The organism is Caloramator sp., assembly GCF_020054765.1.
Taxonomy (GTDB): Bacteria; Bacillota; Clostridia; order Clostridiales; family Caloramatoraceae; genus Thermobrachium; species Thermobrachium proteoclasticum.
Genome location: NZ_JAIHAO010000001.1, coordinates 1 through 183,711 on the forward strand (window position 1 = coordinate 1; position 183,711 = coordinate 183,711).

General features: G+C 30.5%; 187 protein-coding genes, 2 tRNA genes, 1 other RNA gene, 2 pseudogenes, 1 riboswitch and 2 other annotated features. Of the genes and pseudogenes, 11 read left to right on the forward strand and 181 right to left on the reverse strand.

All coding sequences use genetic code 11. The features are described 5' to 3' along the window. Positions 1 to 112: 112 nt before the first annotated feature. From JG776_RS00005 to polA, 15 genes are all read right to left on the reverse strand, one after another. Complete coding sequence (locus JG776_RS00005; RefSeq protein ID WP_291963813.1) at positions 113 to 2,626, reverse strand: penicillin-binding transpeptidase domain-containing protein; 2,514 nt, start codon at positions 2,624 to 2,626, stop codon at positions 113 to 115. A gap of 12 nt (positions 2,627 to 2,638) precedes the next feature. Further along, positions 2,639 to 3,145 (reverse strand): rod shape-determining protein MreD, encoded by a 507-nt coding sequence (mreD, locus tag JG776_RS00010; protein ID WP_291963814.1) that lies wholly within the window; start codon positions 3,143 to 3,145, stop codon positions 2,639 to 2,641. Between the two features lie 13 nt (positions 3,146 to 3,158). After that, the gene (mreC, locus tag JG776_RS00015; RefSeq protein WP_291963815.1) at positions 3,159 to 3,980 is read right to left on the reverse strand and encodes a rod shape-determining protein MreC; all 822 of its coding nucleotides are present in this window, start codon (positions 3,978 to 3,980) and stop codon (positions 3,159 to 3,161) included. Positions 3,981 to 3,999: 19 nt separating this feature from the next. After that, positions 4,000 to 5,037, reverse strand: coding sequence for a rod shape-determining protein (locus JG776_RS00020; protein WP_291963816.1), 1,038 nt, complete (start codon positions 5,035 to 5,037; stop codon positions 4,000 to 4,002). A gap of 22 nt (positions 5,038 to 5,059) precedes the next feature. Then, on the reverse strand, positions 5,060 to 5,749 hold the full coding sequence (radC, locus tag JG776_RS00025; protein ID WP_291963817.1) for a DNA repair protein RadC: 690 nt from the start codon (positions 5,747 to 5,749) through the stop codon (positions 5,060 to 5,062). Between the two features lie 13 nt (positions 5,750 to 5,762). Then, complete coding sequence (locus tag JG776_RS00030) at positions 5,763 to 6,329, reverse strand: nucleoside triphosphate pyrophosphatase (protein WP_291963818.1); 567 nt, start codon at positions 6,327 to 6,329, stop codon at positions 5,763 to 5,765. A 5-nt stretch (positions 6,330 to 6,334) separates the two neighbouring features. After that, on the reverse strand, positions 6,335 to 6,592 hold the full coding sequence (locus JG776_RS00035) for a DUF4321 domain-containing protein (RefSeq protein WP_291963819.1): 258 nt from the start codon (positions 6,590 to 6,592) through the stop codon (positions 6,335 to 6,337). A gap of 111 nt (positions 6,593 to 6,703) precedes the next feature. Then, positions 6,704 to 7,390, reverse strand: coding sequence for an SPOR domain-containing protein (locus JG776_RS00040; RefSeq protein WP_291963820.1), 687 nt, complete (start codon positions 7,388 to 7,390; stop codon positions 6,704 to 6,706). Between the two features lie 110 nt (positions 7,391 to 7,500). Next, a complete protein-coding gene (locus JG776_RS00045) occupies positions 7,501 to 8,100 on the reverse strand; it encodes a C40 family peptidase (RefSeq protein ID WP_291963821.1) in 600 nt (199 codons plus the stop codon). Between the two features lie 5 nt (positions 8,101 to 8,105). Further along, positions 8,106 to 8,230: riboswitch (cyclic di-AMP (ydaO/yuaA leader) on the reverse strand. 42 nt (positions 8,231 to 8,272) lie between these two features. Further along, positions 8,273 to 8,914 (reverse strand): lactate utilization protein, encoded by a 642-nt coding sequence (locus tag JG776_RS00050; RefSeq protein ID WP_291963822.1) that lies wholly within the window; start codon positions 8,912 to 8,914, stop codon positions 8,273 to 8,275. Position 8,915: 1 nt separating this feature from the next. Next, on the reverse strand, positions 8,916 to 9,422 hold the full coding sequence (locus tag JG776_RS00055) for a GNAT family N-acetyltransferase (protein WP_291963823.1): 507 nt from the start codon (positions 9,420 to 9,422) through the stop codon (positions 8,916 to 8,918). 302 nt (positions 9,423 to 9,724) lie between these two features. Continuing rightward, positions 9,725 to 9,808 (reverse strand) — tRNA-Leu (locus JG776_RS00060). Positions 9,809 to 9,836: 28 nt separating this feature from the next. Continuing rightward, the gene (locus tag JG776_RS00065) at positions 9,837 to 10,382 is read right to left on the reverse strand and encodes a lytic transglycosylase domain-containing protein (RefSeq protein WP_291963824.1); all 546 of its coding nucleotides are present in this window, start codon (positions 10,380 to 10,382) and stop codon (positions 9,837 to 9,839) included. Continuing rightward, positions 10,375 to 10,983, reverse strand: a complete 609-nt coding sequence (gene coaE / locus JG776_RS00070) for a dephospho-CoA kinase (protein WP_291963825.1) — start codon at positions 10,981 to 10,983, stop codon at positions 10,375 to 10,377. The genes JG776_RS00065 and coaE overlap by 8 nt, the downstream gene beginning before the upstream one ends. Positions 10,984 to 10,991: 8 nt before the next feature. Further along, entirely contained in the window at positions 10,992 to 13,532 is a 2,541-nt protein-coding gene (gene polA, locus JG776_RS00075) for a DNA polymerase I (protein WP_291963979.1), read from the reverse strand. Between the two features lie 130 nt (positions 13,533 to 13,662). On the opposite strand from polA, the gene JG776_RS00080 reads away from it, so the two are divergent. The 3 genes from JG776_RS00080 (at position 13,663) to ychF (ending at position 15,364) form a co-directional block, all read left to right on the forward strand. Then, entirely contained in the window at positions 13,663 to 13,992 is a 330-nt protein-coding gene (locus JG776_RS00080; RefSeq protein ID WP_291963826.1) for a hypothetical protein, read from the forward strand. A gap of 80 nt (positions 13,993 to 14,072) precedes the next feature. Continuing rightward, positions 14,073 to 14,159: transfer RNA gene (locus tag JG776_RS00085), tRNA-Leu, on the forward strand. Between the two features lie 107 nt (positions 14,160 to 14,266). Beyond that, positions 14,267 to 15,364, forward strand: a complete 1,098-nt coding sequence (gene ychF / locus JG776_RS00090; RefSeq protein WP_291963827.1) for a redox-regulated ATPase YchF — start codon at positions 14,267 to 14,269, stop codon at positions 15,362 to 15,364. Positions 15,365 to 15,665: 301 nt separating this feature from the next. Here the strand turns inward: ychF and JG776_RS00095 are convergent, their stop codons facing one another. The 21 genes from JG776_RS00095 to hypF all read right to left on the reverse strand — a co-directional run bounded on the left by JG776_RS00095 (position 15,666) and on the right by hypF (position 32,340). Next, positions 15,666 to 18,020, reverse strand: coding sequence for a Lon protease family protein (locus JG776_RS00095; RefSeq protein ID WP_291963828.1), 2,355 nt, complete (start codon positions 18,018 to 18,020; stop codon positions 15,666 to 15,668). A 108-nt stretch (positions 18,021 to 18,128) separates the two neighbouring features. Beyond that, positions 18,129 to 18,806 carry a deoxyribose-phosphate aldolase gene (deoC, locus tag JG776_RS00100; protein WP_291963829.1) on the reverse strand — a complete coding sequence of 226 codons (678 nt, stop codon included), beginning with the start codon at positions 18,804 to 18,806 and terminating at the stop codon, positions 18,129 to 18,131. A 178-nt stretch (positions 18,807 to 18,984) separates the two neighbouring features. Then, positions 18,985 to 19,440, reverse strand: a complete 456-nt coding sequence (locus JG776_RS00105; RefSeq protein WP_291963830.1) for a 4Fe-4S dicluster domain-containing protein — start codon at positions 19,438 to 19,440, stop codon at positions 18,985 to 18,987. Then, positions 19,437 to 19,880, reverse strand: coding sequence for an NADH-quinone oxidoreductase subunit NuoB (gene nuoB / locus JG776_RS00110; RefSeq protein ID WP_027308212.1), 444 nt, complete (start codon positions 19,878 to 19,880; stop codon positions 19,437 to 19,439). The genes JG776_RS00105 and nuoB overlap by 4 nt, the downstream gene beginning before the upstream one ends. Positions 19,881 to 19,896: 16 nt before the next feature. Further along, complete coding sequence (locus JG776_RS00115) at positions 19,897 to 20,859, reverse strand: respiratory chain complex I subunit 1 family protein (RefSeq protein WP_291963831.1); 963 nt, start codon at positions 20,857 to 20,859, stop codon at positions 19,897 to 19,899. A 14-nt stretch (positions 20,860 to 20,873) separates the two neighbouring features. Beyond that, positions 20,874 to 22,769 (reverse strand): proton-conducting transporter membrane subunit, encoded by a 1,896-nt coding sequence (locus JG776_RS00120; RefSeq protein WP_291963832.1) that lies wholly within the window; start codon positions 22,767 to 22,769, stop codon positions 20,874 to 20,876. Then, positions 22,766 to 23,116, reverse strand: coding sequence for a sodium:proton antiporter (locus JG776_RS00125; protein WP_291963833.1), 351 nt, complete (start codon positions 23,114 to 23,116; stop codon positions 22,766 to 22,768). Before JG776_RS00125 ends, JG776_RS00120 begins: the two co-directional genes overlap by 4 nt. Positions 23,117 to 23,130: 14 nt before the next feature. Further along, positions 23,131 to 23,583 carry an MnhB domain-containing protein gene (locus tag JG776_RS00130; protein ID WP_291963834.1) on the reverse strand — a complete coding sequence of 151 codons (453 nt, stop codon included), beginning with the start codon at positions 23,581 to 23,583 and terminating at the stop codon, positions 23,131 to 23,133. 1 nt (position 23,584) lies between these two features. Beyond that, positions 23,585 to 23,926: a hydrogen gas-evolving membrane-bound hydrogenase subunit E gene (gene mbhE, locus JG776_RS00135; RefSeq protein ID WP_291963835.1), complete on the reverse strand. Its 342-nt coding sequence runs from the start codon at positions 23,924 to 23,926 to the stop codon at positions 23,585 to 23,587. Next, complete coding sequence (locus tag JG776_RS00140) at positions 23,923 to 24,171, reverse strand: hydrogenase subunit MbhD domain-containing protein (protein ID WP_291963836.1); 249 nt, start codon at positions 24,169 to 24,171, stop codon at positions 23,923 to 23,925. Before JG776_RS00140 ends, mbhE begins: the two co-directional genes overlap by 4 nt. Further along, a complete protein-coding gene (gene mnhG / locus JG776_RS00145) occupies positions 24,164 to 24,499 on the reverse strand; it encodes a monovalent cation/H(+) antiporter subunit G (protein WP_291963837.1) in 336 nt (111 codons plus the stop codon). The genes JG776_RS00140 and mnhG overlap by 8 nt, the downstream gene beginning before the upstream one ends. Next, positions 24,496 to 24,750 carry a monovalent cation/H+ antiporter complex subunit F gene (locus tag JG776_RS00150; protein ID WP_291963838.1) on the reverse strand — a complete coding sequence of 85 codons (255 nt, stop codon included), beginning with the start codon at positions 24,748 to 24,750 and terminating at the stop codon, positions 24,496 to 24,498. The genes mnhG and JG776_RS00150 overlap by 4 nt, the downstream gene beginning before the upstream one ends. After that, on the reverse strand, positions 24,747 to 25,265 hold the full coding sequence (locus tag JG776_RS00155) for a Na+/H+ antiporter subunit E (protein ID WP_291963839.1): 519 nt from the start codon (positions 25,263 to 25,265) through the stop codon (positions 24,747 to 24,749). Before JG776_RS00155 ends, JG776_RS00150 begins: the two co-directional genes overlap by 4 nt. A gap of 12 nt (positions 25,266 to 25,277) precedes the next feature. Then, complete coding sequence (gene hypB, locus JG776_RS00160; protein ID WP_291963840.1) at positions 25,278 to 25,937, reverse strand: hydrogenase nickel incorporation protein HypB; 660 nt, start codon at positions 25,935 to 25,937, stop codon at positions 25,278 to 25,280. A 1-nt stretch (position 25,938) separates the two neighbouring features. After that, on the reverse strand, positions 25,939 to 26,280 hold the full coding sequence (hypA, locus tag JG776_RS00165; protein ID WP_291963841.1) for a hydrogenase maturation nickel metallochaperone HypA: 342 nt from the start codon (positions 26,278 to 26,280) through the stop codon (positions 25,939 to 25,941). Positions 26,281 to 26,287: 7 nt separating this feature from the next. Further along, positions 26,288 to 27,370, reverse strand: coding sequence for a nickel-dependent hydrogenase large subunit (locus JG776_RS00170; RefSeq protein ID WP_291963842.1), 1,083 nt, complete (start codon positions 27,368 to 27,370; stop codon positions 26,288 to 26,290). Then, entirely contained in the window at positions 27,370 to 27,759 is a 390-nt protein-coding gene (locus JG776_RS00175; RefSeq protein WP_291963843.1) for an NADH-quinone oxidoreductase subunit C, read from the reverse strand. Before JG776_RS00175 ends, JG776_RS00170 begins: the two co-directional genes overlap by 1 nt. Positions 27,760 to 27,780: 21 nt before the next feature. Continuing rightward, positions 27,781 to 28,785: a hydrogenase expression/formation protein HypE gene (gene hypE / locus JG776_RS00180; protein WP_291963844.1), complete on the reverse strand. Its 1,005-nt coding sequence runs from the start codon at positions 28,783 to 28,785 to the stop codon at positions 27,781 to 27,783. A gap of 9 nt (positions 28,786 to 28,794) precedes the next feature. Next, positions 28,795 to 29,883, reverse strand: coding sequence for a hydrogenase formation protein HypD (gene hypD / locus JG776_RS00185; protein WP_291963845.1), 1,089 nt, complete (start codon positions 29,881 to 29,883; stop codon positions 28,795 to 28,797). Next, the gene (locus JG776_RS00190) at positions 29,870 to 30,091 is read right to left on the reverse strand and encodes a HypC/HybG/HupF family hydrogenase formation chaperone (RefSeq protein WP_291963846.1); all 222 of its coding nucleotides are present in this window, start codon (positions 30,089 to 30,091) and stop codon (positions 29,870 to 29,872) included. The genes hypD and JG776_RS00190 overlap by 14 nt, the downstream gene beginning before the upstream one ends. Continuing rightward, the gene (gene hypF, locus JG776_RS00195) at positions 30,082 to 32,340 is read right to left on the reverse strand and encodes a carbamoyltransferase HypF (protein WP_291963847.1); all 2,259 of its coding nucleotides are present in this window, start codon (positions 32,338 to 32,340) and stop codon (positions 30,082 to 30,084) included. Before hypF ends, JG776_RS00190 begins: the two co-directional genes overlap by 10 nt. A 240-nt stretch (positions 32,341 to 32,580) precedes the next feature. Between hypF and JG776_RS00200 the strand changes: the two genes are divergently transcribed. After that, the gene (locus JG776_RS00200; protein ID WP_027308229.1) at positions 32,581 to 32,985 is read left to right on the forward strand and encodes a hypothetical protein; all 405 of its coding nucleotides are present in this window, start codon (positions 32,581 to 32,583) and stop codon (positions 32,983 to 32,985) included. 120 nt (positions 32,986 to 33,105) lie between these two features. After that, positions 33,106 to 34,041, forward strand: a complete 936-nt coding sequence (locus JG776_RS00205) for an L-lactate dehydrogenase (RefSeq protein ID WP_291963848.1) — start codon at positions 33,106 to 33,108, stop codon at positions 34,039 to 34,041. A 316-nt stretch (positions 34,042 to 34,357) separates the two neighbouring features. Here the strand turns inward: JG776_RS00205 and JG776_RS00210 are convergent, their stop codons facing one another. Further along, positions 34,358 to 36,973: a calcium-translocating P-type ATPase, SERCA-type gene (locus JG776_RS00210; RefSeq protein ID WP_291963980.1), complete on the reverse strand. Its 2,616-nt coding sequence runs from the start codon at positions 36,971 to 36,973 to the stop codon at positions 34,358 to 34,360. Between the two features lie 157 nt (positions 36,974 to 37,130). Here JG776_RS00210 and JG776_RS00215 point away from each other — a divergent pair, with 157 nt between their 5' ends. Next, positions 37,131 to 38,762, forward strand: a complete 1,632-nt coding sequence (locus JG776_RS00215; RefSeq protein WP_291963849.1) for a putative manganese-dependent inorganic diphosphatase — start codon at positions 37,131 to 37,133, stop codon at positions 38,760 to 38,762. 50 nt (positions 38,763 to 38,812) lie between these two features. Here JG776_RS00215 and JG776_RS00220 read toward each other — a convergent pair whose 3' ends face one another. The 7 genes from JG776_RS00220 to surE form a co-directional block, all read right to left on the reverse strand. Beyond that, positions 38,813 to 40,708: a bifunctional 4-hydroxy-3-methylbut-2-enyl diphosphate reductase/30S ribosomal protein S1 gene (locus tag JG776_RS00220; RefSeq protein ID WP_291963850.1), complete on the reverse strand. Its 1,896-nt coding sequence runs from the start codon at positions 40,706 to 40,708 to the stop codon at positions 38,813 to 38,815. Between the two features lies 1 nt (position 40,709). Then, positions 40,710 to 41,297 carry a 1-acyl-sn-glycerol-3-phosphate acyltransferase gene (locus tag JG776_RS00225; RefSeq protein ID WP_027308234.1) on the reverse strand — a complete coding sequence of 196 codons (588 nt, stop codon included), beginning with the start codon at positions 41,295 to 41,297 and terminating at the stop codon, positions 40,710 to 40,712. Then, positions 41,294 to 41,956 carry a (d)CMP kinase gene (cmk, locus tag JG776_RS00230; protein ID WP_291963851.1) on the reverse strand — a complete coding sequence of 221 codons (663 nt, stop codon included), beginning with the start codon at positions 41,954 to 41,956 and terminating at the stop codon, positions 41,294 to 41,296. The genes JG776_RS00225 and cmk overlap by 4 nt, the downstream gene beginning before the upstream one ends. 38 nt (positions 41,957 to 41,994) lie before the next feature. After that, complete coding sequence (aroH, locus tag JG776_RS00235; protein WP_291963852.1) at positions 41,995 to 42,357, reverse strand: chorismate mutase; 363 nt, start codon at positions 42,355 to 42,357, stop codon at positions 41,995 to 41,997. Between the two features lie 10 nt (positions 42,358 to 42,367). Beyond that, complete coding sequence (locus tag JG776_RS00240; RefSeq protein ID WP_291963853.1) at positions 42,368 to 43,591, reverse strand: NAD(P)/FAD-dependent oxidoreductase; 1,224 nt, start codon at positions 43,589 to 43,591, stop codon at positions 42,368 to 42,370. 104 nt (positions 43,592 to 43,695) lie between these two features. Further along, positions 43,696 to 44,577: a MurR/RpiR family transcriptional regulator gene (locus JG776_RS00245; protein ID WP_291963981.1), complete on the reverse strand. Its 882-nt coding sequence runs from the start codon at positions 44,575 to 44,577 to the stop codon at positions 43,696 to 43,698. Positions 44,578 to 44,693: 116 nt separating this feature from the next. Further along, positions 44,694 to 45,467: a 5'/3'-nucleotidase SurE gene (gene surE, locus JG776_RS00250; RefSeq protein ID WP_291963854.1), complete on the reverse strand. Its 774-nt coding sequence runs from the start codon at positions 45,465 to 45,467 to the stop codon at positions 44,694 to 44,696. A gap of 76 nt (positions 45,468 to 45,543) precedes the next feature. Here surE and JG776_RS00255 point away from each other — a divergent pair, with 76 nt between their 5' ends. Further along, entirely contained in the window at positions 45,544 to 46,194 is a 651-nt protein-coding gene (locus JG776_RS00255; protein ID WP_291963855.1) for a hypothetical protein, read from the forward strand. Here the strand turns inward: JG776_RS00255 and JG776_RS00260 are convergent. The 5 genes from JG776_RS00260 to JG776_RS00280 all read right to left on the reverse strand — a co-directional run bounded on the left by JG776_RS00260 (position 46,157) and on the right by JG776_RS00280 (position 51,489). Continuing rightward, entirely contained in the window at positions 46,157 to 46,735 is a 579-nt protein-coding gene (locus JG776_RS00260) for a class I SAM-dependent methyltransferase (RefSeq protein ID WP_291963856.1), read from the reverse strand. The two genes, JG776_RS00255 and JG776_RS00260, sit on opposite strands and share 38 nt — an antisense overlap. A 64-nt stretch (positions 46,736 to 46,799) precedes the next feature. Beyond that, positions 46,800 to 48,242 carry a carbon starvation CstA family protein gene (locus tag JG776_RS00265; RefSeq protein WP_291963857.1) on the reverse strand — a complete coding sequence of 481 codons (1,443 nt, stop codon included), beginning with the start codon at positions 48,240 to 48,242 and terminating at the stop codon, positions 46,800 to 46,802. A 150-nt stretch (positions 48,243 to 48,392) separates the two neighbouring features. Beyond that, the gene (locus tag JG776_RS00270; RefSeq protein ID WP_291963858.1) at positions 48,393 to 49,157 is read right to left on the reverse strand and encodes a LytTR family DNA-binding domain-containing protein; all 765 of its coding nucleotides are present in this window, start codon (positions 49,155 to 49,157) and stop codon (positions 48,393 to 48,395) included. Position 49,158: 1 nt separating this feature from the next. Next, on the reverse strand, positions 49,159 to 50,769 hold the full coding sequence (locus tag JG776_RS00275; RefSeq protein WP_291963859.1) for a LytS/YhcK type 5TM receptor domain-containing protein: 1,611 nt from the start codon (positions 50,767 to 50,769) through the stop codon (positions 49,159 to 49,161). 12 nt (positions 50,770 to 50,781) lie between these two features. Further along, a complete protein-coding gene (locus tag JG776_RS00280) occupies positions 50,782 to 51,489 on the reverse strand; it encodes a pseudouridine synthase (protein WP_291963860.1) in 708 nt (235 codons plus the stop codon). A 165-nt stretch (positions 51,490 to 51,654) separates the two neighbouring features. Between JG776_RS00280 and JG776_RS00285 the strand changes: the two genes are divergently transcribed. Beyond that, the gene (locus tag JG776_RS00285; protein WP_291963861.1) at positions 51,655 to 52,191 is read left to right on the forward strand and encodes an exonuclease domain-containing protein; all 537 of its coding nucleotides are present in this window, start codon (positions 51,655 to 51,657) and stop codon (positions 52,189 to 52,191) included. 316 nt (positions 52,192 to 52,507) lie between these two features. Here the strand turns inward: JG776_RS00285 and JG776_RS00290 are convergent, their stop codons facing one another. The 82 genes and pseudogenes from JG776_RS00290 to JG776_RS00695 form a co-directional block, all read right to left on the reverse strand. Next, complete coding sequence (locus tag JG776_RS00290) at positions 52,508 to 53,785, reverse strand: FAD-dependent oxidoreductase (RefSeq protein WP_291963862.1); 1,278 nt, start codon at positions 53,783 to 53,785, stop codon at positions 52,508 to 52,510. After that, a complete protein-coding gene (locus JG776_RS00295; protein WP_291963863.1) occupies positions 53,782 to 54,771 on the reverse strand; it encodes a sulfide/dihydroorotate dehydrogenase-like FAD/NAD-binding protein in 990 nt (329 codons plus the stop codon). Before JG776_RS00295 ends, JG776_RS00290 begins: the two co-directional genes overlap by 4 nt. 86 nt (positions 54,772 to 54,857) lie before the next feature. Continuing rightward, entirely contained in the window at positions 54,858 to 55,991 is a 1,134-nt protein-coding gene (locus tag JG776_RS00300; RefSeq protein WP_291963864.1) for a D-alanyl-D-alanine carboxypeptidase family protein, read from the reverse strand. Positions 55,992 to 56,029: 38 nt separating this feature from the next. Beyond that, entirely contained in the window at positions 56,030 to 56,440 is a 411-nt protein-coding gene (gene ytfJ, locus JG776_RS00305) for a GerW family sporulation protein (RefSeq protein WP_291963865.1), read from the reverse strand. After that, positions 56,394 to 56,957: a hypothetical protein gene (locus tag JG776_RS00310; RefSeq protein WP_291963866.1), complete on the reverse strand. Its 564-nt coding sequence runs from the start codon at positions 56,955 to 56,957 to the stop codon at positions 56,394 to 56,396. Before JG776_RS00310 ends, ytfJ begins: the two co-directional genes overlap by 47 nt. 45 nt (positions 56,958 to 57,002) lie before the next feature. Beyond that, positions 57,003 to 57,575 (reverse strand): SMC-Scp complex subunit ScpB, encoded by a 573-nt coding sequence (gene scpB, locus JG776_RS00315; RefSeq protein ID WP_291963867.1) that lies wholly within the window; start codon positions 57,573 to 57,575, stop codon positions 57,003 to 57,005. Further along, positions 57,554 to 58,306, reverse strand: a complete 753-nt coding sequence (locus JG776_RS00320; protein ID WP_291963868.1) for a segregation/condensation protein A — start codon at positions 58,304 to 58,306, stop codon at positions 57,554 to 57,556. Before JG776_RS00320 ends, scpB begins: the two co-directional genes overlap by 22 nt. An 11-nt stretch (positions 58,307 to 58,317) precedes the next feature. Further along, complete coding sequence (locus tag JG776_RS00325; RefSeq protein ID WP_291963869.1) at positions 58,318 to 58,938, reverse strand: site-2 protease family protein; 621 nt, start codon at positions 58,936 to 58,938, stop codon at positions 58,318 to 58,320. Then, positions 58,931 to 60,031, reverse strand: coding sequence for a hypothetical protein (locus JG776_RS00330; RefSeq protein WP_291963870.1), 1,101 nt, complete (start codon positions 60,029 to 60,031; stop codon positions 58,931 to 58,933). The genes JG776_RS00325 and JG776_RS00330 overlap by 8 nt, the downstream gene beginning before the upstream one ends. 72 nt (positions 60,032 to 60,103) lie before the next feature. After that, a complete protein-coding gene (locus tag JG776_RS00335) occupies positions 60,104 to 61,261 on the reverse strand; it encodes a D-alanyl-D-alanine carboxypeptidase family protein (RefSeq protein WP_291963871.1) in 1,158 nt (385 codons plus the stop codon). 122 nt (positions 61,262 to 61,383) lie between these two features. Next, positions 61,384 to 62,709 (reverse strand): pyrimidine-nucleoside phosphorylase, encoded by a 1,326-nt coding sequence (locus JG776_RS00340; RefSeq protein ID WP_291963872.1) that lies wholly within the window; start codon positions 62,707 to 62,709, stop codon positions 61,384 to 61,386. Positions 62,710 to 62,722: 13 nt separating this feature from the next. Then, positions 62,723 to 63,541: a purine-nucleoside phosphorylase gene (locus tag JG776_RS00345; protein WP_291963873.1), complete on the reverse strand. Its 819-nt coding sequence runs from the start codon at positions 63,539 to 63,541 to the stop codon at positions 62,723 to 62,725. A gap of 15 nt (positions 63,542 to 63,556) precedes the next feature. After that, positions 63,557 to 64,729, reverse strand: coding sequence for a phosphopentomutase (locus JG776_RS00350; RefSeq protein ID WP_291963874.1), 1,173 nt, complete (start codon positions 64,727 to 64,729; stop codon positions 63,557 to 63,559). A gap of 173 nt (positions 64,730 to 64,902) precedes the next feature. Next, on the reverse strand, positions 64,903 to 65,781 hold the full coding sequence (gene xerD, locus JG776_RS00355) for a site-specific tyrosine recombinase XerD (RefSeq protein ID WP_291963875.1): 879 nt from the start codon (positions 65,779 to 65,781) through the stop codon (positions 64,903 to 64,905). Positions 65,782 to 66,064: 283 nt separating this feature from the next. Next, positions 66,065 to 66,709, reverse strand: coding sequence for a stage II sporulation protein M (spoIIM, locus tag JG776_RS00360; protein WP_291963876.1), 645 nt, complete (start codon positions 66,707 to 66,709; stop codon positions 66,065 to 66,067). A gap of 60 nt (positions 66,710 to 66,769) precedes the next feature. Continuing rightward, entirely contained in the window at positions 66,770 to 67,300 is a 531-nt protein-coding gene (locus JG776_RS00365) for an NUDIX hydrolase (protein WP_291963877.1), read from the reverse strand. A 47-nt stretch (positions 67,301 to 67,347) separates the two neighbouring features. After that, the gene (spo0A, locus tag JG776_RS00370) at positions 67,348 to 68,154 is read right to left on the reverse strand and encodes a sporulation transcription factor Spo0A (protein ID WP_291963878.1); all 807 of its coding nucleotides are present in this window, start codon (positions 68,152 to 68,154) and stop codon (positions 67,348 to 67,350) included. A gap of 128 nt (positions 68,155 to 68,282) precedes the next feature. Then, entirely contained in the window at positions 68,283 to 69,497 is a 1,215-nt protein-coding gene (gene spoIVB / locus JG776_RS00375) for a SpoIVB peptidase (protein WP_291963879.1), read from the reverse strand. A gap of 534 nt (positions 69,498 to 70,031) precedes the next feature. Beyond that, positions 70,032 to 71,726 carry a DNA repair protein RecN gene (recN, locus tag JG776_RS00380; protein ID WP_291963880.1) on the reverse strand — a complete coding sequence of 565 codons (1,695 nt, stop codon included), beginning with the start codon at positions 71,724 to 71,726 and terminating at the stop codon, positions 70,032 to 70,034. Positions 71,727 to 71,737: 11 nt separating this feature from the next. Next, entirely contained in the window at positions 71,738 to 72,190 is a 453-nt protein-coding gene (locus tag JG776_RS00385; RefSeq protein WP_027308266.1) for an arginine repressor, read from the reverse strand. A 20-nt stretch (positions 72,191 to 72,210) separates the two neighbouring features. Further along, positions 72,211 to 73,062, reverse strand: a complete 852-nt coding sequence (locus tag JG776_RS00390) for an NAD(+)/NADH kinase (RefSeq protein ID WP_291963881.1) — start codon at positions 73,060 to 73,062, stop codon at positions 72,211 to 72,213. A gap of 47 nt (positions 73,063 to 73,109) precedes the next feature. Then, a complete protein-coding gene (locus tag JG776_RS00395) occupies positions 73,110 to 73,919 on the reverse strand; it encodes a TlyA family RNA methyltransferase (RefSeq protein ID WP_291963882.1) in 810 nt (269 codons plus the stop codon). A gap of 12 nt (positions 73,920 to 73,931) precedes the next feature. Then, entirely contained in the window at positions 73,932 to 75,791 is a 1,860-nt protein-coding gene (dxs, locus tag JG776_RS00400) for a 1-deoxy-D-xylulose-5-phosphate synthase (protein ID WP_291963883.1), read from the reverse strand. Positions 75,792 to 75,800: 9 nt separating this feature from the next. Next, complete coding sequence (locus JG776_RS00405) at positions 75,801 to 76,157, reverse strand: hypothetical protein (protein WP_291963884.1); 357 nt, start codon at positions 76,155 to 76,157, stop codon at positions 75,801 to 75,803. A 902-nt stretch (positions 76,158 to 77,059) separates the two neighbouring features. Beyond that, positions 77,060 to 77,935, reverse strand: a complete 876-nt coding sequence (locus JG776_RS00410) for a polyprenyl synthetase family protein (protein WP_291963885.1) — start codon at positions 77,933 to 77,935, stop codon at positions 77,060 to 77,062. Then, entirely contained in the window at positions 77,925 to 78,182 is a 258-nt protein-coding gene (xseB, locus tag JG776_RS00415) for an exodeoxyribonuclease VII small subunit (protein ID WP_291963886.1), read from the reverse strand. The genes JG776_RS00410 and xseB overlap by 11 nt, the downstream gene beginning before the upstream one ends. Then, positions 78,170 to 79,387 (reverse strand): exodeoxyribonuclease VII large subunit, encoded by a 1,218-nt coding sequence (gene xseA / locus JG776_RS00420; RefSeq protein WP_291963887.1) that lies wholly within the window; start codon positions 79,385 to 79,387, stop codon positions 78,170 to 78,172. The genes xseB and xseA overlap by 13 nt, the downstream gene beginning before the upstream one ends. Then, a complete protein-coding gene (locus tag JG776_RS00425; RefSeq protein WP_291963888.1) occupies positions 79,377 to 80,315 on the reverse strand; it encodes a hypothetical protein in 939 nt (312 codons plus the stop codon). Before JG776_RS00425 ends, xseA begins: the two co-directional genes overlap by 11 nt. After that, positions 80,308 to 80,721: a transcription antitermination factor NusB gene (gene nusB, locus JG776_RS00430; RefSeq protein WP_291963889.1), complete on the reverse strand. Its 414-nt coding sequence runs from the start codon at positions 80,719 to 80,721 to the stop codon at positions 80,308 to 80,310. Before nusB ends, JG776_RS00425 begins: the two co-directional genes overlap by 8 nt. Before the next feature lie 13 nt (positions 80,722 to 80,734). Then, on the reverse strand, positions 80,735 to 80,959 hold the full coding sequence (locus tag JG776_RS00435; RefSeq protein WP_291963890.1) for a DUF2273 domain-containing protein: 225 nt from the start codon (positions 80,957 to 80,959) through the stop codon (positions 80,735 to 80,737). A gap of 15 nt (positions 80,960 to 80,974) precedes the next feature. Next, positions 80,975 to 81,493 carry an alkaline shock response membrane anchor protein AmaP gene (gene amaP, locus JG776_RS00440; protein ID WP_291963891.1) on the reverse strand — a complete coding sequence of 173 codons (519 nt, stop codon included), beginning with the start codon at positions 81,491 to 81,493 and terminating at the stop codon, positions 80,975 to 80,977. A 75-nt stretch (positions 81,494 to 81,568) separates the two neighbouring features. Next, positions 81,569 to 81,961, reverse strand: a complete 393-nt coding sequence (locus JG776_RS00445) for an Asp23/Gls24 family envelope stress response protein (RefSeq protein WP_027308278.1) — start codon at positions 81,959 to 81,961, stop codon at positions 81,569 to 81,571. 143 nt (positions 81,962 to 82,104) lie between these two features. Beyond that, positions 82,105 to 82,602, reverse strand: coding sequence for a SpoIIIAH-like family protein (locus JG776_RS00450; RefSeq protein ID WP_291963892.1), 498 nt, complete (start codon positions 82,600 to 82,602; stop codon positions 82,105 to 82,107). Positions 82,603 to 82,664: 62 nt separating this feature from the next. Then, positions 82,665 to 83,258 carry a stage III sporulation protein AG gene (gene spoIIIAG, locus JG776_RS00455; RefSeq protein WP_291963893.1) on the reverse strand — a complete coding sequence of 198 codons (594 nt, stop codon included), beginning with the start codon at positions 83,256 to 83,258 and terminating at the stop codon, positions 82,665 to 82,667. Between the two features lie 9 nt (positions 83,259 to 83,267). Further along, entirely contained in the window at positions 83,268 to 83,846 is a 579-nt protein-coding gene (spoIIIAF, locus tag JG776_RS00460; RefSeq protein ID WP_291963894.1) for a stage III sporulation protein AF, read from the reverse strand. A 5-nt stretch (positions 83,847 to 83,851) separates the two neighbouring features. Next, positions 83,852 to 85,003, reverse strand: coding sequence for a stage III sporulation protein AE (spoIIIAE, locus tag JG776_RS00465; protein ID WP_291963895.1), 1,152 nt, complete (start codon positions 85,001 to 85,003; stop codon positions 83,852 to 83,854). 9 nt (positions 85,004 to 85,012) lie between these two features. Next, a complete protein-coding gene (gene spoIIIAD, locus JG776_RS00470) occupies positions 85,013 to 85,399 on the reverse strand; it encodes a stage III sporulation protein AD (RefSeq protein ID WP_291963896.1) in 387 nt (128 codons plus the stop codon). 11 nt (positions 85,400 to 85,410) lie between these two features. Then, entirely contained in the window at positions 85,411 to 85,611 is a 201-nt protein-coding gene (locus tag JG776_RS00475; RefSeq protein WP_291963897.1) for a SpoIIIAC/SpoIIIAD family protein, read from the reverse strand. A 14-nt stretch (positions 85,612 to 85,625) separates the two neighbouring features. Continuing rightward, positions 85,626 to 86,144: a stage III sporulation protein SpoIIIAB gene (spoIIIAB, locus tag JG776_RS00480; RefSeq protein WP_291963898.1), complete on the reverse strand. Its 519-nt coding sequence runs from the start codon at positions 86,142 to 86,144 to the stop codon at positions 85,626 to 85,628. Between the two features lie 14 nt (positions 86,145 to 86,158). Continuing rightward, entirely contained in the window at positions 86,159 to 87,118 is a 960-nt protein-coding gene (spoIIIAA, locus tag JG776_RS00485; RefSeq protein ID WP_291963899.1) for a stage III sporulation protein AA, read from the reverse strand. A gap of 185 nt (positions 87,119 to 87,303) precedes the next feature. Further along, a complete protein-coding gene (locus JG776_RS00490) occupies positions 87,304 to 87,759 on the reverse strand; it encodes a CD1247 N-terminal domain-containing protein (protein WP_291963900.1) in 456 nt (151 codons plus the stop codon). Positions 87,760 to 87,823: 64 nt separating this feature from the next. After that, on the reverse strand, positions 87,824 to 88,381 hold the full coding sequence (efp, locus tag JG776_RS00495) for an elongation factor P (RefSeq protein ID WP_027308288.1): 558 nt from the start codon (positions 88,379 to 88,381) through the stop codon (positions 87,824 to 87,826). A 49-nt stretch (positions 88,382 to 88,430) separates the two neighbouring features. Next, positions 88,431 to 89,501, reverse strand: coding sequence for a Xaa-Pro peptidase family protein (locus JG776_RS00500; RefSeq protein WP_291963901.1), 1,071 nt, complete (start codon positions 89,499 to 89,501; stop codon positions 88,431 to 88,433). Then, a complete protein-coding gene (aroQ, locus tag JG776_RS00505; RefSeq protein WP_291963902.1) occupies positions 89,494 to 89,937 on the reverse strand; it encodes a type II 3-dehydroquinate dehydratase in 444 nt (147 codons plus the stop codon). The genes JG776_RS00500 and aroQ overlap by 8 nt, the downstream gene beginning before the upstream one ends. A 42-nt stretch (positions 89,938 to 89,979) precedes the next feature. Further along, positions 89,980 to 90,867 carry a TIM barrel protein gene (locus JG776_RS00510; RefSeq protein WP_291963903.1) on the reverse strand — a complete coding sequence of 296 codons (888 nt, stop codon included), beginning with the start codon at positions 90,865 to 90,867 and terminating at the stop codon, positions 89,980 to 89,982. Positions 90,868 to 90,889: 22 nt separating this feature from the next. Beyond that, positions 90,890 to 91,378 (reverse strand): shikimate kinase, encoded by a 489-nt coding sequence (locus tag JG776_RS00515; protein ID WP_291963904.1) that lies wholly within the window; start codon positions 91,376 to 91,378, stop codon positions 90,890 to 90,892. A 141-nt stretch (positions 91,379 to 91,519) separates the two neighbouring features. Continuing rightward, positions 91,520 to 91,876, reverse strand: a complete 357-nt coding sequence (locus JG776_RS00520; protein WP_291963905.1) for a hypothetical protein — start codon at positions 91,874 to 91,876, stop codon at positions 91,520 to 91,522. Continuing rightward, a complete protein-coding gene (locus JG776_RS00525) occupies positions 91,860 to 92,294 on the reverse strand; it encodes a prepilin-type N-terminal cleavage/methylation domain-containing protein (RefSeq protein ID WP_291963906.1) in 435 nt (144 codons plus the stop codon). Before JG776_RS00525 ends, JG776_RS00520 begins: the two co-directional genes overlap by 17 nt. Positions 92,295 to 92,305: 11 nt before the next feature. After that, positions 92,306 to 92,713 carry a type II secretion system protein gene (locus tag JG776_RS00530; protein WP_291963907.1) on the reverse strand — a complete coding sequence of 136 codons (408 nt, stop codon included), beginning with the start codon at positions 92,711 to 92,713 and terminating at the stop codon, positions 92,306 to 92,308. Next, positions 92,710 to 93,180 carry a prepilin-type N-terminal cleavage/methylation domain-containing protein gene (locus tag JG776_RS00535; protein ID WP_291963908.1) on the reverse strand — a complete coding sequence of 157 codons (471 nt, stop codon included), beginning with the start codon at positions 93,178 to 93,180 and terminating at the stop codon, positions 92,710 to 92,712. Before JG776_RS00535 ends, JG776_RS00530 begins: the two co-directional genes overlap by 4 nt. A gap of 12 nt (positions 93,181 to 93,192) precedes the next feature. Further along, positions 93,193 to 93,950: pseudogene (locus JG776_RS00540) on the reverse strand (prepilin peptidase). Between the two features lie 153 nt (positions 93,951 to 94,103). Continuing rightward, positions 94,104 to 94,487, reverse strand: a complete 384-nt coding sequence (locus JG776_RS00545; protein WP_291963909.1) for a prepilin-type N-terminal cleavage/methylation domain-containing protein — start codon at positions 94,485 to 94,487, stop codon at positions 94,104 to 94,106. 63 nt (positions 94,488 to 94,550) lie between these two features. Next, on the reverse strand, positions 94,551 to 95,738 hold the full coding sequence (locus JG776_RS00550; RefSeq protein ID WP_291963910.1) for a type II secretion system F family protein: 1,188 nt from the start codon (positions 95,736 to 95,738) through the stop codon (positions 94,551 to 94,553). 22 nt (positions 95,739 to 95,760) lie between these two features. Next, positions 95,761 to 96,819 (reverse strand): type IV pilus twitching motility protein PilT, encoded by a 1,059-nt coding sequence (locus JG776_RS00555; protein WP_291963911.1) that lies wholly within the window; start codon positions 96,817 to 96,819, stop codon positions 95,761 to 95,763. A 22-nt stretch (positions 96,820 to 96,841) separates the two neighbouring features. Then, positions 96,842 to 98,515, reverse strand: a complete 1,674-nt coding sequence (locus JG776_RS00560; RefSeq protein WP_291963912.1) for a GspE/PulE family protein — start codon at positions 98,513 to 98,515, stop codon at positions 96,842 to 96,844. A 66-nt stretch (positions 98,516 to 98,581) separates the two neighbouring features. Further along, positions 98,582 to 99,079 carry a YqeG family HAD IIIA-type phosphatase gene (locus tag JG776_RS00565; protein ID WP_291963913.1) on the reverse strand — a complete coding sequence of 166 codons (498 nt, stop codon included), beginning with the start codon at positions 99,077 to 99,079 and terminating at the stop codon, positions 98,582 to 98,584. Between the two features lie 146 nt (positions 99,080 to 99,225). Beyond that, complete coding sequence (sigK, locus tag JG776_RS00570; protein WP_291963914.1) at positions 99,226 to 99,912, reverse strand: RNA polymerase sporulation sigma factor SigK; 687 nt, start codon at positions 99,910 to 99,912, stop codon at positions 99,226 to 99,228. A gap of 193 nt (positions 99,913 to 100,105) precedes the next feature. Then, a complete protein-coding gene (gene udk, locus JG776_RS00575; protein WP_027308303.1) occupies positions 100,106 to 100,741 on the reverse strand; it encodes a uridine kinase in 636 nt (211 codons plus the stop codon). 1 nt (position 100,742) lies between these two features. Next, positions 100,743 to 101,966, reverse strand: coding sequence for a U32 family peptidase (locus JG776_RS00580; RefSeq protein WP_291963915.1), 1,224 nt, complete (start codon positions 101,964 to 101,966; stop codon positions 100,743 to 100,745). Next, entirely contained in the window at positions 101,966 to 102,622 is a 657-nt protein-coding gene (locus JG776_RS00585) for an O-methyltransferase (protein WP_291963916.1), read from the reverse strand. Before JG776_RS00585 ends, JG776_RS00580 begins: the two co-directional genes overlap by 1 nt. 27 nt (positions 102,623 to 102,649) lie before the next feature. Continuing rightward, on the reverse strand, positions 102,650 to 103,660 hold the full coding sequence (gene mltG / locus JG776_RS00590) for an endolytic transglycosylase MltG (RefSeq protein WP_291963917.1): 1,011 nt from the start codon (positions 103,658 to 103,660) through the stop codon (positions 102,650 to 102,652). A 15-nt stretch (positions 103,661 to 103,675) separates the two neighbouring features. Continuing rightward, positions 103,676 to 105,496, reverse strand: coding sequence for a translational GTPase TypA (gene typA / locus JG776_RS00595; RefSeq protein WP_291963918.1), 1,821 nt, complete (start codon positions 105,494 to 105,496; stop codon positions 103,676 to 103,678). 92 nt (positions 105,497 to 105,588) lie between these two features. Then, positions 105,589 to 106,056: a QueT transporter family protein gene (locus tag JG776_RS00600; RefSeq protein WP_291963919.1), complete on the reverse strand. Its 468-nt coding sequence runs from the start codon at positions 106,054 to 106,056 to the stop codon at positions 105,589 to 105,591. Between the two features lie 14 nt (positions 106,057 to 106,070). Beyond that, a complete protein-coding gene (locus JG776_RS00605) occupies positions 106,071 to 106,412 on the reverse strand; it encodes a YlbF family regulator (protein ID WP_027308308.1) in 342 nt (113 codons plus the stop codon). An 18-nt stretch (positions 106,413 to 106,430) separates the two neighbouring features. Next, on the reverse strand, positions 106,431 to 108,095 hold the full coding sequence (locus tag JG776_RS00610) for a ribonuclease J (protein ID WP_291963920.1): 1,665 nt from the start codon (positions 108,093 to 108,095) through the stop codon (positions 106,431 to 106,433). 249 nt (positions 108,096 to 108,344) lie between these two features. Further along, a complete protein-coding gene (locus tag JG776_RS00615) occupies positions 108,345 to 108,797 on the reverse strand; it encodes a Fur family transcriptional regulator (RefSeq protein ID WP_291963921.1) in 453 nt (150 codons plus the stop codon). A 187-nt stretch (positions 108,798 to 108,984) separates the two neighbouring features. Continuing rightward, positions 108,985 to 109,116, reverse strand: coding sequence for a hypothetical protein (locus tag JG776_RS00620; protein ID WP_291963922.1), 132 nt, complete (start codon positions 109,114 to 109,116; stop codon positions 108,985 to 108,987). A 12-nt stretch (positions 109,117 to 109,128) separates the two neighbouring features. Then, positions 109,129 to 110,970: a ferrous iron transport protein B gene (gene feoB, locus JG776_RS00625; RefSeq protein WP_291963923.1), complete on the reverse strand. Its 1,842-nt coding sequence runs from the start codon at positions 110,968 to 110,970 to the stop codon at positions 109,129 to 109,131. Further along, positions 110,970 to 111,200 (reverse strand): FeoA family protein, encoded by a 231-nt coding sequence (locus JG776_RS00630; protein ID WP_073248065.1) that lies wholly within the window; start codon positions 111,198 to 111,200, stop codon positions 110,970 to 110,972. The genes feoB and JG776_RS00630 overlap by 1 nt, the downstream gene beginning before the upstream one ends. Positions 111,201 to 111,251: 51 nt before the next feature. Then, positions 111,252 to 111,959 (reverse strand): DNA/RNA nuclease SfsA, encoded by a 708-nt coding sequence (gene sfsA, locus JG776_RS00635; protein WP_291963924.1) that lies wholly within the window; start codon positions 111,957 to 111,959, stop codon positions 111,252 to 111,254. 52 nt (positions 111,960 to 112,011) lie between these two features. Beyond that, positions 112,012 to 112,290: a DUF1292 domain-containing protein gene (locus JG776_RS00640; RefSeq protein WP_291963925.1), complete on the reverse strand. Its 279-nt coding sequence runs from the start codon at positions 112,288 to 112,290 to the stop codon at positions 112,012 to 112,014. A gap of 64 nt (positions 112,291 to 112,354) precedes the next feature. Further along, entirely contained in the window at positions 112,355 to 112,768 is a 414-nt protein-coding gene (gene ruvX, locus JG776_RS00645; protein WP_027308315.1) for a Holliday junction resolvase RuvX, read from the reverse strand. Positions 112,769 to 112,777: 9 nt separating this feature from the next. Further along, positions 112,778 to 113,728 carry an aldo/keto reductase gene (locus JG776_RS00650; RefSeq protein ID WP_291963926.1) on the reverse strand — a complete coding sequence of 317 codons (951 nt, stop codon included), beginning with the start codon at positions 113,726 to 113,728 and terminating at the stop codon, positions 112,778 to 112,780. 53 nt (positions 113,729 to 113,781) lie between these two features. Further along, on the reverse strand, positions 113,782 to 114,036 hold the full coding sequence (locus JG776_RS00655; RefSeq protein WP_027308317.1) for an IreB family regulatory phosphoprotein: 255 nt from the start codon (positions 114,034 to 114,036) through the stop codon (positions 113,782 to 113,784). 42 nt (positions 114,037 to 114,078) lie between these two features. After that, positions 114,079 to 116,715 (reverse strand): alanine--tRNA ligase, encoded by a 2,637-nt coding sequence (alaS, locus tag JG776_RS00660; protein ID WP_291963927.1) that lies wholly within the window; start codon positions 116,713 to 116,715, stop codon positions 114,079 to 114,081. A gap of 74 nt (positions 116,716 to 116,789) precedes the next feature. After that, positions 116,790 to 116,994 (reverse strand) — a binding site (T-box leader). After that, a complete protein-coding gene (locus JG776_RS00665) occupies positions 116,992 to 117,990 on the reverse strand; it encodes an AI-2E family transporter (RefSeq protein ID WP_291963928.1) in 999 nt (332 codons plus the stop codon). It overlaps the preceding feature by 3 nt. 9 nt (positions 117,991 to 117,999) lie before the next feature. After that, positions 118,000 to 118,512 carry a PRC-barrel domain-containing protein gene (locus JG776_RS00670; protein WP_291963929.1) on the reverse strand — a complete coding sequence of 171 codons (513 nt, stop codon included), beginning with the start codon at positions 118,510 to 118,512 and terminating at the stop codon, positions 118,000 to 118,002. 100 nt (positions 118,513 to 118,612) lie between these two features. Further along, the gene (mnmA, locus tag JG776_RS00675) at positions 118,613 to 119,683 is read right to left on the reverse strand and encodes a tRNA 2-thiouridine(34) synthase MnmA (RefSeq protein ID WP_291963930.1); all 1,071 of its coding nucleotides are present in this window, start codon (positions 119,681 to 119,683) and stop codon (positions 118,613 to 118,615) included. Positions 119,684 to 119,698: 15 nt separating this feature from the next. After that, the gene (gene nifU / locus JG776_RS00680) at positions 119,699 to 120,118 is read right to left on the reverse strand and encodes a Fe-S cluster assembly scaffold protein NifU (RefSeq protein WP_027307988.1); all 420 of its coding nucleotides are present in this window, start codon (positions 120,116 to 120,118) and stop codon (positions 119,699 to 119,701) included. A gap of 2 nt (positions 120,119 to 120,120) precedes the next feature. After that, complete coding sequence (gene nifS / locus JG776_RS00685; RefSeq protein WP_291963931.1) at positions 120,121 to 121,308, reverse strand: cysteine desulfurase NifS; 1,188 nt, start codon at positions 121,306 to 121,308, stop codon at positions 120,121 to 120,123. Positions 121,309 to 121,310: 2 nt separating this feature from the next. Further along, positions 121,311 to 121,754, reverse strand: a complete 444-nt coding sequence (locus tag JG776_RS00690; RefSeq protein WP_073248060.1) for an Rrf2 family transcriptional regulator — start codon at positions 121,752 to 121,754, stop codon at positions 121,311 to 121,313. Between the two features lie 138 nt (positions 121,755 to 121,892). Beyond that, positions 121,893 to 123,203: a replication-associated recombination protein A gene (locus tag JG776_RS00695; RefSeq protein ID WP_291963932.1), complete on the reverse strand. Its 1,311-nt coding sequence runs from the start codon at positions 123,201 to 123,203 to the stop codon at positions 121,893 to 121,895. An 80-nt stretch (positions 123,204 to 123,283) separates the two neighbouring features. Between JG776_RS00695 and JG776_RS00700 the strand changes: the two genes are divergently transcribed. Then, the gene (locus tag JG776_RS00700) at positions 123,284 to 124,048 is read left to right on the forward strand and encodes a putative ABC transporter permease (protein WP_291963933.1); all 765 of its coding nucleotides are present in this window, start codon (positions 123,284 to 123,286) and stop codon (positions 124,046 to 124,048) included. Positions 124,049 to 124,156: 108 nt separating this feature from the next. On the opposite strand, the gene JG776_RS00705 is transcribed toward JG776_RS00700, so the two are convergent. Next, on the reverse strand, positions 124,157 to 124,357 hold the full coding sequence (locus JG776_RS00705; RefSeq protein WP_291963934.1) for a 4Fe-4S binding protein: 201 nt from the start codon (positions 124,355 to 124,357) through the stop codon (positions 124,157 to 124,159). A 283-nt stretch (positions 124,358 to 124,640) separates the two neighbouring features. On the opposite strand from JG776_RS00705, the gene gltS reads away from it, so the two are divergent. After that, on the forward strand, positions 124,641 to 125,825 hold the full coding sequence (gltS, locus tag JG776_RS00710; RefSeq protein ID WP_291963935.1) for a sodium/glutamate symporter: 1,185 nt from the start codon (positions 124,641 to 124,643) through the stop codon (positions 125,823 to 125,825). 12 nt (positions 125,826 to 125,837) lie between these two features. Here gltS and hisC read toward each other — a convergent pair whose 3' ends face one another. From hisC to rmuC, 30 genes are all read right to left on the reverse strand, one after another. Continuing rightward, positions 125,838 to 126,926: a histidinol-phosphate transaminase gene (gene hisC / locus JG776_RS00715; protein WP_291963936.1), complete on the reverse strand. Its 1,089-nt coding sequence runs from the start codon at positions 126,924 to 126,926 to the stop codon at positions 125,838 to 125,840. A gap of 128 nt (positions 126,927 to 127,054) precedes the next feature. Then, positions 127,055 to 127,969 carry a UDP-N-acetylmuramate dehydrogenase gene (murB, locus tag JG776_RS00720; protein ID WP_291963937.1) on the reverse strand — a complete coding sequence of 305 codons (915 nt, stop codon included), beginning with the start codon at positions 127,967 to 127,969 and terminating at the stop codon, positions 127,055 to 127,057. Positions 127,970 to 128,157: 188 nt separating this feature from the next. Beyond that, positions 128,158 to 128,874, reverse strand: a complete 717-nt coding sequence (locus tag JG776_RS00725) for a phosphatase (RefSeq protein ID WP_291963938.1) — start codon at positions 128,872 to 128,874, stop codon at positions 128,158 to 128,160. Positions 128,875 to 128,931: 57 nt separating this feature from the next. Further along, positions 128,932 to 130,782, reverse strand: coding sequence for an excinuclease ABC subunit UvrC (gene uvrC, locus JG776_RS00730; protein ID WP_291963939.1), 1,851 nt, complete (start codon positions 130,780 to 130,782; stop codon positions 128,932 to 128,934). A gap of 11 nt (positions 130,783 to 130,793) precedes the next feature. Further along, positions 130,794 to 131,408 carry a metal-dependent hydrolase gene (locus tag JG776_RS00735; protein WP_291963940.1) on the reverse strand — a complete coding sequence of 205 codons (615 nt, stop codon included), beginning with the start codon at positions 131,406 to 131,408 and terminating at the stop codon, positions 130,794 to 130,796. Positions 131,409 to 131,480: 72 nt separating this feature from the next. After that, a complete protein-coding gene (locus JG776_RS00740; protein ID WP_291963941.1) occupies positions 131,481 to 132,905 on the reverse strand; it encodes a penicillin-binding protein 2 in 1,425 nt (474 codons plus the stop codon). Positions 132,906 to 132,907: 2 nt separating this feature from the next. Further along, complete coding sequence (locus JG776_RS00745) at positions 132,908 to 134,122, reverse strand: FtsW/RodA/SpoVE family cell cycle protein (protein ID WP_291963942.1); 1,215 nt, start codon at positions 134,120 to 134,122, stop codon at positions 132,908 to 132,910. A gap of 12 nt (positions 134,123 to 134,134) precedes the next feature. Then, a complete protein-coding gene (locus JG776_RS00750) occupies positions 134,135 to 134,554 on the reverse strand; it encodes an FHA domain-containing protein (protein ID WP_291963943.1) in 420 nt (139 codons plus the stop codon). A gap of 106 nt (positions 134,555 to 134,660) precedes the next feature. Beyond that, the gene (locus JG776_RS00755; protein WP_291963944.1) at positions 134,661 to 137,081 is read right to left on the reverse strand and encodes a tetratricopeptide repeat-containing diguanylate cyclase; all 2,421 of its coding nucleotides are present in this window, start codon (positions 137,079 to 137,081) and stop codon (positions 134,661 to 134,663) included. A 235-nt stretch (positions 137,082 to 137,316) separates the two neighbouring features. Beyond that, entirely contained in the window at positions 137,317 to 140,130 is a 2,814-nt protein-coding gene (gene uvrA, locus JG776_RS00760) for an excinuclease ABC subunit UvrA (protein WP_291963945.1), read from the reverse strand. A 94-nt stretch (positions 140,131 to 140,224) separates the two neighbouring features. Beyond that, positions 140,225 to 142,174 carry an excinuclease ABC subunit UvrB gene (uvrB, locus tag JG776_RS00765; protein ID WP_291963946.1) on the reverse strand — a complete coding sequence of 650 codons (1,950 nt, stop codon included), beginning with the start codon at positions 142,172 to 142,174 and terminating at the stop codon, positions 140,225 to 140,227. Positions 142,175 to 142,343: 169 nt separating this feature from the next. Next, the gene (locus JG776_RS00770) at positions 142,344 to 143,414 is read right to left on the reverse strand and encodes a PRK06851 family protein (RefSeq protein WP_291963947.1); all 1,071 of its coding nucleotides are present in this window, start codon (positions 143,412 to 143,414) and stop codon (positions 142,344 to 142,346) included. Positions 143,415 to 143,724: 310 nt separating this feature from the next. Beyond that, positions 143,725 to 144,948, reverse strand: a complete 1,224-nt coding sequence (locus JG776_RS00775) for an MFS transporter (protein WP_291963948.1) — start codon at positions 144,946 to 144,948, stop codon at positions 143,725 to 143,727. A gap of 194 nt (positions 144,949 to 145,142) precedes the next feature. Then, positions 145,143 to 146,402 (reverse strand): PDZ domain-containing protein, encoded by a 1,260-nt coding sequence (locus JG776_RS00780; RefSeq protein WP_291963949.1) that lies wholly within the window; start codon positions 146,400 to 146,402, stop codon positions 145,143 to 145,145. A gap of 60 nt (positions 146,403 to 146,462) precedes the next feature. Continuing rightward, complete coding sequence (locus JG776_RS00785) at positions 146,463 to 147,659, reverse strand: S41 family peptidase (RefSeq protein WP_291963950.1); 1,197 nt, start codon at positions 147,657 to 147,659, stop codon at positions 146,463 to 146,465. Positions 147,660 to 147,913: 254 nt separating this feature from the next. Beyond that, a complete protein-coding gene (gene orr / locus JG776_RS00790) occupies positions 147,914 to 148,972 on the reverse strand; it encodes an ornithine racemase Orr (RefSeq protein WP_291963951.1) in 1,059 nt (352 codons plus the stop codon). A gap of 10 nt (positions 148,973 to 148,982) precedes the next feature. After that, positions 148,983 to 150,329: a GlmL-related ornithine degradation protein gene (locus JG776_RS00795; protein ID WP_291963952.1), complete on the reverse strand. Its 1,347-nt coding sequence runs from the start codon at positions 150,327 to 150,329 to the stop codon at positions 148,983 to 148,985. Further along, complete coding sequence (gene oraE / locus JG776_RS00800; RefSeq protein WP_291963953.1) at positions 150,319 to 152,517, reverse strand: D-ornithine 4,5-aminomutase subunit OraE; 2,199 nt, start codon at positions 152,515 to 152,517, stop codon at positions 150,319 to 150,321. The genes JG776_RS00795 and oraE overlap by 11 nt, the downstream gene beginning before the upstream one ends. A gap of 12 nt (positions 152,518 to 152,529) precedes the next feature. Beyond that, positions 152,530 to 152,886, reverse strand: coding sequence for an ornithine aminomutase subunit alpha (locus JG776_RS00805; RefSeq protein WP_027308020.1), 357 nt, complete (start codon positions 152,884 to 152,886; stop codon positions 152,530 to 152,532). A 15-nt stretch (positions 152,887 to 152,901) separates the two neighbouring features. After that, a complete protein-coding gene (ortB, locus tag JG776_RS00810; RefSeq protein ID WP_291963954.1) occupies positions 152,902 to 154,320 on the reverse strand; it encodes a 2-amino-4-oxopentanoate thiolase subunit OrtB in 1,419 nt (472 codons plus the stop codon). Then, positions 154,307 to 154,624 (reverse strand): 2-amino-4-oxopentanoate thiolase subunit OrtA, encoded by a 318-nt coding sequence (gene ortA, locus JG776_RS00815; RefSeq protein ID WP_291963955.1) that lies wholly within the window; start codon positions 154,622 to 154,624, stop codon positions 154,307 to 154,309. The genes ortB and ortA overlap by 14 nt, the downstream gene beginning before the upstream one ends. Before the next feature lie 11 nt (positions 154,625 to 154,635). Continuing rightward, positions 154,636 to 155,673, reverse strand: a complete 1,038-nt coding sequence (gene ord / locus JG776_RS00820; protein ID WP_291963956.1) for a 2,4-diaminopentanoate dehydrogenase — start codon at positions 155,671 to 155,673, stop codon at positions 154,636 to 154,638. Positions 155,674 to 155,927: 254 nt separating this feature from the next. After that, a complete protein-coding gene (locus JG776_RS00825; RefSeq protein WP_291963957.1) occupies positions 155,928 to 157,307 on the reverse strand; it encodes a sigma 54-interacting transcriptional regulator in 1,380 nt (459 codons plus the stop codon). 48 nt (positions 157,308 to 157,355) lie between these two features. Then, positions 157,356 to 158,597 carry a serine hydroxymethyltransferase gene (gene glyA / locus JG776_RS00830; protein ID WP_291963958.1) on the reverse strand — a complete coding sequence of 414 codons (1,242 nt, stop codon included), beginning with the start codon at positions 158,595 to 158,597 and terminating at the stop codon, positions 157,356 to 157,358. Positions 158,598 to 158,698: 101 nt separating this feature from the next. Then, on the reverse strand, positions 158,699 to 158,962 hold the full coding sequence (locus JG776_RS00835) for a metal-sensitive transcriptional regulator (protein WP_027308026.1): 264 nt from the start codon (positions 158,960 to 158,962) through the stop codon (positions 158,699 to 158,701). A gap of 4 nt (positions 158,963 to 158,966) precedes the next feature. Continuing rightward, complete coding sequence (locus JG776_RS00840) at positions 158,967 to 159,683, reverse strand: tRNA threonylcarbamoyladenosine dehydratase (RefSeq protein WP_291963959.1); 717 nt, start codon at positions 159,681 to 159,683, stop codon at positions 158,967 to 158,969. Positions 159,684 to 159,704: 21 nt separating this feature from the next. Beyond that, positions 159,705 to 159,889, reverse strand: a non-coding RNA gene (gene ssrS / locus JG776_RS00845) — 6S RNA. Between the two features lie 130 nt (positions 159,890 to 160,019). Further along, the gene (gene aspS / locus JG776_RS00850; RefSeq protein WP_291963960.1) at positions 160,020 to 161,807 is read right to left on the reverse strand and encodes an aspartate--tRNA ligase; all 1,788 of its coding nucleotides are present in this window, start codon (positions 161,805 to 161,807) and stop codon (positions 160,020 to 160,022) included. Positions 161,808 to 161,823: 16 nt separating this feature from the next. Next, positions 161,824 to 163,074, reverse strand: a complete 1,251-nt coding sequence (gene hisS, locus JG776_RS00855; RefSeq protein WP_291963961.1) for a histidine--tRNA ligase — start codon at positions 163,072 to 163,074, stop codon at positions 161,824 to 161,826. A gap of 48 nt (positions 163,075 to 163,122) precedes the next feature. Then, positions 163,123 to 163,329 (reverse strand) — a binding site (T-box leader). An 81-nt stretch (positions 163,330 to 163,410) separates the two neighbouring features. Next, a complete protein-coding gene (gene rmuC / locus JG776_RS00860; RefSeq protein ID WP_291963962.1) occupies positions 163,411 to 164,715 on the reverse strand; it encodes a DNA recombination protein RmuC in 1,305 nt (434 codons plus the stop codon). Between the two features lie 145 nt (positions 164,716 to 164,860). On the opposite strand from rmuC, the pseudogene lgt reads away from it, so the two are divergent. Next, positions 164,861 to 165,632, forward strand: a pseudogene (gene lgt / locus JG776_RS00865) (prolipoprotein diacylglyceryl transferase). An 11-nt stretch (positions 165,633 to 165,643) separates the two neighbouring features. Here lgt and hemZ read toward each other — a convergent pair. The 19 genes from hemZ to ruvC all read right to left on the reverse strand — a co-directional run bounded on the left by hemZ (position 165,644) and on the right by ruvC (position 183,534). After that, a complete protein-coding gene (gene hemZ, locus JG776_RS00870) occupies positions 165,644 to 167,059 on the reverse strand; it encodes a coproporphyrinogen dehydrogenase HemZ (protein ID WP_291963963.1) in 1,416 nt (471 codons plus the stop codon). Between the two features lie 9 nt (positions 167,060 to 167,068). Beyond that, positions 167,069 to 167,251 (reverse strand): hypothetical protein, encoded by a 183-nt coding sequence (locus tag JG776_RS00875; protein ID WP_291963964.1) that lies wholly within the window; start codon positions 167,249 to 167,251, stop codon positions 167,069 to 167,071. A gap of 62 nt (positions 167,252 to 167,313) precedes the next feature. Then, positions 167,314 to 167,931, reverse strand: a complete 618-nt coding sequence (locus JG776_RS00880; protein WP_291963965.1) for an MBL fold metallo-hydrolase — start codon at positions 167,929 to 167,931, stop codon at positions 167,314 to 167,316. Between the two features lie 11 nt (positions 167,932 to 167,942). After that, entirely contained in the window at positions 167,943 to 168,392 is a 450-nt protein-coding gene (gene dtd / locus JG776_RS00885; RefSeq protein ID WP_027308035.1) for a D-aminoacyl-tRNA deacylase, read from the reverse strand. A gap of 10 nt (positions 168,393 to 168,402) precedes the next feature. Then, positions 168,403 to 170,574, reverse strand: coding sequence for a bifunctional (p)ppGpp synthetase/guanosine-3',5'-bis(diphosphate) 3'-pyrophosphohydrolase (locus JG776_RS00890; protein WP_291963966.1), 2,172 nt, complete (start codon positions 170,572 to 170,574; stop codon positions 168,403 to 168,405). Positions 170,575 to 170,680: 106 nt separating this feature from the next. Further along, positions 170,681 to 171,199, reverse strand: coding sequence for an adenine phosphoribosyltransferase (locus tag JG776_RS00895; protein ID WP_291963967.1), 519 nt, complete (start codon positions 171,197 to 171,199; stop codon positions 170,681 to 170,683). Positions 171,200 to 171,201: 2 nt separating this feature from the next. Continuing rightward, complete coding sequence (gene recJ / locus JG776_RS00900; RefSeq protein WP_291963968.1) at positions 171,202 to 173,574, reverse strand: single-stranded-DNA-specific exonuclease RecJ; 2,373 nt, start codon at positions 173,572 to 173,574, stop codon at positions 171,202 to 171,204. Between the two features lie 107 nt (positions 173,575 to 173,681). Continuing rightward, positions 173,682 to 174,545 (reverse strand): protein translocase subunit SecF, encoded by an 864-nt coding sequence (secF, locus tag JG776_RS00905; protein WP_291963969.1) that lies wholly within the window; start codon positions 174,543 to 174,545, stop codon positions 173,682 to 173,684. A 14-nt stretch (positions 174,546 to 174,559) separates the two neighbouring features. Further along, a complete protein-coding gene (gene secD, locus JG776_RS00910; RefSeq protein ID WP_291963970.1) occupies positions 174,560 to 175,798 on the reverse strand; it encodes a protein translocase subunit SecD in 1,239 nt (412 codons plus the stop codon). Positions 175,799 to 175,817: 19 nt separating this feature from the next. Further along, positions 175,818 to 176,477, reverse strand: a complete 660-nt coding sequence (locus tag JG776_RS00915) for an HD domain-containing protein (protein WP_291963971.1) — start codon at positions 176,475 to 176,477, stop codon at positions 175,818 to 175,820. 100 nt (positions 176,478 to 176,577) lie between these two features. Beyond that, complete coding sequence (locus JG776_RS00920) at positions 176,578 to 177,078, reverse strand: gamma carbonic anhydrase family protein (protein ID WP_291963972.1); 501 nt, start codon at positions 177,076 to 177,078, stop codon at positions 176,578 to 176,580. A 2-nt stretch (positions 177,079 to 177,080) separates the two neighbouring features. Continuing rightward, positions 177,081 to 178,439, reverse strand: a complete 1,359-nt coding sequence (gene scfB, locus JG776_RS00925) for a thioether cross-link-forming SCIFF peptide maturase (RefSeq protein WP_291963973.1) — start codon at positions 178,437 to 178,439, stop codon at positions 177,081 to 177,083. A 57-nt stretch (positions 178,440 to 178,496) separates the two neighbouring features. Beyond that, a complete protein-coding gene (scfA, locus tag JG776_RS00930; protein ID WP_018662320.1) occupies positions 178,497 to 178,637 on the reverse strand; it encodes a six-cysteine ranthipeptide SCIFF in 141 nt (46 codons plus the stop codon). 127 nt (positions 178,638 to 178,764) lie between these two features. Beyond that, positions 178,765 to 179,154, reverse strand: a complete 390-nt coding sequence (locus tag JG776_RS00935) for a TIGR04086 family membrane protein (RefSeq protein WP_291963974.1) — start codon at positions 179,152 to 179,154, stop codon at positions 178,765 to 178,767. 48 nt (positions 179,155 to 179,202) lie between these two features. Then, positions 179,203 to 180,339 (reverse strand): tRNA guanosine(34) transglycosylase Tgt, encoded by a 1,137-nt coding sequence (gene tgt, locus JG776_RS00940; RefSeq protein WP_027308044.1) that lies wholly within the window; start codon positions 180,337 to 180,339, stop codon positions 179,203 to 179,205. Between the two features lie 11 nt (positions 180,340 to 180,350). Next, positions 180,351 to 181,376: a tRNA preQ1(34) S-adenosylmethionine ribosyltransferase-isomerase QueA gene (gene queA, locus JG776_RS00945; RefSeq protein ID WP_291963975.1), complete on the reverse strand. Its 1,026-nt coding sequence runs from the start codon at positions 181,374 to 181,376 to the stop codon at positions 180,351 to 180,353. Between the two features lie 41 nt (positions 181,377 to 181,417). Then, positions 181,418 to 182,419: a Holliday junction branch migration DNA helicase RuvB gene (gene ruvB, locus JG776_RS00950; protein ID WP_291963976.1), complete on the reverse strand. Its 1,002-nt coding sequence runs from the start codon at positions 182,417 to 182,419 to the stop codon at positions 181,418 to 181,420. Positions 182,420 to 182,429: 10 nt separating this feature from the next. Then, positions 182,430 to 183,029, reverse strand: coding sequence for a Holliday junction branch migration protein RuvA (ruvA, locus tag JG776_RS00955; RefSeq protein WP_291963977.1), 600 nt, complete (start codon positions 183,027 to 183,029; stop codon positions 182,430 to 182,432). A gap of 10 nt (positions 183,030 to 183,039) precedes the next feature. Then, positions 183,040 to 183,534, reverse strand: coding sequence for a crossover junction endodeoxyribonuclease RuvC (ruvC, locus tag JG776_RS00960; protein WP_291963978.1), 495 nt, complete (start codon positions 183,532 to 183,534; stop codon positions 183,040 to 183,042). Between the last annotated feature and the right edge of the window lie 177 nt (positions 183,535 to 183,711).

Below are 183,711 nucleotides of genomic sequence, written 5' to 3' on the forward strand. Positions count from 1 at the left end.
TACTCTCCCCAATCTAACTTATCTTTCTAAAATAACTCTCAAACAAGATAGGACAGGCATTCTAACCGAATACCCGCCCCAACAATTGACAAAGAGCCTAAATAATATTATATTACTGGGTTGTTGAAGATTGTTGACTTGATGTTTCACTATTTTGTTGAATTTTATTTAATCCAAAATACTCATCATAAATATCCTTAACTACACTCGCACAGGAGTACCCGTGTGCAGCATTATAAACTAATACTACAACTACTATTTGTGGATCACTAATAGGAGCAACACCTACATATACTCCATTTGCAACAACCCCATCTGCACTTGCTTTTTTAGCCATTTCACTTGAAAGTGTATTGAATAATTGGACAGTACCTGTTTTTCCACCTGTTGGAATAGGATAATTTCTAAAAACACTTGCTGCAGAACCTTCTTCATTAACTTTTTGCAATCCCTGCATTACTGCATTATAAGTTTCTGGTTTTATTTCAACTTTTTCTAATACTTCTGGTTCTACCTTATACTTTGTAGAGCCATCAGGATTCAATATTTCTTTAACTAAATGCAGTCTATATCTATTTCCTCCATTGACTACAGTCATATAAAACTGAGCAAGCTGTAGTGGTGTAAATTGGTTTTCTCCCTGTCCTATTGATGCACTTAGTAGGTCAGACAATCTCTTTGCTTCTGCTATAAATTGTTTATAAACACTGTTTATATATTTTTTTTGATTTTCACTAAGTCCTGCTAATCTTGTATCATCCAAATTCTCATTTAGAAACATTTCTCTTATATCTGATAATATCTTGTCATCTTCTTTAATTTTTAGTCTTTCTCTAATAACTTTTAAATACTTACTAACATAAAGTTGCTTTCTTCTCTCAATACTACTTGCTTGACCAAACCTTTCACCAATTTCAATTCCTGTTGCTGAATTATTGTCCTCTCTTATAAAATTATATTTTTTAACCCATTTATCAAATTTTTCCCATCCCATTTTCTGTGCAACTGCGTAATAAAAGTAATTACAGGACACCTGTAATGCTTTAGCAACGTTGACTGGTCCGTGTGTTGAATGCTTTTCATTCCATATCCAACAATTACCTTTAAAACCCGGCAATTCTCTATACATACCCTTATCTACAATAATTGTATTAGGAGTAATTATCCCCTCCTCCAGTGCCGCAATAGATGTCAGTAGTTTGAAAGTTGAACCTGGAGGAACTAAAGATTTTGTAGCATAATTATATAATGGCTTTGGTACTATATCAAGTTTTAATACGTCATAATAATATTTTTGTGTCTCTGTTAAAAATTTTTCTGGTGTAAAAATACGTAGTCTTGTCTCTTCTTCCTTTACTGTACCAAACTCTGCAAATAGATTTGGATCAAAACTTGGTTTACTCACTAATGCAAGTATCTCACCTGTTTTTACATCAGCAACCACAACTGCCCCCCTATTTGCATAGGGCCTTTTAGTCCCATCCACCTTACCTTCCTGTAAGTTTTTAAAAAGCCTATCTAATGATTCTTCTGCTACTTTTTGTAGATTATATTTTATTGTTGTAACAATTGTATCACCTGGTATTCCCTCTACTTCACCTATTAATTTTAACTGATTACCAAATTTATCAACCGTAATATACTTTTCTTTTGGTTCTCCTCTAAGAGATGCACCATATTCATTTGTAGTTATATTTTCAAATTTAGCTTCAAGACCTGTAGCTCCAATCCATTCATTGTTAATATCGTATCCTAAACTTTTATACTGTTCAGCTTTGTCTTCTCCGGCTCTACTTAGGTATCCTAATATATGCGAGGCAAAATCTCCATTTGGATAATATCTTAAAGGTTCTTCATTAAAGGATATATTAGGTAGTTCCTCTGACTTTGCTGCTATATAAAAGGCTGTTTTTCTTGATACGTTTTTAGCTATCTCAACAGGTTTGTATTTATAAAATCTATTTTTTTCAATTAACAATCTCAAAACTAAAACATCTCTTGCCTCCTGCAGGCTCATATTTTCAACAAAACTATAGTTATCTTCATTTTTATTCGATATCTTATATTTTACAAATAACTCATATAAAGTATGCTTTGCATCTAAATCTAAAGACAAATTATAATCTTTTTTAAATCTTTCTTCCTTTGCCTTTAGAATTTTTTGTCTTCTTTCTTCTATTTTCTTTAACTTTTCCTCTTCACTTACATTATCGTTTAAATCTAAATCCTCTTCCGACACATAAACAGCAAAATCAAATTCAACCTTATCGTTATAAACCTTAATTGGTAGGGTATCTAAAATCAATTTTTCATAGTCTGGCGTTTCATTCTTTAAAACTCTTATTACCTTTAAAAGAACCTTTGGAATATCCTTTTCGGGTACAACCTTTCTATTATCTGTATATATTATATTAAAACTCTGTATATTAGTTGCAAGTTTAACACCTTCTGATGTTAATATCTCTCCTCTTTGTGGTTTTTCACTATAAACTCTACTAAAAACCGCTTCTGCCTGCTGACTATAATAATCCCCATTTATCAATTGTAAGAACGCTAACCTTAATGCTAAAGTTAGAAACATCATAATTAATATAAATGTAAAGTATTTTATTCTATTTTTCTTCATTAAACCACCTACTTAAAACTTCCAATCCTTTTTTAATTTTTCGGACATATTTATTCTTTTAACAGCGTTATACACAAAAGGACATATAGCCGCATTTAAAATTATTTCATAAATAAATAATATAAAAACCTTTTCATAACTATAATTTAATATACCTGATGGATATATAAAAATAAAACCAAGTATAAATTTAATCAATGTTGATAAACAAGTAAGTAATATTGGGATTATTATTGTGTCCTTGTAAATCTTATTTTCTATTAAATTGACAACAAAAGAAACAATTACATAAATTAAAGTATTGATTCCAAAAATATAAGGAAAAAAGGCATCTTTTAAAATGCCTATTGGTAAAACTACAAATATCAATTCTACTTTATCAAGAAACATAGATATACTCACAATATAAATTAACAGTATATCTACTTTTATACCAAAAATGCTAAAATTCATAAATAGAGCATTTTGTAATATTAAACATAATAAACCAATCAATACAAAAGTAATACTTCTTTTCACAGTACTTTCCCCTTTATTTAACTAAAACTTGTACCTTTCTAATTTTGGAAAAATCTACAGCTGGTTTTATATATGCTGTTTTTGATAAATTGATCTTTTCATATTCAATTCTTTCTATAGTTCCAACAATAATACCGCTTGGTACTAAAACATCTGCATTTGTTGTTATATTACTTGTTATTACAATATTACCTTTATCTGCTTTAGTTTCACTTGGCAAAAATTGAATTTTACAAAAATTATCGTTGTTACTTCCAATTAATAACCCATCATCGCCTGTTTCGTTAATTGTAACGGGCATTTTTAAATTTTCATCTAAAATTGTCATAACCTTTGATGTTGTAGCATTTACTTCAACAACTTTACCTACTAAACCGTCTGCTGCTCTAACATAACAACCTTTTTTTACACCATCATTAGATCCAACATCCAATATAACAACATTAAACCAATTATCTCCAACTCTACCAACAACATTTGCTGATATATATTTGAAATTATTATCATTTTTGTATTGTAATAGTTTATTTAATTCGGTATTTTCGGATTTTACTTTTTCATAATCTATTAATTTTAGTTTTAAATCCTGAAGCTGACTTTTTAGCTCAATATTTTCTTTTCTCAAAGTTGAAATTGAAGATAAAAATGAAAAAATATTATAAATTCTTTGCCCCGCATTGTATACTTGTTTTTGTATTGGGGCTATAGCTGAACTTATTACCCCTTGTATAGCCCCCTCATTGCTTCTATTATTTGCAGTAATTCCAATAAAAATTGTCAGTACAAGGCAAAGAACAAGTATTATAGTTAACAACCTGTTCTTTAAAAAATCCATTTAGCTCCCTCTTTCTTTATTATCTATTCTTTTGTGGGAAACCAAAGCCTTTATTTAAACCTAATTTATCAATATTATCAAGAGCCTTACCTGCACCTATAGCAACACAGTCAAGTGGATTTTCTGCAATATGAACAGGCATATGAGTTTCCTTATTTATTAATTTATCTAATCCCTTTAAAAGAGCTCCACCGCCTGTTAACATTATTCCCTTATCCATAATATCTGCAGCAAGCTCTGGTGGAGTTTTTTCAAGTGTCGATTTTATTGAATCTATTATTGCTGCAACTGGTTCCTTTATTGCCTCTCTAATCTCTTCTGATGATATTGTTATTACCTTTGGTAACCCTGATATTAAATCCCTTCCCTTTATGTCCATTGTTGTTTCTTCTTCATCTGGGAAAGCTGACCCAATCTCCATTTTAATCTGTTCAGCTGTTCTTTTACCAATCATTAAATTATATTCCTTCTTTATATATTGTACGATTGACTGATCAAGCTCATCACCTGCTATTCTAAGAGACTTGCTTGTAACTATTCCTCCAAGTGAGATAACTGCAACCTCAGTTGTTCCTCCACCTATATCTACAACCATACTTCCTGTAGGTTCGCTAACTGGAAGACCTGCACCTATTGCTGCGGCCATAGGTTCCTCCATTAAATAAACTTCCCTTGCACCTGCATGTTTTGTAGCTTCTTCTATAGCTCTTTTTTCAACTTCTGTTACACCAGATGGAAAGCAAACAACTATTCTTGGCTTCACAAACGAACTATTATTTGTTACTTTTCTTATAAATTTATTTAACATTGTTTGTGTAACATCAAAGTCTGCTATAACTCCATCCTTAAGAGGTCTTATTGCAACAATATTACCTGGTGTTCTACCTATCATTTCCTTAGCTTCATCTCCAACTGCCAGTACCTGCTTTGTATTATCATTTCGTATAGCAACAACTGATGGCTCCCTTAAAATTATTCCCTTACCCTTTAAATATATCAAAGTATTTGCAGTTCCTAAATCAATTCCCATATCTTTTGAAATGCTAAATAATCCCATATTTCATACTCCTTTCATGATGTCATATTATATTTTTTTCTTTAAAGCTTAAATAATTTATATCTCCAATTATAATATGGTCTAAAACTTCAATTCCAATTATTTTTCCTGCCTCAATTAATCGCTTCGTAATATTTATATCCTCTTGACTTGGAGTTACATCTCCTGAAGGATGATTATGGCATAATATAATCGAAGCAGAACTAACTTTAATTGCCTCTATAAAAACTTCTCTTGGATGTACTACTGATGAATTTAAACTTCCTATTGATATATCCTTTATTTGTATAACATAATTTTTTGTATTTAAAAATATAACTCTAAAATGCTCCTTTGATAGAAATCTCATCTCATCCATTACAAGAATAGCAACATCTTCAGGTGAAATTATTTTAACTCTGTTATTGCCTTTAAATGAATTTAACCTTTTTCCTATTTCAACACAAGCTTTTATTTCACATGCCTTAGCAAGACCTATTCCCTTTATTTTGCTAAGTTCATATACAGAACTTTTTGCAATAAATGTTATTCCTCCATAATGCGTAATTAATCTTTTAGCTAAATCAAGTGCACTTTCTGACTTAGTACCAGTACGCAATATTATTGCTAAAAGTTCTTGATTTGATAGGACTTCTTCACCATATTTCAAAAGTCTTTCTCTTGGTCTTTCATTAATGGGGATATCTTTAATTTTAATTGAATAACAGTCCATATTATCCTTCTCCTTAAAACAAATTTATCCCCATCCTATTAATTATATCATATAATTTACTTAATGGTAAACCAACCACATTAAAATAGCATCCATCTATTTTTTCTACAAATAAACCTCCAAATCCTTGAATAGCATAAGCACCAGCTTTACCAAAGGGTTCATTGGTTTGAATATACCATTTTATTTGTAAATCACTTAATTCTTTAAAGTATACGTATGTACAAGAATAATCAACAATACATTCACTTTGATACATAACACATACTCCTGTGTAAACCTCGTGGCGATCCCCACTTAAAAATTTAAGCATTTTTAAAGCATCCTCTTCATCAGAAGGCTTTCCAAGAACTCTTCCATCTTTATAGACTATAGTATCAGCAGCAATAATTAAGGCTTCATTATTAACTTTTTCTTTTACATCTAAAGCCTTATTATAAGCAAAACTTTTAACAAGTTCAATAGGATCATTTAAATTTATTTCTTCTTTAAAGTCAGATGGAACAACATCAAAATTTAAATTTAAATTTTTTAACAATTCTATTCTTCTTGGAGATGACGATGCTAAAATTATTTTCATTTGTATCACCTAACTCTTTTTATAAAAATAATACCTAATATTAAACCCAGTATAGTAAATAAATTTAATTTCAAATTAAATCCTAATATAAAATTAAAAAACAAAAGGTCAATAATTATGGGCTTTTGAGTTCCTATAACTAACTCAGTAGTTAAAAAACTCAAACTTTTAATTTTAGATAGAGCCATATATATAGCTTCCCCTGCTAATACACAAAGAAGTAATACAAAAAAATCAAATATTTTTTCCTTTGTTTTACCCATAAATTTCCCCCTCTTAAATGTTGACAAAAAATAATAATTTTAATCATATCACAAATAAGTTTATCATTTAAAAATATTAACTACAATACCTATATCTATATTAATAAAAATTTAATATTTAGTCTGAACAACGTTATAATAATTCATACTTTTAACAATATAATAAATAACTTTATCTTGATTATTGCTTTTAATGGCTTCTTGATAATCTGTTAAAATATTAATTACATCATTTATATTGTTATCGTCTTTATATTTATTATAAAACTCCTTTAGCAAATCATTAAACTGTTCTCGAGAAACTTGTCCATCTTTTACCAATATTTGAGCTATGATTAGTTTGTTTATATCATCTGTTGTCTTTTCAACCTGTTGATTATTTTTATAGTTGATATCTAACTGTCTTATAATTGAATTTATACGTTCTTTTTCAAGTTCCAGCTTTTTATTTTTAATAGAGTTTAAATCTGTAGATACATCCGTTATAACTCTATAAATATCGTTATCTTTATAGTAATGACCATACACACCTATTTTATTCAGTTCTTGAATCATACTCTTTGCGTTTGTTTCATTTGTAAAAACACCAACTTGTAATAGATAAACTTTATTTGCTTTATTAAGTGTAATTGTATTTACATCATCATTTTTTATATTGAATTTTGGTAGTATTATAAAATTTGTTATGGCCCAACCCACCATTATTGATACTATTGGTATTATTAATATAAAATATAAAATACCTAATTCAAACTTTGATAAACCATTCTTTTTTAATTCTAACCTTGTGTATCTCATCTTATCCCCTCCTTTATTTCAATTAAATTATATTTAATTAAGTAAGAAATTATTATATTTTTTATATAAAATTATCTTTGAACATAAAAAAATAAAGCCTTTAATAGGCTTTATTTTAATATTCTAACTGCTCCTCTATATCTTTCATTATAATATCCTGAATTTAGTGATGATATAGTTACTCCCTTTTTAGTCGATGACGCATGTATAAACTTTCCATTACCTAAATAAATACCAACATGAGAAATGCCAGCACTTACTGTTTCAAAAAACACAAGATCTCCTTTTCTAAGATTATCCTTTGACACAGCTAATCCTACTCTTGCCTGCTGACTTGCTGTTCTTGGTAAAACTACACCCATTTTTTTGTAAACATATTGTACAAAACCTGAACAGTCTAAACCATTAGTTGTTGTTCCACCATAAACATACCTTACTCCAAGCAGTGACTTTGCTATGTCTTCAACTTGTTCAACATTTCCTACTGCAATTACTGAACCTGAACCTCTTGAATATATTCTTCCCATTGATGCTGTTCTTTTAATTGTCTTTTTCTTTTTTTGTACACTTACCTTCTTATTATTTTTCCTTTGTACAACAACTTTTTTATTTTGCTTTGTTGTTTTTGCTGCTTGTACATCAAAAATTGGAACTGCTGTTAATACTAACGTTAATGTCAAAGTAAATGACAGCATTTTTTTATTTAACATCCAATACACCATCCCTTCTTCGCCTCCGGAGTTAGCTGACGGGTTAGGAAGAAGGTATCCCCACTAATTAATAGCTTCACCCCAATTATTGGTTCCTCCGTACTCTAATGAGATTCGGCAATCTAAATTTTGTATAAAATATATTATACTATAAAAAATTAAAACTTCAACATTAATAACCTAAATCTTCTTTGACAATTATTACTATTCCCCTGCCCTTTACATTTTGCCTATAGGTAATCACATAATGATTACATATTCTATCACTTGAATTACAATCCATACAGTATCCAGTTTCACAACAAGGGGTTCGCCTATTTAACCTTTTTGCATTAATAGGAGAAGCATAATTTCTCACTCTATCATATGCCTCATCTAAATCCTTGACAATTTTATTCTTACCTACTAAAACTATAACCTTCTTAGGTCCAAAAATCATAGCTGCAACTCTATTGCCTGTTCCATCAAGATTAACTAACTCCCCATTTTCTGTTACAGCATTGCTGCTTGTTATGTAATAATCAGCAAAAAAAGTTTCTCTATATAAATTACCTATCTCATCTCCTGTTAAACCTTCTTTATATCTATCTAAAAGTACTACATCCTTTTTCCTTAAATCCTCTAATATCCCTGAATTAACCAAAGTCATTGAACCACCAAAGGACACTTTGCTTTTATCTTGTATTAATTCTAAAACCTTCTCCTTCATTTCTTCAACATTATCTACAACATATACTTCATAGTTATTTTTCTCCAGTGCTTTTTTTGTCCTTTCAATTTTTTTATCATAATACCAATTAGTATTATAATCCATATTATCCTCCCCTTCTTTTTGTATATATATATGAATTAGATACTCTATCTTGATAATTTAATTTTCGATTGAAATTATATCCATTTTTTTCCCAGAATTCATCACATTCACAACTGTCATTTACAATTACATTAAAAACCCTAACATTATAGACGTGATATAAGTATTCTTCAAAATTCTTTAATATCAAATTTCCTTCTTCTTGTTCTAATAAATTTTTCTTTAAATAAAGAGCCATTAGCCAAGATTCCAGTTCTCCCTTTACTTCTAATCTCCCCTTTAAAATACCAATTAACTCATTTTGACTGTATATACCACAAAAATATTCCATAGAATTTATTAGAGTCTCAATATACCTTTTTTTAATATAGTCAAAATTCAAATCATTGTCGTAATACAATTTATGCTTACCGTTTAGTTCTTTTAAAAAAACGTATATACTATTTAAGTCCTTTTTGTTTATTGATTTTATGGTTAATTCTCCCTCATTTATTAAAATTGGTATCATAATATCACCTAAAAATAATTTATATTTTATTAATTCTCCAAAAAAGTAAAAATTCCTTCTATGCTTTTAACAACAAACATTATGTTTTTTATAGTTAAAAAATTATAATAAACAATTTTAAATTCCAAATTGCATTAGTTTTTTATTTTACAATTTTTAAAGGATACACTCCAAAATACAGCCTTCTTTCTTAAATAATTTTCTAACAAGAAAGGACAGGCATTCTAATCGAATACCCGCCCCACAATCGACAAAGAGCCAAAAATGAAAGGCCCTTTAACAAAGGCCTTTTTTATCACCATTGGTGCGGAGAGCGGGACTTGAACCCGCACGGGATACCCACACGCCCCTCAAACGTGCGCGTCTGCCGATTCCGCCATCTCCGCTTACTCATATATTTTAACATTTTAATTACTATTTGTCAATATCCGTATAAATATATTGATATAAATTATAGTATTTTTTAATTTTTTTTACATAATTTTTTGTTTCACTAAATGGAATCAAATCAACGTCAAAGTCATTTCCTAATGACTGAATCCATCGATTTACATTTGTAGAGCCTGCATTATATGCCATTAGTGCAAGCTCTATATTTCCATCATATTGATTTATCATTCTCTTTAAATAAAAACATCCATATTTTATGTTCATTTCTGGTTCAAATAGTTTTTCATTTTTATAGGTTTTATCATTCATTAAATCCGCAATATACTCCCCTGTTTTTGGAGTAATTTGCATAAGCCCAACAGCACCTTTTTTGGATACTGCATTTTCATTAAAGTTGCTTTCTGCTTTAATTACTGCAAAAACCAACATTGAATCGATATTATATTGTTTGGAATACTTATAAACCAGATTATTATACTTTAAAGGAAAAATACTCCTTAAAATCGCTTTATGGTTTATTGCCATCAATACAATTAATATTAAGCATAAAAGCCTTAAAACTTTATTCATTACTTCCTCCATTAAGTGCTATGTTTAATAATATGTCTACTTGCTCATAAGTATATCTTAATTCTCTTGAATTGTTAATTATAAAATCAGCTAATTTTATTTTTTCCTCAATAGGCATCTGGGCATTTATCCTTTTAACTGCATCCTCTTCACTTATTTTATCCCTCTCAATTAGTCTTTTGATTTGTGTTATTTTATCAACATAAACAAGCCATTTAATATCGCATATCTTATACCAATTACTTTCAAACAAAAGTGCTGCATCAATTATACATACTCTTTTGTTCATTTTACAAACTTCATCTACTCTTTTTTTAATTTTTTCATAAATAATTGGATGAGTAATCTCATTTAATTTTTTTAATTGATCATTATTACTAAATACAATTTGTGCAAGTTTTTTTCTATTGATTGTTAAATCTTCATTTAGTATATCTTTTCCAAACTCATCTACTACAATTCTATATGCCTTTTCCCCAATCTGATAAATCTCTCTTGAGATTAAATCTGCATCTATAACATCTAATCCCCTTAAAATTAAGTAATTAGAAACTGTAGATTTACCGGAGGCAATTCCTCCAGTTAATCCTATTATTTTCATAAAATCACCTACTTAGCTTTGTACCAGTTATTTGCCCATTTTATATCAACAATTAGTGGAACCTTTAACTCAACACAATTCTCCATTTCAAATTTCACTATTTTCTTCACTTCTTCTATTTCTTCTTTATGAACTTCTAAAACCAATTCATCGTGAACTTGTAAAATAATTCTTGATTTTAATCCCAATTCTTCTAACTTTCTATAAACATTTACCATTGCAATTTTAATTATATCAGCTGCTGAACCCTGTATTGGAGTATTCATTGCTAATCTTTCTCCAAGCATCCTTATATTTCTGTTTGATGAATTAATTTCGGGTATAAACCTTATTCTATTAAATATTGTCTTTACATACCCATTTTCTTTTGCTCTTTTTATTACATCATCAAGATACTTCCTAACTCCAGTATATCTTGCAAAATAATTTTCTATATATTCCTTTGCTTCCTTTCTTGAAATTTTTAAATCCTGTGCCAATCCAAAATCACTTAATCCATACACTATGCCAAAATTGATAGCTTTTGCTCTACTTCTTTGTATTGCTGTAACTTCATCAATTGGTATATTAAAGACCTCTGATGCTGTTCTTTTATGTATATCCTCACCATTTTTAAAGGACTCAATTAAATTTTCATCACCTGAAATATGTGCAAGCAATCTCAATTCTATTTGAGAATAATCAGCTGTTAAAATTACATAATTATTATTTTCAGGTTCGAAGGCACGTCTTATTTCTCTTCCCTGTTCTAATTTTATAGGTATGTTTTGAAGATTAGGATCAGTACTTGATATTCTTCCTGTAGCAGTAATCATTTGATTAAAATTCGAATGAATCTTTCCATCTGCTTGTACTGCATTCATTAATCCATCGATATATGTTGTCTTAAGTTTTACAAGTTGTCTATATATTATAATTTTTGATACAATTTCGTGTTTATCCCTTAATTCTTCAAGTACTTCAGCATTAGTAGAGTATCCTGTTTTTGTCTTTCTAATAACTGGTAAATTTAATTTTTCAAATAAAATAACCCCTAATTGCTTTGGTGAATTAATATTAAATTCTTCACCAGCTATGTCATAAATCTCTGAAGTCAATTTATCAATTTCTTCTGATAGTTTAAACCCTATATCTTTTAATACTTCCTTGTTTATCCTAAATCCATAATGTTCCATTGATGCTAAAACTTCAATTAATGGAATTTCTATTTCATATAACAATTTTTCAAGGGAGTATTCTTTTATCAATCTTAGCTTTTCTTCAATTAGTTGCTTCATTAAACTAACAAAAATTGGTATATGCTCATTTTTCAATTCATTTTCATTTATCCTCAATAAATTGGCTATTACCTTATTATTTGAAGAAAAATCATCTGAAGGATTTAATAAATATAATATTATTCCTAAATCATTTTTAAGCCCTTTTAGATTTATACCATAAGCCCTAAGCCTATTATATAATGCCTTTGCATCATATGTATTTTTTTCAATATTTTTATCCTCAAATACCTCCTTAAATTCCTCTAAATGATTTCCTCTTATTGCATAACCATTTTCAAATATTAATATATCTTCTTCTTTTACATAATAAAAATAAATTTCATCTTTGTCTTTTAAAAATAGTTTTAATTCATCAATATTAAAATTCAACTCAACTTTTTTGACTTCATCTTTATTTTGATCTTCAACGTTTGGTACCTTATTAATTAAACTCTTAAAATCTAATTCCTCAAATATACCTATAACCTTATCATAATCACACTTCTCTATATTCATTTCATCAAGATTGAAACTTATAGGAACATTTTTATTAATAGTAGCTAATTTTTTACTCAAGAAAGCTTGTTCTTTATTATTTATTAAATTTTCTTTGACTTTTTTAGCTGTTATCTTATCTATGTTTTCATATATATTCTCAATAGTACCAAATTCACTTAATAATTTCATTGCCGTTTTTTCACCTATACCTGGCACACCAGGTATATTATCTGAAGTATCACCCATTAAACCCTTTAAATCAATAATTTTATCAGGTTCAAAACCATATTTTTGTATAATAGCTTCTATATCATATACTTCCAAGTCAGTAATGCCTTTTTTTGTTATTAATACCTTTGTAAAATGCGATACTAATTGTAAAGAATCCCTATCTCCAGTTAATATGTATATTTCAAAACCTTCTTGTTCAAATTTACTACTCATTGTTCCAATAATATCATCAGCTTCATAACCTTCTATCTCATATATACCTACATTAAAGGCTCTTAACAATTCCTTTGCTATTGGAAATTGTTCTGAAAGCTCATCAGGCATTTTTTTTCTGCCTGCTTTGTATTCCTCATATTCAATATGCCTAAAAGTTGGAGCCTTCTTATCAAAAGCTGCTGCAATATAATTAGGTTTTAAATCTTTTATAATTTTTAAAAGAATTACCGATAATCCATAGACCGCATTAGTATGTTTCCCTTCGCTATTGTTCATTGGTGGTAACGCATAAAAAACTCTATTCATTAAACTATTACCATCTATTATTAGCAGTTTATTACTCATATCCATTATTCACACTCCATTTTCTTTTTTTAATATAATAACACTATATTAAATATTCTTCAATTAGTTATTAACTATAGAAATATTTTTAAATATTGATATAATATAATTGAAAAGGAGGTATTTTTAGATGCAGATTTTATATCAAATATTTTTAATTATTGTTTTAACTATAATTTCGTTATCAATTTTTAATGTGTCAAAACCCTACTTAATTAATTTTTTTAAGGGTAAAAAATGGCTACTTTTTCTATTGATTGCATTTACATTATTTTTCCCATTTATTTTTAAAGCATATTACATAAAATCAATTACTCTACAACTTCTTCAAACAACTTTATTTGTTGTGTTTTTCTTAACTTATTTTGAATTAATAAGATTAGCTAAAATTGAAAAACAAAAACCTGTTATAGGTCGTCCAAAACCAAAACCAAATAGAATAAAAAAAGGCAGTAAATGATTCTGCCTTTTTTATGATTAATATAACCAATTTAATCTATTGACAAAAATATATAAATATGCTAATATCAAATTGTTCTTGCCGAAGTGGTGGAATTGGCAGACGCGCCGGACTCAAAATCCGGTGGGGTAACACCCGTGCGGGTTCGACCCCCGCCTTCGGCACCAAAGGCTGCATTAGCAGCCTTTTATTTTTTAACACTTGAAAAAATTAGCCTACTTTTGCTAAAATTTATTTTGTGTAATTAATAGAAAACAAAGAAAGGAAGATATATATGAAGCTTGGTATTGTAGGATTACCTAATGTTGGTAAAAGTACTCTTTTTAATGCAATAACTCAAGCTGGTGCCGAATCAGCTAATTATCCCTTCTGTACAATTGAGCCAAACGTTGGTGTTGTTGCTGTACCTGATAAAAGACTTGATGTGCTTGCAAATATGTATAACCCAGAAAAGGTTACCCCTGCAATAGTTGAGTTTTACGACATAGCAGGTTTAGTAAGAGGTGCAAGCAAAGGTGAAGGTCTTGGAAATAAGTTTTTATCTCATATAAGAGAAGTAGAAGCAATAGTTCACGTTGTTAGATGTTTTGAAGATACAAACATTGTTCACGTTGAAGGGTCAGTTGACCCTATTAGAGATATTGAAACAATAAATCTTGAACTAATATTTTCTGATATGGAAGTTCTTGATAGAAGAATAGATAAGACAAGAAAAACAGCAAGATCAGGTGATAAAAAAGCTCAAGAGGAGCTCAATTTTATGGAAAGACTAAAGGCACATCTTGAACAAATGAAACCTGCAAGAACTATTGAAATGACTGATGAAGAGAGAGAATTTTTAAAGCAATATTTTTTACTAACCTCAAAACCAGTTCTATATGTAGCAAATTTATCTGAAGATGACATAATAAATGGATATGACAATAACAGATTATTAAATAAAGTAATAGAATATGCAAAAGCTGAAAATTCGCAAGTAATACCTATTTGTGCAAAACTTGAAGAAGAAATATCAATGCTATCCGATGATGAAAAACAAGAATTTTTAAGTGATTATGGACTTGAAGAACCTGGATTAAATAAGTTAATTAGAGCCAGCTATGATTTACTTGGTTTAATTAGCTTCTTAACAGCTGGTCCAAAAGAAGTTAGAGCTTGGACAATAAGAAAAGGAACTAAAGCTCCTCAGGCTGCAGGAAAAATACACTCAGATATTGAGCGTGGCTTTATACGTGCAGAAGTAATTTCTTTTGAAGACTTAGTTGCAAATGGCTCAGAAACTGCTGCCCGTGAGAAGGGACTTATCAGGCTTGAAGGAAAAGAATATGTTGTGCAAGATGGAGATGTAATTGTATTCCGTTTCAACGTCTAAGAATAGGCTGCAAACGCAGCCTATTCTTATTGTTGACAAACCTAATTGTTAGCTAAAGTATGAAAAAGCCCCATGAAAGGATTTCAATAGGCTCTTTCATGAGCTTTAGCAATTGTTGCTTTTCGACTTTGAAAAAGTCCGTAATTCGGCACAGAACGTGCCGAGCCGAGCGGCCATCAGGACGATAGCATCGCGAGGGTAGGACTTTTTCAAACAAAGAAAAGCTTAAAATTGCTTAGCGAATGAACAGATGCCAAGAAATCCTTCATGGGGCTAATCAATATATAACGTTTTCAACAACCTATTCTTTTTTATTTTTAATTTCCTTTAACTTTTCAATTCTTTTTAAAATTTTCTCTTCTATCAAATCAAAATTTTTATTCTTTCTTCCCTTCTTAAATGTAGGTTCAAGCATTATATCAAAGCAATCTTCAACATTAGTTACTGTATATATACTAAACATATTTTGTTTAACAGCTTCAATTATATCATCATCAAGCACTAAATCATCTAAATTTGATTCAGGTATAATAACACCTTGTGTTCCATCTAATCCATAAAGCCTGCAAATATCAAAATATCCTCTTATTTTTGTATTAACACCTCCAACTGCTTGAACAGTACCTTTTTGATTTACTGACCCTGTTATTGCAATTCCCTGATTAATTGGTACTTCAGCTAAACTTGATATTAAGGCTACAGTTTCAGCTAATGTAGCACTATCTCCATCAATTTCACCATACATTTGTTCAAAACATATACTTGCATTAAATGATAAATTATTAACCTTACCAAATCGTTCACCTATATAACCTGTTAAAATTAATATAGCTTTATTAAATATACTTCCACTTAAACCAACCTCTCTATCAATATTAATAATATTACCTACTCCACTAAAAGTGTTAACAGTAACTCTATTTACTCTTCCAAATTCATAATCTCCATAATCAATAACTGATAATGCATTTACTTGCCCTACCTTGTAGCCCTTAACATCTATTAGATATTTATTATTTTCATATAGTTCTATAACTTCATCTCTAATTAGGGAATTCCTTTTCTCCTTCTTTATTAATGCAGCTTTGATGTCATCTTGATCTATAAACTTTCTCTTATTATTCTTTGCTATATGATTAGCTTGTTCAAGAACTTCTAAAATATTTGAAATGTTTGACGTTAAATACTTTTTATTCTCAGAAAGCTTTTTAGAATAATAAACAAGTTCCTGTACACCCTTGTAGGTTATATCCTTAAACTTTTTTTCATCAATTAAATATTTTATTAACTTTAAAAAGCAATTTATATTATCATAATTATCTTTTATCTTGTTATTAAATTCTGCTTTAATTTTGAAAAGTTTTTTAAAATCCTCATCGTAATTATATAAAAGATAATATATTTCTGGGCTTCCAATCATAATAACTTTTGTCTTAATAGGAATTGCTTCAGGTTTTAAGTTTTCAATAGGTATTATATCAAGTTGATTTTTAAAATTTTCAATTGTAATTTTGCCTAACATTAAAGTTCTTTTTAATGCTTCATACCCCCAAAAACTTTCAAGCAATTTTCGTGCATCAACAACAAGATATCCTCCATTTGCATAATGAAGGCTACCAGGTTGTATCATTGTAAAATCAGTTACTAAATTTCCAGATTTATTTTCATATTCAATTAGTCCTATCAATTTCTGATACTCTGGAGTTTCTTCTATAATTACAGGAGCACCTTCTCCTATATTATTAACAAACACATTTACATCATATCTTGATAAAAATGCCTCCAAAAAATCCTTATCCACATTTTCAATATCAATAAACACATCTAAATTATCTATAATATCATTTTTTAATGAATTAAAGTAATTTACTAACTTATTGTTATAGTTGTATTTATCTATTAGAGAGCTAATTTTATCCTCTATATACAATGTAAAAAAGCTGAATTCTAAATCTTTAAGTTTTTGGTTCATTTCTTTTTTCAAAGCTTTTGTCTTTCTTAAAACTTCATATGCTAAATTTCTTAAATCACTCACATTTTTATTGATCTGTTCTTTCTCTTCATCTGGCAAATCTATATATTCCTGTTCACTCATTTCTTTATTATTACAATTTATTGGTATAAAGGCAAATCCATCATTTGTATATTTGAATATCAATTTTTTTTCCTTTGATTTTTCGTTTAGTTCATCTGCTAAATCTATAATCATTTTTTCATAATAGTCTATCAAATCATTTCTTCTCTTCTCATACTCTTCACTACTAAATAATTCTGTAATTTCTTCACATAATTCATCAACAAATTGATTTAAATCGTTTTTTAATATATTTGCTGTACCTGGCTTTAATTCTATAGCCAATGGCTTATACACATCCTCAAAATTATATACATATATCCAATCAGAAGGTGTTTTTTCATCCTTTGCTCTTTTCTTTAGCAAATCAATTAAATAGCTCCTTTTTCCAATCCCTTCATATCCACAGACATATATATTGTAACCAAACTGCTGAATATCAAGTGCAAAGTTAATTGCATCGATTGCTCTATCTTGATCTATTAATTTGTATTCTGGTTTTATTTCTGAAGTATTCTTAAATTTAGGTAGATTAAATTTTACTGTTAAATCTTCTACAGATAATTTTTTTACTGGTGACATATGCTCACCTCCTTACTTAATATATAATATTCTGAATTTGTTATTTTAAGGATAAAAAAATTAAAAGTCCTCTATTTTTTATATAGAGGACTTTTAAGATAAAATTTATTAATATGCCTTTTCTTCACTTGACTTTCCTATTATCTTTAATGATGAGCTGGCACCTATTCTATTTGCACCTGCTTCAATCATTCTAACTGCATCTTCAAAGCTATGTACTCCACCTGAAGCCTTCACACCTTTTTCACTTCCTACAACTCTTCTCATTAATCTTACGTCTTCTTCTTTAGCTCCCCATTTACTAAATCCTGTTGATGTTTTTACAAAATCTGCCCCTGCTTCAACAGATAGCTTACATGCTATTTCCTTTTCCTCATCAGTTAATAAACAAGTTTCAATTATTACTTTAACTAAAGCTTTACCCTTTGCTGCATTTACTACAGCTTCAATGTCCTTTTTAACATATTCATATTCCTTTGCCTTTAACATTCCTATATTTATAACCATATCAACTTCTTGAGCACCATCTTCTATAGCTTTTTTAGTCTCAAAAGCTTTTACATCTGATGAATTTGCTCCTAATGGAAAACCTATTACTGTACAAACCTTTACATTTGAACCCTTTAATTCATCTGCTGCAAGTTTAACATAGCAAGGATTAATGCATACTGAAGCAAAATTATTTTCCTTTGCTTCACTGCATACCTTTTTTACATCCTCAGGAGTTGTTTCAGCCTTTAGTATTGTGTGGTCAATTATAGATGCTACATATTCCTTTGTAATCATATTATTCCTCCTTTCAAAGTCGCATTTTATATTTTAACTTAAAATAATGAAATTTTCAAATACTTTCTCTCTTTTATTTTAAACTTTATTTTATTTTTAATTCTAAATATGTACTCTCGCTTTTAAATAACTTTTTTTAACAAAATGGCTGTTGACTATTTTGTCAACAGCCTAAAAACTATTCAAACTTAGCTTCTTCCTTTTTTACTTCAACATTATTTGCAGCTGTAGTTGCTGGTTTTGCTGGTGGTATGGGTGGTTTAGGAGGTGCCTTTTTAATAAAAGTACCTCTTACCATTAAATCTTCCTCATCTTCAGCAATCATTATATATTCCTTTGTTAATTCTATTGCTTTTCTAGCACAGAAGTCTTGGCAAAGTTGACAGAAGGTACATTGTCCCATATAAAATTGGAATGTTATTTTATCTCCTTCTTCAACCTTCTCAATTGTTCTTGTAATTGCACCTGGAGCACATACTCTAATACACATACCACAGTTCACACATTTTTCAGGATAAAAGGCAATTTTACCTCTATAGCCCTCTGGAGCTTCCTTTACTTCCTTTGGAAAATTCTCAGTTGAAGGCTTTGAAAACAATGATTTTACAGCTTCTTTTAAATAAGGAAATTTCATTTCATTGCCCTCCTTTTTTCCTTTAATATCTCAACAGCTCTAACAAGTCCTGCCATTATTGCTTCTGGTTTTGGAGGACAACCCGCAATTGATACATCAATAGGTGTATATTTATCTAATGGACCTTCTACACAATAGCTTCCATTAAATACATTACAAGATCTTGGACAAGAACCTAATGAAACAACAACCTTAGGATCTGGTACCTGTGCTAAAGTTCTTATAAGTCTATCTCTTGATTGAGATGTTATTGGTCCTGAAACTACAATTATATCTGCGTGTCTTGGGGATCCAGCAATTTTAAATCCAAATCTCTCAGCATCATATCTTGGAGTTATAACTGAAACAAGTTCAATGTCACAACCATTACAAGAACCCGTATTTAAATGATATAACCAAGCTGATTTTTCAAGTCCCTTCTCTATTAGCTTCTCAAACATTTAAACACCTCCTAAATTACAACCCAAAATAAACAAGTATTAAACTTAAAAATGCAAGGGCTGTAGGGTAAGTCCAATAGAATTTTAAAGTTTGTTCAACTCTTAATCTTGCTGTTATTGCCTTTAAAAGCGTAACTGAGAAGAACATAACAATAATCATTAAAATAAATTGAATTACAGCATCTACTGCAAAAACTCCTGTTCCTGCTCCACTTAAGAAAAGTGTTACAAAAAGTGATGTCATAACAAGCATTTTTATAGCGTGATTTAATTTAAATATTGCAAGCGGAGCTCCACTATATTCAACAAGTGGTCCTTCGCATATTTCTATTTCTGCTTCTGCAATATCAAATGGCAAGCTTCCTACCTTACAAGGAATTACAAGAAGCATTGCAATAAAAGCAGGTATAATAGATATCTTAGTAAATAATGGGCCATTTTGTGCTTGGTATTCAACTATTTGTGCTAATGAAAATGTCATTACCCCATTATTTAAAGCTAATCCTACCTTTTTAGCTATAGCAAGCAGTGATACTACCATAGGTAGTTCATAAGATATTATAGCAACCATTTCTCTTGATATACCAACCCCTGCATAAGGTGAACCTGATGCAGAACCACCAACAATTAGTGCTACTGCAGGTATTGTTAATAGATAGATTACAACTATTAAATCAGCATATGTGCTAAATGGACTAAACTTAAAAACAGGTATAAACAATGATACCGTTATTAAACTTATTAAACCAATTACAGGTGCAGCTAAAAAAGCTTTTTTTGCTGCATTTCTTGGCACTATTGTTTCTTTTCCAAGCAATTTAAAGAAATCGTAAAAAGGCTGTAATATTGGAGGACCAATTCTTTTTTGCATTCTTGCAAGAAGCTTTCTATCTATACCAGATAATATTAATCCCCCTATTACACAATAAATCAAGCCTGGATAAAGCAATATATATAATATTGTTTTTAGTAATTCCACCTTACAGTCCCTCCTTATCTAACAAAAGTAAATACATAGAGTAATATTACTGCTGCTGTTAATACAACAGAGAGGGCATAGTCATTAACCAATCCACTATGAATTTTGTGCATAAAATCAAAGTAGTGTCTGAATTGATATTTTAAGCCCCAGAATAAGTCACTTCCACCAACGTGTGAAAACTCAGCTGATTCACCACTAAAGAATACGTCATACTTTGCATCTTCCTCATCAGCATAGCTGAACTTCTTTGGATTAAATCCACCAAGTACTGCTACTAATGTAAATGCAAGGAGTAGTATTCCGAATAAAATTAGCCATGCAATTGGTTGCCAGTATCCTGCTAATTTATAATCAATAACTGGAGCACTTACTAAATTACTGTAAAATTTTGAAGCAAACTCTTTTCCCATCATAACTTCAACATACTTTGCTGAATTCATAACTGCATTTGCTGCTGGTGTAATTAAATATTTTGTAACAACTGAAGGTACAATACCACCTACAATACATAAAATCGCCATAATCCACATTGGAATTCTCATTGAAAGTGGAACTTCTTCAACATTTTTAAATTCCTTTGGTAATTGTCCAAAGAAAGCAGATTGAGCAACCTTTATAAAAGAAGCTAATGTCATTACGCTTACAATTAATGCTATAATTGTAACAGGTGCATATCCAGCTTCATATGATGCTTGATATATTATCCACTTTGAAACAAAACCATTAAATGGTGGTATACCGCTTATTGAAAACGCACCTATTAAAAAGATTAAAGTAGTTTGTGGCATCCTTTTTGCAAGTCCACCAAGTTTATCAAGGTCGGTAGTTCCTGTTGCATAGAATACTGCACCAGCACAAAGGAATAATAATCCTTTAAATAGTGTATGATTTAATGCGTGGTATAGTCCGCCTGTTATACCAAGTGCAGTTGTTAAACCTATACCTGTTATTACATAACCTATTTGTGATATACTATGGAATGCTAACAGTCTCTTAAAGTCGTGTTGAGCAAGAGCCATAGTTACACCAATAAACATCGTTACTGTTCCCCAGAACACTAATAAAAACTGCATTGACGATAAATTCATACTTTGATATACAACATATATTATTCTTAAAATACCATATACAGCTGCCTTATTAACTATTCCTGAAAATAGCATTGATATTGATGATGGTGCAACCATATATGCATCTGGTGCAACAAAATGTGTAGGAACTGCAAACACCTTTACAGCATAACCAACTATCATTAATGCAAGTGCAAAAATAGTTATAGCTGTATAGTTATTATATAACTCACCTGCAAGTTGTGCCAGATTTAATGTATGGAATTGTGCATAAATAATTACAGTTGCAAGTAGTATTAGCGAAGAACCAATAGAGCCTATAGCAATGTATTTAAAACCTGCCTCAACCGCTTCTGGTCTATCATTTCTAAACGCTGTTAAAGCAACTGATGCAAAAGTCATAATTTCAATCATTACATACATATTGAAAAGGTCTCCAGTAAATATAAAACCCATAACACTTGCTGACATCATTAAGAATAAAACATAGTATTTGTCTTTTCCTGTTTCCCTTTCAATATATCTAAAAGAATAAAGTGCTGATAGAACAATTGAAAGTGATATAAATAAACCAAAGAATAAGCTTAATTGGTCAACCTCAAGACCTATACCAATAGCCCAATCTTTAATAGGCTCCCAATTCCCCATCCAATAAGTTAATATGTTTCCTTCAATTATGATTGGTCTATACATCATTATTGTAAAAATAAATGATAAAAATGTAGCTATTAATACTATTGTATTTCTAAGCATTTCATTTTTTTCTTTTACCAATGCTACTATGAATGCTCCAATGAACAAAGTAATTATAGATAAAATAGGTAAATGTTGTGTCATCCTTTTAACCTCCTTACCTTATCGGTATCAAGAGTACCATAGTGTTTATTAATCATAACTACTAATGCAAGAGCAAGAGCTGTTACACAGGCACCTATAACTATTGATGTAAGAGTTAATGCCTGTGGTACAGGGTCAACAAAGAAGGAGTTTTTATCAAGTTCATTTATTGTAAATATAGGAGCAGTACCCCCTGCTTTAAACCCTATACTTATAAGAAGTAGATTTATTCCATAATCTAATAATCCCATACCTATTACTATTTTCATTACATTTTTCTTTGTAACTATCGTATATAAACCTAACACAATAAGAATTATACACGTTATATAATTCATTAATAACATTTAATCACCCCTATCTATGCTTCTTTATTTCCTAAAAGACCAAACATTAACAATATTAAAAATCCTACGCCAGTTAAAACCTTATAACCAACTGCTGCATTCATTAAAAATATTGTACCTGAACTAAATAGATCTCCTGGATTTCCAATATTAAAGAAGACATTTCTACAGAAATTTGCTGCATAAAATATACCAAGCAATGCAAAGAATGTATACATCAATGCACCAATTGCTTCACTCTTTTTTAACACATTTGGCTTAAAAGTGCTTGATGATTTTTCATATCCATAACCTAAATAAATTAAAACTACAGCTGAAGCAACTATTACACCACCTTGGAAACCTCCACCTGGGCTTAAATGTCCGTGTAGAATTATATAAAGCCCAAGAACTAATCCTATAGGTGTAAAAAAGTCTGCAGCAGATTTAATTATATAATCTTTAACATTTATATTCTTTTTGCTCATATTAATCTGCCCTTCCTTTCATAGCATTTCTTAAAATTACAACAGTACCTGAAATGGCAGTAAACAACACAAAAGATTCACCTAAAGTATCGTAACCTCTAAAATCAAAAACTATTGCTGTAACAGCATTAATTGCGTGAGTTTTATCAATTGTCTGCTTAACCATTAAATTTGCTACTCCATCCGCATCGTTGTAATCATAATTTTTGGGATTATTATATAATTCAACAACATTTACCTTTTCGCCATCAAAGGTTGGTGCTAATTTTGACATTTCCAATGCTGTATAACAACCTATTATTAAAAAAACAGTCAATGAAAAATATGTTAAAAACTTTTTCATTTTCTAACCCCCCTTACTTTTCTAAGGGCTACAATAAATATAACTGGTTGTAGTACAACACCTACTGCAGCCTCTGCAATTGCAACATCAGGTGCATGTAGTAGTATAAACTCAAGTGCAACAAATGAACCTACTGCTCCTAATGCAACAATAGATGACAATAAATCATCGAAATAAACTGTTAAGATGGCTGAAACAAGAGTTCCAATTAAGATTAATATATTTAATAAAACAATATTATTCATTAGGAAAATCCCTCCCATAATCATCACATGTCAATTTTTCAGCTTTAACACCTGATTTATATGCTGCCTTACAAATAGCATGTCCAGCTACTGGATTTGTTATTATTATAAAAATTGCTATAAATAATATTTTTAAAGCCATTGATGTATTTTTTAATGTTAATGCAAAAATAAACCCACCAAGTAATGCACCTAAGGTACCAAGTGTTGCTATATTTGTACTTGATTGCATCCTACAATATGCATCAGGCATTCTTAAAACACCTACAGTACCTGCAAAGGCAAAAAAACAACCTAATATCATAAAAATATAAGCTACATATATCATAGTTTTCCCTCCAGATACTTTGAAATTAATAGTGTTCCTATGAAGCCAAGTATTGCAACAGTTAGTGCAATATCTAAATATATAGCCCTTTTGCTAAATACTGAAAACAGAACAAGTGCAACTACAGTTAATAAATCTATACTATCTGCTGCCACTACTCTATCTACAGCACTTGGCCCTTTAAACACTCTATATGAAAGAACTAATGCTAATAAAATATAAAAAATTGAAACTATAATTAAACTATTCACTTCCAAATCCTCCTTATCCAGTTTTCTAAAGTACCCTTAATAGCATCTCCAGCTTTTTCTCTGTCCTTTTCAGAAACATCAATCCAATGAATATAAAAATAGTGCTTTCCATTTTCTTCAGTTATATCCATTGTAATTGTTCCAGGAGTTAATGTTATCGAATTAGCAAGCATTGACATTCCATATTCTGATTTTAAACCTACAGGCACTTTTACTATTCCTGGATTTACTGGCAAGTTTGGATTTAGTGCTCTTTTAGCAACATCTACATTTGCCTTCCAAAGTTCCTTTAAAAATACAAATATATAAAGAACTAAATTAAAGAATTTTGCTGGATTAAAAAGATGAAAGGCATTTTCATGAATAAAAAATCTTGCTGTCAATACTGCTACTAAAAAACTTACCACAGCACCTGTTATAAGTTCCTGTGTAGTAAATGTCCAAGTAAACAGTATCCAAAATAAGTAGCAAAATATAAAGGTTGAAAATATTGAACTGAATTTTGTGGATTTCAATTAAAGCCCCCCTTACTTTTTAATTTTTTTATTTATTGCATTTTTCAATGCATTAACAAGCTCATCTAAACCTGATTTTGTTTTATTAGATACTCTATATACAGAAATATTTGGATTTAATTCCTTTGCTACATTCTCAACTTTATTGTCATCAAAATCAAAATGTTCCTTCATATCATATTTATTTAAAACTAATATTTCAGATGTTGAAAACATAAGAGGATATTTTTCTACCTTATCATCTCCTTCGGGAATACTTAAGATTGCTACCCTTATATCCTCTCCTATATTAAATTCAGCAGGACAAACTAAATTACCTATATTTTCCACAATAATTACATCTACTTCATCTAAATTAAAATATTCTAATATATGTTTAATTGACATAGCTTCAATATGACAGGCACCGTCGGTATTAAGCTGAACAACTGGTATATCCATCTGTTTTATCTTTTCAGCATCAATTTGTCCTGCTATATCTCCCTCTATTACTGCAATTTTATATTCATTTCTTAATTCCTTTATTAGATTCATTATTAAACTTGTTTTCCCTGCACCAGGTGAACCCATAACATTAATCATAAATATGTTTTTATCATTGAATGTATTTTTTATTTCATTGCTGCAATCTTCATTCCATTCAAGAATCTGTTTTACTACCTTAATTTCCAAATCAATCTACCTCCAAACTGTCTACATAAAATTCTTTTCCAGATGTAATTTTTACATTTAAGCTACCACACTTTCTACATCTTAATCTATGATTTTCAACTTTTGCCTCACTTCCACATTCATTGCATTTTATTTTAGCTTCTACTCTTCTTATGATGAGTTCTGCTCCTTCTGCTATCGTTCCTTTACTTGCAATATCAAAATAGTCCTGAATTAGTTGGGGAAAAACACCTGATAATTCCCCAACTACTAACTTTATTGCATTAACCTTATTAAAATTATATTTTTCGGATTCCTTCTCAACAATTTTAATAATTCCTTCTGTTATTGCTAATTCATGCATTTTATCACTACCTATCTAAGCAAGAGAAGCAAGGGTCTATTGATGCAATAATTAAACCAGCATCTGCTATTGTATTATTCTTTAGCATATATGGAACTGTTGGAGCAGTCTTAAATGTTGGAACGTGGATGCTTATTCTATAATTTGTTTGTCCTCCATCGGTTACAACATAATAAACTACTTGACCTCTTGGTGCCTCGTGTCTTGCTGTGAATTCTCCAGCAGGTACCTTTGGTAGCTTATTGCCTAAATTAATAGGTCCTTCTGGTAGATTTTCAAGTGCCTGTTTTATTATTTTTATACTTTCTTCTATTTCTAAAACTCTAACAACTACTCTTGCCCATACATCTCCTTCATTTAGAACTGGAACATTAAAATCAAATTCATCGTAACAAGAATATGGAGCATCTTTTCTAACATCAACATTAACACCTGATGCTCTTGCGTGAGGTCCAATTGTTCCCATTCTTTCTGCTACATCCTTTGGTAATACCCCTACACCTTTTGTTCTTAATGCTGCAGTTTTATCATTTAGGAATATATCCTTCATTCTATTATGTGGTTCAATTAAATCATCCAACATATTTAAAATTTTCTTTCTCTTTTCATCATCAATATCTCTTCTTGAACCACCTATTATAACCATTCCATAGTTGACTCTATTACCTGATATTTCTTCAAGTATATCCATAATTCTTTCTCTTGCATCCCAAACATACATAAACAATGAATCGTAGCCAATTAAGTGGCATGCAAGACCTATCCATAGATAATGGGAATGTAGTCTTTCTAATTCTGCCATTATTACTCTTATATACTGCCCTCTCTTTGGAACCTCCATTTGAGCTATATTTTCAATTGCCATAGCATAGGTAAATGGATGTGAATGTGAACATATACCACATACTCTCTCTACTAAAGTTAAAGTTTGGATAAAGTTTCTTTCGGTAGCGAGTTTTTCAATACCTCTATGATTGTAACCTATGAATACTTCCGCATCCTTAATAACTTCACCTTCAGTATAAAGCTTTGCATGAATAGGTTCTTCTAGTGATGGATGGTATGGTCCTATTGGTATTGTATAACCCATTATTCTCCCTCCTTAAGTGTCTTCTTTCTTAATTCATCTAATGGAGTTACTAAAATGTGTCCTTGGCCCTCAAGCATTGTATCTGGTAAGAATAATCTTCCTCTCATATTTAAGCCTTCAAACTTAACTCCCATTAATTCATAAAGTTCTTCCTCAGGCCAAGAAGCTGAGACATCATAAATTTCCGATATTGAAGGTAGAATGTCTTCGCCCTTAACTGTATATGATTCAATACAGTTTCCTACTTCATACTGATAATTAACTACGTGCTTGCCTTCTTTATCAACGAAACCGTGAATCATAACTAATCTGTGGCCATTTTCCTTCATTTTTTTTGCAAGAGGAACAATATCCTCCTTTTTGATTTCGAATGACTTAAATTCCTGCATAAACGCACCTCCTATGTATCATTAACATATTCTTGGCAATTGAGCTCCAGTTAATTTTGAAAGAACTCTTTTCCCACCAAGATTTGTATGTAAAACAACTTTAGATGGAAAGTTTTTGGTAACACTTCCAATTATAGCGGCATTTTTACCAAGTTCAATTTTTCTTAAATCATTTACCACATTTTTTGCAACACTACTATCGACTATCGCTAATATTTTTCCTTCATTTGCAGAATAGAGCGGATCTATTCCTAATATTTCACATAAATTATTTGTTTCAACGTTTATTGGTATTTTTTCTTCCCATATTTCAATTGTAAATTCTGAATTCTCTATAAACTCATTTAGAGTAGTTGCTACTCCTCCTCTTGTAGGATCACGCATTATTTTTACTTTATCGCCATATTGTAATATACATTGTGCTAATTCATATACAGGTGCACAGTCAGACTTAACATTAAATTCATCAACTAAATTATTTCTTGATGCCATAATAGCTGCACCATGGTCACCTATGCATCCTGTTACAATTACTATATCTCTCTCTGATATTTTATCTTTTCCCAAATTTTCATACATTAATCTACCTATTCCTGATGTATTTATATAAATACCATCACCTTTTCCTTTTTCAACAACTTTAGTATCTCCAGTTACTATTTTAACATTACATATTTTTGCAGTTTCTTCAATAGATTTTATTATCTTTTTTAATTCTTCTATTTTAAATCCTTCTTCTATAATTAAGCTCAGACTTAAATATTCTGGCTTTGCACCACTCACAGACAAATCATTTACGGTTCCACAAACTGCAAGCTTTCCAATGTCTCCTCCTGGAAAAAAGTAAGGACTCACTACAAAGCTGTCTGTAGAAAAGGCAATTTTATTTGAGAATACATCTAAAACTGCTCCATCTGATAATTTATTTAATTCATCACAAGAAAGTGAAGGAAGTATTATATCTTCAATTAAATGTGATGTTTTCTTCCCCCCACTTCCATATGACAAAGTAATTATATCATCCATCTAATCACCTCAAAATACTAAATATTTATAATATGCAGCACAAGCACCTTCGCTTGATACCATACAAGGACCTACTGGATTTTCAGGAGTACATACCTTTCCAAAAAGAGGACAGATAGTTGGTTCAATTTTTCCCTTTATTACATCACCACATTTACACGCACTATGAACATTTGATTGTTTTAAAGTTATATTAAACTTTTTTGATGCATCATATTCTTTAAATTCATCCTTTAATTTAAGACCACTATTTTCTATCAAACCTATGCCTCTCCATAAATCATCAGAAACCTTGAAATATGTTTCTACTTTATTTTTAATAATCCTATTTCCTTCCTTCTTAACTACTCTTTTATATTCATTCTCTAATTCTACTCTATTATTTAATATTTGATTAACAATTTTATAAATTGCTATTAATATATCTCCAGCTTCAAAACCACATATTACAGATGGTTTATTGTACTCCTTTACTAAAAATTCAAAACCTTCTTCTCCAATTACAGCACCTACGTGTCCAGGACATAAGAAGGCATCAATATCAAAATCTGGTTGCTCAAGTAGTGCTCTTAATGCGGGTTCAACTAGTTTATGCATAGAGTAAATGTAAAAATTGCTTATTTTTTGGTTTATTGCCTCCTCAAGAGCTAAAATTGTTCCTGGTGTTGTTGTTTCAAAACCAATACCTAAAAAAACTACATCTTTTTCTTTATTTTCTTTAGCAATATCCACAGCATCTAATGCCGAATAAACAATTCTTATATCCTGTCCCTGAGCCTTTAATTTTTCTAAACTTTCATATGCATTGGTACCTGGAACCTTCATCATATCTCCATAAGTAGTTATAATTAAATCCTTATTATTCTTACATAATTCTAAAATAGCATCTATTTCCTCAGACGGAGTTACGCATACTGGACATCCTGGACCGGATATTAATTTTATATTTGGAGGCAGAATGCTTTTAATTCCTGACTTTGCAATAGCCATCGTATGTGTACCACAAACCTCCATTATATTTATCCTTTTATCTATTCCTTTTAAGTAATTTATTACAACATCTATATCTTGAGGTTTTTTAAATTCACTTAAGTGCATCTGTAACCTCCTTAATTAAACGTAAATTTTCAATCGCATCCTCTTCCTTTAATTTTTCTATCGCAAAACCAGCGTGAACAATAACATAATCTCCAACATTAACATTTTTAACAAAATCTATTCTTATTGTTCTTTTAACACCTTCTATTTCTGCTTGTGCTGTATTACCTTCAATACTTACAACTCTTAATGGAACTGCTAAACACATTTTATTCCACCTCCATTTGCTACCACCGCTATTTGTCCTAAAGATATTCCTTCGTCATTCGTAGAAACTCTTTTATGTGTATAAACATTAAATCCTTTTTCCACTAATTTGTTTTTCATCTTATTTAGCAAATACATATTTTGAAATACTCCACCTGATAAAACAACATCTCTACATCCAGTCTCTTGTTTTAACTGCTCAGCCACAACAACAGCAAATCTGACTAAAGTATTCATAAATTTTGCACATATAGTTTCTCTTTTTACTCCATTTTCTATATCATATATTATTTCTTTTATCATAGGAATCCAATTAAATTCAGTTATACCCCTTTTATCTAAAGTAAAACTATAATTACCATCTTCATTAAAATCTGCATACTTTTCAATTAAAATAGCACCTTGTCCTTCATAAGATACAACTGATTTCAATGCTAAAATAGCAGAAACACCATCGAATAACCTACCAATACTTGAAGTCTTGTATATGTTAATATTATTTTCTAACATTTTTTTGATAACAGAACTATTCTTGTTCTCAATAATATTGCTTTCAAGATATCCTAATGACTGATATAACAAATCATACCCAATCCTATATATCTCTTTTGTTGCAACATCTCCACCTGCAAGATTTATTTTCTTTATTGTTGCTCTTCTTTCAAATTCTTTATAATTTCCATATAAGATTTCTCCACCCCATAGTGTATTGTCAAGACCTAAACCTGTTCCATCCCAAGTTATAGCTATCACATTACAATCTAAATTATTATCAACCATACAAGATGCCATATGAGCATGGTGGTGTTGAACCATAAAAATATCACAATTATTTTTTTTAGCAAAATCAATTGCATATTCTGTAGACATATAATCTGGATGATAATCACAAACTACTTTTTTGGGGTTTATATCAAACAACCTTCTAAAATGCTCAATTTGTTGAGTATAGTGATTGTATGTCTCCATATTCTTCAAATCACCAATATGCTGACTTAGAAAGGCATAGTTTTGTTTGAGTAGACAAAAAGATGCCTTTTGTTCTGCTCCACAGGACAAAGTATCCTCATATTCAAAGTTAACTTTTATAGGGAAAGGGGTATAGCCCCTTGAACGCCTTATAAAATACTCATTTCCTTCAAAAACATATAAAAGTGAATCATCACATCTTATATGTATATCTCGATTATTCATCAAAAATCCATCTGCAACTCCATCTAAATTCTCTAATGCTTCATCATTGTCCTTTATTATAGGGCAATCCTTGGTATTTGCACTCGTCATAACAAGCACATCCAAATCATCATCAAACAAAAGATGATGTACAGGTGTATATGGTAGCATAACACCTAAGTAGTTATTATCAGATGAAATATAATCTAATCTATTATCCTTCTTTCTCAAAAGTACAATAGGCCTTCTAAAACTTGTTAAAAAATCCTTTTCATCTTCTGTTATATTACATATAGCATTTACTGTATCTAAGTCCCTACACATTAAAGCAAATGGCTTTTCCTCTCTATTTTTAAGAAGCCTTAACCTTTCTACTGTTTCTTTATTTTTAGCATCACAAGCTAAATGAAATCCTCCTATACCTTTAATAGCTATAATTTTTCCCATTTTTAATTCTTGTTTAACACAATCTATAACTTTATCCTTTACAATATTGTTATTAGAATCAATATAGAATAATATTGGTCCACACTCAAAACAACAATTAGGCTGTGCGTGATATCTTCTATCCTCTATATCCTGATATTCTTTTTGACAACTATTGCACATTATAAAGCTCTTCATTGTAGTTTTATCTCTATCATAGGGCACATCCTTAATTATAGTGAATCTTGGTCCACAATTTGTGCAATTAATAAATGGAAATTCACATCGTCTATCATTTTTATCCTTCAATTCTCTCAAACAATCATCACAGGTCGCAACATCTGGTGAAATTAACGTAAACTTAGATACATTATCCGTACTTTTTATTATTGTAAAGTCCTTATATCCAACTAAATCATCAAAAAAATCATATTCTAAACTTTCTATTACAGATAATTTTGGCTTTTTCTTATCAATATCTTCAATAAAACTTTTTATATTAACGTATTCTCCCTCAACTTCAATTTCTACTCCATTTGAAGTATTTTTTACCCAGCCTTTTAGATTATACTCCGTAATTAATTTATGAATAAAAGGTCTAAATCCTACACCTTGTACTATACCGTTAACATATATTTTTGCTCTTTTCAAATCTATCACCTATCTAATTAAATATTTAACAATCTCCAAACTATACTATAACAGTTTGTTTCTGTATTATCAATACTTCTTGACACCTATTGCATTTATTTAATCATTCTGTTATTATTATAATACAAAAAATCATTTAATTCAAACAAATAAATTTATTAATTTCATCTATATGGGAAAAATAAAATATGATATAATAGATAATTGCAATAATAAATTATTTAGAAAAGGGGAGTCATTATGAGTTTTAGAGAGACACTTGCCAAAAAATATGCTGAAACATACTATAAAAAGTATGGTGACAGGCTTACCCAATTCAGTGGTCACGTTTTAAGCATTAAAACTACAACAAAGACAATACTATGGATATTCAATATTCTGACTGTTGATGTTGTTGTAAAACCTGAAAGAAGCAAGGCAGTAATAAAATGTAGATATAAAGCAAAAAAATGGTTTAAAATGCCATCCTTTATTGATGTAAGACAAGGACACAGTGTTATTATTCAAGGTTTAAAGCCTAAAAAAGGAAAGGAAGCTTCTGAAGTAATTCAAATACTTAACATACGAAACCTTACAACTAAGGTAGATTTAATTCCAATAGATCAAAAAATACAAAGAGTGCAACAAAGACAATTTATAAAATAAAGCATGTGGACAACCATATGCTTTTTATTTTATTCATAAATATATACACAAAATATTGACTAACTTTACCATATATTTTATTATTATTTTATAATAATAATTTTCCTCGAGGTGATATATATGAAAAAAGTTTCAATAATTGGTTCAGGATTTGTTGGATCTACTACTGCTTTTACAATTGCTATGAATGGTCTTGCTGAAGAAATAGTTATTATTGATATTAATAAAGATAAAGCCTATGGAGATGCACTTGATATAAGCCACGGAGTTCCATTAATGTCTCCTGTTGAAGTATATTCTGGTGAATTTTCAGATGTAAAGGATTCAGATATAATAATTATAACTGCCGGAGCAAATCAAAAACCTGGTGAAACGCGACTGGATTTAGTTAAAAAAAATGTTGCAATTTTTAAAGATATGATACCAAGACTTATTGAATACAATAAAGAAGCTATTTATTTAATTGTAACCAATCCTGTTGATATTTTAACTTATGTTACATTGAAAGTTTCAGGTCTTCCTAAAAATAAAGTTATTGGATCAGGCACAGTACTTGATAGTTCAAGATATAAATACCTCTTAAGTAAGCATTATGGAATCGACCCAAGAAATATACACGGCTATATAATTGGAGAACACGGTGACTCTGAGATAGCAGCGTGGAGTTTAACAAACATTGCTGGTACATCAATAGATTATTTCTGTAATGTATGTAATCATCCCTGTAACGGACAATTTAAAGAGCAGATATTAAATGATGTGAGAAATTCTGCCTATACAATAATAAACAAAAAAGGTGCTACATATTATGCAGTAGCTGTTGCAGTAAAACGTATAGTTGAATGTATTGCAAGAGATGAAAAGAGTATACTTACCGTTTCGTCTTATTTAGAAAATAAATATGGATTAAAGGATGTAGCTTTAAGTGTTCCAACAATAGTTGGCAAAAATGGTGTTGAAGAAGTATTAGAATTACCTTTAACTGAACAAGAAAAAAATAAATTATTGGATTCTGCTAATATAATGAAGGATATTATAAGTAAATTAGAATTATAAAAGGGACATTTACCACCTCTTCAGACTGTTGAAAAAATTATATATTGATTAGTCCCATGAAGGATTTCTTAGGCATTTGTTCATTTCGCTAAGCAATTCTAAGCTTTTCTTTGTTTGAAAAAGTCCTACCCTCGCCATGCCATCGTCCTGATGGCCGCTCGGCTCGGCACATCCTGTGCCGAATTAAGGACTTTTTCAAAGTCTAAAGCTAAGAATTGCTAAAGCTCATAAAATATGCCATTTTGAAATCCTTTCATGGGACTTTTCATACTTTAGCTAATAAAAGTAAGTTTGTTAACAATCTGAAAAGGGGTATTTAGCCCCTTTTATAATTAATTATACTCGAAATAATTGAAATTAAACCGGAACAAATGAAAACGATTATCCACTGCCATAAGTCAAGTGATTTAGTTTTAAAAATAGCCTGGAACATAGGTATATATACTACTATAATCAACATAAAAAATGAAGTTACAACTGCCCATACAAGATAAATATTGGTAAAAATTCCTAAGTTAAATATAGATTGTCTTTCGCTCCTACATTCAAAAACATGAAAAAGCTGCGACATAATTAAAGTACTTAACGCAACAGTCCTTGCCAAAACTATATCAGAATCATATTTAACTAACGTATATACAAAGGACAGTATTGTACAAATACCAATTAATGCACCCCTATTTAGTATTTTAAATAATAATCCCTCAGAAAATATACTCTCCTTTCTGTTTCTTGGTTTTCTGAACATAACGTCATCTTCTGCTCCTTCTAAACTAAGTGCCATCGCTGGAAGACCATCTGTTGCTAAATTCACCAGCAATATTTGAATCGGAATAAGAGGTACTGGCAACTTTAATATTGTTGCTAAAAACATAGTTAATATTTCACCTATATTACAGGATAAAAGATATCTTATAAATTTTCTTATATTATCATATATTACTCTTCCTTCACGTACAGCCTCTACAATAGTTGAAAAATTGTCATCCATCAGAATCATTGCGGCTGCTTCCTTTGTTACATCCGTTCCTTGTATTCCCATAGCAATTCCTATATCTGCTTCCTTTACAGCAGGTGCATCATTAACACCATCACCCGTCATAGCAACTATATACCCCTTACTCTTATATGCCTTAACAATTCTATATTTATGTTCTGGTCTTACTCTTGCAAATACAGCTACCTTATCAATATTTTGAACAAGCTTTTCATCACTTATATTGTCTAATTCTTCTCCTGTTAAAACCAATTCATTTGAATTTATTATCTTAATCTCCTTTGCAATCGCCTCTGCAGTTAGTTTATGATCTCCAGTTATCATAACAGGTTTTATACCTGCAGCCCTACACTCCTGGACAGAATATAAAACTTCTCTTCTTGGAGGATCTATCATTCCAACAAGACCTAAAAAAACCAAATCCTTTTCTATAAAATTAGAATCATTATTTTTATAAGCAAAGGCTATAACTCTTAAAGCATTTTTTGCCATATTTTCATTTTGTTCAATTATCCTTCGCTTATAATTTAAATCAAGAGGAACTACTTTATTATTTATTTCAATGTGACTACAAGCTTTAATTATATTTTCAACAGCACCCTTAGTATACATAATTTTATTTTTTCCATCTGAAACAACTACAGACATCATCTTTCTATCAGAATCAAATGGAATTTCCTTTATTCTTTTATAAGTATTTTTATATTTTTCTCTGCTCAATTTTGCCTTTTCAGTTAAAACTAATAATGCTATTTCTGTTGGGTCACCATAAAAATTTGTTTTCTTTCTATCTAAAATATAATATGAATTATTACAAAGAATACAGACATCTAATAATTTATGTAGAGTACTATCCATTATTAAATCTATATTTTTTTTAATACCATTTATAATAAAATCACCCTTAAACTCATATCCATCCCCAGTTACATCAATTTCTTTATTATAAAAAACAACCTTCTTTACTGTCATCCTATTTTGTGTAAGCGTACCTGTTTTGTCTGAACATATAACATTTGTACAACCAAGTGTCTCTACAGCTGGTAACTTTTTTACCAATGCATTTTTTCTTACCATTCTTTGTACACCTAATGCTAAAGATACTGTAACTATTGCAGGCAATCCCTCTGGTATTGCAGCAACCGCTAAGCTAACACCGATAAGGAACATATCATAGATATTTTCACCTCTTAAAACACCAGTAACTGTAACAATTCCACACACAATTAGGCATACATAGACTAAATATTCTCCTAATTTATCTAATCTCTCCTGTAGAGGTGTACGCATCTCATCTATACTCTGTAGCATATTTGCAATTTTTCCCATCTCTGTATTCATTCCTGTAGCAATTACCTTTGCAACTGCCTTTCCATTAGTAACTGTGCATCCCATATATAAGTAATTATCCTTTAAAGCAGTTTTACCATTGTAGCTCTTTTTTTCAACAGAAACTGATTCACCTGTTAAAATAGACTCATCACATTTTATAGCTTCACTTTTTATAATTATTGCATCTGCTGGTACTCTATCCCCCGCTTCAACCTCAATTAAATCTCCTATTACAATTTCATCAGCATTGATTATGTTTATTTTTCCATCTCTAAAAACCTTTGCAGTAGGTGCCGATAATTTTTTTAAAGCCTCTAAGGATTTTTCAGTTCTATATTCCTGTACAAAACCTAATATTGCATCTAATAAAATTATTGCAATTATTGTTATAGCATCAGCCTTTTCGCCCATAATTCCAGAAATAACTGTTGCTGCTATTAATACCCATACAATAAAATCATTAAATTGTGATAAGAATATTTTAAACTTAGATTTTTTCTTATTTACTACAATCTCATTACGTCCAAATTTTTGTAACCTTTTTTTGGCCTCTGTATTTGATAAGCCATTTAAATATTGGTTTTCAAAATCAAGTTGCACAATACCACCTCCACTTACATCTTCTATATATATATTTAAATTTTCTGTCTACTATAACTTTATATTTGTTTTAATTTTCTATAATTTTTTATTTGTATTTACTATTTACCACTTTATAGTATATAATAATTTAATGTAATTTCTTTAGGAGGTGAATAAATTGAAGGATGTTATATATGTTACTGGTCACAAAAATCCTGACTCAGATTCAATCTGTTCTGCAATTGCTTATGCTGAACTAAAAAGAAAGCTTGGGCATAATGCTGAACCACGAAGATTAGGTGAAATTAATAGGGAAACTGAATTTATATTAAATTATTTTGGAATCCCTGTACCTGAATATTTACCTACTGTTAAACCTCAGGTTGCAGATTTAAATATGGATAAGGTTGTACCTGTCTCTAAGGATATTTCAATTAAAACCGCTTGGTCATTAATGAAAAAAAATAACATTAAATCACTTCCTGTTGTAGATGAAAACGAAAAACTTATTGGTATTGTTACGTTATCAGATATCACTAACAACTATATGAGTACATTAGACACAAATATTCTTGCAAACAGCAAAACTCCACTTTCAAATATTATTGAAACATTAAATGCAAAATTAGTTGCTGGCAATCAAGATATATTCAATACAAGTGGCAAAGTTGTAATTGCTGCTATGGCGCCAGAACAAATGAAACCATTTGTAGATAAGGGTGATATTGTAATTGTTGGCAACAGAAGTGATAATCAAAAAGTTGCAATAGAAAGTGGTGCAAACCTATTAATTGTAACTGGTGGTTCAGAAATTGAACAAGAAATAATAAAATTAGCAGAAAGCTTTAAATGTATAATAATAGTTACTCCAAATGATACCTTCACAACTGCAAGATTAATAAATCAAAGTGTTCCTGTAAAATATGTAATGACAAAAGAAAATATAGTAAGTTTTAATCTGGATGACTTTGTTGATGAAATAAAAGAAAAAATGCTACAAACCAGATTTAGAAGCTACCCTGTTGTAGATGATAATAATAAATTAATAGGAACAATTTCAAGATACCATCTAATATCACAAAAGAAGAAAAAGGTTATTTTAATGGACCACAACGAAAGAGCTCAATCTGTTCACGGAATTGATGAAGCAGAACTTCTTGAAATAATAGACCATCATAGAATTGCAGATATTCAAACAGGCAAGCCGATATACTTTAGAAATGAAATTGTAGGTAGTACATCAACAATAGTTGCAAATATTTATTTTGAAAACGGAATAAGACCTTCAAAGCAAATTGCAGGAATCCTATGTGCAGCTATTTTATCAGATACACTTAAATTTAAGTCTCCTACCTGCACATACATAGATAAAATGACTGCAGAGAAACTTGCTGAAATTGCAGGAATCGATATTGATAAATTTGCTGATGAAATGTTTAAAGCCGGAACATCATTAAGCGGAAAAACTCCAGAAGAAATTTTCTATCAAGATTTTAAAGAATTTACGCTTGGAAAATATAAAATCGGAGTTGGTCAAGTCAACACAATGGACACAGATGCATTAAAAGATTTAAAGAAGGAATTAATAAGCTTTATGGATAACTTATGCAAAGCTAAAAACTATAACTTAATTATGCTTCTATTAACAGATATAATTAAGGAAGGTTCAGAAGCTCTATTTGTTGGCGAAGATAAAGAATTAATTTCTAAAGCCTTTAACGTTCAGCTTGGTGATAACAGTGTTTACTTGCCAGGCGTTGTATCAAGAAAGAAACAGGTAATCCCACCACTATCTGCTGTAGTTGAATAAAATATAAAAAATGCCAAGAACTGAGTTCTTGGCATTTTAAATTAATTTTTTTACGCTATTAAAGATAATGAAACCTTTTTCTTATCATAGTCAATACTTATTATCTTAGGTTTAACCACTTGACCAATCTTTAAATAATCACTTGGTTTATTAATTCTTCTTGTTGTTATTTGTGAAATGTGTATTAAGCCATCTACTCCTTCAATTATTTCTACAAACGCTCCATAGTCAGCAAAAGCAACAACTTTACCTGTTATTATATCTCCTTCTTTATACTTTGAAATAAACTCATCCCAAGGTTCCTTCATAGTCCTTTTAATACTACCTGATACCTTATGTTCATTTTTATTTATTTTTGTTATAACAATGTTGACCTCTTGATTTATCTTAAACTCCTTTTGAGGCTTTACTTTTCTATCCCAAGACACCTCTGAATTAGGAACAAAAACATCCATAGGGCCTACTGTAACAAAAATACCAGATTCTATAAAGGATTTTATTCTTCCCTTTAATTCCTGTCCAAAACTCAATTCTTCAATAAATTTTCTTTTTTCTTCTTCCATAATCTTCTTAATTACATTTTTTCTTGAAACAACAATTTCTATATTATCATTCTTTTGTAATTTTACATCTAATATATTTACTTCTATTTCCTTTCCCAGAAGATTTTTAACTTCATCCCTTTGAGTTATACCAGAGTGAGATTCAGGTAAAAATGCCTTTATATTATTATATAAACATTCATAACCACCCTTTATTTCACTTATCAGCTTAACTTTAATTAATATACCTTCTTCTTTAATTTTTTCTAACTCGTCTATAATATCGTATTTCTCTATATTTAATCTACTCAATACAACATTTCCTTCTTTATCTAAAAGCTTTACTACTTCTAAATCATAAACATCTCCAATTTTGAATATTTCCTTTAAGTTGATAATTCTATTAGAAGCTAAATTTTTAGGTAATATACCATCAGCTTTATATCCTATATCAAAAAATACTTCATCATTTGTTATATGTATTACCCTTCCTTCTACTATTTCTCCAACTGAAAGATTTTTAAAATTATAATCTATTTCATCATCTGATTCATAAGTTCTATCCTCTAATTTATTTAATGAATCTAACTTTTCAATAACTGCTTTAATTGTATAATCTGGAGTAGATGCTCCCGCTGTAATACCAACCTTACTTGCACCAGCAACTTCATCTAAATTAAGTTCATTCTCATCTTCAATGAAAATCGCTTTTTTACAATTATCTCTACAAATCTCATATAATTTTCTTGAATTCGAACTATTTTTTCCACCAATTACAACCATAACATCAACTTTATTTGATAGTTCTATCGCCTCGTTTTGCCTTTCATCAGTGGCACTACATATAGTATTATAAATTAGAATTTCTTTAGCAGATTTTATTAATTCTGATGATATCTTATACCATTTATTTTGATTAAAGGTAGTTTGTGCAACAATACAAATCCTTCCTAAGTTTTTATCAATTTTATTTAAATCTTCTATTTCATTAATAATTATTGCAGTATTGTTACACCAACCATTTATACCCTTAACTTCTGGGTGATTTTCATCACCAACAATTATAATTTTATATCCATCATTAAATCTTTGTTCAACTATTTTATGTATATGTTTAACATATGGACAAGTTGCATCTACAATTACAGCACCCATTTGTTCTATCTTCTCATATTCTCCCTTTGAAATCCCGTGAGACCTTACTATAATTTTATCGTTAGGTTGTATATTATCCAAGTTTTCAACCACATCAATTCCTCTATCTTTCAATTCTTCTACAACCTGTTTATTGTGAATTATAGGACCATAAGTAAAAATCCTATCTCCCTTTTCATTAAAGGCCTTTTCAATGGCTTTTTTAACTCCAAAACAAAATCCTGCTGTTTTTGCTACCAAAATTTCCATATTACATCCCCTCTTTTAATTTTTTAATTTCTTGCATAACTATCTGGCTTAATTCCAAATAGTCACTATTAGTCATCTTTTCTTTTTTATATTTATTATAGTCAATTGGTTGTCCATATTTTATTTTTATACGTGTAAATGGTCTATAATTGCCAACAATACATACAGGTATTACAGGCACTCCTGATTTAATGGCAAACATTGCAACACCTGCATTTGCCTCTCCAAGTTCGCCTGTCTTTGAACGTGTTCCTTCGGGAAAAAGACCAACTAAATTATTTTCCTTTAATAGCTTCAATGTAGTTTTTACAGCATTTAAATCAGCTTCTCCTCTTCTTACAGGAAAAGCACCTAATTTTTTAATTAACTTATTTAATATTGGTTTATCAAAAAGCTCATACTTTGCCATAAACCTAATTTGTCTTTTTGTATACACTCCAACTATTATTGGGTCCATCCAATGAAAATGATTCGGACATATAATTGCTCCTTTATCCTTTGGTATGTTATCACTTCCAAATATCTCTACTTTATAAACTAACTTAAATAAACCTTTAACAAATATTTGACAAAATCTATAAAAACTCATAGGTTAGCACCCTCTCTAATAATTGAAATAATTTCATCAACAACCTCTTGTATTGTCTTCCCTGTAGTATCTACTAAAATTGCATCCTCTGCCTTTCTTAAAGGGTTAATTTCTCTGGTTGAATCTATAGTGTCTCTATTTCTTATATCATTGCAGATTTCTTCAAATGATATATCTATTCCTTTATTTTTCATCTCTACAAAACGCCTTTTTGCCCTTTCTTCAACTGAAGCAGTTAAAAATATTTTAATCTGTGCATCCTTTAATACATTTGTACCAATATCTCTTCCATCCATTATTACACTTGACTTTTTTGCCATTTCCCTTTGTAAATAAACCAATCTCTCCCTAACACAAGAGATTGCAGCCACATCTGATACTTTAGAACTAACATATGGCATACGTATTTCTTCGGATACATCAACACCATCTAAATAAACTCTACCATTCATTAATTCAACCTTTGTTTCATCTACTATATCTTTCACAGATTGTATATCTTTTATATCTACCCCCCTATTTAATAGCTTTAATGTTATAGCTCTGTACATTGCTCCAGTATCGATATATTCTATTCCCATCTTTTCTGCAATTAATTTTGATATAGTGCTTTTTCCTGCACCTGCAGGTCCATCGATAGCAATTGCAATCTTGTTCATATTAAGCCTCCTGTCATATATATATTTCTATAAAAATATTAAAACTCCTTCAAGAGATCTGGTCTTAATATTGTAGCTCTCTTTAGAAAAATATGTTTAACATCAGATTGTTTTTTATTACCGTTAACATACATTAATACCCTAATGCATCTATCCAGAGAGTTTTCAACATACATCTCTTGAAAGCACAAAAGTCCCGCATACTTAATTCCTATGTTTCTTGCAGCTTCTGCTGGATAAGCAGACTTTAAATCCTTTGTTGCTGTAAATATTATTGATACTATATCCTCTATTTTCACTTCATTTTTTAATATCATTTCTTTTAATAACAGTTCAGTCTCTTCTAAAATATATTTCTTTTCATCCTTTTCAACAGTTGTTGCACCTCTAATTGAAAACATATTTACCTCCCTAACAGTTCATACCCGCACAATATCCTGTACTAAATGCTATTTGGAGATTAAAACCACCAGTTAATGCATCAACATCAAGCAACTCTCCTACAATAAACAGGCCTTTAACAATTTTTGACTCCATTGTTGATGGGTCAACCTCCTTAACGCTAACTCCACCCCTTGTAATTATAGCTTCTTCTATTGGTCTTGTTCCTATTACTGTAACTTTAAAGGACTTTAACAGGTTAACAAGCTGACCTCTTTCTTTTTTTGTAATTGAATTAACTACTTTATCACTTGGTATACCACTTAAATTAACTACAACAGGAATTAATTTTTGTGGAAGTAAATCATCTAATGCATTCTTAAACTGTTTATTTATGTACTTTTGAAAATCCTTTAATATTCTTTTATCAAGTTCTTGATAATTTAATGCTGGCTTTAGATCAATAAATATTTCAACTTCATCAGGTAATATATCGGATATTTTTCTACTTGCAGACAAAATAATAGGTCCTGATACACCAAAATGAGTAAAAAGCATCTCACCAAAATCCTCATAAATTGTTTTACCTTTATTCTTAACTTTAATACTTACATTTTTCAAAGATAACCCCATTAAATCTTTTACCCATTCCTCTTTACAAACAAGTGGAACTAATGACGGTCTTATATCAATAATTGTATGTCCTAATTTTTTTGCAAAGGTATACCCATCTCCCGTAGAACCTGTTCCTGGATAAGATTTTCCGCCTGTAGCAAGAACTACTGAATCACATCTTATGATCTCATTATTATTTATTTCAACGCCATATATTTTATTATCCTTTGCTATGATATCAGTTACTTTTGTTTTTAACAATATTTCAACATTATTTTCCTTTAAATATTCTTCAAAACATTTTATAATATCGCTTGATTTATCTGACTGAGGAAAGACTCTATCTCCTCTTTCTACCTTAAGTTTTACGCCCTTTGCTTCTATCATATCAATTAAATCATAATTAGTAAATGTATATAAAGAACTATACATAAATTCGCCATTCCCTGGTATATTTTGAATAATTTCTTCTATATCCTTGTTACTTGTAACATTACATCTTCCTTTACCTGTTATGAATAATTTCTTACCTAATTTTTCATTCTTTTCTATTAAAATAACTCTATTGCCTCTTTGTGCAGCTTTTATTGCTGCCATCATCCCTGCTGCTCCTCCACCTACAACTACAACCTTCTTCATATACTTCTCTCCTTACTCTTTTTTTGTTATTATATCTAACTATCTGCCTTACAATACAATATCATATATTTTGCAAAAAATAAATAAAAAGCCCCGTGGGCTTTTTACTCATTATTAATTTTATTTTTATAGCTATAAACATTATGTTCTTCCCAAATCTCTTCAAGGGTTCTAAATGTCTCTTGTGTTTTATCCTTTTCATTTAACCCAACTGCTACAACAAGTGCATTAATTACACTTAAAGGAGCAGCAAGTGAATCAACAAATGAAACCATATTACTTTGTGCAATTAAAGTATAGTCTGCATATGTTGCAAGTGGAGATAAAAGACTATCTGTTATAGTTATAACCTTTGCACCCCTACTTTTTGAAAATTTCATAGCATCAATAGTTCTTGTGGAATATCTCGGAAAACCTATTCCAATTACTACATCATTTGGGCCAACTCTTAAAAGTTTTTCAAATACGTCACTTATACCTGTTGAAACTATTCTTACATTATCTAATATTAAATTTAAGTAGAATCCTAAAAACTCAACTAAAGCCTGTGAACTTCTAAAACCAACTATATAAATTCTTTTAGCTTTAAGTATTTCATCTACTGCAGAATCAAAAGTATCGATATTTATTTTTTCTAAAGTAGCCCTAAGGTTTTCCATATCAGCCTTTAAAACACTTTTAAGTGGATTTTCTTCTACAAAATAATCATTAGATATTTCTATTCTTTGAACACTTGTAAGTTTATTTTTAATCATTTCCTGCAATGCTTTTTGTAATTTAGGATATCCACTATATCCAAGTTCATTGGCAAATCTAACTACTGTTGATTCACTAACTCCTACTGTTGTTCCAAGCTTTGCTGCCGTCATAAATGCAGCCTTATCATAGTGTTTTAATATATATTCTGCTATTAACTTCTGTCCTTTACTAAGTCTTGGAAACTTCAATTGAATAAGTTTCATTAAATCCTGCTTGTTTTCCTGCATGCTACCATCCCTCTTTTTAGCTTTATTGTCTAAAATTATTCTAACATCTTTTTCATTAAATTGCAATATATTTTGCATTTGAATAATGCAATGTTGCAAATTCATCATTTATTTAGTCATTTAAATAAAAATTCATTTTTAAATTCATTTTCTACTCTTTTTAATAATTTAAAATTTGTTAAGTCATAGTGCAATGGAGTTATTGTTATAAACCCATTATTAATAAAGTATACATCTGTATTTTCTACGACATCATCCGTAGGTTTTCCTTGAATTTCGAATATCCTTTCTATTTCACTACTAAATTTTTCAATAAATATATTTGAATAGATTCGTGTACCTAAATTGCATATCTTATAACCTCTTATTTTAGAATAATCTAAATTAGGAACATTAATGTTAAGTACAACATCATTCCCTATAGAGGTCACATCAACATTTTCTAATAATCTTTTTATAAACAATGCTGCAACTTCATAATTTATATTTCCATTATCTCTGTCCATAGAAACAGCTATAGATGGTATTTTATATATAGCCCCTTCAATAGCAGCTGATACCGTACCAGAATACAATACATCTGTTCCAACATTTAATCCATCATTTATCCCTGATATTATTAAATCCACCTTTCCATCCATCAACTTATTTATACCCATCTTTACGCAATCTGCAGGTGTTCCATCAATAGAAAAACATTTGCAATTTAAACCTTCAATTTTATATTCTCTAACTGTTAAGGGTCTATATATAGTAATTGAATGCCCACAGGCACTTTTTTGAGTATCAGGTGCAATAACTGTTACTTCGTGTTCCAAATGAAGAACCTTTGCTAAAGCTATTATTCCTTCTGCTTTAATTCCATCGTCGTTGGTTAATAAAATTCGCATAAAGAAGCCTCCTTTTTTAATATAATCACCTTTTATTATACATAATATTAATAAATACTATGAAAGGAGTAACACAATGATACAAATAGACGATGCAGGTAGTGGAAGCTTAGTTGGTGGTACAGCCGTTGGAATTCTAAGGATTGAAACAAATGAATATATGTGGGATGTAATCCCAATAAAGTACTTCACTTCTCCATATTTTGAAAATAAGCGCTATGAAGACTATACTCTCTCCATAATAAAAAAATATATAAAATATTTAAATATAGATAAAAATGAACCAATAGAAATTTGTCAAGGTTATATATTTAATAAAACAAGAGATTTTCTTATAAATAATAATTATAATGTATTAAGCACAAAAATATCCGACCCTTTACAATCACTTATTGAGACATCTTTTATAGATTACTGTACTCAAATTGGTATACCCTATGATTATTTAAGGTATACCAAATACCCATTTCACTTTCATAAAATGTTAAGATGGGTGTTTGCAGATAAAAAAAATAGAGTAAAGCTATGTAAAACAGCCTGGAATAGCTGGAAAAAATACTCAAACACTCAACTACACATTCATTATGACTATATAGTTACAGGTAACTATACCTGTTTAAAATGCGGTAAAAAAATAACTACTCCATCTAAGATTAAAGTTATTGAATTTACTACAAATAAAAAACAGTTTATATATCTTCACGATAACTGTCATTTTTCTCAATAACTAACAAAAATGGTGCATTTTTTCTATTAATGAAATTTATATTCATAACAGAAAAATGCTTTGAATCTAATTCGGTTATTTCCTTAAGTAAGTCCTCTGCCTCCCTTTGTCCCTCCTCGTGGCCAACATATACAGCAATTGTCATCACTCCACCTGGAACTAATAATTTCAAACCCTTTTGAACAGCCTCTAAAGTAGTATAACTTTTTGTTGTTATGGTCTTATCTGAACCTGGCAAATAACCCAAATTAAACATTATTGCTTTAACTTTTTTGTCTATATATAAATCCATATTTTGATGACCGTTATTTATAACTTTAATATTTTTAATTCCCTCTTCATCTATAATTTTATTAAACCTGTCAACTGCAGATTTTTGCACCTCAAAGGAATATACCATCCCATTTATAGTTAACGAACTTAAGAACAATGAATCATTTCCATTACCTAAAGTTGCATCAACTACAACATCTCCATCTACTACAACTTTCTCTACTATCTTATGTGCTAAACTTGTTGCTTTTAAAACTACTTTATACATCAGACCACTCCTTACAAAAAATAAATTTGAGGATGCTAATGCATCCTCAAATATTTTACACCTTTTATTCTGTTATGGCTACTTCTTCTTCTATATCCTTTATTGTTTTTACAAATTCTTTTGTTTTTATCATAAATATAGCTAAAAGTAACCCTGCTACTATTAATCCTATAACATTTGAGGTATTTGCGGGTAGTTTAAATCCTTCCTTTGCCTGTAATATATAGCTGATTGAAACATATGACATAAATGTTGCAGGAACTACAGCTATCCAATAATTCTTTTTATATTTATATAGATAAACTGCTGCTGCCCAAAGTGTAACCATTGCAAGTGTTTGATTTGCCCAAGCAAAATATCTCCAAACTATATCAAAATTAATAAATGTTAAGCCTATACCTAGAGCAAATAATGGAATTGCTAATAATAATCTCTTAGTTATCTTATCTTGTGAGAATTTTATCATATCAGCAAGCATTAATCTTGCACCTCTGAAGGCTGTATCACCAGATGTTATAGGACAAGCTACAACACCTAACATAGCAAGCACTCCACCAATTGGTCCAAGCAATGTCTTTGTTATTTCAAGAACAACACCACTTGGTCCAACCTTCCCAAGAACTGCTGCAAGACCAGGTACTCCCTTATAAAATGCCATACCAGCCGCTGCCCAAACAAGTGCAATAACACCTTCTGCTATCATTGCTCCGTAAAATACGCTTCTACCATATTTTTCATTCTTCATACATCTTGCCATAAGTGGTGATTGTGTAGCATGGAAACCTGAAATCGCACCACAGGCTATTGTTATAAACATCATTGGGAATATTGGTAATTTTTTAGGATGTAAATTAACTAATGATATTTCTGGTATATTGTATCCTTTTAGAATTATAGCTCCACCAACACCCACTGCCATAACAATTAGTGCTATACCAAATAGTGGATATAAGTTTCCAATTAGCACATCTATAGGTAGCATTGTTGCTAAGAAGTAGTATGCAAAAACTACAACTACCCAAAATGTAACTGTCATACTTGATGGGGTTATTGCTGCAAGTAGCTTAGCAGGTCCTGTAACAAAAACAACGCCAACTAATACTAAAAGAACTATTGTAAAAACTCTCATTATGTTTTGTATCTTTTTTCCTAAATAAATACCCTGTATTTCAGAAAGGCTTGCACCCTTATGTCTTATAGAGATCATACCTGACAGATAGTCATGAACTGCTCCAGCAAATATGCTTCCAAAGACTATCCACAAGAACGCTGCTGGTCCAAATAGTGCACCTTGGATGGCTCCAAATATTGGTCCAAGTCCAGCAATATTTAGTAGCTGTATTAAGTAGACCTTCCACGTTGGCATTGGCACATAGTCAACACCATCTTGAAGAGCATATGCAGGTGTTAACCTCTTTTCATTAATGCCAAATTGTTTTTCTACATAAGTTCCATAGACATAATACCCAAGAAGTAATAGTATAATTCCAAAGATAAATGAATACATTTTAACCCTCCTTTTATTTTTTGAATGTTTGTACAATTTATATTTTAATAATATCACTTAAAAATTGTTTTAGCATTTATTTGAGGGTAAAATGCATTTTTATTATCTTTAAATGTAAATTTTGAAGGTTTATTTGCATTTTAGCAAAAATTATATATTATAATAATCCCTAATATACCTCGATTTACTTCTGCTTACTGGTACCTCAGAATTATTGTTATCCTTCATAATCATTTTATATGTACCATTAAACCAAGGATGAATTTCTTTTACTTTATTAGGATTGACTAAAAAACTTCTATGAGTTCTTATAAATCCAGTCATCTTCTCCAAATCATTTAGTGTAAATTTTGTTTCATACGTATTATTAAAGGTTTTTATTATTGTCCTATCCTGCTCAATAGAAAAATAAATAATATCCTCTATATTTATTAATATTATTTTCCCATTTACTTCACAAGGAATTGACTTTTCCCTTTCCTTTAAAACCTTCTTCATTACCTCTTCTATTTGTTCATTAATAAAATAAATATCATTATTTTTTATTTTAAATGAGTCCCTTAATCTATTTATAGTTTCATCAAACCTCTTTTCATCGATCGGCTTTAAGATATAATCTAATGCATTATATTCAAAGGCTTTAATTGCATATTCGTCATAGGCAGTTATAAAAACTATATCAGTTTTATTATTCTTTTTCTTAATAATTCTTCCAAGCTCTATTCCACTTCCCCCTGGAATATTTATATCTAAAAATACTACATCAAAATCTTGTTTCTCTATTTTAGATAAAGCATCTATATAATTTGTAGCACAGTCTTCAATAGTAACATCATTATACTTTGAAAGATTAAATTTTATTTCCTCTATTGCAGGAGTTTCATCTTCTACAATAAGACATTTAATATTTCTCATTTTATCCCTCCATAATTGGAATCTTTATTGTTGTTTTAGTTCCTTCCTCTAAAGCACTTTGCATATCGAATAAGTAATTCTTCCCATAATATAGCTTTAGTCTCTCTATAATATTTGTAATTCCAATACCTTCTCCTTTTCTTATTGAATCACAATAATTTTTATTAAATCCAACTCCTGTATCCTCAATTATAAAAGTTAAATATTTATCTTCTTTAAACCCTTTTAAAAAAACACTCCCTCCAACCGCCTTTGGTGAAATACCGTGTTTAATTGAATTTTCAACTATTGGTTGCAAAATAAAGGTAGGTATTTTATATTCCTTTATTTTATCTTCAACATCGCAGTAAAAATTTAATCTATCTCCAAATCTTGCCTTTTCTATTTCGATATATGAATTTATTAAATCTATCTCATCCTTTATTTCTACAAATTCATCATTTCTTTTTAATGTTCCTCTAAAATAATTAGATAAACTTAATATTAACTCCCTTGCCTTTAAAGGATTTGTTCTGCAAAATGATGCAATTGTATTTAATGCATTAAATAAAAAATGTGGATGTATTTGAGCTTTAAGTGCTTTAAGTTCAGATTTATAAATATTTTGTGCTATAGTATTTAATCTAATTATTTCCATTTGTATTGATAAAAGTTCTGCTAATTCATCAAGAAAATCTATATAATATTTGTCTACATCATTGCAATTTTTTATGCTTACTCCTAAATATCCCTTTAAATTATGTTCTGAAGAAAGTTTTGCTACATAAAAACAATTATTATTATGTTTAACCAGTTCAGATGTTTTATCTATATCTAAATTAAGTAAAATATCTTTTATATATATTTCATCATATTTTGTTGTATAAAGAACTTCATTTTCAACACAGATAAATACACATTTTGCTCTCGTTTCTGCTGATATTATGTTGCAAATTTCCTTTGCAATATCCCTGTTTAAGCCTAATTTTAAATAAACTGAAGATTTCTTAGCTATGTTTAATGCCCTATAGGCATTAAATGCAGCAATTTTATTTAAATCATCCTTTACATTATTAATTATATTAATAAACAAAGCTACACCAAAGGAATTTATTAATATCATAGGAAGACCAATGTTTTTTTCTAACTCCAATGCTGCCTCAAAGGGTTTTGCCAACAACAAAATAATAATTACTTGGGTAACCTCTGCTATTATTCCTGCAATAAAACTTATTATAATATCACTCTTACCTCTTTTAATATAGGATTTAAATATACCACCAACTAATCCTTCTGCAACAGTTGAAAAGGCACATGATAAGGCAGTAAACCCACCTAATGTGTACCTATGTAGTCCTGCAATAATACCCACAGTAATACCTACAAGGGGACCACCTATAAGTCCTGCAACAATTGCACCTATAGGCCTTATATTTGCAATTGCTCCTCCCTGAACTTTGACACCTAAATATGTACCCATAATAGAAAGTATTGAAAAAAATGCTACCAACATAACTTTTTCAATGCTCATAATTTTTCTTGTAAAAAGTTTTTTAAACATAATAGTTTGAGAAAACACATAAGCTGCTAAAGCTATAATTGACATTCTTTCAAATAATTGTAGATATAACATATAATCCCCTCACTACAATGATTTTAAATATTCTATTTCATTGATGTTTAAATATCTCCATTCACCCTCTTTTAAATTTCCTAATTCTAAACTACCAATTCTAACCCTCTTTAACTTCAATACTTTATGTCCTATGGCACTACACATTTTTCTAACTTGTCTGTTTCTTCCCTCGTGTATTATTACTTCGACAATACTTGTTTTATTCCTTTGCTTTATCAATTTTATTTTTGCTGGTGCAGTTACATAATCCTCTATCTTTAATCCCCTTTTAAATCTTTCCATCTCTTCCCTTGTTGGTACTCCTTCAATTTCTGCTATATATACCTTGTCTATTTCCTTTGAAGGATGCATTAATTTGTTTGCAACTTCACCATCGTTTGTTAATATAAGTAACCCAGATGTATCATAGTCTAATCTACCTACTGGAAAAATTCTCTCTTTTACATCAACTAAATCTACCACTGTTTTTCTTCCGAATTGGTCTTTAACTGATGTTATATATCCAGTTGGTTTATTTAATATAATATAAATTTTATTTTCCTCTGGTTTTACTACTTTTCCATTAACCTCTACAACATCAAGTTCAGTATCTACAGTAACAATTTCTTTAATTACATTACCATTAACTTTTACTTTACCTTGTAATACTAATTCCTCAGCCTTCCTTCTTGAAGCTATACCACATCTTGCTAAATACTTTTGAATTCTCTCTTTCATCTTTACACTCCCTTCTTGTTATTAATTATAATAATAAAAGATACTTAAAACAACATAGTAGCCATAAATAACTAATTACTTATTTATTTACATAATAAAATATCTATTATTTACTTCCTAAAAATGTTATAATATCTTGTAATCTTTTAAAAGGAGCTGAAAAAAATGTCAATAAAAAAAATAATTTATTCTGAAAAAGTATACAAATCTTTTGTGGCATTGGATTTAGAAACAACTGGACTTAATCCACAAAATGATAAAATAATAGAAATAGCAGCAATAAAATATGATAATTATAATATAATTGATTCCTTTCATACACTAATTAATCCTAAAATAGAAATACCAAGTTATATAACTTTAATTAATGGTATTTCTAATGATATGGTCAAAACAAAACCTACTATAGATCAAGTATTTCCTAAATTCATAAAATTTATTGAAGGTTTACCTATAGTTGCACATAATGCAGGTTTTGATGGTAAATTCATTAAATATTCATCTTTACATTTATGTAATGAAGATATAATAGATAATGTTTTTATAGATACAGTCAAAATCGCAAGAAAATTATATCCACAACTCCCTAACCATAAGTTAGAAACAATCAAAAACTTTTATAGATTAAATTTAAAAAGCCATAGAGCTTACGATGATACATTGGTTGCTGCAAACATATATATAGAGTACTGTAAGAAATAAAGGGGCATATCTTACCCCTCAGATTGTTGACAAACCTAATTGTTAGCTAAAGTATGAAAAAGCCCCATGATAGGATTTCAAAGGCTCTTTCATGAGCATTAGCAATTCTTACTTTTCGAATTTGAAAAAGTCCGTAATTCGGCACAGGACGTGACGAGCCGAGCGGCCATCAGGACGATGGCATCGCGAGGGTAGGACTTTTTCAAACAAAGAAAAGCTTAGAATTGCTTAAGCCGTAGAACGAATGCCTAAGAAATCCTTCATGGGGCTAATCATTACATAACTTTTTCAACAGTCTGAGGAGCATATTATGCCCCTAAATAAGCTTTTCTTTAAATATTCCATCAATCATTAGCTTACTTACCTTTTGTTTTATTTCTTCAACATCTGTTATATATAATCCTAAACTCTTCATTCTTTCAAAATATTCCGAACCTGCAAAAGTATATCTTTTAGTAAGTCCTTTTTTATTTTTCTTACCTTCGTTTTCATATTTAATTATATCTCCAACTGCTAAGGTTGATGGTAATTCTATGCATTTCAATCCAAGTACACTTCTTACAGCATTATATCCTGCTAAGGTTCCTGTTACTATTGCTTCTGTGTGTCCCACAAATAACCCGCTCTTTTCTCCACCAACAAAAAGGTTATCAAGTCCTACTACCTTCATTGTATTATCCCTTGGTGCCATTGATAAATATCTTATAGAGTTTGCTCTTCCTCCTGCATATGGATCAATAAATCTTACATTTTCAAAACCCTTTAACTTTCTTAAATTTTCCAGAGGATAATAACTTGTCATAAGCTTTGCGTGTCCAGTATCCAATAAAATAACCTTTTCTGCGAATTCTTTAAGAGCATATTGCTGACAAACCTTCATTTTCAATTTTTCTGGATGTATATCCTCTTGTGGTATATCTGTAATATATACACCTTTAGCATCTAATTCCTCTCTTATTTCCTCTGATAGAGAATTTTTATCAAGTTTGCACGAACCACTCATTGCTCCAAAAATACCATCATCTCTCATTCCAAGTATATCTTCTACTCCTGCCCTTTGACTTAAACTAACTCTTGGCCCATATGATGGACATCTTAAAATGCACATTGAACAACCCTTACCATATCTTATACAGTTACCCATAGGACCTGTTGAGCCAGTTGTTTCTATATATACATCTCCTTCAATACCTTGCCCATCCTGAAGATAAATTGCATTAATATGGTTCTTTTCTACATCTACATCTACTGCTCTTGTTTCAAATTTTATTTCAATACCTAAACTTAAAAGATAGCGTCTTATGTTTGCCTCTATAATTGTTACATCATATAAATCTGCGTGTTTATGCCCTGGAAAATCTATATTTTTATGTCTTGTGCACCTCTCAATAATTTTAAACAAATCATCTGCTCCTAAAGCAATTAATTCTTCTGCAGCAGTAAATCTTCCATTATTTCTCATTATTCCACCAACATTACCTAAACCTAAAAGCATATCAGTTCTTTCTATTAACATAACATCTGCTCCACATTTTTTTGCTTGTAATGCTGCAGCACAACCTGCCCAACCACCACCAACTACAACAACCCTCATTTATTACCATCCTCCATTAAATAATATTCAATCGGATTGTATTGTTGCTTACAGGAACGTATATACTTTCCTGATAAATTTATTTGGCAACTTCCACATACACCTTCTCCACAGCACATAATATGGTTATTAACACTTGCAAAATATATTTTATTATTTAATTTATATATATAATTAATCAGTAATCTATTAAAATCATCATCTCCAGCGACTAATATTACTGGTATCTCATTTGTATTTAAAATTTTTTCAATTTTATCTATAAAATCATCTGTTAGATACTTTGTTTTATAGTTGATAATATTTAAATTTTCAACATTTGCTCCATACTTTTTATAATATGAAGTACACGCATTCTCTTGGCTTCTTCCCTTATCAAGTAGAACAAATATATTGTTATCATATAGTTTTAGTCTTCTTGTAGCTAGTACACCTGGAGACGCTGCAACTCCACGCCCCAAAATTAGTACGTTTGTATTTCTTAGATTCCTTAAAAATCTTTGTCCCTGTATTCCATTCCAATATGGTCCCTTTAACATAATATTTTCACTACATTCTGCTATATCCTTAGTCTTTATTCCATGTACCTTTATTAGCATAGTTACAGTTGATTTTTCATAATCAACATCCATAATAGAAATTGGAGTACCAAAATAGTCAGGATTTTGAGGTTTCTTAATAAAAACAAAAGCTCCAAAATTATCTAACTCTCTAACTAAATAATTTGTGACTTTTACTTCATACAAATACAAATCATCTCTTATTTTATTAACAGATACTATATTGTATTTTTTATATTCTCTATTTTTTTTTGCCTTATTTCCATTGTTAATTAATTCTTGATATATACAAGTACCTTTCCAATATAGACAGTCACAGAAAACTTTGTTTTGAAGTTGGCTACAGATTATACATTCTCCCTTTTCTGCTAAATGGCAAGGACAGAAATCTGATCCTGCATCTATACACTCAACAAATCTATACACCAAAACCCCCCCTTCTTTTATAGATTATTCAATTTACAAAAAGTTGTTACAAAAAAGCTACCCAATATAGGTAGCCTCATATATAATTATTTAATTGTAATACTTTTAAAAGTATCAGTTATTGTATTTATTAAATTCTTCCTATCAACATCTCTATCACTAACTACAGGATATTTAGCAATTATGTTTCCATCATAATATACAACTAAATTTCCTAAAACATCTCCCTTTTTTATTGGTGAAAAGATTACAGAAGGTACGAAAGCCTCTGTTCTAATATATTGAGCCTCATCGGATTTTATTGGAATAAAAACGTCATTTTCAGTTAGGGATATTATATATCTTGTTTTTCCTCCAAATACTCTTAAACTTTTTATTTCATCTCCCTTATTAAATAGTTTTATGAATTTATAGTTTTCTTTTGCATATTTGACAAGTTCTTCTGCATCCTTCCATCTATCAGAACTATTTAAAACAACACAAATATACCTACCATAATCGTGTTTTACTGATGCAACTAAACATTTTCCTGCACCACTAGTATAACCTGTCTTAACTCCATCGGCATTTTCCACTCTATATAAGAATTTATTTATATTAGAGTAACTTCTATTAAATTTACCACTAATACCTGCTGATATTTCTTTAGTTGAAACTATTTTATTAAAAAAATCATTTTTCATAGCATAAGCTGTAATTTTAGCCAAATCTTCAGCTGTTGTATAATGGCCATCAGCATCAAGTCCATGAGGTGTCTTAAAGGAAGTATTAAATGCACCAATTTCAATTGCTTTTTCGTTCATCAATTTTAAAAAATTATCTACATTCCCACCTATATGTTCAGCTATTGCAATAGCTGCATCATTTCCTGAACGCAGCATCAAACCATATAATAATTCTTCTAAAGAAATTTTTTCACCTGCAAGGAGTCCCGCATTAGAACCACCTATTGAAGCTGCTTTTTTACTTACTATTACTCTATCATTTAAATTACCCTTTTCTAATGCAACAATTGTAGTCATAATTTTTGTTGTGCTTGCCATAGGAAGTCTTATATCACTATTTTTACTATATAAAATTCTTCCTGAATTTTGATCAATTACAACAGCTGCATAGGAATTTAATGTTATTTTTTTACTTGTTGGAACTGTATTTATTTTATAACTTGAACAGAGTATAAATATCAATATTAAGTATAATATATTTAAGTACTTTTTCATTTTAAACACTCCTGTATAAAAGCAATTATTAATTGCTCTTATGATGGATTAAAATTTTCTTCTTCGATATTCTCTTTTTTCTTTTTGAAATTTTTTATTAAATCCTTTAAAAGTTCAGGAACATTATCAAGCAATCTCTCAACATAGTTCATTTCAGTTGCAGGCAATAGTCTAACGTCTTCCCCAACTACTAAAAATGCAATTGGTTGTACTGAAACTCCTGCCCCACTTCCTCCTCCAAATGGATAAGAAGAGTTATTCTTGTCTGAATCAGATTGTTTAAATTCACTTCCGCCTGATACAAATCCCATTGATACTTTAGAAATTGGTATAATAACTTTACCATCCTTTGTTTCAACTGGTTCACCTACAATCGTATTAACATCAATCATCTTTTTTAAATTATCCATTGTAGTTCTCATTAATCCTTCTATTGGATGCTCTGCCATATAAAACACCACCCTTGTAAATTTTTATTAAAATTAAAAAAGATTTTATTAAAAATATTATTATTATCATTAAATTAAAACTTATAGAAAGTTTAAACACAAGTTTTGGTTTTGTTGAATTAAAATCACAATAAATACTTCCACTATGATAAAACTTATAATTATTTGATAAATATGTAAATAAAACAGGTAAAACGGAATTTAAAACTCCAAAAATCATTGCAGCATAAAATGCATCACTACTTGAAACTTTTATATTATATCTTAGTCTTAATTTTATTCTTTTTATAAGATAATTTATATTTTTAACTGTTTGTTTAATGTAAGGAAAAATAAGTCTATAATCAAACTTTATTTTAGGTTTTTCTTTTACTCTATTAGTTTTCTTTTTTTTAGTTAAATTTATTACTTTAAAATTGTAAATTTTAATATAAAACCTTTTTTCATCATAAATTATTGATATGTTTATAGGTATAAACAGTATTAACATAAAAATTAACAATATAACATATATCATAATAAACCACCTAAATTAAAAAATGAGGAAGAATAATCTATTATATTATTCTTCCTCATTTTCCAAATTTAATTCAATTAATTCAGGTAATTCATTAATATTTTTAAACCCAAAATACTTTAAAAACTCATCTGTTGTACAATAAAGTATTGGTCTACCTGTTGTATCAAGCCTTCCACTCTCTTTGATAAGTCCCCTTTCAAGAAGAGTGCTTATTGCCCTATCACTTCTTACACCTCTAATTTCATCTATTTCCACCTTTGTTATAGGTTGTTTATATGCAATTATTGCCAATGTTTCTATTGCTGCTTGTGATAAATTTTGCTTAGATTCTGGTTTTAAAATCTTTTTAATATAAGTTGAATACTCCGGTTTAGTAGCCAATTGAATTTTATTATTATATTCAATTAACATTAACCCTCTATTATCTTTTTCATAATCCAACGATAAATCCTTTAATAAACTCTTTAACTCTTTAAGGTCAATATCAATAATTGAAGATAACTCCTTAACTTCAACTCCATCTCCAACTGCAAAGAGGATTGACTCAATAATACCCTTTATTCTTTCTCTATTCTCAGATAGTCCAAATTCCTTTAAAAAATCTGATTCTGCCATTCTTCCTCCTGCCCTTCTATATATATATCTTCAAAATTTCCACTTTGGTATACCCTTATTTTTTTTATTTTTATAAGTTCAAGCATTGCAAGAAATGTTACAATAAGTTCAAGCTTGCACTTTGCTTCCTCAAAAAAACGTGTAAACCTAATTCTTTTATATACTTCAACTAATCCTATAATATAATTCATCTTATCTTCAATTCTATATTCATCGTGGCTTATATTTTCATCTATTAGGGATTTTTTACTTGTTCTTCTTTCATATGCTTCAATTACTTTTTTAAATGCAAACATTAAATTTTCTAATGTTATATTTTTAAAAAATACATCTTTACTTTCAATATCATCAATTATTTCTGGTGGTTTAAAATAAATTGAACTTTGTTCCTCAATCATCTTTAACTGTTCTGCAAACTCCTTATATTTTTTATACTCTATAAGTTTTTCAACTATCTCTTTTCTTGGATCCTCTTCAACCTGTTCATCCTCCTGTATTTTTTTTCTTGGCAAGAGCATCTTTGACTTAATCTCAAGTAATGTTGCTGCCATCACTAAAAATTCACTCGCTATATCTAAATTTAGCTCCTCCATTGTCTTTAAATATTGAATATACTGCTCTGTTATTTCTGCTATAGGTATATCATATATATCTACCTCTGCCTTTTTAATAAGATGTAATAGTAGATCTAATGGCCCTTCAAATACTTCTATTTTAATATTTATTGACATTTAACCTCACCTTAAATTAAAATTTCTGCTAATCTTATTAGTAAAATACCTAATTTCTGATTCATAAATACTAATAGATTCCTAAACGGAGTAAACCAAAGCAACATAAGCAATACAACTGTTGAATACCTCTCCATAGAATAGATATAGTAAGCTACTTTACCTCTAAATAATTCTGCAAATATCTTTGATCCATCTAAAGGTGGAATTGGTAGAATGTTAAAAACAGCAAGTCCTGTATTTATAAAAAATAATATTTTTAAAAATTCAGCAACTCCAAGTGTCTCCTGTGTAAAATTCACTTTAAATAAAATAACAATAGAAAAGAATGCAAGAATTACATTTGATAATGGTCCCGCCAAAGATGTTATTATTATACCTATTCTTTTATTTTTAAAGTTGTAGGGATTAACAGGTACAGGTTTTGCCCATCCAAAGCGAACTATTAAAAGTGCAATTAAACCTGCTATATCTATATGTGAAAAAGGATTTAAAGTTAATCTATCATATGCCTTTGGTGTATCATCCCCAAGCATAGTGGCTGCTAAAGCGTGTGAATACTCATGAATGGTTAATGATACAATAACAGCTATACTTACAAATATTAATTCACTTAAAGAACGATTAAACATTTTTTCCTCCTAAATCAATTAAATGTTGTACTGTAGCATTTACAATATAGTCACTTCTATCCCTTGGATTTACATTTAATATCTTTTCATTGTCTATCTTATAGTTTATATTTTTAATAAAGTTCTCAATTCTTTTATCCCTAAAGCAATTTAAGAGTAATGCACTATTAAATTGCTTTTTATTTAATACTAAATATCTATATACATCATAATCATCATACTTTAGAATACCATTTAATTCTCTTAATTTCAAACATTTTTGAATGAAATTTTTAGATAAACTCAATCTATTTTTTATTATCTCTAATGTCTCTTCATTATTTTTAAAGAATAAACATATATATTTTTCTTCAGATTCAAGTAGTTTAAAATTACCTATAGGTATGTTTATATCAATTGAGGAGTTGAAATACTCATTAAAAAAATCAAAATAAATAAATAGCGTAATAACAACTTTATAATCATCTATTTTTAGTAAATCATCAATCTCCCTTCTAATTCTACTTATAGGTAAGTAATCAAAATATTTATTTTCTACACATTCTCTCATTAAACCGTATGTATAATTACAAAAATTGAAATTTAATCTACTTGCATATTTTATTCCTCTAAAAAAACGAGTTGGATCATCTCTAAAACTTTTTGAATGCAAAACTACAATTTTTTTATTTTTTATATCATTTATCCCGTTAAAATAATCAATAAATTTATCACTTAAAATATCATAGGCAATTGTATTTATAGTAAAATCCCTTCTTTTTAAATCTTCATATAATGTACCTTCTTTTACTAATGGAGTTGAAGCTATTCCATCATATGTTTCCTGCCTTGCCATTACAAAATCAATGTCCTCTCCATCTATAATAAACTTTGAGGTGCAGTAATGTTTATTATAGATAAATTCACAATTTAATTTTTTTGAAATACTTTGACTTATTTCTAAATGTTTTTTTCTATCTACCTGTGCTACAAAATCATAGTCAATTGGATCTATACCAATTATTAAATCTCTAACAGCACCTCCAACTAAATAGAACTCTATTTTATATTCTTTTAATATTTCTATAATTTTTCTTACTACATTATCATACATTTATACCACCCACCTTAAATAGTATAACATAAAAAATATATTAAAACAAAAAGGAGTTGATAATTCAACTCCTCAATTAGCATTCAAGAAACTCTTTACTACTCTATTTAAGGTATCTATAAACTTCATCTTTTCTATCTTACAATCTACTATAGCTTCTACTTGACCATAAACATTGTCACCATCTACCGCCTTTATTACACCAACTGTCTCACCTTTATTAATTGGCAACTTTAAATCCTTAAAAATTTCTATTTTCTTTTGAATATTGGGTTTATTACCCTTTTCAACAACAACATTCAAATTATCCTTTGCAACAACCTTTACGCTTTCAGGCTTTGCTTTTGGAATACTAACTTCACCTACTACTTCACCCTTTTTAACTACATCAAAACTATCATATTTTGCAAATCCGACATCAAGTAATTGTGCTGCCATTGCATTTCTTTCTTTTGCACTTGGAGCCCCCATAATGACAGATATCAATCTAACGTTTCCTCTTTTAGCTGTAGCTGAAATACAATACATAGCCTCCTTTGTATAACCTGTTTTTAATCCATCACAACCTTTATATGCCTTTATCATCTTATTTCTATTTACAAGAGTAAAGGGCGTTTTTCTGCCTTCAGATATTGTCTCCATCCAAATGGTTGTATAATCTAATATCTTGGTATGCTTTAATAATTCCCTTGACATAATTGCTATATCATAGGCTGATGTATAGTGATTAGGATCATAAAAACCATAGCAGTTAACAAAATGTGTGTCATTCATTCCTAATGTTTTTGCCCTTTCGTTCATCTTTTTTACGAATTCTTCTTCTGTTCCACATAAAAATTCTGCTAAAGCAACACAAGCGTCGTTAGCTGATTCTATTGCTGCTCCCTTTAAAAGTTCCTCAACAGTTCTAACTTCACCTGTTTCAAGATACATAGTACTGCCACCTAATCTTTTAGCATTCTCGCTAACAACTACTTTATCAGATAGCTTTATTTTACCACTATCTATTGCTTCCATAACAAGAAGCATAGTCATTATTTTAGTCACACTTGCAGGTGCAAGTTTTTCATGAGATTTATATTCATACAGAATCTTCCCTGTTGTAAATTCTACTAAGATAGCAGACTTACAATTCAAATTGGGTTCAACTTGTACTGCCGCCTTTGCTTGATATGTAAACATAAATATGAGTAGTATAGTAAGAAAAATTACATTTAATCTTTTCTTCATTTTTCTTTCCCTCCCTAAAGATTTTTATTTATTGTTAGTTTTCCCTGTTTTTCAAAATGTATTAATAAAAACAAATAACAAAAAAGCGTCATTAACTAATTTAAGTTAATGACGCTTAAAAATTAAAATCTCTTTATTCCATCCTTTGTAACAATACCAAAAATCAATGGTCTTTCTTCTAATTTTTGTTGTTCTATATGATATGCCTCTAATAATTTCTGTTCTGCTACCTTTGCTTTATTTAAATCATTAGCATGTAGGTATGCTATGACATCTCCTTTTTTAACATAGCTTCCAACCTTTTCTTTAATTATTATACCAACTGCAGGATCTATTGGGCTCTCCTTAGTCTCTCTACCTGCACCTAATATTAGTGCAGATATACCTATTTGGTCAGCTATTATTTTTGTAATGTAGCCTTCTCTATCTGCTTTCACTTCTATTATATGTTGTGCCTTTGGTAAAAGTTCTAAATCTTCAATTACTGAAATATCTCCACCCTGTGCCTTTACAAACTCCTTAAACTTTTCGTAAGCAGCACCTGATGTTATTGTTTCCTGCAACATTTTTCTTGCTTCGTCTTCAGTTTTTGCTTTACCTGCAAGAAGTAACATTTGAGTTCCTAAAACAATGCATAGTTCTAATAGATCTTCTGGTCCTTGTCCCTTAAGTGTTTCAACTGCCTCTTTTACTTCTAAAGCATTACCAACAGCAAATCCTAATGGCTGGTCCATATCTGAAATTACTGCTATAGTATTTCTTCCTACATTAGTACCTATATCAACCATTTCTTGAGCAAGTTCAAAGGAATCATCTAATGTTTTCATAAATGCACCAGTACCTGTTTTAACATCAAGAACAATCGCGTCCGCACCTGCTGCTATCTTTTTACTCATTATACTTGATGCAATTAATGAAACATTATCAACTGTTGCTGTAACATCTCTTAGAGCATATAACTTCTTGTCAGCAGGAGCTAAGTCAGCTGTTTGTCCTCCAACTGCCATCTTGATTCTATTCACATTGTCTATAAATTGTTTTTTTGTCATCTCGACTGAAAAGCCCTTTATAGATTCTAATTTATCTATTGTGCCTCCTGTATGTCCTAAGCCTCTTCCTGACATTTTTGCAACTGGAACTCCACAAGCTGCAACCATTGGAGCAAGTACAAGAGTAGTCTTATCTCCAACACCACCTGTACTGTGCTTATCTACCTTTATTCCTTGTATCTCTGATAAATCTATGGTTTCTCCTGAATTAACCATTGCCATTGTTAAATCCGCAGTTTCTCTTTTTGTCATTTTATTAAAAAATATTGCCATCAATAGTGCTGAAACCTGATAATCTGGTATTTCTCCTTTTGTATATCCATTAACAAAAAAGTCTATTTCTTGCTTTGTCAATTCTTCGCCATTTCTCTTTTTTAAAATTATATCATACATTCTCATATGTATTCCCCCTTTACATCCTTTCTACAATTCCACTTACTAAATTCTTGAATTTATCTTTTACTAAATTGGATGTTTCAATAACTTCTTCATGACTTAATGGTACTTCTAATATTCCAGCAGCCATATTAGTAATACAAGATATACCTAAAACCTTCATACCACTGTGATTAGCAACAATCACCTCTGGGACAGTTGACATACCAACTGCATCTCCACCTAAAGTTCTAATCATTCTAATCTCAGCTGGTGTTTCATAGGATGGACCTGTCATCATAAAGTAAACGCCTTCTTTCAATTCAATTCCTAAATGCTTCGCAACATCCTTGGCAGTATCAATTAGTTCTTTACAATATGCACTTGACATATCAGGGAATCTTGGTCCAAATTCCTTTAAATTTGCTCCTATAAGTGGATTTGTTCCTGAGAAATTAATATGGTCATTTATTATCATTAAATCACCAGGTTTAAAATTAGTATTTACACCACCTGCTGCATTAGTAACTATTAACTTTTCTACACCTAATAATTTCAAAACTCTTATTGGGAACGTTACTGTATGCATATCATACCCTTCATAGAAATGGAATCTTCCCTGCATCATAATAACCTTTTTACCATTTAATTCACCATATATAAACTTACCTGCGTGACCTTCAACCGTTGATACTGGGAAGTTTGGTATCTCATTATAGTTTAATTCAACTCTATTTTTGACTTCATCTGCTAAACTTCCAAGCCCTGAACCTAATATAATTGCTAATTTAGGTTCTTCGTTTATTTTATCTTTAATATAATTACATGCTGCATTTAATTTCTCTATATAATTCATGTATAAACCCTCCTATTATTTTAAAATTTCCTTGGCAAAGCTTTCTCCTGCAATATCAGTTTCTATATTTAGTAATTCTGCAATTGTTTTACCAATATCAGCAAAGGACTTTCTTGTTCCAATATTCACTCCTGATTTAATATTTTTTCCATAAATAAAAATTGGTATATACTCACGTGAGTGATCGGTACTTGGTGTTGTTGGATCACATCCATGGTCAGCTGTTATAATAAGAACATCATCATTCTTTAAATTATTTATGATTTCTGGTATTCTTTCATCAAATTCCTTTAATGCCCTTGCATAACCTTCAACATCATTTCTATGTCCGTAAACCATATCAAAATCGACTAAATTTGTAAAAATTAATCCTCTTGTATTTTCCTTTAAATATTCAATTGTTTTATCTACTCCATCCATATTATTTTTTGTATGTACAGCCTTTGTAATACCATATCCTCCGAAAATATCTTCTATCTTACCAACAGCACAAACATCCATACCATTTTCTGCAACATAGTTTAGCAATGTCTTCTTAAATGGCTTCATTGAAAAATCTCTTCTGTTTGGAGTTCTCTTATAACTTCCACTTGTTCCTACAAATGGTCTTGCAATTACTCTACCAACTCCATGTTCGTCCTTTAGCATATCTCTTGCTATTTGGCACATTTTATAAAGTTCTTCTAATGGAATTATTTCTTCGTGTGCAGCAATTTGAAAAACACTATCTGCAGATGTATATACTATAGGATAACCTGTTCTTACATGTTCATCTCCTAATTCTTCAATAATAGCTGTTCCTGATGCAGGTTTATTGCCTAAGACTTTTCTACCTATTTTGCTTTCAAATTCTTCAATTAACTCTTTAGGAAATCCATTTGGATAAGTTGGGAATGCCTTTTCTAAAATCAATCCTGATATTTCCCAATGGCCTGTAGTTGTATCTTTACCCTTTGACATCTCAAGTGATCTACCATAAGAACCAATTACATTATCTACTTTTTTATATTCATTTACCCCATCTATATAACCCAAACCAAGTTTTTGCAGATTAAGAAGCTCAAAGTTTTTTATTTCTTTTGCAATATTACCAAGAGTGTTGCTTCCTTGGTCATTATATTCGTGTGCATCTGGTAACTCCCCAATTCCTACACTATCAAGTACTATTAATGTAACCCTATTAACCATAAAATCACCTCTTGTTTTAATAATTTTCTTAATAATCTTGGGATTTTTATTATATCTTATTTTTTCAAAAAAGAAAAGACTTTAAACTATTAAGTTAACTAAATCTTTAAAAATTAAAAATAAAATTCTCTAAAAGATTGTTTTTTTAAATCTTTTAGAGAATTTTATTTCGTTTATGCTCTTGGATGCGACTTCTTATAAACATCACTAATTTTGTTCTTCAATAATTCTGCATAAACTTGAGTAGTTGATATATCTGAATGACCTAACATTTGTTGAACTGAACGTAAATCTGCTCCGTTTTCTATTAAATGTGCTGCAAATGAATGCCTTAAAGTATGAGGGGTTATTTCTTTTTGTATATTTGCCAATTTGGCATAATACTTTATAACTTTCCAAAATCCTTGTCGTGTTAGCCTTTCTCCTCTATGATTCAAAAACAAGGCAACCTCTTTTTCATTCTTTAAAAAAGTATACCTATATTTTTCTACATAATTTATTAATGCTTCTATTGCAAGCTTTCCTATTGGAACAATCCTTTCTTTTGAACCATTACATTTTACATATCCTAAAAGTAAATTTACATCATCTATGTTTAAATTTATTAATTCTGTTACTCTAATACCTGTTGCATACAAAATCTCAAGCATTGCTTTATCTCTTGCTCCTTTTGGTTCTCCTTCATTTGGCATCGCAAGAAGTGTTTCAACCTCATCAATAGTTAATATTTCTGGCAACTTTTTTTCAACCTTAGGTGCTTCTATATCAATTGTTGGGTCCTGTTCCATTACTCCCTTAATAATATTTTGCTTATAGAAGGCACGAAGTGTTGCCAAACTTCTTAAAATCGATGATGTAGCTTTTCCTTCCTTTTGAAGGTATAGTATATAAGAAATAATATTGGTTCTCTTTACTTTTCTATAATCTAAATTTTGATTTTTTAGATATTCTAAAAATTGTTGTAAATCTCTACTATAACTTTCAATTGTATTTGGACTTAAAGATTTAGTTAATGCAATTTCATTAATAAAATCTTTAACTAATTCATTCATTTGCAGTACCCCTTTGTATATATATTATACTTATTTTATTCTACATTTTTTTATAAATTCCTTCATTTTATTATCGGAAAAAAGTATTATTTATTAATAACCTTAATAAAAATATTTTATTCTCTTTTTTATCAAGATTATACATTACAAGTCTGGCATCACCATCAGGCTTTAATTGTATAAAATAAGTAAGCCCCTTTAATAATATATAGATAAATATCATCAACAAAAAAATGAAAATAAAAATACAAAGAAAATCTTTAAGCTTCTTCATACAAATCACCTATTGTATGATAAGATAACCAGATAAACTTTTTAATATAAAGGGAACCACAAAGGATTCATATAAACTTCCAACCAACATTATCAAAAATAAAAATATAAATACCAACGTAATATCAAGCAATCCATTCTTTTGTTTTAAAAAACTATTCTTTTGTAAGTTTTTCTTAAATGCCCAAAAACCGTGTTCTATTGCTATAGCAGATGCAACAATTAAACAAGGAATATATATTACATTCTGAGGAATAACTGTTACAAATAAAAACAACAACCCTTTATATCCCATAGTTTGTAAGCAAAATGATATAGTAAATCCTAAAATGAAGCCTTTAAATGAATCAAAAATAAATATCAAAGGAACACCAATATATGTAATACATAAAATTAGTATTATTAATAGAGTTTGTCCATTATTTTTTAACGATCTTATAAAAATAGACGAAGTATCAACATTCTCATTACCTACTATTTGAAAAAAATTGTTTATATATACTAATACACTTTGCTTACTGTTTGTATCTAAACCCTTAGACATAAATGCACCTATCGATAATCCTATAGCAAAAAAAAGCGTTACAAAAAAATATAACAAAAAATTTTCCTTTAAATGTTTTGAAAAAAGATTACTATTTTTCATTGTTGGCATAATAATACACCTCCTCTTTAGTCTAATTTAAATATATGAGGAGGCTTATTAAAATATTCTTTACTTATCTATAAAATCATTTAACATTAATATTCCTACTATTGATTTTGCATCCTTTATTGTACCTTCTAATATCATTTTTTTTGCTTCTAAAATAGGTACCTCAATTAATTCTAAATATTCATCTTCGTCAAAATTTGTTTTAGTTTTAACCATTTTATCACAAAAATAAATATATAATTTTTCTGTGCAGAATCCTGGAGAGGTATAGATTGACGTCATAAGCTTCATATCTAAAGCCTTATAGCCAGTTTCTTCTTCTAATTCTCTATAAGCACAATTTAAAGGTTCTTCGCCTTTTTCAAGCTTTCCAGCAGGTATTTCATATATTATTTCATCAAGGGGTCTTCTGTATTGTCTAACAAGAAATACATTCCCATCCTCAACAGCAACTATCCCAACTCCACCATTATGTTCAACTATTTCTCTTGTTGATATCCTATTTGAATGAGTTTCAACTTCATCAATTCTTAAATTAATTACTTTTCCATTAAACAAATAATTACTCTTTACTGTCTTTTCTTTAAACATTTAATCACTCCCTTTTAAAAAAAATAATCCATTTAAATGGATTATTTTTAACCTAATTTTTGTTTTAATCTTAATTTATCTGCAATCATTGCTATAAACTCACTATTAGTTGGCTTGCCCTTATCATTATGAATAGTATAACCAAATATTTTATTTATAGTTTCTACTTGTCCCCTTGCCCATGCAACTTCTATAGCGTGTCTTATAGCTCTTTCTACTCTACTTGGAGTAGTATTATATTTTCTTGCTATTGATGGATAAAGTTCCTTTGTTATTGCACTTAAAAGTTCAATATCGTCAACAACCATTTGAATAGCATCTCTTAGATACATATATCCCTTTATATGGGCTGGTACACCAATTTCGTGTATTATATTTGTTATTTCCGCTTCTAAATTATTTGGATTGTTTAACTTATTTATTGCTGGTTCAGGTCTTACAAATGTTACTTTTTTACTTGTTTCAACAGCACCTTGATTAAACATTTGTCTTATTCTTTTTGAAAAAATTTCCATATCAAATGGTTTAACTACATAATATTCAGCCCCTAAATTTATTGCTCTTTGAGTTATTTTATCTTGTCCGACAGCCGATAAAACTATTACTTTAGGAATCTTTGTATCTTCAAATGAATTAATTTTTTCCAAAACTCCAAGACCATCTAAATGAGGCATTATTATGTCTAATACTAATACATCAGGGTTAGTTTTTTGAACTAAATCAACCGCTTCATTACCATCCTTTGCTACACCTAAAACTTCAAAATCATCTTGAGTATTAAGGTATTCGTTCAGTATTGTTGAAAATTCCTTATTATCATCTGCGATGACAATTTTTATTTTTTCACCATTCATAATTTGACCTCCCCTATCCGCCTAATCCTAATTAATTTTATAATAAAACTATTCGACAAATACATTTAATTTCCTTCTAAGAAAATAAATTTTTTTAATGAAGAAGCTGCATTTTGCAGCTTTCTTCATTAAAAACCATCATCTAACTCATTATACATCCATTCTGCATAAATTGCATACCCCATATCAGGCCTATTGACAAATACGTGAGTTACAGCTCCAACTAATTTATCATCTTGTATAATTGGACTTCCACTCATTCCTTGAACAATTCCACCTGTCTTTTCTATTAAGTTTTTATCAGTAATTCTTATAACCATACTTTTTGAATTTGGTGAATTTTGTTTATTGATTTTTTCAATATTTATATTATATTCTTTGACATCATCATCTACTTCAACCAAAATTTTTGCAGGCCCTTCTTTTATTTCATTCTGACTTGCTATTGTATATTCCTTAGAATTTTGTTTAACAAAATCATCTAAATTTTTTAAGCTACCATATATACCACATACCGTATTCTTGCTTAAATTACCTATTTCATCATCTTCACTAAAGGCACCTCTTAATTCACCTGGTTTTCCCTTTTCACCCTTTGTTATATCAACAACCTTTGCTTTATATATACTTCCTTCTCTAACACTTAGTAATTGTCCTGTATCAATATCATTTATAGGATGACCTAAAGCTGCAAATTTTTTTAACTTTGGGTCAACAAAAGTCAAAGTTCCTATGCCAGATGTTGAATCCCTAACCCACATTCCAAGTTTATATTGATTATTTTTATTCTGTACTGGATTTATTATAGTATCAATATATTTATCCCTTCGTTTTATTTTTAAATTTACAGCATTACCATTTGACTTTGATATTTCTTCAGATAAATCTTTAATATATTTAATCCTTTTTCCGTTTATTTCTACAATCATATCTCCTATTTGAACATTTGATAAAACAGCTGGACTTTGTTTTTTTCCACTGTTTGTTTCAATATCTGAAAATCCAACAACCAGCACACCTTCTGTATAAAGTTTAACTCCTATTGAATGACCTCCTGCATAAACCTTCCTATCCTTATTATAGTTTATCGTTACTTCTTTTACTGGAACAACTCCAAATAGTTTAACATAACCTTTTATGCTGCTTTTATTTTGAGAACTAACAAAACCCGTATCATTTGTGGTAAGTTTAATGATATTGTTTTTTGTTAGTTTTATATAATTTATATCTTTAGTAACGTTAATTGAAGAAGGTATTTGATTAATAAAATTTATAAAAAATATTAAAAATATTAATATAGTAAACAGCATAAATTTTGCTGATTTTTTTACTTTGGTTTTCATTTTATCACTCCTCTGCCATTCTTTATAACTCCACCTTCCTTTCTTTAATTTTAAGTTAACCTTTTTTATGTCTACATATACTATAATATAGAATGAAACTTATACATCATAAACTTTATTTGTAAGGTTATGTTTAAATAAAAAAACTATTACATTTTAAAATATAAAAATTACAAAATTGACTTTTACATTTTTTGTAAAACAAAAAAGGACTTAATAATTAAGTCCTATCAGATTGTTTACAACCTAATTGTTAGCAAAGGTATGAAAAAGCCCCATGAAAGGATTTCAATAGGCTCTTTCATGAGCTTTAGCAATTCTTAGGTTTTCGGCTTTGAAAAAGTCCGTAATTGGGCACAGGACGTAGCGAGCCGAGCGGCCATCAGGACGATGGCATCGCGAGGGTAGGACTTTTTCAAACAAAGAAAAGCTTAGAATTGCTTAAGCCGTAGAACGAATACCCAAGAAATCCTTCATGGGGCTAATCAATATATAACTTCTTGAACAGCCTTAGGACTTAATAATTGAGTCCTATTAATGTCTTATTTGATTTTTAAGTTGCTCTGCTAAAATTAAAATTTCTTTTGCATTAGTCTTAGTAAGCTCTGTCACTATTGCTCCACCAAGCATTCTTGCTAATTCATCTATTCTATCCTGATTTTGTAAATCATTAACTAATGTAATTGTTTTATTTTCACTTACAATTTTTTGTATTTTAAAATGCTTGTCTCCCATTGACGCAATCTGAGGAAGATGTGTTACACAAAGTATTTGATGTTTTTTAGATATAAGTACCATTTTTTCAGCTACACTTTGTGCTGTTCTTCCACTAATACCTGTATCTATTTCGTCAAAAATCAATATTGGAATACTATCAACATCAGCAACAACGCTTTTTATTGCTAACATAATTCTCGATATTTCTCCACCAGATGCAACTTTATGTAAAGGTTTTAAAGGTTCACCAATATTAGATGATATCATAAATTTCACTTCATCTTTACCATTATTATCAAATTTATCTTTTTCTGCAATTTCAACTTCAAAAACTGCTTTTTCCATTCCTAAATACTTTAATTCAGCTTCTATTTTTTCTTTTAATTTAATACCAGTCTCTTTTCTTATATTAGTTATCTTATTTGCGACTAAATTTAACTCATTTAGTATATCCTCGTGTTGCTTTTTTAATTCTTCTAATGTTTCGTCACTCTTTTCTAATTCTTCTAACTCAATACTAATATTATTATAATAATTTAAAATTTCTTTAATATCCTTACCATACTTTCTCTTTAGCTTATTAATTAGATCCAATCTATTTTCTATTTCATTTAACTCTTCATCATTATATTCTATTTTATCTTTATATTCTCTTATTGATTCAATTGCATCTTCTAATTTATAATATACTTCTTCTATAGCATTTTTTATATTATTCAATTTTTCATCAAATTGAGATACTTGTTCTAAGCTAATCATTGCTGAACCTATAGAATCAAATGCACTCTCATAACTATCGCTACTATAGATTTTTTGATATGCTAAATTTAAACAGGAGAATATTTTTTCTGCATTTTTTAGTATATCCCTTCTTTGAATTAATTCTTCTTCTTCTCCTTCCTTTAGCTGAGCATCATTAATTTCTTGAACCTGAAATCTTAATAAATCAATTTTTCTAAGCCTTAAGTGTTCATCCTGAGTCAGTCTATCTATTTCCTTCTCTATTGATTTTAACTTTTCAAATAATTCTCTGTAACCTATTTTAACACTTTTAAAAATATCTCCACAAAACGAATCTAAAATATCAATATGCTTTGTTTCGTCTAATAGAGATTGATGTTCATGTTGTCCGTGTATATCTATTAAATATTTACTTATTTCTCTTATAAAGGATAAACTTGTTGTTCTACCATTTACTCTTAATATGCTTTTATTGTTTTGATTTATTTCTCTTGCAAGTATCAAATAATCATCATTGTCTATTCCGTTTTCCCTTAATAAATAGTTAACCTTATCATTCTTTATTTCAAAAATACCTTCTACATAAGCATAGTCACAACCTGTACGAATTATCTCTCTATTAAACTTTTCACCAACTAAAAAACTCACAGAATCTATTAAAATTGACTTTCCTGCCCCTGTTTCTCCTGTTAAAACATTGAAACCTTCTGAAAAATCAAGTTCTAATTCATCAATCAATGCAAAATTTTTTATCCTTAGTTTTAGAAGCATATTATGCCTCCTTATTCATTTATTAATCTTCTAAATTTAGCAACTAATTCTTCTGCCTTCTCATTAGACCTTGCCATCACAAAGATGGTATTATCTCCTGCAATAGTACCTACTATTCCATCCCATCTTAAAGTATCAATTGCCTCTGCAGCTGCTGAAGCTGAACCAGATAAAGTTTTTAAAACTATCATATTATTTACATAGTCTATAGTTAAAACTGTTTGTGAAAATATGCTAACTAACTTTTCTGTTAAATAATTATCACCTTGTGCCATAGAAGCATACTTATACTTACCATCTTTAGTCAAAACCTTTATTAACTTAAGTTCCTTAATATCCCTTGAAACTGTAGCTTGAGTTACATCCATTCCAATTTTACGTAACTCATCAACAAGCTCCTCCTGGGTTTCAATTTCCTTATTGTTTATTATTTCAAGAATTTTTGCATGTCTTGAAATCTTCATAAATTCCCCTCTCTTCCCGCTTATCTATCTTTTAATTTGTTTCTTAAAATATCGTAAAAAGATCTATTATTGGTTTTTATTAGCCGCAAAGAATTTTGTGCTTTATTTATATGAATTCTATCATTTGGTAACAATTCACAACTTTTTTGACCATCGGCTGTTAAATAAATTTTTCCATTTTGTAATGCATCAACTTCAATTACAATCTCATCATCATCTGGAACTACAATAGTTCTTGATTTTAATGAATGAGGGCATATTGGTGTTATTAACATCAAATTCATTGTCGGATTTACAATAGGGCCACCTGCTGAAAGTGAATATGCAGTTGAGCCAGTTGGTGTTGATATAAGCAATCCATCTGCATTATATTTATCTATTAAATTCCGTCCAATGTATGCATTTAATTTTACAAGTTTTAATAAATATCCTCTTGTTATGCATACATCATTTAGTGCATAATAGGTTCTAAGTTTATGTTCTTCTCTAAAAATATCTGCTTTTAACATCATTCTTTCTTCAATATTGTAATTTCCATTTTTTATATTTTCAAGTGAATTGTATATATCTTTAAGTTCAACTTCTGTAATAAATCCTAAATTGCCAAGATTGACACCTAAAATTGGGGTATTATATTTTATCAATTCCCTCGCAACGCCTAATATCGTTCCATCTCCACCTAATACAATAATAAAGTCTGAAATATTGTACATTAAATCCTTATCCACTATATTAAGGTTGCTGTTATATATGTTTAAATTATATTCTATGTAAACTATAAAACCATTATTCAAAAGCCACCTGATTATATCTTTTGTAAATTCAAAACCCTCATCCTTTTCTCTATTAACAAAAATCCCAACCTTTAACATAATTCACTCCCTAAATAAAAAATTCTACACATCATCCTTTTTTCCTTCTATGCATTTAATGATTTATGTGCTTCTTCTACAACATCTTGTATCATTTTGTCATCTATTTTAGTTGAATCCTGTTTATTTATCAAATAGGCTAAATATTCTATATTCCCTTCTGGTCCTTTTATAGGCGAAAAGGTCAATCCTTTTAAAGAGTAACCTATAGAAATTGCAAACTCAAGTACTGATTTTATAACCTCAATATGTACCTCTTTATCTCTCACCACACCTTTTTTTCCTACCTTTTCTCTTCCTGCTTCAAACTGTGGCTTTATAAGGCATACAACTTCAGCCTCTTTTTTTGAAAGTTCTTTAACAACAGGTAAAACAAGTTTTAATGATATAAAGGAAACATCTATTGAAGTAAAATCAATGAGTTCTCCAATGTCTTGATTAGTTACATATCTTATGTTAGTCCTTTCCATACAAACTACTCTTTCATCATTCCTAAGTTCCCAAGCCATTTGTCCATATCCAACATCTATTGCAAACACTTTAGATGCACCATTTTTTAACATACAATCTGTAAAACCACCCGTTGATGCCCCGACATCCATTGCAACTTTATTATTTAAACTAATATTGAAGGATTTTATTGCTTTTTCAAGTTTTAGACCGCCTCTACTTACATAAGGAATTGCTTGTCCTTTTACTTCTATTTTAGAGTCACTATTAACCTTTTCACCTGGTTTATCCACTCTTTGATTATTTACAAAGACAAGACCCGCCATTATATTCTTTCTTGCCTTTTCTCTTGAGTCAAAAAAGCCTTTTTCAACTAACAAAACATCAATTCTTTCTTTATCCGCCATTTTTCTCTCCTCTTAGTCAATGTTTTTTATTATTGTATTATATATTCCCTCTGGATCCAAACCATATTTTTTATAAAGTATGTCAACACTACCATGTGGTATAAATTCATCAGGAAAAGCAATATTTACAATTTTTCCTTTAAAGTTTTTTCCTACTAAATATTCATTAATGGCAGAACCAAAACCGCCATATAAGACATTATCCTCAACTGTAAAAATATAGTTTGTTTTTTCTATTATGTTGTTTAACATTGTTTTGTCTAACGGCTTTATAAACCTACAATTTATAAGTTCAACATCGATACCACTTCCTTTTAATCTTTGTGCTGCCATCATTGAATGTTGAACCATTTTACCAACTGCAAGAATTGTAACTTTATTACCCATTAATAATCTTTCCCATTTACCAAGATTTATATCATCATAATTATCAAATTTTATATTTAAGTCTCCACCTCTTGGATACCTAATAGCTATTGGAATATTCTGTTTAAAGCACCAACGTAACATATATCTAAACTCTACTAAATCCTTCGGTGATAGTATGGTCAAATTTGGGATTAATCTAAGGTAAGACAAATCAAATACTCCCTGATGAGTCTCTCCATCTTCACCGACTATTCCTGCCCTATCAATAGATAAAATAACTGGTAGCCTTTGTATACATATGTCGTGTATTACTTGATCAAAGGCTCTTTGTAAAAACGTAGAATATACAGCAAAAACAGGCTTAAAACCTTCCTTGGCAAGACCAGCTGCCATAGTAGCTGCATGCTGTTCGGCAATACCGACATCGTAAAATCTGTCTGGAAACTTTTGAGAAAACTTAGTAAGTCCAGTACCATCAGGCATTGCAGCAGTTATTGCAATTAGTTTGTTATTATTTTCTGCTTCCCTAACTATCTCATCTCCAAAAACCTTTGAATATGTTTCCTTCTTCTTAGCTATTCTTTCTCCTGTTTCTATTTCAAAGGCATCAACGCCGTGAAAAATCTCTGGATTTTCTTCGGCATAACAATATCCTCTTCCCTTTTTTGTTATAGTATGAATAATTACAGGTCCCTTTATTGTCTGTGCTCTTTTTAATACATCAGTTAACACTTCAATGTTATGTCCATCTATTGGGCCTAAATATTTAAATCCTAATTCTTCAAATAACATTCCTTGAACTACAAGATGCTTTAATCCATCCTTAAACTTCTCTGCAGATTTATATAAATTATTACCAACTGCCGGTATCTTTTTTAACATTTGTTCTATTTCGTCTCTAAAATTTATATATGCAGGAGCCGTTCTTATCTTACTTAAATAGCAAGATAAACTACCCACATTTTGTGATATGGACATCTCATTATCATTTAATATAACAATTAAATTAGTCTTTGAACTGCCTGCATCATTTAAGGCCTCAAAGGCCATACCTCCAGTTAACGCACCATCACCTATAACTGCAATAACGTTGTGTTTTTCACCCTTTAAATCCCTTGCCCTTGCCATTCCAAGAGCTGCTGATATAGAAGTACTACTATGTCCAGTAACAAAATGGTCATAGTCACTCTCTGTGGGCTTTGGAAATCCACTTATACCTTCATATTTTCTTAGTGTATGAAATTTATCTTTTCTTCCAGTTATTATTTTATGTATATATGTTTGATGTCCTACATCCCAAACTATTCTATCCTTCTCAAAATTGAATACATAAAATAGAGCCAATGTTAATTCAATAACACCCAAATTTGATGCTAAATGTCCACCAGTTTTTGATACAGTATCAATTAAAAATTCCCTCAATTCTCCTGACAATAAATTCAATTCATCAATCGAAAGATTTTTAATATCACTTGGTTTATTTATTTTTTCTAAATACCTCATACCTTCACCCTATTTTCTATTTAATCTAATTGTTTCTATTATCCATGCTGTTTTATATACTATATTGTTGCTTTGAGTCATTGCAAAATTTTTACCTATAGCCTTTCCTCCGACAGTAAGCGAAGCTATTGTAGCACTCACAATTAATGCTAAAATAGTTTGATTATTACTAATACCTTTAGATATTAATTTTGATATAATAATTGCTCCTGCAGCACCACTTACAACTCCACAAATATCGCCTATAACATCATTACAAAAATTAGATACCTTATCGGCATTTCTAATTAGCTTTACTGCTGTTTTAGCACCTGTTACTTTTCTTGACGCAAGTGAATGAAATGGAGCTTCTTCTGCCGCAGTCACAGCTACACCTATTATATCAAAAATAATACCTATAAGTATAATTGATATTAATACGAAAAATGCAAAAAAATTCCCACACCACTAAGTAGAGAATTTGAAACGAAACTTATACTTGCTGATATTGTAAAAGTCCATATTATAATCATAACTATCCATTTAATATTTGCATTTTTATCACTTGCTTTCTTTTTATGTAGTTTGATTTTTTTATTTGTCTTACCCATTTATACCACCTTTTATGTACTCGGGTGGTAGCAATTGAGGTTAAGTTTGCGGCTTAGGTCCAGCAGGATTTCCCGTTTTTGGACCAAAACGTCGCCATTTTGGCGGTTTCCCTTTAACCAAAAACCCATACCGTTGCCGTATATGGGGCTGGATTACCACTTAGTCCACACTGCAATCCCTCAATTGCCTCCTTATTGGAACAGTCTAGGAGTTTTCCTCAACAGCATCATCCATTCCTAGCCTCTTTTGCAAATGTGGTTTCCTGTAGCAATAACTTAATAGTGAGGGCCCTTCACCATTAAGCCTGATCTACCCTCCACCACACTCGCTCAAGGCAGGCTACACTGCACGCAGCTTCAACCACGATGCAGGTTTAATCCCTAATCATAGAACCTCAAGATTCCACAATTTAGGGTCTCCGCGGGGGTAGGGTCGATTACGCATGCCATTGCGGTCGCCCCATCCCCCTTACTCCCAGTACCAACCCACTACTGGGCGTAGCGAGCCAGCACAAGGAACTTCATCGATGTGCCCTTTGACGGATTTTTAGCCCCGCCTTCAGAATGGATTAAGCTGACTAGAATACTGCACCACCCTAAGCAGAATGTTATTGTAACATAATTATATCGTACATACAATATAATTTTTTATACAAGTTTGGAATTAGATTTTATATTTTAATTATCTCTAATTAGGAGATATTCTGTTAACTTCGATAAAAATCCACTTTTATCTATATCATTTGCAATTTTAATTGCTATTTCAGTATGTTCCTGTGCTCGTCTTTTAGCCTCATCAATACCTAAAATAGTAACATAAGTTGCTTTATTGGCTTCTTTATCCTTTCCAACAGTTTTGCCTAGTTTCTTTTCGTCCCCTATAAAATCCAATATATCATCAACTATTTGAAAGGCTATTCCTAAGTGTCTACTAAAATCTCTTATAATTTCAACGCTTTCTTCTCTATTTGAAATATATGCTGCAGATACACACGCTGCTTCTATTATAGCACCTGTTTTTAATCTGTGCATATTATAGAGCTCTTCTAGTTTTAACTGTTTGTTTTCACTTTCAATATCAATTGCTTGACCAGCAACCATACCTCTTGAGCCTGATGCCTTTACTATCTCTTTAACAGCCTTTACAAATAATAAATTATTTTTTTCTTCAAGCTTTTGTGTAAGAACCTCAAAGGCAAAATTCAGTAAGGCATCCCCAGCAAGAATAGCAATTGCTTCTCCATAAACTTTATGGTTTGTTGGTTTTCCTCTCCTAAAATCATCATTATCCATCGCTGGCAAGTCATCATGTATTAAAGAATATGTATGAATAAATTCAATTGCACATCCAAAATCTAAAGCGTCCTTTAGATCTCCATCTAAAGCCTCTGTTATTGAAAGTGTTAAAATAGGTCTTATCCTTTTACCTCCTGCTTCAACACTATATTTCATAGGTTCATATATTATATTTGGTATATTAGCCATATCCAAAAGTTCGGATAATCTATCATTAACCATTTGTTGTCTTTCTTTTAGTTGTTGATTAAAATGCATCATTCTCCACCTCAACGGTAAAATTATCTTCAACTAATTCTTGGTTTTCACCCTTTAAAAGCACATTAATTTTTCTTTCAGCTTCATCTAATTTTTTATTGCATAGATTTGCAAGCTCCATACCTTCTTTGAACTTTACAATTGTATCTTCTAAACTCAAATCCTTATCCTCTATTTCATAAACTATTTCCTCAAGCCTCTTTATTGCTTCTTCAAAGGTTAATCCGTCCTTTTTTATTCTTGCCATATTTTTACCTCCGTTTTTTCCTTTATTATACAATTTAATTTTCCATCCTCAAAATATACTTCTATTATATCATTTTTTTCTACCTGCTCTATACTTTTTATTAACTTTTCGTCCTTTACAACTGCCGCAAATCCTCTACTTATTGACTTTAACGGACTTAAACCATCCAACTTTTGTACTGTAAGCATTAGATTATGTTTTTTCTTTATTATTTTGTTATTTATACTATTAATTAATTTATCTCTTATATTATCTAAATACTGATAATGAACGTTAATTTTATTTTGTGGTGAATTTAGCTTTATTTTAGACGATAGATTTTCTATTAAAATTTTATCCCTTTTAATTCTATTATTAACACTATTATATAGATTTGTTTTTAAACTTGTTATTTTATATATTAATTCTGAATATGATGGAACAACAATTTCTGCTGCATGTGAAGGGGTAGAAGCCCTTATATCCGCAACAAAGTCAGCTATTGTAAAATCCGTTTCGTGTCCTACAGCTGAAACAATTGGTATTTTACTTTTATAAATTGCTCTTGCTACAATCTCCTCATTAAAAGCCCACAGTTCCTCAATAGAACCTCCACCTCTACCAATAATTATTACATCGATATCATCCCTATTATTAAAATATTCAATTGCCTCAACGATAGTTTCAGCAGCACCTTCCCCCTGTACTTTTACAGGATACAAAAGTAAATTAACATTATAAAATCTACGACTTGCAACATTAATAATATCTCTTATAACTGCACCTGTACTTGATGTTGCAACTCCAATTCTTCTCGGTAAAAGCGGAAGTTTCTTTTTATGTTTTTCATCAAATAAACCTTCCTGCTCTAATTTCTTCTTCAACTCTTCGTATGCTAAGTACAAATCTCCCAATCCATCTTTTTTTATATCTGTACAGTAGAGTTGGTAAACTCCATCTCTTTCGTATACAGATACATATCCTCTTGCTAAAACCTTCATACCATCTTCCAATTTAATCTTTAAATATGAGTTATACCCCTTAAACATTACACATTTTATTTTACTATCGTTATCCTTTAAAGTAAAATACATATGGCCTGAACTATGATGCTTAAAATTCGATATTTCACCCTTTACAACTATATTAGATAGTTGACTATTATTTTCTATTATATCCTTAATATATAAATTAAGTTCTGTTACAGTTAAGGCATTATTGTTCATTTTTATCTCTCCTATTTTGATTTAACCTTTTAAATCCTATTAAAGCTACACCAACAGCATTATCCAATGAATATTCTGGTTTTGCTACATATACTGTTCCTTTATATTTTTCATTTAAAATATTACTAATGTATTTGCTTGAAGCTACCCCTCCAAACAATAATATTTTTTTATTGTACTTTATAACAATATTGCTTATTAATTTCTCCAATGTTTTAACAACACATTTCATAGTAGCTAAAGCTATTTCATCCCTTGGATAACCCTTTTCTATAAATCCTGTCGCCTTTGTTTCTTGTCCTGACAAATTAAAATAAACCCCATCTACCTTAGATGGAATAACTAAATCAGTATGCGAAGTATTTAAGGCCAAATCATCTATATATTTACCTGCAGGAAAATCAAATCCCAAAGCTACTCCTACTCTATCAATAAATTGTCCAATACTTATATCCATTGTCCCTCCAATAAGTTCTATGGAAGGATTAGTGTTATCTTTGCACAGTAATACCTCTGAAGTTCCCCCTGAAATATGAATAGCAATAAATTCTTGTTCAGTAAATCCGACTGAAAACTTTGCAGATTCTATATGTCCTTCCTGATGCGTAGTTTCGTAATATGGGATTTTTAATACACTTGCAATTGATTTTGCTGTAGATTCGCCTGCCTTAAATACAGGCATATATGAATTTTTGTATGGTCTTGGTCTAGTACTAACGCATATTGCATCTATATTTGAAACTTCATTTTCATCCAGCAAGTCTGGAATATTTTTTATGTGCTGAAAAAGGGCTTCTGATTGTCTTAAGCCCCTTTTTCCCTTTTCTACATATAAAATTTTTCGCCTATCATAAACTACTTCATTGTCCTCAACTATACATATAGAGGTTGTATAATTACTTGTATCTATTCCAAGTACTCTACTCATTTTTTAGCTCCTTAATAATATTGCCTAATATACCATTTATAAAGGATGGTGAGTTATCTCCACCATATTTTTTTGCTAATTCAACAGCTTCATCTATAGCTGCGGCATTAGGTACATCTTCTCTATAAAGCATTTCATAAAGTGCAAGTCTCATAATTGCTAAATCTACCTTAGCTATTCTATTTATTTTCCAACCCTTCGAATACTTTTCTATATACTCATCTATTAATTGCTTGTTCTTATCTACACCCTTAACACAATCTTCTATGTACTCCATCTGATCCTGTAAATTTTTATATTCATCCAATTCATTAATTTTATTAATTGTTTCAACAGCGGATTCCTTAGTTAGCTCCATCTGAAATACTAATTTCATTGCCAATTCTCTTGCTGCTTTTCTACTCATATGCACTCCTCCATTACTTCCATTCGTTTGGTATTATTTTCTCTATTGTTTCTAATATGTTTTCTTTATTATCAATCTTATTGCCAATATAATAACCTAAAAGAACACAAAATACAATAAATATAGTTTTGAAAAATCCTATCAATAAAACAAGAATTGAAAATACTAAACCTGTGGCTACCCCCAAAATTTTTCCCTTATTTTCTACAAAAAATTTAACGATTGCTTCCCTATTCATATTTAAATCGCTCCTTTAACGAAGCCTTGCAGTTGTTGATAAATTTTCAACAACCACTTTAACTTCCTCAACAGGTATTTCAACTAAAGCCTCAACTTTTTCCTTTACAAGCTTTTGAACTTCTATAACTGTTTGAGGTATATTAAGTTCTGGTAGAATAACTCCCTTTATCATTATGCTGATTTTATCGCCCTGTGGTTTCACGAATACCTTTATTTCTTTAAATCCTCTTATTTGATATACAGCTTTATATACAATTGATTTAATTGTTTCAAAGGTAATTGTAATTTCACCTTCTGCTGTGTATTTTATTAAATGAAGATTATTGTTATTAGATTTTATCATTCCTATTAAAATCACTATATTTATTAAAATTAATGCACTTATTACAAGTATAGTATATATAGAATTATAATTTTTGTCCAATATGTTTATAAAGTAACTATAGTCATATACTCCTACTGAAATTGACAACAAAAAAAACAAAATTACAGTTACTATTAATATGTATATACTCCCTAATAATTTATTCATTAGCTCACCCCTATTTCATATTTGAAGCTCATACAATGCCTGTCTATATCGCATTTATATGAGCCTCTCACATTCTTATTTATTTTTCTTTTCCTCTTCCTTATTTTCTTTTGTAATATTAATTCCCTGAATATGAATATTAACATCCAAAACCTTTAATCCAGTCATAGTCTCTACTGATCTTTTAACATTTTGTTGTACTTCAAATGCTATATCAGGTATTCTTACACCATACTCTATTATCAAATTCAAATCAATTACAACTTCACCTTCTTCATTAATTTGAACTTTAATACCCTTATTTGATGACTTTACACCAAATTTCTCAACAAACTCCTCTGTAAAACCACCATACATTCCAACTACGCCTTTAACCTCTGTTGCTGCTATTGATGCAATAATACTAACCACTTCAGGTGCTATAACAACTTCTCCTATTCCATTTGTATAAATTGTATTCTCACCCATTAAATCCACCTCCAATTTTTCAAAAAGTAATAATTTTCGGGCTAAAAGCCCGAATATATAAAATCTAAATATTTACAAATTACTTCAAATAATAGTGTACAACTAATATAAAATAAAATCAATAGTTTTATTTACAAATTTTATTATTTTTGATTCTTAATTATTATTTTTGTTGGTGATATACTTGTTGTTCTAACTACATCATCCATTAGCTGTGCTGCCTGTTCGCTGGTTAAATCCTCAGCACTTTTTACACAAAGTTCAACGCCATTTTCATTGATAAAACATACAGCATCCTCAAACCCTCTCTGCTTTGCTAATTGTTCAACTCTTGCTTGCTTATCTGCCCAATCTGCAAGTAAAATTAATTTTGCCTGAGCTTGTGCAATTGCCTCTTTAGTTGAATTCTTATTATTAATAATATTCTCAAGCTCCTGCTTATGAATGCTTAATTGATTATCTCTTCCACTTCTTGCTTCAACAAAATAGTTTGAATTACTTTTTGAAGTTTGAGTAGTTTTGTCACTTAGATTAGATACACCCTTTGACTGATCATTAAACTTTTTTGCATACCAAGCAGAGCAGGCAATAAGTACAACCAACACAGCGATTATTGCAGTTTGTTTTCTGAATTGTTCCATTTAACTCCCCCCAAAATATTATTTCTAAATAATTTATATGTAACTATTAAAACTTATATTCTCTATTTTTTCATAGGTTCAACTGTAACTTTATTAGCAGGTAAATTCAAAACTGTTTTAACTGCATTTTTAATAGTCTCTTTTACTATGGGGTTATCAGCACCTTCTGCTACTACTATAACCCCGCCAATTGATGGGTTAACCTGTTTTAATATAAATGGTTTTTGCGAACTTCCTTCATTCATCATAACAACATTTATACTTTTGTTATTTTCATTTGTTGTTCTTGTTCCACCCTGACTGTCCTTTTCCTGTATAGTTCTGTTATTTTCATTTATGTTATACGCAGGCTGTGATTCGGTGCTGCCTTCAAAATATACCATAACATTAACTCTTCCTACACCCTTAATTTGTGATAATATATCAATAAGCTCTCTCTTTATCTTATCTTCATAGCTTGTACTTAAATTTAATTCTACATTTTTGCTATTTGTTTGTTCTGCATCTACATCATTGTTTTTATTTTTTCTATAGTTTGAAGATAAAATATTTGCTGCCAATATAATTAAAATACCTATTAAACATACTATCAAACAATTAATCATATACTTTTTGATATTTTCTCCATTTAACTTAAAATTAAATTTAAAACCCATACTCATCCCTCACTTTACAAAAACTATATTTTCTTCAGAAACTCTATATGATTTTGTAATGTAATTAACTATATCCTTATCTTTGTTTTCATATAAGTTATTTGAGTTATTATTTCCTATTACAACCTTCTCAACTGGTTTTATATCAGAAGAATCATCCTTTTTTAATTCAATATATTTTATACTTCCAAAATCATCTGAGCCAATTTGTGTGTTAACATCAATTCTTTTTACCGTTATTTTTTTGCCTGTATTTTTATATACATCTTTTTCAATATTCTCCTTAAGCTTTTCTTTAAATTCATCTATAGTTACTTCCTGCATTCTATTTTGAAGAGAAACAGCATTTTCAGAATTATTTAAAATTGGTTCATACTTTTTTTCATATAATGATATACTTGATTCCAAATTAAAACTTTTATCAAACAATTTAAACACAGGCATAAGTATGTTAATTATAACAATTGCTCCTATTACAAATTTAGAATATTTCTTCATTGAATTTTCAGGAAGTATCAATTCTGCAAGTGTCAAAAATATAATTAAAGTAACTATTGTAGTTATCCAACCCTTTAAAAAACTAATCATCTGCATCACCCTACCGTAATTAAAAGTCTACCTGTTGAAGCGATTATAGTAATAATTATAAAAAACATAATCGCAACTGATAAAATACTTGAAAATAAAATGGTTATTGCTCCTCCAACCGATGATAAACAATCAACTATCTTACCATCTACAATTGGTTCCATAATTGCACCAACAAATTTAAAAATGAATGCCAGTATTATTAGCTTTATGAGAGGAAAAATACAAATGCTCAACATAACAACAAGACCAACAACACTTATTGCATCCTTTAGAATCATTGAGTAACCAGCTACTGTTGTTACTGCATCAGATAATGATTTTCCTACTATTGGTATAAAGCTATCAACCATAAATTTAGTTGTCTTTAATGTAACTTGATCAATTGATGCAGATGTGCTACTTCTTATAGTTATAAAAGCTACAAAAATTGTCATAATAAATCCTAATACCCAAAGAGTTGTCTGTTCAAGCAGTTTTACTAATTTTGATATCTTTATATCATCACTTAAATTATTTACTATATTTAAAGCCACAATTAAGATGGTTAGAGGTAATATAAAATCTTTAATTACATCACTAAAAAGTTTACTTATAAACATAATTGCTGGATCAAGCATTGTTGCAGTTGCAAAACCACCAACTGATGCAACTAATATCATTAAAGAAGGCATAAGAGAATTAACAAAGTTTATCATCTGCTCAATTGTATCTCTACTTAATGCAACAATCAAAGTAAAAGACTTTATTATTATTACAACTATAAGTAGATAACAAGCATAAAAAGCTATATTTGATACTGAAGTACTCGAAAAAGAGGATTGTAAATTTTTTAAAAGAGCACAAAACACTCCTAAAAATAGAAGTTCAATCATCAGTTTTGAATTTGCAAGTATCTCTTTAAATATATATTTTTTTGATCCATCTAAAAGACTTTTGATTATTCCTTTTAATGAATGCGTATTTTTATATTCTTCTACGAGTTCACTAAAACTAAAATTAGGTATATAATCACTTCTCTGTTGTATTATTTTTGCTGTCTCTTCTAACTGTTGAAGATCAACATTAGGACTATCTATACTTTTACCTAAAGCCAAAGATTTAATAGGTATACACATATATATAATTAAAAAAACTAATATGTATTTATATTTCATTTTCATCACCTACGGTAATAATTTTAGCACCATCTCCATAACTGCCATTATAATTGGTATTGCCATAACTAAAATAAGTACTTTTCCAGCAAATTCAATTTTTGATGCTAACGAGGATTGTCCAATGTCTTTACATATTTCAATACCAAAGGAGGCAATATAAGAAATAGCTATTATTTTTAATACAATATTTACATATGTATAATCAATATTGGCCTTTAATGCAATTTCCTGCATAGCTTGTATTACAACAGTAAATTTAGTTAGCATCATAAAGAAAATTACTATTCCAAATAATATACTTACCTGTATTGCAATTTCCTTTTTTTCTTTACTCAATAATGTAAGAATTACAGCTAATATTAAAGCCATAAGAACAATTTGAACTATTTCCATCTAATCACCCTCTATAAATGAAACATTGCCACTAAGCTCCTGAATAAATTTGACATATATGAAACTGTCATAATTAAAATCATAATTAAACCAATTATTGAAACTAACGTTGAAATTTCTTTTTTATCTACACTCTCTAACACTTTGTCTAATATGGCTAATATTATACCAAACACCGCTATTTTTAAAATTTCAATTAAATCAAGTGGCATACCCTAATCCCTCCCTACACTAAAATAATGACAATCAACAGTCCTCCTAAAACACCTAAGTATTTATAAAGTTTTTCATTCTTTTCTCTTGTTACCTCTGCCTCCTTTTCAATTCCTTCAAGCTTCTTTAAAACAATATTAAAGTTTTTCTTATGGCCCTCAAAATCGCTATTACCAAGCCCCTGAATGAAGGCATTTAATATTTCCAAATCCTCCTTCTCTAAATATAAATTCTGTTTACATTCACTAAAAGCTAAATTAAAACATTCACCTATTGATTCTATTTTTTTGTCTCTTAAATAATTAGACATCTTACTAAAAAGCTCCTTAAATGGTGAAGAACAGTTTTTGGATACATTATAGAGTGCTAACCACAAGGGATTAGAAGAATACAGTATTTCACTTGATAAACTATTTATACAAAACTGAAGTTCTCTAATCTGCCTAACCCTTTCCTTATAGCCAAAAGAGTACAGATATCCCATAGCCGAAGTAGATAGAATAATCATTAAACCACCTAAAATCTTAAGCATATTACTATCCCCCTTTAGTTTATTTTTATAATATTTTCTATAGTACCTGGCCCATTTTTATTGCTTAAAAAGACAACCACATCTATACATTCATTTTCAAACAATAATTTTATTCCTCTTCGTTTTAATACATCATCTAAATCTTTCCCGTGCACTGTAGATATAACTTTTACTCCTGTATTTATTGCATCCATAATTGCCTCTGCATCCTTTATACTTCCTATTTCATCAACTGCAATAACATCCGGAGACAATGTTCTAACTGCCATCATTAACCCTTCAACCTTTGGGCATCCATCCAATACGTCAGTTCTTATACCTACATCATTTTGTGGTATTCCTAAATAGCACGATGCAATTTCACTTCTTTCATCAACAACAGTAACCTTTTTTCCTACTAAATCAATATCCTTAATACCATTACTCAAAAGTCTAACTAAATCCCTAAGAATCGTTGTTTTCCCACATCCAGGTGGAGAAACGATAAGCGTATGCTTTATTCCATCTTTATATATAGATTTTGCTAAACTTAATGCACAGCCCTTAACTTCCTTTGCAATCCTTATATTAAGGCAGGATATATTTTTTATTGTCTTGATTCTTCCACCTTCATTTACAACTTTCCCAGCAATACCCACACGATGTCCTCCTTTTAAGGTTAAAAAACCTTGTTTTATATCCTCCTCCATTGTATAAAGAGAATAATCACACATTAATAGGTATATTTTTTCTATATCTTCCTTAGTCACTATAAGTCCATTTTCACTTTTTATTTCCCCATTTTCATCCAAAAAAAATCCTTGATTATTTTTATATAACATTAAAGGTTTATTTGCTCTAAGTCGTATTTCCTCAATTTCATAAAAACCAAAATTCTTTATTTTAATTAAAGGGTTCCTGATTCTTTCTGTAAGTATTGGAAAAATATCCTTTTTAAACGTTTGTACAACTTTTTCCTTTTCATATGTACTCATCTACCCTCCCCCTTTCTTAATACAAATTATATTTTTAATTAAAGTTATTTATTACAAAAAAATGAGGGAGTCTTTCCCTCATTAAAATTTCTAAAAAAAATTAAACTAATAACAAAAAAGCCCTATGATGGATTTTAAGGCATTCCATCATAGGGCTAAATGAATACATATGTCTTATAATATTTTCATTCTTTATCGCAATTACATTCTTCTGAATCACAATGACAGTGTTCAACAAAATATATTGGTTTATCACAGTTTGGACAAACTATTTCTCCATCTTCATCGTCTTCTTCAAACATATCTTTATCTAAATAAACCTTTTCGTGGCAATTTGGACATTCTACTTCCACAAAACCATTTTCATCAAAATCATCATAATCTTCAAAATCTTCATCATACTCATCATCATTATAGTCTTCGAATATTTCATCCTCAACATCAGCTAAATCTTGATCAATTGCATCTACATATTCATCTAATTCATTTTGATTTTCCTCAAGCATTTCAATTGATTCTGCTATATCATCTAAAACATCAATAATAGCTATAAGTAACCTACCTTCCTTTGTTTCATGAGTTATTCCCAGACCATCTGATAATCCCTTTAGATATGCAACCCTTTCCTTAATATTTTGCATAATTTTTCCTCCTTCATATATTAATTAACAGTGGCCGAAGCCACTGTTCTATTATTAGTATGCATTATACTCTTGACATATATTCACCAGTTCTTGTATCTATTCTAATTATATCACCTTGGTTTATAAATAGAGGAACCATAAATGTTGCACCAGTTTCAACTGTTGCAGGCTTCATAGCATTAGTTGCAGTATCTCCTCTTACTCCTGGCTCTGTTTCAACAACTTCAAGTTCAACGAATGTTGGTGGTTCAACTGAGAACGCTTCACCCTTGTAGAACTTGATTATAGCATTCATATTCTCCTTAAGATACTTAATTGCATCTTCAACCTTTTCGTAGTTAAGTGGTACTTGATCATATGTTTGAGTATCCATAAAGTAATAAAGAGTACCATCATTGTATAGATATTGCATTTCTTTTCTTTCAATTACTGCTTCTGGGAACTTTTCTGTTGGGCTGAAGGATTTTTCTATAACTGCTCCAGTAACAACATTCTTAAGTTTTGTTCTAACAAAAGCAGCACCCTTTCCTGGCTTTACGTGCATAAATTCAATAACAGTATAAACTTGTCCATCCATCTCAAAAGTTGAACCTTTTTTGAAATCTCCTGCTGTAATCATTGTATATAATCCCTCCATAGTAAATTTATATTTAATTTTTAATTATTAACTACAGTTCAATAAGATGCTTTGGTGATTTTGAAAGAACTCTATATCCATCTTCAGTAACAAGAACTAATTCCTCAATTCTTACTCCTCCAAAGTTAGGTATATATATACCTGGTTCATCTGTTATAACCATACCTGTTTCTAAATTAAACTTACTTCTATAATTAACATATGGTAATTCGTGAACTTCTCTTCCAACTCCATGTCCTAATCCATGACCAAATCTTTCACCATATCCTCTTTCTACTATAATGTCTCTTGCTATTTTGTCAAGTTCAAAACAACTTATTCCAGGTCTTACAGCTTTAAGTGCAGCTTCATTCGCATCTAATACTGTATAATAAATTTCTTTTTGCTTATCATTTGCTTTACCAACAACAATTGTTCTTGTCATATCTGAACAATAACCTTTATATACACATCCAAAATCAAGAGTTACAAATTCACCTTCATTTATTATTTTTTCTGAAGCTGTACCGTGAGGTAATGATGATCTATTGCCTGATGCCACTATAGTTGGAAAAGATAGAGCGGAAGCTCCCATCTTTTTCATAAAAAATTCTAATTCTAACGCAACTTCATTTTCAGATACACCAGGTCTTATATAATTTAAGATGTGTTCAAATGCTTTATCTGCTATACTTGCTGCTGTTTCTATTAGCTTTATTTCTTCTTCATCTTTAATCATTCTAATCTTTTCTATAGTTTGTTCAAGTTTTACTATTTCTACTCCTTCAAGTTTTTCCTTATATGTAATATAATCGGCAAATGACATTCTGTCTTCTTCTACACCTAATCTCTTTATATTGTGTTTATCTGATAGCATTTTTATAAAATCATAAATTGGTGGCTTATATTCTAAAACTTCAAAACCAGCTACTTCATTTTGTGCCTGTTCAGTATATCTTGAATCTGTTATAAAATATGCTTTTTCCTTTGTAATAAATAAGAAACTATCATCTCCAGTAAAACCACTTAGATAATTTCTATTTTCATCCTTATAAACTAAAGCTGCATCAATATTTAATTCATTAAACTTGCTTAAAAATTTTTGTAATCTCTTTTCACTCATTTTTGTTACCCCCTATATCTTTTATTGCCATTAATGCAATTTTATAACCTACTTCTCCTAAGCCAGTTATTACACCAACACAGGCTGGTGCAGTAACAGATTTTTGCCTAAATTCATCTCTTGCATATATATTGGTAAGATGTACTTCTATTGTTGGCTTATCTATTGACCTAATACAATCATATAAAGCATAGCTATAGTGGGTATATGCACCTAAGTTTATTATTAATCCATCAGCATCTTTATAATTATTATGTATAAAGTTAATCAACTCACCTTCTATATTACTCTGATAGATTTCAACTTGTATATTTAATTCCTCTGCATTTTTCTTTATATAAGAACACAGCTCTTCATAACTTAAATTACCATATATTTCTTTTTCTCTAATACCTAATAGATTTAAATTAGGACCATTTACAACCAATATCTTCATAATATCACCCTTAATATACAATAACAATAGTATTTTAGCAGATTATTGCTCAGATTGCAAACTATAGTTTAATTTAGTAAGATATTCTATATATATTTTTTTCATCTTAAGTGAATCTTCAGCCATATTTTCTCTTGATTCACATATAATTCTTGGTGATATTTTTCTTTTTACAAGAAGTTCTGCTAATGGTTCAAATTCTGGTCCATATTGTGTATCATTAAATGTCCAATGCTTTTTTTCTCCTGCCTCTGTAAATTCTATTCTGCTAAAATGGCAGTGTAGATTATCTAACCTATATCTACCTAATGCATTTTCAATTCTGTTGAAAATAAATTCGTAATCTTCAATTGAATTAATAGCACCTCTGCCTAATGCATGAATATGTCCAAAATCTATTGTAGGAATTAATGTCTCATCTATCTGGCATATCTCTAAAATTTCATCTAATGTACCTAATTGATTTTTCTTTCCCATAGTTTCAGGGCATATAAGAATTTTACCATATAGGTTTAATTCCTTAAGCATAATTAATGATTTTTTTATAGCTACAACTAAATTTTCAAAGGCCTGTTTTCTTAAGATTTTACCTACTGAACCAGGATGCAGAACTACACGATCAGCCCTCATTTTATCAGCAAGTATTAAGGTTTTCCTTAAATATTCTTGGGATTTATCCTGCATTTCAACATCAGAACTCCCAAAATTTATATAGTATGGACTGTGTATAGAAAGAAGTATATTGTTTTCAAAAGCAGCATTACCAATCTTTTCTGCTGTTTCAAATCCTATGTTAATTCCTCGTCCAAAGGAATACTCATAAGCATCAAGTCCCCTTTCCTTTAACCATTTTGGCATATCTACTGAAGATTTATAACCTTCATCATAAAAACTTTTTGAGTTACCAGATGGTCCAAATTTTGCTGTCATATTATCCTCCCTTTTAAGTGCTTTAAATATATGTTTTGCATATTTCTAATATTTTATCAATTGTTTCTTCTAAATTATAATTTTCAACTTCATAATCACAATAATTTTTATATAGATTTATTCTTTGCTCATAAAGTTCATACAGTTTATTTTTGTCTTTTATAATCGGTCTACCCTCCAAACTCAATGTATTACTTATATCTTCTATATTTCTATTTATAAATATAATTACACCATTCTTTTTAAGATTTAATATATTATTATAATTTAAAACTACTCCTCCTCCAGTTGATATGACACATCTGTCCTTTTTTGATAGTATTTCAATTATTTTTGATTCCTTCTGCCTAAAATAAGTTTCTCCTTTATGGAACATCTCTTCTATACTTTCTCCATAAGTATCAATTAAAAGTTTATCTGAATCAAAAAAAGGTATGCCTAACCTTTGTGCCAAAATATTACCCAATGTCGTTTTACCACACCCTGGCATACCTATCAATACAATATTCATAAAGCATCACCTTTGTTATATAATTAAATTTTCTTAAATATATCTATCAATAATAAAATATAAATCAATATATGAACTTGATGTTTTGACAAAATTAACTTAAATTCTTTTGTGTACTTCCTTAAATTATTAAGCATTAAATTATTTGTAGCTTATTTCCTTATAAATGGATTTTATATATGTGCCACATATGCCTTTTACAGATATTGTATACTTTTTCTCATATTTTTTATTTTTAAAAACCACCTCAACACTGTTATTATAATCTAAGTTTAAGTCTATTGTTCTATCTTTTGCTATTTCTCCTTCTCTTTCAATTATATTCCTATAAACATAAATCAACCCAGCTTCAGCATTATTGTGGGCTTGTTCTGATAGTAGTGTACTATTTTGAATAATATTAGAACTCATCAAAACAGACGTCGTCAAAAATACTAATGTAATAAGTAAAAAGGCAATAATTATATAATAAATTGCAACACTACCTCTGCTTTTCATATGCTTCACCTATAAAACAAGTATATTTATTATTCAAATTAGTTGTTACAGTCACTTTGTATAATTTTTCTGACTTTTTCTCAACCAAAACATAATCTATTTGAGGCACTATCTGTTGCGAATCTACATTATATCTTAAAATTCCATTTTTTATATATAAAACACCTCCATAGGACGTCTTAAAAATCTCCAATCTATTTTTATTTGTTGAGTTTATTAATTGTATTTTATCCGTCCTTATTTTATCAGAAATAAAATCTATGGCAATAGTAGCATTAATTAAATCTGAATTATCTTTGCTCATCTTTTTGTTTATCTCAAAAGTAAAGCTATAAAAATCCAGCGATATCAGTACTATAATTAAAAATATAAAAAGAGCTACAATAGATTCAACTAACGTAAATCCTTTTTTCTTCATTAATTAATCACCTATCTATAACTTGATAATTTTAAAGAATACCCATTTACCCTATCATTAACCTCAACACTTAATTGATAAAGATTAAAATCAAGATATTTAAACTGAAGAATAACCATAAACCTTTCATTATTATCCTTACTTAAACTCAATATATTTTGGTCTATAGTATCTAAAAGTTCAGAAGAAGAATTTAAATATATATTACATTTTAAATCTGCATAAGAAGTACTACTCTTTTTATACATCTCACAAATGGACATTGCAATCAAATACATATTATAATTATCTCTGCTTTTACTATATAATTTTATGTTATTTATATTTATATCTGCTATAGTAGATATTAAAATAACAATAGAAAATAATACAATTAAAACTTCTATTAGAGTAAAGCCTCTTTTCTTCAAACTTATCACTTAACCTCCATAATCCTTGTGTATCCTATTGTCAATGTAATATTTCTATATTTATTAGTATTTTTATCATAAACTGATATAGTACAAGCATGAGGAGATATATTGCCATCAGGTTTAAAAATAACTATTCCGTTTTCAGGAATAGTACTCTTAACCCTACTAATTAAGTAGTCATTATTTAGTTTTCTTTTCTTTAATACCTTTCCATTTTGTCCTCCAATGTATATTTCATATCCATTGAAATCGTGTTTATATTCGTCTAATGTAAAAAAAACCTTAACCTCATTTATTCTGCTGTTTATTGCCAGCATTTTTGCCTCCTGCATATCAGTAATTATAGTCTCAATAGTACTATCTAATATATCCTTCTTAAACAAATCTAAATCTAAATTAATCACACTTAAGGATATTATTATGATAGCTATAGTGCAAATTATTTCAATTAATGTATAGCCTCTTTTATTCAAACTATCCCTTCTTTAAAAGAGTGATATATACCAGTTAAATATTAAATCACCAAATAAAACAACTATAGCTGTGGCTAATGAAATAAAAGGTCCAAAGGGTATATAATCCTTTCTTCCCTTTACCTTAAAAAGTATAAGTAGTACGCCTACAACCCCTCCAATTATAAAGGATAAAAGGAGCATTAAAAATGTATTAATAAATCCTAAATAGATTCCACATAGCAGACAAATTTCAATATCGCCTTCACCCATCGCCTTTGTCAAAAATACTATAGCTCCTATAAATAAAGCTCCAAGTAAACCTCCTAATATGCTGTTCTTAAGTGGAATATTTAAATAATACTTTTCTAAAATAACAAAAAAATACCAAACAATATTCCCGTTAATGTTGTATTAAAATATACATCTTGAGTTAAGTAGTCAATTGTACCAATAACAATTAAAAAACAGAACAAAACTGCATATTTAAAAAAGGAAATGCTAATTCCAAACTTTAAATATAGCAATCCAAACAGAGTAGCTGTCATTATTTCTATAATTGGATAAATAATTGAGATTCTCTGCCTGCAACTTCTACATCTCCCCTTTAAAAGAATATAGCTAATTACAGGAATTAAATCATACCACCTTAATCTATATCCACAATTTGTACAGTGGGACGGTGGATATGCTATCGACTCCTCCCTTGGAATTCTATATATACATACGTTTAAAAAACTACCTATAATCAGTCCAAAAATTATAGAAAAAATAAAATATGTAGTTTCCATAAACTCCCCTCCAGATTAAATATCACCTTCGCCCTCTACGATATAAAACAGCCATTTGGAGAATGTTTGTCAAGGTCAACTGCAATTGAATTTTAATTTTTTAATTTTTTTAAGTAGTTTTTCATAAGCTTTTTACACTACCTTAAATATTAATTATTTTTGTTCTGCTACTGGTTTTAAAGTACCTTCTTCTACAAGGGCTTTTAAATCAGTGACAGTATAGTTTAATAACTCACTGTTTTTTTCTGTAAGTTTATCAATCAAATTCTTAAGTCCAGTCGCATTAGGATTTGTTTCATCGATTGTTAAATCTGATATTACTGTGTTTGTATTTAATTCTACATTAGTCGTTCCCTGAACAGAGGCATTATAAAGTTCAATTGCATTTAATAACATTCTTGCTTCAGACCTTAGCTTGGTATTTTTTGCATTTACAGTATAGCTTGTTACTTCTGGTATTAAGGTTGCTGCCAAAATACCAATTATTGCTATTGCTGCAATAAGCTCAATTAGTGTAAAACCCTTCTTTTTTTTCATATAAATACCTCCCTGTCAATAATTTCAATAATAATTATTGACAGGTTTTTTATGGTTTAAACTTTAAATTATACTTCTATAAATCTTAAATATTGGTAACATCAAAGCCATAACTATAAATCCTATAAATACTGCAACCATTATAATTAGTGTAGGTTCAATATAAATTACAACCCTTTTAATATATTCGTCAAGTTCAAGATAGTAATACTCAGACATATTTTTTAAGGTTTTATCTAATGTACCTGTTTCCTCTGTTGTTCTTAATATATTTATAAGCATTTTAGGAAAAAATTCAACCTGTGATAGCGACTCACTTAGACTAACTCCCATTTGAACCCCTAAAGCTGCCCTTTTAAACTTCTCTTTTATAAATCTATTTTCAACTACATTTGTTAATATTTCTATTGACCTTGCAATTGGAACTCCACCACTCATTAACATTGCTAAAATAGCAGTAAATTGAACAGATGTATTTAATATATTTATCTTTTTAAAAATAGGAAGCTTAATAGCTAAATACTCCTTTGCCTTGTTTGCTGAATCTGTTCTTTTGTTAATTTTAAAAATTAAAAATAGCAATACCAAAAAACTTAAAATAATTATTTTGTATTCTCCTATAAAATATGATAATTTAATAACAATTTGAGTAGGTAAGGGAACTTCTTGTTTATTAAATTGATATAATATATCTGTAAACATAGGTATAATTTTATTAAATAAAGCCATCATAATGGTTATTGTCAATACAAATACCAACTTTGGATACGCGGTTGCCTGTTTAATCTTATTACTTAATGAATATTGTTTATAGTAGTAATCTGATAGCATACTAAAGATTTCCTCTAAATTGCCACTTAATTCACCAACCCTTATCATATTAATAAAAAAATATGGGAATTTTTTAGTATCTTCAAAGGCTTTAGATAAAGGCAATCCAGTCTGTACATTGCTATAAACATCTTCAAAAACATTTCTTAGCCTTCCTTCTGATTGTTCAATCAAAAGCTCAATAGTTCTTAAAATATCTAAACCCGATTGACTTGCAATATGTAATTGCTTGCATATAAAATAAAAATCATTACTATTCAATTTTCTTTCAAATTTTATATCTATCTTTTTTCTTTTAAAAATAGGAGAGACACTGATCCTTTTAAGAACAGTGTCTGTTACCTCAATACCTTCAGTTTGTATTAATCTACTTAATGTTTTACCCTCTGTTTTTTTTATTCTATTAAAGTATTTTGGCATACAAACACCCCACAGCCAAAAACTATAGATTTAAAAGCCTCATAACAATATCTCTATCAACTGAATAATTAAGAGCATCTTCATAAGTTATCAAGCCTTTTTTGTAAAGTTCAACAAGAGACATATCCATAGTTTTCATTCCATACTTTGCACCTGTTTGAACTGCTGAATCTATTTGATGAGTTTTTCCTTCTCTTATTAGATTTCTTATAGCTGGAGTCGCAACCATTATCTCCATAGCACAAACGCGTCCATTTCCATCTGCCCTTTTTATTAGTTGCTGGGATATAACTCCCTCTAAAACAGTAGAAAGCTGAACCTTTATCTGTTGTTGTTGATAAGGTGGAAAAACATCCACTATTCTGTCAACAGTTTTTGAGGCACCAATTGTATGTAAAGTTGATAAAACTAAGTGACCTGTTTCAGCCGCTGTTATAGCAATTGAAATTGTCTCTAAATCTCTCATCTCACCAACTAATATTACATCTGGATCCTCTCTTAATGCTGCACGAAGTGCGTTGGCATAAGATTTTGAGTCGTGTCCAATTTCCCTTTGGTTAACTATACTTTTTTTATGCTTGTGAAGATATTCAATAGGATCTTCAAGAGTAATTATATGGCAACTTCTGCTTTGATTTATTTCATTAATCATTGCTGCAAGCGTTGTTGACTTACCACTTCCTGTAGGGCCTGTTACTAATATAAGTCCTCTTGTTTTATTTGTAAGTTCTTTAAGAACTGAAGGCATATTAAGTTTTTCAAGTGTAGGTACCTGGGCTGCAACTGACCTTAATGCCATTGCATCACTACCTCTTTGTCTAAAAGCATTTACTCTAAATCTGCCAATACCTTGAAGTGAATAAGAAAAATCCAATTCCCCAACTTCTAAATACTTTTTATATTGCTCTTCACTTAAAACCTCCTTAACATAATGTTCTGCCATTTCTGTTGTTAATTTTTCATCAGTTATTTGAACTAATGAACCATTTACTCTCGCCGTTGGAGGAATTCCAACTGTGATATGTAAATCTGACGCTCCTATTTCTACAACTTTCTCTAACAATTCTTGAAATCTTAGCATATCTATCCTCCCTTTGTATACCCTAATCAATATTAGAAATGATTTTTACCATTTCATCTATAGTTGTTATTTTAGATATAACCATTTCTCTACAGGAATTTTTCAAAGTTTTCATACCTTTATTAATACACAAATCCCTTAATATGTCAATATTATGATTTTTAATTATCATATTTCTAATCTCTTTATCAATTTCTATTACCTCAAATACACCTATTCTACCTATATATCCACTGCCATTACATTCCTTACAACCAACTCCTCTACTTAACAAAATATCCTCTTTATCATCTAATTCTAATATTTTCTTTTCATATTCTGTTGCATAATAGGTAACTCTACAGTATGGACAGATTTTTCTAACTAATCTTTGTGAAATAATACCCCTTACAGCACAAGAAATTAAATATGTTTCTACCCCCATATCAACAAGCCTTAAAATAGCAGATGCTACATCATTGGTATGAATTGTACTTAAAACTAAGTGTCCTGTAATTGCCGCTCTTGGTGCTATTCTTGCTGTATCTAAATCTCTAATTTCACCTACCATTATAATATCTGGGTCTTGCCTTAAGACAGCCTTAAGACAGCTTGAAAAATCTAATCCTATCTTTGGATTTATATTTATTTGATTAATTCCATCTATCATATATTCTACGGGATCCTCTATTGTAATGATGTTTTTATTCTTACTATTTAAATCATTTAAAATTGAATATAAGGTTGTTGTTTTTCCACTACCTGTAGGGCCACATATTAAAATTAATCCACTATTTTGTATTATCAATCTTCTTATGATGTCTTCGTCTGCTTTATTAAAGCCTAACTCTAATCTACTTAAATTAATATTATTCTTTTTTAATACTCTAATAACAATTTTTTCACCGTGAATTGTCGGAATAGAACTCACTCTGAAGTCTATTAACTTTGAATCCATATTAACAACTATTCTACCATCCTGTGGCAACCTCTTTTCTGATATATCCATATTTGCTAAAACCTTTATTCTACCTATAACACATTGGGTTATATTTGTTGATAAACTATACATTTCAATAAGTTCACCATCAATTCTAAACCTAATTTTTAAACTATTTATCATAGGTTCTATATGTATATCACTTGCATTAATATTAACGGCCATATGTAAAATATCATCAATCAAATTTATAGCGGGTGAATTATTAATCTTTAACTGCTGGGTATATAAATTAGTATTTAATTTACTTATACTCTCTTCTACTTTATCTGCTAAATAAAGTATTTTTTTACTCTTATAATGCTTTTCTATATTAATTTTAATATCGCTTCTTCTACTTAAATACAATTTAACCCTTCGTCCCGATACCTGTTTTATTTTTTCAATAATACTTGAATCAATGTATTTATATGTAGCAACCTTTATGATATCTCCATCTTCATCAAAGGGCAATATATAATTTTCAAATATTAATTCATATGAAACCAAATCAATTGCCTTTTGATTAATTGAAATTTTATCTAAATCCACTACTTCCAATCCTAAATTATATTTTAAGTCATCTAACAATTGCTCTTCTAAAGCAAAACCTAAATCTAAAAGAGCATCCTCTGTAGAACAACTATTCATTTGTTTATATTCTTTTAATACCTCAAGTTTACTTTTATCTTTTATGATTTTAGTTTCTATATTAAATAAAATTCCTGTGCTACTCAATATATCTCCTCCTAAATTAGGCTAATAAAATTATGCACAGGAATTTTATTATTTAAACTCCTAATATTAGCTGTATCTTAAATCTACTTTTATCTTCTTTTCTAATCTTCTAAAAAATTTTGTCATTATAAACTCCCTCGAATCTATAGGATCAACAAGAATAGTTTTTATACCAACTCTATTACCTCCCAATATATCAGTAAATATTTGATCCCCAATGATGCAAGTTTCTTCTATATTGTTATCAAAAAGCTTAATTGCACCTAAAAATTTTCTCTTCATAGGCTTTATACCAAATCCTGTATAGTATAAAATTTTATCATTACTAATAAAGTTTTTAACTCGTTTTGCTGAACTATTTGAAAGTAGGCATACTCTAAATCCCTCATTTAATAACTTCTCAATAAAAGTTCTTCCTTTATCATCAATTTGTTTAGCACCCCAACAAACCAATGTATTATCTATATCTAAAATAACATTTTGTATGTTCTGTTTCTTTAGCCATTTTAAATCTATATCATAAATACTTTTAAAATAGTAATCAGGTTTTAACAAATTTTTCATACTTACCACCTTTATCTATATTTTTCTATATTTTATCAAAATATAAGTCTAATGTCTAAATAAAATTACTAATATTTTGATTTTTTAAAAATAAAGTGCCTTGAACTAAAATTCTCGGCACCATAGAACAATACACTATATAGATTCTATTTTTGCATTTCCTTAGCCAATTTCTTAAGTGCTCTTTTTTCAATCCTTGACACATAACTCCTTGATATACCTAACATCTGTGCAATTTCCATCTGTGTCTTTGGTTCTCCACATAGTCCATAACGAAGCTTTATAATTATTTTTTCCTTTTCTTCTAGAACCTTGTCTATAATCCTATAGAGCTTTCTAATAGAAATTTTACTTTCTACTTCATCTAATATTTTATCACTTTCAGTACCTAAAACATCCATCAAGCATATTTCATTCCCCTCTTTGTCTACACCAATAGGATCCTGTAGATATACCTCTGTTTTCACCTTTTTTACAGAACGCATATACATTAGTATCTCGTTTTCAATGCATCTTGCAGCATAAGTCGCAAGTCTGTTTCCCTTATCATAATCAAAGCTTTCAATAGCTTTAATTAATCCAACTGTACCTATAGAAATTAAATCATCAGAATCCTTACCAATAGGTCCAAATTTTTTGATTATGTGAGCTACTAATCTTAAATTTCTTGTAATAAGTTCTGCTTTTGCCTGTTGATTACCATTTTTATATTCATTAAACAATCTCTTTTCTTCCTCTTCGGTGAGGGGTTTTGGAAATGAAGTCCCATTTGTTATATAGCCTGCAAGTAGAAATAGTCCATCTAAAAAGCTACATATAGTTTCTATTATCAATAAAACACCCCCCTGATAGGCCTATGTACATTATATGCAACTCAGGAGGGATTTGTTCCTAATTATTCCTTTGTATAGTTATATTATATCATAAATTTTTCAAAATATAAATACATTATTATACATTAATTATAAAATTTATAGCTCTACAGACACTTTTCTATCCTTCTGTAGAGCTATTTACTTTATATTGTTATTTTAATCCTTGCTTTCTTCTAACAATTTCATTAACCTTTGCAATCATAATATCTATTGCTACTTTATTGTATCCACCTTCAGGTATAATTATATCTGCATATCTCTTTGTAGGTTCAACAAATTGTAGATGCATTGGTCTAACCACATTAATGTATTGATCAATAACAGAGTCTAATGTCCTTCCTCTCTCTTTTATATCTCTCTTAATTCTTCTTATTATTCTAACATCCGCATCTGTGTCTACAAATATCTTAATATCTAACATATTTCTAATTTCTGGCTCAACTAAAATCATAATACCTTCTAAAACTATTATGTCTCTTGGTTCAACCCTGACAGTTTCTTTTTTTCTTGTATGATTTGAAAAATCATATATAGGCTTGTCTATTGCCTCTCCCATTGACAACTTTTTTAGGTGTTCAAGTAACAATGCTGTATCAAAGGCATCTGGATGATCATAATTTGTTTTTATTCTTTCTTCAAACGATAGATGACTTTGATCTTTGTAATAATTATCCTGTTCAATAACTGCTATGCTCTCCTCAGGGAGACTATTATAGATCTCCTGTGCCACCGTACTTTTACCAGAACCTGTTCCTCCTGCAATTCCAATAATTATAGGTCTACTCATTTCAATCCCCTTTCTCTTTTACCAACATATCGTATGGCTTTAATTCTTTTTCAGACTTTATTTTATATATCATCTGTGGATGAGGTGCAACTTCTATTTCTTGTCCTTCCTCGTTCCACATATTCTCTATTGTTAATTCAAAATTTTGTCCCTTTGAAGTTAATATTTCAACCTTCTCCCCTTTAAATACTCTATTTCTTTGTTCTATTGTTGCCATTTTTGTCTCTTTATCATAATCTAAAACAAGCCCTACTATATCATGAGTTCTTATATATGATGAACTATCATATATTTGTTTTTGTGGCTTTCCAAAATAAAAACCAGTTGAAAATTCTCTATGACTTGACTTTGATACATCTTCAAGCCATTTTGGATTAAATTTATAATTATCCCCTAATTCATAATAAGAGTCTATTGCCTCCCTATAGGCTTTAACAACTGAAGCAACATAATAGGAACTCTTCATACGTCCCTCAATCTTAAAGCTTGATATACCTGCTCTAATAAGCTCAGGTATGTATTCTATCATACATAGGTCTTGAGAGTTCATAATATATGTTCCTCTTTCATCCTCAAACACAGGAAAATATTGACCTGGTCTTTTTTCTTCAACTAAATAATATTTGTATCTGCACGGATGAGCACACATACCTCTATTTGAATCTCTATTGGTCATATAATTTGACAAAAGACATCTGCCTGAATAGGATATACACATAGCACCGTGTACAAACGCTTCAAGTTCTAAATCTTTTGGAACTTTATCCCTAATTTCTCTTATTTCATCAAGTGTTAATTCTCTTGCTAATACAACTCTACTTGCTCCTAATTTATACCAAGCTTCTGCTGATTTATAATTAGTATTATTGGCCTGTGTACTTATGTGAACTTCTAAGTCTGGTGCAACCTCTTTTACAATTGAAAAAATACCTAAATCTGATACAATCACAGCATCAACATTTATCTCCCTTAATGTTTTTATATACGCAGGAAGTTCAATTAAATCATTATTATGAGGGAATATGTTTATTGTAACATACACCTTTTTACCTAAATTATGTGCAAATTCAATTCCTTCCTTCATTTCCTCAATTGTAAAGTTATCTGCCATAGCTCTTAGGCTAAAATTTTCCCCACCTATATAAACTGCATCTGCTCCATAAACAAATGCTGTCTTCAACTTTTCTAAATTACCAGCTGGTGCTAATAATTCTACCCTCTTCATTATAATTCCTCCTTTATTTTGGTGCTCAAGGCCACCCCGTCTCCAACAGGAAGAACAACTGTTTCAAATATTGATGAATCAGATATTTCCTTAAGATACTTACGCATCCTTTTTACAATTGTTATTTTTCTTCTTATAAGAAGTTCATTTGAACAAACCATACCTCTAAATAAAACGTTATCAGCAAATACAATTCCATTTAATTTTAAAAGTCTATTTATTTTATTAAGCATTTCACTATAATGTCCCTTTGCTCCATCAATAAATATCATATCATATTTACCATCTAATTTATCTAAAATCTCAAGGGCATCTCCCTTAATTATTTTTATTTTTTCTTCTGCCTTTGCCCTTTTTATATTTTCTAAAGCAGTATTATACATATTTTCATCTCTTTCAATTGTCACAATTTCACAATCACTTCCTGCAGCATCAGCCATCAAAAGTGCTGAATACCCAATTGCAGTTCCAACCTCAAGAATTCTTTTAATATTGTTTGCCTTAATTATAACCTTTAGAAATTGTGCTACTTCCTTGTGAACAATCGGAACATTATTTTCCTCAGCATACAATCTTAATTCATTTAATAATTCATTATTCTCAGTTATTAAACCCCTTATATAATCTTCAACATAATCGTGAACTATTTTACTCATAATCTCCTCCAACTAAATAGAAGATACTCATTTATTACTGTGCTTTTTTCTTAAGAACTCTTCATAGGATTTGGTGAAAAAATGACTACCATCCCTTTTACTTTCATCAACTAAAAAATATAAATAGTCAACATTCGCTGGATTTAAAGCTGCTTCTATTGAAGCTAAACCAGGGTTACATATAGGTCCAATTGGTAAACCCTTTATAATATAAGTATTATATGGTGAATTTATCTTTAAATCATCAAAGGATAGTTTTTCTTTTGTTCTTCCTAAAGCATATTGAACTGTTGCACAGGATTCTAATTTTATATCCTTTTGAAGTCTGTTATAAAATACTGCCGCTATAATTGGTCTTTCTTCCTTAACCTTTGCTTCTCTTTCAACAATTGAAGCCAATTTTATTACATCATCTAATGTCATATTTTCTTTTTTTATTTTTCCTTTTATATTCTTTTTATAAACATCATCAAATCTTTTTAACATAATATTTATAATTTCATAATTAGACATTCCTTTTTTTATTTCGTATGTATCAGGGAAAAGATATCCTTCAAGTCTTGAAGGTCTATCTTTGATCCCATCTAAAAATTCATAATTAAAACTGCCATTTTGAGCTTCTTCTAAAAAAGAATCAATATCTTTTATTATCTCTAAGCTTTTTAATTTTTCTGCTATTTGTTTTACCGTAAATCCCTCAGGAACTGTTACCATAATAATATTTTTATCAGTTTCACCGTTATTTATCATATTGAATATTTGCTTTAAAGACATAGTTTGGTTAAATTCATAAGGTCCTACATTAAGTTTTAAGTTATTTAACTTAAAATAGTATTTAGCAACAAGATAACTTCTAACTAACCCCTTCTTTTTTAAACTCTTTGCAACAAAATCTATATCCGCCTTCGTTCCAATTCTGAAATCTACACCCTTATTATTTGTCTTAGACATTGGAACATTTATAATATAGTATATACTTCCTAAAACAACTGCCATAATCAAAAGAAACAAAATAAAAATCTTTTTACTTTTACCCATAAACCCAAAAACCTCCTATTGCTTTTTTCTTGAAGCTTCCCTCTTTCTCATTGTTGAATCTAATATTTTTTTCCTCATTCTAATACTTTTTGGTGTAACTTCAATAAGTTCATCAGATGAAATAAGTTCTATACATTTTTCTAACGTAAGCTCCATTGGTGGAGATAATTTTAAGGCTTCATCAGAACCTGCTGCTCTCATATTTGTTACGTGCTTCTTTTTACATACATTAACATCTATATCCTCATTTCTTGAACACATACCAACTATCATACCTTGATATACTGGTGTACCAGGTGTAATAAACAACGTACCTCTTTCTTGTGCATTATACAATCCATAAGTTACAGCTTCACCTGTCTCAAAAGCAACAAGCATTCCTCTGCTTCTCTCTTGTATATCCCCCTTATATGGTTCATAACCATTAAATACGTGATTCATTATTCCATTACCCTTAGTATCTGTTAAGAATTCATTTCTATATCCTATTAATCCTCTTGCTGGTATTTTAAACTCTAACCTTACATATCCATTAATTGCTGATGTCATATTAACCATTTCAGCTTTTCTTGTACCTAATTTTTCCATTACCGCCCCCATAAATTCTTCTGGTACATCTATTGTTAAGTATTCAATTGGTTCGTGTAAAACCCCATCTATCTCCTTATATATTACCTGTGGCTTTGATACTTGGAACTCATATCCTTCACGTCTCATTGTTTCTATCAAAATAGATAAATGCAGTTCCCCTCTTCCTGAAACCTCAAAGACATCTGGTGAATCTGTTTCTTTTACCCTTAGTGCAACGTTTGTTTCAAGTTCCTTAAATAATCTGTCCCTTAAATGTCTTGTTGTTACATATTCTCCCTCTTTACCCGCAAATGGGCTGTCATTAACACAAAATGTCATAGATAATGTAGGTTCATCAATCTCAACAAAGGGTAGTGCCTCAACATTTTCAATATCTGATACTGTTTCTCCAATATTTATATCGCTTATTCCTGCAACTGCAACTATGTCACCCACAACACCTTCATCTATCTCTTCCCTCTTTAGTCCATTAAATGTATATAATGTAACAACCTTTGCATTTCTAACTAAACCATCTTTACCCACTACAGCAACCTGTTGATTTTTCCTTATTCTACCTCTATAAACTTTACCTATTCCTATTCTTCCAACATACTCATTTGAATCTATCGTAGTTACAAGCATCTGCAATGGAAGATTTATATCTCCCTCTGGAGAAGGTATATTGTCAACTAAAGTTTCAAATAGTGGCTTTAGATTATTTGATTCTTCATCAAGTGAATATTTTGCAATTCCTTCTTTTGCAGAACAATAAACTACTGGAAACTCTAATTGTTCATCATCTGCACCAAGCTCAATAAATAAATCTAAAACTTCATCAACAACCTCTAAAGGTCTTGCATCAGGCCTATCTATCTTATTAACTACCACTATAGGCTTTAGTTTCAATTCAAGTGCCTTTCTTAAAACAAATCTTGTCTGAGGCATAACCCCTTCAAAGGCATCAACAAGTAACAGTACTCCATCAACCATCTTTAAAACTCTCTCTACTTCTCCACCAAAATCAGCGTGCCCAGGAGTATCAACAATGTTTATCTTTATGTCATTGTAATATACTGAAGTGTTTTTAGCAAGAATCGTAATGCCTCTTTCACGTTCTAAATCATTAGAATCCATTACTCTCTCTTCTACCTTTTCATTGCTTCTAAAGATTCCGCTTTGTTTTAACATCGCATCAACAAGTGTAGTCTTTCCGTGGTCTACGTGTGCAATTATTGCTACATTTCTTATGTTTAAATTGTTCATTTATGTCCCTCCATAACAAAAAAATAAATAGGATATCATAACGATATCCTATATAATAATCATATTTATTTTACGAAAAATGAATATGATTGTCAACGTGTGTGTTTTTTTGTCAAAACTTCAATTGCAGTAGCAAGTATAACTCCTAATATACCAGCTGAAACAAATTCTCCAAAACCAATTGTACCAACTGTTGCTATGTATGGAGTATTTGACATTTTACTTACCCAAATAGGTATAATTAATGCATTTAAAAGAATTGGTGGTAAAACACCTATATATTTATTAGGTGCCTTTGATGTTAAATACGCTGCTGCTAAAGTCGTCAAACTTCCAAAAACTATATCTATTAACCCAAATCCGCCAAAAATATTAGATAGCATACAGCCTATAAAAAGTCCAGGTATTGCTGATGTTTCAAATAAAGGCAAAATTGTTAGTCCCTCAGATACCCTAAATTGTATAGGCCCAAATGAAAAATTTGCAAAGGGTAGTGTTAACACAACATAAAGTGCTGCAATAAGCCCTGCCTTAACATAATATATAGTTGGCTTTTTCATAAAAGACCCCCATTCTATATGTTATTAAAATCAATATCTACAGCTTCACCTAATATTTTAATTATATCCTGCCACATTATAGAAAATCTTCTCTCGGCTTCTAAGTATTCTCTAATTACTGAATTGTGCTGAATAATTCCATATAGATTATTTATTGCTTCCATTTCTTCTTTTGTAATTTGAATTCCCTGTAGTTGTTTAGAATAAACTTCAAATTCCTTTTTTCTTAAGTCTTCAATTATTTTCTTGTTTTCTTCGTTTTCTTTAATCTTCTCCATCATTTTTTTGTATTCAATTACTTCTGGTGAATTTTTTAGTAATCTTGCAAGCTCATGTGCCTTATCATAGATATTCATCATAATCCCCCCTATAATTTATATTTCCATAATTATTGGAAGAATCATTGGATTACGTTTTGTCTTTTCATATAAATATGTTTTCAATTCATCCTTTATATTTGATTTAATTGTAGCCCAATCCTTTATTTGATTCATTACACAATTATCTAATACCTTCTTAACAATCTTCTTTGACTCTTCTATTAGATCCTCTGACTCTCTAACATATACAAATCCTCTTGAGATTATATCTGGTCCCGCTATTACTTTACCAGTTTCTTTTTCAATTGTAACAACAACAGTTAAAATACCATCCTGTGAAAGATGTTTTCTATCTCTTAAAACTATATTACCTACGTCACCAACTCCAAGGCCATCTACTAAAACCTGTCCTGCAGTAACATTTCCATTTATTTTAGCACCATTGTGTGTTATTTCTAATACCTGACCTATATCTGCTATAAATATATTATCTTCATCCATACCAAGTTTTTGTGCTAAAAGTGAATGCTGTTTTAAATGTCTATATTCACCATGAACTGGCATAAAATATTTAGGTTTAACAAGAGTATGTATCAATTTAAGTTCCTCTTGGCAAGCGTGTCCTGATACGTGGATATCCGCTAATGACTCATATACCACATTTGCACCCTTCTTAAATAGCTGATTTATAACTCTTGATATAAACTTTTCATTACCTGGAATAGGTGTTGCAGAAATTATTACTAAATCTCCTCTTTGTATTTCAACCTTTTTATGCTCTGATACGGACATTCTTGCTAATGCAGACATTGGTTCGCCTTGACTGCCTGTTGTTATTATAACAATTTTATGATCTGGGTATTTATTTATATCATCAATACTTATGAATAAATCCTCTGGAATTCTTAAATACCCAAGATTTGAAGCAACCTCAACAATATTTTCTATACTTCTTCCTGAAATAGCAACCTTTCTTTTATACTTCATTGCTGCATCAATTATTTGCTGTATTCTGTGAATATTTGATGCAAAGGTTGCGACAATAATTCTTCCTCTTGTTTCATTAAATATCTTTTGAAATGTTTCTCCAACTGTTCTTTCTGACATTGTATAACCTGGTCTTTCTACGTTTGTACTATCTGCAAGAAGTAAAATTACTCCCTGTCTACCTAATTCTGCTAATCTTGCAAAATCCATAACTACACCATCAATTGGAGTGTAATCTACTTTAAAGTCACCAGTATGTAATATTGTTCCTAATGGCGTATGTATAGCAAGAGAACAAGAATCTGCAATACTATGGCTGTTCTTAATAAATTCCACGCTTAAATCATTAAAGGTAATAACATCATTATGTTTTACAACCTTTAATGTGCAATCACTTAAAAGCCCGTGCTCCTTAAGTTTTGTTTCAACAATACCAAGAGTCAAACGAGTCCCATAAACCGGTACATTTAACTGTTTTAAAACATATGGTAACGCTCCGATGTGATCTTCATGTCCGTGGGTTAAAACTATCCCCTTTACCTTATTTTTATTTTTTAATAGATAGGATATGTCTGGAATAACTATGTCTATACCAAACATCTCCTCCTCTGGGAACATCATACCGCAGTCAATAACAATAATTTCATTTTTGTATTCTACAACGGTCATATTCTTGCCGATTTCATTTACTCCACCAAGTGGAATTACCTTCACTTTTTCTTTTCTTGTCAAATACTTTCCCTCCTTTTTATTTTTAGCCGAACATTACCAATACTGCTATTATACTGTATATTAACTTAATTAATCAACTCAAATATGTTATTCTTTTTTTATTTTTTACAATTTATAAAAAAGAATACTTTCCTATAATACAAAAATTCTCTAATATAAGCTTAATTAACTATCAAATTTATTTTTAGATATAAAAAAATAAAATATATATAATATTAAAATAATTATTAAATATAAAAAAGGCAGCATTTACTGCCTTAAGTTCTTTCTACATTCGCTACAATATCCATAGAACTTTACGCTGTGGTCATTTATCTTAAAATTATATTTTTCTTCTATTTTTTCTTCTAAAACTTCAAGAAGGTCGTCTTCAACCTCTTCCACTTTCCCACAGCCTCTACATACAAGGTGATGATGTTGGTGATCCTCTTCATCGTGAACAAGTTCATATCTATTACACCCATCATCAAAATTCATCTTACATACTACACCCATCTTTTCTAACAAATTAAGAGTTCTATATACTGTAGCAAGACCTATATCAGGGCAGTTTTGCTTAACTATATCGTATATTTCCTCAGGCGATAAATGCTTACCTTCATTATCTATAATAACATCAAGTACGGCTCTTCTTTGTGGTGTCAATTTATATCCTTGACTTTTTAAAGTATGCTTTAGCTTTTCTGCATCCTCTTTAAACATAAATAGCACCTCAGCTTCTAATATATGTTAATTTGAGTGTACACTGTATTTTAACTATTGTCAAGTGATAAGCAATTGAAAAAGCCCCATAAAGGATTCCAAAAGGCATATTTGTTACGCTATTGAAAATGCCTCAAAAATCCTTTATAAGGCTAATACATAACTTGATAACAGTTTTAGAAATTAATTACTTCTTCTTTAACTGGCACTTTAAGCAATTGCCTGAACACTTTAAGCAGGAATTCAATTCTGTTCTACATCTTGGACATATAGTCGAATTTTTTACCAACATTCCACATGTTGGACATTTAATCTCCATATAATCATCTCCTTATACAATTAAAAAAGCAAGAACTCCACCAACTAAAAATGCAAGAACGAAACTACCTAACCATATTAAAGCTGCTTCCTTTTTAGAACGCTCTTTAAAAATAACAATAATTGATGCAATGCAGGGAACAAATAATGTAATAGTAACTAAGGCAACTACAGTCTGCTCTGATGTTAAACTTAACTCAGTAAGACCTGCAGCCCCAAAATCTCTTCTTATTATCCCCATAATAAAAGCATTTGCAGCTTCTTTAGGAAGTCTTAAAAGGCTTTCTGTTATAGGTTTAAACACATCCTGTATTTTATATATTATTTTTGTTTCTTCAAGCAGCGTTATTATAAGAGCACCTAATGCAAATAAGGGTGTTGCTTCTTTTAAAAACATTATGGTTTTTGTCCAAGTCTTTTTTAATACATTAGAAATCTTAGGCAATCTCATAGGAGGAAGGTCTATAAATAGCTCTGATGATTCGCCAGGCAAAGTTTTATTTAGTATTGTACCTGTTAAAGCAAATACTATTAATATTGTAAATGCATAAATAAGTATATACTTCGTTCCAAGTGGTGCTATCATCCCAGCAATAACACCAAGCTGTGCTGAACAAGGTATTGTAAATCCTAACAGAATAGTAGCTATTATTTTTTCCCTTTTCGTTCCTAAAAGTCTTGTTGTTATTGTTGCCATAGTTATACAACCAAACCCTAAAATAATCGGTATAATTGCTCTTCCATTTAATCCAAAGAAGGATAATACTCTATCTACTAAAGCTGCTATTCTTGGTAGATATCCTGAATCCTCCATAAGAGACATAAAGAAATAAAAGGCAATCACAAGTGGTGTTAACAATCCAATCACATAAGTTGGTGTTAAAGTTAAAATTCCAAATTCACCAGCTAAAAGTCTATACATAAAACTATTTTCACTAAATAATTTTAAAACAATATTCCTAATAAAAGGTTCATAATGACCTACCATTATTGTCTCTTCTGTAATTCCTACTATGTCTCCTGCGACCCATACACCTATAACTTTGAACACCAAATAAAGAACTAACACAAGTATCGGTATTCCAGTTATAGGGTTCAAAGTCATTGAGCTTATCTTTTGTCTTAGTCTATTTCCTTTACCTTCTTTGATTATTACAGATTCAACTATTTTATCTACTCTTTCTCTTCTTAACCTATATATCTCTTCTCTTTTACCTGATGTTTTAATATTTAATCTCTCTGAAATCGCATCATCATCTTCAAGAAGCATCAAAGCTTCACTTTGGTGCTCTACCTTATTTTTATATTCCTCAAGATATTCTTTAATTTTATTATCAATGTTTCCAACTTTAGCATTTTTAATATTGTTTTTAACTTCCTCTAACCCTCTTCCCTTAACAGCAACTGTCGGAATTACAGGCACTCCTAAAAGTTCACTTAATTTATCTATATCAATTTTAATTCCATTTCTTTCAACATCGTCCATCATATTTAGTGCAACAATTACAGGTTTGCCCATTTCAATTATCTGTAGAGTTAGAAATAAATCCCTCTCAAGATGGAGAGCATCAACAACATTAAGTATGACATCTCCATAAAGAATTACATCTCTTGCAACTCTTTCTTCGTCATTAAAGGATGATACTCCATATACACCTGGAGTATCTATTACAACGTAGTTTTCAAACTTTCCGTGTGAAACATCAACTGTTGTACCTGGAAAATTAGAAACATCTACATACATACCCGTTAAAGCATTAAAAAAAACTGACTTTCCTACATTAGGGTTACCTGCTAAGACAAGCTTTTTAAATCCCTTAGGAATGTCAATTTTTATTCCTGAGCAACAATCCATCAAGCTCCCTCCTTAATCACATCTATTTCAATTTTTTTAGCTAAAGTTCTTCCTACAGCTATCTCCTGCATCCTATTACTTAATATTACTGGCCCAAATGGTATTTTTAAAGAGCAGTCAACCTTTGCACCTTCATATATTCCAAGTCTTATTGCTTGAACTTTAATTTTTTCATCATTTATTTTTTTTATATAAATCTTTTGTCCCCTCTTAGCCATATCAAGGGTCATAATAACATCCCCCTTTTAGTATTGAAATTCATTTTCAATTATATTATATGATTATTGATAATGATTGTCAATATCTAATTTAACAGGAATTTCATTTAAAATGCCAATTTCATCAAGAGTTATATAGCATCTAAAACATTTAATATCAACACCATTCTCTTTTGCCTTCAAAAGAGTTTTATAAAATTTATCATCCATTTCTTTATAAGGAGTAAAATATTTTGCGTAATCCATAAATGCAATAAAAATTACTTTACTCTCATAGCCAAGCTTTTTTAAATTAATCAATTCTTCTACGTGCCTACTCCCCCTATCAGTTGGTGCGTCTGGGAACCTTGCAATCCCATCTAATTCATATGTAACACATTTAACTTCTATAAATGTATGTTTTTCACCTTTTATGTAAAAATCAAATTTACTATTCCCATAAGTTACTTCCCTTTTTAATTCACCATCTCCAAAATATACATCTCCTTTTATTATTGCCTCCTCTAATACCCTATTGGCTAAGCTTGAATTGATACAGATTAATTTGCCTTTTTTATTTACAAACATTAAGGAATATCTGGTTTTTCTCTTCATATTATTGCTATCTAATAAATATACCTTTGTTTCAGGAATCAAAAGTTCCTTTAATCTCCCGGTATTAGGTACGTGTACAAGTTCCTCCTTGCCATCGACTTCAACTATAGCTTCAAATCTATTTAATCTTTTTATAAATATTGCTTCTTTTTTATTTCCTGCTATCTTGTATCCCATAGTATACCTCCCTTTAGCATAAAAAAAGGATATACCCGAAGGTACATCCTCTTTATTCTTCATCAAATTCAAAATCTTCGTTGCTATCTAACCATTCTTGGTATGCTTCAGCAACCTTTTCAAACTCATCATCATCTTCTATAACTGAAAGTACTTCTTGGCCCTCTTCATCAACTTCAACCTTAAATACTACAGCATCCTCTTCTTCTGAATCAACTGGATAAAGTACATAGTAAACATTTCCATCAACTTCTAAGTCAGTTATAAATTCAAAAGATGTTTCTTGACCATTTTCATCTGTTAAAACGATTACATTATCCATATTTTCCATAAAATTCACCTCTTTCTTGTTTATAATTAGATTGTAAGTTTTATTTTAAAAATTGTCAACTAAATTATTTCTTTATTTTGTCAAGGTACCCTTGTAAAATATATGTTGCTGCAATAGTATCTATTACTTTTTTTCTTTTTGACCAGTGCATATCAGCCTCTATTAACATTCTCTCTGCAGCAACCGTTGTAAGCCTCTCATCCTCTAATATTATTTCCAAATTACAGACTTCCTTTAATTTATCACAAAAATTTAATACTTTTTCGCTTTGTGGCCCTAATGTACCATTCATATTTTTAGGAAGGCCTACAACTATCTTTTCTACATTATATTCTTTTATTATATTTAATATCTCTTGCAAATCTTTTTTAATTCCTATTCTTTTTATTGTTTTTACACCCTGTGCAGTCCACCCTAATGGATCGCTGACAGCAACTCCTATAGTTTTATCACCTACATCTAAACCTAATATTCTCATTGTATCCTCCTACACAATTTTTATACAAAAATCTCTACAATATTGTGAACAATAGCCACAGAGAAGGCATTTTTCTAAATTAACTCTTGCACTATTTTCAGTTATAAAAAGTGCATTATTAGGACAGGCTTCTGCACATTTACCACAGCCTGAACACCAATCCTCGATTAAAAGTCTTTTCTTTTTATTCTTAAGTTTATTTCTTAAATTCTCATCTATTTCATTACCATTAAATTTAGCTATGTTAGCGTCTACCTCTTCTATACTTTGCATACCTAACGCTATAGAATGAACATAGGGTATTTTTAAAACAAATTCTAAACATTCATCATATGAATTAAGTAGATTTCCTCCACCTAAGGGCTTCATTGCAAAAATACCCTTTCCATTAACATATGCAAATTTAATAGCCTTAAGCATATCATCAATAGTCCCATCAATTATACCTAATCCCTTTATATTTACAATAGGATGTACAACTTCAATTTCTGGTATTGTGGCAGCTGCTTCTACAACCTCTACAGCATGAGTTGAAACCCCTACTGCTTCAATCAATCCCATTTTCTTTGCATCAACTAAATACCTTAATGCATCCCAATGACCCTTTAATGTTAATCTGCTTTCCTGCTCATGAAGCATAAAGATACCTATTTTTTTAACACCTAAACATTCTAAGGCCTCTTGTACACTTTCCTTCATTCCTTCATAGGTATAATCATAGGATTTAGAGGATATAATTATATTTTTATTTTTAGTTATTTCTAAGGCTCTTTTAATATATGGGTAAGTTTTATAAAGTTTAGCAGTATCTATAAAATTTACTCCTTTATCAAAGGCGTGTGCAATAATTTTAGCACCATATTCTATAGGTAAGTTTGCCTGAAGCGGGCCAACTGTTAAGCTGCCAAAACACAATTTTGATACCTTTAAATTAGTTTTACCTAAATAATAGTATTCCACATAAATCACCCTTTTAAAATTAAGTTGCATTGGGATAATCCCAATGCAACATTTTACTTGTTTTCAAGATATACTTTAAAAAGCTCCTCTAATATTTCATCACGTTCAACTCTTCTAATTATTGTTCTTGCACTTTTATGACTGGTTATATACGTTGGGTCACCTGATAATATATATCCAACTAATTGATTTATTGGATTATATCCCTTTTCCTTAAGAGCTTGATATACTTCATCTAATACCTCTCTAACCTTCTGATTAGGCTCAAACTCAAAATTAAACTTCATTGTTTCATGGTGCTCTGCCATAATAACACCTTCCTTTGTTTATTCTTTATACATAATATACCATTATTTTATCATAGTTTCAACAATATCAAATACTTTATTTAATGCTTCATCTATCTTTGAGGCATCACGACCACCAGCTTGTGCTATGTCTGGTCTTCCACCTCCGCCGCCTCCTGCTATTTTTGCAACTTCTCTTATTATGTTTCCTGCGTGTGCTCCCATTTGTACTGCATCCTTACTTGCCATAGAAACAAATACAACTTTTCCTTCTTTGCTGCTTCCAAGAACTATTACACAAGTTCCCAATTTTTCCTTAAGTCTATCTCCCAATGTTCTTAAACCATCCGCATCTAAGTCTACCTTAGCTGTAGCAACCTTTACCCCCTTTATATCCCTTGCAGAATTTACAATTTCATCAGCAACACTGTTGGCCATCTTACTCTTTAAAGCTTCAATTTCCCTTTCTTTTTCCTTAAGTTCATTAATTAAGCCTTCAGCCTTTCTAACTACTTCTTTAGTTGTAGTCTTTAGAACCCTTGAAACTTCATATAATGTTGCTTCAACTGAATTAATAAAGTCAATAGCTCCTCTACCTGTCACAGCCTCAATTCTTCTAATACCTGCTGCAACTCCACCTTCAGAGATTATTTTAAACATACCTACTGTTGATGTATTTGAAACGTGAGTACCCCCACAAAGTTCCATACTAAAGTTACCCACTCTTACAACTCTAACCTTACTTCCATATTTTTCACCGAATAGTGCAGTAGCCCCCATCTTTTTAGCTTCATCCAGTGAAGTTTCAATAGTTTCAACACTTAAAGCCTCTAATATTTTTTCGTTTACTAATGCCTCTACCTTCTTTATTTCTTCACTTGACATTGCCTCAAAATGGGTAAAGTCAAATCTCAATCTATCACCTGCAACTAATGAACCTGATTGTTCTACGTGGCTACCTAAAACTTCTCTTAATGCTTTATGTAATATATGTGTTGCAGTATGATTTCTTGCTATATCCATTCTTCTTTGTACATCAACCTTTGTTATAACTTCAGCATCTCTTTTTACATCTCCTTTAACAACCTTACAGATGTGTATTATTTTATTGTTATGTGTCTTTTTACAATCTAAAACATTAATTTCAAAATCCTTTCCTACTATAACACCCGTATCGCCTACTTGACCACCCATTTCTGGATAGAAGGTTGTCTTATCTAAAATTAATGTTACCTCCTCATTATCCTTTGCAGCTTCAACAAATTGTCCATCTCTAATTATATAAAGTATTTTTCCATTTGATTCTAAACTTGAATAACCCACAAACTCTGTATTTAAATCAGCTGGTAATGTGGCATATATATCTAAATCTGTTCCCATATAATTAGTTTCTTCTCTTGCTGAACGTGCTCTTTCCTTTTGAGCTTTCATTTCCTTTTCAAAGCCTTCTAAGTCAACAGTCATATTTTGTTCTTCTAAAATTTCTATTGTAAGTTCTATTGGGAACCCATATGTATCATATAACTTAAATGCACTTTCTCCATCTAAGACATTTTTATTATTCACTTTTAATGCTTCAATAAATCCATTTAAAATGCTTAATCCTTGATCTATTGTTTCATCAAATCTCTCTTCTTCAAGTTTTATAACCTTCTTTATAAACTCTCTTTTTTCTTCTAATTCAGGATAAGCAGCCTTTGAGTTTTCAATCACCACATCACATATATCATATAAAAAAGCATTATCTATTCCAAGAAGTTTACCGTGTCTTGCAGCTCTTCTTAAAAGCCTTCTCAATACGTATCCACGTCCCTCATTTGAAGGAAGTATGCCATCGCTCACCATAAATGTAACACTTCTAATATGATCAGTAATAACTCTTATAGAAACATCTTTTTTATCATCTGAATTATATTTGTAATTAGCAACTTGACATACCTTGTCTAAAATTGCCTTTATAGTGTCTACCTCAAAAATTGAATCTACTCCCTGCATAATAGTTGCAATTCTCTCTAATCCCATTCCAGTATCTATATTTGGATTTTCAAGTCTTGAATATGTACCATCTTCTTCTTTATTGAATTGTGTAAATACAAGGTTCCAGAATTCAATAAATCTATCACAATCACATCCTACCCTACAATCTGGTCTGCCACAGCCTTTATCCTCTCCTCTATCAAAATATAGCTCTGAACAAGGTCCACAAGGTCCTTGACCTATCTCCCAGAAATTATCCTCTTTACCCATTCTATAAATTCTATCTGCAGGTACACCAACCTTCTTTGTCCATATTTCAAAGGCTTCATCATCATTTTCATATATTGTGACATATAGTCTATCCTTTGGAAGTTTTAAAACCTCTGTTGCAAACTCCCAAGCCCAAGCAGTTGCTTCTTCTTTAAAATAGTCACCAAATGAGAAATTCCCTAACATTTCAAAGAAGGTACCATGTCTTGCTGTTTTACCTACTCTTTCTATGTCACCAGTCCTAATACATTTTTGACAAGTTGTAACTCTCCTACTTGGGGGAACTTCTTGCCCTGTAAAATATGGTTTAAGTGGTGCCATACCTGCATTTATTAATAATAAACTTTTATCATTTTGTGGAATAAGAGAAAAACTTGGTAATCTTAAATGTGCTTTGCTTTCGAAAAAAGATAAATATTTTTCTCTAATTTCATTCAAACCCATATAATTCATACTTATAACCTCCTTAGTGTCTATATCCTATAATTTTATACAAAACTAAATAAAAAAATCCTTCATCCCTAAAATTTAGGGACGAAAGATTACTTCCGCGGTACCACCCTATTTACCAAAATGGTCACTTAAAGCCTTAACGACAGCCAACGGTAATGCCTACTTAAATTTCAGCACACAGCTTAGGGACTGCTTCCATACCTATCTGTAAAGGTTTTCACCAGCCACCTTCTCTCTGAAACAGCATTAGTATGTACTCCTTCCCTTCATTGCCTTTTAAAATATTTTTTTCAATAAATAATTATAAGTTACTTTTATAATTCCTGCAATAGGTACTGCTAATAAAAGTCCGATTCCTCCAAAAAATTTTCCACCAATTAGTAAAATAATAATTATATAAACAGGGTGAATACCTAAACTATCTCCTAAAATTTTTGGTGCTATAATACTGCTCTCGACCTCTTGAATTATAAAGAAAAAAATTGTAACTATAATTGCCTTATTTATAGACTCAGTTAGCGCAATAACAAGTGCAGGGATAAAGCCTAAAACAGGTCCAAAATAAGGTATTATATTTGTAAATCCATTTATTATAGCAATAAAAAGAGGAAATCTAATTTTAAGCATAACAAGTCCAATAAAGGTAAAAACTGATATAATAATTGATAGAATTAACTGACCCTTTACATATTTTCCTATAATTTCATCTATATCCTTAGCCAATTCAAATAATGCTAATCTGAATTTAGCTGGAACTATGTTTACTACTTGTTTTTTAAAATAGTCTGTATCTATCAAAAAATAATAGGTAAATATTGGTGTTAATAAAAATAATGGAACCTTTTTTGAAACAACAATTGTATTTACAAATATTTTGTCTAAGTACAATGTAATATTATTTTTGATTTTATTGAGTAAAATTTCTATATTTCCCTTAAGATATGCTGGAATTCTATTTAAAAATATAAAATACCTTTTAAGCGTATCCTCTATAATGTCAATGCTTGATGCAATAATAAATATTTCTTTAATTATACTTGGTACAATTACAAGGAAAACAAATATTATTAGAATTATAATAAAGATTAGTGATACTAATGCCGCTAATTTAGAAGAAAAACCTCTTTTTTCAAGATGTCTTTTTATTGGATAAAGTATGTATGCAAATATTATTGAAACAATTATAGGTTTAAGCAAGTCTTTAATTAAATACAAACTTAAAACAAACAATATAAAAAATATAAAATAAACTATAAATGTTTTTTTATTAATCATAAATAAACACTACCTTAGTATTTTATTAATTGATGCTTTATTTAAGATTCTTATGTCATCATTTACAATTATAAATTTAGATTTAAACTTAGTGTCCTTATCAACCAAAATTATATTTCTACCATTTATCAAATCATTTAGTATACCATTTGTTACACAAAGTGCCTTTATTTCTCCAGTATATTCATCAAATATTATATCCTTTAAACTGCCTAAGTAACTTGTATTTTTTGAAAAAACACTATTACCTAATCTCTCAGCTAAACTCAACTTTCTAAGCAACTTATATTTAATCTTATTTAAATTTTTATCAAGATTAGAAATGATTATAACATCAGATACTATATTAATTTGTTTTGGGGTCACAAAATAATACCTATTCAATATTCCCCTTCTTTTGGTAATTATATAACCTATGACATTTAATTTTCTACAATCAAATAAAACATCAATTATTTTTCCTAAATCCTCTCCTGAATAAGTAACCACCTTTTTATTTAAAATATCTGTAAGCCTTTTCATACTATCACCCCTTTTTTAGATATTTTTTGCAAAACATCTAAAAAAATACCCCTCAAAAATAAAAATAAGTAAACAAAAGGTGACAAGCACCTTTGTTTACTTATTTTATTATTCCTCCGCCTACAACTATATCTCCATCATAAAATACAACCGATTGTCCCTTTGTTATAGCCCTTTGTGGAGTTTCAAACTTTACTAAAACACCATTTCCATATGGTTTTATTGTCGCCTCGGCTTCCTTAGCTGAATATCTAATCTTTGCTGTAACCTTCATTTCTCCCTGAAGCTTTTCAAAAGGAATAAAGTTTACATCTTCAGCATACAGAGTGTCCTTGAATATATCCTTTTCATCTCCAACCACAACTAAATTCTTCTCTGGTATTATATCAATTACATATACTGGTTTTCCTAATGATAATCCAAGACCTTTCCTTTGACCGATTGTATAATGTACTATCCCTTTATGTTTTCCTAACCTATTTCCCTCAACATCAACAAAATAACCTGCTTTAATATCCTGTGGTCTTCTTTCTTTAATAAACCTTGCATAATCATTATCAGGAATAAAACATATCTCTTCGCTGTCCTTTTTATTCGCAACAGATAGTCCAATTTCTCTTGCTATCTCTCTTACTTTATCTTTAGTAAATCCACCAAGTGGCATAAGAGTATGTTCAAGTTGATATTGCGTCATATTATAAAGTACATAGGTTTGGTCTTTTTTATCGTCTTTAGATCTTTTTAATAAAAACCTGCCTGTTTTTTCATCCTTTTCAATAATTGCATAATGTCCAGTTGCTATATATTTTGCACCAAGTAATTCTGCTCTTTTTAAAAACTCATCAAATTTAATAAACTTATTGCAGGCTATACAAGGATTAGGTGTCTTACCTGCTATGTATTCATCTATGAAATAATTAATAACTTTAGATTCAAATACTTCTTTGAAATTCAAAACATAGTATGGAATATCAAGTTTAGCTGCAACTCTTGTAGCATCATTAACAGCAGAAAGAGAACAGCATCCTCCTTCTCTCTCTTCAAATTCTAAATTTCTTGGTATAACCTCCATAGTTATACCAATTACATCATATCCCTGTTCCTTAAGTAAATATGCAGCGACGGAGCTATCTACTCCGCCGCTCATCCCTATTACAACCTTTTCCTTCATACATTCACCTACTTATTATTCGTGATGATGGTCGTCATCGTCACTAAATCTATCTTCCCAAGGTTCTAATCCTTGTTTAATTCTATAATCGTTAATCGCCTTATGAATAGCTTGTTCTGCTAAAACTGAACAGTGCATTTTAGCTGGTGGAAGTCCATCTAAAGCTTCTGCAACTGCAACATTTGTAAGTTCCCAAGCTTCTTCTAAAGTTTTTCCCTTTATTAATTCTGTTGCCATTGAACTTGAAGCAATAGCTGAACCACATCCAAAGGTTTTAAACTTTACATCTACTATTCTATTATCTTCAACCTTAAGATAAATCTTCATTATATCTCCACATTTTGCATTTCCAACTTCACCTATACCATCAGCGTTTTCTATTTCTCCAACATTTCTTGGATTCATAAAATGGTCCATTACTTTATCACTATACATTTTTATTTTCCCCCTTCTTTAATAAATGATTCGTATAATGGTGACATATCTCTTAATCTTTGTACTATTTGTAGTAAAACTTCTAAGACATAATCAACATCTTCTTCTTTATTTAAATCTCCAAGACTTAGTCTTAAAGAACCGTGTGCAATTTCGTGTGGAAGCCCTATGGCCATAAGTACGTGTGAAGGATCAAGAGAACCTGAAGAACAAGCACTGCCTGTTGAAGCACAAATTCCATAATGATCTAATAATAGAAGCAGTGATTCTCCTTCTATAAACTGAAAACTTACATTTATGTTGCCTGGTAATCTTTTCTCTGGATGACCATTTAACTTAGTATATGGTATCTTATCCATAATTCCTTTAAGAAGTCTGTCCCTCATAGATTTTATTTTTCTATTGTGTTCTTCTATATTTGATGTTGCAAGCTCAATTGCTCTTGCTAATCCAACTATTCCTGGAAGATTTTCTGTTCCTGCTCTTCTCTTTCTTTCTTGTCCTCCACCATGTATTAAATTATCAATTTTTACACCTTTTCTTATATATAGAGCTCCAACACCCTTTGGTCCATAGAATTTATGTCCTGCAAGAGACAACATATCTATATTCATTTCTTTTACATCAATTTCTACGTTTCCCACAGCTTGAACAGCATCTGTGTGGAAATATATTCCTCTTTCCCTTGCAATTTTACCTATTTCAGCTATAGGTTGAATAGTACCTATTTCATTATTTGCAAACATTATTGTTATTAAAATTGTTTTATCAGTTATTGCATTCTTTAAATCTTCAAGATTTATTAAACCATATTCATCAACATCAAGGTATGTTACATCAAAACCTTGTTTTTCAAGATATTCACAAGTATGCAATACCGCGTGATGCTCTATTTTAGTTGTTATAATATGATTACCTTTATTCCTATTTGCAAAGGCTACTCCCTTTATAGCCCAGTTATCAGCCTCAGAACCACCACCTGTAAAATATATCTCATCTGGTAGTGCATTTAATGCCTTAGCAACCTTCTCTCTTGCTTCTTCTATTGCTGCCTTTGATCTTCTACCAAAGTTATATATTGATGAAGCATTGCCAAATTGTTCAGTAAAGTAAGGCATCATCGCCTCTAAAACTTCTGGTTTAGTATATGTTGTGGCTGCATGATCCATATAAACAAACCTTTTTTCCATAGTTATTCTCCCCTTTTAATACTTGTTATAATATTCATCGATTTATAGTCATTCACCATATCTTCTAATGTTATTGAATGAGTCACTTGATTTACACTATCCCTTATTTTTATCCACAAAAGTCTTGTTGCACAATACTCAATTCTTGAACAATTATCTTCATCATCTATGCATTCAGATATTTCAATTGGTCCTTCTAATACATCTAAAATGTCCCCAACTGTTATTTCAGAAGGTGGTCTACTTAGTACATATCCGCCCTGTGCACCTCTTATGCTTTTAACAAGACCTGCCTTCCTTAAGGAACCAAACAATTGCTCAAGATAATATTCGGATATATTTTGTTTTTCAGAGATAGTTTTTATTGATAGAGGCTCACTACCATAGTTTAAAGCAAGCTCAAACATTGCCTTAACACCATATCGCCCTCGTGTTGATAATTTCAAATCGATCACCTCAAATTTAATTCCGAGTAAATTAATATGATTTACATTTTCAGCTTATCATAGCAGACTATTTTTGTCAACTTTGAATTTAAAAATATTAACTTTAACATTTACTATTATTTCTATATTATACCTAAATTATTCATATACTTCCTTTAATTTATTTAATCTTTCTTTTATCTTAGACTCATAACCAATATTTTTTGGTATGTAATACTTCTTTCCAATATGCGATGCAGGTAAATAATCCTGTTTAACATATCCATTATAGTCGTGTGGATATTTATAACCTATTCCTCTACTTAATTTATTTGCTCCTTTATAATGTGCATCCCTTAAATAAGGTGGCACCCCAGAATCATTATTTTTCCTAACATCCTCAAGTGCACTATCTATTGCCAAATAGCAAGCATTACTTTTTGGTGCACACGCAACGTATGCAGCCGCTTGTGCAAGTATAATTCTTGCCTCAGGAAAACCAATTATACTTACAGCTGTTGCTGCATTAGTTGCAACAACCAGTGCCATAGGATCAGCATTACCAACATCTTCACTTGCACAAATCATAATTCTTCTTGCAATAAACATTGGGTCTTCTCCAGATTCAATAAGTTTTGCAAGATAATATATTGCTGCATCAGGATCTGTACCTCTCATACTTTTTATAAAGGCTGAAATCAAATCATAATGATAATCACCATTTTTATCATATAAAATTACTCTTTTTTGAATACATTCATAGGCATCCTCTAAAGTTACCTTGATTTTACCCTCAACTCTTTCAGATGTTTTTACTGCCATCTCTAACGCATTTAATGCACGTCTTACATCCCCACCAGCATTAAATGCAATATATTTAAGTGCTTCTTCATCAATTACAACATTATATTCCTTCAGCCCCTTTGGACTCTCTAAAGCTTTTTTTAAAACATCTAATATTTCATCCTGCGTTAATTCCTTTAATTCAAATATCATCGACCTTGACAAGAGTGCCTTGTTTACTTCAAAATATGGATTTTCTGTAGTTGCCCCTATTAAAACAACTATACCCCTCTCAACATAAGGCAACAAGGCATCCTGCTGTAATTTGTTAAACCTATGTATCTCATCAATAAAAAGAATTGTTCTTTTAGAATTTATTTTTAAATTATTTTGAGCCTCTTCTATAATTTTTTTAATATCGGATACACCTGAAGAAACCGCATTTAATTGTCTAAACTCTGATTTGGTTGTATTTGCTATAATCATAGCAAGAGTTGTTTTACCTGTACCAGGAGGACCATATAATATTATAGAGGATAAATTATCAGTCATTATTGCTCTATATAGCATTTTATTTTTTTCAAGTATATGCTTTTGACCAATAAACTCATCTAAAGTTTCCGGCCTCATTCTTTCTGCAAGTGGCCTATTGTCTTTGCTTTTATTAAGTAATTCGAACATATCCATATATCAATTCACCTCAAATTGATTTTTTTATACCAAGTGGTATAATTATTTATTATTAAATTTTAAGGAGGATGATAGGTTTGAATAGATTATATTATCTTTTTCTATCCTTTATAATCTACTCATTTTTTGGTTGGACTATAGAAGTATTATATCATATTTATAAAAATAAACGTTTTATAAATCGAGGATTTTTATACGGTCCAGTTTGTCCAATATATGGTTTTTCAGCAGTTATATTTATAATTTCTTTAACTCCCTTTAAAACCAACTTTATATTAACCTTTTTAATAGGTTCAATAATTGCCACTATCATTGAATACATAACCGGATACTTACTTGAAATCTTATTCCATTCAAAGTGGTGGGATTATTCAAACGAAAAATTTAATATAAAAGGTTACGTATGTTTAAAATTCTCCATTTATTGGGGTATATTCGCAGTAATTTTTATGAATTTGATTCATCCAAAAATAAACAAAGTTATATTATATATAAGTGAGAGATATGGAGAATGGATATATAATATCTTATTTGCCTGTATTTTAATAGATGCTGTTTTAACTATAAATAGCCTATTCCAATTAAAATCAATCTATATTGAATTACAAGAAATTCTAACTGAAATTAAAAATACATTAGATAAACTTAGCGAGTCTGTAAGTTCAGAAACTAAATTTAAACTTGAAAATAAAATTGAAAATCTAAACTTTATAAAAGAAAAAATACTAAACAGATTAAGCTTTAAACAAAAATTACTTTTACGTGCATATCCTAAGATTAAATCAAATAAATTTGAAAATGCACTTCAATATATTAAAGAAAAGTATCGGATAAATAACTAAAATAAATTGGGTCCTATAGTGGATTTTAGAAAAATTTTCTCCTTTAAAATCCATTATAGGACCCTTTACCATTTTGTTTTACAACTATTCAGTAAGTAGGGATAACCCCTATTTCATTGTTATTGCTCTTGCTGGACAATAACTTACACACTTTCCACATCCAACACATTTGTTTTCATCTACCTTTGAAATACCTCCACCAAAAAATCCTGCTTTATCTTGAGTTATAGCACCTACTGGGCAAACTCTCTTGGCAGGACAAAATGGTGATCTATCACATTTTTGTGGATCAATATAAGCCTTCTTCATTTTTACTCCTCCTTCTATACCTCTATGGGGTATGTTATAATTATAATATATGTATTCTATTTTATCAAGTTTTTTAAATAATATTTTTTATATTCTACACCTCCTCTTACTATCTATTTTTAATTTATGTGATTTAAAAATATTTAATTCTACTACTAAATGCAAATTTTTTTGCACAATTTAATAATTTTATTAAAAAATTATTAAAATTATTGTTGACTTTTTTCGAATTTTCTGTAATTATAAAAATATACGACAAAATTTTTGCATGAGGGGGATTATTATGGAACTAAAACTCGACATGATTCAAACGGTCGGACTTGCCGTAGTAGTTTACTACTTGGGTGTGTATATACGCTCAAAGGTAAAAGTACTTGAAAAGTTCTGTATACCTGCACCAGTTGTTGGTGGATTACTATTTGCAATAGTAAATTTAATCCTAAGAGAAAATGGAATCCTAAAACTCACTCTTGACACTACTCTTCAAAAACCATTTATGCTTGTATTCTTTACAACAATCGGTCTTACTGCCAGCTTAAAGCTTCTTAAAAAAGGTGGGCTTGCTGTATTGGTATTCTTCCTATGTACTGTGGTTCTTGTGCTTCTACAAGATACATTAGGAGTACTTGTAGCAAAGGCTGTTGGAGCTAACCCATTGCTTGGACTTATAGCTGGTTCAGTAACAATGATAGGAGGACACGGTACAGGTGCAGCATTTGGAGAACTATTTGAAAAATCCTATGGATTTAATGGTGCTGTGACTGCTGCAATGGCAGCCGCTACATTTGGACTTATTATAGGAAGCTTAATTGGTGGTCCAATAGGCAGAAAACTTATAGTTAAAAACAATCTAAAATCCCATGCTTCAGACTACTTAGATGAAGTAGCTATTACAACTGATGTTGTAAATTATGAAGAAATGTTTAAAACATTTGCAGTAATTATAATTTCAATGTCACTTGGTGCTGTACTTGAATTATGGTTTAAGAGTAAAAACATCACTCTACCATCCTACATAAATGCAATGATTATAGCAGCAATAATTTTAAATATTGGAGAATCAACAGGAAAATATCATATAAACCAAAAATGTGCCGATATATTAGGCTCAATAGGATTAAACGTATTCCTATCTATGGCTCTAATAGGACTTAAACTTTGGGAACTTAAAGAAGTTGCAGGTCCAATGCTTGCAATACTAATTGTGCAAGCACTACTTATGGCTCTGTTTGCATATTTCATCATATTTAGATTCAATGGTAAAGATTATGATGCAGCTGTAATGGCAGCAGGTTCTTGCGGGTTTGGTATGGGAGCAACTCCAAATGCTATGGCAAATATGACTGCCATTTCTGAAAAATTTGGTCCTGCTCCAAAGGCATTCTTCGTAATACCAATAGTTGGTGCATTCCTAATAGACTTTACAAACTCAATAATTATTACAACATTTGCAAACTTTATAAAATAATTTAAGGGGCGATTATTCGCCCCTTATTATTTCTTCAAGTGATTTAACAAATCTTTGACACTGTTCCATTGTCCCAACTGTAACTCTAAGCCACCCCGGCATATCAAACAAAGAACCAGGTCTTACAATTACACCTTTTCTTAAAAGTTTATTAAATACCTCCATATCATCTTTACCTGTATCAACCATAACAAAATTTGCTTGGCTTTCTATAAACTTTAACCCTAATCTATTAAATTCCTTATAATAATATTGCCTTCCCTCTTCGTTTTTTTCAACAACAAATTTTAAAAATTCCTTATCCTGTAAAGCTGCTATACCTGCCTCCTGTGCAATTAAATTTGTATCAAAGGGACCTATAACTGAATTCATATATTGAGTAATTTCTTCGCTTGCAATTCCATAACCTAATCTTAAACCCGCAAGACCGTATGCCTTTGAAAAAGTTCTTAAAATTACAATATTTTTATATTTATCAAGAAGTGGTACTGTTTCAGGATAGTCTTTGTCATTTACATATTCACGATACGCTTCATCAATTACAACAATAATATCATCTGGTATATTTTCTAATGCCCACAATAATTCATTTCTTTTAACAATAGTACCAATAGGATTATTGGGAGTAGCAAACCATATAATTTTTGTTTTATCTGTTATTGCATTTACCATTGCCTCAACATCTAATCTATAATCCTTCATTTTAACCTTTATTACTTTTCCACCCATTATTTTAGCAGAATCCTCATATCTTTGAAATGATATATCTCCCATTATAATTTCATCATCTTTATCAATAAAAACACTGCATAAAACCCTTATTAATAGGTCAGAACCTGTGCCACAAAATATCATTGATGGTTTAACCCCAATATGTTCAGCAAGAGCTTTTTTTAACTCATAGTTTGATGCATCTGGATATAAATTGATTGAATCAACTGCACTGTACATTGCTTTTTTTACTTTTTCTGAACAACCATATGGATTTTCATTAGAAGCAAGTTTTATTATGTCTACTAATCCTAACTGCCTTTTTACTTCACTTATCGGTTTACCAGCTTGATAAGGCCTTACCCCTTTAATAGCCTCTCTTACCTTCAATGTTACCCCCTCCTTAATAAAAATAAGCTTGCCTACTATTATAATAACTAATTTTTAGCCTCTACTCAACTATAATTATTGAATATTTTGAATTTTATTTATGTATAAGTTAAAATAATAGGCAAGGATTAATCCTCGCCTATTATTTTAACTTCTGTCTCAAGCTTTACTCCAAACTTTTCATATACAACATCTTGAACGTGTTTTATAACTTCTAAAACATCTTTTGCTGTTGCATTCTCATAATTTATTACAAAACCTGCGTGCTTTTCTGATACCATCGCACCACCACATCTATATCCCTTAAGTCCTGAATCTTCAATAAGTTTACCTGCAAAATATCCAGTTGGTCTTTTAAATGTACTTCCTGCACTTGGGTAATTTAAAGGCTGTTTTTCTATTCTACGTCTATTTAGTTCCTCCATATTGCTCTTAATCTCATCATAATTACCCTTTTCAAGATTAAAACAAGCCTCAACTACCACAAGGTTTTCCTCTTGAACCCTGCTATGCCTATATGATAAATTTAAATCTTCCTTTGTTAATTTTATTAATTCTAAATTATCATTTACACATTCTGCCCAATCGATAATATCCTTTATTTCGCCTCCGTATGCCCCTGCATTCATAGCAACGGCACCTCCAACCGTACCTGGAATTCCAGAGGCAAATTCCATCCCCTTTAGAGAATTTAGCAGGGCTTCCCTTGCAGTATTTGAGAGAGAAGCACCCCCTCCTGCAATAATTTTATTATCCTTTACTATAATATAATCAAGTCCAGTCAATTTTAGAATAACTCCTCTAAAACCACCATCTTTTACTATTAAATTACTTCCTTTACCTATTATAAAATAAGGAATATTGTATTTTTTTATAAGCTCTAAAGCCTTTATTAGCTTTTCTTTTGAGTTTGGAATTATCATAATATCACAGGGTCCACCAACTTTAAAGGAAGTATGATTCTTCATAGGTTCATTAAATTTTATTTCACTTTCATCAAAAAAGGATTTTACTTCTATTTTAAGTTCATCTATATTCATCATTTCAACTCCTTTTAATTTTTTAAGCAATTTTAAGTATATATATAATTAATGCAGAAATCAAGAATAATGTTACAAATTAATGCTTCTATTATAAGTTATATGTCAACTTTTTACTTACTATATATTTAAAATTATAGCCCTATGAATGGATTAAAATCATTAAATCCTTCACAGGGCTAATTATTTAACTATTTATTTCTTCTAAGTTTAAGAAATCTTTTTAATCTCTCAACATCGGTGCTTATTATATTCTCTTCGGTTACTCCACACTCCTTTAACATATTTAAAGCCTCTTTAAACTCACCTATATGATAACATATATGTGCATCACTACCTAATGTAAGTAGGTTTCCCATATCAACAGCCATCCTTGCTATTTCACTACAGTTTTGATAGCTCCCTGGTCTTGATATTCCAAGCGAACTATTATTAATTTCTATTAAAACATTGTAATCCTTTGCTGCCTTTAAAACTTCTTTTTTATCAATCTCAAAGGCTGGATTTCCTGGATGTGCAATTATATCAACTATTCCACTTTTAATTGCACCTATAATAGCCCTTGTATTGTCCTTTTTACTCCCTGGCGTAATACAAACATCGTGTAGACTGGCTACAACTATATCCAGTCTTGACAATCTCTCTTCATCTAAATCTAATCTACCGTCATAATCTATAATATTTGCTTCAACACCCTTTAAAACCTCAACTCCATTTATTTCACTTGGAATTGCCTTAAGGTTACCAAAATAGAAAATGTGAGGGCCTCCTGGCATTGCTGGTCCGTGATCAGTTAATGCAATAAGCTTTATTCCCTTCTTACTTGCCTCTAAACAATTTTCTAATAAAGTACTATAAGCGTGGCCACTTGCTATAGTATGGGTATGTGTATCAACAAGTATCTTCATTTATATCACTCCTAAGAATTTATTTCATTAATCATTATACATTATTGTTAAGTTTTGTTAAAGATTATTATTTTTAAAATAATTATAAATAGATAACGCGGCCTTTTCATTCATTCCATCTACTTCCAAAAGTTCATCTATGCTTGCTTTTTTTATTTCCTCTATACTATTAAAATGCTTTAAAAGTGCCATTTTTCTCTTTTTACCTATTTCAGGTATATCATCTAAAATAGATGATATGGTATTTTTAGCTTTTAATCCCCTATGATAACTTATTGCAAATCTATGCACTTCCTCTTGAACTGCAGAAATAAATCTATATAAATACGAGTGTCTATCTAAAACTATCTCTCTACCTTCATAAAAGAGTGCCTTTGTTTTATGTTTATCATCCTTTACCATTCCACATATAGGTATTACTAATCCCATTTCCTCAAAAACTCTTTTAACAGCCTTTACTTGCAGTTCTCCCCCATCAAGCAGTATTAGATCTGGAAAGATTGAAAACTTTCCCTCATCTAATAACTTTTCTTCATCTAAAAGATTTTTAACTTCTTCTAATCCTCTTTTAAACCTTCTCTCAACTATTTCAGCCATACTATTAAAATCATCTGCACCAATTACTGTTTTTATCTTAAATCTCCTGTACTGCTTTTTATTTGGCTTTCCATTTTCAAAAACCACCATCCCACCTACACTATCTGTCCCCTGTATATTAGAGATATCATAGGCTTCAATTCTCTTGGGTAGTATATCCAAATTAAGTAATCTTTTAAGTTCATATAAAACAAATTCTGTCTTTAATTTTTCCTCCTGTATTTTATTTCTTATATTTCTAAGTGCCTCATAGGCATTCTTTTTAGCAAGCTCGATAATTTCACTTTTTTCTCCTCTTTTTGGAACTTTAACAGTAACTTTACTTCCCCTCTTGCTTGTTAAATACGATTCAATTATATTTACCTCTGGTATTTCATTAGATAAAAGTATCTCCTTAGGTATAAACTCTCTCTCCTCATAAAACTGAACTATAAATTGAGACACAGCATCTTCATTTACATCTTCAAAATAAAAATTTTCTCTTCCAAGCAACTTACCATTTCTAATAAAAAATACTTCAAAGGACATACCATCATCATCTTTAGCATAGGCAATAACATCCTCATCCTCTAAATTGCTGGATATAATTCTTTGCTTCTCTTGTATCTTCTTAATAGAATTTATTTGATCTCTGTATTCTGCAGCCTTTTCAAAATTTAACTTACTGGATTCATCATACATCTTTTCTTCTAAAATTTTAATTAGCTCATCATATTTACCCTGAAGAAGTTTAATAACTTCTTCAACTATCTGCCTGTACTCTATAACATCAATCTTTCCCGTACAGGGTGCTAAACATCTATTTATATGGTAGTTCAAGCAAGGTCTATCTACTTCAACACCATACTTTAAACTTTTTCTGCAGGTTCTTAATTTAAATAGTTTCCTAATTAAATTTATAGTTTCCTTTACTGCCGAAACATCAGTAAAAGGCCCAAAATATTTTGAACCATCCTTCTCATATTTTCTTGTTATAAAAACTCGTGGATATTCCTCATTAAGAGTAACCTTTATAAAGGGATATTGTTTGTCATCTTTAAGAAGAATGTTATATTTTGGTTTATATTTTTTAATTAAATTACACTCTAAAATAAGAGCCTCAAGTTCTGAATTAGTTATAATGTATTCAAAATCTGAAATGTTTGAAACCATTACTCTTACCTTAGGTGGATGATTGCTGCCTTTAAAATACTGTCTGACTCTATTTTTTAGATTTATTGCCTTACCAACATAAATAATTTCACCAAGTTCATTTTTCATAATATAAACACCTGGTTGTTCAGGCAAATTTTTTAACCTTTCTTCAAACATTAAATCAGCTCCTACTTATAGTTAGTTATAATGATAGGTAATCTCCAAGCAACATAAACTAAAAAGGTTAATATTATAGCCGATTCAATTATATTGCCAAGCCAAGAACCAACTTTAAATGTGAAGGGCATTTTAAACTTCTTTTTTTTAAAAGGATACATTATTGGTATACCCTTACTCGTAAACATATCTGCAATTAGATGCATTATATATCCTAATGAAAATGGAATTATACATTCCCTAAATCCATATAAAATTGCAGCATATCCAAATAAAGAAACAAAACAAATAAAACCAAATAAACTATGCGTAAGGCCATTCCTATGTGTAGACAACCCAATAAGGACACTAAAAAAAGAGAGTATTTTAAAATAGGTATAATTAAAGTAAAACGAATTTATTAGATATATAACAACTCCTAAAGTAATATAAAATGTCGTCTTTGTTAATTTATTTTTAAAAGGAAGTATATACTGATTTATGAAACTCTTTGGATGGTCAATATCAGGCAAAAGTGAAGCTAACGCACAAGCAACTAAAGCACCTGTTGTTAAGGATAATTTAAAGTATTCTGATAATATAACAGTAAACATAACTCCAATACCTAAGTGCGTTTTGCCAGTCATTTGTTTGCTCCTTCTGTTTACATAATCTCAATAATAGTATATTACAAAAGAAGCAAGCGAACAAGTGTTTTGTTATCTGTTTAAATAATGTGATATAGCCTCCTTTGCTATGTCTAATGCCCTACCAGAACCAGCACCTGCATTTTCAACTACAACCGCTATAACAATTTGTGGATTGTTTGCTGGTGCAAATGCAACAAACCAAGAATGTGCCTCCTTACCAATTGCATTTTCAGCAGTACCTGTTTTTGCTGCTATTGGTATACTGTTTCTTGCTTTTTTTGCAGTACCCTCTTTTACTGTTAAAATCATATAATTCTTAATTGTTTCTGCAGTTTTTAAATCAATTGCATCTGCCAATTTTTCAGGTTTTGTTTTATACTTTAAATTACCTTTATAATTAACAATTGAATCTAAAATATATGGTTGCATTATTTTACCCTCATTTGCTACTGCACACGTCATAAGTGCCATAGTCATTGGGTTTGCCTTAACCTCGTGCTGTCCTATTGCACTTATACCTACCGAAAACTCATCCCTTTCATTAAATTCATATAACGCAGGTTTTATCTTTATCTTTGCAAAATCATCCTTAATATAAATTTCTTTATTAAATAGGAATTTCTCTGCTTCATTCTTTAATACATCATAACCAAGTTTTAATCCTAATTTAGCAAATGTATTATTACAGGACACCTTAAAGGCATTTTTAATATCTACTTTTCCGTGTTTTTCTTCCCTATAATCCTTTATAATCTTGTCTCCAACTTTTAAAATGCCGTTACAATTATTTATATAACTATCTATGCCTTCTATATTTTCAAGAGCCGCTGCTGTAGTAACGATTTTAAATACAGAGCCAGGAGGATAATATTCCTGAATTGCTCTATTTAAAAAAGGTTTACCAATATTGTCATTAGAATATTCATTAAAGTTTTCATCTATTTTATTTGGATTTATTGATGGTTTTGAAACCATAGCTAATATTTCTCCAGTTTTTGGGTTAATACACACTGCTGCTCCCTTATCATTTCTAAAACTATTATATATTTTATTTTGAAGTTTTGAGTCTATTGTTAAAACTACATTATCTCCTTTTTTCTTTTGACCTAAAACTGATTGTCTAAGGCTACCAAAAACATCAACAAAATCTCCTAAAAACTGTTCTCTTCCAAGTAGAATGTTATTATAAAATGCCTCAACACCAGCTTTGCCAAATTTATAACTTATATACCCTGTCACATTTCCAAAAGAACTTCCAAAGGGATATTTTCTTTCACCCTTCTTATCCGTTTCTGCTAAAATTTCACCATATCTATCTAATATCATACCCCTTATTGTATTTTTTTCTTCTTCTATTACTCTTTTATTAGAACTATCATATTTAATTTTATCTGCAGTATATAAATTAAAATATATTAAGTAAGTTATTATTGATAAAAAGCATAAAACAAAGAAGACAATAACTTTTTTAATATTTTCTTCCCTATCCTTCATTTTTATCTCCCTTCAGAAATTTTATATAGAACACCTAAAGATAAAAAGTTTAATAGCATAGAACTTCCACCATAACTTACAAAGGGTAATGTTATCCCCGTCATAGGTATCATTTTTGTTACCCCACCAATTACTACAAAAACCTGAAAGGCCATCATACTTGAAATACCTACCGCTACAAGTTGTGAGAAATTATCCTTTGAATAAATTGCAGTTCTAAGACCTCTATACACAAGCAAAAAATATAGAATTATTAGAGCAGAGGCACCAATTAATCCAAATTCCTCAGCAATTGCAGAAAATATAAAGTCATTTATTGCAAGAGGAATTAGATAAGGATAACCAAGACCAAGGCCTCGACCAAATAGACCACCAGATGCTATAGCAAATAGGGATTGACAAATCTGATAACCTTTGTCCAGTTTATATTTCCAAGGATTTAACCATATTTGTACCCTAATTCTAACGTGATTAAATATGAAATAACTTAAAAGTCCACCTAAACTGAAGGCTAAAAGGCCTAATCCCACATATTTGGCTTTAGAGGTTGCTATATATAACATTACAAGATAAATACCAAAGAAAATAAGTGCAGCACCCAAATCCTTCTCTAAAACCAAAAATCCTATTGCCAAGAAGATAAAAATAACAGTCTCTATTATATCTCTTTTATTTATCTGTTTTGAAAGTGCTGAAGCTAAATATAAAATAATGAAAAATTTAGCTATTTCCGAAGGCTGAAAACTAAAGGTCCCTATTACAATCCAGTTTTTTGAACCTTTTATTTCCTTTCCAATAAATAGAGTTGACATAAGAAGTGAAAGTGCAATAAATATATATATATACTTATACCTTGAGATTCTTATCATTTTAGGAGCAATAAATAGTATAATCATAAAAATTGTAATACCTATAGTGAACCAAGTCATCTGCTTTAAAGCATAGCGTGGAATTTCAAAGTTTTTTGTTTTTATATCGAGTCTATATATCATTACAATTCCTATTTGACATAGCAATACTGAAATTAAAAATAAAAATTTATCTCCTCTTGGATAAAATTTTCTTATAATAAAACTTGAATATGCAATTAAAATTATTGATGACAAACAAAAAATTAGCGGAACTAAATCTATTTTTTCTGTAATAAAACATAAATTAAAAAATAAAAAGAAGGTTACAAAATAAATGCTATGTAGCACCTTTTTTTCAAGTTCCATAATATTACACCTCTATATTACCTTAAATGTAATTCTGCCTATTTCAATTAAATCTCCTTCAGATATTTTAGTCAGCCTAACAATCCTATTACCATTTACATACGTACCATTTGTACTATCTAAATCCTTTATGTACATATCATCCTCTAATATAATTTTTGCGTGATAGTTAGAAACATACGCATCTTCTATTACAATTGAATTATCTTCTTTTCTTCCAATTGTAATGCTATCCCTTATAGGATAAACACTGCCCCTTGAAATATTTATATCCTCTGGAGCATCAAGAACTTCAAGAGCTAAATCCATATCCTCCTTTAATCTCCCTTTTCTTTTTAAATCTATATACATAAGTCTTATTATTCTAAATATAATTACATAGATAATTGCTATTATAATAAATTTTAATGCTGTTGAAACATATCTTACCATATCAACACCCCATATTCTTTTTTAAATATTATACCATATTTTATATTTTTAAACCAAAAATAAAAGTAAACAAAAGCTATACTCCTTTTGTTTACTTCTTTAATATTTATGAAACTTTATTCTTATTTTTATACATTTTAAAATCTGTATTTCTAAATAAATTAGCTTCTCCCTGACCGTCATACATCTCTATACCATAGGAAAAATCTAAAATTATTTTTACATCATCAATAAATAGTGGATTATTTTTTAATTCTAATTTAACCTTGTATATTAAAGCTTCAACCTTTTTATAATCCTCTTCAAAAAGAAGAATAAACTCATCTCCTCCATAACGTATTATTTCAGCAGTATTTTGCATTTCATTTTTAAGTATTTTAGCAAAATGTTTTATAGCACTATCTCCTGCCTCGTGCCCAAACTTATCATTTATCTGTTTAAACTTATTTAAGTCCATAAGTGCCATACCAAATTCAATATTATTTTTGTTATATCTTTGGATCAATTCCTTAATTCTTTTATTGTAATAGGCTGCATTCTTAAGACCTGTCATATAATCGGTTACTACACTAAGTTTTATTGTTTCAAGTTGACATATATTTTTATATTTTAAAAACATATTATTCACAAGAAGATTAAAGGTCTTTACCTGTTCTAAATTAAAATACCAATCACTTTTAGAATCATTACAGAGAACAAAATAATATAAGCCCTCATCGTCCATTATCTTTGAAACAATACAGGATTTTGTGCATTCGTTATTTAAATTTATTACTCCGCTATCCATTCTAAAATTATCTACTAATTCCTTTATAAAACCTACTCCTTTTTCCTTTAAATCACTGTCTGAATATATAACTAAAACCTGCTGTGTATCATAGGAAAATACTAACAAACACTTAGAGAGGAAGTACTTGTTCAATACATCTGAAGCTGTTTTAAACAAATCCTCTATATTTTGACAAGAAGAAATACTAAAGGACAGTTCTTCAAAAATTTCATAATCCCTACTCTTTCTTGTTTCAAGAAGTATTTGTTTTCTTTGTAATGAAAGCAGTCTAAAGAAATTAAGAGGATTTGATAAAACATTAAACTCATCTATTCTATAGTTTTCTAATATAGTTCTTTTAAGTGCCTCAAACTGTTTTTCTAAACAATACTTTTCTGCAATATTTTTTGCCATATTAAATTTAGATTCATCCATCGATAAACTATAATAATATGTTAAAAACTCCATAAGAATAATCTGTACATATAAATTATCGCTTCCCTTTTGGATTAACAAATCAATTGTCTTATGGAATAAATCAAGTCCATCTTGATATTTATTATAATTTATAAGAGCATCTAAAAGTAACTTTTTACTTCTTTTAATATAATGCTCATTTTCATCTGTATATTTGTATGCTAATTTTAAATAATATTCAGCCCTATTTATATCATTTTTATATATCAAATAATCAATTCCTAAGTCAGTATATACCTTGCTTAAGTTGTGTACTTCATTAACTCTATTAATATAATTAATATTCTCAAGAATATCCTTACTCAATTCCTGCATATATATTGAAGCCTCTATATCACCCAAAAACTTACAAGTCAAGGCTATATTATCAAAGGTTTTAACTGATTCATCTAAAAGCTTCGTTACATTGCTAAGATTTGTTAAAATATTTATTGCTCTTTTAAAGGTTTCAAGAGAAGATTTAAAATCTCCCTTTAAAAACTCACCATAACCTAAGGTGTTTAATAACTTAATATATTCCATCTTATCTTCAATGTGTTCTATACATCTTATAGCCTTTTCAAAATAATATGAGGCTCTTTCAAAATTTCCCTTTGTGACATAAATAATACCAGCATTTTTATATGTTGAAAAAACAACATCAGGAATGTTTATCTCATCTGCAATATTTAGGGCTCTGTTAATATATTTTACAGAATCATCTATTCTTTCAATATTATGGTAGTGATATGATATAGCATTAAGTATAGCAATTTCTGCAAGCTTGTCTACTCCTTTTACAAGCCTTAGAGCCTTTAAAAAATATGCCTCCGAGCCGCTTATAAATATATCCTTTGTCTTTTGTAGAAAATTTGCAGTTAAAGAATATATGCACATCCTTTCATAATCTGTACATTCATTCTTTTTTATATAATTTAGAGCATACTTTAAATACTGTTCAGCCATCTCATAATTATTTGTATCAAAATAATAGAAGGATAGAAAAGCATTTATATAAAATACATACTTTCCCTCAAATGTTTCAATATTTTTTTCTACTTCGTCAAAATAATTAGAAGAAGTTTCTCTATTATTTAAGTATGTAATCATTTGTTTAACCAAATAGTCAATATTAAAAATAGGATATTCATCGTAATCTATATCATCTTCTAATAAATTTCTAAATCTAATGTTTAAAGCATCTCTATTTTGTTTTATGATGTGAAATTTAATATCAATATTAGGAGATATAAAAAATATAGGTTCTTTAGATAAATCATATATTTCACTTAAAATACTCATAGCACTTCCCCCAAATCACTTCCTTAACCTAATTATAATAAATTTTTTAATTTTTTTAAATATATGATTTTACAATATATTTAATTAAAGCAAAGGGTTCCCTTAAATATCCATAAATTTCATCACCAATGTGATTTTTAACAAACACTCATAAAGCCAATATTCTTAAAACAAATCTTTTAACTGCATTCATAAAAACCACTCCCAAATATAAAGAGGAAGAAAAACTTCCCCTTTATAAATATTTCTTTAAATACATTCCTGTGTAGGACTTTTTAACTTTTATAATCTCCTCTGGAGTTCCCTCTGCTATTACTGTTCCTCCTAAGTCTCCACCCTCTGGACCTAAGTCTATTATATAATCAGCACATTTTATAACGTCTAAATTATGTTCAATTACAATTACGGTATTGCCTGCATCAGTTAATCTCTGTATTATTTCAATGAGCCTTCTAACATCTTCAATATGAAGCCCTGTTGTTGGTTCATCTAAAATATAAAGCGTTCTTCCAGTACTTCTTTTTGATAATTCGTATGCAAGCTTAATTCTTTGTGCCTCTCCACCTGATAGTTGTGTTGATGGCTGACCAAGTTTAATATAGGATAACCCAACATCATAGAGTGTTTGAAGTTTATTTTTTATCCTTGGAATATTTTCAAAGAATTCTAATGCCTCCTCAACTGTCATATCAAGAACTTCTGCTATATTTTTACCCTTATATTTAACCTCTAACGTTTCACTATTGTATCTTTTTCCTTTACAAACCTCACAGGGAATGTAGACATCAGATAAAAACTGCATTTCAATTTTAATTATACCATCACCCGAACAAGCCTCACAACGTCCACCCTTAACATTAAAACTAAATCTTCCAGGTTTATATCCCCTCATTTTTGCCTCTGGAGTTTGAGCAAATACTTCTCTTATATAATCAAAGACTCCCGTATACGTTGCAGGATTTGAACGTGGTGTTCTACCTATTGGAGATTGGTCAATATCTATTATTTTATCTATCTGTTCAAGCCCTAATATATCCTTATGTTTTCCAGGCATATCTTTGATGTTTAATAATCTCTTAGCTGCCCCTTTATAGAGAATTTCGTTTATTAGCGTACTTTTACCTGAACCTGAAACTCCAGTTACACAAGTAAAAACACCAAGTGGAAATTTTACATTTATATTTTTAAGATTATTTTCTGCTGCACCTATAACTTCAATATATCCTTTAGGTTCTCTTCTTTTTTCTGGAACTTGAATCCTTCTTCTTCCTGATAGATATTGTCCTGTTATTGAGTTTTCATCTGCTGCAATCTCATCAGGTGTACCCTGTGCCACAATTCTTCCTCCGTGGGTTCCTGCACCAGGACCAATATCAATAATATGGTCTGCTGCTCTTATAGTATCTTCATCGTGTTCTACAACAATTAATGTGTTGCCTAAATTCCTTAAGTGTTTTAAAGTATCAAGAAGTCTATCGTTATCCCTTTGATGAAGTCCTATGCTTGGTTCATCAAGTATATATAAAACTCCGACCAGACTTGAGCCTATCTGTGTTGCCAGTCTTATTCTTTGAGACTCACCACCTGACAATGTAGATGCTGCCCTTGATAGAGTTAAATAGTCTAATCCGACATTTATCAGGAAGGTCAATCTTGCCTTTATCTCCTTTAAAATTTGGTGGGCAATCTTTTCCTCCTTCTCTGTTAAATTTAAATTTTCTATAAACTCAAGCTCCTTTTTTATTGATAAATCGCAGAATTTATCAATTGATAGTCCACCTATTGTAACTGACAAGCTCTCCTCCCTAAGTCTTGCTCCTTTACACTTTGGACAAGTTTTAAACTCCATATACCCCTCTATTTCATTCCTGATATACTCAGAATTAGTTTCCTTATATCTTCTTTGGAGGTTTGGAATTATACCCTCGAAGCTATACATCATTTCGCCTTTCCCATATTCCCTCTCAAAGCTCACCATAAACTTTTCGCCATCATTACCATAAAGAAGTAAATTTAATATATCCTTAGGCAGATTTTTAAGGGGTTCATCAAGACTAAATCCATAATGTTTTGAAAGGCCATAAAGTATTGAATATGTCCAAGTATCATCTCTAAGTTCACCCCAAGGCTTTATGGCTCCTTCATTTATTGATAGCTCCATATCCTTTATAACAAGATGCGGACTTATCTCCATTAGTGAACCTAAACCATCACACACGTCACATTTACCAAAGGGGCTGTTGAAGGAAAACATCCTTGGAGTAATCTCTCCTATACTAATATTACAATCAGGACAAGCAAAGTTTTCACTAAAGAGCATCTCTTCTTTTTCTATTACATCAATTATAACAAGTCCCTCAGAAAGTTTCAGAGCAGTTTCAATTGAATCTGTAAGTCTTGATTTAATTCCTTCCTTTATTACTATTCTATCAACAACTACCTCTATATTATGTTTTTTGTTCTTTTCCAGCTTTATTTCTTCATTTATATCATAAACTGTTCCATCTACTCTTACCCTAACAAATCCATCCTTCTTTATCTTTTCAAATAGCTTTGAATGTTCTCCTTTTCTGCCTCTAACAACAGGTGCTAAAACCTGTATTTTTGTTCTTTCCTCTATTTGAAGAACCCTTTCTACTATTTGGTCTATACTCATTTTTGTTATTTGTCTACCACATTTTGGACAATGAGGCTTACCTATTCTTGCATATAGAAGTCTTAAATAATCATATATTTCTGTAACAGTTCCAACAGTTGAACGCGGATTTTTGCTGGTTGTCTTTTGATCTATAGATATAGCTGGAGAAAGTCCCTCTATATAATCAACATCTGGTTTATTCATCTGACCCAAAAACTGTCTTGCATAGGCAGAAAGAGATTCAACATATCTTCTCTGTCCCTCTGCATAAATTGTATCAAAAGCAAGAGAAGATTTGCCTGAACCTGAAAGACCAGTCAAAACAACAAATTTATTTCTTGGTATTTCAACATCAATATTTTTAAGATTGTGTTCTCTTGCTCCCTTTATAATAATTTTATCTACAGCCATCTTTTCACCTCTTGTTCTTATATTAAAACTTATGCGTAATAAAGGTACAAATTGTGATAAAAGAACCATTTACCACATTATGTACCCAAATTAATTATGATATACCTTTGAGTTTATATATTTTATCTCTAAGCTCTGCTGCCCTTTCAAACTCAAGATTTTTAGCCGCTTCAAGCATCATCTCTTCTAATGTCCTAATTAATAAATCCTTATCCTCTGCCTTATAGATTTCCTTATCTTCAGCAACTTTAGTTGCCTCAATAATTTCGTGTACTGGCTTTATAACGGTCTTAGGTACTATTCCGTGTTTCTTATTGTAATCCATTTGTATCTTTCTTCTTCTATTAGTTTCATCTATTGCCCTTTTCATAGAGTCAGTAATTTTATCGGCATACATTATAACCTTACTCTCTGCATTTCTTGCAGCTCTACCTATTGTCTGTATAAGTGAAGTTTCTGAACGCAAGAAGCCTTCTTTATCTGCATCAAGTATTGCAACAAGGGCAACCTCTGGTATATCAAGCCCCTCTCTTAAAAGGTTTATCCCTACTAATACATCAAAATCACCTTTTCTTAGATCTCTAATAATCCTCATTCTCTCAAGAGTATCTATATCTGAATGTAAATATCTAACCTTTATGCCTACATCCTTTAGGTATTCAGTTAAATCTTCAGCCATCTTTTTTGTAAGAGTAGTAACTAATATTCTAAATCCTCTTGAAATCGTTGCTTTAATCTCTCCAATTAAATCATCAATTTGTCCCTTAATTGGTTTTACTACTATTTCTGGATCAAGAAGTCCAGTTGGTCTAATAATCTGTTCTACCACTTGAGTCGAATTTTCTATCTCATATTGTGATGGTGTTGCACTTACAAATAAAACTTGATTTATCTTCTTTTCAAACTCCTCAAATTTTAAAGGTCTATTATCATAGGCACAAGGAAGTCTAAATCCATACTCAACAAGATTGTCCTTCCTTGATTTATCACCTGCATACATAGCCCTAAGCTGTGGAAGTGTTACGTGGGATTCATCTATAAAAATTAAAAAATCATCTGGGAAGTAATCAAGTAAAGTGTAGGGAGGTTCTCCTTTTTGCCTTCCATCAAAGTGTCTTGAGTAATTTTCAATCCCATTACAATATCCAACTTCCCTTAGCATCTCTATATCATAATTTGTTCTTTGTTTTAATCTTTGAGCTTCAAGAAGTCTGTCCTGCTGCAATAATTCATTATACCTTTCCTCTAACTCCTTTTCTATTCCCTCTATTGCCTTTTCAATCTTTTCTCTTGATGCAGCATAGTGGGATGCAGGAAAAATAGAAATATGCTTTCTCTCTCCTAATATTTCACCAGTCAGTACATCTATCTCAGTTATTCTATCTATCTCATCACCAAAAAATTCAACCCTTATTGCCTTTTCAGATTGAGAGGCTGGAAATATCTCAAGCACATCTCCTCTAACTCTAAAGGTTCCTCTTATAAAATTTATATCATTTCTTTGATATTGTATATCAACAAGCCTTCTTATAACCTCATCCCTGTCCCTTTCCATTCCTACTCTTAAAGAAACTACAAGGTCTCTATATTCATTAGGGTCCCCTAAACCATATATACAGGAAACACTTGCTACAATTATTACATCCCTTCTTTCAAACAAAGCTGATGTCGCAGAGTGTCTCAGCTTATCTATTTCATCGTTTATGGATGCATCCTTTTCTATATATGTGTCTGTATGAGGAACATAGGCTTCTGGTTGATAGTAATCGTAATAACTAACAAAATATTCAACTGCATTTTCAGGGAAAAATTCCTTAAACTCACTACAAAGCTGAGCTGCTAATGTTTTGTTGTGGGCAATAACAAGAGTTGGTTTCTGAACTCTTTCTATTATATTTGCCATAGTAAAGGTTTTTCCTGAACCTGTAACTCCTAAAAGAGTTTGACACCTATCTCCTCTTTTTATTCCTTCAACAAGTTTGTCTATTGCCTGTGGTTGGTCTCCTGTTGGTTTAAAATTTGATACTATTTTAAATTCTCCCATCTACTTCACCTCTGAACATATGTTCGCAATTTTAATTATATAACTTTATATTTTAAACGTCCAGTAGTATATTTAAATATTTCAATATAAAAAGAACAGGGTATGTATTAAACATACTCTGTTCAAAATTATTTTTTATTCTCTTAACTTTATAGTATATAAATTAATTCTATTTTAAAGTTATAAAGTAATCTACCAATCGTCTTCTTAAGGCATCTACCTCACTAAAGTCTGTTGCTTGTATATAATATTTTTCAAGCTCATCATGTAAATTCTTAATCAAAGAATATACTTCCTTTGCTTCATTTATTTTATCTCTATATCTAACCTCTATTGTCTTAATTGGGTCTTCATTTTCTTTGACGATATTTTGATCAATACACTCAAACATATCAACAACTTTGTCATTTTCATTTGGATTATATACGTGTGGTACTGTTCCATCAAGCATTACAAAACTACGAGCTGGTATAATAATCATATCTATACTTGACGGATCAAAGGCACAGTGATAAAATTCAACATCCAATCCCGCCTCAATTGCTGCCCTTGCAACTTTTTTAGTCATAGTAGATTTACCTGTACCTGGTCTTCCCTTTACAATTATTCTATTTTTTAATCCTTGAATTAAATCCTCATAAAAACACTGCTGTCCCTGTGGTGTCATTGCTCCTGCAAATCTATGAACCTCTTCTCCTTTTCTATCAAGGGATGTTAAATTAAGTCCATTTATTATTTCTTGTGTAATTTTGTCTGCCTTTTCAAAATCCATTCCCTTTAAATATTCCTTTTCCCATTCATCGTGTATTAACTTTGCCTCTCTAAGCAGTGAGAAAAATATTGAATATTGTTCACTAATCTTATCAGTGTAATATATTATTGGCTTTTTATATTTTCTAATCAAATCAATATCCCAGTAATCTCCAAAATTTAATATTCTCTCAACTGCACCTGGATATTTAGGGTCAATAACATGTGGTGCTGTTCCATCAACAATTGCAATGTTTAAATCGTTTATTACTATGCCATCTAAAGAATCCATATCTGCAGAGCAGTAAACATAATCAACATCAAATCCCTTTAATTCAAGTTCATTTCCTATTTTATGCATAAAACTTGACTTACCACACCCAGGTCCACCCTTTATAATATATATTTTATCCCTTCCCTTAAGTACATAGTCAAAATATGATACGAATCCTGATGAAGTATTTGCGGAAGCAAAATATTTTTTACCCATATAATCCTCCAAATAATATTCTTCAATAAATTATTATATGAAAAAAGGTACTAATTGGTACCTTTCTTTACATAAACTTAGCAATATTTAATATACTAACACTGATGGTTCATTCTAAATCATTACGATATCATAAATAATCATAAAAACTCAATGCCTTTTTTAAGGCTAAATTTAAATACTTTATTCATAAAACTTAAAAAATTTATTCCCAAACCCTATTATCTAAAACAATTAGTAGCTTTTGCACAAAAATCAGATCTTAAATATATTTTCTAATTTACATTATTATACATTTTATATAATTTTCTTAAACAAGACTCCTTCTCCTTATAAAAAGTATAAAGAATCCTATAAACCCTATTATACCACTTATTATAAACACATTATTTGCACCTAAGTATTTTGCTAATGTTCCTGCATAAATACTTCCTAATGGTGTTAATCCCCCAAAAACTAATGAATATACACTCATTATTCTTCCCCTCATATCATCAGGAGAATTAAACTGCAATATACTATTTGATGTTGTACTGAAAAGTATCATAAACAGTCCTAATAAGATTAAAATCAAAATAGATAAATTATAGCTTTTTACAAATCCTATAACAATCAAGAAAAACGAAAGACCCAAAGAACCCCAAAGCTGTAAAAATAAAGCTCTTTGTCTACTACCCCTTGTTGCTACAAAAATAGCTCCAATTAGAGCACCAAAACCTACAGATGATAGGAGTATTCCATATGCCTTTTCCTGCATCATTAAATAATCTTTTGTGTATATAGGAATTAATACATTAAAATTCATACAAAAGGTTGGTATTATTACAAGAGAAATTAATGTATAAAAAAGTTTTGGGTTAGTTTTTATATACTTCAATCCTTCCTTGATTTCCTTTTTAGGATCCTTTATTTTTTCCCTTGATGGACTATCCTTCATCTTCATCATAAATAATCCTATTAGTACCGCTATGAAACTTATTGCATTTAAGAAAAAACACCATTTTGCACCCAAATCTGCCATTACCTTTCCTGCAACTGCTGGTCCTATTAACCTTGCTGAATTAAAGGCAGCTGAATTTAAGGCTATTGCATTTAAAAGATGTTTTTTACCCTCTACAAGTTCAACAACAAAAGATTGTCTTGTTGGATTATCAAGTGCTTGGACTGTTCCTACTAAAAATAATAATATCAGTATAACGGGATAACTTAAAAGGTTAAAATAAATTAATACAAAAAAAATTAATGCAATTACAAGAAGCATCAATTGTGTAAATATTAAAATTTTCCTTTTTGGATAACGTTCTATAATAAGACCTGCAAATAATGAAAAAACAAATAAAGGTGTAAACTGAACTGCTGTCATAAGACCAGATAAAAATCCATCTCGTGTCATAGAATAAACCAACCAATTTAGTGCTGCATTCTGCATCCAAGTACCTATTAAAGAAATACATTGTCCAATCCAAAACAGCTTATAATTGCGGTGTGTAAATGCTGGAAAATATTCTCGTATAAAACTACCCAAATCCCTCATCCCCTCTATGTAAAATATAAACTCGTAATAATATTGTAACATTTTTAGTTAAAAGATGCTATCTAATTATTGAATAATAAAAAGCCCTACGAATTATATTCAATAGGGCCTTTAAATAAACCAATCATTTAAAATTATTCTAATTTTTTTAGGTCTTCACAATTATTTTCTATTTTTAATAATATAAAATTTCACTAATCAAGATCCATTATAGGTATATATCCATCCTCTTGAGGAATTGTTATTATTCCTAATGAACCTATTTCTGTCTGATAGTTGTAATATTCGAGGCTTTTAACTTTACCATCTATCTTTACAACATCAATCCAAAGATATCTATCTGCCTCATCTAATACAATCTTTGCATCATAAAGAGTATTTACTCTTCTATTATTTATTGAAATTATCTTATCTCCTGTCTCAATTCCCATTTTCTCCGCTGGCGAGTTAGGAACCACATCTAATATTTTAATTCCATCGTATGTGTTTTCCCATAATGAATTCAATGTTTTTTCTTTTTTTCTGTTTAAAAATATTATGAGCTCATGAAAAACAGGAGAAAATATTGCAGCAATATATTTAAATACATATATCTTCATTGATAGAACTACTAAAACAAATAATGTTATGCTAAATATAAATAAATTTAAAGATGATTCCTTTACCTTTTGTTTTGGCAGCCTACTTATTGTAAAGTCACCATATCCAAGTATAGCAAATAATGGTGTTAAAGAAAACACTGCATCCTGTAAATCTTTAGGCATTCCATCTGGTTTAATAAGTGGCCACCAATCTGGTGTCGGTATAGTATCACCACCAACTGGTGTTAAAGATAATAAAATCAATATCATAAGGGGTATTATCCAAAATCTTGTTAATAGAAAACCTCCAACTATTTTATTATTCTTCCTAAAGAACATCGGTACAGGAAATCTCGCACCGTCAAAATACATAAGAATTGATTCAACAAGATGTAATAATGCAACAAGAATTAGAATTGCCGTTATATCAATATTTAGGAAACTTCTTAATATAGGAATTTGACTTATATTAACTATACCTCTTACATTTAAAAAGCTTAAAATAAGACTCAATAAACTTATTATGCCTCCTGAGTAGGATAAACATATAAAATGAGAATCAAATAACATAACTAATAATAAAGATAAAATTATTATAAAAATTGCTCCTTCAAGTTTACCAAAGGTTATTCCAAATACAGTTATTAATATACTAACAAACATCCCACTTAAAATTCCTGCAAGAAGTGAAGATGCCATCATTTCCATCTTCTTATACTTTATTACTCCATATACATCCTTCTGTATTGATTCTAATCGCTTATATTGAAAAAATAAAATGAAAAACATTATCCAAAATATGGGTTCAAATATAAAGGATAATACAACCTGTGCATAGTTTCTTATAGCTTCCCATATAAGTCTTAAAATCATAAAAACCCTCCAAAACTTGATTAGATTTTTAGCCCCCAAGCTATCTTGGGGGCCAATAAATTATTGCTTACTTCTTAAAACTTCTATTGCCTTTTGTATTTGAATATCTTCTTTGTAGCTTAATTCTCTTTCCTTATCCTTTTCAGGTAAATCTAATACTATGTGTGGCTCAATTCCCTTTCCTTGTATACATTCACCTGACGGAGTATAGTATCTTGCAATTGTAACCTTTAAACCTTCATTATTAGGAAGAGGTATTATGTCTTGCACTAATCCTTTTCCGAAGGTTCTTGTACCTATGATTACACCTGCTTTAAAATCACGAACAGCCCCAGTTAAAATTTCAGATGCACTTGCTGAACCTCCATCAACAAGAAGAACAAGAGGAACATTAAGCTTATTAGAATCAGACTTCCACTCTTCCCTTTTTCCTTGATTATCAATTGTATAAACAATAGTTCCTTCTCCAAGTATTCTGTCTGCTATCTTTGTGCACTGATCTAAAAGTCCTCCTGGGTTGCCTCTAAGGTCAATAATTAGACCCTTTATTTCTTGATTTAATAATTTATCTAATGCATTATTAAAGGCTTCTGATGTATTTTCATCAAATGTAGTTATTCTAATGTATCCAATATTATTCTCAATAACATCACTTTTTACAGATTTTATAATAATTTTAGCTCTTGTAAGTTCAAAATCTATTGTTCCTTTTCCCTCTCTATATATAGTCAATTTAACCTTTGTTCCTTCTGGTCCCTTTATCATTGAAGTTGCCTTTTCTAATTCATTCCCTGATACCTCTTGATCATTAACCTTTATAATTATGTCCCCCGATAAAATACCTGCTTTATATGCTGGTGTATCTTCTATTGGTGCAACAACAACTATTTTTCCGTCCTTATTACCTACATATAATCCAACACCTGCATAGGAACCTTGAGTGTGAGTTAAAAGGTCTTCGAATTCCTTTTTATTCATAAAAACAGTATAGGGATCACCAATACCATCTACCATTCCCTTTACAGCACCCTCAACAAGTTTATTTTCATCAATCTTATCTACATATCTTTGTTCAAGTATTGATTTTATTGACATCATCTTTCCAAACTGCTTTACAAAATCATATTCCTGTTTACTTACAATTTTTTTCCCGCCTATAAAAGGAATAGGAACAAAAATAAGTATTGATGCTGTAATTAAATTAGTAATTAAAATTAATGAAATAGCCTTTTTAATTGAAATCTGCCTCTTACTCATCAAGAACACCTCAAATCTTTGAACTTATATTATATTTTATTTTATACACTATTACATTATATCATTAATTTTATTTTTTTCCATTTATTTTGTCTCAAATTTAATAAAATTTTACTTTTATGCTCAATACAATACCTCCAATATTTTTATATAATCTTTAAATATGCAAATCTGAACTTAGATTTATACATTTTATACATTAACTTATGATAAAAAAGTACCTCAAAACTATTAAATGTTTTGAGGTACCTTTACTATATAACTACCTTATTTACATACTCTGAAGTCATCGCCTTTAAAAGGCTACCATAATCCATTTTAAATTCAACAACATCTCCAACTTTGTAGTTTATATTGCTCCTTGTTACATCAAGAATTGTGTGGTCAGAACTTGCACCTAAGATATCTATATTTTTATCAAGTGGAATCAACCCCTCAGGATTTATATCCTGCCTTCCTATTGCAACTATAGCTCTTTTTATTATTCCCCTATCTTCATAGTGGGGTTTATTTCCAAAAGCATCCATACCTATATTACCAATAGGAACTGAGGGCTTCTTTTTTATCTCTACTATTTCAGCCTTTAAAATAAATGTATCGTCGGAAAGGGAATCTATTTTCTTCCCAAAGGCAGTTTCTCTCCCAAGTATTGCAACCTCTCCGAGTCTAAGGTTGTTTATACCATTTGGTAACCTGCCATCCTCTAATAGATAATAGCTACTTGAGTTTCCACCTGATATATACTCAATATCCAGCGAATACTTATTTGCCATATCAAGTGCAATGCTTGTTAACCTTCCTAAATTATTTTCATCTGGTATAACTCCACCATAACAGGTTAGATTTGTACCAAATCCTTTTATTTCAATTCCATCAACCTTTAATACTTCTTTAATAAAATCATCAATATCATCAGGCCAAACACCTTCCCTTAAATCCCCCATATCCAGCATTATTATTATCCTATGCCTTTTTCCAAGTTTTTTTGCCTTCTCTCCTAAAACACGAATTGTATCTATTTCTGAATTCAAGCTATAATCTGACCATAAAACAACGTCCTCTGCCTCATCAATCATAGGAATTCTTAAAAGAATTTTTTTTGCCCTAATATCCTTCATTTTTTTTAAGTTTTGTATTCTTGAATCTGCCAAACCATCAATTCCACAGTCAACTAAATGTGAAACAATATCTGGATATGCACAAAAACTTTTAGTTACTATCCAAACCTTAACTCCTCTATTTGTACATCTATCAACTAAATACTTTATATTTTGTTTGTATTTATTGATATCTATAACTATCTGTGGATACAAAGTACCACCCCTAAATCCCCAAACTCTTTTTTAAAATTTTAAGTGCCGCCTCTTCATATTTTTTTGAAAGTACTCCTAATGATGCCATAATATAACAATTATCGACTAAAATCTCAACGCTATCCTTAGGATAAAGAAACATTCCTCCCGTATTATCTTGAGGTATCTTTTTCATTATATTAACCCTATTGGGCAGCCTTGTTAAGGCTCCTCCTGTACCTATTATCCATTTAACATTTGTTAAATCCTTTCCTTCTGCAATTGTTTTTTTGCCACTTGGACCATAAATATATCTTATTGAACCCACGTGTCTTCTTACAGCTGTAAGTACTGCCTCCTGCGTCATAAATTCAACAAACTCAATTTCTCTTTCTGTTTTAGGTATTGGTTTTCTATTATTTATAAGCTCCTCTGCATTCCAAAATTTCTTTTTTACATTCTCAAGCCCTATTCTTTCTACTATGTGTGGAAGATTTACATATACTCCCAAATCTCCTTCAACAGTCCTTTTAGCAAAGGGTTCTGGGCTAATCATTATTCTTTGGATTTCATCACTTCCCTGCGTTACAGAATGTACATCTGTAGTTGCTCCACCAACATCAAGAACCATCAAATCTCCTATCTCCCTTTGCAAGAGAATTGCACACTCCATAACAGCTCCGGGTGTTGGAATAATTGGTCCATTGACCATCTGCCTAACCTTTTGCATTCCAGGTGCACCTGTTATATGTTCCTCAAATACACTTTGTATAACTCTTCTTGTAGGTTCAACATTTAGCTCATCTATCCTTGGATATACATTTTCTACAATATATAGTTTTTGTTCATATTCTTCAAAAATCAATTTAACATCCTCGTGATTTTCTATATTTCCTGCATATATAACAGGAACATCCAACTTTAGTTTTGCTATCTCCTCTGCATTGTAAATGGCTGTATCTCTTTCTCCATAATCAAGTCCACCTGCAACAAGTATTATATTAGGTTTTATCTCCTTTATTTTATTTAAATCACTTCTTCTTAGTTTGCCAGCTGTAACTAACTTAATGATAGCACCAGCCCCAAGGGCAGCCTCTCTTGCTGCCCTTGCAGTCATATCAAAAACAAGGCCGTGCACAGTCATTCTAAGTCCACCTGCTGCGCTACTTGTTGCCAAAAAATCATCATATTCAATATTATTTACTCCAATATTCTTCTTTAAATCATCTAATGCCATATTAAGTCCGATAGTAACATCTCCATCTAATACCGTAGTTGGTCCCTGTCCCTGTCCTATAAATTCAGAATTTTTTAAGTCAAAGGCATTTACAACCGTTGTAGTACTGCCTATTTCAGCAACTAAAACATTAACCTTCATAATTCTCCATTTCCCTTCTTCTCTTAACTAAAAATGAAGCAACGTCATTACCCTTTGTCCCACGACCAAATCCTGCATCCATACCTGCTGATTTTGCTATCTCATCAGTTACTTGAGTTCCTCCTGCACAAACAATCAACTTATCTCTTACACCCTTTTCTATACAGAGCTCATGTATTTTTTTCATATTCTTTATATGAACATCATTATGGGTAATTATTGTACTTGCAAGAATTGCATCTGCGTTGAATTCTATTGCTGCATCCACAAGTTTTTCAACTGGACAAGAAGTTCCAAGATATAGACACTCTATTCCATACTTTTCAATTCCACCGTGCTTTATGTCTATAACTTCTCTTAATCCTACAGAATGTTCATCCTCACCAACTGTTGCTGCAACTACCTTCATTGGTTTTCTTTCTATGTCCTTCCTTATTTCTTCATCGGATAATACCTCAGGTTTTTTTGGAATTTCAAGTTTTGATACATCTATAGTAAATGGTACCCTTCCTTTTATTTCAACAAGTGTTCCCTCTGCAGGCTGCATTACTTGTTTATGGATTACAACTACATCCTCAAGCCCCATCTTCTTTCCTATTTCCATTGCTGCAAATTCTGCAACCCTCTCTTCAACAGGTAAGAAAATAGTAGTTGCTACTATACCATCTCCACACCACTCAACCTCTGGTTTAATTTCTGTTGAATGTCTTAGGTTTTCAGTCTCCTTTAATCTTCTATTTACATTATCATTTTCATCCAGTTCATCAATAAATACTATCTTTTCAGGTTTACAGAAGGTACATCCATCTATTAAATCACACGCCTTTTCAATTCCCTCTGGGAGATTGTTATAACCAAAGTGCTCACAAACAGGTGCCATATAGTCCTTGTCCCTTTCTACTACAGTACCAACGCCTATTCCACCATTTATCTGTCTTGCAATACCATCACCGTTTCTTTCTGGATACATACCAGAATCAACAAAGAATCCCATTTCAACAGCCTTAAAGTATCCACCAACCTCAAGTATTTCCTCCATAAATAGAACTGCTCTCTCTTTTAATTCTCTTACCTTATCTACTAAATATCCGTCCTTTTTAAGTTCTACCATTTCAAGAAGTCCATCCATACCAATCAAGGCTTGCTTTGCTGTGTTTATGGCGTGTATATTGTTGTAGTGCCAAGGAACATTTCTACCTTCATCTGGTGTAATTGTAGATTGTATATCTGCTCTTGTTAGTCTTGAAATTAGTAGGTTTAATACGTGGGTTACAGTAGCTTCTCTTGTACAGCTTTCCATATATTTTGTATTCATCTGTGCCCTCATCTTATAATCTTTAAATAACTGTCTTAGTGCCACTGCATAAGGAAGGTCAATTCTTAAACAAGGTGCTGGTGGTGCTGTTGGAGGAACTGTTGATAATGCTATGTTTTGTGGTTTCATTCCAACCATCTTTGAGTATGCACAGTTTATTGCGTGTTGCACCATAAGTTCTGGCATAACCTTATAGCCCTTCATAGCTGTTGCATTTGCATTGTGAGCACCATCTATCTGCACCATATCTGCAAAGGCCATTATTTTCTTTGCAACCGCTGCATCAACAAATGACCTTACCATATTTATATTTCTATAAAGGACATTATACTGTGGGTCTTGATGTGCACCATTTACTCCCTCTTCTGCAAACATAACTGCTATATCTGGCCCTGCAACACCTGATACATAGGAATGAAAATTTATTGGTCTTCCAACTTCTTCTTCAATTATATCAAGTGCTTTTCTTGTAGCTCTAACTTGTTTTCTTGATATAGGAACTCCTCCTACACCTTCTGGAGTACCTTCAATAAGTCCATCATAATGGCTTTGTCCTGCAGTTCTTATTACCATTATATGATCTGCACCGTGCCAAGCAGCCATTCTCATTCTTCTAATATCATCTTCAAATCTACCTGATGCAATTTCAGTTGTAATTACACAGTCTGGCTGAGGATCTATATAACCAAAGCTTTTTGCTGCTGGAAGTGGGCAACTATTTTTCAAAGGTTTTGATGCTTGATGATATTCAAATTCTCCATATACTTGATTACCCTGTTCTTCCCTCCAATGCCATCCCCTTCTCTTTGGTCTATAATTTTTAAGATCCTTTAATATTTCTTCTATGTTCAACTTTTCGTTTTTCTCCAACATACTATACCCCCCTTAAAATAGTGCTGGTACTTCGTCCCAGGCTTTTCCTTCAACAAGTAATAAACCTGCTTCTCTTATTGGTATATTTTTCTTTTTAGCTAACCTATAAACTACATTTCCTGCACCCTTTCCAAGTAGTCCTAAATTTTGTACCCCTTCAACAATTGCCTTTGCCTCTATACTTGAAAATCCCATTCTTAAAAGAACTGACCTTTCAACAGCCGGCGAAGTGTGGGTATATGCAATTTCCACAAGTGGTTTTACTATTTCCTCTGCAAGCTGCCAAAATCTTTTTTCTAATTCTTCATCTGTTAAATTTTTAAGATGCTGTCTTCTAATTTCAAAATCATCAGGCCTCTTAACTGCCATTTTAACCCCTCCTTATTAAACAACCTTTACATTAATTTCAGTAAGTATTTTTTTTACTTCTTCTATTGAAAGTTTTGTATCCTCTGCTAAAAATTCCGCATCCTTTATACCTATTTCATCAACTTTATAGTTATCAATACAGTTTTTGATATATGATTTTTTTAGTTTATTTAAATCTACATCTCTTGCCTTTATTAAACTTGGATTCTCTGGAAGAATTATACTCTCTCCTGCTCTTTCTTCTTCTGGATCGCCAAATCTAATATCTATTCCATTTTCCCTTGCAAAGGATAGCTGTGCCATATGATGCTTCCCAGCTCCTGTATATTCAGTCTCTTGAACTACTATTATTTGATCTTCATCCATCTCCTGTGCTATATAAAAGGCTGCAGTAAGAGATGTATTTCCTGCTGGGCCTCTTTCTAATCCCTCAAGTTGTGCTAAAGCCTCAGTTATATAAAATACTTCACCCTGCTTTATAGTTACATACCTATCTAAGTATCTCAAAGGTCGTGCTGCACTTCTTGGAACATCTGATCTATCTGGCCAAGTTGCAAAGGGAATCCCAAAACCGGTATGTCCTGTTGTGAAGGATTTTCTATTAAAGTCCCTATCTGATGCCATATGAAGTCCTGTTAAATCAACGCTTGCACCAACTACTTTAGTGTTAAGTGCACCAGCCTTTATAAGTCCCCTTGCTGTCCCTGTAACATTTCCTCCACCTGCGTGAGTTATAACTACAGCATCAGGATCTTTTCCAAGCTGTTCTCTACACTGAATAGCAACTTCATAGCCTAATGTTTCAACTCCTGCTATTCCATATGGAGAATATAGTGAAGCATTAAAGTATCCTGTCTCTTCAAGAATTCTTAAAAATGTATAAAATAATTCTGGTCCTACTGTAAGCTGAACAACTTCTGCTCCATAACATTCGCATTTTCTCTGTTTTTCTAATATCTCAGGCTGTCCAACTTTTCTTGAATCATAGCACTCCTGAACTATAATACAATTTAAATTTCTCATCGCTGCCTGTGAAGCAACTGCAGCACCATAGTTTCCACTTGTTGCTGCAACTACACCCTTATATCCTAATTTTTTAGCGTGGTATACTGAAATTGCAGCACGTCTATCTTTAAAACTTCCTGACGGATTGCAGGCTTCATCCTTTATAAATATTCTTGCTCCCTTACCCTTTGGAGAAATTTTTCTCACAAGAGCTGTTAAATTTTTTAGCTCAATAAGGGGTGTATTTCCTACTCCAGCATCCCTTTGTATGTTCTGTACCTCTTGTAGTGTATAGCCTGTTTCCCTCATCATTCTTTCATAGTCAAACCCAATTCTTGATGTTTGAAATTTTGAATAATCTATACCAACAGCCATCTTCATTATTTCATTTTTTCTGGCCATAACGGCATTATAACTATAATCTGCCACATCCTTCACCGTCCTTTAAAATTTTTCTTAAATCTTGCCCTATCTTTAAAATTTCAGGAACAAAATTACCAAAATCGTGTTTATAGCTTGGATTTACTTCAACTAAAGTTCCTCTAACTTGTCTGTTAGTTAAAGTAGTAATATAAACTTCATCTCCAATCATTGCATCACTATTTAAATACCCCTTTACCCACATCTCAAGCGGAACATTTTTTGTTTCCTCAGGTAGGTTTGACGCTCTTTCATCAGGCCTTAGCACTATTTGATGTATCTGTACATAAGTTCCCTTCTTTATAACATCCAAAGTTCTCACCTCTATTTAGTAAGATGCATTCTAAAATCATTCATTATAGCGTGTGGAATTGGTAAATCTTTCATAGTAACAAGTCCTGGTTTTGCATTTAAAACGTGGGGTATCATATTAACTGCTGTAGCAATTGTTCCTATTCCTCCTGGAACCTCAGGCTTTATACATAGACTTATATTTGGATCTCCTTCAATCCATATATAATCACCAGTTTCTATATTTTCTATCTCTGGATGTATCTGTTGTGGGTGCTCAAGTGCTATAACCACTTCACCATTTTTAAGACCATATCCACAGTGGTTACATCCACATACCATACCAGGTTCAACAACAACATCCTTTGTTTCCCTATGAGTATTTGATATAATTGGTTCCTTTGTCTGCTTTACTTCATCTATTTCTATTCCAAGTGCATCTGCTATCATTGGTATTGATTCTTCGAATCCAACGTGACCGTATACAGAACCATCTTCAATTCCCTTCATAAATTCTTCTACAGTAAGTCCAACTCCCTGCTCTCTCATAACTGTCTTTCCAAAAGGTGATAGGTCATTTATCCTTGCTGCTCTTATTTTCTTTACGTTTCTACAAACTGCACTTAAAGTTATTATTAATGTGTCTAAAACAAATCCTGGGTTTACACCTGTTCCAAGTACAGTAACTCCATTCGCCTTTGCAATTTCATCTATTTCCTTTGATAATTCTGGTTCTGCTGTAAAAGGATATGCCATTTCTTCTGCAATTGTTATGCAGTTCATTTTATGGCTACAGATCAATTTAATTTGCTTTTCTACTCCCTTTACAAAGGAATCAATTGCAAGTAAAACTACATCCGCCTCTACTTCACTTAATGTCTTTTCTGCGTCTGAAGATATTTTTATTCCAAGTTTTCTACCAATTCCAATATGTTCACCTAAATCTTTACCTTCATTTTCCTTCCTATCAATAGCACCAACAACTTCAATTCCTTCCTTGTCTAAAATCATTTTAACCATTCCACTGCCCATATTTCCTACGCCCCATTGAATAACCTTAATTTTATCCATATTTAACTCCTCCCAATACAATTTTTTATTATATATTGCAAATTTGGTGCCAAACTAAAGAGTAGCTTTTATTTAAAATATATTTAATAAAATTATATTTATAACACTAATGAAGTTAGAGTGTTTTAATATTCAATATTTTCTGATATTTAATTTTGACTGCAATAATTTTTGCACCTGCAAAACTTTATAATTTATAAAGTAAAAAAGCTCTATGCAAAATATTTTGCATAGAGCTTGCCGAAAAATATAAGCTATTTATTTATACCATATTTATTCAATTTATGCTGAAGAGTTTGCCTTTTTATCTTTAACAAACCTGCTGCTTTAGATATATTGTAGTTTGTTCTTTCAAGAGCTGTAAGTATTATACTTTTCTCTATATCCTCTAAGTAGTCATCTAATGGAACATTAAAATCATACTTTAAGTCGCTTATTTTAGATGTATACCTTTTAAATATTAGTTCCTGAACATTTGGTGCAAAATGTTCTCTTTTTAGTATATGACCAGTAACCATATTCATTGCACCTTCAATGTAGTTTTTCAGCTCCCTCACATTGCCTGGCCAATCATAGCTTAAAAAACCATCATAAACTTCATCGGATACTTCCCAAACATCCTTAATAAGTTCTGTATTATATTTTTTAATAAATTGGTTTATAAAAATTGGTATATCCTCTTTTCTATCCCTAAGAGGAGGAATGTTTATATTAATTACACTTAGCCTATAATAGAGGTCTTTTCTTAAGTTTCCTTGTATAATTGAAGTATATGGGTCTTCATTTATTGTTGCAATAATTCTAACATCTATTGGAATGTCCCTAACATCTCCAATTCGTCTAATATATCCCTCCTGCAATACTCTTAAAAGTTTTGCCTGCAGGTTTACTGGCATTGAGTTTATTTCATCTAAAAGAAGCGTACCTCCATTTGCCTGTTCAAACAAACCTGGTCTATTTATTGCACCTGTAAAGCTCCCCTTTACAGTACCAAATAGGATACCCTCAAGAAGGCTCTCAGGTAATGCAGCACAGTTTACAGCAATAAATGGTTTTTTGTTTCTTTGACTTGATGAATGAATACATCGTGCTATTACCTCTTTCCCAGTACCTGTTTCACCTATAATTAATACTGTAGAATTAGTCCTACTTGCTTTCTTAGCCAATTCGATAGTTTTTAAAAAATCAGGACTTGCACCAACTATATCACTAAATTTAAACTCATCTAAATCATCTTCCCTATTATTGTTAAGTTGTAAAATTCTATCATACAACTCTTTTATTTTAGTAAAATTTTTAGATATTTCTACTGCCCCTAATGTTTTACCATCTAAAACAATAGGTATAGTTGTGTTAACAGTAGTTATGTTGTTACCTTTTTTGTTAAGGTATGTCTGATATCTATCAAGTTCAGGTTCTCCTGATTTTAAGCAGGAGAGTAAAGTACTTGTTGTTTCATTAAGATTTGGAAAGATGTCACACAAATTCTTGCCTACAACCTCATTTGAATTTAACCCCTCTATCTGTTCCATAGCTCTGTTGTATATTAATGTATTACCATCACTATCTACAACGTGAATCCCCTCATCGATATTATTTAGAATAATTTCAAGCAATCTATGCTCAAAATTCATAAAAATCCCCCTATCTAAAAATAATTAATGGGCTTAATAGCCCATTAATTATTTGTTTGTATATAGTGGAAACTTATCGCAAAGAGCCTTAACTCTTTCCTTTGCTGGTGTTAAGCCCTTTTCCCTATTATCTATTACCCAAGAAATTATATCTGCAATTGCGATCATTTCTTCTTTTCCAAATCCCCTTGTTGTTACTGCTGGTGTACCTATTCTAATACCACTTGTAACCATAGGCCCTTGTGGATCAAATGGTATTGTATTTTTATTAACTGTTATTCCAACTTCATCAAGAAGATGCTCTGCTTCTTTACCAGTTATATTTTTATTTCTTAAATCTATTAGCATAAGATGAGTGTCTGTACCGCCTGAAACTAAGTTAAATCCCCTATCTAATAGAGCATTAGCAAGATGTTTTGCATTTTCAATAACCTTCTTTTGATATTCTTTAAACTCATCACTCATTGCTTCTTTAAAGCAGACAGCCTTTGCTGCGATAACATGTTCAAGTGGACCACCCTGAATTCCTGGAAATATGGTTTTATCAATTATCTTTGCATATTCTTCTTTACAAAGTATTGCTCCACCTCTTGGACCTCTCAATGTTTTGTGAGTCGTAGTTGTTACAAAATCCGCATATTCAACAGGATTAGGATGTAGTCCTGCTGCAACAAGACCTGCAATATGTGCCATATCCACCATCATATATGCATCAATCTCATCACATATTTCTCTAATTTTTTTAAAATCAATAATTCTTGGATAGGCACTTGCACCTGCTACAATCATCTTTGGTTTTTCCCTATGTGCTATTTTTCTTAACTCATCATAGTCTATGTAACCATCTTCATTTACACCATAGGATATAAAATTAAACAATCTACCTGAAAAATTTACTGGACTTCCGTGGGTCAAATGTCCCCCGTGTGCTAAATTCATTCCTAATACTTTATCTCCTATTTCAAGAGCAGATAGATATACTGCCATATTGGCTTGAGAGCCTGAGTGTGGCTGAACATTTGCATGTTCTGCACCAAATAACTTTTTTAATCTTTCCCTTGCTAAATCTTCAACTATATCTACATATTCACATCCACCATAATATCTCTTACCAGGATAGCCCTCTGCATATTTATTTGTCAATTGTGAACCTTGTGCCTCCATAACCGCTTTACTTGTAAAATTCTCTGATGCAATTAGTTCAATTTTATTTTGTTGTCTTTCCATTTCCTTTAATATAGCCTCATATATTTCAGGGTCTACCTTTTTAACTTGCTCTAAACTCATCATACCCTCTCCTTTAAAATATCTTATATAATAAATTATAGAATTATCAGACATTTTTTACAAGCATAAATATATAAAATATACTATTTTCCTTAATATGTAAATTATTTTATAAATTTAACAATTGTTTCTATCAAGTCTTCTATTTCCTGTTCTGAAACAAAATCATCCGATGCCTTTAGAATGCAAGATTTTGAATAGTTCTCTAAAATTAATGCACCAACTTTACTTATAGCCGCTCTAACAGCTGCAACCTGAACTAAAATATCCCTACAGTCTGCATTGTTTTCTACCATCTTTTCAATTCCTTTGACTTGACCTTCAATTCTTCTTAATCTTTTTATTAAATCTTCCTTTGTACAACTCATTTTTTTACCCCCTGTTTATTATATCTTTTATAACTTCACCTGCAATTATTAGACCAACAACAGATGGAACAAAGGATATACTTGCAGGAATTTGTTTTCTCTGGTTTTCTTCTATTTGTTCATTATTGTTTCTTCTGATTGGTGTTTCCCTTGAGTAAACAACCTTTAAATCATTTACCCCTCTTTTTTTAAGCTCACTTCTCATAACCTTTGCCAGCGGACAAACAGAAGTTTTATAAATATCTGAAACTTCGAATTTTGTTGGATCTAATTTGTTACCTGCTCCCATACTACTAATAATAGGTATGTTTTTTTCTTTACACCTTACAACTAAATCTATTTTAGAAGAAACTGTATCTATAGCATCAATAACATAATCATAATCATCTTTTAGAAGTTCTTCTGCTGTATCTTTATTATAAAAAGTCTTATATGCAATTACTTGGCAGCTTGGATTTATATCTTTAATTCTTTCTGCCATAACCTCTACCTTAGGTCTTCCAACAGTTTTTGTTGTGGCGTGAATTTGTCTATTTATATTTGTTATACATATATCATCCTTATCAATCAATACTAAACTTCCTACTCCACCTCTTGTTAAGGCCTCTACTGCAAAGGAACCTACCCCTCCTACTCCAAATACTGCAACTTTACTATTTTTAAGCTTTTCTAATGCTTCACGTCCAATTAAAAGCTCAGTTCTTGAAAACGGTTCTAACATATTTTACCTCCTTAAACGTAAGAAAAAACCACCGTATCGGTTGATGGATAGATTGAACCTGCTCTCAGCAGGTGGGTGTCCTCCCTAAAGATTCACGCTTCCTACTACAATTGTGCAGGCCTGCAATCCACTTTAGGAGACCGGACTCCCTTTGTATTGATGTTGGCTCAATACTTAATCCATCTTAACGAATACGGCAGGCTATATTCAATTAGGTTAATTGTATTATACTATAGAATATTTTTTTTGTAAACTTCATTAGTGCCTTATCGGTATATTTAATATATCACTTTATTTTAAATTCATCAATCCACACTTTTAGGTTATGTTGCATTTTTATTTTTGGTTTTCTATAATTTGTATACACAACTCATCTAATTGTTTTTTATCAACTACATTAGGAGCATTTGATAATGGGCAAGCAGCATTTTGATTCTTAGGGAATGCAATCACATCCTTAATGTTTTCTGTGCCTGCAAGGAACATAATTAATCTATCAAATCCATACGCTATTCCTCCGTGTGGAGGTGGACCAAATTTAAAGGCTTCAAGTAGGAATCCAAATCTTTCCCAAGCATCCTCCATTGTAAATCCTAAAGCTTTAAACATTCTTTCTTGAAGTTTTGTATCGTGAATTCTTATACTTCCTCCACCTATTTCCTCGCCATTTAGTACAATATCATAGGCCTTTGCTCTAACTTTTCCAGGCTCAGTTTCAAGTAGCTCTATATCATCATCCATCGGTGAAGTAAATGGATGGTGTACTGCAACATATCTTCCCTCTTCTTCATCATATTCAAGTAGTGGGAATTCTGTAACCCAAAGGAACTTGTATTCTTTATTATCTGGACCTATAAGTCCAAGCTTTCTTGCCAGTTCAAGTCTAAGAGCACCTAAGGATGCAAATACTACCTTTGGTTTATCTGCAACAATTAATATTAAATCTCCATCCTTTGCTTCTGTCTTTTCTATTATTGCATTTAATTCTTCTTCCTTTAAGAATTTTGCTATTTGTGATTTTATTTCACCGTCCTTAAGAGCTATCCAAGCAAGTCCTTTTGCACCATAGGTCTTAACAAAGTCTGTTAATCTATCTATCTCTTTTCTTCCAAAGTCAGCACAGCCTTCTGCATTTATTGCCCTAACGTGACCACCCGATGCAACAGTATCTTTAAATACCTTAAATTCAGAATCCTTAACAATATCTGTTAAATCCTTTAATTCCATACCAAATCTTATATCAGGTTTATCAGAACCATATCTCTCCATAGCCTCTTTATATGGCATTCTTATAAATGGTATTTCTACGTCTACTCCCTTAACTTCCTTAAAAAGTCTTTGAATAAACTTTTCATTAATAGATATTACATCATCTACATCAACAAATGACATTTCAATATCAATTTGAGTAAATTCTGGTTGTCTATTAGCTCTTAAGTCTTCATCTCTAAAACATCTTACAATTTGAAAATATCTATCATAACCTGATATCATAAGTAACTGTTTAAATATTTGTGGTGATTGAGGAAGTGCATAAAATTTTCCTGGGAAATTTCTACTTGGTACCAAGTAGTCTCTTGCACCCTCTGGAGTACTCTTTGTTAAATATGGAGTTTCTATCTCTAAGAATCCATTTTCATCAAAGAAATCACGAACTACCTTTGCAGCCTTATGTCTTATCATTAAATTCCTTTGAAGGTCAGGTCTTCTTAAATCCAAATATCTGTATTTTAATCTTATTGCCTCTGATGCATCTAAGTTTTCCTTTATATATATTGGTGGTGTTTCTGATTCAGAAAGAATTTTTAATGCCTCTACCTTTATTTCTACTTTACCAGTTGGCATATTTAGATTTGGTGATTCTCTTAAAACAACTTCCCCTGTTACAGCAAGAACATATTCACTTCTTATTGAATGTGCCTTTTCAAAGGCTTCTTTGTTTATTTCATCTCCAAATACAACTTGAACAATTCCTGTTCTATCTCTAAGGTCAACAAATATTAGACCTCCTAAATCTCTTCTTCTTTGAACCCAACCCATAACTGTTACTTTGCTGCCTACCTTATCTTCAAATACTTCTCCACACATACAGGTTCTCTTTAAACCATTTAATGCTTCTGCCATTTTTTACCCTCCTTTATTATAAATTCACTTTAATGTCTTCTATAGATGTTTCTTTTTCTTCACCAGTCTCCATGTTCTTAATCTTAACTATTCCTTTACCTAATTCATCATCGCCTATTATAATAACGTAATCTGCACCTATCTTATTTGCATATTTCATTTGTGCCTTTAGGCTTCTGTTCATTAAATCCTTTTCTACACTTATGCCTTCTCTTCTTAAATCAAAGGCAATCCTTGATGAAGCCTTCTTTGCCCTCTCTCCTAAACTTGCAATGTATATTAGTTTTGGTTTCATATTTGGTATTTCTATTCCTTTAGACTCAAGCATTAGTATTAGTCTTTCAATACCAAGTCCAAATCCAACAGCAGGTGTTTTTGAGCCTCCTATTTCTTCAATTAAATTATCATATCTTCCCCCACCGCATACAGTGCTCTTTGCTCCAATATCCTCTGATATTATCTCAAAAACAGTTTTTGTATAGTAGTCTAATCCCCTAACTATATACGGATCAACAACATAATTTATATCTAAAGCATCCAATTCTGACTTTAAATCCTCAAAGTGATTTCTACATTCATCGCAAATATGATCAATTACAACAGGTGCACCCTCTGCAATCTTCTTACAAGTATCATTTTTACAGTCAAGCACTCTTAAAGGATTTCTATCATATCTTTCTTTGCAGGTTGGACATAAATCATCAAAATTCTTCTTTAAATACTCCTTAAGTGCATTGTTATAATTTGGTCTACAATTTGGGCATCCTATGTTATTTATATTAACAGTTAAATCCTGTAGACCTAAATTATTAAAAAAGGCGAAAGCAAGAGATATAACTTCTGCATCAGCTGATGCATCACTTGATCCAAATAGCTCAACACCAAACTGATGATGTTCTCTTAATCTTCCCTTTTGTACCTGTTCATATCTAAATACTGGTGTTATGTAGAAAAGTTTAGTTGGTTGTACCTCTGAATAAAGACCATTTTCTAAAAAGGCTCTTGCTGCTGGAGCTGTTCCCTCTGGTTTTAGTGTTATGCTTCTGCCTGCTTTGTCTAAAAATGTGTACATTTCCTTTTGAAATATGTCTGTTGTCTCTCCAACTCCTCTTTGAACAAGTTCAGTATGTTCAAAGGTTGGTGTTCTTATTTCTGAAAAACCAAAATAAGAACAAACTTCTCTAACTTTTTGTTCTATATACTGCCACTTATAGACATCCTTTGGTAAAACGTCTCTTGTACCCTTTGGTGCCTTTGTTATTAACATAGTATCCCTCCTTAAAACTCTTTATCAAAAAAAGAAACCGTCCCTAAAGCAAGGGACGGGTATTCTTCCCGCGGTGCCACCCTAATTGGCATAGCCCACTTAAATCTATAACGCCGATTGCGTGTATCCCTACTCAATTCAGGTACAAACTCCAGGGTGTCCTTCATCTCCCTTAACTTTAAAACTGCTCTCAATCTAAGGCAGTCTCTCCCTGTAAAGTGTTTGGAAACTACTCCTCCCCTTCATAGCATTTAAATATAAATTTTAGCTTTATTATACAAATACAAATATAACCTGTCAAGTAATATATTTTATTTTGTATATATTATATTGTCACTATCTTTCCTCATCTTCTATTAAGATTCTCTCACTCTCTTCTATAGGCAGTTCCTGAACGGATTTTAGCTTTCTTTCTATAGTCTTTGTCTTCTTTGCTGCAGTCTCTATTGTATTGCTTGCCTCCTGTAATTTCTTTTGTGTTTTTTCAAGTATATCACCAAACTTTGTAAACTCTGTCTTTACAGCACCAAGAAGAGCCCAAACTTCACTTGATCTTTTTTCTATTGCCAGGGTCCTAAATCCCATTTGTAAACTATTTAAAAGAGCCAAAATTGTAGTTGGACCTGTTACTATAACCTTATATTCCCTCTGTAATGTTTCAATCAACCCAACATCTCTAATAACCTCTGCAAATAGGCTTTCTGTTGGCAAAAACATAATCGCAAAGTCTGTGGTATTTGGAGGGTCTATGTATTTTTCAAATATACTCTTTGCCTCCTGTTTTATTCTATTTTCAAGTTGTTTTCTTGCAAAGTCCACGCCTTCCTTATTTCCCTCCTCCTGTGCATCAAGAAGCCTTTGATAGTCCTCCTGTGGAAACTTTGCATCTATAGGCAGGTAAACACATCTGTTTAAATCGTCCTTGCCCGGTAATTTAACTGCAAATTCTACTCTGTCCGAACTACCCTTTTTAGTGGCAACATTTTCTTCATACTGTTCCTTTGTAAGTATTTCAGAAATTATATTTGCAAGTTGAACTTCTCCCCATATTCCTCTAACTTTAACATTTGTAAGAGCCCTCTTTAAATCATTCACTCCAGTTGTTAAGCTTTGTATTTCTCCAAGTTGCTTATAAAGTGCCTCAAGCCTCTCACTTATGTTTTTAAATGACTGGGATAACCTATTTTCTAATGTAGAATGAAGTTTTTCGTCAACGGTTTGCCTCATCTCCTCAAGCTTTTTGTTGTTATCATTTTGAATTTGAGTAAGCTTTTCCTCTACACTTTGCCTTATTTTATCAAGACCATCTTGATTTTTCTTTAGAAAGTCAATTAGTTGGCTACTTACAACTTCAAGTTGCCTATTTTGCATATTTCCAATGTTTGTTATCTGTGTATTCAAACTATCTGTTAAACTTTTAATGCTTTGTAATAATTCCATTCTATTTTGGCTTAAGTTTTTATTTATTTCTTCTCTATTTCTCCCCATTTCATCCTTTATAACATTATTTATCCTATCCTCTAAATTTAGTGATAAATTTCTTAAGGGCCTTTCTATATCTAAAGCACCCTTTTGTTTTAAAATTATTATTAATTGTAATATAACTATAGCAATTAATAGGATTACAATAACTACATCCATATCATCACCCCCAATATAATTATAATTTGGTTGGTTAAATATGTAAATAAAAGATTGAAGTAAAACAAGTTATAGCTAATTTTAGTTATAAAATTTCTTTTTGTAAAATTATGTGTTAAAATAAGATTATCATCAAAAAGGGGTGATGCATTTGAATCCAATAGCCTTTTATGTATTTGGCATTGCAATAAGATGGTATGGAGTTTTAATCGCAGCTGGTATGCTTATTGCATTGATTGTTGCCAAAAATTAATTCAAAGTATTTAAATGTTGATTATGACCAATTTATCGACTGTGCTTTAATATCACTGCCCTTTGGAATAATTGGTGCACGCTTATACTATGTAATATTTAATTATAAGCTCTACATCAACAATCCAATAGACATTTTAAATATAAGAGAAGGTGGACTTGCTATCCACGGTGGAATCATATTTGGTATTCTTGCTGCCTACATATATTCTAAAAAAAGAGGTATAAACCTATTAAACTATCTTGATTTAGCTGCACCTTCAATTGTTCTTGCACAGTCAATAGGCAGGTGGGGTAACTTTTTTAATCAAGAAGCCCACGGTGGTGAAGTATCGAAGGAATATATAAGCAAATTCCCTGAGTTCATACAAAAGGGTATGTTTATAGATGGGAAATACTATCATCCAACTTTTCTCTACGAATCAATATGGAACCTTTTAATATTTATTATATTGATGATTATAATAAGATACATTATAACAAAGCGTGGGAACGTATTCTTTGTATATCTTCTTTTATATTCAATAGGCAGATTCTTAATCGAAGGATTAAGAACCGACAGTTTAATGATAGGGCCATTTAGAACTGCACAGATAGTAAGTGTTATAGGAATTTTAATTTCAACTATGTATATTTTATTAAATAAAGGTAAGGAACTATATTAGGTTCCTTACCTTTACTTATGTAGTATATCATCTATAGCCTCTATTTTTTTATTTATCATCTCATCAATTCTATTTATATACTCCCTAACATCCTTTACATTAGCAACTCTTTCTATTCTATTTTCTTCATCATATACAATCTTTGTTATTGCATCTGCACCTAATGATATGATAGAAATATTTTCAGCAATCATTTGAATGTTGTAAATACATTCCTTGCCTCTCTTGCTGTATCCAACATTCTCCAATGGGCTAACCATATTCTTTTGTCTATACATATAATATGGAATCATACCCATCTCTCTACAACAATTAGCAGCATAATTATACATCGAGATTACATTATCTGTTCTATGTTTATAATCTATTTCATTTAATATTGAGGCTCTTTTTATCGCCATTGTATGTATTGTAATGCTCTCTGGAGATAACTTTTTTAGTTCCTCCATTGTTTTATTTATTGAACCTAAATCTTCATCAGGAAGGCCTACTATAATATCCATATTAATATTATCAAAGCCAATCTCTCGTGCCAAATTAAACTTATCTATAATATCTTTAGTAGAGTGTCTCCTTCCAATTTTAATTAATGTTTCCTCATTCATTGTCTGTGGGTTTATACTAATCCTTGTTACACCATACTTCTTAAGTAAAATTAGCTTATTTTTATCAATTGAATCAGGTCGCCCTGCTTCAAAGGTAAATTCTCTCAATTTTTGTAGATTTACATAATTAGATAATTTGTCAAGTAATCTATTTATTTGTTCAAGACTTAAGGATGATGGCGTTCCTCCACCAAAGTATAAAGTATCAATAGATATACCATTGTCTTTTAGATAACTTAGGATTGAATCAAACTCCTTTATAAGAAAATCTACATATTCCTCAGCTATCTTTTCATTGCCATAAATTGAATTAGAAGCAAAGGAACAGTAAACACACCTTGTTGGACAGAAGGGAATTCCAACATATACGCTAACCTCATTTTTTTCTTTCTCTAAAAATTTTGCTTCATTCTCTGCAACCTCTATAGTTAAATTAGCCTTGTCCTCATTTAAAAGGTAATATTCTATCAAATGCTTCTTTATTTCTTCTAAACTATCCCCTCTTTTTTTAAGTTCGTGAACTATCTTTGTTGGTCTTATTCCAACCAATATTCCCCAGGGAATATTTTTCTCAAAATACCTACTAAGAGCCTTTAAAGCAGTTCTCTTTAAGGAATTTTTTATTAATTTAATATCATTCCCATCTATATTTTCTTTTTCTATTATTTCTCCTATTTTGAATAGAACCTGCTCTTCTTCTAAAATACTTTCTACTTCATAACCATCTTGGCAAAATTCTATTTCTTCCTTTTCATAAAATAGATTTAATATTTGAAATACTTCATATCTGTAATTATGTCCTATAAGTCCTACTCTTACCATCCTATACACCTACAAATACTTTTTAGTCTCCTGTCTTAACCTTTTTACAAACTTTTCACTAACCTTTAATTCTTTTGCTATATCACTATCAGTATAGCCGTTTTCCATCATTTCTGAGTACCTTTCGTAATCTAATTCATCAAGTGGGTTAACATAGGTTTCTGAGTAACCATTTGTTTTTTTCTTTTTCATATTAACCTCTCCTTTTATAAATTCAAATACATTTTTCCCACTTTGATGTCCATATATTCAATTTATTTTAAAAATGGGTTAAATCTTTTTTCAAACCCAATAGTTGTATATATTCCATGTCCTGGATATACCTTTGTTTTATCATTCAAAACTAATAGATTTTCCTTTATAGATTTTATCAACTCATCTTTATTTCCATTTGGAAAATCTGTCCTTCCTATTGAACCTCTAAAAAGGGCATCCCCTGTAAAAACAGAATCACCAACTAATATTGAGATACCACCTGGTGTATGCCCTGGAGTCTCTAATATTTTAAGTTCTAAATTTCCTACTTTTAAAACATTCTGTTGCTCAACATATAAATCAACATCAAAAAGCTTCATATTAGAATATATTGGTATTAATTCAATTGTTCCACCTTCTATTAAATATCTATCTTCTTTATGTGCAACTACTAATGCACCTGTTTCATCCTTTAACTTTTTTACTCCTGCTATATGGTCAGCGTGACCATGAGTTAAAATTACATATTTTAATTTAAAATTCATTGATCTAATATCTTCAATAAGTTCAGTTGTATCTCCACCTGGGTCTACACAAAATGCTTCATTTGTTTCTTCATCTACGACTAAATAACAATTAGTCTGAAAATATCCCACTTCATAAGTTTTAACTATCATTCTAATCACTCCTAAAAGTTTTTCTTACTGTCTAAAAGTAATGTAACTGGACCATCATTCTCAAGATTTACCTTCATATAAGCTTGAAACTGTCCTTTTTCTACTTTTTTTATATATTTTTTACACTCTTCAACAAATTCTAAATACATTTTTTCAGCATAGTCAGGCTTTGCTGCCATCATATAATTTGGTCTTCTTCCCTTTCTACAATCTCCGTAAAGTGTAAATTGTGAAACAACTAAGAGCTCCCCACCAACATCAATTAATGAAAGGTTCATTTTTCCTTCTTCATCATCAAATATTCTTAAGTTACAAACCTTCTCTGCTAAATATTTTATATCATCATCTGTATCTAATTCCTCTACTCCTAATAACACCAATATACCCTTATCAATGCTACCTACAACATTGCCTTCGACTTCAACTCTTGCACTATTTACTCGTTGCACAACAGCTCTCATAAAATCACCCCTAATTTCTGTTTCTATAAACATCTATTACGCCACTTAATTTCCTAAAATCCCTCATTATCTTCTCTAACTGCTCTGTATTTAAAACTTCTAAGGATAAATGTATAGTTGCTGTATTTTTTCTATTCGTTCTTGCATTTATTGCCTTTACTGATACTTTTGTATTTACTATTGTATTTGTAATATCTGCCAAAAGTCCTGTTCTATCTGTGGCTTCTATTTGAATATCTGCAACAAAGGATGATGTATGTTCTCCTGTCCACCTTGCTTCAATAACTCTTTCTGGTTCAACTTCTGATAAATGTTTAAAGTTTGTACAGTCTTTTCTATGAACAGAAACACCTCTACCCTTTGTTATAAATCCTATTATTTCATCACCTGGAACAGGATTGCAGCACTTTGCAAATCTAACCAATAAATCCTTTTCGCCTTTGACTTCAATTCCCTGCTTAACACCCTCACGTTTTCTTTCTCTTTGAATCGGTTTCTTTGGTTCAAAGTCAGCAACACTTTTAATTTCTTCCTTTTCCTTGTCTTTACATAGTTCTTCCTTTATTTTTCCAACAACTAATGAAGCCGATAACGCACCACTGCCAATTGTAGCATATAAGTCATCTATTTGTGCATAGTTAAACCTTTTCAAAACAACGTCTATTATATCCGACTTCATTGCATCAGAATATGATATCTTATGTCTTTTAAGTTCCTTTTCTATAAGCTCTTTGCCCTTTTCAATATTTTCTTCTTTATAAATCCTTTTAAAATACTGCTTTATCTTATTTTTTGCCTGTGAACTTTTTGCTATATTAAGCCAATCTCTGCTTGGACCTTTGGAGGTGCCTGATGTAATTATTTCTACTATATCTCCAGTCTTCAATTTATAATCAAGCGGAACCATTTTACCATTTACCTTAGCACCAATGCATTTATTCCCTATATCGGTGTGAATTCTATAGGCAAAATCTATAGGTGTGGAATCTACTGGTAAATCAATAACTGTTCCCTTAGGTGTAAAAACAAACACTTCATCAGAAAATAAATCAATTTTTACTGTCTCCATAAATTCCTTAGCATCTGTTGTTTGCTTTTGAAACTCAATTATTTCTCTTAGCCACTTTAGTCTATCGCCTAAATCATCACTTGTGATACCCTCTTTATATTTCCAATGAGCTGCAATACCATACTCTGCAGTTCTATGCATTTCCCAAGTTCTTATTTGTATTTCAAATGGCTGACCTCCTGGTCCTATAACTGTCGTATGAATCGATTGGTACATATTAGGCTTTGGCATTGCTATATAATCTTTAAACCTACCTGGTATTGGTTTCCATAATGTATGCACGATACCAAGAGCTGCATAACAGTCTCTTACTGTATCAACTATAACTCTAATCGCCAATAGATCAAATATTTGATCAAATGTTTTATTTTTATATACCATTTTTCTATAAATACTATAGAAATGCTTTGGACGTCCTTCAATATCCGCTATAATACCCGATTGTGATAACTTATTTTTTAGTATATCTATAATTTCATTTAATTCTTTTTCACGTTCGCCCCTTTTTTTCTGTACTTTATTAACCAATTCATAATACTCATCTGGTTTTAAATACCTTAAACATAAGTCCTCAAGTTCCCACTTTATTTTAGAAATACCCAATCTATGAGCAAGAGGTGCAAAAATATCTAAGGTCTCTTGGGCCTTCTCCTTTTGTTTATGTGGTGGAAGATATTTTAAAGTTCTCATATTATGAAGTCTATCAGCAAGTTTTATTAGAATTACCCTAACATCATTTGCCATAGCAACAAGCATCTTTCTAATATTTTCTGCCTGCTGTTCCTCCTTAGATTTATATTCAATTTTACCAAGCTTAGTAACACCTTCGACTAAGAAAGCAATCTGTGGATTAAACATATTTTTAATGTCTTCATAAGTATATTCCGTATCCTCAACCACATCATGTAAAAGAGCAGCACAAATAGTATCAGTATCAAGCCCAAGCTCTATTGTTATTAATGCAACTTCAACTGGATGCATTAAGTAAGGCTCACCTGATTCTCTATATTGATCCTTATGTGCCTTTTCTGCTAATTCATAAGCACGTTTTATTAAATCTATATCAACATCCAACTCCTGTTTTTTTATTTTTTCAATGATTATATCAAGCATAGCCGCCCTCACTTCTCTTGTTTATAATATATGGCTGGTATTCATACCAGCCATATTTTTTATTAATTATATCTCAACTTTTAATTAATTGCAATTTTTTTCGACATTAAAATTCATATTTGATAAGTGATTCTACATTATATTTACCAAGCTTTTCTCTACCATTTAATCCAGTTAATTCAATAAGGAAACACATACCAGCTACTTCTCCACCAAGTTGTTCTACTAAGTTTGCAACAGATGCAATAGTTCCTCCTGTAGCAAGTAAATCATCTACAATTAGAACCCTTTGGCCTGGCTTTATAGCGTCCTTGTGTATTTCAAGACAATCACTTCCATACTCTAAATCATATTCATATTTTAGGGTGTCAGCAGGTAGTTTACCTGGTTTTCTAACAGGTACAAATCCAACACCTAAGCCATATGCAACTGGAGTTCCAAATACAAAACCTCTAGCTTCTGGTCCAACAACTAAATCTATATTCTTATCCTTTGCATATTCAATCATCTTATCAACAGCATATTTAAAAGCTTCTCCATCCTTTAATAGAGTTGTAACATCCTTGAAACTTATACCTTTCTTTGGAAAATCTTCTATTATTCTTATTTTTTCAACTAAATTCATTTTTATACCTCCCACTTTAACTTATTAAATAGTTTTTTCAGATCTTCAATTTTTTTATTATAGTCATCAACTACAATATCCTCAAACTCAGATTTAAATTTTACTAATTTCAGCAGATCATTCTTTATAAATACCTTAGCGATTTCACTGTTTTTTAATGTCATAATAATTTTATACATTTGATATGGATTGACCTTATACTTTACCGATAATACATCAACTGTACCTATAAGTTCATTATGCAGCAAATCACTATAAACTTCAAATAAAATTTCCTTATCAATTTTAATATCTTCATAAAATTCATCTATTAAATCAATTGTTTCCTCTTCATAAAAATTATATACTTTTTTTGCACTATTTAAAACCTTTTCGTATTCATATATTCCTGGCAAGAAGTCGTATATAAGCACTTCTGAATTCATAAAATCTATCTCATCTACATAAGGACAAACTATAAATTGTGCATCAAATCCATCATTTTTAGAAAAATTAACTTTATAAAAATCAGTAAAATATTTTAATTCGTCTAATGATTTTTTTGAAGAAACAAGTATATAACCCTTTTTAAAATAGACAAATTCTTTTAAGAAATTTTCATTTTTAGGTATAAAATTAATGCCATCTAAATTAGAAGTAGATAAATTATTATTATCCATAAACTTTAAATATCTATAATAGTTGCTTTTAAAATACTCCGATAGCCACTTTGTATGAGGTCTAACTGCTTTTATCAATAATTGTAGATTTTTTGTATTATTCCACTTATTAATATCTAAGTTAAATACAACATCAATATTATCCCATTCTTTGTCCTTTAACTCTTCATAGCCATTGAAATAAACTCCATCATAAGTTATATTGTCTTTATCTAAAAGTAACTTTAAATGTTTGTTATTGCTCCCAACTGCTCTTTTAGAAAGAACCTTTAAATTTTCCATATAAAATATGGGGGATGGATTCCCAAAACCATAAGGTTCTAACTTTTTTATTTCTTCAGCTGTTTCAAAAGTAACATCTTCTGAGGACATTTCTAAATCTATATAAAGTTTAGGTAAAAACATTTCTACATCCATTTCTTTAGCATATTCATTTAATCTTGCAATAAGCTCACTAATCTTTGATTTTTCTATAGTTAAGCCTGCTGCAAGTTCGTGTCCACCAAACTTCACTAATATATCATCACATTTTAATAGATTTTCAAAGAGATTAAAACCCTCTATACTCCTGCCTGATCCCTTACACAATCCATCTTTATCTTCACAAAGAAGAATCACTGGTCTATGAAAACGTTCTACTAACCTTGACGCAACTATTCCCACTACACCAACGTGCCAAAAGGGTGACGAAAGGACTATTACTCTGTCTTTAGTTAAATCAAAATTATTTTGTATCATAATAAGGGATTCATTTAATATCTCTTCCTCTATTTTTTGACGGCTTCTGTTTTCTTGATCAAGATATTTTGCTATTTGCATCGCCTTATCTTCATCAGTTGTTGTAAATAATTCAACTGCTATTCTTGCATCACTTAATCTTCCTACTGCGTTTATTCTTGGTGCAATTTGAAAAGCTATTCCATAGGATGTAACTTCACTAATTCCTGCTACATTTTTTAATGCTTTAATACCAGATTTTTCACTATATTGAAGCTTTTTTAATCCTTGGCTTACAATAATTCTGTTTTCGCCAGTAATTTCGACAATATCTGCTATTGTGCCTATTGCACATAAATCTAAAAATTCTTCAAAGCCTGATAAATTATATCTAATCCACAAAGCCTGAACTAACTTAAAGGCGACTCCACATCCTGCCAAATTTTTATTTGGATATGTACAATCGTGCCTTTTAGGATTAATTACATAAGTATTTGGTATTACATCTTTACATTCGTGATGATCTGTTATTATTATATCCATTCCAAGTTCCTTTACGTATTCTACTTCTTCAACAGCAGTAATACCACAATCCACAGTTATAATCAAATCAGTTGCTAGCTGTTTAATGTAGTCTATCGCATCTTTATTTATACCATATCCTTCATTTAATCTATCAGGAATATAAAAGGAAACATCCACTCCTAATCTTCTAAAGGCTCTTATTAATATAGATGTACTTGTTATGCCATCAACATCATAGTCCCCATAAACAACAATCTTTTCTCTCTTTTTTATAGCTAAATCAATTCTTTCTACTGCTCTATCCATATCCTTTAACAAATAGGGATTAAAAAGGTTTTCTATTTTGGGGTTTAAAAAATCAAGAGCCTCTTTAGGTAGACTTATTCCTCTTGAATTCAATAGAGAATTTATTATTCTGTTTTTGTGAAGATTCTGGTTAACCTGTTCTACTTTTTTTATAACCCACTTCTTCATAGCACTTTTCCCCTCATTTTAGTTGAAACATATATATTATAAATTAGTTATAAAACTATTTCAATGGGGAAAAGAAAAAATAGTCAGGATAAACCTGACTATTTTTATTATGCCATTTTCTTTTCAGTCCATATATACCAAATAGGGCTTGCTATAAATATTGATGAATATGTACCACTTAGTATTCCTATAATAAGTGGAAGTGCAAACTCCTTAATTGAAGTAACTCCAAATACATAAAGAGCAGTTATTGTAAATAAAGTTGTTAAAGTTGTATTTATTGATCTTTTAATTGTTTGACTTATACTACCATTAACAAGATCTTTTGTATTACTAAATATTCCCCTTTTCTTATTTTCCCTTATTCTATCAAAAACAACTATTGTGTCATTAATTGAGTAACCTAAAACTGTAAGAATAGCTGCCACAAAACTACTATTTACAGGAATTTGCAAAAATACATAAACAGATATAGTTATTAAAACGTCGTGTATTAATGCAATTATAGCTGCTACACCGAATCTAAATTCAAATCTTAATGAAATATATATTAGCATTAATACAACTGCAACTAATGATGAATAGATAGCATTTCTCCTTAATTCCTTACCAATTGATGGTCCTATTCTATCTGTATATCTTGGCTTTTCTTGCTTTAAGTTAAATTTGTCCTTTATTTCTTTATAAAGTTGTGGAATTTGTTCATCAGTTATAGCATTACCTCTAATTGTAACCTCATCTGTACCAACCTTTTGTACTTGTGATGAAGAATCATATTTTGCTGAAATTTTTCTTATCTCCTCTAAAACACCATTATCTGGTTCTTTGTCCATCTTAACTGTAACTACTGTTCCACCTTTAAAATCAATACCTAAATTTAAGCCCTTAAAGGCCCAAATCAGCATTCCAACTATTATTATTGAAAGTGATATAGCAAACCATACTCTTGCTCTTTCTACTATTTTTAACATCAAAATCCCTCCCCTTATGCTCCATACATTTTTTGGTTGTCAATCCAGTTTGAATTAACAAAATTCTTCAATAGAAATTTTGTTACAGTAATTGCTGTAAATAGTGAACATACAACACCTGTTACAAGGGTAAGGGCAAAACCTTTAACTTGACCTGCACCAAGCCACATTAAAACTAAACCTGCAATAATTGTAGTTATATTAGAGTCAAGAATAGATGGTAATGCTCTGCTAAAACCTGCATCCACAGCAGTTCTTATGGATTTACCTAATTTCAATTCTTCCTTTATTCTCTCAAATATTAGTACGTTGGCATCAACAGCCATACCAATTGATAATAATAAACCTGCAATACCAGGTAGAGTAAGAGTCGCCTTTAATACTGTTGTAAATATAAGCATTGTAAGCATAATATAAACTGCAAGTGCAAGGTCAGCTATAATTCCAGGCACTCTATAGTAAATTACCATAAATAACATCATTAATGCTATACCAATAGTAGCAGCCTTTTTACTTGTTGGAATAGCATCTGCACCAAGTGATGGTCCTATTGTTTTTACAGTTGCAGGTACTAATTCTACAGGCAGTGCTCCTGATTTTATTATACCAGCAAGTCTTTTTGCTTCTTCAATATCCTTGCTTCCTTCTATTATAGCTTCCCCAGTTGTTATCACACTCTTTACTACTGGTGCTGATACAAGTTCTTCGTCCATATATATTGATATAACTTGGCCTACATATTTTTCAGTTGCTTCAGCAAACTTCTTAGTTCCAGCTTCATTTAATTTTAGCTGAACAACAGGCTGGTTTGTCTGTTGATTAACTCCAACTGTTGCATCCTTTATATCTTCTCCTGTTATAACAATATCATTGTTTGGTCCTCTAAATGTTAGTTTTCCTGTTTTTCCTATTTGTTTTAGAGCATTTTCCGCATCATAAACTCCAGGAATTTCTATTCTTATTCTGTTTTGTTGTGTAACAGTAACAACTGACTCATTAACACCTAAGGCATTAACTCTTAGCTCTATTAGTTGCTTTGTTCTCTCTATAGTTTCCTTTGATACATTATCTCCCTTTATTTCCTCTTCAATATAGACTCCACCCTTTAGGTCAAGTCCTAATTTTGTTATTTCTCCAATTGAACTTATCTTATAATCACCTACTATAAGTCCTGATGATAGTATGTAGGCAAAAAGAACTATTAATACAGATGAAATTATGAACTTTAGTCTACTTTTTGTCTTAACTCGCATTTAAAATCCCCCTTTCAGATTACAACAATCTTGCATCATTAATTACAAGTTGGAAGTTAGTGTTTAAAAATGCAGCAGCCTTTCTACACATCATCATCCTTGCTAAGAAAATCTCAAAGTATTCCATGACAGGACATATCTCTATATTTATCTTAAGATTTAATCTTATTATTCTTTCATCCTTAATAATTTCTACCTCTGACCTCTCTGCTGCATAGTTAACTCTGTCGTGTATATCAAATGTTGCAAATTCCTTGTTTCTCACCCTCCCTCTATGTACATCTGTTTTATCTGCTATAATAAGTGCAGCCGCAATATCATTTACAGGATGACCATATTCTTCTTCGTGATTTCCAATTGCCGATGCAATATATGCAATCTCATCATATTTCATTCCCATTTCCTTTAGTATTCTCATTGCAAGAATTGCACCTGTCTGTCCATGGTCATGTCTACTTACAACATTACCAATATCGTGTAAAAAACCTGCAATAGCTGCAAGTTCAACCTCTCTATCCGAATATCCTAATTTTTTTAGGATATCTGAAGCTATATTTGATACTATTGTAGCATGTCTTAAACTGTGCTCTGTAAAGCCCATTGATCCTAAAAATTTGTCACCTTGTTGCATATAGGTTTTAACTTCTTCATTGTTTTTAACATCATTTAATGTAATCATATAGCTCCACCTCTTATATTATTCTACGTATTCTTTAAAATTCCTGCTAATTTTAGTAAAAGTTTTTTATTACATAAAAAAAGGGATAGAACCCCCTTTATCATTTATAATCTTGAGCAAGGCTCATATAATTTATTGCAGACTGTCTTATGTTTTCTATTTCTTCATCAGTTAGCTGTCTTACAACCTTTGCAGGAGTTCCCATTACTAAACTCTTTGGGGGTATTTCTTTGCCCTGTGTAACTACAGAACCTGCCGCAACTATTGAATCTTCTCCAATAACTGCACCATTTAATATAACTGCACCCATTCCAATAAGGCATCTATCCTTAACCTGTGCACCATGAACTATTGCATTGTGGCCTATCGTAACATAATCCCCAATTAGCGTTGGAGCATTTTTATCTGAATGAAGAACACAACCATCCTGAATGTTAACGCACTTCCCTATAGATATTTTATTTATATCTCCCCTTAAAACTGCCCTATACCAAATGCTACTTCCTTCTTTTACTTCTACTTCACCTATTATATCTGCTGATTCAGCAACAAATACATCCTGTGCAATTTTAGGAAGTTTTTCGAAATAATTTCTTATCATATTTATTCCTCCATAAGTTTAGCTTTTATAGCTATTGCACATTCAACCCTCTTCTTCATCATTTTACAGCCAAGTTCGTATGGTATGTGTATATCTTTGTTGAAGCTGTAGTTATTTGCTTGACATCCTCCTGAACAATAAAACCTTGCCCAACATTCCATACATTTTGGCTTATTATATATATGTCCATTTTTAAAGGTTTTTATTAATTCATCATTTGATATTCCATCAAAAACATTTCCCAATTTAAACTCTTCATTACCTACAAATTGGTGACAAGGATATATATCTCCGTCTGGAGTTACTGCAACATATTCATATCCTGCACCGCAACCTGAAATTCTTTTATAAACACAAGGTCCTCCATTTACATCTATATTAAAATGATAGAATTTAAATCCTCTTCCTTGTTTTTCTCTATTTACTATCTCTTCTGCTAATTTATCATATTGTTCAAATATTGTATCTAAGTCCTCTTCTCTTAAAGAAAGAGGATGCTTGTCTTCAAGAACTACAGGTTCAATCGATATTTCCTTAAAACCTTCATCTGCAAGCATCATTACATCATTATAAAAATCAAGATTTTCTCTTGTGAAGGTTCCTCTAACATAATATTGCTTTCCATCTTTTCTTTTTTCAACCATTGCCTTTATTTTAGGTAATATATCATCAAAGGTTCCAGTACCATCATATCTTATTCTTATTTTATCATTAACCTCTTTTCTTCCATCAATGCTTAAAACTACATTACCCATATTTTCATCTATAAATTCCATTATTTCATCATTAAGTAATGTAGCGTTTGTTGTTATTGTAAATCTTATATTTTTTCCTGTCTCTTTTTCTCTTTTTCTTGCATATTCTACTATTTCTTTAACAGTCTTAAAATTCATTAATGGTTCTCCACCAAACAAATCAACCTCAACATTTCTTCTTGGACCAGCGTTTTCTATAACAAAATCTACTGCTCTTTTTCCTACTTCAGGTGACATAAGCTTTCTTTCACCCTTATAATCACCCTCTGAAGCAAAGCAGTACTTACACTTTAGATTGCAATCATGTGCTATATTTAAGCACATAGCCTTTATATATGATGGCCCATTATCATTTAATATTATATTTTTATATGGATCCTCAGTATAAAGTAAACCTTCTTCCTCTAACTGTTTTATTTCGTTATATGCTTCCTCTATTTGTTCTTCTGTATACTTGTCTTTTAAATTTATTAGAATTTCACTTAAATCCTTATATTTATAATAATCTAATACATCATAAACAATATCATCAACAACGTGAATTGCTCCACTGTTTACATCTATTACTATGTTCATTCCCATTTGTTTAAATTTGTGTAGTTTCAACGTTTTTTCCTCCTTATTCAATAGTTAAAAAGCAGTAACATAAGTTACTGCCATAAATTATCTATTCTCGCATTCAAGATTTGCAACTGTACAAGAAGTTTTACAAGCTGATTGGCATGAGTTCGCACACTCTTTGCATCCTGGTTTTGCTATGCTGTTCTTAAGAGCACCCATGTTTATTGTCTTTATATGCTTCATGTCTACTCCTCCTTTTTTTATGCTTTACACTTTTATGATTATAACACATTAAAAGTTTATACTCAAGAGTAAAAAGTATTTTGTGCATAAAATGTTAATATTAACTTAACTAAGTCATTTTTTCATCTTATCTATCTGCCAAAATAATACCAATAAGTCCAGAGAAAATTCCAATAACTAAGGACATAATTAACATAATTACTAATCCTTTAAAATGAATATTACCCTTTTGTACAAATAAGGATACCATTCCTACCACAACCATATAAAGTATCCCTATTATTCCACCGTGAAGGTATCCCTTTGTCTTAATTTTAAAACATCCATATAAAGCTGCATAAACAATGCTAAGCACTGTTATTATAAATGTAACTGTATCTATATGTTTTGGATCTAAATTAGAATAATGAAATACAACAGCTGTTATTAAAAGCAATACAATAGATAAAATTATTCCTCTAATTATTGATTTTAAATAAATTATTGGAATATTTTCTTTAATATCTTGTTTTGACATTAAACCACCCCCATATTAATTATATGAGGGTGGCTCAATTATTTATGATTAAAATGTCCACTTACCTTCATTATATCCATATTTTTCAAAGAATTCCTCTTTAAAATCAAGAAGTCTATCTTCCATAATAGCCTGTCTTACATCTTCCATAAGCTTTAATAAGAATCTTAAGTTATGTATTGTTGTAAGTCTTGCACCTAATATCTCCTTTGCCTTAAATAAGTGTCTTATATATGCTCTTGAATAGTTTTTACAAGCATAACAATCACATTCTTCATCAAGTGGTCTAAAGTCTTCTGCATATTCTGCATTTCTAACAACCAATTTACCCTTGCTTGTAAATACTGTACCATTTCTTGCTATTCTTGTTGGAAGAACACAATCAAACATATCGACTCCTCTTATAACACCCTCTAAAAGAGCATCTGGACTACCTACACCCATCAAATATCTTGGTTTGTTTTCTGGAAGAAGATGTACTGTCCAATCTAAAACTTCATACATTATATCCTTTGGTTCACCAATACTCAATCCTCCAACAGCATATCCTGGGAAGTCAAGCTTTATCATTTCCCTTACACTTTCTTCTCTTAAATCTCTATACATTCCACCTTGAATTATTCCAAATAAAGCTTGCTTTTCTGTATTTTTATGAGCCTTAAGACATCTCTCTGCCCATCTTATAGTTCTATAGAGCGAATTTTTAGCATAATCATAATCACAAGGATAAGGCAAGCACTCATCAAAGGCCATTATAATATCTGCACCTAATGCATTCTCAATTTCTATTGCCTTTTCTGGTGAAATGAAATGTTTAGAACCATCAATATGGGATCTAAAGGTAACGCCCTCCTCTGTTATATCCCTCAATTGACTTAAACTAAATACTTGAAATCCTCCACTATCTGTAAGTATAGGTCTATCCCAGTTCATAAATTTATGCAGACCGCCAGCTTTTTCTACCAATTTTTCACCTGGTCTCATATATAGATGATATGTATTACTTAATATAATTTGAGCACCTATTTCCTTTAGTTCCTCAGGAGTCATTGTTTTTACTGTTGCTTGTGTTCCAACAGGCATAAATATAGGTGTTTCAATTACTCCGTGTGGCGTATGTAGCCTTCCAAGTCTTGCCCCAGACTGTTTACAAGTTTTTATTAGTTCATATCTAATTGCTCCCATATTTTTTCCTCCTATTTTATAAACATTGCATCTCCAAAGCTAAAGAATCTGTATTTTTCCTTAACTGCTGTATTATATGCATTTAGAACCTTTTCACGTCCAGCCATTGCACTTACAAGCATTATAAGCGTTGACTCAGGTAAATGAAAGTTAGTTATTAGGCAATCTACGCACTTGAAATTATATCCTGGGTAAATAAAAATATCTGTCCAACCACTTTGTGGTATAACAAATCCATTTTCATCTGATGCTGTCTCTAAAGTTCTACAGGATGTTGTTCCAACAGCTATAATTCTTTTTCCATTCTTTTTTGTATTATTTATAATTTTTGCATTTTCCTCATCTATCATATAAAACTCTGAGTGCATTTTATGTTCTTCTATATTTTCAACCTTAACTGGTCTAAAGGTTCCAAGTCCTACGTGCAGGGTTAAATATGCAATCTTTACCCCTTTATTTTTAATTTTTTCTAAAAGCTCATTTGTAAAGTGTAGTCCAGCGGTAGGTGCTGCAGCTGATCCCTCAACCTTTGAATAAACAGTTTGATATCTCTCCCTATCCTTAAGTTCAGCCTTGATATATGGTGGAAGAGGCATATTACCTAATCTATCTAATATTTGCTCAAAAACGCCCTCATATTTAAACTCTATAATTCTACCACCTGATTCTGTATTATCTAAAACCTCACAGCGTAATTCTCCATCGCCAAACACAAACTTTGATCCTATCTTTGCTTTTTTACCGGGTTTAACCAATGTTTCCCATTTATCTTTATCTATTCTTTTTAAAAGAACAAATTCAACATTTGCCCCTGTATCTTCCTTTACACCAAATAACCTTGCAGGAATTACTCTGCTATTATTTAGAACTAAACAATCTCCCTCATTTAAAAACTCAATAATATCTTTAAATATTCTATGTTCAATTTCACCAGTTTTTTTATCTAAAACCATTAACCTTGACATATCTCTTGGTTCAATAGGTGTTTGTGCAATCAACTCCTCTGGTAAATCAAAATAAAAGTCCTTTACATTCATTAAATCACCTCTAAATATAAAGTTAGTAATTACAATAATTATTATTCATTATTTTTCTTCAAATTTAGATGTTTATATGCTGCTTCTGTTGCTATTCTTCCCCTTGGTGTTCTACTTATAAATCCAATCTGCAATAGATAAGGCTCATATACATCCTCAATTGTATCGCTTGATTCTCCTATGCAGTAGGATAACGTATCAAGTCCGACAGGACCTCCTCCAAATTTATTTATTATTGTTAAAAGCATCTTTCTATCTAAATTGTCTAATCCTAATTCATCTACATCCAATAAATTTAGAGCCTGCACAGCTATTTCATAGTTTATAACACCATCACCTTTAACCTCTGCAAAATCTCTAACCCTTTTTAATAATCTATTAGCAATTCTTGGCGTTCCCCTCGACCTCTTAGCAATTTCTGTTGCTCCCTCTAATGTTATTTCAGTTTTTAGTATTTTTGAAGAACGCATTATTATCTGTGTTAAATCCTCAACATTGTAATATTCAAGTCTACAAATTACACCAAATCTATCTCTTAATGGTGACGTTAGCATACCTGCCCTTGTAGTTGCTCCTATTAATGTAAACTTTGGTAAGTCAATTCTTATAGAACGTGCACTTGGCCCCTTTCCTATTATAATATCAAGTGCAAAATCCTCCATTGCAGGATATAGTATTTCTTCAACACTTCTATTTATTCTGTGTATTTCATCTATAAAAAGAACATCATTCTCTCCTAAATTTGTAAGAATAGCCGCCAAATCTCCTGCCTTTTCTATCGCTGGACCAGATGTAATCCTAAGACCAGCTCCCATTTCATTTGCTATTATTGCCGCAAGGGTTGTTTTACCAAGTCCTGGAGGTCCATATAACAAAACGTGGTCTAAGGATTCCCTTCTATTTTTTGCTGCCTTAATGAAAATGTCAAGTTTTTCTTTTACCTCACTTTGACCTATATACTCACTTAATGTCTTTGGTCTTAAGCTACCCTCTATATCTAAATCTTCATATTTTAAATTTGAAGCTACTATCCTATCCTCCAATTTTATTCACCTAACCTTTCATTAGCACCTTAAGTGAAAGCTTTATAATATCCTCCAACGAATTAGCTTGACTTGAAACCTTTGATACCGCAAAGAAAGCTTCCTTTCTTGAATATCCTAAGGCCATAAGAGCACCTATTGCCTCATTTTCATCTAATCCATTAATATTAATAGTTTCTTCATCCTGTTCTCCTTGTGTTAAATCAACATCCTTAAACTTATCCTTCAATTCCAATATTATTCTTTGAGCTGTCTTCTTTCCAACTCCCTGAGCCTTTACAATCATCTTCTCATTATTTGTAACTACAGCTAATATAAAGTCCGAAGCTGTAACTGTTGATAAAATTGAAACCGCAGCCTTTGGGCCTACACCTGATACAGAAATTAACATCTTAAATATATTTAATTCTTCTTTATTTAAAAAACCATAAAGTACATTTTCATCTTCTTTTATTTGTTGATATGTATATATTTTTATTTTTTCATTTTTATTTTGTAGCTTTTGGATATCTCTATGGGTCATACAAATCTTATATCCAATATCATTGCACTCTAAAACCACACCATCATCAAGTATTTCATCTACTATCCCCTTAATGTAGTATATCATATCATTCACCTCATCTCATCATAAAAAAATTACTCATATTGTTTGTATGTGCGTGACATATAGCAATAGCAAGTGCATCTGCAACATCATCAGGCTTTGGTATTTCCTTTAAGTTTAATAAAACCTTAACCATCTGCTGTATCTGTTTTTTGTCAGCTCGTCCATATCCTACTACTGCTTGCTTTACCTGAAGAGGAGTATATTCATAAATAGGTATTTTATTTTTTTGAGCTACTAAAACTGCTACGCCTCTTGCTTGACCAACAGTTATTGCTGTTTTGGCATTTTGATTAAAGAATAGTTCCTCCAGTGCAAATGCATCAGGTTTATACATTTTAATTATTTCATTTAATTCATCATATATTATTTCAAGCCTTTGAGGCACTGTATTTTTAGTTGTTGTTGTAATAGCTCTATAATCTAAAACACTAAATTTATTCTGCTTATGCTCAATTATTCCTATCCCCACAATCGCAATTCCTGGGTCTAAACCTAATATTATCATAATATCCTCCTGTACGAAAATTTGTTCGAATTTGATTATAGCAAAAAAAAAAGAGGATGCAAAGAGTTTGCATCCAGGCTGTTGAAAAAGTTATATATTGATTAGCCCCATGAAGGATTTCTTGGGCATTCGTTCATTTCGCTAAGCAATTCTAAGCTTTTCTTTGTTTGAAAAAGT

Excerpts from the sequence above, each read along its gene's own strand:
- JG776_RS00285 (WP_291963861.1), top strand. The coding sequence starts at position 51,655 with ATGTCAATAAAAAAAATAATTTATTCTGAAAAAGTATACAAATCTTTT.
- ruvA (WP_291963977.1), bottom strand. The coding sequence starts at position 183,029 with ATGATATACTACATTAAGGGGATAGTAGATGAAATACTTGATGATGGT.
- xerD (WP_291963875.1), bottom strand. The coding sequence starts at position 65,781 with ATGAATGAATTAGTTAAAGATTTTATTAATGAAATTGCATTAACTAAA.
- JG776_RS00055 (WP_291963823.1), bottom strand. The coding sequence starts at position 9,422 with ATGATACCAATTTTAATAAATGAGGGAGAATTAACCATAAAATCAATA.
- JG776_RS00095 (WP_291963828.1), bottom strand. The coding sequence starts at position 18,020 with ATGTCACCAGTAAAAAAATTATCTGTAGAAGATTTAACAGTAAAATTT.
- scfA (WP_018662320.1), bottom strand. The coding sequence starts at position 178,637 with ATGAAGCATATAAAGACAATAAACATGGGTGCTCTTAAGAACAGCATA.
- JG776_RS00205 (WP_291963848.1), top strand. The coding sequence starts at position 33,106 with ATGAAAAAAGTTTCAATAATTGGTTCAGGATTTGTTGGATCTACTACT.
- hisS (WP_291963961.1), bottom strand. The coding sequence starts at position 163,074 with ATGTTAATAACAAAGGCACCAAAGGGTACAAGAGACGTTTTACCAAAG.
- hemZ (WP_291963963.1), bottom strand. The coding sequence starts at position 167,059 with ATGGTAAGAGTAGGACTTATAGGACATAATTACAGATATGAAGTATTT.
- nusB (WP_291963889.1), bottom strand. The coding sequence starts at position 80,721 with ATGAGTAGAAAAGCAGCAAGAGAATTGGCAATGAAATTAGTATTTCAG.
- JG776_RS00335 (WP_291963871.1), bottom strand. The coding sequence starts at position 61,261 with ATGAAGAAAAGATTAAATGTAATTTTTCTTACTATACTACTCATATTT.
- JG776_RS00325 (WP_291963869.1), bottom strand. The coding sequence starts at position 58,938 with ATGTTTAATCGTTCTTTAAGTGAATTAATATTTGTAAGTATAGCTGTT.
- JG776_RS00750 (WP_291963943.1), bottom strand. The coding sequence starts at position 134,554 with ATGGTAAGATATGTTTCAACAGCATTAAAATTTATTATAATAGCAATT.
- JG776_RS00170 (WP_291963842.1), bottom strand. The coding sequence starts at position 27,370 with ATGGGTTATACAATACCAATAGGACCATACCATCCATCACTAGAAGAA.
- JG776_RS00245 (WP_291963981.1), bottom strand. The coding sequence starts at position 44,577 with ATGCAGGAAAACAAGCAGGATTTAATGAAACTTATTCAATTGAAGTTT.
- JG776_RS00390 (WP_291963881.1), bottom strand. The coding sequence starts at position 73,062 with ATGTTAAAGGTTGGGATTTTTGTTAATAGAGAAAAGGATGAGGGTTTT.
- mltG (WP_291963917.1), bottom strand. The coding sequence starts at position 103,660 with ATGGGTAAAAGTAAAAAGATTTTTATTTTGTTTCTTTTGATTATGGCA.
- JG776_RS00260 (WP_291963856.1), bottom strand. The coding sequence starts at position 46,735 with ATGTATAAAGTAGTTTTAAAAGCAACAAGTTTAGCACATAAGATAGTA.
- mreC (WP_291963815.1), bottom strand. The coding sequence starts at position 3,980 with ATGGATTTTTTAAAGAACAGGTTGTTAACTATAATACTTGTTCTTTGC.
- gltS (WP_291963935.1), top strand. The coding sequence starts at position 124,641 with ATGGAACTAAAACTCGACATGATTCAAACGGTCGGACTTGCCGTAGTA.
- JG776_RS00785 (WP_291963950.1), bottom strand. The coding sequence starts at position 147,659 with ATGAGTAAGAGGCAGATTTCAATTAAAAAGGCTATTTCATTAATTTTA.
- JG776_RS00775 (WP_291963948.1), bottom strand. The coding sequence starts at position 144,948 with ATGAGGGATTTGGGTAGTTTTATACGAGAATATTTTCCAGCATTTACA.
- JG776_RS00105 (WP_291963830.1), bottom strand. The coding sequence starts at position 19,440 with ATGAAATTTCCTTATTTAAAAGAAGCTGTAAAATCATTGTTTTCAAAG.
- JG776_RS00565 (WP_291963913.1), bottom strand. The coding sequence starts at position 99,079 with ATGAAAAATTTGTTAAAACCTGATTACTATTTTAAAAGTATTTATGAT.
- spoIIIAA (WP_291963899.1), bottom strand. The coding sequence starts at position 87,118 with ATGAGTACATATGAAAAGGAAAAAGTTGTACAAACGTTTAAAAAGGAT.
- JG776_RS00020 (WP_291963816.1), bottom strand. The coding sequence starts at position 5,037 with ATGGGATTATTTAGCATTTCAAAAGATATGGGAATTGATTTAGGAACT.
- mnhG (WP_291963837.1), bottom strand. The coding sequence starts at position 24,499 with ATGATATATGTAGCTTATATTTTTATGATATTAGGTTGTTTTTTTGCC.
- udk (WP_027308303.1), bottom strand. The coding sequence starts at position 100,741 with ATGAGTAGACCTATAATTATTGGAATTGCAGGAGGAACAGGTTCTGGT.
- JG776_RS00265 (WP_291963857.1), bottom strand. The coding sequence starts at position 48,242 with ATGTATTCATTTATCTTTGGAATTATACTATTACTTCTTGGGTATTAT.
- JG776_RS00510 (WP_291963903.1), bottom strand. The coding sequence starts at position 90,867 with ATGACAGCAAAATTTGGACCATCTGGTAACTCAAAAAGTTTTTATGAT.
- JG776_RS00655 (WP_027308317.1), bottom strand. The coding sequence starts at position 114,036 with ATGGCAGAGCACCATGAAACAATGAAGTTTAATTTTGAGTTTGAGCCT.
- spoIIIAB (WP_291963898.1), bottom strand. The coding sequence starts at position 86,144 with ATGCTTAAGATTTTAGGTGGTTTAATGATTATTCTATCTACTTCGGCT.
- JG776_RS00840 (WP_291963959.1), bottom strand. The coding sequence starts at position 159,683 with ATGTTAGAACCGTTTTCAAGAACTGAGCTTTTAATTGGACGTGAAGCA.
- JG776_RS00125 (WP_291963833.1), bottom strand. The coding sequence starts at position 23,116 with ATGTTATTAATGAATTATATAACGTGTATAATTCTTATTGTGTTAGGT.
- JG776_RS00140 (WP_291963836.1), bottom strand. The coding sequence starts at position 24,171 with ATGAATAATATTGTTTTATTAAATATATTAATCTTAATTGGAACTCTT.
- JG776_RS00040 (WP_291963820.1), bottom strand. The coding sequence starts at position 7,390 with ATGAGATACACAAGGTTAGAATTAAAAAAGAATGGTTTATCAAAGTTT.
- deoC (WP_291963829.1), bottom strand. The coding sequence starts at position 18,806 with ATGATTACAAAGGAATATGTAGCATCTATAATTGACCACACAATACTA.
- JG776_RS00435 (WP_291963890.1), bottom strand. The coding sequence starts at position 80,959 with ATGAATAGGGAAGCAATCGTTAAATTTTTTGTAGAAAATAAGGGAAAA.
- JG776_RS00670 (WP_291963929.1), bottom strand. The coding sequence starts at position 118,512 with ATGAAAAGGCTTACAGATATTTTAAATAAAAAGGTGGTTACTTATTCA.
- mbhE (WP_291963835.1), bottom strand. The coding sequence starts at position 23,926 with ATGAAAAAGTTTTTAACATATTTTTCATTGACTGTTTTTTTAATAATA.
- JG776_RS00835 (WP_027308026.1), bottom strand. The coding sequence starts at position 158,962 with ATGAGTTGTACAAAGGAAGATTTAATAAAAAGATTAAGAAGAATTGAA.
- oraE (WP_291963953.1), bottom strand. The coding sequence starts at position 152,517 with ATGTTGGAGAAAAACGAAAAGTTGAACATAGAAGAAATATTAAAGGAT.
- JG776_RS00365 (WP_291963877.1), bottom strand. The coding sequence starts at position 67,300 with ATGTTTAAAGAAAAGACAGTAAAGAGTAATTATTTGTTTAATGGAAAA.
- JG776_RS00805 (WP_027308020.1), bottom strand. The coding sequence starts at position 152,886 with ATGGCAGTTAAGAGGCCTGATGATTTTGAAATTAGAAGACAGCATCTT.
- JG776_RS00935 (WP_291963974.1), bottom strand. The coding sequence starts at position 179,154 with ATGTCAAAACAAGATATTAAAGAAAATATTCCAATAATTTATTTAAAA.
- JG776_RS00585 (WP_291963916.1), bottom strand. The coding sequence starts at position 102,622 with ATGAGTAAAATAGTTCACGATTATGTTGAAGATTATATAAGGGGTTTA.
- JG776_RS00600 (WP_291963919.1), bottom strand. The coding sequence starts at position 106,056 with ATGAAAAAGCCAACTATATATTATGTTAAGGCAGGGCTTATTGCAGCA.
- JG776_RS00740 (WP_291963941.1), bottom strand. The coding sequence starts at position 132,905 with ATGAAGGATAGGGAAGAAAATATTAAAAAAGTTATTGTCTTCTTTGTT.
- JG776_RS00525 (WP_291963906.1), bottom strand. The coding sequence starts at position 92,294 with ATGAAGAAAAAAGGATTTACGTTAGTTGAATCTATTGTAGCTCTTTTT.
- JG776_RS00005 (WP_291963813.1), bottom strand. The coding sequence starts at position 2,626 with ATGAAGAAAAATAGAATAAAATACTTTACATTTATATTAATTATGATG.
- hypD (WP_291963845.1), bottom strand. The coding sequence starts at position 29,883 with ATGCACTTAAGTGAATTTAAAAAACCTCAAGATATAGATGTTGTAATA.
- JG776_RS00735 (WP_291963940.1), bottom strand. The coding sequence starts at position 131,408 with ATGACTGGCAAAACGCACTTAGGTATTGGAGTTATGTTTACTGTTATA.
- queA (WP_291963975.1), bottom strand. The coding sequence starts at position 181,376 with ATGAATGTAAAGGACTTTTATTTTGATTTACCAGAGGAGTTGATTGCA.
- JG776_RS00395 (WP_291963882.1), bottom strand. The coding sequence starts at position 73,919 with ATGGCGGATAAAGAAAGAATTGATGTTTTGTTAGTTGAAAAAGGCTTT.
- JG776_RS00615 (WP_291963921.1), bottom strand. The coding sequence starts at position 108,797 with ATGTTTAAAGAGGATGCAGAAAAGCTAAAGCATACTTTAAAAAGTCAA.
- JG776_RS00515 (WP_291963904.1), bottom strand. The coding sequence starts at position 91,378 with ATGAATATTGTATTGATAGGTATGCCAGGGTGTGGTAAAACGACATTG.
- JG776_RS00345 (WP_291963873.1), bottom strand. The coding sequence starts at position 63,541 with ATGAATTATATAGAGAAATTAAATGCAGCATGTAATTATATTAAAGAT.
- uvrA (WP_291963945.1), bottom strand. The coding sequence starts at position 140,130 with ATGGCTGTAGATAAAATTATTATAAAGGGAGCAAGAGAACACAATCTT.
- JG776_RS00915 (WP_291963971.1), bottom strand. The coding sequence starts at position 176,477 with ATGATTACATTAAATGATGTTAAAAACAATGAAGAAGTTAAAACCTAT.
- JG776_RS00620 (WP_291963922.1), bottom strand. The coding sequence starts at position 109,116 with ATGGAGATTAAATGTCCAACATGTGGAATGTTGGTAAAAAATTCGACT.
- JG776_RS00050 (WP_291963822.1), bottom strand. The coding sequence starts at position 8,914 with ATGGATTATAATACTAATTGGTATTATGATAAAAAAATTGAAAGGACA.
- JG776_RS00385 (WP_027308266.1), bottom strand. The coding sequence starts at position 72,190 with ATGAAGATTTCAAGACATGCAAAAATTCTTGAAATAATAAACAATAAG.
- uvrB (WP_291963946.1), bottom strand. The coding sequence starts at position 142,174 with ATGGGAGAATTTAAAATAGTATCAAATTTTAAACCAACAGGAGACCAA.
- JG776_RS00030 (WP_291963818.1), bottom strand. The coding sequence starts at position 6,329 with ATGAAAATAATTTTAGCATCGTCATCTCCAAGAAGAATAGAATTGTTA.
- JG776_RS00130 (WP_291963834.1), bottom strand. The coding sequence starts at position 23,583 with ATGAGCAAAAAGAATATAAATGTTAAAGATTATATAATTAAATCTGCT.
- JG776_RS00035 (WP_291963819.1), bottom strand. The coding sequence starts at position 6,592 with ATGGGTAAAACAAAGGAAAAAATATTTGATTTTTTTGTATTACTTCTT.
- spo0A (WP_291963878.1), bottom strand. The coding sequence starts at position 68,154 with ATGAATGGTGAAAAAATAAAAATTGTCATCGCAGATGATAATAAGGAA.
- JG776_RS00825 (WP_291963957.1), bottom strand. The coding sequence starts at position 157,307 with ATGAATTTTGAGCATAGATTGCTTGAAATTATTCTAAATAATATCGAT.
- spoIIIAG (WP_291963893.1), bottom strand. The coding sequence starts at position 83,258 with ATGGGTTTTAAATTTAATTTTAAGTTAAATGGAGAAAATATCAAAAAG.
- JG776_RS00725 (WP_291963938.1), bottom strand. The coding sequence starts at position 128,874 with ATGAAGATACTTGTTGATACACATACCCATACTATAGCAAGTGGCCAC.
- JG776_RS00475 (WP_291963897.1), bottom strand. The coding sequence starts at position 85,611 with ATGCCACTTGATTTAATTGAAATTTTAAAAATAGCGGTGTTTGGTATA.
- efp (WP_027308288.1), bottom strand. The coding sequence starts at position 88,381 with ATGATTACAGCAGGAGATTTCAAAAAAGGTTCAACTTTTGAGATGGAT.
- xseA (WP_291963887.1), bottom strand. The coding sequence starts at position 79,387 with ATGAACAATAATGCCTTAACTGTAACAGAACTTAATTTATATATTAAG.
- cmk (WP_291963851.1), bottom strand. The coding sequence starts at position 41,956 with ATGAACAAGATTGCAATTGCTATCGATGGACCTGCAGGTGCAGGAAAA.
- aspS (WP_291963960.1), bottom strand. The coding sequence starts at position 161,807 with ATGGCAGAAGCATTAAATGGTTTAAAGAGAACCTGTATGTGTGGAGAA.
- JG776_RS00120 (WP_291963832.1), bottom strand. The coding sequence starts at position 22,769 with ATGACACAACATTTACCTATTTTATCTATAATTACTTTGTTCATTGGA.
- surE (WP_291963854.1), bottom strand. The coding sequence starts at position 45,467 with ATGCGAATTTTATTAACCAACGACGATGGAATTAAAGCAGAAGGAATA.
- JG776_RS00350 (WP_291963874.1), bottom strand. The coding sequence starts at position 64,729 with ATGGTTAATAGGGTTACATTAATAGTACTTGATAGTGTAGGAATTGGG.
- JG776_RS00445 (WP_027308278.1), bottom strand. The coding sequence starts at position 81,961 with ATGGGTGAGAATACAATTTATACAAATGGAATAGGAGAAGTTGTTATA.
- amaP (WP_291963891.1), bottom strand. The coding sequence starts at position 81,493 with ATGAATAAATTATTAGGGAGTATATACATATTAATAGTAACTGTAATT.
- JG776_RS00175 (WP_291963843.1), bottom strand. The coding sequence starts at position 27,759 with ATGCAGGAATTTAAGTCATTCGAAATCAAAAAGGAGGATATTGTTCCT.
- JG776_RS00695 (WP_291963932.1), bottom strand. The coding sequence starts at position 123,203 with ATGGATATGTTCGAATTACTTAATAAAAGCAAAGACAATAGGCCACTT.
- spoIIIAE (WP_291963895.1), bottom strand. The coding sequence starts at position 85,003 with ATGAAATATAAATACATATTAGTTTTTTTAATTATATATATGTGTATA.
- murB (WP_291963937.1), bottom strand. The coding sequence starts at position 127,969 with ATGATGAATATAGATGAACTTAAAATAGAAGTAAAATCCTTTTTTGAT.
- spoIVB (WP_291963879.1), bottom strand. The coding sequence starts at position 69,497 with ATGAAAACCAAAGTAAAAAAATCAGCAAAATTTATGCTGTTTACTATA.
- JG776_RS00880 (WP_291963965.1), bottom strand. The coding sequence starts at position 167,931 with ATGATAGTTAAAACTTATGAAGTGGGATATTTTCAGACTAATTGTTAT.
- JG776_RS00795 (WP_291963952.1), bottom strand. The coding sequence starts at position 150,329 with ATGAAGGTTAATGTTTTAGTTGCTGAAATAGGCAGTACTACAACGGTT.
- JG776_RS00555 (WP_291963911.1), bottom strand. The coding sequence starts at position 96,819 with ATGCTAAGATTTCAAGAATTGTTAGAGAAAGTTGTAGAAATAGGAGCG.
- JG776_RS00425 (WP_291963888.1), bottom strand. The coding sequence starts at position 80,315 with ATGAGTAGAGTACTTGGAATAGATACAAGTAATTATACAACCTCTATA.
- JG776_RS00490 (WP_291963900.1), bottom strand. The coding sequence starts at position 87,759 with ATGCAAAATATTAAGGAAAGGGTTGCATATCTAAAGGGATTATCAGAT.
- JG776_RS00665 (WP_291963928.1), bottom strand. The coding sequence starts at position 117,990 with ATGATTAATAAAAAAACATTTATAGTTTATTTTATATTTTTTATATTG.
- JG776_RS00630 (WP_073248065.1), bottom strand. The coding sequence starts at position 111,200 with ATGACCCTTGATATGGCTAAGAGGGGACAAAAGATTTATATAAAAAAA.
- scpB (WP_291963867.1), bottom strand. The coding sequence starts at position 57,575 with ATGGCAGAATCAGATTTTTTAAAGGAATTTGGACTATCTGAGAATAGA.
- JG776_RS00240 (WP_291963853.1), bottom strand. The coding sequence starts at position 43,591 with ATGAAGAAGGTTGTAGTTGTAGGTGGAGGAGCAGCAGGGATGATGGCA.
- JG776_RS00875 (WP_291963964.1), bottom strand. The coding sequence starts at position 167,251 with ATGAAAAAGAAAAAAACAAATGGTTACTCAGAAACCTATGTTAACCCA.
- recN (WP_291963880.1), bottom strand. The coding sequence starts at position 71,726 with ATGCTTCTAAAACTAAGGATAAAAAATTTTGCATTGATTGATGAATTA.
- secF (WP_291963969.1), bottom strand. The coding sequence starts at position 174,545 with ATGTTAAAAATAGTAGAAAGAGCAAGAGTATGGTTTGCTATATCACTT.
- JG776_RS00290 (WP_291963862.1), bottom strand. The coding sequence starts at position 53,785 with ATGAGGGTTGTTGTAGTTGGTGGTGGTTGGGCAGGTTGTGCTGCAGCA.
- JG776_RS00450 (WP_291963892.1), bottom strand. The coding sequence starts at position 82,602 with ATGGAACAATTCAGAAAACAAACTGCAATAATCGCTGTGTTGGTTGTA.
- spoIIIAF (WP_291963894.1), bottom strand. The coding sequence starts at position 83,846 with ATGATTAGTTTTTTAAAGGGTTGGATAACTACAATAGTTACTTTAATT.
- JG776_RS00550 (WP_291963910.1), bottom strand. The coding sequence starts at position 95,738 with ATGCCAAAATACTTTAATAGAATAAAAAAAACAGAGGGTAAAACATTA.
- ruvC (WP_291963978.1), bottom strand. The coding sequence starts at position 183,534 with ATGATAATATTAGGTTTAGACCCAGGAATTGCGATTGTGGGGATAGGA.
- JG776_RS00640 (WP_291963925.1), bottom strand. The coding sequence starts at position 112,290 with ATGGAAAATATGGATAATGTAATCGTTTTAACAGATGAAAATGGTCAA.
- dtd (WP_027308035.1), bottom strand. The coding sequence starts at position 168,392 with ATGAGAGCTGTTGTGCAACGAGTAAATAGTGCAAGAGTTGAAGTCGAA.
- JG776_RS00065 (WP_291963824.1), bottom strand. The coding sequence starts at position 10,382 with ATGAATAAAGTTTTAAGGCTTTTATGCTTAATATTAATTGTATTGATG.
- JG776_RS00410 (WP_291963885.1), bottom strand. The coding sequence starts at position 77,935 with ATGCATTTTAATCAACAACTAAAAGAAAGACAACAAATGGTTAATGAT.
- JG776_RS00545 (WP_291963909.1), bottom strand. The coding sequence starts at position 94,487 with ATGAAAAAAAAGAAGGGTTTTACACTAATTGAGCTTATTGCAGCAATA.
- hypE (WP_291963844.1), bottom strand. The coding sequence starts at position 28,785 with ATGGATGATATAATTACTTTGTCATATGGAAGTGGGGGGAAGAAAACA.
- recJ (WP_291963968.1), bottom strand. The coding sequence starts at position 173,574 with ATGAAGAAGTGGGTTATAAAAAAAGTAGAACAGGTTAACCAGAATCTT.
- ord (WP_291963956.1), bottom strand. The coding sequence starts at position 155,673 with ATGGATAAAATTAAGGTTATTCAATGGGGCGTAGGAAATATGGGCAGT.
- JG776_RS00500 (WP_291963901.1), bottom strand. The coding sequence starts at position 89,501 with ATGAGTGAAAAGAGATTACAAAAATTTTTAAGCAAGTTTAATGAATTA.
- rmuC (WP_291963962.1), bottom strand. The coding sequence starts at position 164,715 with ATGGATGTAGTTATTGTAATCCTATTAATTGCTATAGTTATATTACAA.
- JG776_RS00755 (WP_291963944.1), bottom strand. The coding sequence starts at position 137,081 with ATGAGTATTTTAAGTGAAATATATGATTTATCTAAAGAACCTATATTT.
- aroH (WP_291963852.1), bottom strand. The coding sequence starts at position 42,357 with ATGTTTTCAATTAGAGGTGCAACAACTGTTGAAAAGGATGAAAAGAAA.
- alaS (WP_291963927.1), bottom strand. The coding sequence starts at position 116,715 with ATGAATTATATGGGTTTGAATGAAATTAGAGAAAAATATTTATCTTTT.
- JG776_RS00580 (WP_291963915.1), bottom strand. The coding sequence starts at position 101,966 with ATGAAGAGGGTAGAATTATTAGCACCAGCTGGTAATTTAGAAAAGTTG.
- JG776_RS00320 (WP_291963868.1), bottom strand. The coding sequence starts at position 58,306 with ATGTCAATAAATATTAAAATAGAAGTATTTGAAGGGCCATTAGATCTA.
- ruvX (WP_027308315.1), bottom strand. The coding sequence starts at position 112,768 with ATGAGAATATTAGGTTTAGATGTAGGTGATAAAACTATAGGAGTTGCT.
- JG776_RS00045 (WP_291963821.1), bottom strand. The coding sequence starts at position 8,100 with ATGTTAAATAAAAAAATGCTGTCATTTACTTTGACATTAACGTTAGTA.
- secD (WP_291963970.1), bottom strand. The coding sequence starts at position 175,798 with ATGCGAGTTAAGACAAAAAGTAGACTAAAGTTCATAATTTCATCTGTA.
- JG776_RS00895 (WP_291963967.1), bottom strand. The coding sequence starts at position 171,199 with ATGAATTTAGTTGAAAAAATAAGAATAATAGAAGATTTTCCAAAGAAA.
- radC (WP_291963817.1), bottom strand. The coding sequence starts at position 5,749 with ATGGACTGTTATTCAATTAAAATTAAAGATATCCCCATTAATGAAAGA.
- JG776_RS00310 (WP_291963866.1), bottom strand. The coding sequence starts at position 56,957 with ATGATATATGTTATATTGTTAATTTTTATGTTAATACTGTTTATACCT.
- JG776_RS00340 (WP_291963872.1), bottom strand. The coding sequence starts at position 62,709 with ATGAGAATGTATGATATAATTTTAAAAAAGAGAAATGGCGAAGAATTG.
- uvrC (WP_291963939.1), bottom strand. The coding sequence starts at position 130,782 with ATGTTTGAAGAAAGGTTAAAAAATTTGCCTGAACAACCAGGTGTTTAT.
- JG776_RS00745 (WP_291963942.1), bottom strand. The coding sequence starts at position 134,122 with ATGGAACTTGAAAAAAAGGTGCTACATAGCATTTATTTTGTAACCTTC.
- feoB (WP_291963923.1), bottom strand. The coding sequence starts at position 110,970 with ATGGATTGTTGCTCAGGAATAAAAATTGACATTCCTAAGGGATTTAAA.
- glyA (WP_291963958.1), bottom strand. The coding sequence starts at position 158,597 with ATGATGAGTTTAGAGCAAGTTAAAAAGGTAGACCCTGAAATATATGAG.
- JG776_RS00280 (WP_291963860.1), bottom strand. The coding sequence starts at position 51,489 with ATGAAAGAGAGAATTCAAAAGTATTTAGCAAGATGTGGTATAGCTTCA.
- JG776_RS00275 (WP_291963859.1), bottom strand. The coding sequence starts at position 50,769 with ATGTTATATCTACAATTATTTGAAAGAATGTCAATTATAGCTTTAGCA.
- JG776_RS00890 (WP_291963966.1), bottom strand. The coding sequence starts at position 170,574 with ATGCTTGATATAATCATTGAAAAAATAAAAAAACAGGAGTTGGATGTT.
- JG776_RS00705 (WP_291963934.1), bottom strand. The coding sequence starts at position 124,357 with ATGAAGAAGGCTTATATTGATCCACAAAAATGTGATAGATCACCATTT.
- spoIIM (WP_291963876.1), bottom strand. The coding sequence starts at position 66,709 with ATGCCAACAATGAAAAATAGTAATCTTTTTTCAAAACATTTAAAGGAA.
- JG776_RS00300 (WP_291963864.1), bottom strand. The coding sequence starts at position 55,991 with ATGAAAAAGTACTTAAATATATTATACTTAATATTGATATTTATACTC.
- dxs (WP_291963883.1), bottom strand. The coding sequence starts at position 75,791 with ATGAGGTATTTAGAAAAAATAAATAAACCAAGTGATATTAAAAATCTT.
- JG776_RS00520 (WP_291963905.1), bottom strand. The coding sequence starts at position 91,876 with ATGAAAAGCAGAGGTAGTGTTGCAATTTATTATATAATTATTGCCTTT.
- JG776_RS00220 (WP_291963850.1), bottom strand. The coding sequence starts at position 40,708 with ATGGAAATTTTGGTAGCAAAAACAGCAGGATTTTGTTTTGGAGTTAAA.
- typA (WP_291963918.1), bottom strand. The coding sequence starts at position 105,496 with ATGAACAATTTAAACATAAGAAATGTAGCAATAATTGCACACGTAGAC.
- spoIIIAD (WP_291963896.1), bottom strand. The coding sequence starts at position 85,399 with ATGGAAATAGTTCAAATTGTTCTTATGGCTTTAATATTAGCTGTAATT.
- sfsA (WP_291963924.1), bottom strand. The coding sequence starts at position 111,959 with ATGGGATACAAGATAGCAGGAAATAAAAAAGAAGCAATATTTATAAAA.
- JG776_RS00225 (WP_027308234.1), bottom strand. The coding sequence starts at position 41,297 with ATGAGTTTTTATAGATTTTGTCAAATATTTGTTAAAGGTTTATTTAAG.
- hypA (WP_291963841.1), bottom strand. The coding sequence starts at position 26,280 with ATGCATGAATTAGCAATAACAGAAGGAATTATTAAAATTGTTGAGAAG.
- JG776_RS00255 (WP_291963855.1), top strand. The coding sequence starts at position 45,544 with ATGATACAAATAGACGATGCAGGTAGTGGAAGCTTAGTTGGTGGTACA.
- JG776_RS00330 (WP_291963870.1), bottom strand. The coding sequence starts at position 60,031 with ATGTATGATAATGTAGTAAGAAAAATTATAGAAATATTAAAAGAATAT.
- JG776_RS00190 (WP_291963846.1), bottom strand. The coding sequence starts at position 30,091 with ATGTGTTTAGCAGTTCCATTAAGAGTTGTAAGTATTGAAGGTAATACA.
- aroQ (WP_291963902.1), bottom strand. The coding sequence starts at position 89,937 with ATGAAGATATTGGTTGTAAATGGTCCTAATTTAAATCTATTAGGTATT.
- JG776_RS00270 (WP_291963858.1), bottom strand. The coding sequence starts at position 49,157 with ATGAGAAATATTAAATGTCTTATTGTAGAAGATGAAACTCCTGCAATA.
- JG776_RS00780 (WP_291963949.1), bottom strand. The coding sequence starts at position 146,402 with ATGATTTTAAGACTTATATGGGAAGCTATAAGAAACTATGCACAGGTT.
- coaE (WP_291963825.1), bottom strand. The coding sequence starts at position 10,983 with ATGAAAATAATAGGATTAACTGGAGGAATTGCCTCCGGTAAATCTACA.
- JG776_RS00200 (WP_027308229.1), top strand. The coding sequence starts at position 32,581 with ATGAGTTTTAGAGAGACACTTGCCAAAAAATATGCTGAAACATACTAT.
- JG776_RS00770 (WP_291963947.1), bottom strand. The coding sequence starts at position 143,414 with ATGGGTAAAAAATATTTTGCTTCCGCAAATACTTCATCAGGATTCGTA.
- xseB (WP_291963886.1), bottom strand. The coding sequence starts at position 78,182 with ATGGCAAGAATAAAAAAGGACGGATTAACCTTTGAAGAAGCAATAAAG.
- JG776_RS00605 (WP_027308308.1), bottom strand. The coding sequence starts at position 106,412 with ATGAATATCTATGATAAGGCACATGAGCTTGCAAGATTACTAAAAAAT.
- JG776_RS00080 (WP_291963826.1), top strand. The coding sequence starts at position 13,663 with ATGCAGATTTTATATCAAATATTTTTAATTATTGTTTTAACTATAATT.
- mnmA (WP_291963930.1), bottom strand. The coding sequence starts at position 119,683 with ATGAAGGAAAAGGTTGTAATAGGGATGAGCGGCGGAGTAGATAGCTCC.
- polA (WP_291963979.1), bottom strand. The coding sequence starts at position 13,532 with ATGAGTAATAAACTGCTAATAATAGATGGTAATAGTTTAATGAATAGA.
- JG776_RS00920 (WP_291963972.1), bottom strand. The coding sequence starts at position 177,078 with ATGATAAGAAATTATTTCGAAAAACTTCCTAAAATTGCACAGGATGTA.
- nifU (WP_027307988.1), bottom strand. The coding sequence starts at position 120,118 with ATGTATAGTGATAAAGTAATGGACCATTTTATGAATCCAAGAAATGTT.
- tgt (WP_027308044.1), bottom strand. The coding sequence starts at position 180,339 with ATGGGAGCAATTAGATATGAACTAATAAAAACTTGTAAACAGTCTGGG.
- nifS (WP_291963931.1), bottom strand. The coding sequence starts at position 121,308 with ATGGAAAAAAGGTTTGTTTATATGGATCATGCAGCCACAACATATACT.
- ychF (WP_291963827.1), top strand. The coding sequence starts at position 14,267 with ATGAAGCTTGGTATTGTAGGATTACCTAATGTTGGTAAAAGTACTCTT.
- nuoB (WP_027308212.1), bottom strand. The coding sequence starts at position 19,880 with ATGTTTGAGAAGCTAATAGAGAAGGGACTTGAAAAATCAGCTTGGTTA.
- ytfJ (WP_291963865.1), bottom strand. The coding sequence starts at position 56,440 with ATGGCAGAGCATCCAATAGAAGGATTAATGAGAACTACAATGGATAAT.